Origin of the sequence: Lysobacter sp. CFH 32150, from assembly GCF_022758295.1 — a bacterium.
Classification (GTDB): Bacteria; Pseudomonadota; Gammaproteobacteria; order Xanthomonadales; family Xanthomonadaceae; genus CFH-32150.
Genome location: NZ_JALDWJ010000002.1, coordinates 230,687 through 460,274, shown reverse-complemented (window position 1 = coordinate 460,274; position 229,588 = coordinate 230,687). Strand labels below are relative to the sequence as shown.

Sequence of the window (229,588 nt, the reverse complement as noted above, 5' to 3'; positions counted from 1 at the left end):
CGTTCTCGATCAGTCGGTACGTGCTTGTCATGAAGCAGTGTTTGTCATCGAGCAGCACCCGTCATAGGACGGGAATGGTGCCGCTGCTCGGCGATTCCTTGCGCCGGCGCATCGCATCGACGCATTCACCAATCAGTTCAGGGCCGCGATAGATCAATCCCGTGTAGATCTGCACCAGCGTGGCGCCGGCCGCGGTCTTGGTCACCGCATCGGCGCCGGAGAGGATGCCGCCGACGCCGATCATCGGGATCGTGTCAGGGAGGCGCGTGCATAGTTTGCGCAGCACGAACGTCGATCGGTCCATGAGCGGCCGGCCCGACAACCCGCCGGGTTCGTTCGCATGGCGCCCACCCTCGGCGCCGACGCCGACGCGCGACACCGTGGTGTTGGTGGCGATCACGCCATCGACGCCGAGATCGCCGAGCACGCGCGCGGCGGCATCGATGTCGTCGTCGGACAGGTCCGGCGCGATCTTCACCAGCATCGGCACGCGCTTGCGGTGCTGCGCGCCCAGGCGTTCCTGCGCCTCGCGCAACGTGCCGACCAGGCGGCGCAGCGCCTGTTCTTCCTGCAGCTCGCGCAGGCCGGCGGTGTTGGGCGAGGAGATGTTGACGGTGATGTAGTCGGCGAGCGGGTACACGCGCTCGAGGCAGTACAGGTAATCCAGCTCCGCCGAATCGTTCGGCGTGTCCTTGTTCTTGCCGATGTTGATGCCGAGCAAGCCGTGCTTGCGGCGTGCGCGCGAGACGTTCTTCACCAGCGCGTCGACGCCATCATTGTTGAAGCCGAGGCGGTTGATGATGGCATCGTGCCGGGGCAGCCGGAACATGCGCGGCTTCGGATTGCCGGCTTGCGGCTTTGGCGTGACCGTGCCGACTTCGATGAAGCCGAAGCCGAGCGCAAGCAATGCGTCGATGTGCGCGCCATTCTTGTCCAGCCCGGCAGCCAGGCCGACCGGATTGGGGAAATGCAGGCCGAAGGCGCGGGTAGGCAGCGGCTTCGGTGTGCCACCCAGCAGTGGATTCAGGCCGGTGCGATAGGCAGCCTCGAGCGCCGAGAGGCCGAGCGCATGTGCGCGCTCGGCATCCAGGCCGAACAGGAATGGGCGGGCGAGGCCGTACATGTCCTGTCAGTGGCTCACAGGTCGAACTTGATGCCTTGCGCCAGCGGCAGCGCGTCGGAATAGTTGATCGTGTTGGTCTGGCGGCGCATGTAGACTTTCCATGCGTCAGAGCCGGATTCGCGGCCACCGCCGGTTTCCTTCTCGCCACCGAAGGCGCCGCCGATCTCCGCACCCGAGGTGCCGATGTTGACGTTGGCGATGCCGCAATCCGAGCCGGACGACGCGAGGAACGCCTCGGCCGCCTTCAGGTTGGTGGTGAAGATCGCCGACGAGAGGCCCTGCGGCACGGCGTTCTGCTGGTCGATCGCGTCGTTCAGCGTCTTGAACTTCATCACGTACAGGATCGGCGCGAAGGTCTCGGTCTGCACCACTTCGGAATCGTTCGACAAGCCGGTGATCAGCGTCGGCAGCACGAAGTTGCCCTTGCGGTCGGTGAGCGCGGCGCCGCCGCTCTCGACCTTGCCGCCGGCCGCCTTCGCCTTGCCGACTGCGTCGAGGAACGCGTCGACTGCATCGCTGCTGTTGAGCGGGCCCATCAGGTTGGCCGGATCGGTCGGATCGCCGATCTTCTTCTCGACTTGGCCATACGCAGTCTTCAACTTGCCCAGCACGTCGTCGTAGATCTTTTCGTGCACGAACAGGCGGCGGGTGGTGGTGCAACGCTGGCCGGCCGTGCCGACGGCACCGAATACGATCGCCGGGATCGCCAGCTTCAGGTCAGCGGTGTCGTCGACGATGATCGCGTTGTTGCCGCCCAGTTCGAGCAGCGATCGGCCCATGCGCCGCGCCACGCGCTCACCGACCATGCGGCCGACCTTGGTGGAACCGGTGAAGCTGATCAGCGGGATGCGCTTGTCGTCGACGAAACCCTGCGCGAGCTCGCTGCCGGCGTCGTTGAACAGGAAGAAGATGTCCGGGAAGCCACCGGCCTTGAGCGCTTCGTTGCAGATCTTCTGCGCGGCGATCGCCGACAGCGGCGTCTTCGGCGAAGGCTTCCAGATGGTGATGTCGCCGCACACGCCGGCGACGAACGAGTTCCAGGCCCACACCGCGACCGGGAAGTTGAACGCCGAGATCACGCCGACGATGCCCAGCGGCTGCCACTGCTCGTACATGCGGTGACCGGGGCGTTCGCTGTGCATGGTCAGGCCGTAGAGCTGGCGCGACAGGCCGACGGCGAATTCGCCGATGTCGATCATCTCCTGCACTTCGCCGTCGCCTTCCGGCTTCGACTTGCCCATCTCCAACGCCACCAGCGAACCCAGCGCGTCCTTGTGCTTGCGTAGCGCTTCGGCGCACAGCCGGATCGCTTCGCCCCGGCGTGGCGCCGGCGTCGTGCGCCAGATCTTGAACGCCGCCTGGGCGCGCTCGACGATCGTGTCGTAATCGCTTTGCGACGAGGCGTACACCCGCGCCAGCACTTCGCCATCGGTCGGATTGACCGGCTCGATCACGCCGGCATCGCTGGTCTTCGACCATTCGCCATTGCCGAGGTAGGTGCCGGATTCGGTCGCGCCGAGGCCGAGTGCGGTGAGGACGGGGTGGGTCATTTCAACTCCTGGTAACGATGTTTGGGCGCCGCCGGAAGACGACAGGTATTGGAAAGTCCGCACACGGATGCGCGGCTGTTGCGTCTCGCGACCGAACTGGCGACCCCGGCGCGATTCGAACGCACGACCTGTCCCTTAGGAGGGGACCGCTCTATCCAGCTGAGCTACGGGGCCACGAAACCATAATTTTCGCACGACCCCCTGCAGTCCGGCGAATCGGCGCGAAAAACACGCCTGGAGTCAGGCCGGTGGCTGGTCCTCGGCGGCAATCGCGGGAGCGGAGGCCTGCTCCTGCCGCGAAACGACGCTGGTCGCGGTCAGGTCGGCGGTGACATTGCCCAGGGTCGCGAAGACATCCGGGATCGTGTCGACCGCCAACAGCAACCCCAAGGGCGCCACGGGCAGCCCCATCGCCTGCGTCACCGGCAGGTTGGTGGCCATGAAGCTGACCTGGCCCGGCAAACCCACCGAGCCGCAACTGATCACCACGGCAAGCGCCGCGCCGGCGATGAGTTGTGCCGCGCTCAGGTCGATGCCGTAGGCCCAGGCGATGAACGCCGCGGCGCTGACGTACTGCACCGGACTGTTGATCCGGAACAGCGATACGGCCATCGGCAGGACCAGTGCGGTCACTTGCGGCGGATAACCAAGCCGGCGCTGCGCGCTTTCCAGCATTGCCGGCAGCGAGACCAGCGACGACTGGGTGCTGGCGGCGACGACCTGCGCCGGCAGGATCGCAGCCGCGAAACGGCGCAATGGTTCGCCGCCCCAGAACATCGCGACCGGCAGCATCATCAGCGTCACCGCGAGATACAGCGCGCACTGCAGCAGGATGTAGACGGCCAGCGCGCCGATCATGCTGACCCCGGCACGTGCGCATACCGCGAGGATCAGCGCGAATACGCCGACGGGCGCAATCCACAGCACCCAGCGGACGATCACGATCATCGCGTCCGCGATCGCCTGGCAGAACGAGACCACCTGTTGCCTGCGCTCGTGCTCGATGCGGGTGAGGGCGAAGCCGAAGAACAGGGCGAACACCACCAGCGGAAGCATCGCGCTCTGCGCGGCGGCTGCGATGGCGTTGCTGGGGATGATGGCGACCAGTGCGTCGACCCATCCCGCCGCCGGCGTCGGCGCTGCGGCACCTGCGGTTGCCGCGCGCAAGGCCTCGCCGATGGCAGGATCACGTGGGATCAGTGATAGCGCGAACGGCGCCACGGCCGCAGTGAACGCCGCGCCCGCAGACAGCAGGACGACGAACACCACGATCGCGCGACGTGCGATACGCCCGGACAACGCCGCATCGCTGGCGCTGGTCACGCCGATGACGACCAGTGCCAGCACCAGCGGCACCACCGTCATTTGCAGCGCATTGAGCCAGAGTCGGCCGATCGGTTGCACCACGTCGGCAACGCGCACGGCCAGGACGGGATCCTGCCATGCCAGCAGCAGGCCGATCAGTGCGCCGGCGCCCAGGCCGATCAGTACACGCGCGGTTGCGCTCATGGTTGTCCCTGCATGTCCGGTAGGTCCCAGGCTTCGCGCAGGAGCGCGTATTCGTGTTGCGGCAACAAGACGAAGATCGGCTGCTGTTTCGCGTCCAGCCATGGCAGCAGCGCGTCCATGGTCGAATCCGCCATCGCCGTGCAACCCGCTGTATTGCTGTTCCCCTCTTTCCAGAGGTGCGCGAAGATGCAGCTGCCCGCGCCGGCAACGCCGCGCGGGTTGTGTTCGATCACGAAGCCGAGGCGGTAGCGCTGGTCGCCTTTGGCATGCAGGTCGAGCCGCATCGGCTCGGTCGAACCGGCGACAGCATCCGCGCCCACCACGTCGGCGTCGACGATGCGGTTGTAGAGCGGTGAACCGCTGACGTCGATGCAATAGTGCGACGCGCTCATCGCGGCGTAGGGCAGGGCGGTATTCGCATGCGGTGCATAGCCGAAGGCTTCGCCGATCGCAAAGACGCCCGCCGGACTGCGGCCGTCGCCCTCGCGTTTGACCGGTCCATCGGCTGGCGGATCGTGCAGGCCGATACCCCAGGCAGCGCCCTTGCGACCGATCACGACCTGGGTCGATGGCATCACGGCACGCCAATGTCCGGCAGTGTCGCGTTCGTAGGTCTGCAGCGTGCCGTGGTCGGCGTCCCAATCGGCAATGGTCACCAGCACGAGTTGTCCGGCCTGGTTCCAAGGCGTGGCCTGTGGGGTGGCCGCGGGACGATGGGCGCAACCGACGAGCGCGAACAGCGCCGCAATCGACAGCAACCAGGCAAGCAAGCGTCGGGTACGGAAAGTGCGCATGGGATTACCGAAGGTGGGCAATCGAGCTTACGGTTCCAGCATTGGCTGGATCCGGTCCAGGTTCGCCAGCAACTGCGCGTGGCGGTCTTGGCCCTCTTCGCACAGCAACACGAATACCCCATCCAACAGGTGCTGCAGGGCCGAGTGGTACAGCAACGGCTCGATGTAGGGCCGCTCGTCGTGCGCCGACACCAGCAGCGCGATATCGGCATGCGCGCGCAGCGAGTTCGAGGTATGCCGGGTTACGGTTATGACCTTGCCCTTCTGTTCGCGGAAATAGCGGCAGATCTGGCACAGCGCCGGTTGCTTGCCGTGTTCGGAGAACACCAGCAGCACATCGTCCTTGCCGGCGGCGGACATGCTCGCGGTCATGTGCGCTGTATCGAAGTTGTGCACGGTGAGGATGCCGAGCAGCGACAGCTTCAACGCGAACGCGCGCGCATGGATGTCGTCCTCGCCGAGGCCGATGATGAAGACCTTGCCGGCGCGACCGATCGTCGCGGCAACGGCATCGATCGCATCGGGTGGGTTGATCAGCCGGGTTTCCTCCTCCGCTTCCGATTTCCGCCGCCACAAGTCGCTGGCCAACGCGATGCGCGGGTCGGAGCCGGCCGCCGCCGTAGCGACCGGCGCATCGTCGCTGCCTGCGCGGGCGATGGCCTCGCCGACCGAGTACTTGAGGTCGGGATAACCCTTGAAGCCGAGCTTCTGGCAGAACTTGACCACGCTCGACTGGCTGATCCCGAGCGCATCGGCGAGTTGCTGCGACGAGTAGTCGCGCAGCAGTTGCGCGTTCTCGAGGATGAAGTCGGCGATGCGGCGTTCGATCGCCGACATCTGGTCACGCTCAGCTCGTATTTTCAGCAGCGACGACATGTCAGTCGGCGAGCAGCTCTAGCCCGCGGATCTCGCGGATTCCGAGGCCCGGGGCATCGGTGATCGAGATCTCGGACTCGTTGAAGATCACGCCACCGTCTACCGGATTGAAGGCGCACAACGAAGGGCCATCGAGATCGACCTTGGTGATCACGTCTGCCTTGGCCACCGCCACGTGCACCGCGGCCGCCACGCTGATGCTGGTCTCGAGCATGCAGCCGATCATGCAGTCGATGCCGTGCATCGCGGCGATATCGGCGATGCGGATCGCATTGGAGATGCCGCCCGTCTTCATCAGCTTGATGTTGATGATGTCCGCGGCGCGCATGCGGATCAGCTCGATGACTTCCATCGGCCCGAACACGCTTTCGTCGGCCATGATCGGTGTGTGCACGCGCTCGGTGACGTAGCGCATGCCTTCCAGGTCCTGGGCCTTGACCGGTTGTTCCACCAGTTCCAGGCGCACGCCGGCATCTTCCAGGGTCTGGATCGCGTAGACCGCCTGCTTGGCGGTCCAGCCCTGGTTGGCATCCAGGCGCAGCAGCGCGCGGTTCTGGACCGCGGCATAGATCGCCTTGGTACGTTCCACGTCCAGGCCGATGTCCTTGCCGACCTTGATCTTCAGCGATTCGAAGCCGCGATCCACGGCTGCGATCGAGTCGGCCACCATCTTGTCGATGTAGTCGACGCTGATGGTGATATCGGTGGTGATCACCGGATCGCCACCGCCGAGCATCTTGTACAGCGGCGCGCCGTACAGCTGGCCGAACAGGTCGTAGACCGCGATTTCCACCGCGGCCTTGGCGCTGGTGTTCTTCTCCATCGCACCCTGGATCAGGCGGGTGATGCGGTTGAGATCGGCGATGTCCTGTCCGATCAGGCGCGGCGCGATGTAGTGGCGGATCGCCTCGACGATGGAACCGTGGGTGTCGCCGGTGATCACCGCGGTCGCCGGTGCTTCGCCGTAACCGACGTGGCCGGTATCCGTGTGCACCATGACGACGACGTCATCGACCCGCTCCACGGTGCGCAACGCGGTCTTGAACGGCGTCTTCAACGGAACCCGCAGCATGCCGAACGTGATCTTGGTGATTTTCATGGTGTCGGCGCGTTCCTGGAGCTTGCGTTTCGGAACATCAGGGGCGGATGCGAACGATATTGGTGATGCGGTCGACATACGTTTGGGTGGTGTTGAATTGGAGAGGCGTGAGTGGCGTCACCGAGACGCCATTGAGATGCATCGAATGCAGTTGGCCATCGGCACCGAGGTAGCTGCCGCCGTTGGTGTCATGGATCACGTAGGGCACGCCGTCGATGCGGCCGATCATCATCATCACGTGGCCGGGGATGTAGATCAGGTCGCCGACCTGCAGCGCGGCTACCGCCGCCATGCGTTTTTCGCGGCCGTCGGTGGCGCTGAAAGGTATGCGGTTCAGCGCGGGGCTCACGCTCTGGTCGCTGGTGTTGCGCGGCAGCTCCACGCCCATGCTGCGGTAGACCTCGGACACGAAGCCGCTGCAATCGCGGCCGTTGTAGTCGTGACCCCAGCCGTAGCGCTCGCCGAGGAACTTGAAGGCCTGGCGGATGAGGTTGGCCTGGGTCAGCGGCAGGTAGTCGTCAGTGTTGTCGGTGTTCTTCTGCAGCAGCGCGGGCGCGAAGCCGAGCGTGCCGTCATCGCGGCGGACCGGCAACTCGAGGATCCACGAGGTGTAGGGATGCTGGCCGTTGACGGGTGCATTGGTGGGTACGGCGGCCAGCGGCACGCGCACGCCCATGTCCAGTTGCAGTTCCGAAACCTGCGGCCGTTCGCGGGTGTATACGGTCTCGGCCTTGGCGCCGGTGACGATGCGGTAGGGCGTGCGTTCGGCGTAGCCGAGCACCACGTCCTGCGGACCCTCGGCGACATGATGTTTTTCGATCCAGGCCGCATAACGCGGACTGACCACGAACAGCCAGCCGCCATCGCGGCTGGCGTGGGTGATCACGACCGGGGTGCCCGGGAACAGCGCGTTCTCCTGGAAGCGATCGATGTCGGTATCGCCCCGGCTGCTGAACACGCGCAGCAACGTCGGGAACGTGCGCAGCGGTGCGCGATGCACGACCAGGCCATAGCGGGTCGGTTGCGTTTCGGGAACCGCGTCCAGATTCAGGGCGTCGACGACGCCATCCAGCGTTGCAGTGGGAATGGCGTTGCCGTCGACGTCGAACAGTGGTTTGGTCGGTCGTTGCGACAGGTCCTCGATCCAGGCCTTGACCTGTGCACGAGTCAGCGTCGCCGGAATCTGGTGCAGGTCATGCATCGAATCATCGACCTGCATGAGCTTTGCGTTCTGTGCGGCGATCGTCGCGCGATCCATCACCACGGCGTCCGGCCGCTCGGCACGCGCGACCCAGAATTCCGGGGACAGGTGCGCCGGTTCGATGCCGATCACGCCGCTCGCCGGCACCGCGACGGGCGACGGGACAACGGCTTCGCGCGCTAGCGTTGGCCCATTGAGCCCACCGAGCAGAGTGAGGACGAATGCGGCTGCGTGCAGGTTCTTGAATCGCATGGTAGGCATGGTCGCCATCACTTCAAATTGGGGCCAGCGACGACAGCACCGTCGCCATCAACAGACCGAAACCAGTCCCGAGGATATAACCGAGCAGAGCCAGCAGGATGCCAACCGGCACCAGGGCAGGCGCGTAGCTCGCCGCCAGGATCGGCGTCGCCGCGACGCCGCCGATGTGCGCCATCGACGCGATGCCGCACAGGTACAGGTCGAAGCGGAACAACTTTGCAGCCAGCACCAGCAGCAGCGCATGAAGCGCGATGATGCTGATGCCGCACAGCAAGTACAGCGGCGCGGTGGCGATGCCCTGGAAGTTGCTCTGCGATGCCATCACCGCGACCACGCCGATCAGCAACGCACCCGAGATCGGGCTCGCGCCGGGAAAACGCGCCAGCGGCGTATGCGCGACGACGAGGCCGGCGACGGTGGCGATCAGGATCGTCCACGTCGTCGTACCGAACATGTCGGACGTCGGCAGCAGCGCAGCCAGCCATGACGCGCCTGCGGCGGCCAGCAGTGCAAGGCCGAGCCAGAGCAGCACGTTCTCCGCTGCCGTCGGCCCGGTCTGGCGTGTCGGCGCGACGACCAGGTTCGCGCTGGACTCGGCGCGGGTCCAGCGATTGAACGCCGGCGCGAGCCGTGCCGCCGAGAACAACACCACGAACCACATCGAGTAGCACAGCGCGTCCATCAGCAAACCCAGCGCCAGCGCGTCGTCCGACATGCCGATCGCCTGCTTGACCGCGACCATGTTCGCCGTGCCGCCCACCCAGCTGCCACTCACCGCTGCGAGCGGTTGCCAGCCCGTGGCGGCGGGCAGTACGTTGCGGAACAACAGATAGGTGACGACGAAGGCGATGAACAGGCTGACGGTAGTGCTGAAGAACACGGCCAGCACGCGCGGACCGAGCGCGAAGATGGCGCGCAGGTCGCAATTGACCATCAGCAGGAACAGCAGGGCCGGGATGAGTTGCGCGATCAGCAGCTTCTGCGCCGCCTGGATCTCGACATTGACCTGCCAGAGGCCAAGGACGGCGAGGGCGGTGACCGACAGGTACACGAGCACGATCGGCGGCAGGATCGCGAACACCTTCCAGCCGGTCCGCCGCTCCAGCGCCGGGAAGATTCCGGCTGCCAGCAGCATGACTGCCAGGTAGGGCCAGACCGTCTTGATCATCGCGTCCCCTTCGTCCTCCGCACGGCAGGAATTGCGCGGTGCGGAATAGCTGATTCCTAAAGCATACATCAGAAGAATAAATTATTGACGATGCCGGGCGACCATGTTACACAGCGGTCCTGGCCAGCGGTCATGGTTGTTTTCGCCGGGGAAGCACGCACGTGCAGGCATTCTGGACTAGGGACACAGCAGCGGCACGGCGCTGGCATCGCGTCGGCTTCGCGCTGCTGTTGGCCGTCGCGTCCGGGGCCTGGATCGCGTCCGCGCAGGACACCGGTGCGGACGAGGTCGCCGCCGTCGCGGCGCTGGTCGACGACGGTCATTTCGCAAAGGCAGCCGAGCGCATCGATGCCGCTTTGGCGCTTCCCGGCACGTCGGCGGAAAAGCGTTCGACGTTGGCATTCGAACGCGAGCGCATGCGCCGCATCCTGCTGGACTTCACCCTCGGCGCGGACGAGGTCAAGGCGCGCGTCCGCAAACAGATCCCTGATCTCATCGACGCCGAGTTCGCGAAGTGGGACGCGGCTGGCCTGTTCGAGCATCAGGTCATCGATGGCAAGACGCTGTACTTCAACCGCTCTCCATCCAACCTGTTCCGGTTGAGCGCGGAAGCGCGGGCCCGTCGCAAAGTCCAGGCACCACTCGTCGATGGTCCGATGGAAACGCCCAACGCGCACCATCGCGAGGTGCGCGACGCAGCGTTGGCTCAACAACGCAGTAGCGTGGCACCGCGCCGCGTGCGAGTGACGCAATCGTTGACGGTCAATGCGGACGCAGTGCCCGCCGGCGAAACCATTCGTGCGTGGATTCCTTATCCACGCGCGTTGCCGGGACAACAGGAAAACCTCCGCTTCGTTGACAGTGTCCCCGCGAAGCACGACATCGCGCCAGAATCTGCGTTGCAACGCACCGTCTATCTCGAAAAGACCGCGCAAGTGGGGCAGCCGACCGCGTTCTCGATCACCTACGAACTCACCGTCTACGGCCAGTACCACGCGATCGATCCGCAGAAGGTCGTGCCGGCTGCCATCACACCGGAGCTGGCGCCATTCGTGGCTGAGCGCGCGCCGCACGTCGTGTTCACCGATGACATCCGCGCGTTCTCGCGCAAGATCGTCGGCGACGAAAAAAATCCATATCGGATCGCACAGAAACTGTTCGCCGCCGTCGACGAGATTCCTTGGGCCGGCGCACGCGAATACTCGACCATCACCAACATCAGCGACTACGCGCTGCATGCCGGCCACGCGGACTGCGGCCAGCAGACGCTGCTGCTGATGACGCTGCTGCGGCTCAACGGCATTCCCGCGCGCTGGCAGTCGGGCATGGTCTATTCCGACGGCGACTACGACAACCTGCACGACTGGGGCTGGCTGTATCTCGCGCCCTACGGCTGGGTGCCGATGGATGTCACCACCGGTGTCTTCGAGGACGCCCCGGGGCTGGAGTGGTTCTACCTGGGTGGATTCGACGCCTACCGCATCGCCTTCAACGACGACTACGGCCGCGAGTTCGTTCCGGCCAAGCAGCACTTCCGTTCCGAAACCGTCGATCTCCAGCGCGGCGAAGCGGAATGGAAGGGCGGCAATCTGTATTTCGACCAGTGGGACTACGACTTCAAGTGGCAAGTCCTGCCAACGGCCATGGATCCGGCAAAGAAAGACCGACCCAGCACCACACCTGACCACACACGATTGCCGGAGGGGGCATGAACAGCAGGGCTTTGCATAGAACAGCACTTTGTATCGCCATGGGAATGTGCCTGGCGGCGATGGTGCCGGTGGTACGCGCGGCCAACAACGACGGTTCGCTCGCAGGGCGATCGGCAGCGGGTGTGCAGCTCACGGTCACTAATCCGGAAACCGGATTCAGCCGCACGGTAACCGCGGACGCCGATGGCAACTACCGCTTCCCGTTTTTGCCAGTCGGCAACTACACGCTGCAGGCGAGCAAGGATGGCGCCGCGGTCGGCCGGCCGGTGTCGGTCACGGTCAACCTGGGCACCACCAGCACAGTGAACTTAGGTGACGCCACCGCAGGCGTAGCAACCCTCGACACCGTCGAGGTCATCGGGACTGCATCCATCGTCGACGTCACCTCGACCGAGTCAGCTACCAACATCACAAAAGTCGAGCTCACACGCCTTCCTGTGCAGAGGGATCCCCTGGCGGTTGCCCTGCTTGCGCCGGGAATCACCCGCGGCGAGTTTGGGGGCATTTCGTTCGGTGGTTCTTCGGTCGCCGAAAATACCGTCTATATCAATGGGCTGAATGTCACCGACTTCTATAACCGCGTCGGCTTTTCCTCGGTGCCATTCGCGTTCTACAAGGAATTCCAAGTCAAGACTGGTGGCTACTCGGTGGAGTTTGGCCGGACTACGGGTGGAGTGCTGAACGCGGTGACCCAATCAGGTACCAATGAGTTCGAGTTCGGCGCCGAGGTGACTTGGCAGCCACTGTTCCTGGAAGAGGGCAAGGATTACTACGACGCTGACGGTAACCCGCTATTGATCAGCAGCTATGACGAGACAGACGAGCGTGACCTTACGTTGCATGCGTCTGGTCCGATCATCAAGGACCGGTTGTTCTTTTTCGGGATGTACCAGCTGCGCGACAATGAGCGCACCAACACCGACGACACCGGAGGTTTTATATTCGAAGGTAGTGCCGATGATGCCTTCTGGGGTGCAAAGCTGGACTGGCAAATCAGCGACTCGCATCTCCTGGAGTTGTTGGCTTTTTCAGACAGGAATCACACGGTCACGGATTCGTACGAGTTCGACCTGGCTTCTGGCTCTCGTGGCGACTATCAGAACAGCCAGTTCGTCAACAATGGCGGTCGCAACTGGGCATTGACCTATACCGGCTATCTCACCGATGCCTTCTCGATGAAGGTGCTCTATGGCGAGAATGAGCGGGAGTTCTCTCAGGTCAGCAAGAACGATATCGATTGCAGCCGCGTACGAGATCGTCGTGCGGGTGGATTAGGCGACGTCGGCTGCACTTCCAGCGGTAGCGTGGCCGAACGCCTCGATACTAGGGAGGCGGCGCGTATCGATTTCGAATGGTCGCTGGGCGATCACTTGCTGCGCTTCGGTCTGGATCGGGAAACCAACACCTCCGAACACCAACAGTACTACCCCGGCGATCGGCGCCTTTACGAGATCAGGACTACGAGCCCGGGCGCCACGCTTGAAAACGGCGGCGTGGTCCCCGCTGGAGCGACGGCTTACGTTCGGGCGCGTCGCAATGAGGTCGATGGTGAATTCGAAACGCTGAATACCGCTTGGTATCTCGAAGACAACTGGTCTGTAACGGACAACCTCGTGCTCAACGCCGGTGTCCGCATGGAAGGCTTCGACAACAAGAACTCCGATGGCGAAAGCTACATCAAGATCGACGACATGCTGGCGCCTCGGTTGGGGTTCTCGTGGGACGTAAGTGGCGATGGCCGGACCAAGGTTTTCGGCAATCTTGGCCGCTACTTCCTGCCCGTGGCCAACGTGATCAACATCAAACAGGCAGGCGGTTTCCTGGACGAGCGGACTTACTACGTATTCGATGGATTCGAACCGTTTGAATATAACGGCTCGACCTATCTCCGTCCGATCCTCGGCGCCCAGATCGGTCCGGTCGACAATTCGCAGGGCGATGGCACGGTCGGCGATCTCCGTGGCGAAGTGGATGCCGATATCGATCCCGTTTACCAAGACGAGTTGATCCTCGGCTTTCAGTCGATGATCAACGACAAGTGGTCGTGGGGCGTTCGCGGCATCTATCGCGATCTGCATAACGCAATCGATGACATGGAGATCACTTCCAACGGCATCCTTTGCGGCGGCGAGCCTGGATCCATCGGGTTTGTCATGGGCAACCCGGGCGAAGATCTGACCGTTTATACGGACACCGACTGTGACGGCGTCAACGACGGATTCGTCACCATCGATACCTCGCGCGCAGGCTGGGCATTGTTCGACGACGATGGCAATTACATCGGCGAACGGGGCTATTCCACGCCGAAGCGGACCTACAGCGCACTTGAGTTTGTCATCGATCGGGCATGGGACGACAAATGGGCGTTGAACGCGTCCTACACACTGTCGTATAGCAAGGGTAATGCGGAGGGGCCGGTCAATTCCGATACGGACTTCTCCGACACCGGACGTACCGAAGCCTTTGATGATCCATGGGTCAACCTTGGCGGTTATGGCTACCTGCCCAACGATCATCGCCATCAATTCAAGGTGCGTGGGACCTATGCATTCAACGAGCACTGGCAAATGGGTGCCACGCTACAGTCGCAATCCGGTCGTCCGGTCAGCGCGTTCGGTGTCGGCAATCCGTTCGACGGCACCAACTACCACAGCTTCTATGTCTGCGTCGCGAACTGCACTTCTAGCAATGTTTCAGAGCGTGTTTACGAACTGCACCAACGCGGCACGGCCGGAAGGCTGCCGTGGACCCATGACCTTGGCCTAAGCCTGACTTACTTGCATTCCTTTGGCGGAGTCGACCTCAAGGTCAAGCTTGCTGTCTACAACGTGCTCGACGAGAAGAACGTGATCGAAGTCGATGAGGAACTTCAGACCGAGATCGAGGATCGACTCAATCCCGAGTATGGGCGTCCCACGTCCTATCAGTCTCCCCGCTACGGCCAGCTCACCGTCTCCATAGATTTCTGATTTCACCCCGTTGGGCGGCCTGCAAAGGCCGCCCTTTTTTTCGGCTCGCGGCTGCGAGCTTTGGCCCGCATGACGCTACGCATGATCCTCCAGTCGACGACGAACGAACCCTCGGAAGCCGAACCTGCACGAGCGGAGCCCGGTCCCACGGGACAGATCGATGGCGTCGACCTGCAATCCCTCGCACAGCAGGTGCAAACACCTTTTTATGCCTATTCGGCGACGGCGATCAGGCAACGCATCGCCGAACTGCAGGCTGCCCTGCACGGACTCGACGCGCTGGTGTGCTTCGCGGTCAAGGCCAACAGCAACATCGCGGTGCTCCGTCTCATGCACGAATGCGGAGTCGGCGCGGACATCGTGTCGGCTGGCGAGCTGCGCCGCAGCCTGCATGCCGGCATTCCCGCGGCGCGCATCGTGTTTTCCGGCGTCGGCAAGCGCGAAGAAGAAATCGCCGAAGCGCTTGCCGCTGGCGTCAGCCGCTTCAACGTCGAGTCGCGCGATGAACTGGAAATGCTGCAGCGACTCGCCCATGCGCAGCAGCTGACCGCGCACGCCGCGGTGCGCATCAATCCCGACGTCGACGCCAGGACGCATGCCAAGATTTCCACCGGTCGCGCGCAGAACAAGTTTGGTGTCAGCGTGGTCGAGGCGCGAAGCTGGTTCGCCGATGCAACGATGTTCCCGAACGTGCGGCTGGACGGCCTGCACGTGCATATCGGCTCGCAGATCCTCGGACTGGATCCGTTCAAGCGCGCACTGGGTCGCGTTGCACGGTTCTGGCGCGAACTTGAGTTGCAGGGTCATGAGATCGACAGCATCGATGTCGGTGGGGGCCTCGGCGTGCGCTATCGGAGCCGAGACAAGCCGGTGGCGACGCGCGACTACGTCGATGTCATCCGCGATGCCTTCGCCGGTTTTCCCGGTCGTATCGTGCTGGAACCGGGACGTTGGCTGGTGGCCGAGGCAGGCGTGCTGTTGACGCGGGTGATCCGCGTCAAGCCAGGCAGCCGTCGCGAGTTCCTGGTGGTCGACGCGGCCATGAACGACCTGCTGCGGCCCAGCCTGTACGACGCCTGGCACGACATCGTTCCGGTTTCGGCCATGCCGGGGCCCGTGGCCGCCTACGACATCGTCGGGCCGGTGTGCGAAACCGGCGACACGTTCGCACTCGCGCGTGACCTGCCTGTCTGCGCGGCGGGTGATCTGTTAACCATCAATGGCGCCGGTGCCTACGGCGCGTCGATGGCATCGAACTACAATTCGCGACCGCTGGTTGCGGAAGTGCTGCTCGACAACGGGCGCTATGCGATCGTACGCCGCCGGCAGACGTTCGATGACATGATCGCCGGCGAACAGTTCCCGGAGGATTGGCGATCGGCATGAGCGCAAGCGTGCAGCGGTATTGGATTCCGATTGTCGTGTGGCTGGCGTTCTGCGCGTGCATGCCGGTGCATGCCGCTGCGCCGAGCGCTGTATTCGATGCCGCGATCGACGACGCCGTGGCGCGCTATCACTTGCCCGGGATTGCCGTCGGCGTGATCGAAAACGGCAATGTCGTTTACGTACGCACCGTCGGTGAACTGGTCGCGGGTTCCGGCGCACCGATTACGCCGGACAGCTTGTTCAAGATCGCATCCAACAGCAAGGCGATGACGAGCAGCGTGCTGGCGCGCCTGGTCGATGCCGGCAAGCTGAAATGGGACGACCCGGTCGTCAAACACCTGCCGCAGTTCCGTATGCACGACCCGTGGGTCACGCAGAACATGCAGGTGCGCGACCTGCTGGTCCACAACAGCGGACTGCCGCAGGGTGGCGGCGATCTGATGCTGTGGCCGGAGCCGAACGCGTTCACGCGCGCCGACATCATCCATGGGCTTGGCTACATCAAGCCGGCTTACGGTTTTCGTTCCGGTTATGCCTACGACAACCTGCTGTATGTAGTTGCGGGCGAAGTCGCGGCAGCGGCAGGTGGCGCTTCGTACGAAGAGCTCGTGCGTCGCGAGCTCTTCCAGCCGCTCGGTCTGTCGCGCTGCCGCGTCGGCGCGTTCGATCGCAACCAGGTCGGCAATGTCGCGCAACCGCACATGCACAAGGACGGCCGCAACGTCGTCATCCGCGGCGACGACGCGATCGTCCCTGCGATCACCTCCGCAGCGGCGGGCGGAATCCGCTGCAGCCTCGGCGACATGCTCACCTGGGCGCGCAACTGGCTGGCACCGACCGAGGAGCAACTGTCGTGGCTGTCGCCCGCGCAGCGTCGTATCGCGTGGACCCCGGTCACGCCGATGCCGATCGCGCAACGTCGCCGCGACTGGGATCGCACCCACTACTACGCCTATGCGCTCGGCTGGCGCGTGGCCGATGTCGACGGCACCTGGACCGTATCGCACACCGGCACGCTGATGGGCATGTATTCGGTCATGACCCTGCTGCCGGACAAGAAATCCGGCTTCGTCGTGCTGATGAATGGCGAGGCCGATGAAGCGCGCACGGTGCTCAACGAAGTGCTGGTGAAGCACTTCACTGATCCCGGGCACGGTGGTTCCGTAGGCGATTACGCAGCGCGCATCGCGAGCGAGCCTCGGTCGACGCAAGCAAAGCAGGCGCCGGACACGTCGGCGCGGAAACCTGCGACTGCGAAAGCGCTGTCGACAGAACTCGGCCAGTACCGCGACCCGTGGTTCGGCGAGGTGTCGATCTGCGCCCACGATGGCGATGTCCGCTTCAGTGCGGCCAAGTCGCCGTTGATGACAGGGCAGGTCATGCAGGTGGGCCGACGCTATCTCGTCGATTGGGACGATGAAAGTGTCGACGCCGAAGCCTGGCTCGACTTCGCCGGACCGACGATCAGAATGTCCAAGGTCGATCCCGCCGCGGATTTCAGCTTCGATTACGAAGACTTGGCTTTTGAGCGCATCGGCGACTGCGCAGCCGCGGCGTCCGACGACCGCGGCCAGCCCGACCTCGTCGATATCGCCTCGCTTGTTCCTGACATCGCCCTCGATATCCGCTACGCCGGCGCCAACAACTTCGTCGGTGCGTCGATCGATGGTTACCTTGTGCCTAAGTGCTACCTGCTGCGGCCTGCTGCGGAGGCACTGCAACGGGTCGAATCCGCGCTGCGCGGACGGAATCTGAGGCTGAAGCTGTTTGACTGCTATCGGCCGGCGCGCGCGGTTCGCCATTTTGTACGGTGGGCCGAGGATCTCGCCGACCAGCGCACCAAGCCCGACTATTATCCAAACCTCGACAAGCGCGCGTTGCTGGGTGACTACATTGCCCCGGTGTCCGGCCACAGTCGCGGTGCCACGGTCGACCTGACACTGTTGCGATGCGATGCCGGTGGCGGTGGCTGCCTGCCGCTCGACATGGGCACGGATTTCGATTTCTTCGACGTGCGCGCCAACACCGACTCACCGCAGGTGACGGTTGTGCAACGCGCCAATCGCGAGCTGCTGCTAGCGGCGATGAAGCAGCAGGGCTTCAGGAATTACCCGTACGAGTGGTGGCATTTCACGCTCGATCCAGAGCCGTCGAAAGCGATCCTCGACGTGCCCGTGCAATAAGGACTGCAACATGGGCAACCACGCCACATTCTTAGCGACAACGCTCCTCCTCAGTGGTTGCGTCAGCGGAGGCCATCGCATGCAGGAAGCGAAAGTCGACCAGTTGATGAGCCGCTACGACGGCGCCGTGCCGGGCGCATCGCTGCTGGTCATGCACGATGACGTGCCGCTGATCAGCCGCGGCTACGGATTGTCCGACCTCGAATCGAAGGCCGAAGCAGGGCCCACGACGAACTACCGCCTGGCTTCGATCACCAAGCAGTTCACCGCCGCTGCAATCCTGTTGCTCGACGAGGACGATCGGCTCGGGCTCGACGATCCGATCCGAAAGTGGTTGCCGACGCTGCCGCCGGCCAACGAGACCATCACGATCCGCCACCTGCTCACCCACACCTCGGGGCTGATCGACTACGAAGACGTCATGCCCGCTACGGCGACCGAACAGTTGCGCGACGCTGACGTGCTGCGCTTGCTGGAAACGCAGGAGCGCGGTTACTTCGCCCCAGGCACCGATTACCGCTATAGCAACAGCGGCTATGCGCTGTTGGCGCTGATTGTCGAACAAGCATCCGGACAGAGTTTCCAATCCTTCCTGCGCGAACGCGTCTTCCTCCCACTGGGCATGCACGACACTCTGGCCTATGTGCGCGGCGGGCCGGAGATCGCCCATCGCGCCTATGGATACAGCGAGATCGACGGCGGCTGGACGCGCACGGACCAGAGCCCGACAAGTGCCGTACTTGGCGACGGTGGCATCTACTCCTCGATCGACGACCTGGCGAAGTGGGACGCGTCGTTCTACGACGATCGCCTGCTCAGCGACGCATCGCGCCGCCTGGCCTTCACGCCGTGGACGAAAACCGACACCCCCGATGTGGAGTACGGCTTCGGCTGGCGCATCACCGGCGAAAGCCAGTGGCATTCCGGCGAGACCATCGGCTTCCGCAACGTGATCGTGCGCTACCCGCAGCAGCGGCTGACTGTGATCCTGCTGAGCAACCGGGATGATCCCGAGCCTTACGGTACGGCGCGCGCGATCGCCGGGCTGTTCCTCGACCCCTGAGGTCCGTATGCGGACGCCGGCGCAAGGCCGGCGTATCCGTTGAACTTGATGAACGACGGCGGCTGCGCTCCACGAATCCGGTAGCGCCAGTCAATTGTTGGCCGAGGTTGCGACGCTGCCGCGGGGCGACGTTCTATCGCGCGGGTCTAGTCATGTTTCACGAATGCACGATGGCCCGACTCCGCACGCTGGATGAATACGATCGTTGTTTCGTTTGATCGGCCAGAGGCATCCGTTCGTCTGCCGGATGCCCGGAAAACCGGCCAGTGCGCGTTGCAAGTCATGTAAGAGTCGGAGGAGGGCCATGCGGTCGCCTCGAAAGCTGTTGCTTGGCGTGACCCTGGTCGAACTGATGGTCAGTTTGGCCGTGCTTGCGATCCTTGCGACTGTCGCGGTGCCGTCGTTCGTCGATTTCCTCGACAAGAATCGCGTGCGTGGCGCCGCCGATGCCGTGGTCAGCCTGGTCAGTAGCGCGCGGGCCGAAGCCGTGAAGAACGACCTCGATGTCAGCATCGCCATGGTCGGGAGCGGGGCGGCATGGTGCATGGGCGGCAATGCCGCGACGCCACCGAGCGGTGGACTACCAGCCGGTGCGGCCGATCCCTGCGACTGCATCGACCCGGCGGACGCGACCGAGTGCCTGATCGCTGGACAGCGCTTCGTCATCGAGGTGGGCGCGTATCCCGACGTCCGGGTCGGCACCCTGCCTGCGCCGCTCACGTTCGACAGCACGCTGGGCGCGATCTCGCCGCTTGGGTCGCGCAGCGTCGTCCTGACCTCGCCAAGGGGCAAGTACGACCTCTCGATCCAAATCAATTCGCTTGGCCAGGCCCGTCTTTGCATACCGGCGGGCAAGCCACTGATCTCCGGCATCGCGCCATGTTGAGCAACGCAGGCCACAACCGCACAACGCGCCAGCGGGGTTTTAGCCTCGTCGAGCTGATGGTGGCGATGCTCATTGGGCTGATCGTTTCCGGCGCCGTGCTTGCACTGGTGGTCGCGATCATCCATTCGAACCGACAGACCCTCCAGACCACACGGCTCAACCAGGAGCTGCGGGCGACGCTGGCCGTCATCGCCAACGACCTGCGCCGGGCACGTGCCGTCGACGACCCGTTATCGACGGCGGTGGTCCCCGGTGGCAATCCTTACCGGGCGGTGAGCACCGCCATCGCAGGCTGCGTCGTCTACGCCTACGAAGACGCCATCGATGGTCCATGGCATGTGATCAAACTGGATTCCGGCCGCGTCGTGCTGCAGGGCGCGACGACAAAGCCCGCGAGCTGCTCGCCGGCCGGCACGCCGGAGGTGCTCGGTTCCAACCAGGTCGAGATTACGGGATTGACCTTCACGCCAACCACGACGTCGACCACGCCGCCACAGGCCACGGACGAGAGCCTCGTGCGGGCGATCGAAGTGACCATCGCCGGACGCCTGATCGACGAAGACCGGAGCCTGAGCACCATCACCAGGACCATGGCCCAGACGGTCTACGTGCGTTCGGTCGGCACGGGTAGCTGACTCGAGGAACATGGGCATGCACGCGATTCGATCCACGGCACCGTTCTCCCGCGAGTCAGGCGCGGTCCTGCTCGTGGTGGTGATGATGTTGTTGCTCACCGGGTTGCTGACGTTGTTCGCGCTCAAGGTAGGTGTTTTCGAACAACAGAGCACTGGCAATGACGTGCGCGAACGAGCGGTCACCGAGGTGGCCGAGGCGGGCCTGGCGCAGGGCTTCGAGTACCTGATGCGGCAGCACACCGAACTGCTGAAGGACCCGTCGCGCTGGGAACCGTGCCCTGCCGACGACACCTTCCCCTGCGGCGCGATCACCGCTGCGACTTTCGACCACGACGGCGACGCCGCCACGCCGGAAGTCTCGCGCCGCACCTCCATGTACCGGCTGAAGGCGGACGTCACCCACACCATTCCCAACATCGACATTGCACTGTCGAAATTCATGCTGCCGCTGTCTGCCGAGATCGGCACCGTGCCCAACGGCTGGACGGCCGCTTACGGCGTGGCTCCGGTGCTGTGCTTCGCCGAGCATGCTGAGAATCCCGGCGCCGAGGGCATCCCATGTGGCAACGGCGGCACCGGGTCCGCAGCGACCAGCATGAGCATCGCTACCTTCGTCAGCGTGGCGAAGCTGCCGGACGAGGGCGCCAGCAAGACGCTGGTGCAGACCGTTGGCCAGTATCCCAAACTGAGCGACGACCTCCTGACCCTGCCGCCGATCACGGCATCCGGCTCCGCAGGTGTTACCGGCACGCTGCAGGTGGTGACCAATCCCAACGCGGGCGGGGCGGGGGTGCCAGTCTCGGTGTGGAGCCGCATCGACGTCGCCAAGACCGGCACCACCAACACCTGTTACGCGGACGAATTCTTCCGGTACACGCCGGGTGGGGTGACGCCGACGCCCTACCAGGGCACGATTCGTTGCGATGACTGCCGCTGCGACGCCAAGGGCGCGCCGCCAACGCTGAGCTACGACAGTAGCGGCAACGTCCAGGCCGAAGGCATCGACGTGCTCGATGTCGACGCCGGCACCGACTCCACCACCGGCTACCACCAGGGCGGGCACGTCGGGATCAACTTCAACGTCCGCGCCGATGCGCTGTCGCATGCCGACGGGATCTGCGAGTTCCCGGAGGACATGTTCAAGTATGTCTTCGGCACCGCGACATGGGACGACACGGACGCGGATTGCTTCGCGGAAACCAAACTCGACTCGGTCCTCTACCAGAATCCCGACAATCCGGCCGCGTCCGCGTCAGTCGGCCCGGACGAAGCCTATCTGTACAAGAACGCGGACAAGATCATCGCCAAGCCCCAGAACGCCGCGCTGCTGAAGGCGGGGCAGGCGGGCACCACCGCACTGCTGTCCTCCGCATCGAGCAGCGGGATCATCTGGTGCCAGCAGCACACTCCGAACAGCTGCGACATCGGCGCCAATGACCAGGTCGGCACGCCGAACGCGCCGGTCATCCTCGTCCTCGACGGCCCGGTGAGCATCCAGGGCACGGTGTTCGGCTTCATTTTCATCCGCGACACCGGCACCGCGTTGAATCCGGCCACCGGCAGCAGCCTCCCCGGCGCCTGCCCGAACGATTGCATCCTGACGATGAATGCCGGCGCCGCGGTGTACGGCGCGCTGGTGCTGCAGGGGCAGATGAAATCCAACGGCACCTCCGCCGTGATCTACGACGGCCACGTGCTGCAGGCGGTCATCGACCAGGCTGGGCCGGTGTACGCGACGCTGCCGGGCGCTTGGACCGACCGGCGCTCCTATTGAGGTGGGTATGGGCCATGGGCAGCTTCCGTACTGAGAATCGCGCCGCGTCGGGCTTCAGCCTGCTCGAAGTGCTGGTCGCCGTCGTGGTACTCGCCGTCGGCTTGCTGGCGCTCGCGTCCTTGCAGGGCAGCCTCACTCGCGCCTCGGCCGAGGCGAAGGTGCGCGGTCGCGTCGCCGCGATGCTGACGGCGCGCATGGACACATTACGGAACGGAGGCTACGGCGCGTTGGCCACGACCAGCGTGGTCAGTACCGAAGCCGATGATTGCGACCCGGCGTCACCGGATGCCAGCGACTGGATCGACTGCACGCGGACGCAGGCGGCACTGGGCAGCTTGAGCCTGAACCAGGTGGTGCAGACGTTCTCCGGGGCGGTGACGTTCTCGGAGGGAGAGCCCGCGAATCCGCAGATGGCCCAGTTCAGGCGGGTCACGTTGACCGCCTCCTGGAGTGATCCCACCGGAAGCAATCATCAGATCGGGATTGCGTCGGACGTCAGCGCGATGGCGCTGACCAACATCCTGATCCCACCCCCGGATGACCTCACGACCGGTGCGGGCGGGCCGATCGTGCGCACGCTGGATCCGGCCACCGCTGGCGTCATCCCGATCGCACTGGGCACCGACGCGGCGAGCGCCACCTCCAATCCTGTCCCCGAACTGGTCGGACAGAAGAACAACCAGCAGATCGTGGGTACCAAGTTCACCGTCCTGAACTACACGCCGCCTGCTGAAGGTTCCGTCGTCATCCGGAAGCGGTTCGAGAACGAGGTCATCAAGTGCAGCTGCCAGTACGGCGCAGGCGGAGACAACCTCCCCGAGATCTTCCGCACCGCCCGATGGCCAGCGATCTGGACCGGCGAGCGCTACGGCCTGCATGACCCCGGCACACCGGCGCCAGGCCAGGCGGTCAGCGCAGGCCCGGAGCCGGACGTGCTGCAAAGCCCGCTGTGCCAGGAATGCTGCCGCGACCACCACGACACCGGTGACACCGATGTGGTCCGCTTCGATCCCGAACGCAGTGACGGTGTTGGCAAATACGATGCGGATGCGAACGGCGTGCTCACACCCGCCGCAGACACCATCAGCGCGACCTACGTCAACGCCTGCCGGGTGATCCGCGTGGATGGTTTCTGGCGCACCGCATCGGACATGTATGCGCGCCAGTACGGCTTGCTGGAGACCCAGCCGGTGGCTGGCGTCGCCGCGAAGAGCGGCTTGCCGACGGACGACGCGGCCGACATCTACACGGACTTCGTCAAGGGATTCCTCTCGCAGTACGACGGCGAAAGCGGTGCGCCCACGGTGGATGGCCAGGCTGCATTCGACGCCACGCCCGGCATCGACGCGCCCACCATCGTCATCGACCCGGCTTCCAACACCGACTACCGCTACCTGCACGGACGCGCGCTATACGTCGATTACCTCGAGGAGGACGCGCGGACCAAGCTGGCCGACGTCCTCGCCGACACCGGCGAGGGTGGGCTCTGCCCCGAAGGCACCGCGGCCGAAGACTGCGTGATGCCGTTCCTCCCGTTCACGGCCGCCAACCTCACCGAGATCGCGCGATGGGAGCAGCTCGGCACGCCGGGCATCCTCAACATCAACAGCGGCAACCTGCTCGCTACCGATCCGGCTCAACCCTCCGGTGGGCGCACCATCGGCGTCGCCGTAGGCACGGCCGAGAACCGCAGCAGCGTGCGCCGTTCGAATTCGGGGATCGCGGTCAACCAGGTGCTGGCGAATGTCGCGGGCATCGACCCCGCGGACAACAGCAACCCGCTGGACGACACGCAACGCTTCGACGTGCTCGGTCCGGACGCCGGACCGGCCTTCGACGTCCGCCACACCGGCGGTGGCTCGAATCCATTCGTGTTCTTCACCCTCGGCAGCGACGTCGACCGCGAATGCTTCAAGCCCGTCGACGCCGACCACCACTGCATCACCGCGAGCGGCACCGTCCTGCCACAGGCGGGGTCGGTGCGGATCGCCTCGTACTGGGTCGAGACCACGACTACGCAGGAACTCACCGTGACCTGCGCTGGCGAGACGGCGACGGCTACCGTGGCGGTGCCAACTTTCCAAAACTTCGAAGTGACGACTGCGACCAGCGACGGCACCGCCGGTAGTATCGCCGCGCCTTCCAGCGACAACACCACAGCCGAAACGACGACTGTGTCGTTCACCGCCATCGCCGAAGGCGGACTCGTCGAGTTCACCTTGGCCGAACAGGCCGGCAGCCCGACTTACGCGACGATCGCCAGTTGCACTACCAACGCCGCCCACGACGAGATCAACGACATCGTCTGGACAACCCCCTGGACGCAGCCCTGAGGTGCACTCGCTACGCCGCGATGCGGCAGGCGACGGTGTGGGCAGTGATTCGGATAATCCGAATGGGAAAAAGAAAAGGCCGGAGCAGGTGCGCCGGCCTTTGTGTTTTGGTGGAGCGGAGGAGGATCGAACTCCCGACCTTCGCATTGCGAACGCGACGCTCTCCCAGCTGAGCTACCGCCCCATCACGGGCAAAATTCTAACGGCCCCGGCGCAGGGACGCCAGTCGCTGGGATTGGCCAGGGCCGACGAACACGGGCAAGGGATTAGAAGTCGTACTGCACCATGAAGCGGAAAGAACGCGGCGCCTGGAATGAAAGGGGCATCCTGTAGGTGTCGCTTGGCAATCCGGTAGCGGCGATTTCGGCCTGCTCGACCTGCGAAGTGACCTTCTGCGAGTTTAAGACATTGAAGATATCCATCTTGAATCGCACACCTGCAGCCCACGAGGGTTGGTAAGCCACGTTCAGATCGAGGTTGGTCGCCCAAGGCAAACGCCCCGCCGTGCCACGCGGACGGTGAATGGGGTCACCCTGTGCCGTCACTCCGCAACGCATGAACGCGGATCCGTATGGGTGCGGTCTATAGGAAGTCGGCGACGGATCCAGGTCAAGGACTCCCAGGCAGTTCGTCGGGCGGCCCGACTGCACTAGCAGGTTTGCACCGGCCGACCATGCTTCAGTAAATGCATAGCTACCGAACAGCTTCAGACTGTGGCGACGGTCATTCGGCAGGTAGCCGTAAGTGTCTGTTGTCAGCTCAAGGTAGTCGAAATCCTCGGTGACATTGGTGTGTAGATCGCCGGTATCCGACTTCACGCCGCCTTCGATGTTGCCCTTGCTCTTGGCATAGGTGTAGGAGCCGTGCAAGAACAACCTGTCCCAATTGCCGTCGAAGAAGAACTCGATCGCGCTGTAGGTTCGCCTGGCTTTCGGCGACAGGCGTGCACCGGGAATCACGTTCTCCACCAGACGGCCGTCGCCGTAATAGTTCGTCACGAAAACAGCGTCTTCGCCCGGGTTGAAGATGCGGCAATACGGGAAGCCCGGGTTAGGGAGCGCCGGAATGGGGCCGGCATCCGGGTCGTAGCCGTTAGCCTCGAGGATCGCGGTGTAATCGCAGGTGTCCTCGATGGCCGACTTCAGGTCACGGAAAATGCCCCGCACGCCCAGCGTGGCATTGCCGGTCAGTTGCTTCTGTAAGCCGAGGATGTACTCGTCCTGGTACATCGGCTCCAGATTCTTCGCAGCGATCGCAATCGGATCCGTGAGCCTGTATCGAAGGTTCACGCTCGGCGGCGGTGCCATCGCATGACGGCCGGCGCTAGCGAACACCTTGAAGGTCGAATCACCGTTCACATCCCACGAGAAACCCGTACGTGGGCTGAACTGGTCCATCCTGATGAAGGATCGACCCTTGCTGTCGGTGTTCTCGAAGTGATCCCAACGGCCACCGAAGTAAGCAACGAAATTGCTGGTGATGCTCCAGCTGTCTTCGATGTAATACGCATCCTGGTCGAGAGAGCCGATCCTCGACTGATAATCGTCGCGATCGTATCCAAAGCGCAGCAGGTGTTCGCCAAGCTGCCACTCGCCGCCCAGTCGGAACTGCCTGCGAGTGTCGTGATTCCCGTTTGCATCGTCCAATCGCAACCCGCTCGCCTGTACAACATATTCCTTGCGCTCGAATTCGCCGCGACCGGCCAAAGCCGACAAGGTGAAGTTGTCAGTCAAAGTGCCGGTGTAATTCAGGACATAGTTGTCGCCGCTTTGTTCCACGTAACGCGTACCCAGGTAGTCGGTACGATCCAGTTGACCGAAGCGGTTGCGATACACGTCGGTTTCGGTGTCCTGCTTGTCGGAGAATGCAGTCAGCTCCAGGAGGTGGCTGTCGGTAATGTTCCAGTCCATCTTCAGCAGCCAGTTCGGGTTCTTGGTCTCGGCGCTGGTATTGGTGGACGCCACGACATTGCCCCACGTCTCGGCCTCGTTTCGGCCGTAGGACAGCAAGCCGTAGGCGAACAGGCGATCCTTGACCAGCGCGCCGCTGGCCCAGACCGACGCCACGGTGTTCCAGGTGGAATCGTTGGAGTTGTCCTGGCGCAGCGTGCCGTTGGCCAGATGCACGTTCTTGACGTCCTCGCGCAGATCTTCCGGGCTCCAGAAGATGTTGCCGCCGGCATGGAACTCGTTGGTGCCGCGCTTGGTGATCTGGTTGACCACGCCGCCCAGCGAACGACCGAATTCCGCACCGTAACCACCGGCCTTGATCTGCTGTTCGGCGATCGCCTCGAACGGGACTTGGGCGAAGTTCAACCCGCGGAACGAGTTGGTGATGTTGAAGCCGTTGATGAAGTACTGGTTCTCGGCGACGGACGAGCCGCCGAACGAAGCCAGGTTGCCGAACGCGGCGTCGCCGCGCACGGTGCCCGGTGCCAGCAGCGCGACGCTGGTGGTGTCGCGCGCGACCGGGATCTTCGCGATCTGCTCGGCGGTCAGGATGGTGGTGGATTCGACCGACGAAACGTCGATCGGGTTGATCGCACCGGTACCGTTTCCGTTGGAAACGAAATCGATATTGGCGGTGAAGCCGATGTTGACCGTGGCATTGCGTGCGGTTGTCGTGCCATCCACGCTCTTGCGTGTCAGCACGTACTGGCCGATCGGTAGCTGCGACAGGCGGAAGCCACCGTTTTCGTCGACGGTGATGGTGCGAGAAAAGCCGTTGGCCGGATTCGCGATGGTGATGGAGTCGCCGGCTGCCGCACGGCCCGCCACGGCGCCCGCGGTATTGCTTTGCGCCTGCGCGCCACCCACGAAACAAAGAGCGAGCGCAACGGGCAGCGCGCTCCACTTCAAGCCTTTGGCAAAGTACTGAGAAGCCATTTATCTAATCCTCAATGGAACTGTCGGCCTGGAAGGAAAATGAGTGACGTCAGGCGGCGCAGAACGTCCAAGCCTTCCGGCTTACGGTCCAGTTACGAAAACACCGGCTCTAGGCCGGTGTTGGTCAAGTGCTCGATTGGGCGCAGCGCTCGATGAGCTACCGCCCCACGAAGCGCCGAATTATACGGACGCCTCCGCACTGCCGCCACCGGCTAGCAAGGGCGTCAGTCGCGTTTCCAGCTGCGTCCGACGCCAGCCGGCGAGGGCGCCAGGCCAGTCGTGGCCGTCAAGCAGGGCCTCCAGCCAGCGGCGCGAGGCGAGCACGCCGTCGGGAAGGCCAAGTTCAAGGCTGATTTGCGCGACGGCGTCCTGCAATTTGCGCAATGCGGCCTTGTCCCGGTCGTCACCGCGCACGGGTGGCGCATCGGCTTCATCAGCCACCGGTGTGGTCAGTGCCTGCCAAAGCGGATCGGTCAGGCTGCGCGGGGCCTTGGGGATCGCGTCGAGTTGGCGCTGCAGGCTGGCGCGATCGATCGGCGGGTTGCGCGCGAGCGTGGTCGCGAGCTCGTTGTCGAGGATCCAGTTGCGCGGACGATCGCTGTCGCGGGCGTAGGTCTCGCGCCAGCGCAGCAGCCGCAGCAGGCGGCGTTGACCGGCGGTATCCAGGAATTGCGCGGCGCGCAGCGACAGGTGGGGCCAGCGCTCGCCACCATTGTCGCCCGCCGTGGCCAGCAGGCGCGCGCTGTCCTCATCGTGCCAGGCACGACGGTGTAGTGCATCGAGTTTGTCGGCCAGGTCGAGGTACAGGGTGTCGAGATGGCGTACATCGTCGGCGGCATATTCGAGCTGCGCCGACGACAGCGGCCGTCGCAACCAATCAGACCGCGTTTCGCCCTTTGCCAAGGCAACGCCAAGACGTTCCTGCACGAGTCGCTGGTAGCCCATGCCAGCGCCGATGCCAGCCAGTGCAGCTGCGATCTGGGTATCGAACAACGGCATCGGCAGCACGCCACAAGCGCGCTTGAATGCGATCAAGTCCTCGCTGGCGCTGTGCATCACTTTCAGCACGGACGGATCGGTCAACAACGGTGCCAGGGCGGCGCACATGCCCGGCACCAGCGGGTCGATAAGGAGGATTTCCTGTTTTGAAGCCGCGTCATCGATGGCGAGCTGCACCAGTGCCAGCTGTGGCCAGTAGGTGCGTTCGCGGATGAATTCGGTGTCGAGGCCGACGCGGGCAGGGCGGCGTTCGAGGCGTTCGCGGAGTACGGCGGGGTCGGAAATCCAGTGGTTCACGTGTTCGATCAGTGCTGACATGTGTGGAGCCTAACGGCGATCGCAGGCGGGTGTCGAACCCGAGGCGAGTTGCCGGGATCGACGCCATGGCCTAACGTCGTCGCGCCCGGCCCGCGGGCGTCGTTCAGGCGAAGGTCAATTGCGCGCGAATCGGATCGCAAGCCTGCTGCTGTTGGCGGTGATGCTGATACTGGCGGCGTGTTCGCGCGACCCGGCGCCCGAGGGACGCGCGACGCGCGTGCCCAGCGTCATCATCAGTGGCGATGAAGCCGCCGTGGTGCCCGCCTGGCAGCCGCCGGCCATCGAGATTCCAGAAGGCCGCATCGATGCGGTGCGTGTGGAAGCCGAGCAGGCCCTGGCTGCAGGCCGTTTGTATGGTGGAGAGCGCGACGCGTTGCCGCTATTGATCGCATTGCGCGCGCAGGCGCCGGGCGACGCGCCCGTGCAGGCGGCCTTTGCGCGCGCGTTGCAGGCGCTGGTCGCGCAAGGTGACGCCGCATTGCAGCAGATGGACTTCGAACCGGAATACCTGCGTCGCGCGCACGAAACCGCGGCCGTGGCGCGTTCCGCCGCGCCGGACGACCCTGGCATTCGCGCTTTTCTGACGCGGCTCGATCGTGCCGACGAGGCGCTGCAGTTCAATCGCCGCGGCGAGAGCGAACTGGAAGCCGGTCGGCTGGGTGAGGAGAAGGGTGGCGCGCTCGCGAGTTTCCGCGCTGCCTTGCGCGTGCGCCCTGGCGATGCGCGCGCGCTGCAGGGTCTGGCCGCGGTCGAGAGCACGATGATCCGGCGCGGCGAAGAGGCCGCTGCACGCAGCGAATTCGAACTTGCCGAGCGCTGGTTGAAATCCGCGGAGCAGGTGCGACCGGGCATGCCGACGTCCGCCGATGCGCAGCAGCGCATCGCGGCAGTGCGGCGGGCGCGCGTGAATGAGTTGCGCGACAGCGGCCTCGAAGCATTGCGTCGCGAAGGCGGAATTCCGCAGGCACGGCGTGTGTTGTCGGACCTTTTGCGCATCGCCGCGCCCGGCGATCCTGCAGCCGCCGAATTGCGCGAGCGGATCGATTTCGCCAGCCACTACGGCCTGTTCCGCCCCGGACAAGCCTTCACCGATGGCTTGCGCAGCGGCGCACGCGGGCCGCAGTTGGTGGTGGTGCCGCACGGCGGTTTCCGCATGGGCGCGCGCGATGAGGACGTCGAAGCCAGCACCGCCGAGCGCCCGGCGCATTACGTGAGGTTCGAACGTGGTTTTGCGATGTCGCGGACCGAGGTCACGGTCGGTGAATTCCGTCGCTTCGTCGATGCCACCGGGTATCGCAGTCGCGCGGTGCGCCGAGGCCATTCCATCGTCTACGACGAGCGCAGCGGCAACCTGGCGCGGCGCAGCGGTGTCGATTGGCGCAGCGATTACGTCGGTGCGCCGGCGAAGGAAGACCTGCCGGTGCTGCACGTGAGTGCCAAGGATGCGCAGGCCTATGCCGAATGGTTGTCGCAGCAGAGCGGGCAGCGTTACCGGCTACCGAGCGAGTCGGAGTTCGAGTACGCGTTGCGCGCCGGCCACGAGGGTCTGTTCCCATGGTTTGGGCTTACGCCAGTGGCCAGCGCGGGCAATGTCACCGGTGCCCGCGATATGTCGCCCAGCGGCCGCAAATGGCGTAACGCCTTCATCGGCTATGGCGACGGCTGGTGGGGACCGGCGCCCGCAGGAAAGTCCGCAGCCAATGCATTCGGCCTTCACGACCTCGCCGGCAATGTCAGTGAATGGGTCGCCGATTGCTGGCACGACAACTACCGCCGCGCACCCACCGATGGCGAAGCCTGGGTCAATCCGGGTTGCCGCAATCGGGTCATGCGCGGTGGTTCATGGCTCAGCGCGCCGGCGCAGGTGCGTTCGGCCTGGCGCTTGTCGGTGGACGCGGACACGACCAATGCGCGGCTCGGGTTTAGAGTGGTGCGCGACCTGTAACGACGGCAAGGAGAGGGCAGATGAGGATCGATCCGTTCGGCAACCAGGCGCAGGCAGGCGGCAGGCAGCGGCGCGGTTTCGGCGGTATCCGCTGGTGGGTTCTGTTGCTGTTCGCTGGCTATGCCGCGTACTACTGGTTCTCGAACCAGACCGTGGATCCCTACACTGGGGAGAAAGCGGTGATCGACAAGACCCTGTCGGTCGAGGACGAGGAAGCGCTGGGGCTGCAGGCCTATCAGGAAATCCTGTCGCAGGAGCGCCCGGTCGATCCCAATTCCCCGGCAGCGAGGCAGGTTCGCGAGATCGCCCAGCGGTTGATCGCCAAGACGGATGAAGTCGAGGCCGCGTTGGCGGCGGAAACCGGCCAGCCGCCGCAATACATCTCGCGCGGCTTCGAGTGGGACGTGAACGTGATCCAGTCCGACCAGGTCAACGCGTTCTGCCTGCCTGGCGGGAAGATGGCCGTCTACACCGGCCTGTTCAATGTGGCGAAGAACACCGACGCGATGGCGATCGTCATGGGCCACGAGATCGCCCACGCGCTGCTGCGCCACGGCGCGCAGCGCATGACGCAGCAGAAGGTCGGGCAGATCGTGCAGATGGGTGGTGCGGTTAGCGGCATGGATGCCGGCTCGCAACAGATGGTGATGGCCGCAATGGGCTACGGCGTGCTGCTACCGTATGCGCGCAAGCACGAGACCCAGGCCGATTACGTGGGCCTGATGCTGGCCGCGGCGGCTTGCTTCAACCCGCAGGAAGCGGTGCCGCTGTGGGAACGCATGAGCGAAGCCAGCGGTGGCGCCGGGCAGCCGGAGTTTGCGTCCACGCACCCCAATCCCGGCACGCGCATCCAGAACCTGCAGTCGCTGATGCCGAAGGCGATGGAATACCGGGCGAAGTATTGCCGGGAGGGCGGGGCTGCCGTCGGCGCCCATTGATCGATCTTCGGCCTGATCCTGTGGGAGCGACGTAAGTCGCGAGCTTCTTAGCCGTCTATCGCGACTTACGTCGCTCCCACAAAAATCAAAACAAAATCAGAAGCTCATGAACAGGCCGCCATTCACCGGGATGTTCGCGCCGGTAATGAAGCCAGCCTCATCGGCGGTGAGGAACTCGACAGTACGCGCGATCTCGCTCGGCTTGCCGAGCCGGCCGACAGGCACGCTGTCGATGATCTTGGTGCGGACCTCTTCCGGCACTGCCATCACCATCGCGGTCTCACAATAGCCGGGCGATACCGAGTTCACGGTGACGCCCTTGCGTGCGACTTCGCGCGCCAGCGCCATGGTGAAGCCGTGCATGCCGGCCTTCGCCGCGGAATAGTTGGTCTGGCCGAACTGGCCAGTCTGGCCGTTGACCGAACTGATGTTGACGATGCGGCCGAAGCCGCGAGCGAGCATGCCGTCGACCGCGTACCGGCACATGTTGAACACGCCGTCGAGGTTGATGTTCAACACCGCATCCCAGTCGGTCCGCTCCATCTTGCGCAGCGTGGTGTCGCGAGTGATGCCGGCGGCGTTGACGAGGATGTCGAGCGTGCCGTGTTCGGCCTCGAGCTTGCGCACCAGTGCGCCGCAAGCATCGAAATCACCGACGTTGGCGGCTTCGAAGCGGACGTCGAGGCCATCGACTTCACGCTGGAACTCCGCGACGCGTTCGGCGCGTGCCCCGAGATCGGCGGCGATCACGGTGCGCCCGGCACGGGCGAGGGATTTGCAGATCTCGGTACCGAGACCGCCGATGCCGCCGGTCACGACGGCTACGCGTTTGCTCATGGGATGGAAACCGGGGAATTGTTGCGCTGCAACATACGCGCGCGGGTGCGTCGGGTCAACGCACCGACCGCATCGCTTTTGCGACAGGCGGCATGATTTTGCGAAAGGTCGCCCCAGCGCAAGCCGCCGTCAACGCGATTTGGCGGTGTCCTTCGGCTTTTGCGCGGCCGGCCGTCCGATACCGCCGACCAGGTTCTGCTGGAACTCCTTCCATAGTTCCAGGTTGCGCTCGGTGAGCTGGTTGAGCATGGTCCACGGCGCCTGGCCGATCAGTCCGCTCATCTGCTGGCGGAACTGCTGCTGTTGCTCGAGGAACATCTGCATGGAGCGCTCGAGGTAGCTGCCCATGAAGCCTTGCAACGAGTCGCCGTAGAAACGGATGATCTGGCTGAGCAACTGCGTGGACAGCATCGGTTCGCCGTCCTGCTCGTGCTCGGCGATGATCTGCAGCAGCACCTGCCGGGTCAGGTCCTCGCCGGTCTTGGCGTCACGGACTTCGAACTCCTCGCCGTCGACGATCAGCTGGCGCACGTCTTCGATCGTGATGTAGCTCGAAATTTCGGTGTCGTACAAACGGCGATTCGGATATTTCTTGATGACGCGCGTTGCGGACATGCGGTGGACCCGGGCAGACGACTGCGTGGAGCATGGCGCAGTGCAGCACGGGTTGCAACTTATCTGTCAAGCCCCGCAGGTCATGATCACGGATTTTGCCCGCGGCACGTAGTGGGTGCGTTCATTTTTTGCCCGCCATGAGGGTTTTCCCTCAGGCGCCATAGAGCAGTCGCCATCGAGGAATGCCAGCTGCGGCAGGCTGGCGCCCGGATCATGCCGCCGCGCATCGGCATGGACGCTGTTCATTCGATGCTTGCAGCGCTCCAAGTCGTCGACACGGAATAGCGACAACGCCTCATCGGCGTTGTCCCTGTTTTCCATGCGTGTTCCAGGTACATGCCAACCTTTGCATGCGCAGCGGCGTTCTGGCGCAGCTGCCGCTCGACGTCCTCAAGCGCGACGTCAATGAGCCATGGTTACCACCCCATGTATTGGCCACCATTCGCCGACAGGTTGGCGCCGGTGATCCAGCCTGCCTCATCGGGGATGAAGAACGAAACTGCGTATGCGATTTCCTCGGGTTCGCCGAGGCGGCCAGTGGGAATTTGCGCCACGATCTTGTTGCGCACTTCCTCCGGTACGGCCATCACCATGTCGGTACCGATATAGCCGGGTGAAACCGTATTCACGGTGATGCCGAAACGTGCGTTTTCCTGCGCCAACGAGATGGTGAAGCCGTGCATGCCCGCCTTGGCCGCGGCGTAGTTGGCCTGGCCGTACTGACCTTTCTGTCCGTTGATCGAACTGATCTGGATGATCCGTCCCCACTTGCGCTCGCGCATGCCTTCGATCACGGGGCGGGTGACGTTGAAGCAGGAGTTGAGGTTGGTGCAGATCACCTCGTTCCACTGCTGTGAGGTCATCCGATGGAAAGTGGTGTCGCGGGTAATGCCGGCATTGTTCACGAGGATGTCGACCGGGCCGACTTGGCGTTCGACTTCGCGCACCATCGCTTCGGCGTCTTCCGCGGTGGATACGTCGCCCTTGGCCAGTGCGATCTCGAAGCCTTCGCTGCGCAGCCGCGCCTGCCAGGCCTTGGCCTTTTCCTCATTGCGATAGTTGGTCGCCACTTTGTGGCCCGCGGCTGCCAGGCGTTTGCAGATCGCCGTGCCGATTCCGCCGGTCCCACCCGTTACCAACGCTACCCGTCCTGTCATTACCTGCTCCTTTCCAATTGAGGACCATCGATTCTAGACAGCATCCGTGACACGCATGTTGTGCAGTGCAATGGGTGCGTTGGGGATGCGTTGCGGCGCGAATGCATCCTGCGCGGCGGCAAGTGCATCCGCCACCGTATCGACATGTGCCAGCGCCGCGGGGGGCTGTCCCAACGCCTGCCATGCCGCGCGCAGAGCCGGCAATGGATCGCCCGCATCGATCGGCAAGGCCGCCAGCGATTTCGACAACTTGCGGCCTGCCTTGTCGATCACCAAGGGTAGGTGCGTGTAACGTGGCGTCGGCAAGCCGAGCGCACGCTGCAGCAGGATCTGCCGTGGCGTCGAGTCGAGCAGGTCGGCGCCGCGCACCACGTCCGTGATGCCTTGAGCGGCATCGTCGACGACCACCGCGAGTTGGTAGGCCCAGTAACCGTCGGCGCGCTTGAGCACGAAATCGCCGACCTCGGTGCTGACGTCCTGGGTGATCCGGCCCTGGACGGCGTCGTCGAAGCACAGCCTCGTACCCGCGGGCACTCGCAACCGGATCGCCGGCCCTTGCTTAGAACGGCCATGTCGGTGCGTGGTGGCGACGCAGCGCTGATGGATGCCTCCATTGCTGGCGAGGTCGCTGCGGCTGCAATGGCAGGCGAACGCGGTGCCCTCCGCAAGCAAGCGGTCGAGCGCAGCCTGGTAGACCGCGCCACGTTCGCTCTGGCGCAGAATCTTGCCATCCGATGCCAGCCCAAACCCGATGAGCGTGTGGAGTTGTTCCTCGGCGGCACCGGCGACTTCGCGTGGAGGATCCAGATCCTCGATCCGCACCAGCCACTGCCCACCCGCATGCCGCGCCAGCAGCCAGCTGCCGAACGCAGCCAGCAATGAACCGAAATGCAACGGTCCGGTCGGGGAGGGTGCGAAGCGGCCGCAGTAGGACGGAAGACTCATCTCACTTGAATTTAATCGAGTCTTGCCACATTTTGCGAATAAGGCCGCGAGGTGCGCGGCACGGAAAAATGACAATGTTCAATCGCATAGCCTTGTTCGTGGCCACCAACCTCGCCGTGCTGGCACTGGTCAGCGTGGTGATGTCGGTCCTCGGCGTGAATCCACAGCAGTTCGGCGGCCTGCTGATCATGGCGGCGTTGTTCGGCTTCGGCGGCTCGTTCATCTCGCTGCTGATGTCGAAGTGGATCGCCAAGCGCACCACGGGTGCCCACGTGATCGAGCAGCCGCGCAACGAGTCGGAGCAGTGGCTGTTCTCGACCGTGCAGCGGCAGGCGCAGGCAGCCGGCATCGGCATGCCCGAGGTCGCGATTTACGACGCCCCCGAGATCAACGCCTTCGCCACCGGCGCCAACCGCAACAAGGCTCTGGTCGCCGTCTCCACCGGCCTGCTGCGGGCGATGAACCGCGATGAGGCCGAGGCCGTGCTGGGCCACGAAGTCAGCCATGTCGCCAACGGCGACATGGTGACGATGGCGTTGTTGCAGGGCGTCCTGAACACCTTCGTGATCGTGCTGGCGCGCGTCGTCGGCCGGGTGATCGACGGTTACCTCAGCGGCAATCGTGAGGGTGGCGGCATTGGTTACTACGTGATCGTGTTCGTGCTCGACATGGTGTTTGGCCTGTTCGCCAGCATGATCGCGATGTGGTTCTCGCGTCATCGCGAGTTCCGAGCCGATGCCGGCGGCGCCAAGCTGGCCGGTCGCGACAAGATGGTCGCCGCGCTGGAACGCCTGTCGTTGACCTATGGCGAAAGCACGCTGCCGAAGCAGGTTGCCGCGTTCGGTATCAGCGGCGGCGTTGGCCACGGTCTCAAGCGCCTGCTGATGAGTCATCCGCCGCTGGAAGAACGCATCACCGCGCTGCGCAATGCGCGTCCCGAGGCGTCGGTGCGGCAGGGCGTGGTGACCTGAGCGGCTGTATCGGTCGGCACGAACGAGCATGAAAAAGCCCGCCGGATGGCGGGCTTTTTCTTTGCGCGCGTCAGCGGGCCTATTCGAACTCGTAATTCATTTCGGGCCCGGCGGCTGCCAGGAAGTATCCCTGCACGTAATCAACGCCGCTGCCGAACAAAAAGGTCATGCTGGCCGCGTCCTGCACGAACTCGGCGATGGTCAGCGTGCCGGCGGCGCTGGCTTTCCCTGCGATGTCGCGGATCTTCTCCTGGTTGTCGGGGTTGCTGGTCAGCTCCTGCATGAAGCCGCGGTCGATCTTGACCATCGCTGGGCCGAAGTGGGTCAGCAGCTGGGATGAGTTCAACCCGGCGCCGAACTGCTCGAGGCCGACGCGGCACCCGAACTGCGCGACCGCAGCACGGAAATCCTGCGCCTGGCGCAGGTGCGTGAACACCTTGGCCTCCGGCAATTCCAGCACCAGCAGTCCGCCATGGACGTCGTGTGCGCTGAGTTTCTCGCCGATGAAACGCACCAGGGTGTCGTCCTGCAACGAGGCCTGGGTGATCTTCACCATCATCGTGGTGCGCTTGCCAGCGCGTCCGCGTTCGGCGATCACCGCGATTGCACGGCCGACCACCCAGCGGTCGATTTCCCACAGCAGGCCGTGTTCCTCGGCGATCGGCAGGAACGAATTCGGCTGCACCAGTTCGCCCGGGCTACTCCCTTGCATACGCAGCAGGGCTTCATAAGTCTCGCCGGGTTCGCCGCGCAGGCTGATGACGGGCTGGTAGTGCAGGACGAAGCCGTTGCCTTCGATCGCCGTCTGGATGCGCGCAACCCAGGCCTGCACGCGCTCGACTTCGGCACGGTCGACCGCGGCCGGATCGAACACCTCGACCCGGTTGCCGCCAACGCCGATCGTGGACTGCACCCCTTGGTTGGCCTTGGCCAGTACCGCGGTGACGCTGGCGATCTTCTCGCCGATCTGCACGCCGCCGACGCTGGTGGTGGCGTTGAGCGAGCGCGCGCCAACCTCGAGCACATGGTCGGCGAAAGCGGCGCGCAGGTTCTCGGCGACTTGCGTGGTACGGGCGTAGTCGCTGTTGCGCAGCAGCACGGCGAACTGGTGTTCACCGAAGCGCGCGGCGACATCGTGCTCGCCGAGCACGCTGCGCAGGCGGTCGGCGAAGCTCACCAGCAGGTTGTCGGCGGCGTCGAAGCCAATCTCCTGCACCAGCTTCACGAAATGGTCGGGCTCCAGCAGCAGCAGGCCGTGGTGCGCGCCGTTCTGTGCGGTTTCGGCGACCGCACCTTCGAGCATGTGCAGGAAGGTGCCGCGGTTGAACAGGCCGGTGACCTGGTCACGCTGGCGCAGCGCTTCGACTTCGCGTGCGAGTTCCGGATCGGTTTCCTGGCGCCGGAACACGATCTGCACGCAGGGCTCGCCTTCGTAGGTCGCGGGAGTGAAGTCCATCACCGCGGGGAAGTGGTTACCTTCGAGGTCGCGTCCTTCCAGCTCGTAGTGTGGCGGCGGAACTTCGCCCTTGGACAGCTTCTTCAGTACTTTCTTGAATTCGTCGACGTGCGCCGGCGCCACCAGGTCTAGCAGCGACATGCCTTCGATGTCCTCGAACGAATCGAAGCCGAACATCTCCAGGTAGGCCACGTTGGCGCGGATGTGCATGCCTTCGTGCACGTAGGCGATCGGGTCGCGCGAGGAGTCGATCAGCGCATCGCAACGGCGCTCGGTCTCGCGCACCTGCGCTTCCAGCAGGCGTTGCGCGCGTCGTGCTTCGAGGTCGGCCCATTCATTGCGCACCACCGCCTGCACGTGGTCGATGCGGCCGCGCAGGGCGATACCACGCACGCCGCGCTCCAGGGCTTCGAGGACCACGGCATCGTCGATGCGATCGACCAGCAGCAGCACCGGCAGATCCTTGCCGCTGCCGTCCACGGCCCTGGTGACGATCTCCAGCGGCAGCGATCGGGAATCGCGCGCCGTCACCACCAGGTCGAACGGCTGCGTGGCGATCTGCGTGGCCAGTTCGGCCTCGTTTTCCGGGCGCGTCGGGCGCACGGCGATCCCATCGTTGCGCAGGCCGCTGACGATGGCCTCGGCGGCTTCCACGCTATCGTCGACGATGAGCAGACGCAGCACGCTGTCTTTGTTGAATCGCATCCGCACCTCTCTCCGCAACCAATGAGCCGGCAACACTGAAAACAGGCCAAGCCAGACTCGGCGGGTCAGTCTTTGTCCAGGTCGGACGGTTTGTGCCCTTATTGTTCAGTTATGACATGAACAGCGGGTTCAGGTCCATGCGCACGCGTCACAACAACGGACGCTTGCCCGGATCGCCCGCCACTTCGCGAACGAGGCGCGGCACCAGATAACCTGACAAACGTGCCGCTAACGCCGTGTGCAGGACGCGGGCGTCGTCGTCGGAGACCTCGAAATGCGCGGCGCCGACGACGCGGTCGAGCTGGTGCAGGTAATAGGGCAGTGCTCCGGCTGCGAAGCCACGTTCGCTGAGGGCGACCAGGGCGTCGACCGAGTCGTTGACCCCGCGCAGCAGCACCGCTTGGTTGAGCAAGGTGGTACCAGCGGCGCGCAGCCGTGCCAGGGCGGCATCGACGTCGTCATCGAATTCGTTGGCGTGGTTGGCGTGGATGACCACCGTGACCGGCCATGGCAGCGTGCGCAGCCATGCGATCAGGCCATCGTCGACTCGCTCAGGCAGCACCACCGGCAGTCGGGTGTGGATGCGCAGGCGCTGCAGGTGCGGAATCGCAGCTAGGGCGGCGGTCAACTCGGCCAGCTTTGACGTCGCCAGAGACAATGGGTCGCCACCGGAGAGGATCACTTCATCGATGCTGGCGTCGGCGGCGATCAGCGCCACGGTCTCACCCCAACCGCCCGCTGCGGCGGTTTCCTCGCTGTACGGGAAATGCCGACGGAAGCAGTAGCGGCAATGCACCGCGCAGCTGCCGGTGGCGATCAGCAGGGCGCGGCCGCGATACTTCTGGATCACGCCGTGTCCGGTGCGCGCGGCGGCGTCGCCGACAGCGTCGAGGTCGAAACCCGGCACGATGCGATCCTCGTCATCCAGCGGCAGAACCTGCCGCAGCAACGGGTCGTTCGGGTCGCCATGGCGCATCCGTGCGACGAAACCACGCGGCACCCGCAGCGGGAACGACCCATTGGCAGCAGTGCCGGAAATCCGCGTCGCAAGCGCCTCCAGGCCCAACAGCGACAGCAGTTCGCATGGGTCGCGCACGGCCTCGCGCCACAGCTGTTGCCAGCGTGGCGGCTGCATCTGGAGGGGGGCTGCGGGTATCATGTCGCGTCCGGCTGTTTTCCGAGCATGTTTTTGGGCGCTCCGGCGTCGCCGGAAATCCCAAGCCCACCATTTTAGCCGTCCCACGGATGGCTCAGCAGATTGCATCAATTTAGGAGCACCCCTACATGGCCAGCCTAGGCATGAACGACGTCAAGACCGGACAGAAGATCCTGGTCAACAACGAGCCGTGCATCATCACCGAGACCGAATACGTCAAGCCGGGCAAGGGCCAGGCCTTCACCCGCATCAAATACCGCTTCATCAAGTCCGGCCGGGTGGTCGAAATGACGATGAAGGCGACGGACTCGGTCGAAGTGGCCGACGTGGTGGACACCGACATGCAGTTCCTCTACGCCGACGGCGAGCACTGGCACTTCATGCAGCAGGAAACCTTCGAACAAGTCCAGGCCGACAAGGTCGGCGTCGGCGATGCCGCCAAATGGCTGAAGGGCGAGGAAGCCTGCGTGGTGACTCTGTGGAACGGCACGCCGATCCAGGTGACGCCGCCGAATTTCGTCGAACTGAAGATCGTCGAGACCGACCCGGGCGTGCGCGGCGATACCTCTGGCGGTGGCGGCAAGCCGGCCACGCTGGAAACCGGCGCCGTCGTGCGCGTGCCGTTGTTCGTCGGCCAGGATGAGGTGATCAAGGTCGACACCCGTTCCGGCGAATACGTCAGCCGCGTGAAATAAGCGATGGAATCGACGCTGGGTTATCTGGTCGTCTGGCTTTTCGGCGTCCTGCTCGCAGCTGGCGCGGTGGTGTGGCTGTGGAACACCACACTGCCGCGCATCTTCCCGGCCCAGGTGCGTGCGCTGTCGTACGGCGAAGCGCTGCGGCTGATGATCCTGGCCTGGCTGCTGTTCGGTGCCGGTGCCTTTGGCCTGACCTACGCGCTCGGCCTCGGCTTCTGGTAAGCGCATGCAGCGCGAAGCCTGCGACCTCCTGATCGAAGCCGGCCACGTCGTGCCGGTCGTGCCCCACGGCGTGGTGCTGGAAGACCACGCCGTCGCAGTGCGCGATGGCGCCATCGTCGCCGTGCTGCCGATCGGCGAAGCGCGCCTGCGTTTCGAGGCGAAGGAAACCGTCTCGCGCCCGGATGCCGCGCTGATCCCCGGCCTCGTCAATGCCCACACCCACAACCCGATGACGCTGCTGCGCGGCGTCGCCGACGATCTACCGCTGATGCAGTGGCTGCAGGGCCATATCTGGCCGATCGAAGGTGCGGTGATCGGGCCGGAGTTCGTCGCCGACGGGGTGGCGCTGGCCATCGCCGAGATGCTCCGCGGCGGCACGACCTGCTGCAACGAGAACTATTTCTTCCCCGATGTGCAGGCCGCGGTCTACCACCGCCACGGCTTCCGTGCGCGCGTCGGGCTGCCGATCATCGACTTCCCCACCGCATGGGCGAAGTCGTCCGATGAATACTTCGATCGCGCCGGCGAAGTGCATGACCAATGGCGCAACGATGCACTGGTCGCGACCGCATTCGCACCGCACGCGCCGTACACGGTGTCGGACACGAACTTCGAGCGCATCCGCATGCTCGCCGACCAGCTCGATGTGCCGGTGCACTGCCACGTGCACGAGACCGCGCACGAAGTCGCCGAATCCCAGCAACAGCACAGCCAGCGCCCCTTGGCGCGGCTGGACCGCCTTGGCCTGGTCAACGACCGCCTGATCGCTGTTCATATGACGCAATTGACCGACGCCGAGATCGCGCTGTGCGCAGAACGTGGCGTCAGCGTGGTGCATTGCCCGGAATCCAACCTCAAGCTCGCATCGGGTTTTTGCCGCGCCGCCGACGTGCAGCGCGCGGGCATCAACCTCGCCATCGGCACGGATGGCGCTGCCAGCAACAACGACCTCGACATGTTCGGTGAAATGCGTAGCGCGGCGCTGCTGGCCAAGGCCGTGGCCGCTGACGCTTCCGCCCTCGATGCCGCGACCGCTCTGCATGCAGCCACCCTCGGTGGTGCGCGCGCGCTCGGGTTCGATCACCTTGTCGGCTCGATCGAACCGGGCAAGCAGGCCGACCTGGTTTGCGTCGACCTCGGCGAACTCGAGACCCAGCCGTTGCACCATGCCATCTCGCAACTGGTCTATGCCTGCGGCCGCCACCAGGTCAGCGATGTCTGGATCGCGGGCAAGCGCAAGTTGCGCGAACGCATGCTGATCGACATCGATACTGCCGCGCTGGTCGCGAACGCCCGGCAGTGGCGCGACCGCATCGTCGCGATCCGGGTGGGCGAATGAGCACACTGCGCGACGACCAGCTTCGAGAAGGCAATTTCAGCCAGGCCGAACTCGACAAGTTCGGTGCCCTGGCCAATCGCTGGTGGGATCCGGAAGGTCCGCAGAAGGCGCTGCACGCGTTGAATCCGGCCCGCCTTGGCTACGTCGCCGAACGCGTCGCCCTGCGTGGTGCGGCAGTGCTCGATGTCGGTTGCGGCGGCGGTTTGCTGAGCGAAGCACTGGCGCGCGAAGGCGCGAAGGTGACCGCGCTCGATCTGGCCCCCGACCTGATCAAAATCGCGAAGCTGCACCGGCTCGAATCCGGCGTCGACGTCGATTACAAACTCTGTTCCGCCGAAGCGCTGGCCGCGGAACAGCCCGGCAGTTTCGATGCGATCACCTGCATGGAGATGCTTGAGCACGTGCCGGAACCTGCATCGGTGTTGTCTGCATGCGCCACGCTGCTGAAACCTGGTGGGCGCCTCTTCGTCTCCACGCTTAACCGCACGCCAGCCGCGTTCGCACTGGCGATCGTCGGCGCCGAATACATTGCCGGCGTCCTGCCCAAGGGCACGCACCAGTACCGCGACTTCATCAAGCCCTCCGAGCTGGCGACCTGGCTGCGGCAGGCCGGGCTGCAGCTCGAGGATGTCAGCGGATTGATGTACGAGCCGTGGCGCAACGCGGCGCGGGTGATCCGTCGCACCGACGTCAATTACCTCGTCAGCGCGTTGAAGCCGCAATGAATTGCACGTTCCCACGCCTGGTCCTGTTCGATCTCGACGGCACGTTGCTCGACAGCGCCCCCGACATGCTGGCCACGGTCAACGTGATGCGCGCGGAGCGTGGCGCGGCCCCGATGACGCTCGACGCATTGCGTCCGCACGTGTCGAAAGGCGCGCGCGCGATGCTGGCGGCAGCGTTCGCGGACATGGCGAACGAACAGCGCGAGGCGCTGGTCCCGGTGTTCCTCGCGCAATACGAACTCGAACTGGCGAAGCACGGGAGCCCGTTCGACGGCATCGAACGGCTGCTGGGCGCGATCGAAGCCGACGGCGGGCGCTGGGGCATCGTCACCAACAAGCCTGAATACCTGGCGAAGCAGCTGCTGCCGATGCTCGGCTGGCAGACGCGTTGCGCCATCCTGATCGGCGGCGACACCTTGCCGCAACGCAAGCCGCATCCGTTGCCGTTGCTGCACGCCGCGCAGACGTTGTATGTCGCGGTCGAAGACTGCGTCTACGTCGGCGATGACGAACGCGACATCGTCGCCGCGCGCAGCGCGAACATGCCGTCGGTGGTAGCGCTGTGGGGTTATCGCTTGCCCGACGATGAGCCGGCAGAGTGGGGTGGTGATGTGCTGGTCGAAGCGCCGCAGGACCTGCTCGATGCGGCGATCTGGCCGCGCAAACTTTCAGAAAGCGCGCAATGACCGATCCGCAAGCGCCGGCCAGCTTCGTTGAAAAATGGCGCGCGCGCTGGCCGGAATGGGCCATCGCCGAAGTGTTCGTGCCGCATGCGCAACGCGACACGGCAGTGGCCTGGTTCGCGCTGCGTCAGGAACTGACCGACGCCGCCTGGGGCGGCAGCGATCCGCGCCCTGGCGAAGCGAAACTGGCGTGGTGGGCCGAGGAATTGCACGGCTGGACCCAGGGCCGACGCCGGCATCCGCTCGGCGCGGTATTGCAGCGCCAGTCCGCGCATTGGCAACTGCTCGCGGCTTGCTTGCCAGCGCTGCGCGCGAGTCGCGAACGCCAAACCGATGCCGAACAGGCGATCGCCGAGCTGGAGCCATTCGCGGAGGCCGTCGCTGGCATCGCCGCGACGCTTTTCGCCAGCGAGGCACCTGCGCCTTATGCCAGCGTGGTCGTCGGCCTGCTCGCCGAGCGTGTCCTCCAGGGCGGAGAGGCCGCGGTGCCGTTGCACCTGCGGGCGCGCCTGAGCGAGGCCGCGCCGGATGTCGTAGTGCGTCACTGGGCCAATGAGCTCCTGCAGCGCTGGCCACCGCCGCAGGAAGGTTCGCGCCCCGGGCGCATCCAGGCGGCGCTGGTACGTGGGCGCTTGCAGCGATTCGCTTCCGGCAGCCCGGCCGATGTACCACTGCCGCGCTGGAATACCCTGTTCGCAGCCTGGCGCGCCGCCCGCAGCTGACCCTGGCGGACACAGCGTTGCGCGAGCGTTCGTGCCTTGGCCGCTACAATGCCCCTCGTCCGATCCAGCTGAACGACTGCCGTGTCCACGTCCCCGACCACGCCCGCTACCTTGCCCGACGTCGCCCACGATGCCGCTGCCTTGGCGCGTCCGCTGGACTGGGTCGGCATGGAGAAGATCGCGCTGCCGGTCCGCATCCACGATGCCGACGGCAACACCGTGCAAGTGGCGGCCTCGGTCGATGTCGCCGTCGACCTGCGCGATGCCGATGCCCGCGGTATCCATATGTCGCGGCTGTACCTGCAACTGCAGCAGGCATTCGCAAGCGAAGCGATCACGCCACCAGGCCTGCGCCGCGTGCTGCAGGGCTTCATCGAGTCACAGAACGGCCTGTCCTCGCGCGCGCGGTTGCGCGTGCGCTACGAACACCTGCTGCAACGCGCAGCGCTGGAAAGCGGGCATGTCGGCTGGAAGCGTTATCCGGTCGAGATCGATGCGGAATTACGCGATGGCCATCTGCAGTTGACGCTTGGATTCTCCGTCGAATATTCCAGCACCTGTCCGGCCTCGGCCGCGTTGTCGCGCCAGCTGAATGCCGAACGTTTCGCCGAGGACTTCGCCGCGGCACGGCCGTTGTCCACGCACGTCGTACGCGACTGGCTGGCTTCGGAGCGCGGACTCGCCGCCACGCCGCACGCGCAGCGCAGCCGCGCTGAAGTGCGCGTGGAATTGCGCCCGGCGTTCGACGAACTGCCGTTGCTGGCGCTGGTTGATGCGATCGAAGCTGCGCTCGGCACGCCGGTACAGACCGCTGTCAAGCGCGAGGACGAACAGGCCTTCGCCGAACTCAACGCCGCCAACCTGATGTTCTGCGAGGACGCCGCTCGCCGCGTGGCCGCAGCGCTATCCGCCGATGCGCGGATCGAGCGTTACGACATCACGGTGGCGCATTTCGAGAGCCTGCATCCACACGATGCGGTGGCCCGGGTCTCCGGGCGCAATCCCGCCTGACATCGATCAACGTGTGGTGGTGCCCTCGAGCACCAGTAGTGGATCGATCCGCACGTCGAACCAGTTCATGCCCCAATGCAGGTGCGGCCCGGTTGCGCGCCCGGTTGCGCCGACTGCACCGATGACCTGGCCCTGCTCGACCCGGTCGCCGACCTGGACGTCGATCCGCGACAGGTGCAGGAAGTTCGAGCTGACCCCGTGCCCGTGGTCGATCAGCAGCGTGCCGCCAGTGAGGTAGAGATCGAGGTTGGCGAACGTCACCACGCCCGCCGCCGGTGCTTTCACCGACGTGCCCGCGTCGGCGGCGATGTCCATGCCCGAATGCGGTGACTTCGGCGCACCGCTGCCGTCCGGAAGCATGTAGATGCGCTGGTTGCCGAACCGACCGCTGATCCGGCCTTGCACCGGCCAGATGAACGCCTGCGTGAAATCGTTGCGGTCGTCGTCCCGCGTGCGCGCCGCCACCACCAGTGCCTGCTCGCGCTCGATGCGCGCGGCGATCTCCGGTGGCGGGTTCACCGTTTCCGGTGGAACGCCTTCGATGCGTTCGATTGGCCAGTCTCGCGGGGTGATCGCGATGCGATGCTCGATCGTGCCGGTGCCGGGTTGTTTGATCGAGACGACGAGCTCACCGCTCGCATCGCGACCGATGCCGAACACGAAGCGACCGTCCGGCGATACGCGCAACTGGCGTTCGCCCACCGTCACCGTAGCGTTGGGCTGGGCGCTGCCGATCACCAGTGCGCCTTGCGAGGCGGTTGTGGGCAGTACGGTGGCGTGTATAGGCGCAACGTTGTCGAGGCGCATCGGTGGCGCCTGCGGCGTCGATGCGCACGCCGCCAGCATCATCGCGCAGGCGACGATGCCCCAGCACCTCACCGTGCAAACTCCAGGCGCCGTCCCTGCGGTGCGCCGACCAGCCGGCTGCCGTCCCAAACCACCACGCCGTTGACCCAGGTGGTTGCGATGCGCGAGTGGAACGTGGTGCCTTCGAACGGCGACCAGCCACATTTCGACAGCACGTCTTCGCGGCGCACCGTCAACGGCGTGTCGTCGACGAGCACCAGGTCGGCGGCATAACCTTCGCGCAGGAAGCCGCGCTCGTGCACGTCGAACAGCTGCGCCGGCGCATGCGCGAATTTCTGTACCACCTGCGCAGTGGTCAGGTGGCCTTCGTGCACCAGTTCGAGCGCGGCATTCAGCGCGTACTGCACCAGCGGCAAGCCGCTCGGCGCGGACGTGTAGGGCCGCGCCTTTTCCTCCAGCGTGTGCGGGGCGTGGTCGGTGGCGAGTACGTCGATGACGTCCTCGGCCAGCGCACGCACCAGCGCTTCGCGGTCGCTGGCGTCCTTGATCGCGGGATTGCATTTGATCAAGTTGCCCAGGCGCTCGTAATCAGAGCGGTCGAAGCGCAAAAAATGCACGCAGGTCTCGGCAGTGATCTGCTTGCGGCTGCCGTCGGCGCGGATCAACGGGCCGGTTTCGAACAGCGCCAATTCGTCGGCGGTGCTGATATGCAGCACATGCAGGCGCGTCCCATGCCTGCGTGCCAGCGAAATCGCCAGTTCGGTCGATTTGAAACAGGCTTCGCGCGAGCGGATGTCGGGATGGAACCGTGCCGGGATGTCGTCGCCGTACTGCGCCTTGTAGCGCGCAAGCTCGGCGTCGATCATCGGTGTGTCTTCGCAATGCGTGATGATCGGTGTCGGTGCATCGCGGAAGATGCCATCGAGGATCGCCGGGTTGTCGACGAGCATGTTGCCGGTCGAGGCGCCCATGAACACTTTCACGCCGGGCGCGCTGCGCGGGTCGAGGCGCTGGATCGCGGCGAGGTTGTCGTTGCTGGCACCGAGGTAGAAGCCGTAGTTGCCCCAGGCACGGCCGGCGGCGCGGCGGTATTTGTCCTCCAGCGCGTCCGCACCGAGCGTCGGCGGGCTGGTGTTGGGCATGTCCATGAAGCTGGTCAGCCCGCCGGCGACCGCGGCCGCCGATTCGGTCGCCATGTCGGCCTTGTATTCCAGCCCGGGTTCGCGGAAATGCACCTGGTCGTCGATCATCCCGGGCAGCAGGCGGCGGCCGTTGGCCTCGACGACGGTTTCCCCGTCGCGCGCTTTCAACCCGCTGCCGATCTGCGCGATGCGGCCGCCTTCGATCCGCAGGTCGCCGTCGAATTCGCGACCTTCGTTGACCAGGCGGGCGTTGACGATCAGCGTTGACGGCATGTTTCGGTGTCCTGACGGGAGTTGTTAGGAGCGCGGAGGCACGGGGTCGTGCCCACCCGGGTGCAGCGGATGGCAGCGACCGATCCGGCGCAGCGCCAGCCAGCCGCCGCGCCAGGGGCCAAAACGCTGGATGGCCTCGATCGCGTATTCGGAACAGGTGGGCACGAACCGGCAACGCGGCCCCAGCAACGGGCTGAGCCAGCGTTTGTACGCGCGCAGGCAAGCAATGAGGAGATGGTCGATCACAAGTCCGTAATGCGGCATAACGCACGGTGCTCGCGCGGGTTGCCGCTATTGGCGGGGCAGGGTATAACAGCGCGCTTTCCCGTCCAAGGGAAGAGAAGGAACCATCGCACGTGGCAGTGAAGAAACCCGCGAAGAAGGCCGCCAAGGCCGTCAAGAAGACCAGTAAACCCGCTGCCAAGAAGGCGGCCGTCAAGAAGCCGGCTGTTAGTAAGCCTGCAGCCAAGAAGCCAGCCGCGAAGGCCGCGGCGGCCAAGAAGCCGGTCGCCAAGAAGGCTGCGGCGAAGAAACCAGTCGCCAAGAAACCTGCGGCCAAGGTCGCGGTGAAGAAGCCTGCTGCAAGCAAGCCTGCGGCCAAGAAAGCCGCCGCTCCGGCCAAAAAGCCAGCCGCCAAGCCAGTAGCCGTCAAGAAGCCGGCGGCCAAGCCAGCGACCAAGACCGCACCGGTCGCCAAGCCGGCTGCTGCCAAGCCGGTCGTGGGCAAGCAAGCCGACACCAAGACGGTTGCACCGCAAGCCCCCGCGCCCAAGGCAGCCGCTCCTGCCAAGGCCCCGGCCAAGGCAGCGCCTGCTCCAGTCGCCAAGCCCATCGTGGCGCCGCGCCCACGCCCGATCGGCAAAGTTGCCGTCGCCGTCATCGCCCGGCCGCAGACGCCCGCGCCCAAGACCAAGGTCAAGGTCGTCCCGTACAAGACCGACAACACGGGCCGCCCGATCGTGCCGAACGGCTACGTGCCGTCGTCGGATGAGGAGTACATGAGCGCCCTGCAACTCGAGTATTTCCGTCAGCGCCTGTTGTCGTGGCGCGCGGACCTGGTCGAGGAATCCAAGCAGACCATCGAGAACCTCAAGGACGAAGTGCGCGACGTCGGTGACGAAGCCGAGCGCGCCACCCGCGAAACCGAGAACTCGCTGGAACTGCGCACCCGCGACCGCTACCGCAAGCTGATCGGCAAGATCGACAGCACGCTCAAGCGCGTGGACTCGGGCGAGTACGGCTTCAGCGTGGACTCGGGCGAGGAGATCGGCCTGGAGCGCCTGGAAGCGCGCCTGACCGCCGAGCGCACGATCGACGAGCAGGAACGGTGGGAACACCTGCAGAAGCAAATGGGCGATTAGGCCGTCATCATCGCCAAGCAAACAAAGCCCCGCTTTCGCGGGGCTTTTGTTTTGTGCGGTCACGATTCACCGCCCTGGCTCGAGCCCGCGAATGGCATGTGAGCCATCGCAATGCGCACCGTAAGCTTGAAGCGGACATGGGCCACGTTGCATGATCCACTGGTACGCATGGAGCTACGCCAGTGACGGATTACAGCCATCCGCTCTTCATCAAAGGGCACTACCAAGTCGTCGCCCTGACGTCAGAAGAGCAATACGAACCCGAACGGGTCTTCGCCTATGCAGTTCTTAACTCGGCTGGGGCCAAGCTCCGGCATGAATTGACCTTGGATGATGCCAAGGCCTGGGTCGAAGTGTTGATCGAGAAAGATCGCTTTCCCACTTCCACGCCACCAGTGTCGATCCGGCCGAATCGAGTCCGGCGATGAGCCTCATGGCAGCGAGCAATCAAAAGTTGATCCTGGCGCTGGCCTTGGCGCTGGGGACATTGGCTGCGGGGACTTACTTCTCCGGGTTTCTGACACTGCTCCTGCTGAAGCTCAATACCGGCTTGCTGGAGTGGGATACCTACCTTGGCTATCTCAAGGCAATCGACCTGCCAGAGGTCAGGCCGTACGTAGGCAAGATCAAGGTTGGCGGCTACGTCGGTTTCGGCTTGCCTTTGCTCGGCTATTTCGCACTCCTGGTCCTGATCCTCAAGCCTGCGAAGAAGTCGATGCATGGCGATGCCCGGTTTGCCCGGGCCAGCGATCTGGCGAAGCACGGCATGCTCAAGCCGTCACCGAACGGCATCGTCGTCGGCAAGTTCAACGGCAACCTCGTTCGTCTTGGTGGCCAGCAATTCGTGATTCTGGCCGCACCGACGAGATCGGGCAAAGGCGTTGGCGTCGTTATTCCAAACCTCCTCGATTACCAGGAGTCGATGGTCGTTCTCGACATCAAGCAAGAGAATTTCGACCTGACCAGCGGCTGGCGTGCAAGCCAAGGTCAGGAAATCTACCTGTTCAATCCGTTTGCAGAAGACAGGCGGACGCATCGTTGGAATCCGCTCTCATACGTGTCGCGCGATCCGGCGTTCCGCGTGTCGGATCTGATGAGCATTGCGGCAATGCTGTATCCCGATGGCGCCGACGATCAGAAATTCTGGGTCAGTCAGGCGCGCAACGCGTTCATGGCATTTTCGCTCTATCTGTTCGAGAACTGGGACAACGAGCGGGACAGCGGCTTTCCCGGCGCTCAATGTGCACCGACGCTCGGCGCCGTCTACCGCCTCTCGTCCGGGGATGGAACCCAGCTGAAGGCCTATTTCCAGGCCCTTTCAAGCAGGAAGTTCCTGAGCGGAAATGCGCGTTCGGCATTCGCGAACCTGCTATCGCAGGCGGATGAAACATTCTCGTCGATCCTGGGCACATTGAAGGAGCCGCTCAATGCCTGGATCAACCCGGTCCTCGATGCTGCGACGAGCGGCGATGACTTCATGCTGACCGACCTGCGCAAGAAAAGGATGACGATCTATGTCGGCATCCAGCCCAACAAGCTTGCGGAAAGCCGCTTGATCGTCAACCTGTTCTTCAGCCAGGTCATCAATCTCAATACGAAGGAGTTGCCGCAGAAGAATCCGGAACTCAAGCACCAGTGCCTGTTGCTGATGGATGAGTTCACTTCGATAGGCAAGGTGGACATCATCGCCACGGCGGTCGCCTACATGGCCGGGTACAACATCCGTCTGCTGCCGATCATCCAAAGCATGGCGCAGCTCGATGCCGTCTACGGCAAGGATGTTTCGCGGACGATCATTACGAACCATGCCCTCCAGATCATCTATGCGCCGCGTGAGCAGCAGGACGCGAATGATTATTCGGACATGCTGGGCTATACCACCGTCCGCAAGCAGAACGTCACCCGTGGCCGCGAAGTCTCGCGCAGCGAATCCGAGGAGCGCCGCGCGCTCATGTTGCCGCAGGAACTCAAGGCAATGGGATTCGATAAGGAAGTATTCCTGTACGAGGGGATTCCGCATCCTGTGATGTGCGACAAGATCAAGTACTTCCAAGACCGACACTTCACGTCACGCTTGCTTCCAAAAGTGGAAGTGCCAAGGCTAGACATCTGACGCGGATTGGAGGCTGCAGCCGTCGCTCCAGTACTGGACGCGGGCTTTGCTTGGAGACGGATGTGGGAATGGGCCCGCCCCCCGGTGCCACCCTTACAGCAAGGCCTTGAGCCGGTACATGGCTTCGAGTGCCTGCTTCGGTGTCAGTTCGTCCGGATCGAGCGCAGCGAGGGCTTCCAGCGCGGCCGAAGTCGGCGTGAACAAACCAATCTGCTGCGGCGCATCCAGCGCCTGTGCGGTCATCGGCGTGGACGGCGCATCGCGCCCTTGCTGCTCCAGTTCGGCCAGGCGCCCACGTGCTTGTCGCACAACGGTTTTTGGCAGGCCGGCGAGGGCGGCGACCTGCAGACCGAAGCTGCGGTCGGCTGGTCCATCTTTGACCGCGTGCATGAACACCAATGCGTCGCCGTGCTCGACGGCATCCAGATGCACGTTGGCGATCCCGCTGCCGGGCTCGGCAAGTGCAGTGAGTTCGAAATAGTGCGTGGCGAACAGCGTGTAACTGCGATTCACGGCTGCAAGGTGACGTGCGCAGGCGTCTGCCAGGGCGAGACCGTCGTAGGTCGACGTGCCGCGGCCGATCTCGTCCATCAGCACCAGCGATTCGCTGGTGGCGTGATGGAGGATGTACGAGGTTTCGGCCATCTCGACCATGAAGGTCGACTGTCCGCGCGCGAGGTCGTCGCCGGCGCCGATGCGGGTGAGGATGCGGTCGATCGGCCCGATCACCGCGAGCGTCGCCGGTACGAAACTGCCGATGTGCGCGAGTAGCACGATCAGCGCGTTCTGGCGCATGTAGGTGCTCTTGCCCCCCATGTTCGGACCGGTGATCACCCGCATGCGGATGGTGTCGTTGAAGACGAGATCGTTCGGTTCGAACGGCTCATCGCGTACCGCTTCCACTACCGGGTGGCGGCCGCGCTCGATCCGCAACCCCGGGACATCGCTCAATTGCGGCTGCGACCAGTCCAGCGCCTGCGCGCGTTCGGCAAAGCCTGCGAGCACGTCGAGCTCCGACAGCGCTGCCGCGCAACGCTTCAGTGGCTCCAGGCGTTCATTCAATGCATCGAGCAGGCCTTCGTACAGCAGCTTCTCGCGCGACAGCGAACGTTCGCGCGCTGACAGCACCTTGTCCTCGAACGCCTTCAATTCCTCGGTGATGTAACGCTCGGCGCCGGTCAGCGTCTGTCGCCGCGTGTAATGCGTGGGCGCCCTGTCGGACTGGCCCTTGCTGATCTCGATGTAGTAACCGTGCACACGGTTGTAGCCGACCTTGAGCGTCGCGATGCCGCTGGCCTCACGTTCGCGCGCTTCCAGGTCGATCAGGAACTGGTTCGCATGCGTCGACAGCCGCCGCAACTCGTCGAGTTCAGCGTCGTAACCTTCCGCGAAAATGCCGCCATCGCGCGCCAGCACCGGCGGCTGCGGCACGATCGCGGATGCCAGCAGGTGGGCGTGTTCGCCATGCTCGCCCAGTTCTGCGGCCAACGCCTGCAGGCGAGGGGAGTCGAGCGGCGCCAGGATTTCGCGCAACGCCGGTAACAGGCCGAGGCCATCGCGCAACGTGCTGAGGTCGCGTGGACGCGCGCTGCGCAAAGCGACGCGGGTGAGGATGCGTTCGAGATCGCCGAGTGCACGGAAGGTTTCGCGCAACGTGTCGTCAGTGCGCTGATCGATCAACGTGGCGACTGCATGATGGCGTTCGCCGAGCACGCGTCGGTCGCGCAGCGGGCGATGCAACCAGCGCCACAGCAGGCGCCCGCCCATCGGGGTGATCGTCGAATCGAGTACGCCGAGCAGCGTCGCCTTGACGTCGCCATCGATGCGACTGTCGAGTTCGAGGTGCCGGCGTGTCGCTGCGTTCATCGCGATCGCGCCATCACTGGCCTCGACTGCAATCGCGGTCAGGTGCGGGAGGCGCTGCTTCTGCGTCTCCTCGACATAGCCGAGCAGGGCGCCGGCGGCGGCGATCGCACGTGGTTTGTCGTCGATGCCGAAACCGGAAAGATCATGCAAACCGAAGAATTGCAGCAACTGGCGGCGGCCGCTGTCGGCATCGAACAGCCACGGTGCGCGTCGGCGCAGGCCGTTGCGTTCGAGCACGGCCACCGGCCAACCTTCTTCGTCCGGCAGCAGCAGTTCGGCGGGTTGCAGGCGCGCGAGCTCCGCTTCGAGCGCATCGTCGTTGTCGACTTCATTAACGAGGAAACGGCCGCTGGCTAGATCGGCCCATGCCAGCCCATAACCTTGCTTGCCGCGCGACAACGCGAGCAGCAGCGTGTCGCGACGTTCATTCAACAACGCCTCGTCGGTGACCGTGCCCGGCGTGACGATGCGGACGACTTTGCGTTCGACCAGTCCCTTCGCCAGTGCGGGGTCGCCGATCTGCTCGCAGATCGCCACCGATTCGCCCAACGCGACCAGCCGCGCCAGATAGCCTTCATAGGCATGCACCGGCACGCCAGCCATCGGGATCGGTTGTCCCGCAGAAGCGCCGCGTTGGGTCAAAGTGATGTCGAGCAGCCGCGCGGCCTTGCGCGCGTCGTCATAGAACAATTCATAGAAATCGCCCATGCGGAAGAACATCAACACGTCCGGGTGTTCCGCCTTGGCGGCGAAAAATTGCTTCATCAGGGGCGTGTGTTGCTCGAGGGACATCCGCGGCGCGCTTCCTTGTTCTCAATACATGGGATAAAACGGCCGCCTAGTTTGCCGGAAAGCCGCGATCGAGATGGACGCCCCCAGCGATATCGAACTACACGCGCTCGCCGACGCGCTAGGTACTCGCCTGCGCGACGCGCGGCACCGGCTGGTTACCGCCGAAAGCTGCACTGGCGGCTGGATCGCCAAGACCGTCACCGACATCGCCGGCTCGTCGGACTGGTTCGACTGCGGCCTCGCGGCCTACAGCTACGAGGCCAAGCAGGCACTGCTCAGCGTGCGCCCGGAAACCCTCGAGCACTTCGGCGCGGTCAGTCGCGAAACCGTGATCGAAATGGTGTCGGGCGCGCTGGTCCATTCCGGCGCCACGGTCGCAGTCGCGGTCACCGGCATTGCCGGGCCGAGCGGAGGTACGCCGGACAAGCCCGTCGGGACGGTGTGGATCGCCTGGAAACGCCGTGGCGGCTATCCCAAGGCCGAGTTGTTCCACTTCGAGGGCGACCGCGAGGCCGTGCGCCGGCAGACGGTGGCTGCGGCCCTGCAGGGGTTGGGCGCGCTGGTCGATTAGAGGCCACCGAACCTGTAGGAGCGGCTTATAGCCGCGAGCTTCCCCTGTCAGGGCAAGTGGCCATAGCCGCTCCCCCTGGGGTTGCACTCATGATTCGTTAGTAGTATTACTACTAACCATGGATCTGACCGAAACCCAGCAAGGCATTCTCGCCATGATCGCCGAGCGGATCGAGGCCGACGGCATGCCGCCGTCGCAAACCGAGATCGCCAGGGCCTTCGGCTTCAAGGGCGTCCGCGGTGCGCAATACCATCTGGAAGCGCTGGAAGCGGCGGGCGCGATCGAACGGATTCCCGGGCGGGCACGCGGGATCCGGGTGTGTCAGATGCCGGTCCCGCCGCAGCAGGAGCTGACGCTGCAAGCCAGCAGCGACAACACCTTGCGGTTGCCGGTACTGGGCCGGGTCGCCGCCGGCACGCCGATCGGTGCCGACATTGGCTCGGACGATTACGTGCTGCTCGACCGCGTCTTCTTTACCCCGGCGCCCGACTATCTGCTCAAGGTCAAGGGCGACTCGATGCGCGACGAAGGCATCTTCGACGGCGACCTGATCGGCGTGCACCGCACGCGTGATGCGCGCTCCGGCCAGATCGTGGTGGCGCGGGTCGACGACGAGATCACGGTCAAACTGCTGAAGATCAGCCAGGACCGCATCCGCCTGCTGCCGCGCAATCCCGACTACGCGCCGATTGAAGTGCAACCCGACCAGGACTTCGCCATCGAAGGCCTGTATTGCGGGCTGGTGAGGCCGAATCGATGAAGACGCGTGCGGCTTTTTCCGACACGCGGCCGGGCGGTTCGCCGGTGGTGGCTTCATGCCGTCGACAACTATTTTTGCTGCCGGACGTTGCTGTCTCAGCCTGCGCGACAGCGGCGCCCTAGCATCCCTCCCATCACGCCTACACACCTTCATATCAGCTGAGGACTCCACGATGGACGAGAACAAAAAGCGCGCCCTGTCAGCCGCCCTGGGCCAGATCGACAAGCAGTTCGGCAAGGGCTCGGTGATGCGCATGGGCGACCGCGCCGTGGAGGCCGCCGAGGTCATTTCCAGCGGTTCGCTGATGCTCGACGTCGCGCTCGGCATCGGCGGCTTGCCCAAGGGGCGCGTAGTCGAGATCTATGGGCCGGAATCCTCGGGCAAGACCACGCTGACGCTGCAGGCCATCGCGCAGTGCCAGAAAGGCGGTGGTACCGCCGCTTTCATCGACGCCGAGCACGCGCTCGACCCGATCTACGCGCAGAAGCTCGGCGTCAACATCGACGACTTGCTGGTATCGCAACCGGATACGGGCGAGCAGGCACTGGAAATCGCCGACATGCTGGTGCGTTCCGGCGCGGTGGACATGGTGGTGGTCGACTCGGTTGCCGCGTTGACGCCGAAGGCCGAAATCGAAGGCGAAATGGGCGACCAGCTGCCGGGCCTGCAGGCCCGTTTGATGAGCCAGGCGCTGCGCAAGCTCACCGGCAACATCAAGCGCAGCAACTGCATGGTGATCTTCATCAACCAGCTGCGCCAGAAGATCGGGATCATGATGCCGGGCCAGAGCTCGGAAGTGACCACCGGCGGCAACGCGTTGAAGTTCTACGCTTCGGTGCGCCTGGATATCCGCCGCATCGGCTCGGTCAAGAAAGGCGATGAAATCATCGGCAACGAGACCCGTATCAAAGTGGTCAAGAACAAGATGGCGCCGCCCTTCAAGCAGGTCATTACCGAGATCCTGTACGGCGAGGGCATCAGCCGTGAAGGCGAACTGATCGAGCTGGGTGTCAACCACAAGCTGGTCGAGAAGTCCGGCGCCTGGTACAGCGCCTACGACGAGCGCATCGGCCAGGGCAAAGAGAACGCCCGCCAGTACCTCAAGGACAACCCGAAGGTCGCGACCCGCCTGGAAGCCGAACTGCGCGAGAAGCTGGCACCGCCTGTGGTGGTTGCCAAGCGTGAAGAAGTGGAGCTTCCCGAGGCTTGAGTTCTGTTCCTCCCCTGTCGCCAAGGATGGCAGCAGGGGAGGAGCGGCTTGAGGCCTGCCGGCGGAAGCGGGACCGGAGGAAAGCGTGTCAGAGAAAAGTGTGAGCGAGGATCGTGCCGATCCGCCGGAAAACACCCGGTCCAAGCGCAGGCGGCCCGAGCCCACCCCGACGCAGCGCGCGTTGGGGCTGCTGGTCCGACGCGAGCACTCGCAGAAGGAGCTCGCCCGCAAACTGACCGCTCGTGGGATTGAAGCGGGCGATGCGCAGGCCGCCGTTGCCAAATTGCGTGAAGCCGGCTGGCAGGATGACACCCGCTTCGCCGAAAGCCTGGTCCGCAACCGCGCCGCCGCCGGTTATGGACCGGTCCGCATCCGGGCCGAACTGGGCATGCACGGGCTGGGTCGTGACGCGATCAGCCGTGTGCTCGAAGACTTCGACGGCGGCTGGGCCGAGAATGCGCGCGACCTCGTCCGCCGCCGCTTCGGCCCAGCCGTCGCCGATGATCCCGACCTGCGCCGTAAAGCCGCCGATTTCCTGATCCGCCGCGGCTTCGAGGCGGCCAGCGTCCGCAGCGCCACCCGGTTCGATCCGGACGACTGAGCTGTTCCCGGCCGCATGTGCCGTGGGGCAAGCGGCCCCGCGGCCTGATACCCTTGCGGGTCTTGGGTTGTCTGCTCGAACTCGCGCCCGCATCGTGCGGGGAGTGGGGGTGCAGCGTGCGCCCGCCTTCCTTCGAGCCGCATGAAGACTAGCAACGACATCCGCAGCGACTTCCTCGAATTCTTCCGCTCCAAGGGCCACGCCGTGGTGCCTTCGAGTTCGTTGGTGCCGGGCAACGACCCGACCCTGCTGTTCACCAACGCCGGCATGGTCCAGTTCAAGGACGTATTCCTCGGTGCTGAGAAGCGCAGCTACACCCGGGCCGCGTCGTCGCAACGTTGCGTGCGTGCCGGCGGCAAGCACAACGATCTCGACCAGGTTGGCTACACCGCGCGTCACCACACCTTCTTCGAAATGCTGGGCAACTTCAGCTTCGGCGACTACTTCAAGAAGGACGCGATCCTCTGGGCATGGGAACTGCTGACCAAGACCTGGCAGCTGCCAGCCGAACGCCTGCTGGTCACGATCTACCACACCGACGACGAAGCCTTCGACATCTGGCATCGCGAAGTCGGCCTGCCCGCCGAGCGCATCATCCGCATCGGCGACAACAAGGGCGCGCCGTTCGCTTCCGACAATTTCTGGCAGATGGCCGACACCGGCCCGTGCGGCCCGTGCACCGAGATCTTCTACGACCACGGCGCGCATATCGCCGGCGGCCCGCCCGGTTCGCCGGATGAAGACGGCGATCGTTTCATCGAGATCTGGAACAACGTCTTCATGCAGTTCGATCGCCAGCCCGACGGCACCCTGCTGCCGTTGCCGGCGCCATGCGTCGACACCGGCATGGGCCTGGAGCGCGTCTCGGCCGTGCTGCAGCACGTGCACAGCAACTACGAGATCGACCTGTTCCAGCACCTGATCAAGGCCGCCGCGGCGATCACCGCCACCAGCGACCTCGAACACAAATCGCTGCGCGTCATCGCCGACCACATCCGCGCCTGCAGCTTCCTGATCGTCGATGGCGTGCTGCCGAGCAACGAAAGCCGTGGCTACGTCCTGCGCCGCATCATCCGTCGCGCCGTGCGTCACTTCTGGAAGCTCGGCGCGCTGCAATCCGATGGCGCGTTCTGGCGCATGGTCGCGCCGCTGTGCGAAGTGATGGGCGAGGCCTATCCGGAACTGCTGCAGAAGTGCGAATTGGTCGAACGCGCGCTCAAGGCCGAAGAAGCCGCGTTCGGGCAGACGCTCGACGCCGGCATGCAACGCCTGGAGGCTTACCTCAAGCAAAGCGGCGGCACGATCGACGGCGATCAGCTGTTCCAGCTGCATGACACCTACGGCTGCCCGCCTGACCTGATCGCCGACATCCTGCGCGAGAAGGGTACGCACCTGCCGGAAACGGCGATGGCGCAGTACGAAGTGTTGATGGAGCAGCAGCGCGAACGCGCCCGTGCCGCAGGCAAGTTCGCCGGCGGCACCGCACTGCCGAGCGAACTGATCGCACAACTGTCGCCGACCGAATTCGTCGGCTACGACCACCTCGATGCCGGTGGCTTGATCGTCGCCGCGCTGCTCAAGGACGGTCGCCCGGTCGAGGCGATTTCCGCAGGCGACGAAGCCATCGTCATCCTCGATCGCACCCCGTTCTACGCCGAGTCCGGCGGCCAGGTCGGCGATGCCGGCCAGCTGGTCGAGCAGGGCGTGATGTTCACCGTGCGCGATACGCAGAAGCTCGCCGGCCAATTCCATGGCCACGTCGGCAGGATGCAGGCCGGCATGCTCAAGCGCGGCGACCACATCGTCGGCGCAATCGACCACGTCCGTCGTGCGGCCACCGTGCTCAACCACAGCGCCACGCACCTGCTGCATGCAGCGCTGCGCGAAGTGCTGGGCACGCACGTCACGCAGAAAGGCTCGCTGGTCGCGCCCGACCGCCTGCGTTTCGACTTCTCGCATTTCCAGCCGGTCACCGCGGCCGAACTCGCCGAGATCGAGCGCCGCGTCAACGCCGAGATCCGCGGCAACCACGCGGCCGAAGTGCGCCACATGGGCATGCAGGAAGCGCTCGACTTCGGTGCCATGGCGCTGTTCGGCGAAAAGTATGGCGAACGCGTGCGCGTACTCCGCATGGGTGACACCTCCACCGAACTCTGCGGCGGCACCCACGTCAGCCGCACCGGCGACATCGGCCTGTTCAAGATCGTGTCCGAAGGTGGCGTGTCCGCCGGCGTGCGCCGCATCGAAGCATTGAGTGGGCAGGGCGCACTCGATTACGTCGCCGACGAAGAACGTCGCCTCGACGAAGCAGCGCAACTGCTCGGTGGCAACCCCGCCGATGTCGGCGACAAACTGCGCGCATTGCTCGACCGGCAGAAGAAACTCGAGCGCGAACTCGAACAACTGAAAGCCAAGGCCGCCTCCGGCGCGACCTCCGACCTCGCCGGCTCAGCCGTCGACGTCAACGGCATCCGCGTCCTCGCCTCACGCCTGGAAGGCTTCGATGCCAAGGCCCTGCGCGACGCGGTCGATCGCCTCAAGCAACAACTCGGCGACGCAGTGATCGTCCTGGCCGGTGCCAGCGACGGCAAGGCTGCCCTGGTCGCGGGTGTCAGTGGCGCGGCCGCCGGCAAGATCAAGGCAGGGGAACTGCTGTCCCATATCGCCGGTCAGATCAACGGCAAGGGCGGTGGTCGTCCCGATCTCGCCCAGGGCGGCGGCGACGATGTGCCGGCCCTGCCGAGCGTGTTGGCGGCGGTGCCGCAATGGGTCGCCGAGCGGCTGGGTTGACCCTGTGACTTCCTCCGCTTGTAGCGGGTCGTACCCGGCCGGTAGTATGTTCATGAATATGTGCAAATTGGACGCGCACCGCGCCCTGATTCGACGCGGTGGTCTCGACCGGCGGTTCGGACCGTCGGTGACAGGAGAGAATCAATGCTGATCTTGACCCGCCGTGTCGGCGAAACCTTGATGATCGGCGACTCGGTCACTGTGACCGTGCTCGGCGTCAAGGGCAACCAAGTGCGGATCGGCATCACCGCACCCAAGGATGTCGCGGTACATCGTGAAGAAATCTACCAACGCATCCAGCGTGGCGACGAGCCTGCTGGTGGCGGTCCTGCCAAGAACGGTTTGCCCGACGCAGGGTGAGTCTGTATCCTTCGCGGCGCACTTCGCAGAAGTGCCTCACGGAGACTTGCCCGAGAGGCCGAAGGGGCTCCCCTGCTAAGGGAGTATGGGGTCAAAAGCTCCATCGAGGGTTCGAATCCCTCAGTCTCCGCCAGTTACAAAGCCTCGCCGATGTTTGACGAGGTGCCGGTATCACCGGCATAATTCCGCTTCTGCGCCCGTAGCTCAGCTGGATAGAGCACCAGGCTACGAACTTGGTGGTCGGGAGTTCGAATCTCTCCGGGCGCGCCACACAGAAGACGAAGGGCCAACGAGTGCAAACTCGCTGGCCCTTTCGTTTTTTTGCGCCTGGTCATTCGAACAGAGCTTGCTTGCCGCGAATGGTATTCATGGCGGCCTCCCTGGCGATTGATGCGAATCAACGCCTTCACGACCAACCCATGCAGGCGATATCAATGCAGGTCGCGCAGGTCGAGGCGGCGCAACTTCGGCGCCCATTTCGCGGTCCCGGCGACGATGGCCAAGGTCATGCAACCGCCGAAGATCACCGACGGCACCAGTCCGAGCAGACGCGCGGCGAGGCCGGATTCGAATGCGCCAAGTTCGTTCGACGAGCCGATGAAGATGCCGTTGATCGCCGAAACGCGGCCACGCATGGCGTCGGGGGTCGCCAGCTGCAGGATGGTCGAGCGCAGCACCACCGAAACGCCGTCGAACATGCCGGAGCCGAGCAACAGCAACGCTGACAGCCACAACTCGCGCGATAGCGCGAAGCCGATGATGCACAGGCCGAAGCCGGCGACGGAGGCGAGCAGCAGGCGCCCGGAATGGCGTTCAGGCGGATGTTTCGACATCCACAGCCCGACGATGACCGCGCCCGCGGCCGGTGCCGCACGCAGGATGCCGAGCGCTTCCGGTCCGGCTTCCAGGACATCCTTGATGAAAGCCGGCAGCAGCGCGACGGCGCCGCCGAACAACACCGCGAACATGTCGAGCGCCAACGCGCCCAGCACGATCTGGTGGCCGAACACGAAGCGCAGGCCTTCGCCGATGCTGGCGAAGATCGGCGCGCGCTCGCCTTCGATCGCAGGCTCGGTGACGCGCATCACCAGCAACGCGATGCCCGCGAGCACTGCGAATGCGGCCGCTACGGCATAGGCCAGGGTCTTGCCCGACCAGGCGATCAGCGCACCGCCGATGGCCGGGCCGATCACCAGGCCCAACTGGAACACGACGCTGCCGATGCCCGAGCCACGGCCAAATTGCGCGCGCGGCAACACCCGCGCGAACAGCGAGTTGTAGACCGGGCTGAGGAAGGAACGGACCATGCCGGTCAGCGCGATCGCGCCATAGATCAGCCAAGTGTTGCGTGTAGGCAGCCAATCGGCCGCGATCGCTACCAGCAATACGGCCGTGACTGCCAAGCCGGCGCACGCGACCGCACCCAGTCTGCGTCGTGGCAGGTGATCGACCAGGTAGCCGGCGAATGGCGCCGTGCAGAAGTAGGGGACGACTTCGGCGAGGCCGACCAGGCCCAGCGCCAGTGGATCGTGGGTCAGTTCGTAGATATGCCAGCCGACCGTGACCGCGACGATCTGGTACGACAGGATCGCGAGGATGCGGTAGCTCAGCAGTTCGAGGAAGCCGCGATTGCGCAGCGGCGAGTCGGCGTGCGCGGCGGCAGCACTCACGCGGCGCGCTGCGCTTGTTCGCGGATGAAACCGAGCAGCGCGGCGAGCCCGTTGCTGCGCGTCGGCGACAGGTGCTTGGCCAGTCCGATCGCGGCGATATAGTCCGGTTCGGTGGCGAGGATTTCCGCCGCCGGCCGGCCCGAGTAGACGCGCAAGGCGAGGAACACCAGACCGGAAACGATCGCCGAATCGCTGATCGCGGCAAAGTCGAGTTTGTTCCCATCACCTGACGGCACGATCCACACCATCGACTGGCACCCGTGCAGGCGGTGCTCCTCTGACTTCCACGCTTCGGGGAAGGTCGGCAGCTTGCGCCCGAGGTCGATCAGGTATTGGTAACGCTCCGACCAGTCGCTGAAGAAGGCGAATTCCTCGGCGATGGCGGTCTGCGCCTCGGCGGCGGTGGGTTCGAGCGGAAAGGCAAGGTCGTTCACTTCTGATTTCTCATCGCTGCGCGCTTTGTAGGAGCGGCTTATAGCCGCGAGCTGTTCGATTCAGGCCAAATTCGCGGCTATAAGCCGCTCCTACCGCTTAGGTAAATTATGCGCGCTTCCACCTGACTCCCTGCGGAGTGTCTTCCAGCAGGACACCTTCGGCGGCGAGTTGGTCGCGGATGGCGTCGGAACGGGCGAAATCACGATTCTTCTTGGCCACGGCGCGTTCGTCGATCAGCGACTGGATGCGCGCATCGTCGTCGTTGGAGGCGCCGCGTGCGAACCACGCTGCCGGCGTCTGTTGCAGCAGGCCGAGCGCAAGACCGGCGCCAAGCAGTTCCGCCTTCAACCGGCGTTTGTCTCCGCTCGACTCGGCCTTGCGTGCATCCGCAGCGATGCGGGCGATCTCGGCCAGCACCTGCGGCGTGTTGAGGTCGTCGTCGAGCGCGGCTTCGATGCCGGCCGGAATCACGGCAGGCGCCTCGATGTCCGCGAGGTCGCGCAAAGTGCCGTACAGCCGGTCCAGCGTGCGTACGGACTGCTCGATCAACCCGTCCGACCAATCCAGTGGCTGCCGGTAGTGCGCCGACAGCAACGCATAGCGCAGCGCTTCCGGCGGATGCGCGCGCACCAGGTCGTGGACCTTCTCGATGTTGCCCACCGACTTCGACATCTTCGCGCCGGCCAGGTTGAGCATGCCGTTGTGCAGCCACCAGCGCGCAAAGACCTTGCCGCCGTGCGCGCATTCGCTCTGTGCGATCTCGTTCTCGTGGTGCGGGAATTGCAGGTCGACGCCGCCGGCATGGATGTCGATGGTCTCGCCCAAGTGCGCTTCGGCCATGGCCGAGCATTCGATATGCCAGCCCGGGCGGCCGCGGCCCCAGGGCGAGTCCCAGCCGGGGAGATCGTCGGTCGAGGGCTTCCACAGCACGAAATCGCCTGGATCGCGCTTGTATGGCGCCACTTCCACGCGCGCGCCGGCCAGCATGTCCTCGGGATCGCGGCGCGAGAGCTTGCCGTAACCGTCGAACGTAGCGACCGCGAACAGCACGTGGCCCTCGGCTGCATACGCATGACCGCGTTCGATCAGCCGTTCGATCATCGCGACGATCTGCGGGATGTGGCGGGTGGCTTCCGGCTCCAGGTCCGGCGGCTGGATGCCGAGAGCGCCCATGTCCTCGCGGTAGGCGGCGGCGAAACGGTCGGTGATGACGCTGATCGGCACGCCCAACTCGGCAGCCGCGGCGTTGATCTTGTCGTCGACATCGGTGATGTTGCGGGCGTAGCGCACCGCGCCGTAGCGCCGGCGCAGCACGTCGGCGAGTACCCCGAACAGCACCGGCCCGCGCGCATTGCCGATATGCACGTAGTTGTAGACCGTCGGCCCGCACACGTACATGGTCGGGCAACCCGGATCGAGCGGGGCGAAGTCTTCGACTTTCTTGGTCAGGCTGTTGTAGAGGCGCAGGCTCATGCGGGCTTCATGGCGTAGAGCCGACCGATTCTACCGGGCGAACAGCCAGGATTCAGGCCGGGCACATCCTCAGCCTTTACACTGAATACGATGCGCCACTCCCTATGCCTGCCACTTGCCGGTCTACTGTCCCTGGCTTTCGCCATTCCGACGGCATGGGCGCAGGACACCATCACGGTCATCCAGCCCGAGAACGTGCGCATGGACGTGGCACAGGTGATGCGCGTGCAGCCGGTCTACCAGACCTTGCGCGCGACCCGGATGGAGCCCCGCTGCCCCAATACGGACGCAGCCGAAGAAGATGAGAAGGGCCTGTCGCGCATCTATGGTGCGGTGAAGGGGGCACTCTCGCGCAAACCCAAGCCGGCCACGGCCGAGGACTGCGAGATGGTGCCGGTCGAACGCGAATTCCGCCGCCCCATCGCCTATGACGTCGACTACGTCTATCGCGGCATGAAATACCGCTCGCGCCTGCCGTACGACCCGGGCACCCGGCTGCGGGTGCGGGTTTCGGTGATGCCGCATATCCCTCCCCAGGGCGAGCGCTGAACCGTTGCAGCCGAAACGTTCCTTGCGCCGGGCCGACCCTCGTGCGAGCATGCGCGCCTTCATGAACCGCGCTGTTATGAACCAGACCCACGCCGACGCCGACGTCCTGACCTCCGCCTACATGGCGGCGGGAATGACCTCGCGCGCGCGCCGACCGTTGCCCCGTCAATCCGCTGGGTAAGGCGCTCGCGCCGGTTCGTGTCTACGAAAGCCCAGCCTCAGTGCTGGGCTTTTTTGCTTTTGGATCCTAGGACGTCATCACGATGAAACCCGCTTCTATTAGACATTTCCTGAACACCCAGGACTGGTCGCGCGCCGATCTGGACGCATTGCTGGTGCAAGCCGCCGCGTTCAAGCGCAACAAGCTCGGCGATCAGCTCAAGGGCAAGTCGGTCGCGTTGGTGTTCTTCAACAGCTCGCTGCGCACGCGCACCAGTTTCGAACTCGGTACGTTCCAGCTCGGCGGCCATGCCGTCGTGCTGCAGCCGGGCAAGGATGCGTGGCCGATTGAATTCAACCTCGGCACGGTGATGAACGGTGAGGCCGAGGAGCACATCGCCGAGGTGGCGAAGGTGCTGTCGCGCTACGTCGACATGATCGGCGTGCGTGCGTTCCCGAAGTTCGTCGACTGGTCGGTGGATCGCGAGGACCGCGTGCTGCGCGGCTTCGCCCAGCACGCCACGGTGCCGGTGATCAACATGGAAACCATCACCCATCCCTGCCAGGAACTCGCGCACATATTGGCGTTGCAGGAGCACTTCGGCACCGCCGACCTGCGCGGCAAGAAGTACGTGCTGACCTGGACCTACCACCCGAAGGCATTGAACACCGCCGTTGCCAACTCCGCGCTGACCATCGCCACGCGCATGGGCATGGATGTGACCTTGCTGTGCCCGACGCCCGAATACGTGCTCGACCAGCGCTACATGGACTGGGCTGCGCAGAACGTCGCCGAAAGCGGCGGTTCGCTGCAGGTCAGCCACGACATCGACAGCGCCTACCGCGGCGCCGACGTCGTCTATGCCAAGAGCTGGGGCGCATTGCCGTACTTCGGCAACTGGGAGCCAGAAAAGCCCATTCGCGACGCCCACAAGCACTTCATCGTCGATGAAGCCAAGATGGCACTGACCAACCACGGCGTGTTCTCGCACTGCCTGCCGCTGCGTCGCAACATCAAGGCGACCGACGCGGTGATGGATTCCCCGCAATGCATTGCCATCGAAGAAGCCGAAAACCGCCTGCATGTGCAGAAGGCCATCATGGCCGCGCTGGTTTCGTGATTTGTAGGGTGGGCTTTAGCCCACCAATTTCACCCAAGACGACAGCGGTGGGCCAAGGCCCACCCTACGAGAATCGAAAATGAAAAAAGACATCGTCCTCGCCTTCTCCGGCGGCCTCGACACCAGCTTCTGCGTGCCCTACCTGCAGGACCGCGGCTGGAACGTGCACACCGTGTTCGCCGACACCGGCGGTGTCGACGCCGAGGAACGCGCCTTCATCGAACAGCGCGCGGCCGAACTCGGCGTGAGCAGTCACGTCACCGTCGATGGTGGTCCGGCGATCTGGGACGGTTTCGTCAAACCCTTCGTCTGGGCGGGCGAGGCCTATCAGGGCCAGTATCCGCTGCTGGTGTCCGATCGCTATCTGATCGTCGACGCCGCGCTCGCGCGTGCGCACGACCTCGGCACCAGGGCGATCGCGCACGGTTGCACCGGCATGGGCAACGACCAGGTGCGTTTCGACCTGGCGGTGAAGGCGAGCGGCGATTACCAGATCGTCGCGCCGATCCGCGAAATCCAGAAAGAGCACACGCAGACCCGCGCCTACGAACAGGCCTATCTTGAAAAACGCGGCTTCGGCGTGCGCGCCAAGCAGAAGGCCTACACGATCAACGAGAATCTCCTCGGCCTGACGATGTCCGGTGGCGAAATCGATCGCTGGGAAGCGCCGGGCGAAGAAGCGCGCGGCTGGTGCGCGCCGCGCGAACGCTGGCCGGCCGAGCCGCTCTGGGTGACGCTCCGTTTCGTGCAGGGCGAAGCCGTCGCGCTCGATGGCAAGGAAATGTCGGGCGCACAACTGCTGGCGCAACTCAACACGATGTTCGCGCAGTACGGCGTCGGTCGTGGCATGTATACCGGCGATACCACGATCGGGCTCAAGGGCCGCATCGTGTTCGAAGCGCCCGGCCTGGCCGCGTTATTGGCGGCACACCGCGCGCTGGAGGAAGCCGTGTTGAGCAAGCAGCAGAATCGCTTCAAGCCCGACATCGCGCGCAAGTGGGTGGAGCTGGTGTACGAAGGCTTCTACCACGATCCACTGAAGACCGATCTCGAAGCCTTCCTCGCCTCCAGCCAGCAGATGGTGAATGGCGAAGTCGTCCTGGAAACGCGCGGCGGCCGTGTCGATGCCGTCGCCGTACGCTCGCCGCACATCCTCAACGCCAAGGGCGCGACCTATGCGCAATCCGCGGATTGGGGCGTCGAGGAAGCCGAAGGCTTCATCAAGCTGTTCGGCATGAGCAGCACATTGTGGGCCGAGGTCAACAAGAGTGCAGGGAACGACTGACGTGCTCGCCGACGTCCTGCGCCATCTCGAAGCACTGGTGTCGTTCGACACCCGCAACCCGCCGCGTGCCATTGGCACCGGCGGCATCTTCGATTACATCCGCGCGCAGTTGCCAGGTTTCCGTATCGTCGTGAACGATCACGGCGCCGGTGCGGTGTCGCTGCTGGCGATACGCGGTAACCCCACACGCGTGTTCAACGTGCACCTGGATACGGTGCCGTCGTCGCCGGCGTGGAGCGCAGATCCGCACACGTTGCGCATCACTGACGATCGCGCGATCGGCCTCGGTGCCTGCGACATCAAAGGCGCGGCGGCGGGTCTGCTGGCCGCGGCTGCGGTCACGACAGGCGATGCCGCATTCCTGTTCAGCAGCGACGAGGAGGCCAACGATGCGCGTTGCATCGATGCGTTCCTCGCCAGCGATCATGGTTTCAGCGAAGCGATCATCGCCGAGCCCACCCTTTGCGAAGCGGTGCTCGCACATCGCGGTATCAGCTCCGTGTTGTTGAAGTTCCGTGGTACGGCGGGGCACGCCTCCGGCTCCAATGCGATGCAGGCCAGTGCCTTGCACCAGGCGATACGCTGGGGCAGCCATGCGCTCGATTTCGTCGAGTCGCAATCGCACCAACGCTTCGGCGGCCTGACCGGGCTCCGCTTCAACATCGGCAAGGTCGAAGGCGGGATCAAGGCGAACATGATTGCGCCGAGCGCCGAAGTGCGATTCGGCTTCCGGCCGTTGCCATCGCAGGACATCGACGAGTTGCACGCGCGGTTCGGCAGTTTTGCCGATGCTTTGGAGCATTACCAAGAAACCTTCCGCGGCCCGTCGCTGCCGTCAGGCGACGTCGCGATGGCGGAGGAACGCCGGCTCGCCGCGCGCGATCTCGCCGACGAACTCGGCTTGGCGATCGGCAACGCGGTCGACTTCTGGACCGAGGCTTCCTTGTTTTCCAGAGCCGGCCTCACCGCGTTCGTCTATGGCCCGGGCGATATCGCACAGGCGCATACCGCCGACGAATGGGTCGCGCTCGAACAACTGCAACGCTATACCGAATCCGTCAGCCGGATTCTGAAAAAAGACCTCTGAAATGATGACCACCGCCCACGATCTCCAGACCCGCCAGACCATCGTGCGCCTGCTTTCGAGCATGGCCAGCGCGAAGGAGATTTCGCAGTACCTCAAGCGTTTCTCACAACTCGACGCAGCGCGTTTCGCCGTGGTCAAGGTCGGTGGCGCCGTGCTGCGCGACGACCTCGAAGCGCTGACGTCGTCGCTGGCGTTCTTGCAGGACGTCGGACTGACCCCGATCGTGATCCACGGCGCCGGCCCCCAGCTCGATGAGGACCTCGCCGCTGCGGGCATCGAGAAGCAGACCGTCGACGGCCTCCGCGTGACCTCGCCGGAGGCGTTGGCGATCGTGCGTCGCGTCTTCCAGCAGCAGAACCTCAAGCTGGTCGAAGCGCTGCAGGCCGGCGATGCCCGCGCGACTTCGATCATTTCCGGCGTATTCGAGGCCGAGTACCTCGACCGCGACACCTACGGCATGGTCGGGCAGGTGCGCCGCGTGAACCTCGCGCCGATCGAAGCCAGCCTGCAAGCCGGATCGATCCCGGTCATCGCCAGCCTCGGCGAGACCGTCAGTGGCCAGATCCTCAACGTCAACGCCGATTTCGCCGCGAACGAACTGGTGCAGGTGCTGCAGCCGTACAAGATCATCTTCCTTACCGGTACCGGCGGTCTGCTCGACGACAACGGCAAAGTGATCGATTCGATCAACCTGTCGACCGAGTACGAACACCTGATCGCACAGCCGTGGATCAACGGCGGCATGCGGGTGAAGATCGAACAGATCAAGGACCTGCTCGACAAGTTGCCGTTGACTTCATCGGTCTCGATCACCAAGCCGGCCGAACTGGCCAAGGAACTCTTCACGCACAAGGGTTCCGGCACGCTGGTGCGGCGTGGCGAGCGCGTGCGGCAGACGAATTCGTGGGACGAGCTCGATCTGCCTCGGCTGCGCACGCTGATCGAGTCCGCGTTCGGCCGCAAGTTGCTGCCGGATTACTTCGAGAAGACCAAGCTGTTCCGCGCCTACGTCAGCGAGAACTACCGCGCCGCCGTCATCCTGACCGATGAAGCCGGTTACACCTATCTCGACAAGTTCGCGGTGCTCGACGAAGCGCAGGGCGAAGGCCTCGGGCGCGCGGTGTGGCAGGTGATGCGCGAGCAGAACCCGCGCCTGTTCTGGCGCTCGCGCCGCGGCAACCCGGTCAATCCGTTCTACTACGCCGAATCCGACGGCTGCTTCAAACAGGACAAGTGGAAGGTGTACTGGTATGGCCTGGAGGGTTTCGACGAGATCAAGCATTGCGTCGAACATTGCGCGACGCGCCCGGCGACCTTGAAGGATTGAATCGATGACTGCAGTCACACACAACAACCCCTGGGCCGTGCCGCCGATGCTGCGCGGTGAGCACGTGGTGCTCGAACCGTTGCAGCCGGCGCATGCCGACGGATTGCGCCATGCCGTGCAGGACGGCGAGTTGTGGAAGGCCTGGTACGGCAGCACGCCATCGCCGGAGAAAATGGAGGCTTACGTCGCCACGGCGATGACGATGCAAGCCGATGGCATCGCCATGCCATTCGTTGTGCGCGATCGAAATGGCGACATCGTCGGGACCACCCGTTTCTACGATATCGCCACGACGGTTCCCCGACTGCACATCGGCTACACCTGGTACGCCGCCCGCGTGCAACGCACCGGCCTGAATACGCAGACGAAACTGCTGTTGCTTACGCATGCATTCGAGACGTTGGGATGCATTGCCGTCGGTTTCAAGACCAGCTGGTTCAACCATCCATCGCGAACGGCGATCGCTCGTCTCGGCGCCAAGCAGGACGGTGTGCTGCGCAACCACATGCGCCATAACGACGGCAGCATCCGCGATTCGGTGGTGTTCTCGATCATCGATACGGAATGGCAGGCAGTGAAACGCAACCTGCAGGCGAAGCTGGAGCAGCACGCGCATGGCTGACAGCATCAAGCTCGGCATCGTCGGTGCCCGCGGCTACGTCGGGGCGGAGCTGATCCGCCTCGTGGCTGCACATCCGCGATTTGAGCTGGCATTCGTCTCGTCACGCGAGCTCGATGGCCAGCGCGTCGCGGATCACATCAGCGAATACGTCGGCGACCTGCGCTACACCTCGCCGGACCATGAACAACTGCCAGCGCTCAGTGCCGACGCCGTGGTGCTGGCGCTTCCCAACGGCAAGGCAGCGGCTTGCGTAGCGTCGTTCGATGCGGCGGGTGTCGACCCCGGCTTCAAGCAGCCTGTGATCATCGACCTGTCCGCGGATTACCGTTTCGACGACAGTTGGTATTACGGCTTGCCGGAACTGACGCGCACCCGGTACGCCGGCCAGAAGCGGATCAGCAATCCTGGCTGCTACGCCACCGCGATGCAGCTGGCGATCGCACCGATGTGCGATGCGCTCGACGGACCGGTGCAGTGCTTCGGCGTCTCCGGATGGTCCGGTGCCGGTACCACGCCATCAGATAAGAACGATCCGGAAAAACTACGCGACAACCTGATGCCCTATGCGCTCATCGGGCACCTGCATGAGAAGGAGGTCACGCGCCAGCTTGGCCACCCGGTGGAATTCATGCCGCATGTCGCACCGCATTTCCGTGGATTGACGATTACCGCGAACCTGCACCTGTCCAAAGCCTTCACGCACACTGAGGTCGTCGCGCGCTATCGGCAGCATTACAGTGGTGAAGCGCTGGTCGATGTGATCGATGCTGCGCCGTGGGTCAGCGCCATCGCCAACGCGCACCACGTCGAGCTCGGCGGATTCACCTTGTCCGAAGATGGTCGTCGCCTTGTCGTCGTCGCCACCGAGGACAACCTGCTCAAGGGCGCAGCGACGCAGGCGTTGCAGAACCTGAATCTCGCGTTCGGGCTGGAAGAGGCCACCGGCATCCCTTCCTCCCCTGTGGGAGCGACGTAAGTCGCGATTCACTGGCGAGACTGTCGCGACTCACGTCGCTCCCACAGGAAAGAAGCAAGCGGGAACCGAAATGTCCGATCTGCTATGGCAAAAACCCGGGGTCAAGGTCGACGCGCGCATCCAGCGTTTCCTCGCCGGCGAGGACGTGATCCTGGATCGCGAGTTTTTCCTGTTCGACATCGAGGCCAGCCGCGCGCACGCCGAAGGGCTGCAGCAGATCGGCATCCTGGATGCCGACGAGGTGGCGGGGCTTGCGCGTGAACTCGCGACGCTGGCCGACGACTTCCGCGCCGGCCGCTTCGTACTCGACGATACATTCGAAGACGGCCACTCCGCGATCGAAGCGCGCCTGATCGAACGCCTAGGTGATGCCGGCCGCAAGATCCACACCGGTCGCAGCCGCAACGACCAGATCCTCGTCGCGACGCGGCTGTGGCTGAAGGATCGACTCGTGCGCGTGTCCGCACTTTGCCGTGAGAGCGCCGATGTCGCGCTCGCTCGCGCCGACGCCGAACGCGCCCTGCCTCTACCGGGCTATACCCACCTGCAACGCGCCGTGGTGTCGTCGGCGGGCATGTGGTGGGCGGCGTGGGCCGAAGGCTTCATCGATGACGCAGTGCGCGCGCATGACACGTTGCGTTGGGTGGATGCGAACCCGCTGGGCAGTGCTGCCGGCTACGGCGTCAATCTGCCGTTGGCGCGCGAGCACACCACGCAGGCACTGGGCTTCGGCCGCCTGCAGGTGTCGGCGGCGTATGCGCAGTTGTCGCGTGGCAAGTTCGAGATGGCGGCGATCGACGCCCTGGGCTCCGCCTTGCTCGACTTGCGTCGCCTCGCCTGGGACCTGTCGCTGTTCACCAGTGCCGAGTTTGGTTTCGTCGCCCTGCCGGCCGAATACACCACCGGCAGCTCGATCATGCCGAACAAGCGCAACCCCGACGTGATCGAACTGATGCGGGCGAGCTACGCAAGCGCGGCGGCGGCCCGCACCGAGATCGAGCAACTGCTGTCGCTGCCATCGGGTTACCACCGCGACCTGCAATTCTCCAAGGGGGCGATCTTCCACGCCTTTGGCCGCGGCCTTGGTGCGCTGGAGCTGCTGCCTGATCTCCTGCGCAACCTCGAATGGAAGCCGGAACGCACGCGCGAAGCGCTCGATCCGTCGATGTACGCGACCGACCTCGCGGTCGATCTTGCGCGCAAGGGGCTGCCGTTCCGCGATGCCTATAAGAAGGCCGCGGACCCTGCGTCCTGGGCGCAGGGCGATCCCGAGGCGAGTCTTGCTGCGCGCGTATCGCCCGGCGCAGCGGCCGATCTTCGGCTCGACGAACTGCGTCGGCGACTGGAAGCGTTGGGCTGATGTCCATGCACGCGTTCGGCGAACAGACGTTGCCGACGTGGAAGCGCGCCGTGCTCAAGGTGGGCAGTAGTCTGCTCGCAGCCGACAACGGCGGCCTGTCCGAACGTTTCGCCGCCGGCCTTGCGCAGTTCGTCGCGCAGGCGCGCGCACAGGGCAGGGAAGTGGTGATCGTCTCGTCAGGCGCAGTCGCAGGGGGACGCGGCGTGTTGCACGCCGCCGATACCACGCTGACCCAGCGCCAGGCGCTTGCCGCGCTCGGCCAGGCGCCGATGATCGCGCTTTGGCAACGCTTGTTCGATGTGCCGGTGGCGCAGGTGCTGCTCAGCCACGACGACCTGCGAAATCGACGCCGCTACCTCAACGCCCGCGCCACGCTGCGCGAGCTGCTGCAGCTAAAGGTGCTGCCCGTTATCAACGAGAACGACACCGTCGCCGTCGACGAACTCAAGCTCGGCGACAACGACAACCTCGCTGCCGTGGTCGCAGCGCTGGTCGATGCCGACCTGCTGCTGATTGCCACCGATACTCCTGGTCTTTACAGCGGCCACCCGGTGCACGATCCGGAGGCGAAGCCCGTACCGCACGTGGCCGCGATCACGCCGGACATCGTCCGGATGGCTGCAGGCGATGCCGGTACGCTCGGCACGGGCGGCATGCGGACCAAACTCGAAGCTGCAAGCAAGGCCGCGGCGGCTGGCATCGCCACCGCGCTGTTCTGCGGCCGTGATGCGGACACCGTCGCTGCACTCGCGCAAAACCGGCTGCGTGGCACGTTCATCGACGCGCATGGCGACCGTCTGCTCGCGCGTAAGCTATGGATGCGACATGCACCCCCCGGCCTGCACGGCGTGCGTGTCGACGCGGGTGCAGCGCAAGCGCTGGATACGCGTGGCGCATCATTACTACCCGGCGGCGTGGTTGCGGTCGAAGGTGAATTCGGTCGCGGCGACCTCGTTGAAATCCGCCTCGCAGGCGATGCGGGTGCCCGCGTGCTTGCGCGTGGGCTGGTGCAGTACAACTCCGCCGACTTGCGCCGCATCGTCGGTCGCCATAGCCGCGAGATCGAATCCATCCTCGGCTATCGTTACGGTGAAGCGGTGATCCACCGCGACGACCTCGTCGTCCTGCCGCCGGGGCATGTCGAAAAGGAGCCTGCCGCATGAGTTACGTCCGCAACCTCGCCGAACGTGCACGCGACGCTGCGCAGGCGATCGCCGCACTCGATGCGCCGCAGCGCGCGCGTCTGATCGCAACGATGGCGAACAAAGTCGAGGAAGGTCGAGACACCATCCTCGCTGCCAACGCCAGCGACCTAAAGCGCGCCAACGCGGCAGGCACCACCGGCGCTATGCTCGATCGCCTCAAGCTGGATGCAGGCCGTCTCGCGAACATCGTCGCTGCGCTCCGCGAAATCGCGTTGCTGCCCGATCCGGTCGGCCAGGTCACCCGTCGCGAGACGCGACCGAACGGGTTGGTGATCGAACGCGTGCGCGTCCCGCTCGGCCTGATCGCGATGATCTACGAAGCGCGCCCGAACGTGACTGCCGATGCGGCTGCGCTCTGTCTCAAGGCCGGCAATGCGGTGATCCTGCGTGGTGGCTCCGAGGCGTTGGCCAGCAACAAGGCCATCGCGGCCAGCCTGCACCGCGCCCTGCGCGAGTGCGGTCTGCCCGAGGCGGCGCTGGTGCTGATCGAGGACACCGCACGCGAACACGTGCTGGAACTGCTGCAGCTCACCGACCTGATCGACCTGGCGATCCCGCGCGGCGGCGAGAGCCTGATCCGCTTCGTCGCCGAACATGCGCGGGTGCCGGTGATCAAGCATTACAAGGGCGTCTGTCACCTATACGTCGACCGCGCCGCCGACCCGCAGCTCGCCACGCGCCTGTTGCTCGACGGCAAGGCATCGCGCCCGGGCGTGTGCAATGCGCTGGAAACGCTGCTGGTGCATGCAGACATCGCCGAGAGCTTCCTGCCTGAAGCGCTGTCCGCGTTGGCGGAGCGGGGCGTCGAAATACGCGGCGACGAGCGCACGCGAGCCTTGTTCGCACCGGCGATCGCCGCCGACGACGACGATTACGCCGCCGAATTCCTCGACCTGATCATCGCCGTACGCGTGGTCGACTCGCTCGAAACCGCACTCGCGCACATCCGCCGCTACGGATCCGACCACACCGAAGTCATCGCCAGCAACGATGCCGCTGCGGCCGAAGCCTTCGTGCACGGCCTGCGCAGTTCGGCGGTGATGGTCAACGCCTCGTCGCGCTTCAACGACGGTGGCGAACTTGGCCTTGGCGCCGAAATCGGCATCTCCACCACACGCCTGCACGCCTACGGCCCGATGGGGCTGGAATCGCTGACCATCGAACGCTATGTCGTGCGCGGCGACGGACAGGTGCGGCATCCGGATCTGCTTGATTAGGCCTTGCTTCAAAAAAGCTTGGCGTAACCAAGAATCAGCGCGCCAATATCTCGAGGATGTCGAGCGCTGCCTTCTTGCGTTGGACTGGCAAACGTCGCAAATGCATCAACGCATGGCTTTCATAGTCATCCTTCGCATATTCGGCGACAAGCACCGCGGAGGTGAGTTCGCCATCATCGGGCCGGCACGGGCCGCGCCCGGTCGCTAGCCACTCGAAGTAGACGCCTGTTTCCAGCGCGATCCTCATCATGTGCTCGACGTTGGGCAGCGTGCCGCCTTGCCGTTCCCATTGCGTGACTGCGCTGCGCTGTACGCCGATGCGGCGCGCCAGTTCCGCCTGGGATATCGACGCAAGTGCACGGGCCTTGCGTACGCGTGAAGAACAGGTGTGCATGGAGCCTCCTTTCCTTGTGTGGCCTATGCCTGCTCTATGAAACGAGTAAACCTGTACTTGCCGGACAGCAATTCTTACGTCAACTCGTCCAGTACGGCTCTCCAAAGGTAACCGTTGCCGCCTGGCAGCGCCGTATTCCACGCCTAGGAAGCTGCGCTTACCGCCATTCTCTGCATTCATGCATTGCGGCTGTCATTTCTGTATGCGATTGAAGGTCCCCGGATCGGCGTGGCAGCCCAATCTGGCGACGAAACAAGCCAGTTCGCTGGGCTGCGCGCATCCGCGTGCACCTAACTTTGGGATGGGTGGCCGCCTTGAGGCTGACGGAACGACCGCTGGTGGGCAAAAGCGGGCTGATGACCAGCCTGTTCGCGTATGCCGAAAAAGTTGCCAGGACCGACAGCACTCTCCTCATCACTGGAGAAACCGGGACAGGCAAGGACCACCTGGCCAGGTACGTGCACTCGCGAAGCCGGCGTGCGCAGCAAGCCATGATGTGCATCAATTGCGCGGCGATCCCGGACACCCTGATCGAGAGCGAATTGTTCGGTTACGAACGCGGGGCATTCACGGGGGCGCAGCAGTCCTATCCGGGCAAGTTCAAACTGGCGGACAAAGGCACGTTGCTGCTCGACGAGATCGGCGATCTGTCGTTTCCGGCCCAGGCCAAGCTGCTGCGCGTGATCGAGGAGCAGGAGGTCTTCCGGATCGGAGCCCGGCGCAGCGAATCCGTCGATGTACGCATCATCGCGTCGACCAATCGCGATCTTGAATCCATGGTGGCCGAAAAGCGCTTCCGTCCCGACTTGTTCTTCCGCCTCAATGTCGCGCGCATCCATGTGCCTCCGTTGCGCCAGCGGCGCGAAGACATCCCGCTGCTGTTCGCGCACTTCCTTGAGGAAATAGGCCAACACATCGGCATTGCCATCGACGGCACTTCGTCCGAAGCGCTTGACTGCCTGTTGCGCCATCCCTGGCCAGGCAATATCCGCGAGCTGAGGAACGTGGCCGAGTCGCTGTTCATCGATCCGCCGCACGGACTTGTGCAGTTGCAGCATCTGCCGCCTGTCGTGCAACGCTGCCTCGACGGGCTGGAGCGGGCCGAAGCCTCCGAGCGGGAACGCATCCTGACAGCGCTGTTCGCGACCCACTGGAACAAATGTAGGGCAGCCAAGGAGCTGCATTGGTCGCGCATGACGCTGTATCGCAAGCTGACCAAATACCAGATCACCAAGCCGCTGGATTGATCTGCGGCCAGCTGAGCCGTTGCGAGGCGCATGTATCGGATCGGTGTGACAGTGTCACATCAGCATGTGACACCTGCAGACGTCCAAGAACGAACTGCCTGCTGCGTTGCACGTGATTGCTCGATGTAACAGTCGACATCTCCACGCAAGCGCACGACCGCATCGCGTCGTCCAGGAAATCCCACTGTCTTCAACGCGTTGCGTGCAGATCGCCGGCGCCAGACCGCGTTGGCACGCGATGTGCGTTGCTTGCCATCGTCGCGGGCGCTCCTGTCAGCGATGGCAGGCGAATCGGGAGACGACATGGCCGACGAGCGCAAAGAGCAGGTCGACCTTTCGACTCGCGTCCGCCGTTACGCCAACGCTTTCAACATTGGCTACAACGCATTTGAAGTCGTTCTCGAGTTCGGCCAGCAGCTGTCGGAGGAAGAAGACGCCGCAATGCACACACGGATCATCACGCACCCGATCTACGCAAGAGCCTTGTACGAAAGCCTGGGCGACTCGTTGCTGCGTTACGAACGCGAGTTCGGCTGGTCGGACGACGCCGTACGCGGCGAAGGTGCGTCGGGCACGTCGGGGAACCGCTCGTGAGCGCCGCGGAAACGGTCATGCAGGATCCGGCGATTGCCAGTCCCTCCGCCGCGACTGCGTGGAGCGAATCGCTGGCGATCCTCGCGGGTCATCTGGACCAGCACGCCGACATGGTGACCGGGCATTGCGAGCCCCTGGCCCTGATCGCGCCACTCCGGACGGAGCCGCGATTCGCGTGGCTGATGGAGACCTTCGATCTGGGTGAATTCGATGCAGCGGTGCTGGTCATGGCGATCGCGCCCGAGCTCGATCGCTCATTCGAGCGACGTTACGCCAGGGTCCGAAACGGCAGCGGTCCGATGCGGCCCGACTGCGCGACCTGCTTGGCGTTGCTATGCGGTGCGCAGTCCGAGTATTTCGCGGCGTTCGATCGTTTTACCTGGGATGCTCCGCTGTTCCGGCATCGCTTGCTGAGCCTGATCGAGCCGGCAACGCGCGGACTCGATCCGTTGCGGAGCGCGGCACTCGCCCCGGATCCGCAGATACTACGCACGCTCTTCTACGGCGACGGGCTGGATCCGCGCCTGGCGCGATTCTGTCGCTTGCTGCAGGCAGGCCCAGCCAGTGTTACCGAAGATGCCGAGCGGCGGCGCGTGGATGCCTTGGTGGCGCATGCATCGAGCCACCGCACACCACTGCAGCTCATCTTCCAGGGGCCGGCGGGGAGCGGGCGGCGCGATGCGGCTTTGGCGCTGGCCGCAAACAGGGGCGCGAAGCTGCTGGTCGCCGACCTGGCCTACGCCTACAGCCTGGGTGATTTCGCCGAACTGGTGACGCCCCTGTTCCGTGAGGCCTGGCTGCAGGACGCGATCCTGTACATCGAAGGGCTCGATTCACTGATGGACGCGTCGCCGTTGCCGGAGTTGCAACGCTTCCTCGACGATCTCGCCGACGATGGCGGCATCAGCATCATTGCCAGCAGCAAGGCGTTGCCATGGAACGGACGACGACCCTTGGCGGCGCTGACGATTGAGTTCGGCACGCACTCTATCGCGAAGAGTACCGATCTGTGGCGCGAGACATTGTCCACCGATCGATCTCCGTTGTCGGAAGACGAGCTCGTTACGCTCGCAGGCCGTTATCACCTCATGCCCGCGCAAATACGCGCCGCCGCTGCCACGGCCCGGCATCTTGCGCGCTTGCAAGGTCGGCGGGTCGCGAAGCCGCTGCTCGAGGACTTCGCCAATGCGTCGCGTTCACAGGGTTCATTCGAGCTGGCCAAACTCGCACGCAAGGTCGGGCCGGCTCATCGCTGGGAGGATCTCGTGCTTCCGGTCGATGCGCATCGGCAACTGCGCGAGATCTGCGCACGCCTGGAGCACAACGCCAAGGTCTTCGAGACCTGGGGCTTCGGTGCACGCATGACGCTGGGCAAAGGCACGTCGGCGTTGTTCGCGGGCGGCTCCGGCACCGGCAAGACGATGGCCTGCGAGGTGATGGCCGCCGAACTCGGGCTGGATCTGTACAAGATCGACCTGGCGACCGTCGTCAGCAAATACATCGGCGAAACAGAAAAGAACCTGGATCGCATTTTCGTCGCGGCCAGGCAGACCAACGCGATCCTGTTCTTCGACGAGGCCGATGCGATTTTCGGCAAGCGATCCGAAGTGCGCGACGCGCACGATCGCTATGCCAACCTCGAAGTCGCCTACCTGCTGCAGAAGATGGAGGAATACGAAGGCCTCGCCATCCTCGCCACCAACTTGAAACAGAACCTGGACGAGGCCTTCCTCCGTCGCCTGACGTACACGGTGCTGTTCCCGTTCCCGGACGCAGCGGACCGCGAGCGCATCTGGCGCCGGATCTGGCCCAGCGATACGCCGCTCGCGGAAGGCATCGATTTCGCCACGCTGGCGGCGCGTTTCAAGCTCTCCGGCGGGAACATCAAGAATGCAGCGCTGGCGGCCGCCTTCTTCGCGGCAAGCGATGGCGAACCGGTCGGCATGCGCCACCTGATTCACGGCGTGCGTCGCGAGTTGCAGAAGGCGGGCAAGACGTTGGGCGAAATCGACCTTGTGTCGCTGGAGTCGATTGCTCCAGTCAATGACGGTGAGTTGCGTTATGGCTGATGCCGCGTCCACTGCCAAGCCTCAAAAAAAGCACGGTCGTAAATCCAAGGCCCGTGAGCAGCGCAAGTCCTTGCGCTCTGCGGCACCGACGGCGATTCCGGCAGGCATGCGCCGTGCGCTGCCGCCAGGAAGCGGGCAGCCCTTGCCTCCGTCCATCGCGATGCAGATGGGCGCCCGCTTCGGCGCCGACCTCAGTGCCGTCCGGCTGCATACCGACGCGCAAGCGACACAGGCGGCGGACGACTTTGGCGCGAAGGCCTATACGGTCGGATCGCAGGTCGTGTTCGCCCGGAACCGCTTCCAGCCGGACAGTCGTGAAGGCCAGCATTTGTTGGCGCACGAACTCGCGCATGTCGTGCAGCAATCCCGCGGTGGTGCGGCGCAGCCCAGCTTCGAGGGCACCGGGCCGTTGGAACGATCTGCGGACACCGCTGCGTCGCTGTCCATGCAGGGCGAAGCGGCCATTGCGGTCGGTGGCGCTTCCGCACCTGCACCGATGTGCCAGCCGGACGACGATAAGCGTAAGCCCAAACCCAAGCGCGCGCGGTTTGACGATGAGGAGGAGGGCGAGGATTCACCGCGCAAGAAGGACAAGGAAAAGACGCAACAGCGCAAGGAGGAGCGTGCGACCGCTGGCAAGCAGGAAAGCCAGATGACACAGGCGCAGGCCGAGAAAGAACTGCGCGCCCTGGAAGACAGTTACAAGCAGCCGGGTGCCAAGACCCGTTCGCCCAAGCGCAAGACGGAAGATCTCAAGCGCTACCAGAAGCTGTTGAAGCTGGCGCCTGGGTCGCAACTGGATAAGAACAAGCGCCAAGGCGCATTCGATGAACTGCAACGCACGCCGGCCAAGACGGCGGGACCACCCCAGACCAAGAACGTCGCCGGTGGGCCGCAACTCAAGGACCAGGAATTGCGCGCGGGCAAGGATCACTATGCACAGCCGGATTACTCGCTGTACCGGCGCAAGAAGGACGGCTCGCTCGAGCGCGTGCACGTCAACCTGAAATCCGACCAGATCGATATGCAGACGCCGGCCAAGGCGAAGGCGACCGCCAGGGCTTACGTCAATCAGGCGATCAAGAACAGCAGGCACCTGGCCGACGGCGAAAGCATCATCATCAGTTTCTCCCGCACTCCGAGCAAGAAAGTGCAGGAGGAGATGAAACACGAATTCTTCCGGACAGGTTCGCCGGTCAGCGAAGTCCGCTTCGGCACCACCACGCACAAGCGGGACGATTACAAGCCGCCCGCCCCACCTCCGCCGTCGAAGGCGAAGCCTCCGGCAAACGCCGGCAAGAAGAAGGCGGCGAGCCCGAAACCCGGCGCCAAGCCTGCGACAAAAGCACCAGGGACCAGCAAGAAAACCACGACGCCTCCCAAAAAGGTCGCATCGCCGCCTGTGGCCAAGTCATCGCCGGCTGCAAAGAAGGGCGACCAAGCCCCGGCGTCGAAAGCTCCGGCGAAAGCAGGCGGAAAGTCCGACAAGAAGGCGCAGACGCCCCCGGCGAACAAGACCCCGGCGAAAGGCGGCGGTAAGGCCAGTAACAAGGCGCCAGCGGCCACGACGTCGTCGCAAACCGGCGCTGGCAAGAAAAAATCGACGACAACCGCCACTGCGAAAGTGCCACCACCGAAGCCAGCGACGTCCGCACCCCCGGGCGCGACAGCCGGGGGCAAGAAGCCTGGAGCGAAGAACAAACCGGCAACGGCGCAACCCCCAGGCACCAAGCCGCCGATCGTCAGTGGCGCCGCGCCAGTCACAGTGAAAAAACCATCGCCAGCGACCAAGCCACCGGCGCAAAAGCCGACGACGACCACCACCACACCGAAGATCACGGTAGCTACGCCGCCGACACCCGCCAAGGCTGGTGCTACCACAACGATACCGCCGCCTAGTCCACCTCGCTCGACACCCAGGATCACGCCGCGCATGCCGACGCTGAAGAGGGCGGCGGGTTTCGGCGCGGGGATGGCCTTCAGCGCCCTGACTGCGGCGCTCGCAAGCTACGTGTGGGGCAAGATGCTCGACGAGCAACACGAAAAAGACATGAAGGAAAACATCGAGCCGGCGATCAAAGCCCAGCTCGAAGCGCTCGGCGAGAAGTATCTCGACATGGCGGTCGTAGCTCCGGGCTCGACGTTCTACGCCAACGTCATCATCTCGTCCACCTACAGCAGTGACAACGCCACTGGCCAAGGCACGGCGTACCTGGGCACCAAGCTGCTCAAGGTCCAGATCAGTCCCGTCAATCTCAATCATTCGGGGCAATCCACGGAAGGATTCCCCTTCGACTGGTTCCCGCTCTCACAGAACGAAACGGTGACGACGACTTTCTCGATCCAGCTGGATCCGGTGCCCTTCGAAGAGTTGGTGGGATATGCCAAGTCGAAGGGCCTGGCGCTCGACAACTTGAAGAAGTACGCCACTGAACAACGCGAACTGGCCTCGTTCGACGGTGGTAAAGGGGCCGCACGCGCCGCGCATTGGAACGAAATGCTGCAGTTGTTCGAGTAACGGAAATGACGAACTCCTCTGCACCCGCGCTCAAGAGCAATGCCAGCCAGCTGAAGGCCGCGCGCGGGCCGCAACAGGAGCGCAGGCCTCTGTCGAGCAGCCTGGAGCGCGCGCCGGTCCCCGCTGGAAAAGCGCGACCGCTGGCCACGGGCATAGCCGCCGAGATGGGGCAACGCCTTGGTCAAGATTTTTCCGGCGTACGCGTGCATGAAGGCACCGAGGCGCAAGCGAGCGCAGAAGCGTTGCAGGCGCGCGCCTATACCTATGGCGAGCACATCGTATTGGGGCGCAACGCTCCGCCGCCAGATACCTTCGAGGGTAAGCGCACGCTCGCGCATGAACTGGCGCACGTGGTCCAACAGCGCCGCGGTGGCCCACCGCCGGCGCTGTCGTCGCAAGCGCCGCACGAAGCCGCGGCCGAACGCGCTGCCTCGGCTGTGATGTCAGGCAGCCAGTCGGTGTCGGTCTCCGGCGCCACTGGTGTCGGTGTCGCGCGCGATGAAGACAACAAGAGGAAGCGGAAGCCGCAATGGGCCAAGGGCCTGTCGCCGGATCAGAAGCGCGATCTGGAACGCAAGAAGGAAGTGCTCGATGAATTCAAGGAGCGCGCCCACGACGACAAGGCCGCGCTGGACGAAGAACGCACCAGGAATCGCAGTGGCGCCTCAGAGCAGGCGCGCCATCGTGATCGGTCCAAGGATATCGACCTGCACCATGGGTTCCCCAAGTTCATCGGCGGCAACCGCATCCAGACCTACATCAAGCTGACCAAGGAACTGCACTACCTGTATCACGAAGAGCTTTATCTGCTTCTCGAAAAGGAACTCAAGGCTTTGGGCAAACTCCCCAAGGAGGCTGGTCGCGCGTCACGCAAGCACTACGGACGCATGGTCAAGTCATTGAGCCCGCAACAGCAGAAGGACTTGCAGGCCAAGATCCTCAAGCACGCGAAAGAATTCGACGATCGCTATCGCAAGACGGAATACCCGGACAAGCGCCAGCGACTGGAAGCGGCCGTCCGTCGCGGTATTCGTGAAGCAGACAAGGAGAACGCGACCAAGGGCAAACAGGCGCAGGCTGGCAAGTCGGCGGCCAAGACTCCGGCGAAATCCGGCAAGCCACCGGCGAAATCGCCAGCGGGTGCGCCGGCCAAGCCAGCAGCCCCGTCAAAAGCCGCGCCGGCTGCGAAACAGAAAAGTGCCCCGGCAAAGCCCGCGGCGAAACGCGGCGCCAAGCCCACAGCGCAAGCGCCTGCCAAGCCACCTGCGAAATCGTCTGCGAAGCCGGCGGCAAAAGCGCCTGCGCAGTCGGCACCTGCCAAGGCACCCGCGAAAGCGTCGCCGCCGCCGGCCAAGCCGCCTGCGAAATCAGCAGCAAAAGCGCCAGCAAAAGCGCCCGCACAAACTGCACCAGCGAAAGCACCTGCGAAAGCGTCGCCATCTCCATCGCCTGCGAAGCCGGCGGCAAAAGCGCCTGTGCAACCAGCACCCGCTAAAGCGCCCGTGAAGGCATCGCCACCACCATCAACACCGGCACCGGCACCAGCAAAACCTAGCGCCACAACTGCGCCGAAGCCGGCGCCGAACGCGCCTACTGGCGCCGCCAAGCCTGCGGCTCCAGCCGCAGTTGCGCCACAGAAGCCACCCGCACCGCCGCCCGCCGCGGCCAAGGCCGCGCCGTCACAACCGCAGAAAGCGCCGCCGCCGACCACCGCTGGAACGCGCGTGGCCGACACGAATGTTCCGAGTGCGCCGCAACCGTCGGCCGGCGCCGCCAAGATGCAGGCGGCCGCGGGCGGATTGCAGCTTGCGGGGCAGGGCCTGGCCGCTTTGGGCAACTACGTGCAGGGCAAGGCAGCGGAAGAAGCGTATCAACGCATGCTGCCTGCGATCCAGGCGTTGCAGAACAGCACGGACGAAGGCGTGTGGGTGCACTTCGTGTACTCAGCACAGGACCCGCATCCCGATTCGGCGATCAACCCGGTTCCCGTCTTCAGTCACATCGAAACCCAGATCGGAACTCGCGACAACAAACGGACACCGGCCGGCCTCACCGCTGGCGGTAGCAGCACCCGCGTGAACTCGACGTGGTTACCACCCGGACAGCGCAGCCTGAAGACAGAACTGAATGATCTTTTCAGGCGCCTGAAGGTGATGCAGACCTGGGGCGAACGCGAGACCAAGCGCACCTTCGTCGGCCGCTTCCTGCTGGAACGCAAGGGCGATTCGATCGATATCGGGCTGATCTACGAAGCGCGCGCGCATCTGGTTTCGGCGCGCATCGCACTCGAACAAAAGCGGCCGCTAGCAGCCGAGGAATCGATGAAAGCCGCGGACGCGTTGCTCGATCAGATGATGGAACGAATCGAAGCCTACACCGGGCAGAAATTCTGAAGAGGCCACGATGCTCGACTACGTCGACAACCTGCTGCGCCAATTGCTGATCGATCGCATCGACGAGATCAGCGACGAGTCGCAGGTTCGCTTCCAGCCGCCGGACGACGACTGGCGTACATATGTCAGCACCCTGGCCGTCGGCGGTCAGCCGGCGAATGCGCTGAACGTGTACCTGTTCGACCTGCGCGAGAACCGCAAGCTGCGCAGCAACGAACGTTGGCGGGAACCAAGCGTGGATGCCGACGGACAGTTGCGCGAGGTGCCCGCAGCGCGCCGCGTCGATTGCCATTACCTGATCAGTGCGTGGAGCCCGGCCACCTCGACGCCGGCGGTCGAACCAACGGTCGACGAGCATCTGCTGCTCTATAAAGCGATAGCCGCGCTCAACACCGCCGATCCGCTGCTGCCGCGCGAGATCTATGCGCCGAATCCGCTGCCGCCCGGTTTTCCGTCAGCGATCGCCGATGCCGAACTGCCGATCATGCTGTTGCCGCCGGAAGGCTTTCCCAAGCTCGCCGAGTTCTGGGGAACGATGGGCAACAACCATCGCATGAAGCCTGCGATCTACCTGCAACTGACGGTCCCCATCGTCTACCCATCGCAACCGGCCGGCACATTGGTCACCACGCGCATCAGCGAATACCGCGTGCACAGCGTCGCCGGAGTCGGCGAGATCTGGATAGAGATCGGCGGCCGCACTTTGGACAGCACGAATCCGCAACCGGACGGCAGCCCTTCGCTGCTGGCGGGTGCCTGGGTGCTGATCGAAACGATGGCAGGGATCCGTCTGCAAGACACACGCAGCGATGCAGCGGGTCGCTTTGCCTTCGCGCATCTCGCGCAGGGCGATTACCGACTGCGCGCCTGGACCGAGAACCTGGCCGAAATCACGCGCGAGATTCGCGTGCCGTCACCAACCGGTGAATACGAATTGATCTTCTGAGAGGAGTGTCGCCATGGCCGTGCAAGTGTCTTACCCCGGTGTCTACATCGACGAATTCACGCCTGGTGCGCCGATCCAGGGCGTCGCGACCAACATCGCCGCGCTGGTCGGGGTCGCCCTGCGTGGGCCGCTCGACCGACCGACGCGCGTGACCAGCTGGGAGCAGTTCCAGCGGGTCTTCGGCGACGAACCCGTGCCCGGGTTCTATCTCTGGTACGCCGCACGCGGTTTCTTCGAGAACGGCGGCACCGTCTGCTACGTCGTGCGCGCCAGCGACGGCGACTACGACGAGGCCAGCTTCGATAACCGTGCCGGATCGCCAGCCATCATCGTGCGTGCGCGCCAGCCTGGCGTAAGCGGCATCAGTGTCGGCGTGACCGAGCAGCATCGCCTGATCGCGGCGAACACTTCGCTGTATCGGCCGGCCGGCGTGTTGCAGTTGCAGACCGGGCGCGATATCGAACTGCAGCCGAGCCAGGCCTGGCGTTTCCGCGCTGGCGACGAAATCACCATCGCGGCGCTGGGCGAGCGGCGGCGCGTCGTGCGCATCAGCGGCAACGTGTTGCGCGTGTCCGAAGCGTTCGTCAATGCCTATGCAGCGGGCGCTGCGGTGCGCCTGGCGGATACCCAGAACAGCACCAGGATCGTACGGCTCGTGTCCACGGTGCCGGTCGCGCCCGATGCGCTTGTCACCGGCACACTGCTCAACTTCGATCCAGGCGGCGCCAACGTCGGCGGCGTGGTGGATTCGGTGCAGACCGAATTCATGAGCGATCCACTCGTTCCCGCTACGACCGAAACCAGCTATCGGGTGACGTTGCGCTCGCCGCTCGGCACTGGCTTCAGTCTCGATCCAGGTGGAACCGCTACGCCAACCCAATCCGAAGAGCTCCGCATCACGGTGCAACTCGGCGGACCGACGCATTACGACAACCTCGCGATCGATCCTGCACACCCGCGTTACTTCGTGCGCATCGTCAATGAAGCGCCGGCCGGCCTGGTCGAGATACAGCGGCTGGAGCCGCCACCGCCGACACCGTTGCCGGAAAACACGCTGGCGGGCGCAGCGTTGCTGGCGCTCGCCGGCGGTGCGGCCGAAAACCTGGCGGTGCTGGCAGACGTGACATCGGCCGTGGCCGACGCTGAGTTCATCAACGCCCTGGACACGCTACGCGCCATCGATGAGGTGACGTTGATCGCGATCCCGGACCGTCGCACGGCGCCGGTGCAGCAGGCGCTGGTGGACCACTGCCAGCAGCTGATGGATCGCTTCGCCATCGTCGATTCGAATTACGACTTCAGCGATGACCAGCACACCGACGTCGAACAGCAACGCACCCAGTTGGCCAGCGAACGCGGTTATGCCGCGCTGTACTACCCATGGTTGCGAGTGTCGCCGAAAGGCAGCGGCGAGCCGATGCTGGCGCCGCCGTCGGGACACGTCTGCGGCATCATCGCGCGCTCCGACGCGAGCAAGGGCGTGCACAAGGCGCCCGCCAACGAGATCGTCAACGGTGCGGTCGGGGTCGAGCGCCGCATGAACAAGACCGACCACGGCCTGCTCAACCTCGAGTCGATCAACGTGATCGAGCAGTCCGGCATCGGACGGCCGGTGTTGATGGGCGCGCGTACCACGGCCACCGACCTCAACTGGTTGCACGTCAGCACGCGGCGATTGTTCAACTACCTCGAGGAATCGATCCAGGAAGGCATCCGCTGGGCGATTTTCGAGCCGAACAACCTACAGCTCTGGCAGAAGCTGCGGCGCAGCATCACCGACTTCCTGACCCGTGCATGGCGCGACGGCGCGCTGTTCGGCAAGACCGCGGAGGAGGCGTTCTACGTGCGCATCGACGAAGAACTCAATCCCTTCTCCGAGCAGCAACTCGGCCGCCTGTACATCGAGATCGGGTTGCGTCCGACGTATCCCGCGGAATTCATCATCGTGCGCATCGGCATCTGGCCCGGTGGCGCCGAAGTCAGCGAAGGCTAAGGAGAAACCGCCATGGCAGAGCGTAAAGACCCGTATGGCACCTACAACTTTCTGGTCGAAATCGAAGGCATCGCGCGCGCATCCTTCCAGGAAGCCAGCGGCTTCGATTCGAGCATCGAAGTGGAGGAACACCGCGAAGGCGGCGAGAACATCACCACCCGGAAACTGCCGGGCATGGTCAAGTTCTCGAACATCGTCCTCAAGTGGGGTCTGACCGACGACCACGAACTCGACGACTGGTACCAGCAATGGGCCAGCGGCGATCCGGCCGCCAAGCGGCAGAGCGGATCGATCGTGTTGCTCGATCGCCAGGGACAGGAAAAGAAGCGTTGGAATTTCGTCAACGCATGGCCGACCAAACTGACCTGGCCGAGCTTCAACGCAGAGAACAGCGACCTCGCCATCATGACGCTGGAATTGGCGCATGAAGGATTGAAGGCCGCATGAACTACGTTCCGGTGATGCCGGGACGATGAAAGACACAGGAGACGACCATGGACATGGCGGTATTCCGTACCGAATTCGAATTCACGTTGCCTTGTGGCTTCCTCGACGACGAAGGCACGCTGCATCGCGATGGGGTGATGCGTCGCGCGACCGCAGCCGACGAGATCCTGCCGCTGCGCGATCCGCGCGTCATCAAGAACCAGGCGTACCTGGTGTTGATCCTGTTGTCGCGCGTGGTCACCCGCCTGGGCAACCTCGATCCGATCACGCCCAAGACGATCGAGTCCCTGTACGCAACCGACCTGACGTTCCTGCAGAACCTCTACAACGAGGTCAATCGGCTGGATGGCGCGCAATCGCAGGCGACATGCCCGCAATGCCAGCACGTCTTCGAGATGGAGGCCGTAACGCCGGGGGGGTCTTGAGCTACCCCCCGGACGAGCTCCACGGGGAGGTAGCGTTCGTGGCTTACCACTTTCACTGGGCTCACGAATCGGTCATGGCGCTCGAGCACGCCGATCGTCGGCGTTGGGTACGCGAGATTTCCAACATCAATCGCGCGATCAATGAGGTTTGATGCGATGTCGCAGGCAGTACGCAAACCGAGAACCGCCACTCCGCTCTTGTTGGGCGGGTTGCCCGCGATCGGGCACGTGCTGCGCGGTCGCATGCGTACGATCGCCGCTGCGGGACAGGACTCGCGTCACCGCGGAACGGCGGGTTGGCGGGCATCGGCCTTCGTTCGTGACCTGCTGCAACGGCATCACTGGATGCGTCTGGGGGCGACATGGCCAGAACAGGTCTTCGCAGCCCCGAACACCTTGATGACCGTGAATGCACCGCACCAGCATTGGCACCTCGCGTATGCGCCGCGCGTGATGCTGCAACTGGCTTCCAGCACTCGTGCGATGCCGATGGTTCCGCAGACGACTGCGCCGGACTCGGTGCGGCAACACACCGTGTTGCACGACGGGCCAAGGTTCGTCAGCACGCTGGTCGAACGGGTGCTTCAACACAGCCAGCGTATCGACACGCTCCAGACGATCGAACACGCAGCGCCGGCGACGTTGCGCCATGAGGCTAGCGCATCCGCTGTAACCGAATCCAGGATCGCGCCAGCGCCGGATCGGGAAGGGCGTGTGCAGCGCGTATTCCGCACCAACGCGGGCAGCGTGTCCAAGGCGACGGCGGAACGCAGCGCGGCTTCGCCGCAATCCACGGCGCCGACGGCGCGGCAAGCGCTACAGGCGACCGAGCGTGCGCCGTCGCGCGATGCACCGCCGATCAATATCGAACACCTTGCCGACCGCGTCGTCCACGCCATCGACCGCCGTCTGGTCGCGCAGCGCGAACGTTTCGGGAGGGCCTGAGCCATGTCGCTGGAAAAGGCCCTGATCACCAATACCATCTCGGGCGAAAGCGTGTCCGTGTTGTTCAATCCGGAGGACTACACGCTCGCCAAGGACATCAACTACGCGCAGTCCGCGATCCCGGGGCTGAGCGCGCCATTGCTGCAGTTCGTCAATGGCAACATGCAGACGCTCGACATGGAGCTGTTCCTCGACACCTACGAGGAACATAGCGTCAACGGCAAAGTGCTCAACCAGCGCGGCCAGGATGTGCGCGAGCTCGCGAAGCGCATCACCGACCTGATGAACATCATGCCGTCGACGCATGCGCCGCCGGTGTTGTTGTTCACCTGGGCGTCGCTGAGTTTCACCTGCGTGCTGGCCAAGGTCAGCCAGAAGTTCGTGATGTTCCTGCCCGACGGCAAGCCCGTGCGTGCACGCCTGACGGTGACGTTCAACGAGTTCCGCAACATCGATCTCGAAGCCAAGGAGATCAAACGCGAAACCGCCGATTACACCAAACGCTACATCGTGGGAGAGGGCGAAACGCTGTCCGCCATCGCGGGCCGACTCTACGGCGACGCACGGCTGTGGCGCCCGCTGGCGCTCGCGAACCGGATCGAGAATCCACGCGTGCTGCCGGTCGGGCTGGCGCTGCGCGTTCCGCAGTTGCCGTATCGCGATCCCGACTCGGGTCGCCTGCACGGAGCGGCGCCATGAGCCTGCGCTTCGTACCCGAGTTCCGTCTGTCCATCGATGGCGAACCGGTGCCGTCGAGCCTGCGTGCGGCGATCACCGGCGTCACCCAGGCCAGCGGGATGGAGGGCGCTGACCGCGTCGAAATCGCAATGGCCAACGAAGGACTGTGCTGGCTCGATCACGGCCTGCTGAAAATCGATCGGCCGCTCAAGCTCGAACTCGGCTATGCCGATGAACCGCTCACGCAGGTATTCGTCGGTGAAATCGTCGCGCTCGAAGCCAGTTTCCCCGGCGGCAGCGCGCCCACGTTCACCGTCGTGGCACAGGACAAGCGGCATCGGTTGAGCCAGGGAACCAAGGTGCGGTGGTTCGCGATCCCTATCCCCACCGTCGGCAATTTCGCGGTGCCGGATCCGATCACGGCGATGGCGGTCACTGCCGAGAACGGCATGATCCCGGTGATCGATCCTGTCGGCGCAGCGATCGCGGTCCTGTTGGGCGGCGTCGATGCGGTTGTCTCCATCACCGATCCGGGCAGCGCGCAGAAGTTCGTGCGCAAGCAGGCCAACGAAAGCGATTACGACTTCCTCGCCCGCATCGCTACCGAAAACGGTTGGGACATGCTGGTCGACCACGGTGGCGAACTCGGTGGGCACCTGCTGCGCTTCACCTCGCCGCTCGATCACCTGCAACCCGATGTGACCTTGGCTTATGGGCGCTCGCTGCTGGAATTCCAGCCGCGCATCAGCACCGTTGGCCAAGTGTTTTCGGTCAGCGGTTACGTCTGGGTACCACAGATCAAGATGGTGTTCGTGGTGACGCTCGGTTGGGATTGGGACCGGATGGCGCTGACGCTGTCCGTGTATCCCGGCATGGTGCCGCTGGGCGCGAGCGGCTCGCACCATCTGGTACAGGAACCGCTTACCGCGACGTCGGCACCGCGCAAGATCTTGTCGGAGATCATCCCCCGCTTGAACAAGCGCTTGACCGCCACCGGCAGCACCGTCGGCGATCCACGCATCCAGGCAGGACGCGTACTGCGCATCGAAGGCGTGGGCGAACAGTTCGGCGGCCTGTATCGCATCACCGGCGCCACGCACACGCTCGATGGCTCCGGTTATCGCACCCAGTTCGAAACGCGCAAAGAGATCTGGTTCGGTTCGATCCCGGCGTCGGAGCAGGGCGCCGTGCGCGTGAAAGTGCCGTTTGCGGCTTAGGTATTCGGAACAGGAGAGAGATCGATGGCAGGCGTGATGTTCGAGATGGGATCGCTGGGCCTTGAAGCGCCGGAACCGGATGATCGCCGCATCACAGGGGTCTGCGCTGCGATGGTGATCAGCAACCTCGACAGCACCGGGGAAGGTCGCGTCCAGCTGCAGATTCCGTGGTTGCCCGGCTACATGCCATGGGCGCGCGTGTCGGTTCCGATGGCCGGCATGGCGCGCGGGATGTATTTCATCCCGCAGATCGGCGACGAAGTGCTGGTGGCCTTCAGCCAGGGCGACGTGCGGGAACCGTATGTGATCGGCAGCCTGTGGAGCACGATGGATCGGCCGCCAGCGCTGCTGCCGACCGACCCGGTGACCAAGCGTTCGATCCGCACGCCAACCGGGCATGAGATCAGTTTCGACGAGAAAGGCACGCTCAGCATCACCAGCAGCTCGTTCGACAGCGTAACGCTCTCGCCGACCGGCATCGACATTTCCACGGTCGGAAGCACGGTCTCGATCTCGCTGTCGAAAGCCGGCGACCTGACGATCAGCGCGCTCAAGTCCATTTCCCTGGATGCCCCGTCGATCTCGATCGGCGGACTCAAGACCGTGGATGTATCGGTGAAAGGCAAGACCAGCCTCACCCTCGATGGCGGGTTGTCGTGCTCGGTCAAAGCCGCGCGCATCGACCTCAACTGAAGCAGGGGAGCATCGCCATGTCACTCGCAGCCCGCATCGCCGACCCGACCAATCATCCAGGCGCGATCGCGCCCGGACCGGGCGTGCCGCCAAGGGTATTCATCGAGAAGATGATGGCCGCGCGCGTGGGGGATCTGCATGTCTGTGCGTTCCCGCCGCCTGCGGGACCGCATCCTCCCAACACGATCGCGACCGGCAGCGCGACGGTATTCCTTGGCGGCATGCCCGCTGCGCGCATCGGCGATACCTGCGGCTGCGGCGCGCAGATCAGTTTCGGCGCATTCACGGTGCACATCGGCCCATGAACGACGCCTACGCCAAAGCATTCCTGGGTCGCGGCTGGTCGTTTCCTGTCGCGCTGGATTCGGCACAGCGCATGGCGCTGGTCGAATACGAAGAGGACGTGCGCCAGGCGATCCTGATCATCCTGCAGACCAATCATCACGAACGCGTCATGCGTGCGGACTTCGGTGCCAACCTGCGAGCGCTGGTGTTCCATCCGCTCAATACGACGACGATGTCGCTGGCCCGGCACCAGGTCGAGCAAGCCCTGGTGTTGTGGGAGCCGCGCATCGACAGCATCACGGTGAAGGTCGAAGCGCGGCCGTTGCAGGCGCGGATGGATATCGAAGTCGTTTATCGCGTCCGTCGCACCAATACTTTCTACAACCTGGTCTATCCCTTCTACCTGCGCGAAGGCCGCGAAGGCGGTGCACGATGACGACGCGTGCGCCACTGCTTGATCCACGCGCACGTGAAGCGGTGTTGGGTGCCTTGCGCGCGCGCGTGCCGGGCTATCTGCCGGAATGGCTCGACGTCGATGCCGAGCGCGCGGATGCGGGGCAGGGGCTGCTTGCGGCGCTGGCGTACCTGCGCAATGTGCTGGGCGACGCGCTCAATCGCGCGCCCGGGCGCGCGAAGCTGGCGTTCCTCGAGTCCCTCGGACATACGCTGCTGCCCGGCCAACCGGCGCGCGTGCCGTTGGTGTTCACCTTGTTGGAGACCGCGCCGCAGGACGTGGTGCTGCCCGCACGCAGCCAGGTCGCTGCGCAGTTGCCGCCGCCGCCGGCATCGCTCGAATCCAACGGCGGGGCCAGTACACGCACTCCGGAGGCGCCGCGCTACTTCACCACGCGCACCGTCACCCTCACCCGGGCGAAATTGGCGGCGCTGTACAGCAGCGATCCGCGCATCGACGCCTATGCCGATCATGCTGCGAGGACGACGCAAGGCTTCGTCACCTTCGATGCACTGCAGGCATCGCCGCACGAACTGTACCTGGGCCACGACGAGTTCTATGCGTTGGCGGGAACGGCCGAGATCGCGCTGAGCTTCGACATGGCCGGCGCCGAATACGCCGACCGGCACCTGGCCCTGGAATGGGAATACCTGAGCAAGGATGGCTGGTTGGCGCTGAGCGTCGAGGAAGATTCGACGGCGCGACTCACGCGCGATGGCCGGATCCGTCTGCGCAAGCGTTGCGGTCCGGACGGCAAGCTCGACAAAATCATGGAACGTGAGAGCTATTGGATCCGTGCCCGCGTCGGCGCCAAACCTCCTGCTGCGCGCGTCCTGGAACTGCGTCCCGACGGCAGTCTCGTGCTCGATCGCGCCGGCGCGCTGTTGCAGGGCGACATGGTCACCATCGATGGTGAGACGACGACGACGGTGACGACGGTCCTCGATCGGCTGATTCGCCTGGATCGGACCTTGCCTGGGCTCGAACCGGATATGTGGTTGCGGGTGGCGGACGCCACGCCGCCGTTGTCCGCGGAAAGCGAAACCTTGCTGGGCGCGCCGCCGCAGATCGATGTCGTCCGTACCCGCGTAGGCTTTACCAAGTCCGGCCTGAAGCCGGAGGCGGCCTATGCCAACAGCGCACCACTGGATACCGAGAACGTGTTCTTCCCGTTCGGGTTGCAGCCCGCCAAGTTCACCACCTTCTTCATCGGCAGCGAAGAAACCTTCAAACGCCGCGGGGCGCAGGTCGAGATCGCGATCACCCTCAAGGCATCCCAGTTCGGCAAAGTCGGCAGCAACGGGTTGACGCTGGGTTACGAGTACTACAACGGCGAGCGCTGGCAACCACTTTCCACCAGCCTGCCGACCAAGCTCGACGATGCGACCGATCGCTTCCAGCAGAACGGGGTGATCAGCTTCAAGTGCCCTGACGACTGGGCGGAGTGCGCCGTCAACGGCGACAAGAATTACTGGTTGCGCATCCGCATCGACAACGGCGATTACGGGAAACCGCTGCAACTCGAAGTGGGGACCAATGCCAGCGGCGATCCTGTCGTCAATGCGGTGGCCAGCAGTCTGCAACCACCGGCGATCGCCGAGCTCACGCTCAGTTACACCTATTTCACGCCGTCGCAACTGCTCAGCCACTGTGTCGCCTACAACGGCTTCGTGTTCCGCGATCACAGCCAGGACATACGCTGGACGCGCCGACCGTTCACGCCTTTCCTGTCCAATGAGGAACGCGAACCCGCACTCCATTTCGGATTCGATCGCAAGTTGCCATCCGGTTTGATCGGCTTGTATGCCGACGTTGCGGAAAGCAGCGAAGGCGATCCGCCGGTATCGCCATTCGTCTGGGAATACCGTACCGCCGAAGGTTGGAGCGAACTGACCGTCGTCGATGAAACCAGCGGCCTGCGTCGCAGCGGGATGATCCAGTTCGTCGGCGCATCCGATGCCGAAGCGATCGACGGCCTGGGCGGGGTGTTGTACCGGATTCGTGCCCGATTGAAGCCTGGAGACCGACTGCAAGCGGCATCGGTGCGCGCGCTGTGGATCAATGCGGTGTGGGGCAGCCAGGGTGAATCGGTGCTGCGCGAAGTGATCGGCCGCTCCGACGGCAATCCCGATCAGGTCATGAGCCTGCCGGAACGACGCCTGCCGGTGCTGGATGGCGAACTGGTCGAAGTCCGCGAATGGGTGGGGCGTGGCCCGGGTTGGCGGGGCGTCGTGGAAGGCGTGCCGGAAAGCGATTTGCGCTTCGAACGCGATCCGGTCAGCAGCGAGCCCACTGCCGTATGGGTGCGCTGGAAACCGCGCCAGCACTTGTTCCAGGCCGGTGCGGACGAGCGCAGCTATGCGCTCGAGCCCACGCGTGGACGGTTGCTGTTCGGTGGCGATGGGTATGGGCGCATTCCGCCCGCTGGTGCCCAGGTCGCCTTGTCCTTCATCACTGCGGTCGATGAAACGGGCAACGTCCCGGCGCACACGATCACCGAAATGCGCACCGGCATCGCCCATGTCCAGGCCGTCGACAATCCGGTCGCGGCCGAAGGCGGCGCGAATTCCGAAGCGGTGGCCGAGGCTGCCGTGCGCGCGCCGCAACGCCTGCGCCATCGCGGCCGGGCATTGGCCACCAGCGATTACGAATGGCTGGCGCGGGAAGCCTCACCTGCCGTGGCGCGCGCGCGATGCCTGGCGCTGACCGGTGCCGAAGGGCGCGTGCAGCATGGCCATGTCACCGTCGCGATCGTGCCGCGCGGCGCGCAACGACTGCCACTGCCGAGCGCAGGACTGCGCCGGCGCGTGCGCGACTTCCTTGCGGCGCAGGCGCCGGCGACGGTCGCATCGAGATTGCGCGTGATAGGTCCGCGCTACGTCGAAATCGGCGTGGTCGCGCAATTAGTCGTTGCCGACCCGGAGCGTGCTGCATTGATCGAAGCGAGCCTGCGCCGCCGCCTGGACGCCTGGCTGCATCCGACGCTCGGGGGAGCGCAGGGCGAGGGCTGGCCGTTCGGCGCAACGGTGTATCTGTCGGATATCGCCACGCTGGTCGAAACGACGGATGGCGTCGATGTCGCTTCGCGCGTTGCGTTGCGCGCCGATGGCGGTTGCATCGGCGATGCCTACACCTTGCCGCGCGGTGCGCTGGTCGCTGCCGGCATCCACGAACTGAAACTCGAACTGGCGATGGAGGCGGGCCATGCCGCTGCCTAAACCCATCCTCGACGATCGCACCTTCGAGCAGCTGGTCGACGAAAGTCGCAACTTGTTGCCGCGCGCGGCCCCGGCGTGGACCGATCACAATGTGTCCGATCCCGGCATCACCCAGATCGAGTTGTTGGCCTGGTTGTGCGAGATGGGCCTGTATCGGTTGGATCGCACGCCGGACGAAGCGATCCGCGGCTTCCTGCGCCTGGTCGGCATCACACCGGCCCCGGCGCAGGTAGCGCAGGCCGTCGTGACGATCGCGACGGCTGCACAGCAGTCCTTGCCCGCGGGTTTGCAGTTGCGCGTGGCCGGAGACGGACCGGTCTTCCAGACCACTGCAGCGGTGGATCTCACAGCGGCCAAGCTGGTCGCCATCATCAATGGCGCCGGCGACGATGTCATCCTGCTCAACGAAACAGGGTCTGCGACGTTCCTGCCATTCGGCATCGACGCCAAACCGGGGACTGCCTGTTACTTCGGCTTCGATGCGCCGTTCGCGACGAGCAGCGTGTGCTGGCACGCCTGGACGCCGACGCCGGAAGCCGATGCCGACACGCGTCGACGTCTGGTCGCAGAATACGAAGAGGTCGAACGCGAGCGCAGCGAAACCTGCGCAGTCACGGTACGCGATAACCCACCGTGGTGGCTGCATTACGACGTGCGCACGGCCTGGGAATACTTCGCAACGGATGGCACGTGGAAAGCATTGCCGAATATCGTCGATGAGACCCGTGCCCTCACGCTGAGCGGGTCGATTCGCTTCGATGTGCCCGCGGACCAGGCGCCAGGCGACGGGGCTACCGATGGCCTCGATCCGGCCCTGCATTTCGTGCGCTGCCGGATCTTGCGCGGCAACTTCGAATGCGCATCGGCCCTGAGCCGCATCGCCATCAACGCCATACCCGCCGCGCATGCCGCCGACGCGCCCATCGCGCTGCTCGGCACCAGCCGTGGCCATGCGCAGCAACGCTATGCCTTGCCGCAATCGCCGGTGGTCGCCGGCAGCACGCAGTTGACGGTCACGCTGGGAGCCGACGTCCAGAGCGATTGGCGCGAAGTACGCGAATGGGACGTCAGTGGTCCGCACGACCGCGATTACCTCGTCGTGCCGGAACGCGGTTCGATCGAATTCGGCAATGGACGCCGCGGTACGGTGGCGGCGGCGCAGTCGACGCTGGAGATGCGATACCAGATTGGCGGCTCCACGCCTGGAAACGTGCAGGCGCGTTCGCTCGAAGTCTGGCTGGACGATGCGCACAACCAGGCGTTGGTGCCGAATTGGTCGCTACTGGCACCGACGCTGGCCTTGCAACAGCCGTTCGCAGCCTTCGGCGGTACCGAAGCAGAATCGCTCAAGGCCGCGGTCGCACGTGCGATAGAAGCCACACGCAAAGTGTCGGTCGCATTGACGCTGGCGGACTTCGAACGCATCGCGCTGGAGACGCCAGGCGTGCCGGTCGGCCGCGTACGCGCGCTCGCCGATCATTTCCCCGTGCTGCCATGTTTCCGCGCGGCCGGCAGCATCAGCGTGGTGGTGATCCCGGATTGCCGGGGCCCGCGACCGATGCCGACCGATGGCATGCGTGCCGCCGTGCATCGCCAGCTGACGCGCCGACGCAGTCCCGGTACCGAGTTGCATGTGGTCGCGCCGACCTACGTCACGGTGCGCGTGGTCGCCAAGCTGCATGCCGACCGGGGTGCCGATCTCGATGTGTTGCGCGAAGCCGCGATAACGGCGATCGACACGTATCTCAATCCGTTGCGCGGTGGGCCGGCGGGCGAGGGCTGGCCGGTCGGGCGCGATGTGTATCGCAGCGAAGTGCTCGCTCTGCTGGCCGCCTTGCCCGGCGTGACCAGCGTCACTGGCCTTGGCCTGCAAATCGAGGGCGACGACGAACCGCGTTGCGGCAATGCGCCTTTGTGCAAGGACAGTCTGCCTGCGCCAGGCGCGCATCGCCTCGCGATCGTCGGCGCATCGCCATTACGCCTCATCGATAGGAGTCATCCGCATGAATGCCCCTAAGCTTCTGCTCCCCGAAGATCCGCTCGAGAGGCTCAACTACTTCAACAGCCAGCGTCTCGAGGCGATCGATTTCCGACTCGAACAGGCCTACCACATGCGCGTGCGGCGCTGGCTCAACCGCTCGCTGTACTCCCCCGGAATCGGCGCGGGGCTGGAAGTCACGCCCGATCCGGTCGACACCCATGCGGTGATCGTGAGCCCTGGCCTGGCGCTGGATTGGTTGGGCCGCGAAACCATCCTGCTCAACGAACGGAAGGTGATGGCATGCGGCACGCCGCGTCGCGCGGATGGCGTCACGTTCGGCAATTACCTGGTGATCGCCTATCGCGAAGAAAAAGTCGCGCCGCAGAGCGACGGTTGCCGGGTGCAGGGGGTTTACGACAACGGGCTGGATGCGTGCGGATGCACCCGATCGCCCCTGGAGACCAACAGTTGCAACGGCGGTTGCGGCTGCAGCGGTTGCAAGTCCGGCAAAGGCTGCCAATGCGGTGCTACGGGTTCGGAAGCGTATGCCTGGGGTGCGCCGTCGCGGATACGCAGCGAACCGTTGCTGATGTTCCAGGACACATGGCCAACAGAATCGTCGGGGAAGATCCTCCTGGCGCAGATCGAACTGGACGCGCAGTGCAAGGTGATCAACGTCAAGTCGGGCATGCGGCGTTATGCGTCCGCGTCCAAGCCGCCGACGACGATCCCGATCAGCCTCGAAGGCGAGAAGGACATCGACAAGGACAATTCAAAGGTCCTGCAGTTCCATATCGAAGGCGGCTATCCGGATACCGCGCTGTTGTACCTGCAGGGGTTCAAATTTTCGACCCTGTACTACACCGAGATGGGCAAGCACACGCACGTGATCACGTCCACGAGCGACAAGGTCAAGAAGGACTTGCGACATACCCACGAAGTCGACAGTTTCAAGCTGAAGGATTCCGGCGCGCACAACCATGTTTTGCATACGGAGTCCGATGGCAGCACAAGCCTCGAGACAGCAGATGCCGATTACGTGCCAACGACGTCATTCATCGACGGCGTCGGCGATCACGGCCATGGATTGGAGGAGTTGAAGCTCAACGAGAAGCTCAACGAGTGGGAACACGACCACAAGATCACCTCATCCGCCGCGAATACTGGCGTCACCGATATCAGCACACGCACCGGGACCTCGCGTTCGCATCTCAAGGCACTCCAGGTTTCGTTTGACGGTACCGACATCACCGCACAGATACTGGTGCAGCTGGAGGCCTTGAACCCCGGCAACTGGGCCGAGCTGGGTGACGGCGGCAGCAATCACGAACTGGTCAAGAACGGGACGGGCCCGATCGACCTGCGTCAGATCGATGGTGTCGACCTGAGTCCGGGGACATCGCACACGCTCATCTTTGCTGTCGCTAGCGGCGGCGGTCAGCTCCACTACAACCTGTACGTGAGCTAGGCCATGTATCCGACCCGGCATGCCTTGCTGCGCGACCGCCGCTCCTGGCAAGCGGCGTTGACCGCGCTGGTCGCCGATGACGATGGCGTGCTGACGTTGCAACCCCTGCCGCAAACGCCCACGCCGGTGGTCCTGCCACCGCCGTACGAAGTCGACGCTTCGGGCCTCGCTATCGCGCCCTGCCTGGGCTTGTTCGTTGCCGACACCGCGCACGGGCGCGTGATTTTCCGTGACGACTTCTGTTGCGATCGGGCCGTGGTCGCGCCCGTCGTCTACGACTGCGCGGATGGCCTGGGTTTCGAAGGTCCGCGCGGCCTTGCCTATGGATCGCATGGGCTCGCGGTGGCCGACAGTGGCCACGCGAGGATGCTGATGTATCGCGTGGAGACGCTCACTCTGCTGCGCGATCTCCATGGTCCTTTCACCGAGCCGCGCGGGGTCGCCATCGACACGCAAGGCCGCCTGTACGTGCTCGATCACGGCACCAAGCGCATTTACCGCCTGCACGCCGACGGCGCGCCCGACACGGATTATGGCGATGCGCTGTCGGCGCAGTTGCAATTGCCTGTGTTCCTGGCGCTCGGCAACGATGGCGTGTTGTGGGTCAGCGACGCCAGCAATGACACCGTCCAGCGGTTCGCCGAAGACGGCACTGCAGGGCCGGCGTTGCCGGCACCGGAAACGGGTTGGAAACCACGGGCCTTGGCCATCAACGGCACACGCGCCTATGTGGCAGATGCGCACAGCGGCTCGATCTTCGCTTTCGAGGGCGATATCTCGCTCGGCCGGTTGCCGGGTTATCGCGGACCGGTGACTGCATTGGCGATCGGCGACGACGGCGCGCTCTACATCAAGCCGGGCATGGACGATCAAGTGATCGTCGCCTGCGCGAATGCGGGCGTGGCGGCCGCGGGCGAATTGCTCGCCGGCCCGCTGGACGCCGGCGAGCGCAGCGATTGGGAACGTGCGGCGCTGGATGTCGTCGTCCCTGGAACCGCGCGCATCGAATTTTCGGTGTTTTTCTCCGACACGGCAGTGCCACCACCGGCTGCCAACGAGTGGCTCACCGCCCCGGCGAACGATGTCCTGCTGGCGACCCTGGCCAGCAATGCGATGCCTGGACCCGGCCAGCGTCGTTTCCTATGGTTGCGCGCGCGTTTGTACGCCGGGTCGAAGGGTGAAGGACCGTCGCTGAAGCAGGTGCAGGCGGCGACCGCCGACGAGGATTACCGGCAATGGTTGCCGTCGGTTTACGCCGAGCAGGACGCCGACACCGTGCTGATGCGATTGCTGGCATTGGCGCGCAGCGAGATGGGCGACGCCGAAACGATCATCGCCGACCTGCCGCGCCTGGCTGCGCCCGACTTCGTTCCCATCGCAGCGTTGCCGTGGCTTGCCGATTGGCTGGCTTTCGACGTACCCGGCGATCTCCCGTCGCAAGCGCGCCGCGACGTGCTGGCACGCGCTTACGACTACGCACGCAAGCGCGGCACGGTCGCTGGGTTGCTGGCCTTCGTGCATCTGCACACCGGCTTGCGTCCGCGCCTGGTCGAGTGGCACGCGTTGCGCCGCATCTGGCGGCTCGGCAATGAATCGGCACTGGGGTTCGATACCGCACTGCCATCGGCGTCCGCCGACGGGATGTCGGTACCGGACCCGACGATCCTCAAACGCACCGATCCGGCATGGGGATGCAAGGCGCCGGAGCGGATCGTGGTCGGCCACAGCATCGTCGGCACGGATCGTCCAATGCCGCGCGCCGACCTGGGGTCGGTGCTGTTCGACGACCATGCGCATCGCATCACGATCCTGGTGCCGCCTGGTCAGGCCGACGACCCCAACCTGCGTGCCCGCCTGCATGAAGTCGTCGAAGCGGAAAAACCGGCGCATGTCGGCTGCGAGATCTGTTTCCTGGAACCCGAGATGCGCATCGGCATGGCTGCACGCATCGGCGTGGATGCCGTGATCGCGGGTGAAGGCGAACCGCTGCGCTTGTCAGAAAGCAACCTCGGCCACGACGCACATTTAGGCGGTACGCCGCCGCCCACAGGCACCGTCGGGCAACACGCCCGCATCGGTCGCGGAATAGTCCTCGGATAGGAGCATGTCCATGAGCTGCTGTGAATCCAATTCCCATCACGCCAACGCAGCCGGCAAGCTGCAGGCGCCGAAGCGCAACCATTACTACTTCAGCAAGATGATGGACGTGCTGCAGTTCGACATGGAGCAGACCTACGGCATGCAGCATCGGATGCTGACCAACCGCCTCGCCGTCGGCACCGGCGTGCTGTGCGGGCTCGGTGTCGAGGTCGACGACAAACTGCTGTGCGTGAATGCGGGCGTCGCGTTCGACCACGTTGGCCACCAGGTGATCGTGCCGGGTCGCTATTGCATCGATCCGTGGCATGTCCCGGGCGAATGCGGCAAGCCGCACGAGGACCGCGCGCGCGACAAGGCGCACAAGGTCACGTTGTGCCTGGGGTATCACGAATGCCTTGCCGACTATGCGCCGGTCATGGTCACCGACTGTCGTAACGAGCAGGCGTGCGAAGCGGGCAGTGTGGTCGAGTCGTTCAAGCTCTGGGTGCGCGATGGCTGGCCCGATCCGCGCGCGGACTTCTGCGAAGCCCTGAACGAGCAGGGGGCCAGCTACGAAGTGATTGCCACGATCGACACCGGGGGCGCGCCGCGGATGGTCGCCGTCGCTGGCAACGGCAAACGCGCCGTCGTGTTGAACGACGTCAGCAAGCCGGTGATCCAGGTAATTGATCTGGCCAGCAACAGTGTCATCCAGGAATTCCCCGGCAAGTTGTCGGCGCCGCTTGGTGGCGTGTCGGTCGCGCCGGATGGCGGCCATGCGCTGGTGACGCATGCCAAGGGCGTCGTCGTCGTCGATTTGCAAAGCGACCCGCCCGCCATCGTCGATGCATTCAACACGCAGAAAAACTATGGCCGTTGCGTGGCGACGCACGCCGGTGCACGCCTTTACGCGATCGCCGGCGACAAAGTCCATCGCATCGATATCGCCAGCAAGACCGAAAAGCCAATCCTGTCAGGGCACAAGCCCGATGACCTGGCCGTGTCGTCGGATAACGCGAGCCTTTTCGTATCCGATGCCAGCAACAAGAACATGATCCTGGTCGAGACCGCCGGCGACACGGAGGTCTGGAAAAAACCATTGGCTGCACCAGGCGATGCCTTGGCCGCCACCGGCGCCGCCGGCGATACCACGGCCTGGTCGATCACCGCCAACCAGATCCGCCGTTTCGATAGCAGCGGCGCGGCACAGGATTCAACGGTGACGCTGGCGCCGATCGATGCCGCCTTCAGCAGCGATGGCCGCCACAACTACATTGTCCATAAAGCAGGCAGTGCATCCAGCGAGGTGGTGATTCTCGATGGCGCCGATACCAAGGAAGTCGCGCGCGTGGCGCTGGACGCCGGGTCGACGGCGATCGCCACCGTACCGAAGCGTGCGCGTGCCGTCATCACCCATGCCGATGCAGGCAAGGTCAGCGTGATCGACGCGATCGACTTGCGCACGCGCTTGTGCCGGATGCTGTCCGGTCCCTGTCCCGCACCGGACGAGAAGCCGTGCATCGTGCTGGCAACGGTGGAACTGTCGGCGGATGGCACGATCGGCAAGGTCGATGCCTGCAGTTTCCGTACGCGCCTGCTCAGCAACGAACTGCTGTTGGAATTGATCCTGTGCCTGGCCGAACGCCAGGATGCGTGCTGCGGGGGAGTCGCGGTCAAGCAGCCCGAGCCGCCACCGCCGCCTCCGGTGGAGGAAGCCTTGATGAAGGTGGCGCGGGTCGAGTTCCTGCGCGCCGATGGTCAGGTGGCCAAGGTGCTGTCGGATCCCAGCGACCCCGTGCAGCTATCCGCACGCACCCGCGTTACGGCGATCCGCTTCCATTTCACCCAGCCCGTTGATGCGGCCACGGTGATCTCGCCGGGTTTCAACGACGATCCCGCCAAGTTCAGCCTGCTGGTGCGGGGTGGGAACAGCCCGCTGCCCAGCGGCATCATCCCCGGCGCGACCACACCGGACGGCACGCACGCGATGTTGTTCACCGTGCACCCGGAAATCGGCGCGTTCGGTCGCGGCGATTACAAGGTCGTGCTGTTCGGCGATAAAGACACCGCGGGCCAGCGTCCTGCCGCGGCCGGCATCGACGGCAGGCGCCTCGATGGCGAACCACTGGGCCTGCCTTCCGGCAACAACAGCGAGGGCGGGAACTTCAAATTCGCCTTCATCGTCGGCTAAAGAGAGGAAACCATCATGTCCGCTCATTGCAAATCCGCACTCCAGACGCTCGAACGCGTGCGCTATTTCCCGCGGCAATTGATCACTGCCGATGACATGACGCTGGAGCAGGAGTACTTCCGCCAGAAAATGCGGCGCCACAATCGATTCCTGCACGGCTGGGGCGTGGTGTGCGGTGGAATCGTGGAACCCGCGCCGGACGCCGAGCACCCGTGGCAAGTGCGGTTGTGTCCGAGTTTCGTGGTGGCGCCGCAAGGCGACGACATCCCGGTGCCGGAGCCGGTGCTGTACGACCTGGCGACCGGAATCTGCGACCGCGAACCCTGCCAGCCATGGCCGTGTCCTCCGTCGGCGAGTGCGGCTGGTGCTCGTGGACGACAAGAGCCGATCTACCTGGCGATCCGTCACGCCGAATGCGATTCGCGGCCTGTGCGCGTGCATCCACTGGGGTGCGGTTGCGACGAGTCGCTCTGCGAGTACTCGCGCATTCGCGACGACTTCGAGTTGAAGGTGTTGTGCGAGCTGCCGAAGTCGCATGTCGAGGCCGCTGCCGCCGATGGCAAGTGGGCGGGGCAACTGCAGGACTGGGGACGCGAGGGGCCGCCACCCGTGCCCGCCTGCCCAGGTTGCCCGGACGAGCCCTGGGTGGTCCTGGCACGCATCCGCCTGCCCAAAGAGGCAGGGCAGCCGATCACCGCCGGCATGATCGATTACTTCGGGCGTCGCGTGCTGTACAGCGCGAATGCGCTACGGGTAATGATGCTGTCGCTGTAGCAGGCGTTATGCGATGCGCTTGCTGCTGACTTACGAAAAAGCCGGCACACGGCCGGCTTTTCCAAACACCTGATTGATTGGTCGGGGAGACAGGATTCGAACCTGCGACCTCTACGTCCCGAACGTAGCGCTCTACCAGACTGAGCTACACCCCGACTGAGCCGCGCATTGTAGGGAAGCGGTGGGGTACGGGCAAGGGGCAGGGGACCGGAAAGCCGCCGAAAACGGTAAACTTCGGGGCTGTTTCAGGGCCTGGCGGCTATCCGCGTGGGCACTGCGCACGCCACCGCCTTTCCGGAGTTCGATCTTGATCAAGCCCCGCACGCCGCCCGGGGTCATGGAGCTACTGCCCCGTGACCAGATCGCGTTCCAGCGCATGCTCGACGTAATTCGTCGCAACTATGAGCGCTTCGGCTTCCTGCCGGTGGAAACGCCGGTATTCGAGTTGTCGGAGATCTTGCTGACCAAGTCCGGTGGCGAGACCGAGCGCCAAGTGTATTTCGCCCAGTCCACCGGTGCCCTGGAACAATTTCATAAAAGCGGAGCTTCGGAAGGCACACCGGAACTGGCTTTGCGCTTCGACCTGACCGTGCCGCTGGCACGCTACGTTGCCGAGCACGAGCACGAACTCGCATTCCCGTTCCGTCGCTACCAGATGCAGCGCGTGTACCGCGGCGAGCGTGCCCAGCGCGGCCGCTTCCGCGAGTTCTACCAGTGCGACATCGATGTGATCGGCAAGGACGCGTTGTCGATCCGCCATGACGCCGAGATTCCGGCGGTGATCTACGCCGTGTTCAGGGAGCTCGACATCGGCCCGTTCACGATCCAGCTCAATAACCGCAAGCTGCTGCGCGGCTTCTTCGAAGCGCTGGGCGTGGCCGACGGCGCGCTGCAGGCGCTGGTGCTGCGCGAGGTCGACAAGCTCGACAAGCGTGGCGAAGACCATGTGTCCGCAACGTTGATGGGCGAGGGCTTCGGCCTGACCGCCGACACGGTGACGGCGATCCTCGCCATGGCGAAGGTGCGCTCGACATCGCATGCCAACGCGCTCGAGATGCTCGACCAGCTCGGCGTTGGCGACAACGAATCACTGCGCGATGGCATCGCGGAGTTGCGCGAAGTGCTGGAGCTGGTGCGTGCGCTCGGCGTGCCGGAGACGCATTACGCGTTGAACTTCTCGATCGCGCGCGGACTGGACTACTACACCGGCACCGTCTACGAGACCACGCTCAACGATTATCCGCAGATCGGCTCGATCTGCTCCGGCGGACGCTACGACGATCTCGCCAGCCATTACACAAAATCGAAATTGCCTGGTGTCGGCATCTCGATCGGGTTGACACGTTTGTTCTGGCAGCTGCGCGAGGCCGGCATCGTCTCCAGCGCCGAGAGTTCCGTGCAGGTGCTGGTGGCGTTGATGGATGAGGCGCGGTTGACGGATTCGCTGGCCCTGGCGCGGCAGCTGCGCGCGGCCGGCATCGCGACGGAAGTACAGCTGGAAGCGAAGAAGATCGGCCGGCAGTTCCAGTACGCCGATCGTGCCGGCATCCGCTTCGTGGTGCTGGTGGGCGAAGACGAAGCCGCACGCGGCGTGGTCGCGGTGAAGGACTTGCGTCGCGAAGCGCAGTTCGAGCTGCCCCGCGACGAACTGGCCGGCGCGTTGCGCGTTGAACTGGAACAACAGCGCGTCATCGAGGGGCAGTGATGCAGGCAGTCAAGCTGGATGGACGTTCGCTCACGCGGACGCAGTTGGTGGCGGTGGCGCAGGGCGCCAGCGTCGAACTCGACCAGTCGCAGTTGGGCGCGGTGCGCCGCGCCGCCGATTTCCTCGCCGAGCAGGTCCGCCGCGAGGAGCCGATGTACGGCGTCAATACCGGTTTCGGCAGCAACGCCGACAAGCTCCTTGGCGCACATCGTCCGCGCAGCACGTTGCCAGGTGCCGCACCAGAAACCGAATCGCTGCATGAAGAATTGCAGCGAAACCTGATCGTCACGCACGCGGTGTGCGTCGGCGAACCGTTCGCACCGGACGTGGTACGGGCGATGCTGGTGATCCGCATCAATACGCTGATGCGCGGCCATTCCGGCATTCGCGTGGAAACCCTGCAGGCGCTCGTCGCCATGCTCAACGCCGGCGTAGTGCCGGTGCTGCCGAAGCTCGGCTCGGTCGGTGCGAGTGGCGATCTTGCGCCGCTCTCGCATCTGGCGATCGTGCTGCTTGGTGGGGGCGAAGCCTTTTATCGTGGCGAACGCCTGCCTGGTGCCGAAGCGCTGAAGCGCGCCGGCCTCGCGCCGGTCACGCTGTCGCACAAGGAAGGCCTGGCGCTCAACAACGGCACGGCCCAGATGCTGGCCACCGGCGTGCTTGCGATCGAGCGCCTGGCCGACCTGATCGACACCGCGGACCTCGCGGCGGCAATGACGATCGATGCTTTCGCCGGTCGCCTCGGAGCCTTCCGTGAGGATGTGCACGCGTTGCGTCCGCATCCTGGCCAGGTGGAAGCCGCAGCGCACCTGCGCCAACTGCTCGCGGGTTCCACGCTCGCCGATATTCCATATCACCTCGTGCCGCGTTTCCGTTCCTGGCAACCGTCGAGCTGGGACACTCCGGAAGCGCAGGCGCTGCGCTTCGATATCGGCTGGGACTGGGTGCCGTTCAACCAGCGCCACGGCCGCGAGAAGTTCTACACCCGCTTCCGACCGTTCCGTGGTGGCAAGAAACACCAGCCGCAGGACAGCTATTCGCTGCGCTGCGTGCCGCAGGTGCACGGGGCGGTGCGCGATGCACTGGAGCAGGCGCGACGCGTGCTGGACGTCGAGCTCAATGCACTCACCGACAATCCGATCATCTTCCCCGACATGCCGAACGCGGCCTTTGTCGAGGACCAGATCGTGTCGGCGGGCCACTTCCACGGCATGCCGCTGGCGCTGGCAATGAGCTACGTGAAGGCCGCGATCCCAGTGCTTGCATCGATCTCCGAACGCCGTCTCAACAAGCTCGTCGATCCGGCGACGAACGACGGCTTGCCGGCGTTCCTGATCGGCAACGAGGACGGCACCGAATCCGGCCACATGATCGTGCAATACACCGCCGCGGCGATCGTCAATGACCTCGCCAGCCGCGCGATGCCGGCTTCGGTCTATTCGATCCCGACGAGCGCGAATGCCGAAGACCACGTATCGATGGGCGCGAACGAAGCACGCCACGTGCTCGACATGGTCGACGATCTCGGCAAGGTGCTGGGGCTGGAGCTGTACACCGCCGCACAGGCGCTGGACCTGCGCCGCGACATGATCAACGCCGCGCGCGCACTGGCCGCCCGTAGCGACGCCGCGGCCTTCGCCGCGAAAGTGCAGGGCGGACCGCTGCCCGACAGCGCAGACCGCCAGGGCTTCCTTGCTGAAGTCGAGGCCTTGCGCATCGAACTGGCGAGCTCGGAACCGTTCCATCCGGGTCGCGCCGTTGCCGCCGCGCATGCCGCGATCCGCGCTTCGATCCCGTATCTGGACCGGGATCGCGCGCTCGATGGCGAGGTCGCGACCGCCGTGGGCCTGGTTGCGGAAAACCGCGTCCTCGCGGCCGCCCGGGCCGCCTGATACCCGCTAGTCGTGCACCGTCGCCCTAACGAGGGGTTGACGGTGTCCCGTTTCATGCATTAATGTATTAATGCGCTAATACATTAATGCATGAAACCACATGAAACACCGCCCCCAGCCACTGCCGGATCGCGACGCCGAGGCCAATCTCAACGCCTTGGCGCAGGCGCTTGCGTCGCTGGCCAAGGCCGAGGACGTGCGCGCCTTCCTCGAGGACCTGTGCACGCCGGCCGAGCTCGAGGCGATGAGCGACCGCTGGAAGGTGGTGCCGCTGCTGCTGGAAGGCGTGCCGTACCGCGAGATCCACGACCGCACCCTGGTCAGTGTCACCACTATCGGCCGGGTCGCGCGCACGCTCGAACATGGCACGGGTGGCTACGCCGTCGCCGTGCGCCGCCAGCGCCGTCAAACCGCTTCCCACTGAGATTCCTGCATGAGCCCGACCGCCACCGCGGCGGTGCGTGACCGTCTGCGCATCGCCATCCAGAAAAGCGGACGATTGAGCGAACCCGCGCGCGCCTTGTTGGCTTCGTGTGGGTTGAGCTGGCGCGAGAGCCGCGATCGTCTGTTCTGCTACGGCGAATCGCTGCCGGTCGACCTGCTGCTGGTGCGCGACGACGACATTCCCGGGCTGATCGCCGATGGCGTGTGCGACCTTGGCATCGTCGGGCGCAATGTCTTGCAGGAACAGGTCGGGGAGCGTGCTGCCAGCGCGCAGCCCGCCGTCCACCGCGAATGGCGCGCGCTCGGTTTTGGCGGCTGCCGGTTGGCGTTGGCGGTGCCGGAAGACTGGAAGTGGGATGGCCCCGCGCAACTAACCGGCAAGCGCATTGCCACAAGCTATCCGGCGCTGCTGTCGCAATGGTTGGCCCAGCAGGGCGTGAACGCAGAGGTCGTGACCTTGTCCGGTTCAGTCGAGATCGCGCCGCGGCTGGGGAAGGCGGAAGCCATTTGCGATCTCGTTTCCAGCGGCGCCACGTTGACTGCCAATCACCTCAAGCCAGTGGAGACGTTGCTGGAGAGCGAAGCGGTGCTGGCCGGACCGGTGGTGCCATTCGGAGGCGTGCGTGCAGAGCTCGCCGCATTGCTGCTGCGTCGGCTCGATGGCGTGCTGCGACTGAAGGACAGCAAGTTGCTGCTGTTCCAGGCGGCGCGCGGCGCGGTGCCGGAATTGCTGAAGCTGCTGCCGGATGCGGAACCGCCGACAGTGACCATCATTGATGGCAGCGATCGCCTTGCACTCCAGGCGTTGTGCCACGGCGCCGTGACCTGGCAACGACTGGAGGACCTCAAGCGTGCGGGCGCCAATAGCCTGCTCGTGTTGCCGGTGGAGAGGATGCTGGCATGAACGAGCCCGGCCACATGCAGAGTTGGAACAGGCTCGACTGGGCGCAATTGGATGAGGCTGCCCGTCGCGCGGCATTGCGGCGGCCGGCACAGGTCGTGGCGGCGCAAACCTGCGCGGCGGTCACGGCGATCCTGGACGATGTCCGTGCGATGGGCGACATCACCTTGCGTGAACTGAGCCAACGGTTCGATGGCGTGGCATTGACGCGTTTCGAGGTACTAACAGAAGAATTCGACGCGACGGAGGCTGTAGTGCCGCTAGCGGTGCGCACGGCCATCGCCGATGCCGCGCAGCGCATCGAGCGCTACCACCGCGCCGGCATGGTGCAGCCGTATGCGGTCGACACCGCGGATGGCGTTCGCTGCGAGCGCATCCTGCGCCCGATCGGGCGCGTTGGCTTGTACGTGCCCGCGGGTAGTGCACCGCTGCCGTCGACTGCCTTGATGCTGGGTGTGCCGGCCCGTTTGGCGGGTTGTCGCGAAGTCGTGCTGTGCACGCCGCCACGCGCCGATGGCAGCGCCGATCCGGCCGTGCTCTACGCAGCACGGCTATGTGGCATCACCCGGGTGTTCAAACTCGGTGGCGCGCAGGCGATCGCCGCGATGGCTTATGGCACCGACAGCGTGCCCAAGTGCGACAAGCTGTTTGGACCCGGTAACGCGTTCGTCACCGAGGCGAAGCGCCAGGTGTCGACGCAGGCCGACGGTGCTGCCATTGACATGCCGGCGGGGCCATCGGAAGTGCTGGTGATCGCCGATGCCGGTGCCGATCCGGCGTTCGTCGCAGCCGACCTGTTGTCGCAGGCCGAGCATGGTCCGGATTCGCAGGTGTTGCTGCTGTCCAACGACGATGCGTTGCTCGATGCAGTGGAGCGCGAACTCGCTGTCCAACTGGATGTGTTGCCGCGCGCCGGGATTGCGCGCCAGGCACTGGCATCCTCGCGCGCGATCAAGGTCGGGACACTCGATGAAGCCTTCGCGATCAGCAACACCTATGCGCCCGAGCACCTCATCCTGGCGCTGCGGACGCCGCGGGGTTGGCTGGACAAGGTCGAAGCTGCCGGTTCGGTGTTCCTGGGTGATTGGGCACCGGAAGCGCTCGGCGACTACTGCAGCGGCACCAACCATGTGCTGCCTACCGGCGGCGCCGCGCGCGCCATCAGCGGCTTGAGCGTCGCCAGCTTCCAGAATGCAATCAGCGTGCAGGCGGTGGATCGCGTCGGCATCGAAAGCATCGGGCCGACCGCGGTCGCGATGGCGCGCGCGGAAGGGCTCGAAGCGCACGCGCGCGCAGTGACCATGCGGCTGGAGGCGATATGAACCAGCTGCAAGCATTGTTGCGCGAGGACCTGCGCGATTTCGCCGGTTATCGCTCGGCCCGCAGTGACGCGTTCGACGGCCTGGTCTGGCTCAACGCCAACGAATCGCCGTGGCCGAACTCCGTCGACAGTAGCGAAAGTGTGCGTCGCTATCCGGAGCCGCAGCCACAGACATTGCGTCACGAACTTGCCGCACTCTACGACTGCGCACCCGAGCAGACGCTGATCGGGCGCGGCAGCGACGAGGCGATCGATCTGCTAGTGCGTGCCTTCTGCACCCCGGGCCGCGATGCGGTGCTGGTGACGCCGCCGGTATTCGGCATGTACGCAGTGTGCGCGCGGTTGCAGGGCGCCAGGGTTCTCGAAGTGGCAGCGTGCGACGAACCAGGCGGGTGGCGCGTCGATCTCGATGCGGTGGCTGAATCCGCGCTTCGCGACGGTGCCAAGCTGGTGTTCCTGTGCTCGCCAGGCAATCCCACCGGCGAACTGCTGTCGTTGCCCGCGATCGCGGCACTCGCGCGCAAACTCGAAGGCCGCGCGCTGGTGGTGGTCGACGAAGCCTACGGCGACTACGCCGACGCGCCTTCCGCAATGACATTGCTGGCCGATCACGCGAACCTGGCCGTGCTGCGTACCTTGTCAAAGGCGCACGCGTTGGCTGCGGCGCGTATCGGCTGCCTGATCGCGAATGCGGAGCTGATCGCTCTGTTGCGCCGTTGCCAGGCGCCGTACCCAGTGCCCGAGCCGTGCGCGGCCCTGGCACTACGCGCGCTGTCGCCCAAGGCGCTCCTGCGCACCAGGGCGCACGTGCGCGAGACGTGCCAGGAACGTGAGCGTCTGCGCGTTGCACTGTCCAATCTGCCCGGCGTCCGCCGCGTGTATGGCGGGCATGGCAATTTCCTGCTGGTGCGCTTCGATGCCGCGGAACTGGTATTCCGGCGCCTGCTCGCCGCCGGTATCGTCGTACGCGACCTTCGGGCATGGGCACGACTCGACGATGCCTTGCGGATCACCGTCGGTACCCCCGCGCAGAACGATGGGGTGATCGCCGCGCTGTCCACGCTGGAAGCAGCGGCATGAATACGGCGCTCAGACCGATCCTGTTCGTCGATCGCGACGGCACCTTGATAGAGGAGCCGGCCGACTTCCAGATCGACCGCTACGAGAAGCTGCGCTTCGTTGCCGGGGTGATCCCGGCATTGCTGCGGCTGCGCGATGCCGGTTACGAGTTCGTGATGGTGACCAACCAGGACGGGCTCGGCTCGGATGGATTTCCGCAGGCGGACTTCGACGGCCCGCACCAGCTGATGATGCAGGTCTTCGAGAGCCAGGGAATCCGCTTCCGTGACGTGCTGATCGACGCCAGCCTGCCGGCCGACAACGCGCCCACGCGCAAACCCGGCATCGGCCTGGCACTGCCTTACCTACAGGATCGCGGCATCGATTGGACGCGTTCGGCGATGGTCGGCGACCGCGAGACCGATAACGCCTTCGCGCGCAATCTCGGCATCCGCGCATTCCAGCTGCGTACCGCGCAGTTCGGTGGCGAGTGGGACTGGGCTGGCATTGCGCACGCATTAGCTGACGTCCCGCGCACTGTCACCGTGCAGCGCAATACCCGGGAAACCCGCATCACGGTGACCGTAGACCTTGATCGTACAGCCGAGCCAAAGGTCGGCACCGGCCTGGGTTTCTTCGACCACATGCTAGAACAGCTCGGAAAACATGGTGGCTTCGCACTCGAGCTGCGCTGCGAAGGCGACCTGCACATCGACGAGCATCACACCATCGAAGATAGCGCGCTCGCGCTCGGCCAGGCGCTGCGCGAAGCGCTGGGCGACAAGCGCGGAATCGGACGTTATGGGTTCACCCTGCCGATGGACGAAACGTTGGCGAGCGCTGCGCTGGATTTTTCAGGTCGCCCCTATTTTGTCTTCGACGGGAGCTTCGCCCGGGAGCGCGTTGGCGATTTGCCGACCGAGCTGGTGCCGCATTTCTTCCGTTCGTTGTGCGAAAGCGCGGGCCTCAATCTCAACCTGAAGGTCGACGGCGACAACGATCATCACAAGATCGAAGCCTGCTTCAAGGTTGTCGCACGCGCGCTGCGTCAGGCGATCCGCCGCGAAGGCCACGAATTGCCGAGCACCAAGGGACTGTTATGAATCCGGTCGCCTTGATAGATGCCGGTGGTGCCAACCTCGGCTCGGTCCGTTATGCGCTCGAACGTCTCGGAGTGACGCCGCGGATCGTGCGCGACGCGGATGGCCTGCGCGACGCGCGACGAGTGATCCTGCCCGGCGTCGGCGCCGCCCCACCGGCGATGGCCTTGCTGCGCGAGCGCGGGCTCGTCGATGCCGTCCGCACGCTGGAGGTACCGCTGCTCGGCATCTGCCTTGGCATGCAGTTGCTGTTCGAAGCTTCGGACGAGGGCGACGTCGAATGCCTCGGCCTGTTGCCGGGGCGCGTGCAGAAGATGCAGGCGAGCGACGGCATCCGTGTGCCGCACATGGGCTGGAACGCACTTGAGCCAATGCGCACATCCACGCTTCTCGATGGCATTGCCACGGGCGCGCAGGCGTATTTCGTCCACGGCTACGCCGCGCCGGTCACCGAAGATTGCATCGCTGCGTGCACGCATGGGCAGCGCTTCGCCGCAGCCGTGCAGCGCGGCAGGATCTACGGCGCACAATTCCACCCGGAACGGTCGGCGGCAGTGGGTGCACACTTGCTCAGCAATTTCATGGCGGTATCCGCGAAATGAGTTTCACCATCTATCCGGCCATCGATGTGCGCTGCGGCCGCGTAGTGCGCCTGCACCAGGGCGACTATGCGCGTGAAACGCGCTACCCCGAAGATCCTTACGCGTTGGCGATGCGCTATGCGGATGCCGGCGCCAACTGGCTGCATCTGGTCGACCTGGATGCGGCGCGGGAAGGCGGTTACAAGCTGCAACCGTTGCTGCAGCGCATCGTCGAGGACGGACGCCTGCGCGTGCAGACAGGTGGCGGTATCCGCAGTGCGAGCGATGTGGAGGCACTGCTGGAGCTTGGCGCACACCGAGTGGTGGTCGGGTCGCTGGCGGTTGAACTGCGCGAACGCGTGGCCAGTTGGCTGGCCCGGTATGGTTGCGACCGTGTGACCGTCGCACTCGATGCGCGTTGTGGCACGGACGGCCGTTGGTGGCCTGCCACGCGAGGCTGGACCGGAACCGGGCAGGCGACCCTGGGCGAACTGGTCAGGTTCTACAGCCGCTCTGGGTTGCGCCACCTGTTGTGCACCGACATCGCGCGTGATGGCACGCTGGCCGGGCCGAATCTCGCACTGTACGCATTGCTGCGGGAATGGGCGCCGAAGATCGAGCTGCAGGCTTCCGGCGGTGCGCGCAACGTTGTCGATGTCGAAGCTGCGCGCGATGCTGGCTGTGCCGGCATCGTGCTCGGCAAGTCCCTGCTCGATGGCGAGCTGACGCTGGCGGAAGCGCTGGCATGCTGAGCCGTCGCATCATTCCCTGCCTCGACGTGCGCGATGGTCGCGTAGTGAAAGGCGTGCGTTTCCGCGACCACGTCGACATGGGCGATATCGTCGAATTGGCGCTCCGCTATCGCAACGCTGGCGCCGACGAGCTGGTGTTCTACGACATCACTGCCAGTCCGCAGGGACGCAGCGTCGACCGCGGCTGGGTCGAGCGCGTGGCGCGTGTGCTGGATATCCCGTTCTGTGTTGCCGGTGGCATCCGCAGCGTCGAGGATGCGCGCGGCGTACTCAACGCCGGGGCCGACAAGATTTCGATCAACACCCCTGCGCTCGAGCAGCCGGCACTGATCGGTGAAATCGCCGAAGCGTTCGGCGTGCAATGCGTGGTCATCGGCATCGATAGCCTGCGCGACGAGGACGGTGAATGGCGGGTGCGCAGCCACACGGGCGACCCGGACAAGACGAAGGCGCTATCACGGCGTACGCTGGATTGGGTGGTCGAAGCGCAACAACGCGGTGCCGGCGAGATCGTGTTGAACTGCATGGCTAGCGACGGCGTGCGTGATGGCTACGACTTGGCGCAGCTGCATGCGGTGCGCGCGGTCTGCGCCGTCCCCCTGGTTGCGTCTGGGGGTGCAGGCGCACCGGAGCACTTCGCCGCCGTGTTCCGCGAGGCCGATGTCGATGCCGCGCTTGCCGCCAGTGTGTTCCATTCCGGAGCGATCGCGATCCCGGAACTCAAGCGCTACCTGCAAGGGCAGGGCATCGAGGTGCGCGATGTTGATTGAACGGGTCGAAACATTGGCGTGGGACAAGCAGGGCGGCCTGTTGCCTGCAGTCGTGCAGGATGCCGACACCCTGCGCGTACTCATGCTTGGCTACATGGATCGTGCCGCGCTGCATGCGACGCTGGACAGCGGCCGCGTCACTTTCTTCAGCCGTAGCAAACAACGATTGTGGGTCAAGGGTGAAACCTCCGGGCATTACCTGGGCTTGGTGACGATCGAGGCCGACTGCGATGGCGATACCTTGCTGGTACAGGCGCGTCCGGCAGGGCCAACCTGCCACCTCGGCACGCAAAGTTGTTTTGCTACCGCGCCGGGTAACGTCCTGGTCGAGCTAGATGCGTTGATCGCCAGCCGCGAGCGCGAGCGTCCGGCCGACAGTTACACCACGCGATTGTTCGATGCCGGGGTGCGCGCCATCGCGCAGAAGGTGGGTGAGGAAGGCGTGGAGACCGCACTGGCGGCCGTGGTTCAGGATGATGCTGCGCTACTCGGCGAGGCTGCCGACCTGCTGTATCACCTTGCCGTCCTGCTGCGGGCGCGCGGATTATCACTGCCGCAGGTGAGCGCGGTGCTCGCAGCGCGGCAGCGTTGATTCCGGGTTTGTTGGCACTATCCGATGACCGTGCGGCGGGTTGAAACCCGCCCTACGCCGCGCTGACCGAATGCCGCACGCAGTTGCGGCCGTCGTTCTTGGCGCGGTACAGCGCTTCATCGGCAAAACGCAGGGCTTCCTCTGGTGCGATCGTGCGATCAGGCGCCACCGTATGCACACCGATGCTGATGCTCAGGCGGACGTGGCGTCGACCGCTATAAACCGGTGTATTGAGGATGCGTTGACGCACCACTTCCGCCGCCTGCAACGCGCCCTGGGCATCGATCCCCGGCAGTACCGCGACGAACTCCTCGCCACCGAAGCGCGCGACCATGGCATTGCGATCCGCCAACGCTTCGTTGAAGCAACGCGCTACCGAGCGCAAGCACTCGTCGCCTACGAGGTGGCCGTAGTTGTCATTGATCTGCTTGAAGTTATCCAGATCGGCCATCAACAACCCGAGCGATTGACCGCCATCGAGCACATCGCGTAACTGCTGCTCGAACACCTCGCGGAAATGGCGGCGGTTGTACGAACCGGTCAGCGGATCGCGACGGCTGTATTCGCGCAACTGCGCGTTGGCCTCATTGAGCTGCGCCATCGCCGAACTGAGCTCGGTGGTGCGGGCGGCGACTTTGCGTTCCAATTGTTCGTTGGCCTCGCGGACGACGCGCTCGTTCTCCTCGCGCAGGCCTGCATATCGGTAACCCAGCGCGACCGACAGCAACAGCATTTCCGCAGCAGAGCCCAGCTGCACGCCGTACTCCGTGAAGAACGTCTTGGGCAGCAAGCCAAAGGCGATCGCTGTGAATGCGGTGATTCCCAGCAGGAACAAGGCCCACGCCAGCATGAACAACTTGGCCGGCGCATAACCGCGGCGGTACAACACCACCGATTCCACCACCAGCCAGGTCACACTCGGGAATACCATCACGGCGACCGCGGGCGTGGTGATGCGGTAGGGCAGTACAAGCGATGCGCCCGCCCAAAGCAGGAAAAACGCGATGAAGCCAAGGGCGATGCGATTGCCCAGCGGCCAACGCTGCGGCAGCTCCAGGAAGTACCTGGCGAATTGCTGCATCGCCAGCAACGCTATGCTGATCGAAAGCGGGATCGATTTGTCCGCCAGCCATGGCCAGTTGGGCCACAGGTATTCGAATCCCAGGCCATACAGGCTGATCAGGTTCAACCCGAAGGCAGCGACATGGAACGTGTACCAGAGGTAGCCGGTGTCGCGCAGCCAGAACCACAGCACCAGGTTGTAGACCAGCAGCGCGAGCAGGATGCCGTAATAGATGCCCTGTCCGAATTGCGTGTCGCGCGCGAGCTCGGCGAAGGCGGTGGGCGTGTACAACGCCAGCGGCACCTGCATCGAACTCTGGCTTTGCACCCGTAGCAGCATTTCGACGGGTTCGCCGGGCGGCAGGCTGACGAGCATGTTGGGCTGGCGATAGCGGATCGGTCGCGCACTGAACGGCAACATGTCGCCGCCGGCCTGGTGCTCGATATGGCCATCGGGATAACGCAGGTAGAGATCGAGGTAGTCGCTGAGCGCGTACTGCTGCAACAGCACCCAGCGCGGCTCGTCAGGATCCTGGTTGACGATCTGGGCGCGGAACCAGAAGGCGCCGTCCTTGAAGCCGAAGGTCGGACCATCGGGAGGCAAGGGCGCGAAGCCGCCGCTCTTTGCCAACGTGAACATCGCCGTCGCATCGGCACGGCCATCGGCGTCGTGGTGATAACTGACATACGGGGTCAATTGCAGCGACTGCAGCCTCGTATCGAGGGTGGCCACGGGTTGTGCGACGGCGCCGCCGGCGATGAGCAGCCAGCCCAGTAACAACGCCATCCATCCCTTGCAGAGTCCGTGCATGACACCCCCGGGGGAACGATACGCCCTGTCCGGGGCGTGGCCAAGTCGGTGTGGCCGGGTCCTGGGAGTCTTCCGGTCGTCACCGGACACCCGCGATACTGGGGAATGCGCCTACGTCCCCTATTGACCACCAGCTTCGTTTGCGCCGCCTTGTGGGTGGCCGATGTCCATGCGCTCGCGTCGCCGTGCAATGGCGGCACGGTATTCGAGGACCGCAATGGCAATGCTCACCAGGACAGCGGGGAACGCGGCCTGGCGGGTGTCCGGGTGTCCGATGGTGAGCGGATCGTGGTCACCGATACCGAGGGCAGCTATCGATTGCCAGTCGAGTCCGGTCGCACCATTTTCGTGATCAAACCTGCGGGCCATGCCTTCGCCAAGCGTGCAGATGGCCTGCCGGATTTCTGGCGACACGTGCAGACTGAGCCCGGGCCATCGCTGAAGTACGGTGGCATTCCGGTTGAAGTACCTGGCTGCCGCGATTTCGCCCTGCAGCCGGATCAGCCCAGAACGGAAGTCCTGGACGTGCTGGTGTTCGGCGATCCGCAGCCGAAATCCATGGCCGATGTCGACTATTTCCGCCGCGACATCGTCGAGCCGCTGGTCGGCCGGCATGGCGCGCAGTTGGGTCTATCGCTGGGCGACATCGTCAATGACGATCTTGCGCTCTATCCGGCGATGAATGCCGTAACCGCGCAGCTGGCCGTGCCATGGCTGCATGTCGCCGGCAACCATGATCTCGACCTTGACGCCGCGAGCGATGCGGACTCGCTCCGTACGTTCCGCAACCACTTCGGCCCGGATACGTTCGCGTGGGAGGAGGACGAAGCCACCTTCGTCGTGCTCGACGATGTGGTCTATCGGCCCGGTCAGAAGCCGGCCTATGTGGGTGGTTTGCGCGAAGAACAATTCGCTTTCCTCGAGGCCTACCTGCCCACGCTGCCGAAGGACCGCCTGTTGGTCCTTGCGGTCCACGTCCCGTTCTTCAACGTTGCGCCGCCAGGGAAACCGGAAACGTTCCGCGTCGAGGACCGCGAACGCCTGTTCGCGCTATTGCGAGCGTTTCCGCATGTCCTGCTGCTGAGTGCGCACAGTCATAACCAGCGGCATGTCCTGCACGACGCGACCAGTGGCTGGCACGGCGCCAAGCCGCTGCACGAATACAACGTTGGCGCTGCCTGCGGCGCGTTCTGGTCCGGCGCCAAGGATGCGAACGGCATTCCCGACAGCGCGATGAGCGACGGCACCCCAAATGGCTATGCCTCGTTGAAAGTGAAACGCGGTGGCGAGTACGCGCTCGCCTGGCATCCTGCGCGCGATGCCGATGCGACGATTGGATTGCATGCACCAAAGGTGTTGCGACGCGACGCCTATCCGGCGTGGGGTGTGTACGCCAATGTGTTCATGGGACGCGACGACAGCCGCGTCGAATACCGCATCGACGATGGCGACTGGAAACCGATGGTGAAGGTCGCGCAGCCGGATCCACGCTTGCTGGTCGAAAACATGCGCGACGATCTGACGGATACCTTGCGTGGCTACGATCGCTCGCCGGAAGCGATCCCGTCGCAGCATCTATGGCGCGGAGCGCTGCCGACTGACCTCGATCTGGGCGAGCATCGGATCGAAGTACGGGTTTTCGATGCATGGCGCGGGGAACTGCGTGCGCATGCGCGCTATCGACTGGCTGCGGCGACGGAATGATCGCAAATGGTCCGTCCCCGAGGCTCCTACGAGACGGTTGACTGATTCCGTGTGAGCTATGACGGTTACCAAGGACCATGATCCATAGCGGTATCGGCCCTGCCTGCTACGTCAAAGCGTAATCAACGTCCCCGCAGCAATCACATCACCCGTCGGCGCCCCGGTTGGCGATCCGCCCGGCGGTTCGATCGACACCGCGAGTTTGGTATCCGGCTTCAACCCCGCGCGTAACGCCACAGGAATAACAAAGGCCTGCGTGTGGACGCTGTCGCTGACGCCCAGCGAGTGCGGTGGGGCGTTGTTGGCGAGCAGCCACAGCTCCGGCACCTTGCCGGCGGGAACCTTGGCATCCGGCATCGGCATCAGCAGCAGGGTGCAGGCGTCGGCGTCGACGGCGGTCATGAAAACGCGGGCGCCGTCGGCCTGCGACATGGAGGCGACCATCGTGATCGGGTGCGGGACCATGTGCTCGTGGCCATGCGGTGGCCGCTGCGTGGCCACCAGTGCGAGCAGGCTGGCAGCCGTGGCGGCAAAGCCGGCGACGCTGAGGCCGCGCCAGAAGTTGAGGCGTTCCCACAACGGCAGTGGCGCGACCGCCGTCGCTGCTGGCGACAGGCCGACGTGCGTGCGGATGCGGTGCCACAGGCCCAGCGGTGGTACGACGGGTTCGATCTGGTCGAGCATCGGCGCGAGCCGTTGTTGCCATGCGGCAACTTCGCGCGCGAGCGCGGGGTCGCGTGCCATCCGTGCGGCGAATGCGCGGCGTACCTCGGCATTGAGGACGCCCAGCACGTATTCGCCGGCGAGCACGTCGTCGCTCGGCGGGTCCGGCGGCAGGTCGTGGTAGTCGGTGCTCATCGTTCCAGGCAACTCCGCAGTTGTTGCAGGCCGCGGCGGATCCAACTCTTGACCGTGCCCAGGGGGGTGCCGGAACGCTGTGCCAGTTCCTCGTAAGTGACGCCCTCGAAGAAGGCAGTGCGGATCAGCGTGCGTCGTTGCGCTTCGAGTTCGCCGAGGCAGCCTTCGAGCTGGCGCTTGTCGCCCGCCAGTTCGGCGGCGGCGTGCGCGTTGGCGTTGCCGTCGGGGATGTCTTCGACCAATTCGATCGGCAATGCGTTGCGCGCGTGGCTGTCCGCACGCAGGCGGTCAATCGCCTTGTTGTGCGCGATCATCGCCAGCCATGAGATCGGACTGGCCAACGCGGCGTCGTATTGCGCGGCCTTGCGCCAGATCGAGGCGTAGACCTCCTGCAGGACGTCTTCGGCATCGCTGCGTTCGCGCAGCAGGCGCAGGCAGATGCCGAACAGTTTGGCGGACGTGGCGCGATAGAGCTGCTCGAACGCGGTGCCATCGCCGCGTGCGACCTGTCCCAGCAGCGTCTCGAGGCCGCGTCGATCCATCGTCTGCGTAAAGTCGGTCATGTCCACCCCGGATACTGCCGATGGCGATGTTAGCCATAACCGCGCCGATCTGCGCGGTGGGGCGGTAAGGCGGATTGCGAGCACACCCGGGGTCATACCGCAGATACGGTTTGGACTGGTATGAGGATGCAGCAACGGGCTCAGCCGCCGAGCAGGCGATCCACCACGCGTTCAGGTTGCTGCATCCAGCCGAAGTGATCGGCCCGCGCGCCGAGCGTCGCGTCGTCGAGCACATCGATGGTGGTGCGTGCGCGCGGGAGTTTGGATAGCAGGAAGCGCAAGGAGGTTCAGGACCTTGCCAGTCGTGGACCATCCGCACTGCGTGGACGTCGAGATCGAGCGTGGCCATCGCCGCATCGAAATCGACATCGACGCCGTCCGCGGCGTAACGTCCGCTGAGCCCTGTGCGCGTCCAGTCGCGGATGAAGCGGCGCGCCTCGTTGCCGGCGATCCTGAGCTGGCGGCCGGGCAGGTAACCGCGCCGGTCGGCGAGCCAGGGTGCGAAGCGATACACCAATGGCAGCACGCAGCGTACCGGCCATGGGTACGCGCGCCAGTACGGCGAATTGCCGGCGACGACCCACAACCGTTGCGCTGACGACGGCGACAACGCGAGCCGGCAGCAGGCCAGTTGGCTGCCGAGGCTGTGGCCGCCAAGGATGCGCGGCAGGTCGCCGATGTGTTCGGCGATGACGGCTTCGCTGGTCGGCAGGTCATGCAGCAGCAACTGGCGGTAACCCCAATCGCTGGTGCGATTCGCACGCAGGCTGCTGGAACCGATGCCGCGCCATTCGTGCACGAACACGGCGATGCCGCGCGCAGCCAGGGCTTCGGCAAGCGGCAGATAATGTTTTGCGGGGATACCCATTGCCGGTAGCCAGAGCAGGCTGGCCTGCGGTCGCGCCGGGGTGCGTGCGATCAGTTGCCAGCGGTGACCGTCGCCGGCTTGCGCAGGCAGTTCAAGCGAAGCGATGGATTCATCCACGCGGTGCGGCGCCGAAGTGATCGAGCACTACTATCTCGCTGCGTCCCGGGCGATAACCACCGAGCAGCGCTGCATGGACGTAATTCGCGGCGGCGACGCAAGCGCCGGTCAGCGTATAGGCGCGGCACAGATTGGCGGCGATGGCAGAAGCCAGCGTGCAACCGGTGCCGTGGGCTTCCAGCGGCAAGCGCTGGTGGGCGATTTCACGTACGTTGTCGTCGTCGACGAACACATCGACCACTGCATCGCCGCTCGCAAGATGTCCGCCCTTGAGCAGCACCGCGCGTGCGCCGCGCGTACGCAAGGCATGTGCCGCAGTGTGCATGCCGGCGATGTCGGTGATCGGTGCGCCGAGCAGCAGTTCGGCTTCGGGAAGGTTGGGGGTGACTAGCGTCGCCAACGGCAATAACCGCGTGCGCAGCGCATCCAGCGCGTCGTCGGCGAGCAGCTTGGCGCCGGACGTGGCGACCATCACCGGGTCGAGCACCACGAACGGGGGACGATACGTTTCCAGTGCATCGGCAACCGCATGGATCACTTCCGCAGTCGCCAGCATGCCCAGTTTCACCGCGCCGATGCGGAAATCGTCGAAGCAGGCGTCAATCTGTGCGCGCAGGAACGCGACATCGGGGACATGCACCGCGGTCACGCCGCGGGTGTGCTGCGCGGTCAGTGCCGCGATCGCGCTCACGCCATGCACGCGATGCGCGGCGAACGTCTTGAGATCGGCCTGGATGCCGGCACCGCCGCCAGAATCTGATCCCGCAATGGTCAATGCCGTCAGCATGGCTCGCTCACACGTTCCAGGTAGCGCCTGAAAAGAGCTGACTACCGTGCACGCTCTGATTTACGGGTGGATTGACGACCGGTATCAAGAACTCTTCGCCGCCAGTACCAGCAAGGCCACGACATTCTCCCTCATGCGAAGGGGGATTTTTCTGATCGACTTCAGGCATAGCGCTTCCAGATCGTCCTGCGCGTACTCCTCGCCAATGACCGCGGGGGTCCATATCTCGGTCCCAGGTTTGATCATCCCGCGTCCTGTGCCCAGCCATTCGAGACTCACCCCGGTGACGACCGCAATGGCAACCAGATGCTGCATGGACGGATGCGCGCCGTTCTTTCTTTCCCACTGCGCCACGGCACTGCGTTGTACTCCGACCGCGTTCGCCAGTGTCTGCTGAGACATCTTTGAAAGGGATCTTGCGCGACGTATGCGGTTCGATTGCGCTGGCACGTCTGGATTCCTTCCAAATGAGCACTTGATTAACTATATGCTAACTAGTTAGTGAAATCGCCACCAACCCGTGCAGATTCAATAACACCGATTCAAATATTGAGTAGGACGGGACCTGCAAAGGAAAGCCAGGCCTCAATTACCGGTGGGGTTAGTTAGAGCAATCGTACATTGCGCATGTGGCAAGTGGCGGCTATGCAGAAGGCGCGTTTGATTGGGTGCCTGGGGATGCATGCCTGAGTCATTCGGCACGCTGTTGGACGCGTCGGCGATTCCACTAACCAACAGGGAACTTATATGCGCCGCATATGGAAGCTGTCGTTGATATCGCTAGTCATCGCGCTGCCGGTCGGGGCAGTCGCTATCGGATGGATAGGCACCAATACCACCGGCGTGGCGCCGGAAGGCATGCGGCCGGAACTGGCGCAGCAGATCGTTGAAAGATGGTCCCCTTACGTGCAGGAGACCTATCGCACCAGCCCGTCCGAATGGGCGCAACGCATGCACAGTACGTTCGAGCGCGCGGACATCACCAACCTCGAGCGTGCGGCCAGTGCGGAAAACTTCCAGCAGATGACGTCTGCCCTGCTGGGTGCGAGCACCTTGAGGCAAACCGAGAAATTGGCGCCGGAAGCTCTGGGCACGCCGGGGAGCGACCTGGTTTACACGCCCGTTACCCCGTGCCGGATCATCGATACCCGCATCGTCGGCGGTGCCATACCCGCTGGCGGAACCCGTTCATTCCATGGGTTTACGGCCACCGATTTCACGGCCCAGGGTGGTGACGGGACAAACTGCGACATTCCGCTCAATGCCTCCGCGTTGACGGTGAAGATAACCGCATCCCTCCCCGCGAATACCGGTCATTTCGTGGCATACCCGTCCAACGAAGCCAAACCCCTTGCCGTGTCGCTCAACTACCAGCCTGGAGTAAATACCTCGAACGAATCGCACTTCCGGCTGTGCCGGCCGGCGTGCCCGACCGAGTTCAGCGTGTTCAGCCTTACCCAGGCCCACCTCGTAGTCGATGTCAACGGCTACTACATGGAACCGGAAGCCACGGCCCTGGATTGCACAGTCGCAGAGGAAACCGGGAACCTGGCTCTGCTTCCGACACTGCAGCAGGTCGACGTGAGCTGCCCCGCGGGCTATGCCGCAAGCGGAGGCGGGTGCGGGGGCGTGCTAGGAGTCACCGCGACCCAGTCCGGGCCCCTCGTAGATGTCGGCGGGCAGCCGATAGGTTGGCAATGCGACCTGCTCGGATCGGTTCTCAGTGTCTTGGGCTATAAAATCAGCGCGGTATGTTGCAGAACCCCTGGGTTCTGACAACTCGTCCCGTTGGGTTGAAAAAGCCGGCCTAGCGCCGGCTTTTTCTTTGAGGCACGGATTCGTTCAAGCGCTGCCGCCGGCGATGGGCTCGCCGGCCAGCGTGCGCGCAAGTTCGAGCGCGGATTCGAAATCGGCGACGAAGTGCAGCTCGCCTTCACGTGGATGCAGGTGCATCTTCTGGATCACCCGGCGCGGCTGCGGTTGCAGGCCCGACACGATCACGACGATGCCGCGGCGGTGACAACGGTCGAGCAACGTTTCCAACGCGTGCACGCCGCTGGCGTCGATGATCGGTACCAGCCGCATACGCAGGATGAAGACTTTCGGTGTCTGGACGAATTGGTCGAGCAGGTCGTCCAGCCGGCTGGCGGCACCGAAGAACAGTGGTCCGCTGATCTGGAACGCTTCCACGCCCTTTGGCAGGCGTGCGCGCTGGGTCAGGTCGGCGCCGGCAGCACCTTCGTCGCCGTTTTCGTCGATCATCTTGAGGCCGGAACTGACTTCGACCGCATCGGCCATGCGGAACATGAAGACGAATGCGGCCACCACCAATCCGACTTCGATCGCCAGCGTCAGGTCGAAGAACACAGTCAGGCCGAAGGTGAGCAGCAGCACCAGCCGGTCGCCCTTGGGGGCGGACATCGTGTGGCGGAAGTGTTGGTACTCGCTGATGTTCCAGGCCACGACCAGCAGTACGGCTGCGAGCGCCGCCAACGGGACGTAGCGCATGTACGGCGCGAGCACCAGCATGAACACCAGTAGGAACATCGCATGCAGCATGCCGGCGACAGGCGAGCGCGCGCCGGCGCGCACGTTGGTGGCGGTGCGCGCGATCGCGCCGGTTGCGGGCAGTCCGCCGAATACGGCCGCACCCACGTTGGCGATGCCTTGCGCCACCAGCTCCGCATTGGAACGGTGGCGGCCGCCGGTCATGCCATCGGCGACGACGGCCGAAAGCAACGACTCCACGCCGGCGAGGAACGCGATGGTGAACGAGCTCGGCAGCAACTCGCGCGTGCGTTCGAACGGGATATGCGGAAAGTCGAACGTCGGCAACGCGGAGGGCAGGCTGCCGAAACGACTACCGATGGTTTCGGCCGGCAATGCAAACCCCAGGCAGACTGCGGTGCATACCAGCAGCGCGATCAGGAAGCCCGGCCAAGTCGGACGCCAGCGGCGCAACGTGACGATTACTGCAAGGCCAAGCAGCGTGAGTGTAACGGCAGCGGGTTGCGTCGTTACGATGTGCTTGGCGTAGGCGGTCCAGCGTGGAATGAACTCCGCTGGCACCGACGCCATCTGCAATCCGAGCGCATCCTTGATCTGGCTCGAGAAAATGCTGACGGCGATCCCCGCGGTAAAGCCGGTGATCACCGGCTGCGGCATGTACTTCATCAAGGTACCGAGGCGCATCAGGCCGGCGGCGATCAGCATCAGTCCGGCGAGCAGCGTGCACAGGATCAGCCCGCCGAATCCGAACTTCTCGATCACCACGAAGACGACGGGGATGAAGGCTGCTGTCGGCCCGCCGATCTGCACGCGAGAGCCGCCCAGTGCGGAGATCAGGAAGCCGGCGACGATCGCCGTATACAGGCCCTTCTCCGGGGTCGTGCCGCTGGCGATGGCAAGCGCCATCGCCAGCGGCAGCGCGACGATGGCGACGGTGAGGCCGGCGATCGCATCGCTGCGGAGATCATTCCAGCCGTAGCCACCGCGTAGCACGGTGAACAGCTTGGGCACGAACAAATGCGCGTACTGCCTGGCCGCGATCGCTTCCACACCAACCCCCGGTCACTTGTTCCCTACAACACTTCCGATGCGTAGTCCGCCAAGCGCGACCGCTCACCGCGACGCAGTGTCACGTGTGCGCTGTGGTTCCATCCCTTGAACCGATCCACGGCGTAGGTGAGACCGGATGTCGTCTCGGTGAGGTAGGGCGTGTCGATCTGCTCGACGTTACCGAGGCACACGATCTTGGTGCCGGGACCGGCACGCGTCACCAGGGTCTTCATCTGCTTCGGCGTGAGGTTCTGTGCTTCATCGAGGATCAGCCAACGGCTCAGGAACGTGCGGCCGCGCATGAAGTTGAGCGAACGGATCTTGATACGCGAGGCGAGCAGGTCGTTGGTGGCGGCACGACCCCAGCTGCCGCCGTCCTGGTTGTGGGTGAGCACTTCCAGGTTGTCGGTCAGCGCGCCCATCCACGGCGTCATCTTTTCCTCTTCGGTTCCGGGCAGGAAGCCGATGTCCTCGCCGACGCTGACCGTTGCGCGGGTCATGATGATTTCGCGATAGCGTTGCTGGTCCATCGTCTGCGCCAGGCCCGCGGCGAGCGCGAGCAGGGTCTTGCCGGTGCCGGCGGTGCCGAGCAGGGTGACGAAGTCGATCTCCGGATCCATCAACGCATTGAGCGCGAAATTCTGTTCGCGGTTGCGCGCGGTGATGCCCCAGACCGCATGCTGGCTGTGGCGGTAGTCGTCGACGATCTGCAGCACCACGCGTTCGTCGGTGACTTTTGCGACTTTGAGTTCGGCTTCCTCATCGCCCGGCAGGTACAGGAACTGGTTTGGGTGCCAGTCGTCGTCTTCCTTGTGCGCGATCTCGTAGAAGGTGCGGCCCTTCTCGGTCCACGATTTCAGTTCCTTGCCGTGGCGCTGCCAGAAATCCTCGGGCAACGCAGTCGCGCCGGTGTAGAGCAGGCTGAAATCGTCGAGGGCGCGGTCGTTCTCGTAATCTTCCGACACGATGCCTGCGATCGAGGCCTTGATCCGCAGGTTGATGTCCTTGGAGACGAACACCACCGGCACGGCGGCATCGCTTTCCTTGAGCACGAGGATCGCGCCAAGGATGTGGTTGTCCGGGATCACCGCACCGAAACGCTTGCCGGCATCGAACGCCGTCGTCTGGAAACGCAACTTGCCGATGCTCTGCGGGCCGCGCAGCTGCACGCCCTGCGGACGGGTGAGGGTGATGCCGGTAGCGATCTTGTCGGGACCCTGGGCCTCGATCAGTTCGTTGAGGAAGCGGCTGACCTGGCGTGCGTTGCGGCTGGCTTCCGAGTTGCCTTTCTTGGCGTGATCGAGCTCTTCGATCACCTGCATCGGCAGGAACACGTCGTGCTCCTCGAACTTGAACAGCGCGGTCGGGTCGTGCATCAGCACATTGGTGTCGAGGACGTAGATGCGCTTGCTTCGGGTCATGCAAGTTTCCTGGCGGACGAACAGGGCAGAGCCGCCGTGACCCGCGGAGCGGGACGGCAGTACGGGGTGAAAAGGAAGGCGGTCACTTCGTTTGAGTGGTCTTCAATGCGTCAAGTACGGCCTGGGCATGCCCAGGCACCTTCACCGGCCGCCATGACTGGCGGATGACGCCCTTCGGATCGATCAGGAAGGTGCTGCGTTCGATACCGATGTAGTCGCGGCCGTACAGCTTCTTCGGCTTGATCACGCCGAAGGCGTTGCACAGCGCTTCGTCGGCGTCGCTGACCAGGTCGAACTTGAAGCCCTGCTTGGCGCAGAAGTTCTGGTGCGATTTGGGCGAATCGCGGGAGACACCGAGCACCGTTGCGTCGAGTTTCTTGAACTTCGGCAGCAGTGCGTTGAAGTCGATGCCTTCGGTCGTGCAACCGGGCGTGCTGTCCTTCGGGTAGAAGTACAGGACCAGCCACGAACCCTTGTAGTCGGAAAGCTTCGCGTTGGTTCCGCTGGACAGCGCCAACGGCAGATTCGGAATCTTGTCGCCGGTATCGAGCATCGTCAGAACTTCATCGGATCCATGATCGCGTCGAGGTTGAGGTGATCGCAGAACTCGAGGAAATCGTCGCGCAGTGCGGCGATGTGCATGTCAGAGGGAATGCCGACCGTCACCTGCGCCGAGAACATGTCCGCGCCGGTCTGCATCGCCCGGTAGCGAGAACAGTGCAGGCTCTCGATGGTGATGCCCTGGCGGTCGAAGAAATCGGCGAGCTGGAACAGGATCCCGGGCTTGTCGGATGCCACCACCTCGACGATGTAGGGCAGCAGGTTGGACTGTGGCTGTTTCGGTCCCGTGCGATACCAGACCAGCTTCAGGCCCTCCTCGCGCTCCAGTTTGCCGAGCATGGTCTCGAGCTTGGCCACCGCATCCCAGGAGCCGGTTGCCAGCGCGGTGACCGACACATCGCGACCCACCGTGCTCAAGCGCGTGTCGACCAGGTTGCAGCCGCTGTCGGAAATACGACGGGTCACCGCCAGCAGCGGCGATTGCGGATGCGTGGTGTACGCGTTGATGAGGAGGTGGTTCTCGTTCGGCGACGGCCGGGGAGTCTGATCGGTCAAGGCGGCGCCCGCGTAAGGAATCTGTCTGAACGGCCCCGGCACGAGGCCGAGGTCCGGGTTCAGCATACTTGCCGCTGCTTTCGCGCCGCAAGCGGCATCAGGCCTGAAACGTCGGTTTACCGATGGGTGATTACTGATTAACCTCTATCTTCTGTCCTTCGCCCCCAATCTCCCCGAAATGCGCCTATTCGGCAGCATCACCGCGCTGGCGACGCCGTTCACGGCCGCCGGCGAACTTGACCTCGACGCTTGGCAGCGCCTGCTCGCACAACAGTTGAGCGCTGGCACGCAGGCCGTGGTCGTGGCCGGCTCTACCGGAGAGGCTGCAGCGCTGTACGAGGGCGAGCTTAGTGCCCTGCTGCGCAGCGCGGTCGAATTCGTCGCCGGGCGCATCCCCGTGCTGGCCGGCACCGGCCACTCGAACACCGCCAAGACCATCGAACAGACCCGCCGCGCCGCTGCGCTCGGCGCTGATGCCGCACTGGTGGTGACGCCGCCTTACGTGCGCCCGACCCAGGCTGGCCTGGTCGCGCATTACCAGGCAGTCGCCGACGACGGTGCGCTGCCGATCGTGCTCTACAACGTGCCTGGCCGCACCGGCTGCGATCTGTTGCCTGAAACCGTTGCCGAACTTGCCGGACACGCACGCATCGTCGGCATCAAGGAGGCCCGGTCGGAACCGGAACGCATGACTGCACTGCTGCCGTTGCGCAGCACCGATTTCAGCGTGCTCAGCGGCGATGATCCCACTGCATGCAGGGCCATGCTGGCCGGCGCCGATGGCGTGATCTCGGTAGCGTCCAATGTGTTGCCGGGCGCATTCCGCCGCCTGAGTGATCTCGCCCGCGAGGGCGAACGCACCCAGGCCGAAGACCTGGATGCGCGCCTGCAGGCGGCCTACGACTTTCTTGGCGTCGAACCCAATCCAATCCCGGTCAAGGCGCTGCTGGAGCGTTTTGGCATCGGCCACGGCCTACGCCTGCCGTTGTTGCCGCTGTCGGATGTCCATGCCGATACCGCGACGCGCATCGCCGCCGACATCCTCGCCCTCGAACAATCCCTCCGCGACGCGCTCGCGGCCTGAAGACCACTGGAACATTTATGCCTGGAGCAGCCATGCGCCTTTCCGTTTCGATCCCACGCCTCCTGATCACCGCAGTGGTCGCCGCCACGCTCGCCACCGGCTGCAGCTGGTGGCGCAAGGACAGCAAGCTGTACGCGCAGAACCCCGAAAGCCGCCCGCTGGAAGTGCCGCCGGACCTCGACATGCCCAGCACCGAATCGGCGATGAAGATCCCGGCGACGGCTTCGGCCACGTTGCCGTCGGCACCGGCCGCTACGACTGCGGCCGCCAACGGCTTCACCGTTGCCGGTACGCGCGACGACATCTTCAACAAGGTCGGCGACGCGCTGGGCAAGGTTGAAGGCCTGACTGTCGCCAGCCGCGCGCAGGTGCTTGGCGTTTACGACGTCAATTACGAAGGCGCGAACTTCCTGGTGCGTGTCAGCGCGGTCGAAGCTGGCGTCTATGTCTCCGTTGTCGATCCGCGCGGACTCCCGGCCAGTGGTGAAGCGCCGACGAAGCTGATGGCGGCGTTGAAGACCGCACTCGGCGGCTAAGCCGGCAACCATCGCAATGCAGAACGGGCGCCGCGAGGCGCCCGTTTCGTTTCACGCAGACAGTCGAGGATCAGCGCTCGAGCAGGTCCAGTTTCCCGGTCTTGCCTTCCCACTCCTTGGCGTCCGGCGGCGGATCCTTGCGGGTGGTGATCACCGGCCAGGCCTTGGCCAGTTCGGCGTTGAGCGCGACGTAACCCTCCTGTCCGCCCGGCACGTCGTCTTCGGGATAGATCGCGTTGACCGGGCATTCCGGTTCGCACAGGGTGCAGTCGATGCACTCGTCCGGGTCGATGACGAGGAAGTTCGGGCCTTCGTGGAAGCAATCGACCGGGCACACCTCGACGCAGTCGGTGTACTTGCACTTGATGCAGCTTTCGGTGACGACGAAGGGCATGGCGGGATCTGGGTGTGAGCGGCGCCATTAGTGTACGACCCGCCGTGTGCAAACGAAAAAGCCCGCGCATCGCTACGCGGGCTTTTTGGACAGTCCGCACATGAATGTGCGGGCTCTTGCGAGGGACTCGCATAAAAAATGGCGCTCCCTACGGGATTCGAACCCGTGTTTTAGCCTTGAGAGGGCCACGTCCTAGGCCTCTAGACGAAGGGAGCAGTTGCTTGGCCGTCGCATCATGGATGGACCGCCACCGGTTGGACGACCGGCCCATGCCCGGAAGCCCGGCGCACAGAGCTTGCTAGTATATGGAGCGCCGTGGCCGCAGGCAACGGAACGTCCTTTCATTCGGCCCAACTGATGCGGCGTAGCCGCCCCTGATGCCTATCCATACCGAACCGACCACCGTTGCCGGCGCACACTTGCAATTGCGAGTGATTCCGCGCGACGCGCATACGATCTCGCGCAAGGACATCAGTCCCAATGCGCTGCGCGTGCTGTACCGACTGCGCGAAGGCGGCTTCGGCGCCTACCTGGTCGGCGGCGCGGTGCGCGATTTGCTGGTCGGCGGCCACCCCAAGGATTTCGACGTCGCCACCGATGCCACGCCGGAGCAGGTCAAGGCGCTGTTCCGCAATTGCCGGCTGATCGGTCGTCGCTTCCGCCTTGCGCATGTGGTCTACGGTCGCGAGATCATCGAAGTCGCCACCTTCCGCGCCAATGTCGACGACGGCAGTGGCGATCGCGAGCTGCACGAAGGCGGGCGCCTGCTGCGCGACAACGTCTACGGCACGATCGAGGACGACGCGGTGCGGCGCGACTTCACCGCCAACGCGCTGTACTACGCGATCGAGGATTTCTCGGTGCGTGATTACGTCGGCGGCTACGAAGACGTGAGCAACCGTCTGATGCGTCTGATCGGCGATCCCGAGACGCGTTACCGCGAAGATCCCGTACGCATGCTGCGCGCGGTGCGACTGGCGGCGAAGCTTGGCTTCGGGATCGAGACTGCGACCGCCGAGCCGATTGCGCGGCTGGCGCCGCTGTTGGCCGAGTCTGCGCCGGCGCGCTTGTTCGAGGAATCGCTGAAACTGTTCCTGTCCGGTCATGCGGTCGCCGGTTTCATCGGCCTGGAACAGCACGGCCTGCTGCCGGCACTGCTACCGGAAACCGCGGCCGCTCTGAAATCCAACCGCAGCGGGGCGCTGCGCCGGATGCTGCTCGAAGGCCTGGAAAGTACCGACAAACGCGTGGCGGCCGACGAACCGGTGTCGCCAGCGTTCCTGTTCGCGCTGCTGCTGTGGCCGGCGTATTGCCGCGCGTTGATGTCCTTGCAGGCCGGTGGCATGCATGCCGCTGAAGCAGAGCGCCGTGCGGCCGATCGCGTCACGCTGCACCAGCTCAACACCATCGCACTGCCGCGTCGTTTCTCTCTGCCGATGCAAGAGATCTGGTTGCTGCAATCGCGGTTCTCGCAACGCCAGCGCAAGCGCGTGTTCCGGCTGCTGACGCATCCGCGGTTCCGCGCCTCGTTTGACTTCCTGGTGCTGCGGCAATCGGCTTCGCCGGAACATGCAGACGACATCGCGTTCTGGCGTGAGGCGCAGACCCAATCCGGTGAAGCGCTGGCGGCGCATCTCGATGCGCACCCCGCGTCCGATGCAGATGAGGGCGCACCGACGAAACGCCGGCGCCGGCGCCGGCGCCGCGGCCCCGCCACATCGGAGTGAGCATGACCGCCGTCGCGTACGTCGGCCTTGGCGGCAACCTGGGCGATACAGCGGCCACCTTGCGTGACGCCATGCAAGCGCTGGACGCTTTGCCAGGCACGCGCCTGCTGCGCGCCTCGCGCCTGTACCGCACCCGCGCGTGGGGCAACGAGGCGCAACCCGATTTCATCAACGCGGTGGCGATGCTGGAGACGCAACTGTCCGCCCGCGCCTTGCTCGACGGCCTGCTCGGCGTCGAACGCGAGTTCGGGCGTACCCGCGCTGCCGACGGAAGCGATCGCTGGGGCCCACGCACCCTCGACCTCGACCTATTGATGCACGGGGACGACGTGATCGACGAACCGGGTCTGCACGTGCCGCACCCGCATCTGCACGAGCGCGCGTTCGCGCTGCTGCCACTGGTCGAGATCGCACCGGAAGTAGTGATTCCGGGTATTGGTTTCGCGCGAGAAGCATTAGCGAAAGTGGAAAGCGGCGATGTACTAGCGATAGGCTAAGTGTCGTAAGGTGGGCTTTAGCCCACCTTGATCTTGTCGCCTGCATGCATGGTGGGCTGAAGCCCACCCTACGGAATCCGTTCCCTCCACTAGGTTGCACGCGATGTACGCAAATGCGCCGAACGACAAACCCTGGACCGTCCCGATGCTGGCCGAAGCCAAGCGCGACGGCCGCAAGCTGGCGATGCTCACTGCCTACGACACCGGTTTCGCCCGCGTGTTCGACGAGAACGGTATCGAGCTGATCCTGGTCGGCGACTCGCTCGGCATGGTGGCGCAGGGGCACAACAGCACGCTGCCGGTAACGGTGGAAGACATCGCTTATCACACGACCTGCGTGGCCCGCGGCCTGAAGCGCGCGCTGCTGATCGCCGACATGCCATTTGGTGCCGATGCGACGCCGGAGCGTGCGCTTGCCGCGTCGATCCGGTTCCTGCAGGCGGGCGCGACGATGGTCAAGCTGGAAGGCGCCGGCCACAAGCTCGAGACGATCCGCTTCCTGGTCGAGCGCGAGATCCCGGTTTGCGGACACCTCGGGCTGACCCCGCAATCGGTACTGCGTCTCGGCGGCTACAAGGTCCAGGGCCGCGAAGACACGGCGGCAATGAAGCTCCGTGAAGATGCCCGGCTGGTGGAAGAGGCCGGCGCGACCCTGATGGTGCTGGAATGCGTGCCGTCGCCGCTGGCTGCCATGGTGACTGCCGCCAGCACCATCCCGACCATCGGCATCGGTGCCGGCCCCGGTTGCGACGGCCAGGTGCTGGTATTGCACGACTTGCTAGGGCTCAACACCGGTCATCGGCGACCCAAGTTCGTCAAGGATTTCCTCGCCGAGGGCGGCTCGGTTGCCGGTGCGGCCCGCGCGTTCGGCGATGCCGTGCGCAGCGGTGCCTTCCCCGACGCCGAGCACAGCTACGCATGATTGAAGTCATCAGCGACCTTGCTCCACTACGCAAGCGGATCTGCGATTGGCGCTGCGCCAAGTTGCGCATCGCCTTCGTGCCGACGATGGGGAACCTGCACGCTGGCCATCACTCCTTGATCAAGCTCGCGCGGCAGCATGCGGACCGCGTGATCGCCAGCGTCTTCGTCAATCCGACCCAGTTTGGCCCGAACGAGGACTTCAGCCGCTATCCGCGCACGCCCGAAGCCGATGCTGCGGGGCTCGAAGCTGCCGGTTGCGATGCGCTGTGGCTGCCTTCGGTGGACACCATGTATCCCTACGGCGTCCACGGTGCCGTCCGCATGCAGGTGCCTGGCGTGACCGACACCCTCGAAGGCGCGCATCGTCCCGGGCATTTCGATGGTGTCGCCACCGTGGTCTCGCGCTTGTTCAACCAGGTGCAGCCGGACGTGGCCGTGTTCGGACGCAAGGATTACCAGCAGCTGGCGGTGATCCGTTACCTGGTTCGCGACATGGCGTTCCCGATCGAATTGTTCGCGGGCGAAACTTTGCGAGAGTCCGACGGTTTGGCGATGAGCTCGCGCAATCAGTACCTGACGGCCGAAGAGCGCCCGCGGGCGGGCGAAATCCATCGTGTCCTGCAGGTCATGCGCGCGGCGACCATGGCCGGCACGCCGCGGGCCGAAGTCGAAGCCGAGGCCCGGGCGAGGCTGGGCGAAACCGGTTTCACTGTCGACTATGCCGTGCTGCGCCGGCCCGACCTGTCCGAGCCGGTCGACGGCGAGGACGGGCCCCGGGTGGCCCTGATCGCAGCCCGGCTGGGCCGGACGCGCCTGATCGACAACATTGAGTTCCAATAAGCGCACGAATAAGTTGCTGAATTGACGGCAACGCTATGTTGCAGTGCGGAAAATGGCCCCTATACTTTGCGCCTTCGGGCAGCGCTCCCTGCGGCCCCGTGGAGCCTTCTCCATGCAGCTGAACCTGCTCAAAGCCAAGATTCACCGCGCCACCGTGACCCATGCCGAGCTGCATTACGAGGGCTCGTGCGCGATCGACGCACGCCTGCTCGATATCGCCGGCATCCGAGAGTACGAGCAGGTGCACATCTATAACGTCAACAACGGCGCGCGTTTCGTCACCTATGCGATCCGTGGCGAGGAAGGCTCGGGCGTCATTTCGGTCAATGGCGCTGCCGCGCACTGCGCACAGCCGGGCGACCTGGTGATCATTTGCGCCTACGGCCAGTGCGACGAGGCCGAGGCGGCCAAGTTCAAGCCGACCCTGGTCTATGTCGATCGCCACAACCGGCTGACGCATACCAATCACTCGATGCCGGCGCAGGCTGCGTAAGCGCCGGCGCATGGAAGCGACCCCGGACTTCTCAGCCCTTCGCGCGCACGCTGCGCGCCTCGCCGACACTTCGCTCAAGCAGCTGATCGCGGACGATCCGGCGCGCGCGTCGGATTACGCGCTGCGGGTGGGGCCGCTATATGCCAACTTCGCCCGCCAGCGCTACGACCGTGCGGCCTTGGATGCGTTGTTCGCGCTGGCCGAAGATGCCCGGGTAACGACTGCGGTGCGTGCGCTGTTCGACGGAGTCGTAGTCAACAGCACCGAAGGTCGCGCTGCGTTGCATACCGCATTGCGCAGTGATTTGTCGCAGACGCCAGTTGCGCGCGCCGCGCATGGCGAAGCGATGGCGGCATTGACGCGGATGCGCGCGCTGGTCGCAACACTGCACGGCTCCGGTGTCACCGATATCGTGAGTGTCGGCATCGGCGGTTCCGATCTGGGGCCGCGCCTTGTGGTCGATGCCTTGCAGGATCCTTCGTCGACTGCGCTGCGTTTGCATTTCCTGTCGAATGTCGATGGTGCTGCCGTACAGCGCACGATCGCGTCGCTCGACCCGGCACGCACGGCCGTGGTGCTGATCTCCAAGACCTTCGGCACCCAGGAAACGCTGCTCAATGGCGCCATCCTGCGCAACTGGTTGGGCGACGACATCCGCCTGTACGCCGTCTCCGCCAACGTGGAACGCGCCGCAGCCTTCGGTGTTGCCCCCGAGCGCATCCTGCCGATGTGGGATTGGGTCGGCGGCCGGTATTCGTTGTGGTCGGCGGTCGGGTTCCCGATTGCGCTGGCGCTCGGCATGGATCGCTTCGAGCAACTGCTTGCCGGCGCTGCCGAGATGGACGCGCACGTGCTAGCCGCGCCGCTGCGGGACAACCTCGCCGTTTGGCACGCGCTGACTGCGATCTGGAATCGTAACGCTCTCGGTCGCGGCAACCAGGCCGTGCTGTCGTACGACGAACGCCTCAAGTTGCTGCCGAACTTCCTGCAGCAGCTGGTCATGGAAAGCCTCGGTAAATCGGTGCACCTCGACGGCTCCCCCGTCACCGAGGCGAGCGTACCGGTGTGGTGGGGCGGTATCGGTACCGACGTGCAGCACAGCTTCTTCCAGGCACTGCACCAGGGCACCGAAATCGTTCCGGCCGACTTCATCGGCGTGATCCGGGCCGATCATCCGCATCCCGGCAACCATCAGGCGCTGCTGGCCAACCTGCTGGCGCAGACGGAAGCGCTGGCCAATGGCCAGGGTAGCGACGACCCGCACCGTATTTATCCAGGCGACCGGCCGAGCACGCTGTTGTTGCTCGACGCACTCACTCCACACGGGCTAGGCATGCTGCTCGCGTTGTATGAACACAGCGTCTACGTGCAGTCGGTGCTGTGGGGGGTCAACGCTTTCGACCAGTTCGGCGTCGAGTTGGGCAAGCAGGTCGCGAACCGGCTGCTGCCGGCGGTGCGCGGCGAATCCGTCGATGTCGCCGACCCGGTGACGCGCGTGCTACTCGGCCAGATCAACCGCGATCGCTGACGTCTCGCGTGCGGCGTGCTGCGCCAGTGCCCATTCGACGTGTTCGCGCACGACGGCATTGTCGATATCGCGTCGTGACTGCAGCGCTTCGATCACCCCGGAAGTGGTCGGCGCATTCCCCAAGGCCACCGCGATATTGCGCAACCAGCGCTCGTAGCCGCTGCGCCGGATAGCCGAACCCTCAGTGCGTTGCAGGAACTCCGTTTCACTCCAGGCGAACAATTCGACAAGCGACACGCGGTCCAGGTCGTTGCGCGCACGGAAATCCGGTTCGTCGGTGCGCTTCGCGAACTTGTTCCAAGGGCACACCAGTTGGCAGTCATCGCAACCGAAGATGCGATTGCCGATCAGCGGGCGCAGCTCCTCGTCGATCGCGCCTTCGTGCTCGATGGTGAGATAGGCGATGCAGCGGCGTGCATCAAGCCGATGTGGTGCGGTAATCGCCCGGGTTGGACAGATCTCGATGCAGCGCGTGCACGTCCCGCAGTGCGCGCTCGCCGGCGCATCCACCGGCAACGGCAGGTCGACGTAGACCTCGCCAAGGAAGAACCAAGAGCCGCCATCCTTGTCGATCAGGCAGGTGTGCTTGCCGATCCAGCCGAGCCCGGCGTTCCGTGCCAGTGCACGCTCCAGTACCGGCGCCGAGTCGACGAATACGCGATGGCCGAATGGCCCGATTTCATCGGCGATACGGTCGGCGAGTTTCTGCAAGCGCTGCCGCATCAGCTTGTGGTAGTCGCGGCCCAGCGCATAACGGGCAACGTAGGCGCGTTCGCCGTCGGCGAGGGTGGTCCAGGCGGCTTCATCGTCCTGGCCGTAATCAAGACCGACCGAGATCACCCGCAGCGTTCCCGGGATCAGTTCGTCCGGGCGCGCGCGCTTGTCGCCGTGCCGAGCCATCCAGTCCATCGAACCGTACAGGCCCTGCGCTAGCCATTCGCGCAGGTAGGCCTCGTCCGCACCCAGTTCGATATCGGAGATGCCGCAGCGTTGGAAGCCAAGGTCCCGCGCGAGCACCCGGATACGCGCGGCAAGGGCGGCGTAGTCCGGGACGGAGGCAGGCACGGGCGAAAGCGCAGGCATGTGCCAAGTATAGAATCGTGCGATGGCCGCAACCGTCACGCTATACGACACCTCCGCCCTGCGTCGCATCGAGACGCAGGCGACCGCATTGCTGGGCGGAGATGCGTTCGAGCTGATGCGCCGCGCCGGGCGGGCGGCATGGCATTGCGCGCTGCGCAACTGGCCACAGGCGCAACGGATCGTGGTGGTGTGTGGTCCTGGCAACAACGGCGGCGATGGTTACGTCCTGGCACGCCACGCACTTGAGGCCGGCCGCAACGTGCGCGTTGTGCTACTGGCCGAGCACACGCCGCGCAGTGAACTGGCGAAACGCGCACGGGACGAATACCGGTCACTGGGCGGGCGCAGCGAAGCATTCGTCGACGTGCTGCCGCCCGGAGACCTGCTGGTCGATGCCATGTTCGGAATCGGTTTCGACCGTGTGCCGGAGCCGGCAGTGCGGACCTTGATCGAAGCGATCAACGTGCATCCCGCGCCGCGACTCGCACTCGATGTACCGAGCGGTGTCGATGCCGATCGCGGCGCGGCGCCAGGAGCGGCAGTGCGCGCGACGCGCACTTTGGAATTCATCGCTGCCAAAACCGGACTACGTACCGGTGCCGCGATCGATCTTGCAGGGAAACTCGAACTTGCCGAGCTGCAACTGGGGCCAGAAACACGCGGAGGCGTTGCGCCGCAGGCGATTGGCTTGACGCCAGAGAGCCTGCGACAAGCATTGCGGCCGCGCCGTCGTGACGTGCACAAAGGTACCTTTGGACGTGTGTTCTGTCTCGGTGGCGACCATGGCAGCGGCGGCGCGATCCTGTTGTGTGCCGAAGCGGCATTGCGCAGCGGTGCAGGCCTGGTCGATGTGGCCACGCGCGAAACGCACATCGCGGCACTGCTCACGCGCCGCCCGGAAGCGATGGTGCACGCGGTTGAGCGCAGCGAAGACCTGGCCACGCCGCTGCAGCATGCCGATGTGGTGGCGATTGGCCCAGGATTGGGGCAAGGGCTCTGGGGGCGAGTGTTGTTCGCTGCAGCCCTCGCGGCAAACAAGGCATCGGTACTGGATGCCGATGCGTTGAATCTGCTTGCGGCGCGCGAAACGCAAACCGCACTGGCCGACGCGATCCTCACGCCGCATCCCGGAGAAGCCGCACGCCTGCTCGGCACGACAACGCAGGTCGTGCAATCGGATCGCTTTGCTGCGGCGAGTGCATTGGTCGAGCGATTCAACGCGGTGGTGGTATTGAAAGGCGCTGGCACGATCGTCGCAGCGCCCGCGCAAACCCCTCGTCTGATCGGCGCCGGCAATCCAGGCATGGCTGTCGGCGGCATGGGCGATTTGCTGACCGGCATCATCGCCGCGCTGCGCGCGCAAGGGATGAGCGCATTCGACGCCGCGTGTTGCGGCGCGTTACTGCACGCAACGGCTGGCGATGCAGCTGCGAAGGAAGGTGGTGAACGCGGCTTGTTGCCATCCGATCTCTTGCCGCATGTGCGCAGGCTTGCCAATCCGGATTGGACGGCTTGATGCATTTGCTGTTACCCGACGCGCATGCCACGGAGACGCTGGGACAGGCGATGGCGGCGACACGTCCAACAGCCGCAGTCGTCTACCTGCATGGTGAGCTGGGCGCCGGGAAATCGACGCTCGCGCGCGCGCTGTTGCGCGCGCTGGGCGTGACAGGCGCGATTCGCAGTCCGACGTACACCCTGGTCGAACGTTATCCACTGCAAGGTGGCCACGAAGCGCTGCATTTGGACCTGTATCGCATCGGTGATGCCGGCGAGCTCGAATTCCTTGGCCTCGATGCGACAGACGCGGCGCTGTGGCTGGTGGAATGGCCGGAGCGGGGCGGGGCAGGGTTGCCAAAGGCGGATATGCGGGTCGATCTGGATATTTCAGGCTCCGGTCGGACAGCTGTACTCACCCCTGTCACCAAAAGCGGGCATGGCTGGCTGGAACGTCTGGCCCAGAACCCGGGGTTGCAGGCCTTTCTTGCTTCAAGCTGACAGGAAGTTGAAGCAGGTGTTGGATTCATAAGGGAAAAGTGCTTGCAATCCGGCTTTCCTAGTGCTTAACTTTGGGTCATGCGAGTGAAGGGGGCGACTCTCCAGCAAGTCCTGCTCGGCGCGGCGCTGATCTTCGCGCTGTGCTGGAATCTCGCTCATGCCCGTGAAATCAAGGGCTTAGCGCTGGAGCAGGGGGCTACCGGCACCCGTGCCGAGGTTCTCCTCGATATCCCGGCCGAATTCACCACACTTTCACTCAGCGGCCCCGATCGACTGGTCGTCGACCTGCCTTCCACAAAGCTCGGCCGCAACGTGCAGTTGCCGGCGGGCGCCGGCATCGTGAAGGCAGTCCGCACCGGAAAACCCGTGCCCGGGACGACACGAATCGTGTTCGATCTGGCCATGCCGGTAGTCGCTCTGAAACCGCGTCTGGAACCCACCGCGAATGGCGCCCGTCTCGTTCTGGAATGGCCAGGTGACGCACCAATCGGTGCGGCGACATCGGAAGGCATTGCGCAGGACCAGCCCGCACCCGCCAAACCCATCGACCCGGCTACCGCGTCGGCCGAAGCCACCGCGCGCCTGGTGGCCAGCCTGCCGCAGGCCGAGTCGAATCGTCTTCCGTCGACATCGGTATCGCCGCAGCAACCGCAGCCAAATGGCACGCCCTCAACAGGCACACCGTCGTTGCCGCCTGCGATGCCGGCCCAATCCACCGCCAAGCCCCTCGTGGCGGCGCCAGTCGCACCGCCGCCGGGCGCGACCAAGACCGTGCAGCAACTGATGCGTGGCGGCATGCGTCCGCTGATCGTCGCGATCGATGCCGGCCACGGTGGCCAGGACCCCGGCGCGCGTGGCCACAAAGGTTCGCGCGAGAAGGACATCACCCTGGCCATCGCCCGCGAACTCGCACGCCAGGTCAACGCGACGCCCGGGCTGAAGGCCTATCTCACCCGCGACACCGACATGTTCATTCCGTTGGCGCAGCGCTACCAGCGGGCGCGCGCGGCCAAGGCTGATCTGTTCGTGTCGATCCACGCCGATTCCTTCACCAATCCCGACGCCAGCGGTTCGTCGGTTTTCGTGCTGTCGCAACGTGGCGCCTCGTCGCAGGCCGCGCGTTGGCTGGCGAACCAGGAAAACGCGGCTGACCTCGTTGGCGGCGTCCGCCTGCAGGACAAGGACAACACGCTGGCCTCGGTGCTGCTGGACCTCTCGCAGAGCGCGACGATGAAGGCGTCCGAAGACATGGCCAGCCACGTGCTGTCGGGCCTGAAGCGTTTGGGCAAGACGCACAAATCCACCGTCGAACGCGCCAACTTCGTGGTGCTGCGTTCGCCAGACGTGCCGTCGATGCTGGTTGAGACGGCCTTCATCTCCAATCCTGACGAAGAACGCCGGCTCAACGATCCACGTCACCAGCAGCAACTCGCCCGCGCCATCCTCGACGGCGTCAACACCTATTTCACCCGCCAGCCGCCCCCGGGCACGTTGTATGCGGCACGGGCGGAAGCCGCGGCGAATCCAACCGCTGCGCTTGGTGCCGGCGGCAGTCCGTAAGCGCTGTTTCGTCGAGCGGAGCAAGCTCCGCATGTGGCGGGCCGGATATCATCCCGGCCATGCCGATCCGCCAACTCCCCGATACTCTGATCAACCAGATCGCCGCCGGCGAAGTGGTCGAACGTCCCGCGTCCGTGGTCAAGGAACTGGTCGAGAACGCCCTTGATGCCGGTGCGCGTCGGATCGAGATCGAACTGGAGGAAGGCGGCATCCGCCTGATCCGCATCCGCGACGATGGCGGCGGTATCCCGCCCGGGGAATTGCCGCTCGCGATCGCGCGTCACGCCACCAGCAAGATCGCTTCGCTCGACGACCTCGAAGCGGTTGCGACGCTCGGGTTCCGTGGCGAAGCCTTGCCGTCGATCGCCTCGGTCAGCCGCTTCACCTTGGCTTCGCGCCGCAACGGCAGCGAGCACGGTGCGGCATTGCAGGTCGATGGGGGCCGCATCGGCGAAGTCGTGCCGAAAGCGCATCCACCAGGCACCACGGTCGAAGTGCGCGACCTGTTCTACAACGTGCCGGCGCGGCGCAAATTCCTGCGTGCGGAACGTACCGAGCTTAGTCACATCGAGGAATGGCTGCGGTCGCTGGCGTTGGCGCGGCCGGATGTCGAATTGCGCGTGGCGCATAACGGCCGTCCATCGAAACGCTATCGTGCTTTTTCAGAGGCTGGCGGTGATGGTGAATTGGCATCCCCGGATCGCCTGCTCGAAACCCTGGGCGAAGAATTCGCGAAACAGGCCCTGCGCATCGACCACAGTGGTGCCGGTTTGCGCCTGCATGGCTGGATCGCGCAACCGTCCTACAACCGGGCCAGCGCAGATCAGCAATACCTGTACGTCAACGGACGCAGCGTGCGCGATCGCAACGTCGCGCATGCGGTGAAGCAGGCTTATGCCGACGTCCTGTTCCATGGTCGCCAGCCGGCCTATGTGCTGTTCCTCGAACTCGATCCGCGCACGGTCGACGTCAACGTGCATCCGGCCAAGCATGAAGTGCGATTCCGCGAAGCAAGGCTCGTGCACGACTTCGTCTATCGCACTTTGCAGGGTGCCCTGGCGGAGACGCGTGCCGGGCTTGCAGCGAACATCGCACCAATGCCGCATGTCGAGTCAGGGCAAGCGCCGCCCCGGGCCTGGGCGATGCCGCAATCGAACCTGGCCCTGCGTGTCGACGAACAGCGCGCCGCCTATGCCGCGCTGTACTCCATGCCAGCGACATCACTGCCGGAATCGTTGCCGCAAGCGAACGACAGCGAAGCGCCGCCGCTTGGGTACGCCGTCGCGCAGCTCCATGGCATCTATATCCTTGCCGAGAACGCCGACGGCCTGATCGTGGTCGACATGCACGCCGCGCACGAACGCATCGGCTACGAAAAACTCAAGGCTGCACACGATGGCGAAGGCCTGCGCACGCAACCACTGCTGGTGCCGATGACGATCGCCGTGTCCGAGCGCGAAGCCGAAGTCGCCGAGCGCGAGGCGGCGACGTTGTCGCAACTGGGTTTCGAGGTTACCCGCAACGGCCCGCAGTCACTGGCGCTACGTAGCGTGCCGGCCCTGCTTGCCGACGGCGAAATCGAGGCGCTGCTGCGCGATGTGCTCGCCGATCTGCGCGAACACGGCGAAAGCCTTCGCATCGCTGCCGCGCGCGATGAACTGCTGTCGACCATGGCCTGCCACGGTGCGGTGCGCGCCAATCGCAGGCTGACCATTCCCGAAATGAACGCCTTGCTGCGCGAAATGGAAGCGACCGAACGCTCCGGGCAATGCAATCATGGCCGCCCGACCTGGGCGCGCTTTACCTTGGCCGAAATCGACCGCTGGTTCCTGCGAGGACGTTGAGATGCGAAACAAAGTCATCGTGTTGTTGGGCTGTCTGATGCTGTCGGCATGCAAGGGCGACGAGGGCGCCGAAGCAACACGAGTGTCGCAGGCAGAACTCGCATTCGCGTCTGCACAGCAAACGTGGCGCGCGGAACGCCGTGCCAGCCTGCTCAAGCCCGACGGCTGGACTTCGCTGATCGGCCTGCACTGGATCGACCAGGGGTCGCATTACATCGGCAGCGACCCGGACAACGGCGTCCGCATCGGCAAAGGCCCGGCGCACCTGGGCATGCTGGTGCGTGGCAAGGATGATGATCTGCGTTTCATCCCGGAAAGCCACGCCATCGTGACGTTGGATGGACAACCGTTGAGCGACGGTGCCAACCTGAAATCCGACGCGGATGAAGGCGGTCCCAGCGCGATAGGTTTTGACGAAGGCAAGGGCATCGCGACGGTCATCAAGCGTGGCGATCGTTACGCGCTGCGGGTCAAGCATGCAGACGCTGACTCCCGTACCGGCTTCACCCGACTCGAATATTGGCCAGGCGGACGCGATTGGCAGATCGAGGGCAGGTTCGTCGCGCACCCAGCGGGCAAGACCATCCCGGTCGTCAACATCATCGGCACGACCGATGAAATCAAGAACCCGGGCGTTGTCGAATTCCAGCGCGATGGCAAGACCTATCGACTTGAAGCACTCGATGAAGGCGAGGGCGAACTGTTCCTGGTCTTTGCCGACCGCACCAGCGGCCACGGCAGCTATGGCGCCGGCCGTTATCTGTATGCGCCGATGCCGGACGCGCAGGGCAACGTCATGCTCGACTTCAACCACGGCTACAACCCACCGTGCGCCTTCACCGCGTTCGCCACCTGTCCGCTGCCGCCGCCGGAAAACCGCCTCGACCTCGCCATTACCGCGGGCGAGAAGGCTTACGAAAAAACCAAGCACTGACAAGGAACCACATGCGCCCGATGCAATCACTGCTGTTGTCCGCTCTCGTCAGCCTTGGCATCGCCGGGGCACAGGCCACGACGCCAACAATTGCGAAACAGCCGCCCGTGCCGCTGCTGTGGAAGGTTTCGGATGCCGATAGCACTCTCTACCTGCTTGGTTCCTTCCATTTCCTGATGCCGCAGGACTATCCGTTGTCGCCGGATGTGGACGCTGCCTTCGCGGATGCCGAATCGTTGGTTTTCGAGATGTCACCGGAGGAAATGTCCTCCGCCACGCTGGCAGTGCAGATGACGCAGGCCGCGCTGCGTACCGACGGCACGACGCTGGATAGTGAGCTGTCGCCGACTGTCGCCAAGCAACTCCAGGCCTGGCTGGACAAAAACAAGGCCGTGCTGCAGAAACTGAACCTGCCACCGGAGATCCTGCAACGGTTCGAACCCTGGTTCGTGGCGTTGACGGTCACCATCGTCGAGTTCGAAAAATTCGGTCTGGATCGCAAGCTCGGCCTTGAAACGCATTTTTCCGAAGCGGCCCAGAAGGCCCAAAAGTCCACCTCTGGCCTTGAAACCGGGGCGCAGCAGATCGCCTTCTTCGACAGCATGAGCAGACAGGAGCAAACACAGTTCCTGGAAGAGGCCCTGAGCGATTCGGCTGAAGGCAAGCAGGCGATCGAAAAGCTGCACGGTGCCTGGCGTCGCGGCGATGCCGCCACGCTGTGGAACGAGATGGCAGCCGAAATGCGCAAGGAGTCCCCTGCGCTGTACAAACGCATCAATGTCGAGCGCAACGACGTCTGGCTGCCCCAACTCGAACGGCGTTTGAAGGAATCTACAGCGGACGACACGCTGGTAGTGGTTGGCGCGTTGCATCTGCTCGGCAGCGATGGCGTGGTCGAGAAACTGCGCGCCAAGGGCTATACGGTCGAGCGCGTGTGCTCGGTGTGCAAGCCAAAGAAAGGCTGAGGTAGGGCGGGTCTTGACCCGCCATCGCAGACATTCGGCGGGTCAAGACCCGCTCTACGGCAGCGGCGCTTCCAGCACGATGCAATCGACCGGACACGCGGGGATGCACAGCTCGCAACCCGTGCACAACGGTTCGATCACGGTGTGCATGTGCTTGGCCGCGCCTATGATGGCGTCGACCGGACAGGCCTGGATGCACTTGGTGCAACCGATGCAGTCGGCTTCGACGATCACTGCGACCAGCGGCGATTTGTGTTCGCCGCGATTGCGATCGTAGGGTTTCGCCGCAACGTCCAGCACTTTTGCCAATGCACGCGCACCCGCATCACCACCAGGTGGGCAGCGATCGACATCGGCTTCGCCTGCAGCCATCGCTCCGGCATAGGGCCGGCAACCAGCGTAGCCGCACTGGCCGCATTGGGTCTGCGGCAGGATGCGGTCCAGCCGTTCGATCAGGGCGTCGCGATCGATGGCCCGCGCGCTCACTTCACTGGCATGCCCGGCTGCGCGCCGGCATCGGCATCGAGCAGGTGCAATGCATCGCCATCGAAGCCGGCTGAGAGAATCATTCCTTCGCTGACGCCAAAGCGCATCTTGCGTGGCGCCAGGTTGGCGATGAATACGACGTTGCGCCCGACCAGCTTGTCCGGTTCCGTGTACGAGCCGCGGATGCCGGAGAAGATCTGGCGCTTGCCGAGTTCGCCGGCGTCGAGCTCGAAGCGCAACAGCTTGTCGGAGCCATCGACGAATTCGCAGGCCAGCACCTTGCCGATCCGCAGGTCGAGCTTGGCGAAATCGTCGATGCCGATCAAAGCAGCTTGCTGCCCTGTAGGAGCGGCTTCAGCCGCGAGCTTTTCCCCAGCTGTATCGCGATCGGCTTTCGCGGCTGAAGCCGCTCCTACAACAGCCGTCGGGGTTGGGGCGAGGGTTTCCTTGGAAGCTTCGATCATGGCGTCAATCTGTTTCGGGTCTATGCGGGTGAAGAGCGGCGCATAGGCATTGATGCGGTGCGCCAGCATCGGTTTGTCGAGATCGCCCCAGACAACGACCGGTGCAGCGAGGAAAGCCTCGGCATGCTGTGCGAGGCGCGGCAGCACCGGCTTCAACGCGGCGGCGAGCACGCGGAACAGGTTCAAGCCCTGCGTGCATACCGCCTGCAGCTGCGCTTCGGCGCCGTCCTGCTTGGCCAGCACCCAGGGTTTGGTTTCGTCGATATAGCGATTGGCTTCGTCGGCCAGCGCCATCGCCTGGCGCAGCACGCTTGCCGCTTCGTTGCGTTCATAGGCTTCGCGGATCGCGGGTAACGCGTCGATGAAGCGTGCATACATCGCCGGTTCCGGCAACGCATCGGCCAATTGGCCGTCGAAACGCTTGTCGATGAACCCGGCGCAACGGCTGGCGAGGTTGACGAACTTGCCGACCAGGTCGCTGTTCACGCGCGCGACGAAATCGCTGAGGCTCAGGTCGAGATCGTCGACGCCACCGAACGACTTCGCGGCGAAGTAATAACGCAGCGCTTCCGGATCGAGTCCGGTGTCGAGGTAGGTGCGCGCCATGATGAAAGTGCCGCGCGATTTGGACATCTTGGCGCCATCGACCATGAGATAGCCGTTGACGTGCAGCCGAGTTGGCGCGCGCATGCCGGCGCCGTGCAGCACCGCGGGCCAGAACAGGCCGTGGAAATTGACGATGTCTTTGCCGATGAAGTGGTGCAGCTCGGCCGTGCTGTCGTGGGCCAGGTACTCCATGTAGTTGACGCCGTCGCGCTCGCACAGCGCCTGCAGGCTGCACAGGTAGCCGATTGGTGCGTCCAGCCAGACATAGAAGTACTTGCCGGGATGGCCGGGGATTTCGAAACCGAAGTACGGCGCATCGCGCGAGATGTCCCACGCGCGCAGGCCGCCTTCCGCATCCAGCCATTCCTGCAACTTGGCCTTGACGCCGGGGATCGCAACATCGCCAGCCAGCCATTGCCGCAGGAAATCGCTGAACTGCCCGACTTCGAAGAAGAAGTGTTCGGACTCACGCAATTCCGGTGTGGCGCCACTGATCACCGATCGCGGCTCCTTCAGCTCGGTCGGCGCGTACGTCGCGCCACAGTTCTCGCAGTTGTCGCCGTACTGGTCGGGTGTGCCGCAGTTCGGGCAGATGCCCTTGATGTAGCGATCGGGCAGGAACATGCCCTTGGCCGGGTCGTAGAACTGTTCGACCGCGCGCTTGGTGATGTGGCCGGTGGTGACGAGCCTGGTGTAGATCGCTTCGGTCAGGACGCGATTGCCGGGTGAATTCGTGGAGTCGTAATGGTCGAAGGCGACCAGGAACTCGGCGAAGTCGCGCTCATGGCCCGCCTGCGTGGCCGCGATGAAGGCTTCCGGCGTGATCCCGGCCTTCTCCGCGGCGAGCATGATCGGCGTGCCGTGGGTGTCGTCGGCACAGACGAAACGTACCTGGTCGCCGGCCATGCGCCGCGCGCGTACCCAGATGTCGCCCTGGATGTAGCCAACCAGGTGGCCCAGGTGCAGAGGACCATTGGCGTAGGGCAGGGCGCAGGAGACGGCGACGTTGCGGGTCATGGCGGGAGCGGTGTGGATGGCCCGCGATTATCGCATGCCGCAAAAACGCGACGACCCGGCGAAAGGCCGGGCCGTGCGGCGCCGACTGCTTGCTTGTCTTACTGCATGCGTGTCCAGAGCTGCTGCTTGCAGATGAAGGCCAGGCAACCCGATACCTCGAACTTCCTGCCGTCTTCGAGCAAACGCGCCTTCGATTTGTAGGTCTTGCCCGCCGATGGCTTCAGCACGGTGCCGCCGCTCCAGCCGTCGCCGTCACGCTTCAGGCCCCACAGGATGACCATGCCCTCGATCGGCTTGTTCTTGTTGGCGCCGCTGCACTTGTCGCAGACCGGGTCCGGCGCGTACAGGGTTTCGACGACCTTGCCGGCGATTGTGCCGTTTTTCGCTTCGTACACTTCGACGATGGAGCGGGCCTGGCCAGTTTCCTCGTCGAACGTCTTCCAGCGGCCGACCGGAGAATCCTGGGCCGAAGCGGCGAAAGCGGTCGCGAACAGCGGCAACGCCAGTAACGTCGCGAATGCGTGGATGCGCATGGAGTTCTCCGTGGTGGGGGTGGGGGTTTTTATACCGCATCGTCGAGGGAGAGAGATTGTGATTGATGCGACATCCCGGGCTTGCAGAAGTTCAAGCCCAGGCGATCAGCACGCAAGCCGCTACAATTCCCTGCTTCCCCAAGCGATCCAGGCCTCATGCAGCCACTAGAGCAACGCCTCGCCGCGATCATCGATCCTGCCACCGGCTTGACGCTTGCGGCGGGTGGTGCCCGCATCCGCGCGGTCGAGAGCGAAGGCAAGGTGGCAGTCGCGGTCACGCTGGGATATCCGGCGGCTGGCTGGCATGACGGCCTGCGCGCTGCCGTGAGCGAAAGCCTTGCGAGTGCGGGGCTCGCCCTGGCGAGCTTCGAGTTGAACCACCGCATCGATGCGCACGCGCCACAGGGCACGCTGACACCGCTGCCGCGGGTGCGCAACATCATCGCGATCGGCTCGGGCAAGGGCGGCGTCGGCAAGTCCACGACCGCGGTCAACCTGGCCTTGGCCCTTGCGGCGGAAGGCGCGAAGGTCGGCGTGCTCGATGCCGATGTCTATGGCCCCAGCGTGCCGATGATGCTGGGACTGTCCGGCCGGCCCGACAGCCCCGACGGTAAGTCGATCGAGCCCATGCGCGCGCACGGCATCGAGGCGATGTCGATCGGACTGCTGGTCGAGCAGGACACACCGATGATCTGGCGCGGACCAATGGCCACTTCGGCGCTGACCCAGTTGCTCAACGAAACCCTGTGGGGCGAGCTCGACTACCTGATCGTCGACCTGCCACCTGGTACAGGCGACATCCAACTGACGCTGGCGCAGAAGATCCCGGTCGCGGGCGCAGTGATCGTCACCACGCCGCAGGACGTGGCGACACTGGACGCGCGCAAGGGACTGAAGATGTTCGAGAAGGTCGCGGTGCCGGTATTGGGCCTGATCGAGAACATGGCGGTGCACGTGTGCTCCCAGTGCGGCCATGCCGAACACATCTTCGGTCACGGCGGCGGCGAACGCACCGCCGCACAGTACGGCGTACCACTGCTGGGCTCGTTACCGCTGGAAATCGGCATCCGCGAGCAGGGCGATGCCGGCACGCCGATCGTCGCCGCGGCGCCGGATTCCGCGGTGGCGCAGGCCTATCGCAACGTCGCGCGCCGGGTCGCCGCACAGCTTGCGCTACGGCCGCGGGCACCGGTCAACATCGGCGCACAGCTGCTGTAGGGCGGGTCTTGACCCGCCATCGGATCGCAGCCTGGACGCGCGGCGAGTCAAGACCCGCCCTACAATTCAATTTTTACCGGAAGAACCAGACCGCATGAGCATCAAGTCCGACCGCTGGATCCGTCGCATGGCCGAATCGCACAAGATGATCGAGCCGTTCGAACCCGGCCAGGTCAAGCACGCCGCCGACGGCCATCGCATCGTCAGCTACGGCACGTCCAGCTACGGCTACGACGTGCGCTGCTCGCGCGAGTTCAAGGTGTTCACCAACATCAACTCGACGATCGTCGACCCGAAGCATTTCGACAGCGGTAGTTTCGTCGACGTGGTGGGCGATGTCTGCATCATCCCGCCGAATTCGTTCGCGCTGGCGCGTACGGTCGAATACTTCCGCATTCCACGCGACACGCTGGTGGTGTGCCTGGGCAAGAGCACCTACGCGCGCTGCGGCATCATCGTCAACGTGACGCCGCTGGAACCGGAGTGGGAAGGTCACGTGACGCTTGAGTTTTCCAACACCACGCCGCTGCCGGCGCGCATCTACGCGAACGAAGGCGTGGCGCAGATGCTGTTCTTCCAGTCCGACGAGGTTTGCGAGACCTCGTACAAGGATCGCGGTGGCAAGTACCAGGGGCAGACCGGTGTGACCCTGCCGCGCACCTGACAGTCTTCTTTCGTAGGAGCGGCTTACAGCCGCGAGCTTTTGCGCTCACGATCGCATGCGCACAACAAGCTCGCGGCTGTAAGCCGCTCCTACAATGGTCAGGCAAGGATCAGGGCTTCTGGTAGGTCACGAAGAAGCCCTGCAGATCGCCGTTTTCGATATAGGGCTGAACGCTCTGCACCTTGTAGCCATGCCCGGCGAATGCCTGGTGCGCGCGGCTGAGCGAATTAGCTGCACCCTGGTTGCGGAAACCCCAACTGGCATCGACCCAGATGGTCACGGCCGCCATGTTGGCGCGCGCCGCTTCGGCGGCGGAATCCTCGGGCTTCTTGTCGAACAGGCCGGCCTGCGCAGGCAGGGCGCAGGCGAGCAGGACGGCGAGCAACAAGTGGCGCATCGGTAACCTCGTTCCAGTGATCGGTCGTCCGATGCTAGCAGCGCGCCCATCCGCGTCGCTGACCAAGCTCTAACTAACGCGCTACGAGCTTAACGCGTCGCGCAGCGCCTGGATCCGCCGCACCAGCTCCTCCATTGCATACGGCTGTGCCGCCGCCATGCCCCACACGGGCCGCGGCCAGGCGATATCGTCTTCATAGCGCGCAATCACGTGCACATGCAGCTGCGGCACCAGGTTGCCGAGCGCGGCGACATTGAGCTTGTGGGGCTTGAACACCGCCTGCAGTGCTCGGCTCGTCCGGGCGATCTCGCGGGTCAGTTCAGCTTGCTGCGCGTCGCTCAGGTCGATCAGTTCGGCTGCATGTTCAACCCGGGGCACCAGAATCAGCCATGGGTGATTGGCGTCGTCCATCAATTGCAGCTCGCTGAGCGCGAAGTGCGCGACCGGGTGGGTGTCTTCGGCCAGTTGCGGATGCAGGTGCCAGCCGTTGTTGGTTTGGCGATTCATCGCAAGTTCTCCGCGAGGAAATCGAGGGTGCGCTGCCAGGCCAGCGCGGCGCTGGCGGGTTCGAAGGCATGGATGTCGACGTCGCGGTTGAACGCATGCCCCGCATTTGGATAGACGAAAACTTGCGCCCGTGGCTGCTTCTGCCGATGCAATTCGACATCAGTGGGCGGGATGCTGGCATCGCGTTCGCCGAAATGGAACATCAGCGGCGCCCGTGCCGGTTCATCGAGGAACGGCACGCTGCGTGCGCCGTAATAGCCGACCGCAGGCAAGCCCAGCCGCGTATTGCAGAGGAAGGAGAGGCTGCCACCCCAGCAGAAACCGACCGCACCGACGCGCAGGCCTTCGGTGTGCAGCAGGTTCATCGCCGCCGCCAGCACATCCATCGCGCGATCGAAGCCCAGTGCAGTCACCAAGGCGCGGCCGCGCTCGAAATCGGGCTTGTCGTAGGCCAGTTCCACGTCGCGTTCAACCAGGTCGAACATCGCCGGCGCGAGGGCAACGAACCCCGCCGCGGTAAAACGTTCGGCCACGCTGCGGATATGGGCGTTGACGCCGAAGATTTCCTGGATGAGCAGTACGGCACCGCGTGAAGGCCCGCTCGGATCCGCGCGCCAGGCGCGCACTGGGCCATGCAATGTGTCGAGATCGATCCAGAGGCTCATGACGTGATCGTACTCCCGGAGGCGGCCGGCCAGCCGATCCGGAGCGGGGGGCTATAATTCCGCTCTTGCCTGCCCGATTCCCTGCACGATTTCCCGCCATGTCCTTGCAAAACCCAAAAATCGGATTCGTCAGCCTCGGGTGCCCGAAGGCGCTGGTCGATTCCGAACGCATCCTCACCCAGCTCAAGGTCGAGGGTTACGACATCGTCCAGAGTTACGACGCGGCCGACGTGGTGGTGGTCAACACCTGCGGCTTCATCGACTCGGCGGTGACCGAGTCGCTGGACGCGATCGGCGAGGCGCTGGCGGAGAACGGCAAGGTCATCGTCACCGGTTGCCTCGGCAAGAAGCCCGAACAGATCCGCGCTGCGCATCCCGGCGTGCTGTCGATCAGCGGCCCGCAGGATTACGGTAGCGTGATGAACGCGGTGCATGCGGCGCTGCCGCCGAAGCACGATCCATTCATCAATCTCGTGCCTGACACCGGCATTAAGCTCACGCCGAAGCACTACGCGTACCTGAAGATTTCCGAAGGCTGCAACCACCGCTGCAGCTTCTGCATCATCCCGTCGATGCGTGGCGACCTTGTCTCGCGCCCGGTCGACGACGTGTTGCGCGAAGCCGAGAAGCTCGCGATGGGCGGCGTCAAGGAATTGCTGGTGATTTCGCAGGACACTTCGGCCTACGGCGTCGACGTGAAATATGCCGAGCGCGAATGGCGCGGCAAGCCGTACCAGACCCGCATGAAGGCGCTGTGCGAAGGCCTCAGCGACCTCGGCATCTGGACCCGTCTGCATTACGTCTATCCGTATCCGCACGTCGACGACATCATCCCGTTGATGGCGCAGACCCATAACGGCATGCCCAAGCTGCTGCCGTACCTCGACATCCCGTTCCAGCATGCCAGCCCGCGCGTGCTCAAGCTGATGAAGCGTCCCGGTGCGGTCGACAAGACGCTGGAGCGCATCCTGCGTTGGCGCGCGATTACACCGGAGATCACGATCCGTTCGACTTTCATCGTCGGCTTCCCTGGCGAGACAGAAGCCGAATTCGAAGAACTGCTCGATTTCCTCGACGAAGCGCAACTCGACCGCGTTGGCGCATTCGCCTATTCGCCGGTCGATGGCGCCAAGGCCAACGACCTGCCCGATCCGCTGCCGGAAGCTGTGAAGCAGGAGCGTCTGGCGCGTTTCATGGAACGGCAGGCCGAGATTTCCACCGCCAAGCTCGAAGCCAAGGTCGGCACGGTGCAGCGCTGCCTCGTCGATGCGATCGATGGGGACCTGGCAATCGCGCGTTCCATGGCCGATGCGCCGGAGATCGACGGACTGGTGCAGATCCAGAACGGCTTCGAGGCCGGGCTGAAGCCGGGCGAGTTCGTCGACGTCGAAATCCTTGGCAGCGACGAACACGACCTCTACGGCGAGGTCGCGTTCAACGGCTGACCAGGGCGTGTTAACGCCCTAGCGCGTCGCCTTTACCGGCACGTGTGCATACTCCGGCCCGTCTTCCTCACAGAGGTGGTGCGGCCATGCGATCAGTGAGCCATTTCACGCGGTTGGCCAAAGCGGCCTCGCGTTTCACCGGGCGCCCGGTCTGTTTCTCGCTGGCGGCCGGTGTCGTGTTGGTCTGGGCCCTGACCGGTCCGTTGTTCGCCTTCAGCGATACATGGCAGCTGGTGATCAATACGGGCACCACCATCGTCACGTTCCTGATGGTGTTCCTGATCCAGTGCACGCAGAACCGCGACACCGAAGCGATGCAGATCAAGCTCGACGAGCTGATCCGGTCCACGCAGGGCGCCAACAATCGCTTGCTCGACCTCGAGGAGCTCGAGGAAGCGGAGCTCGAGGCTTTCCGCGAGCGTTACGAGGCGTTGGCCGAGCGTGCACGCAGCCAGAGGTCCAACGGCGATCAGCAGCACGGCACGCCGGATCTGGAGCAATAGATGACCAGAACAAATCCGCCATCAGGCATCCCCCGTTTGGGGGATGCCAGGCAGGGAGTGGCCGATGGTGGGGGTCGGGGCCGTTGCGGAAAGTGCAGCCACTCGCTGCATTTTCGGGAAGCCTGACATGAACATGAAGTCGATTCTGCCGTTGACGGTTCTTTTGCTCGCGTTGGTGGCGCAGGCGCAGGACCCTGCCGTGGTCGCGCCGGATTTCTACAAATGCACCTTCGAGAACGAACACGCGCGCCTGTGCGAGGTCAGCTTCAAGCCCGGTGCCACGATCCCCTCGCATTCCCACCCGCAGCACCTCGTGTACGCGGTCACCTCCGGGAAGATCCGCATCTTCAAGGCGAACGCCGAACCGACGGATGTGGAGTTGGTGCCTGGACAGGTGCTCTGGATCCCGGCCGAGACCCATCACGGCACGAACACCGGTGATGCCGAGCTCAAGCTGCTGGTGGTCGAGTTCAGGGACCTCAAGGACGCGGCCATGGACAAGGCCGAGGACAAGGCAAAAGCCGACACTGAGAGCAAACCATCCGGGCAGTGAACCGGGACGCAGCGCGTGCAGCCGGCAGCCGGCGCGGCTCTAGGACACAGATTTTGCGTACCATCCAGCCTCGGACTTGATCAGGGGGAATGGACGATGGGCGCAGCGTTACTGCGGGTTGTTGGTGCGACGATGATGTTGGTAGCGGTTGTGGCATGTACTCGTGGCGAAGCAGCCTCGAGCGCCGCCGCGGTGCTGACGCGTGGGGAAGTCGAGGCCCTGGTCAAGCGTGCCCATGCGGCGGCGCTGGCTCAGGATGTCGATGCAGTAGGTGAACTCCTGGCGGCTGACGTCCGCATCGAGTTGACGATATCCGCCGGTGGTGAGGTGCAGACGATGCACCTGAGCCGGGATGAGTACCTGCAGCAAACCCGTGAGGGCTTCGAACAAGCCAGTGGCTACGAACTGATTCCAGGCGCACCGACCATCACGATCGCTGCCGACGGCAAAACTGCAGAGGTCCAGCAGTCGAGCACCGAGCGGGTAACGATGATGGGGCAAAGGCTGGTCTCCACGAATCGAAGCGTGTCGCGGGTGCAAGCGACCCCGGATGGCCCGAAGTACGTCTGGATCAAGGCAACCTCGACCATCGACGTGGAATGACGGTCGACGAATGAAGGCAATAGATCAGCTGACGTCGTAAGTCAGATCAGCGATCACGAAGCGTACGCTGCCACCCGGCAGCGTCGCTTCGAATTCGTCGTCAATGCGTTTCTTCAGCATCGCCCTTGCCAGTGGCGAGTCGATGCTGATGTGGCCGAGCTTGGCATCGGTTTCGTCGGGGCCGACGATGCGGTAGCGGCTGAGTTCGCCACTGGCGATGTTTTCCACTTCGACCGAAGCGCCGAAGAACACTGCTTCGCGATCCGACGGCGGCGTGTCGACCACGCGCAGGACCTCCAGCCGTTTCGACAGATAACGCACGCGGCGGTCGATCTCGCCGAGTTGCTTCTTGCGGTAGGTGTACTCGGCGTTCTCGGAGCGATCACCCTCGGCCGCCGCAGCGGCGAGGGCTTTCACTACTTCCGGGCGCCTGACCCGCCACAACTCGTCCAGCTCGGCCTTTAGCCGTGCGTGGCCTTCACGGGTGATCAGTGCCGTGCTTTTCTCGGCGGGCGGGCGCCAACGACTCATGCTGCGAGTGACGGCAACGGCTTCATGTACCGCGCTTGAGGTTGTACGGGAGGTCGCTTTCGATGTGCTTGCCCTCCTGGTCGAGCAGGCGGATTTCATCGTTCGACAGGATCTCGTACAGGCGATCGTCCTCGGCCTTGCTGTTCGGGTCGAGACGGATGTGCTTGTCGTCGGCTTCCACGGACCAGGTGCCGTCGACCGGCGTGGTTTTCACTTTGCGGTCCTGGTAGGTCTCAAGCAACGTGAACGTGCCGTCGGCGTTGAGCGTGACGCGGGTGTCGATGCCCGGGCAGTCGGCGCAAGGGAGCATGCCGACGAACTGACCGGCAAAACCCTTGACGTCGAATGGCACGTCGGCGGCGCTGCGGGCAGGTTCGGATTCGAGGGCGACCGGCGCGGGCGCCTGTTCAGCGGGAACGGCGGGCTCCGGCGCGGACGCAGTTTCGACGGGTTCCGGCTTCTTGCACGCGACGACGGCGAACAGGCTGATGCAAGCGATGGCGAGCAACTTCTGGTTCATGCGCAACAACTCCACGGTTCGAAGGGAATGACTGGAAAACATTAACGACGACCACCAAAAATGCTGCCCAGGACGCCGCGCAGGATCTGCCGACCGATCTGGCTGCCAACGGTGCGCGCGGTCTGCTTGGCCATGGTCTCGACCATGCCCTGGCGGCGTTTTGTTCCGAAGACGGCATCCTTCACCGACTGGCCAAAGCCGCCTTGCTCGGCGTCGTCCTGTTCGCGAGGCTTCAAAGGAGTATTTTTGGCAGGTGGGGCCTTGGCATGCTCGGTCGCGACTTCCGCTTTCTTCGCGAGCATCTCGGCAGCGGAATCCCGATCGATCGCCTTGTCGTACTTGCCGCCGACAGCGCTGCCGGCGCGCACCTGTGCGCGTTCGGCGTCGGTGATCGCGCCCATGCGGCAGCGCGGTGGTGCTATCAGCGTGCGTTCGACCGGCATTGGGATGCCTTTCTCCTGCAGCGTCGAAACCAGCGCTTCGCCGACGCCGAGTTGCGAGATCGCCTTCGCTACGTCGAGGTTGGGGTTGGCGACGAAAGTTTCCGCCGCGGTCCGCACCGCTTTCTGGTCGCGCGGCGTGAAGGCGCGCAGTGCGTGCTGCACGCGGTTGCCAAGCTGGCCGAGGATGTCGTCCGGCACGTCATCCGGAAACTGGGAGCAGAAATACACGCCCACTCCCTTGGAACGAATGATGCGCACCACCTGTTCGATGCGCTGCTGCAGTGCCGGCGGCGCATCGTCGAACAGCAGGTGCGCTTCGTCGAACACGAACACCAGCTTCGGCTTGTCGAGGTCGCCGACTTCCGGCAGATTCTCGAATAGTTCCGACAACAACCACAGCAGGAAACTGGAATACAGGCGCGGCTTCAGAATCAGCTGGTCGGCGGCAAGGATGCCGATCACGCCGCGACCGTCCTGCGTCGTGCGCATCAGGTCGGCCAGTTCCAGCGCCGGTTCGCCGAAGAACATCTCCGCGCCTTCCTGTTCCAGCCTCAGCAGCGCGCGCTGGATCGCGCCGACCGACTGCGTGCTGACCAGGCCGTAAGAAGTCGAAATGTCCTTGCGTTCATCGGACACCAGGCCGAGCAGGGCGCGCAGGTCTTCGAGGTCGAGCAATAGCAGGCCGCGGTCGTCGGCAAGTTTGAACACGATGTCGAGCACGCCACTCTGCGTGTCGTTCAATTCGAGGATGCGCGCGAGCAGATGCGGGCCCATCTCGCTGACGGTGGTGCGCACCGGATGGCCGAGCTTGCCGTACAGGTCCCAGAACAGCACCGGGCTGGCTTCGGACTTGTAGTCGGTGATCCCAAGTTCGGTGATCCGTTGCTGGATTTTCTCGTTCGGCGTGCCTGCAACCGCGAGCCCGGCCACGTCGCCCTTCACATCGGCGAGGAACACCGGTACGCCGATCCGCGAGAAGCCTTCGGCCAGTGTCATCAGCGTCACCGTCTTGCCGGTGCCGGTGGCGCCGGCGACCAGACCATGGCGATTGCCGTATTTCGGCTGCAGGTAGACATTACCGCTCTGCGGCGTGGTGATGGCCTTGCCGACGAGGATGGGGTCCATGCGTGATCCTTCCGAGTGGAAGGCCGATTCTATGCGGGAATGACGTAATTTCACTTTGGATCGATCGTCCCCGCGGAAGGGAGGGCACGATGCGCAAGGACGTGACGGCTTGCCGTTTTTCGCAACCCGGGGCTACTCTGCCCGGACCTTCGCGATCCTTGCAGTCCATGCCTCCCCTTGCATTCGTTCCGCGCCACTTGGCGTTGCTGGCCCTGGCGGGCCTGTCCCTCGCTGCCTTCGACGCCGCTGCGCTGTCGCGCCGTGACCAGGCCAACATCGAAGCCCTCAACCAGCGCATGGCCGCCGCCGAGACGCGCTATCGCGAAGCGATGGTGAAGATCGGCAACGCCGACCCCAGCGGCGCAGCCGAAAGCAACGCCGCGCTGGAAGACATGGAAGACGTGGTTGCGGCCTGCAGCGCGCAGAAGGGCTGCCAGCTCTCGACGATGCTCGCGGCGTACAAGCGGCTGCTGAAGCTCAATGCCGATGCCGAGGCCGAAGTCGTCGAAGATGCACCCGAAGGCGACGACCATGCTTCGCCGCTGACGGCCAACGTCCCCGAAGCGGCCCGCGCGGCGCAGCTGCTCGCTGACGATCACCGCTTCGACAAGATGGTCCAGTACAACCCGGCAGTGCAGGCCGGTATCCGCCGCTGGCTCACCGACATGCGCGGCGCACTGATCACCAGCTACGAGAATTACCAGTACATGCGCCACCTGATGTGGCCGCAGTACGAGCGCGCCGGGCTGCCGGAAGCCTTGCTGTTCGGGATCATGGCCAAGGAATCCAACGGCAAGGCACATTCGACGTCGCGTGCCGGCGCCGCCGGACCCATGCAGTTCATGTATGCCACCGGCCGCCGTTTCGGCCTCGGTCCCGATGGCACCGGTTTCGACACCCGCTACGACCCGCGCAGCGCGGCTGAAGCGAGCGCTGCCTATCTCAATGAACGTATGGCGGAACTCAACCGCAGCATTGAGCTGGCGCTGGCCGCCTACAACGGCGGCGAAGGTCGTGCGTTGCGTGTCTACACCGCTGGTGGCGGCCGCGGCTTCTGGGAATCCGATGTGTACAACCAGTTCCCGCCGGAAACGAAGGATTACGTGCCGATGGTGATCGCCGCGGCGTGGCTGTTCCTGCACCCGAAGCAATATGGCCTCGATTTCCCAAAGGTCGACGCCAAGCCCGCGCCGTTGCGCCTGGTGCAGGCGTCGTCGATCTACCAGCTGACGATTTGCCTCGGCAACGGCGGCACACGCGAAGGATTCATGCGCGCGCTGCGCAACCTGAACCCGCGTTACGAAGCCGAAAGCTGGCTGCCCGCAGGCAGTACGATCAACGCCACGACCAAGATCGTCGGCCTGTACAACCGCTATTGCACCCAGGGTCCGCGCGCGGAATTGGCGCGCACGCTGGTGATGAGCGATCCGAACTCGGCGATCGTCTACAGCGTGCCGGTGCAGCCGCCGGTTTCGACGTTCGTTCCCGGTGCGGGTAGCGCGCCCGTCGCCGTCGCCACCGACGTGTCGGCTGCGCCAGCAAAACCGAGCGAATACCGGGTGCAAGGCGGCGAGACGCTGACGTCGATCGCGCGCAAGTTCGAATGCGATACCAAGGAACTGGCGAAGGTCAACGGCATCAAGGGGCCGCGGTTTGCGATCCGGCCGGGGCAGACGTTGAACCTGGAGGGGTGTCGCAACTAGGCGACTGGCGAATCCGGCCGAGCGAGCTACGACAGACGTGCGAGTTGTTGGCCGAGGCGAACCGGTGACTCGGCCGACAGATGCGACGCCAACTCCGCGACACCTTTCGGCAACAACACGATCACCGTCGAGCCATAGTTGAACCGTGCCATCTCGGCGAAGCGTTCGAGACGGATGTTTTCGCCGCGGTAGTCCTTCACTGTCACCGGGCCACCATAGGGCGGGATCTCGACGCCACTCCACACGGTTTCCACGCCGGAAACCAGCAACGCGCCGACCATCACCACCGCCATCGGACCGAAGTCGGTGTCGAAGTGACAGACGAGTCGTTCGTTGCGCGCGAACAGCTTCGACACCGCGCCGACGGCGTCGGGGCCAACGCTGAAAAGGCGGCCGGGCACATGCACCGTCTCGCGCAGGGTGCCAGTCCACGGCATATGCACGCGGTGGTAGTCCTTTGGCGAAAGGTAGACGGTGGCGTAGACGCCGCCGTCGAAGGCCTCTGCCGCTGCTTCGTCCGCCAGCAACTCGGCCGTGGTGAAGCCGTGGCCTTTGGCCTGGAAGACGTGTCCGGCGTCCTCATGCAGCACGCCTTCGTCGGCATGGCCGATGTGGCCGCATTCGCTGACGCGGCCATCGGCGGGCATCAGCAGTGCGCGTGGATCAGGGTCGGGGGTGCGCGCGCCGGGCTTCAGTGCGCGGGTGAAGAACGCATTGAAAGTCGGGTACGCAGAGGGATCGGGCTCGGCGGCTTCGGACAGATCGACGCCGAAGTTACGCACGACGGTGTCGATCAGCCATTGCTTGGTTTTCGGATGGGTCGAATACGCCAGCTTGCGCGCGAGAGACGACAGCAACCGGTGCGGCAGGACGTAGGTCAGCGCGGTTAGCGGACTCATCGCGTCGACGCCGTGGTCAAAGCCAGCAAGTCAGCCGCAATCGCCTTCGGCACCAGCGGCGGCTGGATCACGCCAGCCATGCGCCCCTGCGGATCGAGCACGGCCAATGCGGCAGAGTGATCGACGCCGTACAGGTCGGCCGGCTGGCCTTGCGCTGGCGGCGCCTTCATGAACACCAGGCTCAGCGATTTGGCGAAGGTTTCCAGCGACGGGATGTCGGCGGTCGCGGCGAGGGTGTCGCGGTGGAAGGCGTGGGCGTATTCGCCGATATCGTCGAGCGTATCGCGCTCGGGGTCGACCGAGACGAACAGCACGCGCGGCCGGGTCGAGTCGGGCAGGGCGGCCCATTGCTTCTGTGCCTGCGCCAACTCGGTCAGCGTGGTCGGGCACACGTCGGGGCAGTGGGTGAAGCCCAAGAAGATCACGGTCCAATGACCCTTGAGTTCGCCCGGCACCAGCTGGGTGCGGTCGGATTGCTGCAGCGAGTACGCCGGAAGTTCGCGCGGCTCCGGGAACAGCCTCACCGCCTGCATCGTCGGCCATGCCGTCTTCGGAGCGGCGCCGAAATGACGCTGCGCGGCCCACAGGCCAAGGGCAGCGGCGAGCGCGGCAATGAGGATATAAGCGGTGGTGCGATTGAACATGCCGGATCCGGAATATTGAGAAGAGCCGCGAGGCGCGGCCATTCTAGCTGGGCCGCACCGCTATAATCCCTGTCCTTTCAAGAACCTGCCGCCATGACCGCCGAGCTCACGACGATCATCGACCTGATCCGCTACGGTGCCAGCCGCTTCAACGCTGCCGGGCTCACCTTCGGCCACAGTTACGACAACGCCCTCGACGAGGCGACCCAGCTGACCCTGCACGCGCTGCACATGCCGCACGACCTGAGCCCGGTCTATGGCCAGGCGCGGGTCACGGCGGAGGAGAAATCCGATGTGCTGGCGTTGTTCGCACGGCGCATCAACGAGCGGATTCCAGCGGCCTACCTGGCTGGTGAAGCGTGGTTTGCCGGCCTCAGCTTCAAGAGCGATGCGCGTGCGCTGGTGCCACGTTCCCCGATCGCCGAACTGATCGAGCGTGGTTTCGAGCCCTGGCTAGGCGGCCGCGAAGTGCTGCGTGCACTCGATCTGTGCACCGGCTCTGGCTGCATCGGCATCGCGATGGCCCACTACAACCCGGATTGGCATGTCGATGGCGTCGACCTCAGCGACGATGCGCTGGCGCTGGCCAGGGAAAACAAGGTACGCCTGCATGCCGACAACGTACGACTGCTCAAGTCGGACTTGTTTTCCGGGCTCCAAGGCGAGCATTACCAGCTGATCGTCACCAACCCGCCCTACGTCACCAACGCCGAGACCGATGCGCTGCCGAAGGAGTATTCCTACGAGCCGCAACTGGGCCTGCGCGCGGGCAACGACGGCCTCGACCTGGCGCTGAAGATCCTGCGCGATGCGCCGCTGCACCTCGATCGTGAGGGGCTGCTGATCTGCGAGGTCGGCGAAGCGGAAAAAGCATTGGTCGAACTGCTGCCGGAGCTGCCGCTGGCATGGGTGGAGTTCAAGGTCGGGCAGATGGGCGTGTTCGTCGCCGAATGCGCTGATCTGGTCGAGCACAACGCGCGCATTCGCGAATTGGCTGACGCGCGCGGTTAAGTTCCAGCGGCAACCAAATTTCGGCGGTAAATTGTTTTTCTCGTTGTTCTGGCTTCGCCAGGATGATGGCAAGAGCACAACAGGAAACGGATCGACAACGTGTCCAGCAACACCTTCGGCAAGCTGTTCGCAGTGACGACCTTCGGCGAGAGCCACGGGCCGGCGATCGGCTGCGTGATCGACGGTTGCCCGCCGGGACTGGCCATTACTGCCGAAGAGTTCCGCCACGACCTAGATCGCCGTGCCACCGGCAAGACCCGCCACACGTCGGCACGGCATGAAGCCGACGAAGTCGAAATCCTCTCCGGCGTGTACGAAGGCCGCACCACCGGCACGCCGATCGCGCTGCTGATCCGCAACACCGATGCGCGCAGCAAGGATTACGCGAACATCGCGGCGCAGTTCCGACCCGGTCATGCCGATTACACCTACTGGCAGAAGTACGGTCATCGTGATCCACGCGGGGGCGGGCGCTCGTCCGCGCGCGAGACCACGATGCGCGTCGCGGCGGCCGTGATCGCGAAGAAGTGGCTGCTGGAAAAGTTCGGCGTGCGGGTACGCGGTTATCTGGCGCAGATCGGCGAAATCGTGCCGCGCGGCTTCGATGCCGCGGCGATCGAAGCCAATCCCTTCTTCTGGCCTGATGCCGGCCAGGTCGCGGAGCTGGAGAGCTACATGGATGCGTTGCGCAAGTCCGGCGATTCGGTCGGCGCGCGCGTGACCGTGGTCGCCGACGGCGTGCCGCCAGGGTGGGGCGAACCGATCTACGGCAAGCTCGACGGCGAACTCGCCGCGGCGATGATGTCGATCAACGCGGTCAAGGGCGTGGAGATCGGCGACGGCTTTGCCGCAGTCGCGCAACGCGGCACCACCCATCGCGACGAGGCGACCCACGACGGGTTCCTGTCCAACCATGCCGGCGGCATCCTTGGTGGCATCTCCACCGGCCAGCAGGTCGTGTGCTCGGTCGCGTTCAAGCCGACTTCGAGCCTGCGGCTGCCGGCACGCGGCCTGGACGTCGAAGGCAATGAGGTCGAGATCGTGACCACCGGCCGCCATGACCCCTGCGTCGGCATCCGCGCCACGCCGATCTGCGAGGCGATGCTGGCGTTGGTCCTGATCGACCAGGCGCTGCGCCATCGTGCGCAATGCGGCGACGTCGGCGACGTGACGCCACGGATTCCATCTGCGGTGCATGCATCCAAACCGGGTGAAGGCAAACGATAGCGGCCAGACGCGCAGCGCCAAGAGGCGCGAAGCAGCGGCTGCGCCGCACATCGGTTCCCTCCCCATCATTCCGCAGGCGGGCCAACGCTGCGCCTGTAGCAAGCACAAGAGGTCGTTATCTAAATGAGCAAGACATTCAAGGTTGCAGTGGTTGGCGCCACGGGTGCGGTTGGTGAAGTGATGTTGTCCATCCTCGCCGAGCGCAATTTTCCGGTCGGCGAACTGGTCGCGCTGGCGAGCGAACGCTCGGCTGGCGGCAAGGTGAAGTTTGGCCATCGCGACGTGGTGGTGCAGGACCTGGCGACGTTCGATCCGACCGGCGTCGACATCGCGTTGTTTTCGGCGGGTGGCTCGACTTCAAAGGAATACGCGCCGAAGTTCGCCGCGGCTGGCGCAGTCGTCATCGACAACTCCTCCGCATTCCGCTACGACGCCGACGTTCCGTTGGTGGTCAGCGAGGTCAACCCGGACCAGGTGAAGAACCGCCCGCGCGGCATCATCGCCAATCCGAACTGCTCGACCATGCAGATGCTGGTCGCGCTGGGGCCGTTGCACCGCAAGGCCAAGATCGAGCGCATCAATGTTGCCACCTACCAGTCCGTCTCAGGTGCCGGCCGTTCGGGGCTTGAGGAACTCGGCCGGCAGACTGCGGGCATCCTCAATTTCCAGCAGGCCGACCCGCAGCGCTTCCAGGTGCAGATCGCCTTCAACCTGATCCCGCACATCGACGACTTCCTGGACAACGGCTACACCAAGGAAGAGATGAAGCTGGTGTGGGAGACCCGCAAGATCCTCGGCGACGACAGCATCCAGGTGAACCCCACCGCGGTGCGCGTACCCGTGTTCTACGGCCATTCCGAGGCGGTCAACATCGAGACGCGCGACAAGCTCACCGTGGCCGAGGCGCGCAAGTTGCTGGAAAACGCCCCTGGCGTGGAAGTGGTCGATGAGCACAAAGCCGGCGGCTACCCGACTCCGGTCACGCATGCCTCCGGCCGCGATGCGGTTTACGTCGGCCGTATCCGCGAGGACTTCTCGCACCCGCGAGGACTGAACCTATGGGTCGTCTCCGACAACATACGCAAGGGTGCGGCGCTGAATGCCGTGCAGATCGCGGAGCTGGTAGCTGCCGAAGGCTGACTCTCTGCCGGGTTTCAGCCGCGGGCTTCGTACCCGCAGCTGAAACCGTCCTGCAGTGCACTAAAGTGTGAACAGGCGCGTCTAAACGACGGAAATCATTGCCAGCAGCCACGGCACACGGCTAGAGTCGGGCCGAGCGTTGCTCGGGGGGAGTGGGCGTGATCAACAAGTTGCGAGCTGCTATGGCCATCGCCCTGGTCGCCGTCGCCGGCCCGGTGGCGGCGCTCGGGCTAGGCCAGATCCAGGTCAAGTCGAAGCTCGACCAACCGTTGTTGGCCGAGATCGAAATCATTTCCAACGATCCGGCCGAACTCGAGCAGCTTCAGGCACGCCTTGCGTCACCCGATACATTCCGCCGCATCGGGCTGGAACCGCCCAGTGGCGCCGCCGCGGATCTGCAGTTCAGCGTCGCGCTGGATGCGCGCGGTCGCCCAGTGATCCGCGTCACCAGCGCCGCGCCGATCAATCAGCCGCTGGTGACCTTCCTGGTCGAAGTCGACTGGGGCCAAGGCCGGTTGGTGCGCGAATACTCGGCCTTGCTGGATACGCCACGAACAGTCGCGGCGCCGGCGCAGCCGCCGATCGAGGCGCCGGAAGTCTCACCATCGAACACCATCGTGCAGGCGCCTGACGCCGAGACCTCGGCCGGGATACCCGAGGCTGAAGCCGCGGATTCTGCCGAGGAACAACCGGAAGCAAGCATCGCCACTGCACCGCCTGAGCCCATCGAAGCGGCGCCGGTCGACATCCCGGCTCCATCGAGCATTTCCGGTTCGGCATTTGACGTGCACCAAGGGGACACGCTGTCCGAGATCGCCAGCCGCCTCGACGCCGGCCGTGGCTACAGCCTCGACCAGACCATGCTGGCGTTGTTGCGAGCCAACCCCGAGGCCTTCATCCGCAACAACATCAACCTGCTGAAGGCAGGCGCTGTCCTGCGCATCCCGCAGGCGAGCGAAGTGGCGCAGCTCAGTGCGAGCGAAGCCGCGGTGGTGGTGCGCGATCAGATCGAACAATGGCAAGCCATACGCGACCCGGCGCCGCAGCCGGCTGCCGTGGTCGATGGCGGCGATGGCGCGTCGACCTCCGCAAGGAGCAATGCCGGTCGCGTGGCAGGGGCCAGATTGGAAATCGTGCCGCCGTCGAACGGCGGCAACCGACCGGGAACACGATCCGGCGCGAGCGCCGGGGGCGAGGGCGAAATGCTGCGACAGGAACTGCAACAGTCGAAGGAAGACCTGGCCGCACGTAACGCCGAGGTCGAGGAACTCAAGGCCCGCGTCGCCGATCTCGAAAAGCTGCAGCAGCAACAGCAACAGCTGATCAGCATGAAGGACAGCGAGCTGGCCGCAGCGCAACAACGCCTCGCAGATGCGCGCAAGGCCGCGCCGGCGCAGGTCGCCGCGAACCCGGCTCAACCGGCGGACAAGCAGGCGCAGGCCACGATCACACCGTGGTTGTGGGGTGGGCTCGGCCTGATCGTATTGAGTCTGCTGGCCTGGCTGTTCACCCGTCGCCGCACCCCTGAAGCGGCACCGGTAATGCGGCGTGGTTACGACACCGCCGCCTTGGCAGCTGGTATCCCGACTGTGGCACCGGACGCCGCAGTGGCTGACGTTCCCGCTGCACCAGCGCAGCAGCAGGCGCCGCACTGGACCGCAGCGCCAGCGGCGATCGGTGCGGCACCGACCTGGCACGCCGGCACCGCGACACCGGCGCCTACGCCACCCGCTGAATTGGCCGAACCGGCCAACGCCAGCCAGCAGATCGAGCTGGCCCGGGCCTATCTCGATCTGGGCGACGACGAAGCCGCTCGCATCCTGCTGCGCGAAGTGATCAACGGCCGCGACCCCGTCGCGCGTGAAGCCGCTTCGCGCATGCTGCGCGAGCTTTGAGATGCATGCTTTCAAGATGCGTGCAGTGATGCGCGCAGCGCACGGGACCTAGGCGATGCGCTACGCGCTGGGCGTCGAGTACGACGGCAGCGACTTCCTCGGCTGGCAACGACTCAGCAAGCCAGGCGAGCCAGGCGATGCGACGGTGCAGCAGGCACTGGAAACGGCGCTGGCTTTCGTCGCGGACGCACCGATCGCCACCGTCTGCGCCGGCCGCACCGATGCTGGTGTGCACGCGGCTTGCCAGGTCGTGCATTTCGATACCGGGATCGAGCGCGACCCGCGAGGCTGGGTACTCGGCGCCACGACACAGCTGCCGCCGTCGATCTGCGTGCGCTGGTGCGTGCCGGCCTCCGATGATTTCCACGCACGTTTTTCGGCACGGGCGCGGCGCTATCGCTATCGCATCCTGAATCGTGCAGTGCGACCGGCGCTGGGCCGGCAGTATCTGAGCTGGGAGCGTCGCCCGCTCGACGCCGACGCGATGCATCGTGCGGCGCAGAGCCTGCTCGGAGAGAACGATTTTTCCGCATTCCGCACCGTCCATTGCCAGGCTCCGCACGCGCGCCGCGATCTGCAGGAGATCGAAGTGCGGCGCAACGGTGAAGAAGTCGCGATCGAGGTACAGGCGAATGCATTCCTGCATCACATGGTGAGGAATATCGTCGGCTCGCTGCTGATGGTCGGCCGCGGTGAGCAGCCGGAGGCATGGATCGCCAAACTGCTCGCCGGACGCGATCGCACGTTGGCGGGACCGACCGCGCCGTCCGCTGGCCTGGTGTTCCTCGGGCCGAAATACCCGCGCGAATGCGGCCTGCCGCACGAGGTGACGCTGTGAGCAAGACGTTGTTCCGCACCCGGATCAAGTTCTGCGGCCTGACCCGCCCGGGCGACGTGCGCCTGGCCAGCGAACTTGGCGTCGACGCGATCGGCTTCGTCTTCGCCGAGCGCAGCCCGCGCCGGCTGCAAGCCGAGGAAGCGCGGGCGATGCGCAATGCCCTGGCGCCACTGGTCGATGCGGTCGCCTTGTTCATGGACAACCCGAACGAGGAAGTGCGTGAAGTCGTCCGCCACGTCCGCCCGAGCCTGCTGCAGTTCCATGGCAACGAGAGCGACGCCTTTTGCCGGAGTTTTGGCGTGCCCTACCTGAAAGCGATCGCGATGGGCGAACCAGGCATGCACTACGCCCCCAGCCTGCAGGCACGCTACCCCGGCGCCGCTGGTTTCCTGTTCGATAGTCATGTTCCGGGCGAACAAGGCGGCAGCGGCAAGACGTTCGACTGGTCGCGGTTGCCCGGCGACCCCGGCAAGCCCTGGCTGCTGGCCGGCGGCCTCTCCCCGGACAACATCTTCGACGCAGTCATCGCGACCCGCCCGTGGGGAGTGGACGTGTCCAGCGGCATCGAAAGTGCCCCGGGGATCAAGGACGGCGATAAAATGCGTCGTTTCGTCGAAGAAGTCCGCCGTGCCGACTGCCACTCAGATCACTGATCTCCCTCTTGCTGCTGGGATAGATTTCCATGCCTATCCGGATGCCAACGGCCATTTCGGCCGGTTTGGTGGGCGTTTCGTCGCCGAAACCCTGATCGGGCCGCTGGAGGAACTGGCTGCGGCCTACGATGCCGCGCGCATCGATCCGGCCTTCATCGCCGAATTCGAGAACGACCTGGCGCATTACGTCGGCCGCCCGAGTCCGATCTATCACGCCGAGCGGCTGAGTCGCGAAGCCGGCGGCGCGCGCATCCTGCTCAAGCGCGAGGATCTGAACCACACCGGCGCGCACAAGATCAACAACACCATCGGCCAGGCGCTGCTCGCCAAACGCATGGGCAAACAGCGGATCATCGCCGAAACCGGCGCAGGGCAGCATGGTGTCGCCAGTGCGACCGTGGCGGCGCGGCTCGGACTCGAATGCGTCGTCTACATGGGCGCGACCGACATCGAGCGACAGAAGATCAACGTCTACCGCATGAAGCTGCTCGGCGCGACCGTGGTGCCGGTGACGAGCGGTTCGCAGACGCTGAAGGATGCGCTCAATGAGGCGATGCGCGATTGGGTCACCAATGTGCACGGCACGTTCTACATCATCGGCACCGTCGCCGGCCCGGATCCATATCCGCGCATGGTCCGCGACTTCAACGCCGTTGTCGGCCGCGAGGCGCGAGCACAGATGCTGGCCGAATACGGGCGCCTGCCGGATGTCGTCACCGCATGCGTCGGCGGCGGCAGCAACGCGATCGGCGTGTTCCACGCGTTCCTGAACGATCGCGATGTACGCCTGGTCGGCGCCGAAGCGGCAGGCGAGGGCATTGCCTCCGGCCACCATGCCGCGTCGTTGTCGGCCGGTCGCCCCGGCGTGCTGCACGGCAATCGCACTTATGTGCTGTGCGACGACGATGGCCAGATCATCGAGACGCATTCGGTCTCCGCCGGCCTCGACTATCCCGGCGTCGGTCCCGAGCACGCATTCCTGAAGGACACCGGCCGTGCCGACTATGTCGGCGTCACCGATGACGAAGCGCTGGCCGCGTTCCACCAGTTGGCACGTACTGAGGGCATCCTCGCCGCGTTGGAATCCAGCCATGCGATCGCGCAGGCGGTGAAGCTCGCACGTGGGCTGCCGAAAGACGCGATCGTGCTCTGCAACCTGTCCGGCCGCGGCGACAAGGACGTCCATACCATTGCCGCACGCGAAAACATCCACTTCTGAATATCCACTTCTGAGCACGAACCACGGAGCATGACCATGAGCGACGAAAACCAGACCCAGGCCGCAAACGAAAGCGCGGCAAACCAGCTTGACCCGGCCTTCTTCACCGTCGTCAACGAGTACCTGGAACTGACCAACCGCCAGTCCAAACAGCAGGGTCTCAAGCGCATCAGCATGGCCAGCCTGTTCGCGGCCGCGCGCTTCAACGCGCACGTGTACCTCGCCAATGCGAGCGATCCCGGGCGGGACCGCACTGATTTCCTCAACTACATGACTACGCTGTACCGCCGCATGTTGAACGAACATCTGGACGGCCTCGGCCATGAACGCGGTATCGATGTCGGCGTCTCCGAGCTCGCTGCCGAATACGCCGCCGCGGCTGCTGCCGGTCCGGTTTCGCCTGCGACGCCTGCCGCCGAGTGAGTCGCCTAGACGCGAAATTCGCTGCGCTGCGCGCCAGCGGGCGCAAGGCGCTGGTGCCGTTCGTTACCGCGGGCGATCCATCGCTCGCGGCGACGGTGCCGGTGATGCATGCGTTGGTCGAAGCCGGCGCCGACGTGATCGAACTCGGTGTGCCGTTTTCCGATCCGATGGCCGATGGTCCGACCATCCAGCGCAGCTCTGAACGCGCGCTCGCGCGCGGTGCGGGGCTGTCCTACGTGCTCGAATGCGTGCGCGAGTTCCGCCAGCGCGATGCGGCAACGCCGGTGGTGCTGATGGGGTATCTCAATCCCGTCGAAATCCGCGGGTATGGGCGTTTCGCCACCGATGCGGCGAATGCCGGCGTCGACGGCGTGTTGCTGGTCGACTTGCCGCCAGAGGAAGCGGAGGCCTTGCGCGCCGCTTTCGCCACGCATGGCCTGGACGTCATCCTGCTTGCGTCGCCGACCACGACCGACGCGCGCCTGGCTCGCTTGTGCGCGGACGCGCAAGGCTATCTCTACTACGTCAGCTTTGCCGGCGTCACTGGCGCCGACCGGCTCGATACCGATGTCGCCAGCGCGCGTTTGCGCGAGATCCGTGCGGCGACGAAGGTGCCAGTGGCGGCGGGATTCGGCATCAAGGATGCGGCGTCGGCTGCTGCGATGGCGCGCGATGCCGATGGCGTGGTCGTGGGCAGCGCCCTGGTCGCGGCACTCGCGGATGCGAGCGATCCGGCTGCGCAAGCCGCCGCTTTCCTGCGTCCATTGCGTGCAGGCCTCGATGCCATCGGTTAGGCAGCCGCTGCGCTAGACTGTCCCGCTCGCTCGTAGCTTGAAAAAACGGGAAACCGCATGTCCTGGTTGAAGAAACTGATGCCCTCGCGGATCCGCACCGAAGGCGGCACCAAGCGCAGCGTGCCCGAAGGCCTGTGGGAAAAGTGCGATCGTTGCGGCGCCGTGCTGTACCGGCCCGAACTCGAGGAGAACCTCGAGGTCTGCCCGAAATGCAACTTCCACATGCCGATTCGGGCCCGTGCGCGCCTGGCCTCGCTGTTCGACGTGGACAGCATGCAGGAGATCGCCGCCGAACTCGCCCCGACCGACGTGCTCAAGTTCAAGGACCAGAAGAAGTATTCCGACCGCATCAAGGCCGCGCAGAAGTCCACTGGCGAGCGCGACGCGCTCGTCGCAATGCAGGGAACGCTGAAATCGAGGCCCCTGGTCGCCGCATCGTTCGACTTCGCCTTCATGGGTGGTTCGATGGGCTCGGTCGTCGGCGAGCGTTTCGCGCGCGCGGCCGAAACGGCGCTGGAGCTCGGCTGCCCCTTCATCTGTTTCTCTGCCAGCGGCGGCGCGCGCATGCAGGAAAGCCTGTTCTCGCTGATGCAGATGGCCAAGACCTCGGCTGCGCTCGCGCGCCTGCGTGCGGCGGGACTGCCGTACATCTCGGTCATGACGCATCCGACCACCGGCGGCGTGTCGGCGTCGTTCGCCATGCTCGGCGACATCAACATCGCCGAACCGGAAGCCCTGATCGGTTTCGCGGGCCCGCGCGTGATCGAACAGACCGTGCGCGAGAAGTTGCCGGAAGGTTTCCAACGTTCCGAATTCCTGGTCGATCACGGCGCCATCGACCAGATCTGCGATCGTCGTGAAATGCGCGATCACCTCGCTCACTTGCTGGCCATGTTGATGAAGCAGCCGGTGCCCGAGGACGAAACGGTAGTCACTGCATGAGCCGCAAGTATTTCGGCACCGATGGCATCCGTGGCCGGGTCGGCGAGGGCGCGATATCTGCCGATTTCGTGCTGCGCCTGGGCAATGCCTACGGCCACGCGCTGCTGCAATCCATGCAGGGCGGCCGCGGCTGGCGCAAGCCGGTGGTCATCATCGGCAAGGACACACGCATTTCCAACTACATGTTCGAGGCGGCGCTCGAAGCCGGCCTGGTCGCGGCGGGCGTCGACGTGCAGCTGATGGGGCCGATGCCGACGCCGGCAGTCGCGCACCTGACACATTCGCTGCGCGCCGATGGCGGCATCGTGATCTCCGCGTCGCACAATCCGCATTACGACAACGGCATCAAGTTCTTCTCGGCCGAAGGCGAGAAGCTCGACGACGCGACCGAGTTGGCGATCGAGGCCGCGCTGGAACAACCGTTCCGCACCGTGCCGTCGGAGCAGCTCGGCAAGGCCGTGCGCACCCGCGATGCCATCGGCCGCTATGTCGAGGCCTGCAAGAATTCGGTCCCGAAAGGTTTCGATCTCAGCGGCACCCGCATTGTGGTTGATTGCGCCAACGGCGCGACCTACCAGATCGGCCCGCTGGTGTTACGCGAACTCGGTGCGTCGGTGGATGCGATCGGTGTGGACCCGAGCGGCCTCAACATCAATGATGGCGTGGGCTCCACTCATCCGGAAACACTCGCCGCGCGCGTGATCGAGACCGGCGCGGATCTCGGCATCGCCTTCGATGGCGATGGCGATCGCGTCCTGTTGGTGGATCGCGACGGCACGGTGTGCGACGGTGACGATCTGCTGTACGTGCTCGCCACCGATTGGCAGCAGAGCGGTCGTTTGCACGGCCCCGTAGTCGGCACATTGATGACCAACTATGGTTTTGAGCGCGCGCTGGCCGAACGCGGCATCGGTTTCATCCGCGCCAAGGTCGGCGACCGGTACGTGCACCAAGCACTTCTACAGCACGAGGGGGTGCTGGGTGGGGAAGCCTCGGGTCACCTGCTGTGCCTGGATCGCACCAGCACCGGCGATGGCATCGTCAGCGCGCTGCAGGTGCTGGAAGTGCTGCGTCGTCGCGGCCTGTCGTTACACGACGCGCTGGCCGGCATGAGCAAAGTGCCGCAGAAGACGGTCAACGTGCGTTACGAAGGTAATACCAAGCCGGCCGAAGCCACCAGCGTGCTGGCCGCGCTGGCAGTGGCACAGAAGGCGGTCCAAGGGCGTGGGCGTGCCTTCCTGCGACCATCCGGCACCGAGCCGGTAGTGCGGGTCACCGTCGAGGCGGACGATGCGGCCTTGATGCAGTCGACACTCAATGCCTTGACTGATGCGGTGCGTGCTGCGGCGCAATGAATCATGGCCTGCTGGAAAAACAGGGCTTGCAATGACTTCCCAGATTCCGACCCTCGACATCCGCCGCTTCGACGCTGATCGCGACGCCTTCGTCGCCGAGCTCGGCGCGGCTTACCGCGAATGGGGCTTCGCCGGTATTCGTGGCCATGGCATCGATCCGGCACTGATCGATGCGGCCTACGACGTATTCCGGCGTTTCTTCGCCTTGCCCGAGGACGTCAAGCGCAAATACCACGTGGTTGGTGGCGGTGGCGCGCGTGGCTATACGCCATTCGGCATCGAGACCGCGAAAGGCGCGCTGTACTCCGACCTCAAGGAGTTCTGGCACATCGGCCGCGAGATTCCGCGCGACTCCAAGTACGCCGACGTGATGCCGCCGAATTTGTGGCCGGAAGAAATCCCGGAATTCCGCAATATCGGCTACGGCCTGTACCAGGCCCTCGATCAGCTCGGTTCGCGGGTGCTCAGCGCGCTCGCGCTGCACATCGGACTGGCGGAAGATTACTTTGCCGACAAGACTGACTTCGGCAACTCGATCCTGCGCCCGATCCACTACCCACCGATCACCACGCCGGACATCCCCAACGTGCGTGCCGGCGCGCACGAGGACATCAACCTGATCACCCTGCTGGTCGGCGCGAGCGCGGCAGGGCTGGAGGTGAAGTCGCGCAAGGGCGACTGGGTGCCGTTCACCGCCGACGCCGACACCATCGTGGTCAATATCGGCGACATGCTGCAGCGGTTGACCAACCATGTATATCCGTCGACGACGCACCGCGTGGTCAATCCGCCAGGTGAACTGGCACGCCAGCCGCGCTATTCGACGCCATTCTTCCTGCACCCGAACCCGGATTTCCTGATCGACGTGCTGCCCTCGTGCATTACACCGGACAATCCCAGCCGTTATCCCGAGCCGATCACCGCGCACGGATATCTGGAAGAGCGACTGGCGGAGATCAAGCTCAAGTAATGCATCGATGCCTCGCTGCCGTTGCAGGGGCTGTGCTGCTGGCGGCTTGTGCGCCACATGCCGTACGCCCGTCGGTGCCGGCTTATCCGCTGATGGACGGGCGCTGCGACGAGTTTCCCGCGATCGCGCAAGCCCGGTATGCGGTTGCGGAAGGGATCATGCTGTACCAGTTCCAGGATCGCCATTACGTCTGGTTCTGCTACACGATTCCTGAAGGCGACTTCGGCACGATGGACCTGCATGTCGCCGCGCCTGGATTGGAGGCGCCGCTGAATCTGCATGTATCGGCGCAGTTGGGTGAATGGCGCGTGGATCGTCCGGAGGACGCGCCACTGAATCCGCAAAGCGATCGTTGGTGGAACCATCACGGCTGGGCCGGGTACTGGACCGGTTTCAATGGGTTCGAAACGCGAGCGGACGAGCAGGGTCAATCACCTCGTTTCAGGCGACATCCCGGTCGGGAAGTGCAGCTCGATAAACGTCGGTTCGGACGTGGTGAATGGCACTGGTCGATCGAGGTCAACGGCATCACTGGCGCGGACGGCAAGCGGCGCACCCTACGCTACCCGGATCACGGCGAACTACGGTTGAGCGTCGACTAACCTGATAGGTCTCACGCCATCAAGTGCGGGCATTGCGAAAACGACGCCGTGTAATGCCCTGCAACAACGATTTGAACCAACGTATCCGCTGACGCTGCAGGGAGGAGCGACAACCCGGCAGGCGCGGCGTCGGTACGGTTTTCTGGATGGGCATCGCCAGGTTGCGCGCAAGGAGATCTGCGGGTGCGATCGCTGATCGGGATGGTCGAGCCAACAGTACGAACTGGAAGTTGAAAAATTCGTCATCGTTGGCCAGGGCTTCGACGGCGGCAATGGATTCCGGTTGCAGCTTCATGCCGTATTCGCGGTTGGCATCGTCGATGCCCAGGACTACCGCAAACAACTTCTCGATTTCCAGGCCAGCGTCGGCAAGCAGTTGCGCCATGCCTTCGCGGGAGAAGAAGCGCAAGTGGGTGCGATCGAGCAGGCCATAGTCGCCATAGTCCCAGCGGCCTTCGAGTAGCATTGCCCGCACGCTGCCGTGGGTGATGCAAGGCAGGGAGATCGCGACGACACCGTCGGGAGCAAGCCGGGTCACGCAACGCCGCAACGTCGTAGTGGGGTCGGCGATATGTTCCAGCACATCGCCCAGCAGGATGGCGTCGTAGCAACAGTCCGGGTGTGCGTCGAAGAAGTCGTCGACGGCGCCATTGTGCACTTCGCCAAGCACTTCCCCGGCTGCGGCAGCGGAGGCCGGGTCCTGTTCGACGCCCGTTACACGATGGCCCTTGGCCATGAAGGTGGCGCCTACATAACCGCTGGAGCAGCCAACTTCGAGGATCTCCATTGCTGATTTGCCGGTACCGATCACCAGCGCGTGCAACAGGCTGTGGCCATTGTTCGGGTCGTCGAGGTCGACTTTGAATCGATACTTGATGTTGTCCTCGCCCATTCCTCGATCTTACGCGCCGCCGCGTTGGCGTCGTGAGGCCATGCGCTAGACTGTGCACCTCGTCAAACAGGATTGGTGCATGCGCCGTCGGATCGTGGCCGGTAACTGGAAACTGCATGGCGACCGCAAATTCGCGTTCGCGTTGCTGGACGAAATCGTCGCCTTCGCGGCGCCGCAGGGTGTCGAGCGTATCGTGCTGCCTCCGCTCCCTTACCTGGGTGAGCTGGTCGAACGCTATGACGAGAGCCTGCAGTTCGGCGCGCAGGATGTCAGCGTGAACGAGCAGGGGGCCTATACCGGCGAAGTTTCCGCGGCGATGCTGATCGACGTGGGTGCCCGTTACGGGTTGGTTGGACATTCAGAGCGCCGCCAGTACCACCGGGAAAGCAGTGAGTTGGTCGCCGCCAAGTTCTTCGCCGCCAAGCGTGCCGGGCTGACGCCAATCCTCTGCGTGGGTGAATCCTTGCATGAACGCGAGGCCGGGCAGACCGAGTGGCGGATCGAGCAGCAACTCGATCCCATCTTTGCAGAGGGCGGGGCGCAGGCGCTGGAAGGGGCGATCGTGGCCTACGAGCCGGTCTGGGCGATCGGGACCGGCCGTACCGCCACACCGGAGCAGGCGCAGGCCGTGCATGCCTTCATCCGTGGCGAAATTGCCGCGCGCGATGCTAAAATTGCCGATTCGTTGCCGATCCTGTACGGCGGCAGCGTGAAGCCCGACAATGCCGGCGCGCTGTTTTCGCAGCCTGACGTCGACGGCGGGCTGGTGGGTGGCGCGTCGCTGGTCGCCCGGGATTTCCTAGCCATCGCCGCTGCGGCGGTGGCGTAAACGCAGAGCTTCCGATGCTGTTGATGATCCTCAACGTGGTGTATGTGCTGCTCGCGATCGCGATGATCGCGATGATCCTGATGCAGCGGGGTGCGGGTGCCCAGGCGGGTTCCGGCTTCGGCGCCGGCGCTTCGGCGACGGTGTTCGGTTCGCGCGGCGCAGGCAACTTCCTGTCGAAGAGCACCAAGTGGCTCGCGATCCTGTTCTTCGGGATCAGCCTGTTCATGGCCTGGTACGCGACCAACAGCGCGACCAAGCCGGCCGAGGTGCAGCAGAGCAGCGTGATGGACGAACTGCCCAAGGCGCCGGCCGCTGACAATGCGGTCCCGACCGCACCTGCAGCGCAGGCCCCAGCCGCCACGGTCCCGACTGCACCGGCGACTGCGCCAGCGGCCGATGCAACGGCGCCGGCAACGCAACCGCAGGAACAACCGGCTCCGCAACCTTCGCAGGGCGGTTGATCCGGCTTACAATATTCGACTCCGCATCGTGTTTGATGCGGAACCGCTTGCCCAGGTGGCGGAATTGGTAGACGCACTACCTTGAGGTGGTAGCGACGTAAGTCGTGGGGGTTCGAGTCCCCCCTTGGGCACCATAAAGAACGGAATAGGGAATCGGGAGCAGGGAGTCGGAAAGTTGGGCCGCATCGACGCGGATCGCTTTCCCGGATATCCCACCCGCTTCCCTGTTTCTGCGAATTCAGCGATGAGCCAAAGCCGCGATACCGCGGCATAGCCGAGAGAACACGAGTGCTGGCCGAATACCTGCCGACCCTGCTGTTCCTGATCGTCGCCACGGGGATCGGCGTCGCCCTGATCCTCGTCGGCAACCTGCTCGGGCCCAAGCGTCCCAGCGCCGAAAAGCTGTCGCCGTACGAATGCGGCTTCGCCGCGTTCGAAGACGCGCGCATGCAATTCGACGTGCGCTATTACCTGATCGCGATCCTGTTCATCGTGTTCGACCTCGAAATCGCGTTCGTGTTCCCGTGGGCCCTGGTGTTCCGTGAACTCGGCGTGTTCGGGCTCGTCGAGATGGGCGTGTTCCTCGCGTTGCTGGTGATCGGTTTCGTCTACGTCTGGAAGAAGGGCGCGCTCGAATGGGAGTGATCCAAACCGTCTCGGGCCTGATGCATAACCCGCTGCCGGAAGGCCGGGTCGATGACATCCTGATGCCTTCGAAGGACAACAATCCGCTGCTTGAGCACGGCTTCGTCACCACCAGCATGGATGTGCTGTGGAACTGGGCGCGCACCGGCTCGATGTGGCCGATGACCTTCGGCCTCGCCTGTTGCGCTGTCGAGATGATGCATGCGGGCGCTGCGCGCCTCGACCTGGATCGCTATGGCGTGGTGTTCCGCCCGTCGCCGCGCCAGTCCGACGTGATGATCGTGGCCGGTACGCTGGTCAATAAGATGGCCCCGGCGTTGCGCAAGGTCTACGACCAGATGCCCGACCCGAAGTGGGTGATCTCGATGGGCAGTTGCGCCAACGGCGGCGGCTATTACCACTATTCCTACGCGGTGGTGCGCGGTTGCGACCGCATCGTGCCCGTCGACGTGTACGTGCCGGGTTGCCCGCCGACCGCGGAAGCGCTGGTCTACGGCATCCTGCAGCTGCAGAAGAAGATCCGCCGCACCGCGCAGAATCCGTTTGCGCCGACAACCGAGAAGAGCGCCGCATGAGCGAGCCTGCGACCGCCTTCGCCGAACGCCTGCGCGCGCGCTTTGTCGGCGCCGTCGTCGATGTCGCCGAACCGCGCGGCGAAGTGACGCTCGAAGTTGCGCCATCCGACTGGCATGGCACCTGCCGTGCATTGCGCGACGAGTTCGGCTTCGAACAGTTGATGGACCTGTGTGGCGTCGACTACCTCGGCTATGGCAGTGACGAATGGGACACCAGCGACGTGTCCTCGGAAGGTTTCAGCCGTGGCGTGGAAGGCAAGGGTCCGGGTCGTTTCGCTTGGGGCGAACAACCCAGTGGCGCGGCTGCTGTTCCGAAGCGGCGTTACGCCGCAGTCGCGCACCTGCTGTCGGTGCAGCGCAACCGCCGCGTGCGCGTGCGTTGCTTTGCCGAGAACGATGATCTGCCGGTTGTCGCATCGGTCACGGATATCTGGATCGGCGCGAACTGGTTCGAGCGTGAAGCCTTCGACATGTTCGGCGTCATTTTCGAAGGCCATCCGGACCTGCGTCGCATCCTCACCGACTACGGCTTCGTCGGCCATCCGTTCCGCAAGGATTTCCCGCTGATCGGCAACGTCGAAGTGCGTTACGACGCCGAAAAGCAGCGCGTGGTGTACGAGCCGGTCACGTCGGTCGAACCGCGCGTACTGGTGCCGCGAGTGATCCGCGACGACGCGCGCTACGCGACGGCCGCAGGCGAACGTGCTGGATCAGAGCAGGCGCAGAAGGTCGAGGTGAAGAAGTGAGCGTCCAGCTTCAAGACAACGCGCCGAACACCTCGGGTTTGCGCAACGCCGAGATCCGCAACTACACGCTGAACTTCGGCCCGCAACACCCGGCCGCACACGGCGTGCTGCGCCTGATCCTCGAGATGGATGGCGAAACCGTCCAGCGTGCCGACCCGCATATTGGTCTGCTGCACCGCGGTACCGAGAAGCTCGCAGAATCCAAGCCGTTCAACCAGTCGATCGGCTACATGGATCGCCTGGATTACGTCTCGATGATGTGCAACGAGCACGCTTACGTGCTTGCGATCGAGCGACTGATGGGCATCCAGGCGCCGGAACGGGCGCAGTGGATCCGCACCATGTTCGACGAGATCACGCGCATCCTGAACCACCTGATGTGGGTGGGTTCGAACGCGCTCGACCTCGGCGCGATGGCGGTGTTCCTCTACGCTTTCCGCGAACGCGAAGAGCTCATGGACGTGTACGAGGCCGTGTCGGGCGCGCGCATGCACGCCACCTACTACCGACCCGGCGGCGTCTACCGCGACTTGCCAGAGCGCATGCCGCAGTACAAGGAATCGCCGTGGCGTAAAGGGCAAAAGCTCAAGCGTTTCAACGAGTGGCGTGAAGGTTCGATGCTCGATTACCTCGAGCGTTTCACCGAGGATTTCCCGAGGCGCGTCGACGAGTACGAGACGCTGCTGACCGAGAACCGCATCTGGAAGCAGCGCACCGTCGGCATCGGCGTGGTGACGCCGGAAGACGCGCTGGCCTGGGGCATGAGCGGCCCGATGGTGCGCGGTTCCGGCATTGCGTGGGACCTGCGCAAGAAGCAGCCCTACGCCAAGTACGCGGAAGTCGACTTCGACATCCCGCTCGGCACCAACGGCGACTGCTACGACCGTTACCTGGTGCGCGTCGCCGAAATGCGCCAGTCCACCCGCATCATCGAGCAGTGCATCCGTTGGCTGAAGGCCAACCCGGGCCCGGTGATGCTGGACAACTACAAGGTGTCGCCGCCGTCGCGTGAAGCGATGAAGGACGACATGGAAGCGTTGATCCACCACTTCAAGCTGTTCAGCGAAGGCTATTGCGTGCCGGCCGGCGAGACCTACGCCGCAGTCGAGGCACCTAAGGGCGAGTTCGGCGTGTACCTGGTCAGCGACGGCGCCAACAAGCCGTTCCGTTGCAAGCTGCGCGCGCCGGGCTTCGCCCACTTGTCGTCGATGGATGCGATCGTGAAGGGCCACATGCTGGCCGACGTGGTGGCGATGATCGGCACGTACGACGTGGTTTTTGGTGAGATCGATCGATGAAGGCCACAGGTAATTTTGAAAACGCGCGCAACGTCGATCCGCTGGTCGTGCTCAGCGACAAGACCCGCGCCCATATCGACCACTGGCTGGCGAAGTTCCCGCCGGACCGCAAGCGCTCGGCCGTGCTGCAGGGTTTGCATGCCGCGCAGGAACAGAACGACGGCTGGTTGACTGACGAACTGATCGCGGCGGTCGCCAAGTACCTCGATCTGCCGCCAGTCTGGGCGTACGAAGTCGCGACTTTCTATTCGATGTTCGAGACCGAGAAGGTCGGCCGCAACAACGTCGCCTTCTGCACCAACATCAGCTGCTGGCTCAATGGTGCCGAGGATCTGGTCGCGCACGCCGAGAAGAAACTCGGCTGCAAGCTGGGCGAATCCACCGCCGACGGCCGCATCTTCCTCAAGCGCGAGGAAGAATGCCTCGCTGCATGCTGCGGCGCGCCGATGATGGTGATCAACGGTCATTACCACGAGAAGCTCACGCCTGCGAAGGTCGATGAACTGCTCGACGGTTTGAAGTGAGGCAGGACGGAATGGCGCACCAGACAACTGGCCCGGTCGGTCCTGCTCCGCAGGAACACAACGTCGTCTACACGACGTTGCACTACGACACGCCGTGGTCGTACGAGAACTACCTCAAGACCGGCGGCTACGCCGCGCTGCGCAAGATCATCGAAGAGAAGATCGCGCCGGCGGACGTGGTCGAGATGGTCAAGCAGTCCGGCCTGCGTGGTCGCGGCGGCGCTGGTTTCCCGACCGGGTTGAAGTGGAGCTTCATGCCGAAAGGTGCGGGCACCAAGTACATCCTGTGCAATTCGGATGAATCCGAGCCGGGGACCGCCAAGGACCGCGACATCCTGCGCTACAACCCGCATGCGGTGATCGAGGGTATGGCGATCGCCTGCTACGCCACCGGTTCGACCGCTGCATACAACTACTTGCGCGGCGAGTTCCACCACGAACCGTTCGAGCACCTGGAAGAAGCTACCGCCGAGGCTTACAAGCACGGTTGGTTGGGCAAGAACGTCCTCGGCTCGGGCGTCGATATCGACATCTACAACGTGCTCGGCGCCGGCGCCTACATCTGCGGCGAAGAAACCGCGCTGATGGAATCGCTGGAAGGCAAGAAAGGCCAGCCGCGCTACAAGCCGCCGTTCCCGGCCAATTTCGGCCTGTATGGCAAGCCGACCACGATCAACAACACCGAGACTTATGCGTCGGTGCCGGCGATCATCCGCAACGGCGCCGAGTGGTTCCTCAACCTTGGCAAGCCGAACAACGGCGGCCCGAAAGTGTTCTCGGTGTCCGGTCACGTCAACAAGCCGGGCAATTACGAAATCCGCCTCGGTACGTCGTTCTCCGAACTGCTGCAGATGGCCGGCGGCGTACGCAACGGGCACAAGCTGAAAGCGGTGATCCCGGGCGGTTCGTCGATGAAGGTGCTGCCTGCCGACACGATGATGGCCTGCACGATGGATTACGACTCGTTGCAGAAGGCCGGTTCGGGCCTCGGTTCGGGCGCGGTCATCGTGATGGACGAGACCACCTGCATGGTGCGCGCCTGCCAGCGCATCGCACGTTTCTATTTCAAGGAAAGCTGCGGCCAGTGCACGCCATGCCGCGAAGGCACCGGCTGGATGTACCGCATGCTCACGCGCATCGTCGAGAAGCAGGCCACGCTCGACGACCTGCACATGCTGCGCGCCGCCGCGGGCCAGATCGAAGGCCACACCATCTGCGCGTTCGGTGAAGCCGCGGCGTGGCCGGTGCAGGGCTTCCTCCACCACTTCTGGAACGAGTTCGAGTACGCGATCGTGAACAAGCGCTTCCTTGTCGACGATCAGCGCGCCGGCGCTGCGCAGGCGGTGGCCGCATGAGCGCGCAGCCGGTGAATCCGAATCTCCCGCCGGATCACGTCACCGTCTTCATCGATGGCGTCGAGATGGCCGCGCCGAAGGGCTCGATGATCATCGCTGCTGCCGACAAGGCCGGCATTCCGATCCCGCGCTTCTGCTACCACGACAAGCTCAGCATCGCGGCCAACTGCCGCATGTGCCTGGTCGAAGTCGAGAAGATGCCGAAACCGGCACCGGCCTGCGCCACGCCGGTGATGGATGGCATGAAGGTCACCACGCGCAGCGAAAAGGCGTTGAAGTCGCAGCGCAACGTGATGGAATTCCTGCTGATCAACCATCCGCTCGACTGCCCGATCTGTGACCAGGGCGGCGAATGCGAACTGCAGGACCTGTCGCTTGGCTACGGCCGCTCAGTCAGCCGCTTCAGCGAGCGCAAGCGCGTGGTCGCGGACGAAGACATGGGTCCGTTGGTCGCCACCGACATGACCCGCTGCATCCAGTGCACACGTTGCGTGCGCTTCACCGCGGAAGTCGCCGGCACCTACGAGCTTGGCGGCATGATGCGTGGTGAGAACCTGCAGATCGGCACCTACGACGGCAAGCCGCTGACGACTGAACTCTCCGGCAACGTCATCGACGTGTGCCCGGTCGGCGCGCTGACCAACAAGGTGTTCCGTTTCCGTGCGCGACCCTGGGAACTGATGGCGAAGGAATCGCTCGGCTACCACGACGCGCTCGGCAGCAACCTGTTCCTGCATGTGCGCCGCGGCGAAGTGCTGCGTGCCGTGCCGCGCGACAACGAAGCCGTGAACGAATGCTGGTTGTCGGATCGCGACCGCTATTCGCACCAGGGTCTGTACGCGGAAGACCGCGCCACCAAACCGCTGGTCAAGGATGGCGATGACTGGCGCGAGGCGACGTGGGAAGAGGCGCTGGCCAAGGCCGCGAAGATCCTGCGCGACAACCCCGCCGACGATCTCGGCGTGCTGGTGCATCCGGCGACTTCGAACGAGGAGGGCGCCTTGCTCGCACGCCTCGCCGATGCGCTCGGTACCGGCAACCTCGATCACCGCATCGGCCAGCTTGACCTGTCCGATGGCGCCGTAGCCGAAGCGTTCGCAATGCCGGTTGCTGACATCGAACAGGCCGACGCAATCGTTATCGTCGGTTCGCAGCTGCGTTACGAACTGCCACTGCTGCACCAGCGCGTGCGCAAGGCGGTCCAGCGCGGCGCCAAGGTGCATGTGGTCAATCCGGTCGATTTCGAGTTCACCTTCGACATCGCCTCGAAACAGATCGTGTCACCGTCGCAGCTTGCCGCAGCGCTAGGTTCAGTCAAATTGGATGGCGCAACCCGTGCGGTGGTGATCGTCGGTGGCGTCGCCGAGGCTGGCCCTCACGCAAGCGCGATCCGCGCTGCCGCGCGTGCCTTTGCGAGTACGAACAACGCCGCAATCTGCCGCATTCCGCAGGGCGCCAACGCGCTCGGCCTGGCCCGTTTCGGCGTGCTGCCGACTTCGCGCGATGCACAGTCGATGCTGGCCGATCCCCGCAGTGCCTACGTGCTTTACGGCATCGAGCCGGGACTCGATTTCGCCGACCAGGCGCTGGCGATGAAGGCATTGGGCAGTGCGCAGGTCGTTGCATTCAGCCACTTCGCATGCGCGTCCACGAAGCGCGTCGCCGACGTGATCCTGCCGATTGGCGCATTGCCCGAGGTGGACGCGACGTTGACTAACCTCGAAGGCCGCGATCAGGCCGCTGTACCTGCCGGCAAGCTGCCAGGCGAGGCGCGCGCCGGCTGGCGCGTGCTACGCGCGATTGGTGCCGAACTCGCAGCCCCGGGTTTCGAATTCACCGATCTGGTCAGCATGCGCGATGGCGCCGAACCGCGCGCAGTCGTCGTTGCCAAGGGCAGGGCTGTTGCTGCGGCTGGCGATGGTCTTGAAGTTGCTGCCTCACAAGCGATCTACCGTAGCGATGCAGTCGTGCGTCGCGCCGCCGCGCTGCAATCGCATCCGCTGACGTTGGGCGCGCGCATCGTGCTGCATCCGAGCGATGCACAAACTGCGGGCTTGACCGTCGATGCGATCGCCAAAGTCGGCAATGGCGTTGGCACCGCGACATTGCCGGTTGCGATCAGCAATCAGGTGGCACCGGGCAGCGTCTGGATCGAATCGGGCTATGGCGCCACCGCGCCGCTCGCCGCTGCTGGCAAGGTGGAGGTCCGTCGCGCATGACGCCCATGACGACTCTCTTCGATCCGTTCCGCGACTGGCTGCTCTCGTTCGGCGCGATTGGTACGCTGGTCTGGATCGTGCTGAAGATCCTCGCGATCGCGATGCCGGTGATCATCACCGTTGCGTTCTACGTCGTGTGGGAACGCAAGCTGATCGGCTGGATGCATGTACGCCACGGGCCGATGTACGTCGGCAAGGGCGTCCTCCAGGCCTTCGCCGACGTGTTCAAGCTGCTGTTCAAGGAAGTGGTGCAGCCGACCGTCGCGCAGCCGTTCCTGTATCGCCTGGCGCCGTTGATCGCGCTGGTGCCGGCGTTGGCCGCGTGGGCGGTAGTGCCGTTCGATACGAAGGTCGTGTTGTCGAACGCCAATGCCGGCCTTCTGTACCTACTGGCGATCAGCTCCCTCGGTGTGTACGGCATCATCCTCGCCGGTTGGGCATCGAACTCGAAGTACGCCTTCCTTGGTGCATTGCGTGCCGCGGCACAGATGGTGTCGTACGAAATCGCGATGGGCTTCGCCCTGGTCGGCGTATTGATCGCCGCGGGCAGCCTCAACCTCAGCGAGATCGTGATGGCGCAGGCCGGTAATGCCGGCTTCCTGGAGTGGTTCTGGTTGCCGCTGCTGCCATTGTTCGTCGTGTTCTTCATCTCCGGCGTGGCCGAGACCAACCGCGCACCGTTCGACGTGGTCGAAGGCGAATCGGAAATCGTGGCCGGCCACATGGTCGAGTACTCCGGCTCGCAGTTCGCCCTGTTCTTCCTGGCCGAATACGCCAACATGATCCTGGTCAGCTTCCTGACCTCGATCTTCTTCCTCGGCGGCTGGTTGAGCCCGCTCCACGGCTGGAACATCCCGCTGCTGTCGGTGGACGGCTGGTGGTGGCTGTTCGCGAAGGTGTTCTTCTTCGCCAGCTGCTTCATCTGGTTCCGCGCCTCGTTCCCACGCTATCGCTACGACCAGATCATGCGGCTGGGGTGGAAGGTCTTCATTCCGATCACCATCGCCTGGATCTGCGTCACCGCGCTACTGGCGTACTACAACGTGTTCGTGCCGGGAGCTTGAGAACTGACATGAACCAGCCTTCATCCAACGCGATCGTTGCCTACTTCAAAAGCCTGCTGCTGATCGAGCTGGGGCAGGGCCTTTGGCTGACGCTGAAGTACCTGTTTCGCCCGAAGTACACGCTGATGTACCCGATGGAGAAGACGCCGCAGTCGCCGCGTTTCCGCGGTTTGCATGCGCTGCGTCGTTATCCGAACGGCGAAGAGCGCTGCATCGCCTGCAAGCTGTGCGAAGCGGTGTGCCCGGCGCTGGCGATCACCATCGACTCGGAGCAGCGCGCCGACGGTACCCGCCGCACCACGCGTTACGACATCGACCTGTTCAAGTGCATCTACTGCGGCTTCTGCGAAGAGTCGTGCCCGGTGGATTCGATCGTGGAAACGCACATTCACGAATACCACTTCGACAAGCGCGGCCAGAACATCGTGACCAAGCCGCAACTGCTGGCGATCGGCGACCGCTTCGAGTCGGAAATCGCCGCGCGCCGCGCTGCCGACGCGCCTTTCCGCTGAGGGTTACATGGATTTCTCCTTGCTCGCCTTCTACGCATTTGCCGCCGCCGCCGTGATGTCCGCGGTCGGCGTGATCAGCGTCAAGAACCCGGTGCAGGCAGCCCTGCTGCTGGTGCTGACCTTCTTTTCGATCGCGTGTACCTGGATCCTCGCCGGCGCCGAGTTCCTCGGTATCGCCCTGATCCTGGTTTACGTCGGCGCGGTGATGGTGCTGTTCCTGTTCGTGGTGATGATGCTCGACATCGATGTCACCCCGTTGCGCGAAGGCTTCGTGCGCTACCTGCCGATCGGCTTGGCCGTGGCGGTGGTGATGCTGGTCGAGATGTTCACCCTGATCGGTGTCAAGGCGATGGTGGCGGCGCCATTGACTGCAGATGCTGCCGCGGCCGCAAACATTCCCAACACCACCTGGTTGGCGCGCGCACTGTTCACCGACTTCCTGCTGCCCTTCGAGGTCGCCGCGGTGATCCTGACGATTGCCGTGGTCGCCGCGGTGATGTTGACCCTGCGCCGTCGCGTCGGCGCCAAGCACCAGAATCCCGCCGAGCAAGTGCGGGTTCGCGCGAGCGATCGCCTGCGCATGGTGAAGATGGATGCCGTCAAGCCCACTGAACCAGTGGCTTCCGAGGAGGCGAAATCGTGATCGGACAACTTGCCCTCGGTCATTATCTCGCATTGGGTGCCGCGCTGTTCTGCATCAGCGTCGCCGGCATCTTCCTCAACCGCAAGAACGTGATCGTGCTGCTGATGTCGATCGAGTTGATGTTGCTCGCGGTCAACATCAACTTCGTCGCCTTCGCGCGCGAGCTCGGTGATGCCGCCGGCCAGGTGTTCGTGTTCTTCATCCTGACCGTCGCGGCTGCGGAAGCCGCGATCGGCCTGGCGATCCTGGTCACCCTGTTCCGCAACCGGCGCACGATCAATGTCGCCGAAATCGATACCTTGAAGGGCTGAGCCGATGCCGGGCGTCGAACACGTAATCTCGAAATCCGTGCTGCTCGCGATCGTGCTCGCGCCGTTGCTAGGCGCGATTCTCGCCGGCCTGTTCGGCCGTCGTATCGGCCGCGTCGGTGCACACAGCGTCACCATCCTCGGCGTGGCGATCAGCTGCGCGCTGTCGTGCTGGGTGCTGTGGCAGCTGGTGGGGCAGGGCGCGCCTCCGTTCAACGAGAACGTCTACACCTGGTTCCAGGTCGGCGGCATCCAGGCGCACGTCGGTTTCATGATCGACAAGCTGACCGCGATGATGATGGTCGTGGTCACCTTCGTGTCGCTGCTAGTGCACGTCTACACCATCGGCTACATGGAAGAAGACCCGGGTTACCAGCGCTTCTTCAGCTACATCAGCCTGTTCACCTTCTCCATGCTCATGCTGGTGATGAGCAACAACTTCCTGCAGCTGTTCTTCGGCTGGGAAGCGGTGGGCCTGGTGTCCTACCTGCTGATCGGTTTCTGGTTCAAGCGCCCGACCGCGATCTTCGCCAACCTCAAGGCGTTCCTTGTCAACCGCGTCGGCGACTTCGGCTTCCTGCTCGGCATCGCCGCGGTGCTGTACTGGTTCGGCACGCTGGACTACGCCACCGTGTTCGCCAATGCGCCATCGCGCATCGGCGCCGACGTCGTGGTCAACATCTTCAATGGCCATGAATGGTCGGTGGCGACGCTGATCTGCATCTGCCTGTTTATCGGCGCGATGGGCAAGTCCGCGCAGGTTCCGCTGCACGTGTGGCTGCCGGACTCGATGGAAGGCCCAACCCCGATTTCGGCGCTGATCCATGCCGCAACCATGGTCACGGCCGGCATTTTCATGGTGGCGCGCATGTCGCCGCTGTTCGAGATGTCGCAGACGGCGCTCAACTTCGTCCTGTTCATCGGCGCGACGACCGCGTTCTGGACCGGCCTGATCGGTATCGTGCAGAACGACATCAAGCGCGTGGTTGCATATTCGACGCTGTCGCAACTCGGTTACATGACTGTGGCGCTCGGGGTGTCTGCCTATAGCGCGGCGGTGTTCCACCTGATGACCCACGCCTTCTTCAAGGCGTTGCTGTTCCTTGCTGCCGGCAGCGTGATCATCGGCATGCACCACGAGCAGGACATGCGTCGCATGGGCGGCCTGCGCAAGTACATGCCGATCACCTACATCACCAGCCTGATCGGCACGCTGGCGCTGGTCGGCACGCCGTTCTTCAGTGGCTTCTATTCCAAAGACACGATCATCGAAGCCGCCGCGCACAACGCGCATGAAGCGCACAACTGGGTGGCCACTTATGGCTACTACGCAGTGCTACTCGGTGCCTTCGTGACCGCGTTCTACAGCTTCCGCCTGCTGTACATGACCTTCCACGGCAAGGAACACTTCCACGACCCGGCGCCGGATCATTACATCGCGCCAGAGGCTGACTCCTCCGAGCACGAGCAAGCCTTGGCGGAAGAACACGGACACGAGGACGATCACGCGCATATCCCGCACGAATCGCCATGGGTGGTGACGCTGCCGCTGATCCTGTTGGCGATCCCGTCGATCGTTATCGGCTTCTTTACCGTCGGTCCGATGTTGTTCGGCAGCGATGTGCTGGGCCATGCCAAGCAATTGCCGTTCTTCCTCGGTGCCATCGATGTGCCGGCGGCGAACGATGTCATCGGCAAACTGGCCGAGGAGTTCCACGGCCCGGTCGCCTTCGCGCTGCACGGTTTCAAGGCGCCGGCATTCTGGCTCGCCTTTGCCGGATTCGCTCTGGCCACGGTGATGTACTGGTGGAAACCGGAATTGCCTGCCAAGGCAAGCAAGCTGTTCGCATGGCCGATCCGCGTGCTCGAGAACAAGTACGGCATGGACGACCTGTGGATCGGCGGCTTCGCAGGCGGCGGTCTCGCACTGGGCAAAGTGTCTCGCGGCGTCGATACATATGTCATCGATGGCGCTGCAGTCAATGGCAGCGCACGCATCGTCGACCTCGTCGCGGGTGTCGTGCGCCGCGTGCAGTCCGGCTACCTCTACCACTACGCCTTCGCGATGATCATCGGCTTGATTGCCTTGCTCGCCGTGATCATTCGTTACTGGCGCTGACCCTCTTCCTGGAATCGAACGCGTGGCGAACATGCCGTTGCAAAGCTGGCCCTTGCTAAGCCTGTTGATCTGGCTACCGATCCTCGGTGGCGCGCTGACCCTGATGCTCGGCAACGGCCGGCCGCAGGCGGCACGCTGGCTGGCGCTCGCGACTGCGTTGCTGACCTTCGTGCTCAGCATTCCGCTGTTCACCGCCTTCGACTACGCCAATGCAGGCATGCAGTTCGTCGAATCGAAGCAGTGGATTCCGACCTACGACATCATGTACCGGCTCGGCGCCGACGGCATTTCGATCGCGTTGATCGGACTGACGACGCTGACCACGGTGCTGGTGCTGATTGGCGCGTGGGGTTCGATCGACAAGCGCGTAAGCCAGTATGTCGCGGCGTTCCTGTTGCTAGAAGGATTGATGATCGGCGTGTTCTGCGCGCTCGATGCGATGCTGTTCTACGTGTTCTTCGAGGGCATGCTGATCCCGATGTTCCTCATCATCGGCGTGTGGGGCGGTCCGCGCCGCGTGTATGCGTCGATCAAGTTCTTCCTCTACACCTTCCTCGGCTCGGTGTTCATGCTGGTCGGGCTGGTGTACCTGTACCTGAAGGGCGGCAGCTGGCAGCTGCCAGACCTAACCGCGCTGCCTTTGACCGCGCAGGAACAGATGTGGTTGTTCTTCGCCTTCCTCGTCGCGTTTGCGGTGAAGGTGCCGATGTTCCCGGTGCACACCTGGTTGCCGGATGCGCACGTCGAGGCGCCGACCGGCGGTTCGGTGATCCTGGCCGCGATCATGCTGAAGATCGGCGGATACGGCTTCCTGCGTTTCACCCTGCCGATCGTGCCAGACGCCGGCCACGAGTACGCCTGGGTGGTGATCGCGTTGTCGCTGATCGCGGTGGTCTACATCGGCCTGGTCGCGCTGGTGCAGGACGACATGAAGAAGCTGATCGCGTATTCGTCGGTCTCGCACATGGGTTTCGTCACCCTCGGCACCTTCATAGCGTTCAGCCTGGTGCGTGAGGACGGCAACTTCGATGCGGCACGCCTCGGCCTGCAGGGCGGCATGGTGCAGATGATCAGCCACGGCTTCATCTCCGGCGCGCTGTTCTCCTGCGTCGGCGTGCTGTACGACCGCGTGCACAGCCGCATGATCAAGGACTACGGCGGCGTCGCCAACACGATGCCGTGGTTCGCGACGTTCATGGTGCTGTTCGCGATGGCCAACTCCGGCCTGCCGGGCACGTCCGGCTTCGTCGGCGAATTCATGGTCATCCTGGCCAGCTTCCAGGCGCATCCGCTGCTGGCGTTCACCGCTGCGATCACGCTGATCCTCGGCGCTGCCTACACCTTGTGGCTGGTCAAGCGGGTGATCTTCGGTGAAGTCGCCAATGCCCACGTGGCCGAACTGGAAGACATCAATCCGCGCGAAGCGATCGTGCTCGGCGTGTTCGCTGTCGGCGTGCTGTTGATCGGCCTGTGGCCGAAGCCGCTGACCGATCTGATGGAACCATCCATCGCGCAACTCGCCAGCCAGTTGGCTGCGACCAAGCTGTAAGGATGCACCTGCAATGACGCCGACCATGCCCACCGCCGCCGAACTGCTGCCGCTGCTGCCCGAGCTGGTGTTGGTCGGTGCCGCGTTCGCACTGCTGATGCTCGACCTGTTCCTCGATGAACGTCGTCGCGTCGTCACCCATGCGTTGTCGATTGCCACGCTTGTCATCGTCGCGGCGCTGATCGTTGCTGGCGTAGGCGGGCAGGGCACGGTGCTGAACGGCATGTTCGTCCGCGACGTCGCGGCCGATGTGCTGAAGGTCGTCGCCTGCGTGGTCTCGGCGCTGGCGATGGTGTATGCGTGGCCGTTCCTGCGCGAACGCGGCCTTTACAAGGGCGAAGTGCCGGTGCTGATGCTGTTCGCGGTCGCCGGCATGATGCTGCTGATTTCCGCCGGTAGTCTCGTGATGATCTACCTCGGCCTGGAAATGCTGGCGCTGTGCTCGTATGCGCTGGTCGCTATCGACCGCGACAGCCCGCTGGCATCCGAAGCGGCGATGAAGTATTTCATCCTCGGCGCACTGGCTTCGGGCATGTTGCTGTACGGCTTGTCCCTGATCTACGGCGCTACCGGTACGCTTGATCTGGCACAGATCAATGCCGCGGCGGCAACCGTGCAGCAGCCCATGTTGCTGCTCACGGGCATGGTGTTCGTCGTCGCGGGCATCGCCTTCAAGTTCGGCGCCGCACCGTTCCACATGTGGTTGCCGGACGTGTACCACGGCGCACCGACCCCGATCACGTTGTTCATCGGCTCCGCCCCGAAGCTGGCGGCGTTCGGCATGGCCTACCGCCTGCTCGAAACCGGCGCCGGCCCGCTCGACGACCACTGGCGTGTATTGATCGCCGGCCTCGCCGCGCTGTCGCTCGTCATCGGCAACCTCATCGCGTTGATGCAGACCAATCTCAAGCGGCTGCTGGCGTATTCCACGATCTCGCACGTCGGTTTCCTGTTCCTGGGCCTCGCCGGTGGCGGCCCGCAGGGTTATGCGGCGGCGATGTTCTATGCGATCAGTTACGCCATCATGTCCGCCGCAGCCTTCGGAGCGATCATCATGCTCTCCAGGCGTGGCTTCGAAGCCGACCGCATCGACGACTACAAGGGCCTGAACGCCCGCAATCCGTGGATGGCAGGGCTCGTGCTCTGCATCATGGCCTCGTTGGCCGGCGTGCCGCCGTTCCTCGGTTTCTGGGCCAAGCTCGTCGTACTACGCGCAGCGCTGCAAGGCGACATGCTGTGGCTGGCGATCGTCGGCATCGTGTTCGCCGTGATCGGTGCGTTCTACTACTTGCGCGTGATCAAGGTGATGTACTTCGACGAACCAACGGGCGAAGTGATGGTGCCGCGAGACAACCAGCCACTGCAGGTCGTTTTTGGCGTCAACGCGCTCGTGCTGTTCGTGCTGGGGATTTTCTGGAATCCGATCATGGCGTGGTGCCAGCAGGCTTTCGGTACCTGAATTCAGCCAATCAACAAGGCGTGACGGATATCACGCTTCTTGCCTGCTTCTGATACCCCGTAGTGCCGTAGATTGTGATGGTTTGGTTAAGACGACCAGACTCACATCATGAACGGGGGTTTACGGTGGCAACGAAGCATTTTTCGGGGAGTTTCAAACGTAGCGCGCTCACTGTCGCGCTCGGCATGTGTTTTGTTGGCACGATCCAGGCGCAGTCCAATATCACCGGCACCATCTTCGGCCAGGCGCCAGCCGGTGCCGGGACCACCATCGTCATCGAGAACCTCGATACGGGCCTGTCGCGTACCGTTTCGGTCGACAGCGAAGGACGTTATCGCGTCTCTTCGCTACCTAACGGCCGGTACAAGGTCACGCTGCAGAAGGACGGCGCCAACGTCAGCGTGCGCGACAATGTCGAGGTCAACATCGCAAGCGGTGTTGACATCTCCTTCGCTGGCGCGACCTCACTCGACACGGTCGTCGTCTCGGGCGACGTGATTCCAGTCATCGATGTATCGCAGACCGATACGCGCACGGTGCTGACTGCGGAGCAACTGAACAAAATCTCGATCGGACGCACTGTCGCCGAAGTCGCCATGCTGGCACCCAGCGTGGTCAGGAGCGACAGCTATGGCGGCATTCCGAGTTTCGGCGGTTCGGCGGCATCGGAAAACGCCTACTTCATTAATGGTTACAACGTCACCAACCCGCTTACCTCCGTCGGCTTCAGTACTCTGCCGTTCGATGCGATCGGCGAGCAGCAGATCCTGACCGGCGGCTACGGCGCCGAATTCGGTCGCTCCACTGGTGGCGTGATCAACATCGTGACCAAGCGTGGCGCCAACGAGTGGAAGGGTGGCGTGTACACCATCTGGGCGCCAGAAGGCTCCCGTGCTGCGCCCCGTGACCTCTACTATCCCGACACCGGTTTCTATCCGCTCAGCGATACCACGAAGCCGGTGAACGAGCGGACCGACGGCACGTTGAACGTCTGGCGTCAAAGGAACCAGTCTTGGTCGCTGACCTCGGGTGTCTACATGAGCGGTCCGTTGGTCAAGGACCGTTTGTTCGTCTATGCCAACGCCGAGGCGATCAAGCGGGAAGGCACGGAGGTCCTGTCAGGCCGTGTCGATTCCCAGAACTCCACCGCAGCGCAGACGGGCTGGCGCGAATACCGGTTCAACTCGCCGCGCTGGGCCGCCAAGGTCGACTGGAACATCACCGACAACCACGTCCTCGAATTCACCGGAATCCAGGACCGGACCACAACCGAATCCAAGCGTAGCGACTTCTTCTATCCCACGCTGACTCACGCGGTCGTGCCGCGGAGCATCACGACCAACGATGACAATGCCCGGCTCTATATCGGCAAATACACCGGCTATCTGACTGACGCACTGACGGTTTCTGCCCTGTACGGCCGCCAGACCGTGACCCACAACAATTCCCTGCCAACGGGTTACGACCCCAGCTGCCCACAGATCAGCGCGCCGACCAACGCAAAGGCTCCGGGCTTCGCATACAACACCTGCCAGGTGTCGAGCAGCACAGCGTTGCCCGTGACCCAGCCCGAGGAAAGGACCGAAGGTTGGCGTCTGGACGTTTCCTATGTGCTCGGCGACCACGATCTGCGCGTGGGTTATGAACGTCAGACGGCAGAAGCATCAATTCATAACGGAATGGCAGGCGGCGCGCTCTGGACGTACGTCAGGGCTGCCGATCCGAATGCAAACATCAGCACAATCGTCGGTTCTCCGGCGGCGGCTGGTGGTCTGGGCACGCAGGGCTACTACGTAACCCGTGGGCTCCGCGCCGCCAATTCCGATCCGAGCGTCGAGCAGTCCTCGCAATACATCGAAGATCGCTGGCAGCTCACCGACAACTTCCTGTTGTCGCTCGGTCTGCGTAACGAGCAGTTCACCAATTTCGACGGCATGGGCCGGCCGTATATCTCGCAGCGCAACCAGTTGGCCCCGCGCGTGGGCTTCTCCTGGGACTTCCGCGGCGATGCCACCCTGAAGTTGTTCGGCAACGCGGGCCGTTATCACCTAGCAACCCCGAATCAGGCCGCGATCCGCGGTGCTTCGGCATCGTTGAATACGGTCGAGTACTTCACTTATACCGGGGTCAATCCCATTACGGGCGCCCCCGAGGGCCTGACTTCGATCCCGTTGACCGGCGTTCCTTCCACCACCATCTGCCCGGGCACCCAGCAGATCTCTTCCAATGCCGAGTGCGGCTTGTCGCCCGATCCGAAGACGACGACCGCCAAGGACATCAAGTCGCACTACCAGGACGAGTACATCATCGGTTTCGAACATAGGTTTTCCGATGCTTTCACGTGGGGCAGCAAGTTGACCTACCGCGACCTCAAGAGTGCGATCGACGACATCTGCGGTGACCTGCTGCTCAGCAAGTGCTTGAACGCCAATCCGGGTACGACCAACAGCTTCTACTTCAAGCAGCCCGATGGCACCTACGTCGTCAAGACGTTCACGGCCGAGGAGATGGGTTTCCCGAAGCTCAAGCGCAAGTACTACGCCCTGGACCTGTTCGCCGAACACCCCTTCAGCGACAAGTGGTACGGCAAGATTGAGTACACGTTCTCGCGCAACTGGGGTAACACGGAGGGCCAGTTGGCTTCGGACCTCGATACGGGCAACGGTGGCCAGGCGGACGTCGGTCGCACCCAGGATTGGGACCTGTGGCAGTTGATGGTTGGCTCCAATGGCTTGCTGCCCAACCACCGCAAGCACCAGCTGAAGGCGTTCGGCTACTACGAGTGGACGCCTGAGTGGCGAACCGGTGCGACCGTGATCGCGGCATCGGGCCGTCCACGCAATTGCACCAGCCATTTCCCGGTGGACAGTGCCGCTTTGTACAACGGCTCCGCCTACTGGTTCTGTGGTCTGTCGGGTTCGGGCACCGCCCCGGGAACCCCAGGCTACATCGCTCCGGCGGCTGATTACGGCGTCTCCCCGCGCGGTAGCCATGGCGAGACGCCGTGGTCCATCCAGTTGAACCTCAACGTGGCCTACACGCCGGAGTGGGCTGCTGGCAAACTGACTTTGCAGGCTGACGTGATCAACGTCCTCAACCGTCAGGTGGCAGGCGCGTACAACCCTCGTTACGAGCAGGGCAGTGCGTCCGTTCGCCGCAACAAGCCGAATCAGTTTTACGGCCAGGAAATCCAGACTTCGGAGCCGCGTTACCTGCGCCTCACAGCGCGTTACGATTTCTGAGTCCTGAGCTGTTTGCTGCAAAAGTCAAAGCCGCTGGCAATCGCCAGCGGCCTTTTGTTGGAGTTGCCATCAAGCGGGGTTGCAATAAATCCAACAGCCCACCATAATTCCGCTTCTGCTGCGGGGTGGAGCAGTCTGGCAGCTCGTCGGGCTCATAACCCGAAGGTCGCAGGTTCAAATCCTGCCCCCGCTACCAGTCTTCTGGCTGGTGAAAAAGGCTCCTCGGAGCCTTTTTTGTTTAGCAAGAGAGTCGGGCTTTACGGATGCGTTCGCCAGGACGTGCCGTGCCGAAATCCAGCTGTATCGGACAAGGGGCCCGTTGGGCCCCTTGTTGCTTTTGACAGCAGGTTTTTGGACAACAAGCTTTTGACATCAGGTTTTCCGGACATGAGTTTTCGCGACTTGCCGTTTGGAGGAGCGACGCCATATGACAGACAAAGCGAGTGAAATCGCGGCATTGCTGACCCCGACCGTCGAGTCGCTGGGGTTGGAGTTGCTTGGCGCCGAATACCTGCCTTCACCCGGGGGCGCGGTGCTGCGCCTGTATATCGATGTGCCGGAAGGCGACGAACGTTTGGTCGGCATCGACGAGTGCGAAGCGGTCAGCCGAGAAGTCTCCGCACAGCTCGATGTCGAGGACCCGATCAGCGGCAATTACACGCTTGAAGTGTCCTCGCCCGGCATCGACCGTCCGTTGTTCACCGCGAAGCAGTACACGCGCTTCATCGGCGAAACCGCGAAGGTGACGCTGAAGCTGCCGCAGGACGGACGCCGGCGCTTGCAGGGCAGGATCGTGCAGGTCAGCCCTGATGGAAGCGGAGGCGGCGACATCGTGTTCGAGGTCGATGGCAAGCCGTTTGCGGCGTCCGTCGACAACATCGAAAAGGCGCGGCTGGTGCCGGATTGGGTGGCACTCGGCTTTGCGCCTGCCAAGGACAAGTCCGGTCGCGATGCGCGTCCGGGAAAACTGAAAAAGGCCGGACGCGAGACGCGTCCGGAGCAGAAACAAACCAACAAGCCGGCGGCGAAGAAGCCGTCCCGTGCGGAGTAAAGTGATGAGCAAGGAACTATTGCTGGTAGTGGATGCGGTCGCCAATGAGAAGGGCGTGCCGGAATCGGTGATCTTCGAGGCGATCGAGGCCGCGCTCGCGTCCGCCGCCAAGAAGCGCTATCACGACCAGGACGTGCTGGTGCGCGTTTCGATCGATCCGAAAGACGGCAACTACCAGACGTTCCGCCGCTGGGAAGTGGTCGCCGACGACGTGGTGATGGAATCGCCGGACCGTCAGGTCCGCCTGATGGACGCCATCGATGAGAGCGAGGGCGCCGAAGTCGGCGACTACATCGAAGAACAGATCGAGAACCCCGATTTCGGCCGCATCGCCGCCCAGGCCGCGAAGCAGGTCATCGTGCAGCGCGTGCGCGAGGCCGAGCGCGCGCAGGTGGTCGATGCCTGGCAGGATCGCATCGGCGAACTGGTGACCGGCGTGGTCAAGCGCGCCGAGCGCGGCAACATCTACGTCGACCTCGGCGGCAATGCCGAAGCCTTCATCCCCAAGGACAAGGGCATCCCGCGCGACGTACTGCGCGCCGGCGACCGCGTGCGCGGCTACCTGTACGACGTGCGCAGCGAGCCGCGTGGCCCGCAGCTGTTCATCAGCCGCGCCGCGCCGGAATTCATGATCGAACTGTTCAAGCTCGAAGTGCCGGAAGTCGGCCAGGGCCTGGTCGAGATCAAGGCCTGTGCCCGCGATCCGGGCGACCGCGCCAAGATCGCGGTACTCGCGCACGACCACCGCACCGACCCAATCGGCGCCTGCATCGGCATGCGTGGTTCGCGCGTGCAGGCGGTGTCGAACGAGCTCAACGGCGAACGTGTGGACATCATCCTGTGGAGCGACAACGCTGCGCAGTTCGTGATCAACGCGATGGCGCCGGCGGAAGTCCAGTCGATCATCGTCGACGAAGAAAAGCATTCGATGGACCTGGCCGTGGCCGAAGACCGCCTCGCCCAGGCGATCGGCAAGGGCGGCCAGAACGTGCGCCTCGCCAGCCGCCTCACCGGTTGGCAGCTCAACGTGATGACCGCGGACCAGGTGCAGGCCAAGAGCGAGGCTGAACAGGCCAACGCGCGCCAGTTGTTCGTGGACAAGCTCGAAGTCGACGAAGAAATCGCAAGCATCCTGGTGGCGGAAGGCTTCAGCACGGTCGAGGAAATCGCCTACGTGCCGGTCGGCGAGCTGCTGGCGGTCGAGGGCTTCGACGAGGACATCGTCGAAGAGCTCCGTGCCCGTGCCCGCGATGCGCTGCTGACCGCGGAACTGGCCGCTGAGGAAGATCTCGACGAGCACTCGCCGGCCGAGGATCTGCTCACGCTGCCAGGCATGGACGAGGCTACGGCCTACGTGCTGGCTTCGCGCGGCATCCGTACCCGTGACGACCTGGCCGACATGGCGGTGGACGAGATCACCGACATCGAGGACATGGACGCCGAGCGTGCCGCTGCGCTGATCATGGAGGCGCGTAAGCACTGGTTTGAGTAACTAATCGAACGTAGGGCGGGCCTGGCCCGCCACGCGGATTGTCCGGAGGGTCAAGACCCGCCCTACAATCGCCCACTTCGGCCGCCGCCCCGGCGACGGCCAAACGAAACCGGAAACCGAATGTCGCAGCAAACCACCATCCGCAAACTCGCTGAACTGGTGAATACGCCGGTCGAGAAACTGCTGGAACAGCTGGCCGAGGCCGGCATGAAGTTCAGCGGTCCCGACCAGGTCGTGACCAGTACCGAGAAGATGAAGCTGCTCGGCTTCCTGCGGCGCACGCACGGCAAGGCCGACCAGGCCGCCGAGGAAGCCGCTGCGCCGAAGAAGATCACGCTCAACCGGCGCAAGGTGCAGGAACTGACCGTGGCCGCCGGCCGCACCAAGAGCACGGTGGCGGTCGAGGTGCGGCAGAAGCGCACCTACGTCAAGCCCGATGAAGTGCAGGCCCCGGTCGCGAAGGGTGTCGATCCCGAGCGCGATGAAATCCTGCGCAAGCTCGAGGAATCGCGCCAGCGCAACCTGACTGAGCAACAGAAGCTCGCCGAAGTCGACAAGCGTCGCGCTGAGGAACTGGCCGAACGCAAGCGTCTCGAACAGGAAGAAGCCGAACGCGTCCGCGCCGCCGCTGCTGCTGCCGCTGCCGAAGCCGCCGCGCTCGAAGAGACCACCAAGCCCAAGCCCGGCCACCACGGCCACCCGAAACCGGCAGCGCCGCGCGTCGACGACAAGGGCGGCCAGAAGCACAAGCCGAACCGCGGCTCGCACGTCATGGTCGCCAGCGTCGAAGACGACGACAACGCCGCGCGCTTCGCCGGTCAGTTGCACCTCAGCGCTTCCGAACGCGCGCGTCGTACCAGCGCCCGCGGCAAGCCCAAGCCCAAGCGCCACGTCGAACAGGCGCGCAGCGGCACCAGTGGTGCGCATGGTTTCTCGCGCCCGACCGCCCCGATCGTGCGTGAAGTCGCGATCGGCGACACGATCACCGTGGCCGACCTCGCGCAGAAGCTGGCGCTGAAGGGCGGTGATGTGGTCAAGGCGCTGTTCAAGATGGGCGTGATGGCCACCATCACCCAGAGCATCGACTTCGACACCGCCGCACTGGTGACCGAGGAACTCGGCCACACCGTCGTCAAGGGTGGTGGCGAGGACGTCGAGGACGCACTGCTCGCGCACGTCGAAGAAACGCAGGGCGAGAAGTTGCCGCGTCCGCCGGTGGTCACCATCATGGGCCACGTCGACCACGGCAAGACCTCGCTGCTCGACTACATCCGCCGCACCAAGGTGGCCTCCGGCGAAGCCGGCGGAATCACCCAGCACATCGGCGCGTACCACGTCGAAACCGACAAGGGCGTCATCAGCTTCCTGGACACCCCGGGCCACGCTGCATTCACCTCGATGCGCGCGCGCGGCGCCAAGCTCACCGACATCGTGGTGCTGGTGGTCGCTGCCGACGACGGCGTGATGCCGCAGACCCGCGAAGCGGTGCAGCATGCGAAGGCGGCGAAGGTGCCGTTGATCGTGGCGATCAACAAGATCGACAAGTCCGACGCCGATCCGCTGCGGGTTAAGAACGAACTGCTGGCCGAGGAAGTGGTCGCCGAAGATTTCGGCGGCGACACCCAGATGGTCGAGCTGTCGGCCAAGACCGGGCAGGGCATTGACAACCTGCTCGATGCGATCCTGCTCCAGTCCGAAGTGCTCGAATTGCGCGCAAACCCGACCGGCCGCGCCAGCGGCGTGGTGATCGAATCCTCGCTCGACAAGGGCCGCGGCCCCGTCGCCACCGTGCTGGTGCAACAAGGCACGCTGCGCAAGGGCGACTACCTGGTTTGCGGCGTGCAGTACGGTCGCGTGCGTGCGCTGTTCGATGAGACCGGCAAGCAAGTCGACTCCGCCGGTCCTTCGATTCCGGTGCAGGTACTGGGTCTGTCCGGTGTGCCGGATGCCGGCGACGACTTCGTCGTGGTCGAAGACGAGCGTCTGGCGAAGGACGTCGCGCAGCAGCGCGACGCCAAGCGCCGCGAGTCGCGCCTGGTTGGCCAGGCGGGCAACCGCATGGAAGACATCATGGCGCAGATGGGCGCCGCCGAAGCCCAACTCAGCCTGCCGTTGATCATCAAGGCCGACGTGCAGGGTTCGGTGCAGGCGCTGCGCGAGGCGCTGACGGCATTGTCGAACGATCAGATCCGGATCAACGTGATCGGCGGCGGCGTTGGTGGCATCACCGAGTCCGATGCCACGCTGGCGGCGACGTCGAAGGCCACGATCATCGGCTTCAACGTGCGTGCCGACGCCTCGGCGCGCCGCGTGATCGAGGGCAACGGCGTCGATCTGCGCTACTTCTCGATCATCTACGACGTGATCGACCAGGTGAAGCAGGTCGCTTCCGGCATCCTTGGTGTCGAGATCCGCGAGGAGATCATCGGTACCGCGGAGGTGCGTGACGTGTTCCGCAGCTCCAAGTTCGGTGCGGTCGCCGGCTGCATGGTGGTCGAGGGCGTGGTCAAGCGGAACAAGCCGATCCGCGTGCTGCGCGACAGCGTGGTCGTGTTCGAGGGCGAACTGGAATCGCTGCGCCGCTTCAAGGAAAACGTCGACGAAGTGCGCAACGGCAACGAGTGCGGCATCGGCGTGAAGGCGTACAACGACGTCAAGCCGGGCGACCAGATCGAATGCTTCGAGCGCATCGAGGTGCAGCGCACGCTGTAAGCGTGCCTGTAACCACCGTGGCCCAGAAGTCCTTCCATCGCACCGATCGCGTTTCAGCCCAGCTCCGTCGCGAGCTGGGCACGCTCGTGCACGCGGCAGTGCGCGAGCATGGCCTCGGCTCGACCAGCGTGTCCGACGTGGAAGTCACGCGCGACATGGCCCATGCCAAGGTGTTCGTCACCGTGCTGCAGGCCGAGCGTGCGAAGGAAACCGTGAAGGCGCTGAAGGCACTGGCTCCGGAGCTGCGTTACCAGCTCGCACGCGCGGTGAAGATGCGCCACGTGCCGGAACTGCATTTCCATTACGACGACTCGGTCGACCGCGGCGAACGCATTGACCTCCTGTTGCGCGACCTCCCGGATACGGCCCCGGCCGACGATACCGACAAGGCCGAATGACGCTTCGTTTTCCGTAGAGCGACATAAGTTGCGATCCACGGAAACTGGCGGGGCCTCCCGGTCGCGACTAAAGTCGCTCCTATCCATCCAAGCCCAGGCAGAAGCTCGCGACTGTCGTCGCTCCTACACGATGCCCCGATGAGCCAGAAGCCACGCACCGTGTTCCGCGAATTGCATGGCTTGCTGCTGCTCGACAAGCCGCAGGGACTCAGCTCCAACCAGGCGCTGCAACGCGCTCGACATCTGTTCCGCGCAGAGAAAGCTGGTCACACCGGCAGCCTCGACCCCCTGGCCACTGGCCTGCTGCCCATCTGCTTCGGCGAAGCCACCAAGATCGCCGGGGGATTGCTCGGGGCGCGCAAGGCCTACGAGACCGTGGCGCGCCTGGGCATCGTTACGGATACCGACGACGCCGAAGGGCAGCCACTGCGCGAGCGCCCAGTGCCCGAACTGACGATTCCCCGCATCGACGCCGCGTTGCAGCAGCTGACCGGCTGCATCCGCCAACGCCCGCCGATCTATTCAGCGCTCAAACGCGGGGGCGAGCCCCTGTATGCCAAGGCACGACGCGGTGAAACGGTCGAGATCGATGAACGCGAAGTCGACGTGCACGCCTTCGACCTGCTGAATGCAGCCGATTTGCTGCACGGCGGCGAACCGCTGCTGCGCCTGCACGTCGAATGCGGCTCCGGCACCTATGTGCGCAGCCTGGTGCGGGACCTCGGGGAGTTGCTTGGCTGTGGCGCACACGTGGCCGAATTGCGGCGGCTGTGGGTCGATCCCTTCCGTGAACCACGGATGTGGACGCTGGAGGCCCTGCAGGACCTAGCTGAACGCGCCGGCGAGCGCGTCCTCGACGCCTGCCTGCTGCCGATCGAGGCTGGCATGACCGCGTGGCCAGAAGTCCAGGTGACGCCTGCGCAGGCACAGCGACTGGGACAGGGGCAGTCACTCACCGGCGATTTCCGCCCGACCGGCAGCGTGGCGCTGTTTGACGGCAGCGGCCGCGCACTGGGGTTGGGTGAGGTCGATGAAGAGGGCAGGTTGCGTCCACAGCGCCTATTCACCTGGGCAGCAGCCCTCGGTCAACCGGCACCAGAATCGGCTAAACCCTTGTCCTGAAAGGCTTGCGCGGGCTACAATCCCGCGGCTTTTCGAAGCACTTTGCAACATTCCCCAAGCAAACGGCGGGCCAAGCGGTGCGTCCAAACGAATCGGGCGTTCCTGCAAGTCACGCATCTACGAGGTTTTACATGCCCATCGACACCAGCAAGGTCATCACCGAACACAAGCGCGGCGACAACGACACCGGTTCCCCCGAAGTCCAGGTTGCCCTGCTCACCGCTCGCATCGAGCAGCTCACCGGTCACTTCAAGACCCACAAGCAGGATCACCACAGCCGTCGTGGCCTGCTGATGATGGTCAACCGTCGTCGCAGCCTGCTCGATTACCTGAAGCGCAAAGACAACGAGCGTTACAAGGCCCTGATCGAGAAACTGGGGCTGCGTCGCTAAGCAAGACTCCAACCGCGGCGCAGCAATGCGCCGCGGTTTGCTTTTTGCGGGCCGGCTTTTTTGTGAGCGCGAAGCCCGCGCCTGAACGAACACACGGCCGCCAAGTTCGGCGACCACCCGCGCGGGGCACGGGCCCCGTCCGGTCAATCCGAAAGAAAGACATCCAAGGACATTTCACGTGGCAAAAATCACCAAGAGCTTCCAGTACGGCAACCAGACCGTCACCCTCGAGACCGGCGAGATCGCCCGCCAGGCAGGCGGCGCCGTCATGGTCAGCTGCGACGGCACCGTATTGCTGGTTACCGCGGTCGCCGCCAAGTCGGCGCGCGAAGGGCAGGATTTCTTCCCGCTCACCGTCGATTACCAGGAGAAGTTCTACGCCGGCGGCCGCATCCCGGGCGGCTTCTTCAAGCGCGAAGGCCGCCAGACCGAGAAGGAAACGCTGATCTCGCGCCTGATCGATCGCCCGATCCGCCCGCTGTTCCCGGAAGAATTCAAGAACGAAGTCCAGATCATCGCCACCGTGATGTCGATGAACCCGGAAATCGACGGTGACATCCTCGCGCTGATCGGCGCTTCCGCCGCGCTCTCGCTGGCAGGCACTCCGTTCCAGGGCCCGATCGGTGCCGCCAAGGTCGGTTACAAGAACGGCCAGTACCTGCTCAACCCGACCACCACCGAGCTGAAGGATTCCGAGCTCGAACTCGTCGTCGCCGGTACTGTCAATGCCGTGCTGATGGTCGAATCCGAAGCGAAGGAACTGTCCGAAGACGTGATGCTCGGCGCGGTGATGTTCGGCCATCGCGAGATGCAGAAGGTCATCAACGCGATCAACGATCTGACCGTCGAAGCCGGCACCAAGCCGTCGACCTGGCAGGCTCCGGCCAAGAACGACGCCATGATCTCCGCGTTGAAGGAAGCTGTCGGCGGCAAGCTCGCCGAAGCGTTCCAGGTGCGCGACAAGCTGCAGCGTCGCGACGCGATCTCCGCGATCAAGAAGGACGTCATGCAGTCCCTCGCAGGGCGTACCGAAGAAGCCGGCTGGAACGCAGGCGAGATGTCGAAGGAATTCGGCGAGCTCGAATACCAGACCATGCGCGGCGCCGTGCTGAGCACCAAGGTCCGCATCGACGGCCGTGCGCTCGACACCGTGCGTCCGATCGCCTCGAAGGTCAACATCCTGCCGCGTGTCCATGGTTCGGCACTGTTCACCCGCGGTGAAACGCAGGCGATCGTCGCGATCACTCTCGGCACCGCACGTGACGGCCAGGTCATCGATGCCGTCGCTGGCGAGTACAAGGAACACTTCCTGTTCCACTACAACTTCCCTCCGTACTCGGTCGGTGAAGCCGGTCGCATGATGGGTCCGAAGCGTCGCGAAATCGGCCATGGCCGCCTCGCCAAACGCGGCGTGCTCGCCGTGATGCCGACGATGGAAGAGTTCCCGTACACCATCCGCGTCGTCTCCGAGATTACCGAGTCGAACGGCTCGTCCTCGATGGCTTCGGTCTGCGGCAGCTCGCTGGCGCTGATGGACGCTGGCGTGCCGATCAAGGCGCCGGTCGCGGGCATCGCGATGGGCCTGGTGAAGGAAGACAACGACTACGTCGTGCTGTCCGACATCCTCGGCGACGAAGACCACCTCGGCGACATGGACTTCAAGGTCGCGGGCACCGAGAAGGGCGTCTCCGCGCTGCAGATGGACATCAAGATCCAGGGCATCACCGAAGAGATCATGAAGTCGGCGCTGGCGCAGGCCAAGCAAGGCCGCCTGCACATCCTCGGCGAGATGGCGAATGCGCTGACCGCGCCGCGTCCGGAGCTGAGCGATTTCGCGCCGCGCCTGATCACGATCAAGATCCACCCCGACAAGATCCGCGAAGTGATCGGCAAGGGCGGTTCGGTGATCCAGGCGATCACCAAGGAAACCGGCACCCAGATCGACATCCAGGACGACGGCACCATCGTCATCGCCTCGGTGAACGCGCTCGCCGGCCAGGCCGCCAAGTCGCGCATAGAGCAGATCACCTCGGACGTCGAGCCGGGCCGGATCTACGAAGGCAAGGTCGTCAAGCTGATGGACTTCGGTGCGTTCGTCACCATCTCCCCCGGCAAGGATGGCCTCGTGCACGTGTCGCAGATTTCCAACGAACGCGTCGAGAAAGTCAGCGACGTGCTCAAGGAAGGCGACATGGTCAAGGTCAAGGTACTGGAAGTCGACAAGCAGGGCCGCATCCGCCTGTCGATGAAGGCCGTCGACGAGATCGAAGGTGCCTCGGCCGAGTAAGTCGTCGCGTCATCGCAGCATTACGAAAAAGCGGGCTTCGGCCCGCTTTTTCTTTGTGGATTCAATCGGCCCGAGGCTTTTTGCCTCTAGCTTCGAACAGCGCATAGAGCGCAATCGCCAGCAGCAATGGCGCCAGGTAATAGAACGCACGATAGGTGAGGAGCGCAGCCAGCAGCTGCGCTTGCGGCAATGCATGCAGGAGCACTGCGAACACCGCTTCGAGTACGCCGATGCCCGCCGGGATATGCGCGATGGCGGACGCGACGGCGGCAAGCAGCAACACGCCAAGGACACTCGGGTACGAAGCCTGTTCCGGCATCAGCACGTAGACGATGGCCGCCATGATCGACCAGTTCGTGACCGCGAGAACGACCTGCAACAGTGCAAGCCGAAGCGACGGAAACCGGAAATGATGCCTGCCCACATGGAACACGCGTCCATGCGACAGCCTGCAGGCAACGAGGTAGGCCACAGCGATCGCGAGCATCAGCCATCCAAACCATCGCAGGCCGGCCGCGCCGACCTCCCAGCCCATCGGTGGCACCACGATTCCCGACGCGAATACGCATCCGGCGAGCACGAGGTAGCCCAGCCAGTTGGTCGCGACGGTGAAGGCGATGATGCGGCTGATCTTGCTCGTGCTGAGTCCCGAGTGTGAATACAGCCGATAACGGAATCCTGCGCCGCCGACCAGTGCGCCGATGTTGAGACTGAAGGCATAGCTGGTGAATGCGATCGCCATGACGCGGCGCGTCGACAGCGCATGGCCGCTGTATGCACGCGCGGCCAGGTCGTAGCCACAGTAGATGAGGTAACTCAACAACGTCAGCGATGCCGCAGCCAGCAACGTGGACGCGCGATAACCGGCGATGGCCGCGGCGACTTGCGACCAGTCCACCGAGCGCGCGTAGCGGATCAGCAGGATCGCGACCAAGCCCAGGAACGCAACGAACAGGACCCGCGCGAACTGCCGCAATCGTGGATGGCGATGCACCGTCATGGAGGTTCGCCGGTGCTCGCGCCCGCAGGTGGCTGCACGAGCGCGACCTTCGGCGTATGCGCAGGCAACAGGCCTGCCCAGTCCGGAAAGTGCCGCACGCAGTGGAAGACCACTGGCTGGGTGAGCTTGTGCCAGAGCCTGCGGCGTGGAATGCCGGCCGGATCGACCGGGCGGCAATGGCGTTGCTGCAACTCGTCCAGCCGCTCGCGCAGGTGGCGCGCGAACGCGGCATCGCGCACGAACACGTTGGCCTCGAGGTTGAGCGACAGGCTCAACGGATCGAGATTGCTCGAACCAACCGTGGACCAGACATCGTCGACCACGGCGACCTTCCCATGGAAGGGCCGCTCGCAATACTCGTGGATGCGGACACCGGCCTCGAGCAGATGCCAGTACAGCGATCGCGCGGCGGATGATGCGAGTTGCGAGTCCGGTTCGCCCTGGCAGATGAGCCGCACCGTCACCCCGCGCCGCGCGGCGTCGCGCAACTCGTGCAGGAAACCGTAACCCGGGAAGAAATATGCGTTGGCGATGACGACTTCCCGGCGTGCGGCCAGGATCGCGTCGCGGTACTCGCGCTCGATCGCGTTCTGCCGCCTGCCGTTGTCGCGAAGCAGGAACAGCGCATCCGCGCCACCGGCGCGCGAGGCCTCTGCGGCCTGCCATGGGTGTTGCCACGATTCCCCGGTGCCGTCCGACGCGATCGCAGCCAGGGCGAAACTGCGGATGTCGGCGACGATCGGGCCTTCCACCTCGATCGCGTAGTCCTGCTTCGCGCCCGGCCCGAAATCGGCCAGGTGGTCGGCGGAAAAGTTGATGCCGCCGACGAAGGCCAGTTCGCCGTCGATCACCAACAGCTTGCGATGCAGGCGCCGGAAGACGTGAAGGCGCACGCCGAACAAACGATGATGCGGATCGAAGACGCGGAAATGCACGCCCACTGTGGTCAACGCCCCGAGAAACTCGGGGGAAAAGCCTGGCGAGCCGTAGCCGTCCACGGTGACTTCGACGCGCACGCCGCGCTGAGCGGCTTCGACAAGCAGGCGGTGTAGTTCCAGCCCGACCTTGTCTTCGAACAGGATGAAGGTTTCGATCAGGATTTCATGTTGCGCACGCGCGATGGCAGCGAACGCACTGGCAAAGAACTCTTCGCCGTTCTCCAACAGGTGCACGCGGTTACGCGTACGCCATAGGGACTCGGTGTGGCGCGCGGCCGGCCACTTGTAGCCGGAGCCGCTCATAGCTTGATGCCCGCTAGGAGCGGTGCGTGGTCGGACAGGTGGGACCACGGCCGCGATGACAATACCTTAGGCTTGTGCGCGCTGACGTTGCGCAGGTAGATGCGATCCAATGGCATCACCGGCCATCGCGCGGGGAATGTCGCCGCAACGTGCCCGTGCGCTTCCTCGAAGGCTTCGTGCAGGCCGCGACGCGTGAGCAGAGGGTGCCCGCGCCGGCGCCAGTCGTTGAAATCGCCCGCGACGATCAATGGCGCATCGGCGGGGATTTCGTTAGCAATGATCGCGCATAACAATTCCAGTTGCTGCTTGCGGTGCCCCTCGCGCAAGCCGAGATGCACGCAGATGGTGTGCACTTGCGTGGCGCGCCCCGGGATGTCGATCACGCAATGCAACATCCCGCGTTCCTCGTGGCCGTGTACGGTGACGTCACGGTTCTCGTGATGCACGATCGGGAACTTCGATAGCAGCGCGTTGCCATGGTGGCCGTCGGGGTAGACCGCATTCTGGCCATAGGCGAATTGCGTCCAGATAGCGTCTGCCAGGAATTCGTACTGCGGCCCTTCGGGCCAATTGAGGTGACGCTTCGCATGCCGCGCATGCGCACCCAGCACCTCCTGCAGGAACACCATGTCGGCCGACACGTCGCGGATCGCATCGCGCAACGCGTGCAGCACGAAGCGGCGATTGAGCAGGTTGAACCCCATGTGGGCGTTCAAGGTGAGGATGTTGAATGCAGGCATGCGGCCGGCGAATGCGTCCATCCGTACGGAACAACCGGATTCTGCCGGTCCGGGATTGCGCGCGATGTGAGGACGCCGGGCGGGCGGGATTTCAGCCCTGGCGGGTGCTTCCGAACAGATCGGTTTGCGCCTGGACGCTGTCCGCCTCGACGAAGCCGGACAAACCCACCCCGACGAGGCGGTAACGCGTCCGTGACGGCAATTCCACGCGCGAACGCAAATCGCACGCGATCTGCGCCAGCTCGTCCGGCGATGACGGACGTTCCGCTGGCGTCAGGCTGCGGGTGAGGGTCCTGAAATCGCTGGTCTTGAGCTTGAGCACGATGGTGCGGGCGATGCGGCCGTCGTGCTGTTCGCGTTCACGCTGATAGCCGGCCCAGGTTTTTTCGGCGAGGCGACGGATGTGCGGTTCGAGTTCGTCGAGGCGCAGGTCGTGTTCGAAGGTGTCTTCGGCCGAGATCTGCAGGGTAGGGCGTTCGGACACCACCGGATGCTCGTCGATGCCGAGCGACAGTTCGTGCAGGCGTCGGCCCCATCGGCCGAAGCGTTGCTCCAGGTGCGATGGCGGCAATGCACGCAGGTCGGCGACGGTGGCGATCCCGAGTTCTGCGAGCCTGGCTTCCATCACCTTGCCGACTCCAGGCAGGCGCCCGACGGGCAACGGTGCGAGGAAGGCTTCGACCTGGTGTGGGCGCACCACGAACAGGCCATCCGGCTTGCGCCAGTCGCTGGCGATCTTGGCGAGGAACTTGTTCGGTGCGACGCCAGCCGATGCAGTGAGTTGCGTCTCTTCGCGGATCGCGGCGCGGATCGCTTCGGCGGTAGCCGTGGCGCTCGGCAGGCCAGTCTTGGTGGCCGTGACGTCGAGATAGGCTTCGTCCAGCGATAGCGGTTCGACCAGATCGGTATGGCGCGTGAAGATCTCGCGCACCTGTCTCGACACCGCCTTGTAACGCACGAAATCCGGCGGCACGAATACCGCCTGCGGGCACAACCGTTCGGCGCGTACCGCTGGCATCGCCGAACGCACGCCGTACTTGCGCGCCTCGTAACTCGCTGCGCAGACCACCGAGCGTGCACCACGCCAGGCGACGACCACCGGCTTGCCGCGCAGTGATGGGTCATCGCGTTGCTCGACCGACGCGTAGAACGCGTCCATGTCGACGTGGATGATCTTGCGGGGTGGCGTGGGCATTGCCCGGATTCTAAAGCCGGGGAGTCATGGAACTTTTCAGCGCCAGAACGGAATCCGGTACGAAGTGGGGTTGCCCGGTTTGCTGCTACCGGTTTTCGCTTCATTTTTGTCGATTTCTTCCTGCTCATCAGCAGTAGGCTGGCGCGCGACCAGCAATTCATGGCGTCCCTGTGCAAGCGAACGCACGTCGATCATCGCCAGCAACGCCGGGCGGTCAGTGCGAGAGTCGCTGCTGAGATCGTACTGCAGAGCCACTGGTTTGCCGTCAATGCTGACGGGATGCAGCCGCTGCAAACAATCGAGCGTCGCCGCCGAACGCTCGGTTTTCTTTAGCGCAAGGATGGCAGGGCAATCGCGACGCAAGGCAGCGTCGTCCCGCTTCGGCTGGTAGGGCACGACCAGCCGTAGATATGGACCGACCACGGTTGCGCTCTGGATGTACGGGACTGCGCCATCGCGCGCAGGATTGCGGAATTCGTCGTAATGCGCCGGAGCCAAGGTGCGACTCGAATCAGCTTGCAACGACGGGAAGAGTGCGTAATTCCCTAGCGTGTTGGGTTCGCGGAGAGTCTCGTAATTCCAAATTACGGCCCAGGTCGCAGCCGCGATGATGCACATCGTAAGCAGGACAACGCGCCGCTCGCCGCCATGACTTGTCAGCAACGCCATTGCCATATTGCTGGTACGGCCTAGCCCCACCCTGGCAAAGCCTCTCAAGGTCGCCGCCAGCGTTCGATGCGGCAGACTGCCTGGTCGCAGACGTGCGCCGTACAAGTGATCCAGCTGGCGCGACAGAAGAAAGGGGATGAGGACAACCAGACTGCACAATGCCAGCACGAGCTTGAAGTCGATATCGAAACCAAACCTCGAACCCACGAGTTGGACCGTAGTGAATGTCGCTGCCAACAGCAGGCTCACCGATAGCATCAATGTGGCCATCGTTACGCCGGCCGCAAACACAGTCGTAGCCAGGTTGTCGGCGCGTTCGATCGCGGTTGCTGTCCCGTCGTGGAGTCGTTGTTCGACCTCACGTTGTACCGGGCCGATCCGCAGTCGCTCCCACAGAATGCCGTCCGGATAGACGGAATCCATCCCGACCAGTGCAATCCAGCGGGCGCGTAACAATAAATGGATGACAAAAGTCGCGGCCAGCATGACTGCCGCGCTCTTCGCATAGAAGTAAACGAACAGCAGCGGCTCGAACCAGATCATGCCGAGCCTCGGTTCGAGCGCGAACCAGGCATCGTCCAGCCAGCCCGGTAACTGCAGCATGGCGAACACCGCCACGCCCGAAATCAACAGCTCTACTTCCCAGGTCGGTGTCGTGTTGCGTGGCAGGCGCTGCGGGATTGCCGTATAGCCGTCGGGGAGCTCGTCAGGTCGGGTCATTACGGCCATGCATCGTTGAAGTGCCCGCAGGCTGGCAAAGACGCCCCGGACATGCAAGGACGCTGTTGCCGCCATCACGCAGTCTTTGGCAGTCTGCACGCCTCGATTGGAGAGCCTTCATGCAGCGACCCCGTCATTTCTCGATGCTGCGCGATTTCCACCTCGCCGACTGGTTCACGCTGGCGAACGCGTTCTGCGGCACCGGCGCGATCTTCGCGGCGATGCGATTCCTGCAGGAAGGCGTGGTACGGGACCTGCTGATCGGCATGGCACTCATTCCGCTAGCTTTTGTATTCGACACGCTCGACGGGCGCGTGGCGCGCTGGCGGCAATCCGCCTCCACGCTCGGGCGCGAGCTGGATTCGCTGGCGGACGTGATCTCGTTCGGCGTCGCGCCGGCCGCGCTGGGCTATGCCTGTGGCCTGCAGGGCGGGTGGGACTGGATCGTGCTGTCGTACTTCGTCGGTTGCGGTGTCAGCCGCTTGGCGCGCTACAACGTCACTGCCGAACAGCTGTCCGGCGCCGAGGGCAAGGTCAAGTACTTCGAGGGCACGCCGATCCCGACCAGCCTCCTCATCGTCATCGTGCTGGCCGTGGCAGCCTGGAGCGGGCGCATCGACGAGCAGCTGTGGTTCGGGATGTGGCAACTGGGCCCCTGGCAGCTGCATCCGCTGGTGCTGGTCTATGCGCTGTCAGGCTCGCTGATGATCAGCAAAACCCTGCGCATCCCGAAGCTCTAGAAGGCGCCATCAAGGCGTAATGTTGCACTGCAACATTAGCGGGGCTAGCATGCGCCAAACCAAGGAGTAGACATGGCGAGCACTGCGCGAGGCGCCGGCTTCAACAGTACCGATTTCGAGGCGCTGGCACGGCAATACTGGAATGCCTGGGGCGAAACGATGCGTGGCGGCGGCAATGCCGGGTCGGAACCGATGCATGCCGGCGCGAAAGCCTGGCATGAGGCCATCGACTGGTGGACGCAGCTCGTCCACGGCAACCGTACCGAGGTCAATGCCGCCGTCGAGCGCTTCAACACGCAGGCCCGCGACTGGTATGGGCAGATGCAGCAGGTGGCGGCGCAGTTCGCCGGCCAGGATGCCAGCGCCGCCGAGATCACGCGTGCCTGGAAACAGGCGCTCGGTGCCGTCGGCGAAAACCCCTTCCCGGAGATGTTCCGCGCCATGCGCGGGCAGGGGCAGCAGGGGCTGGAACAATGGATCGAGGATGCCTCGCCCTACCTCGACGCGTGGAAGCGCGAGGGCGCCTCCTGGCTCGGCATGCCTGCCTTCGGCCTCGCCCGCGAGCATCAGGAGCGGTGGCAGGCGCTGATGCAGGCCAGGCTCGACTATCAGGAACAGACCAACGCTTACAACGCACTGATGCTCAAGTCGGCGCAACGCGCCTACGAAGTGTTCGAAAGCAAGTTGGCCGAACGCTCCGAGCCGGGCCGCCAGCTGCAATCGGCGCGCGCCTTGTTCGACCTGTGGATCGACGCGGCGGAAGAGGCCTATGCCGAGATCGCCTTGTCGCCGGAATTCCGCAAGGTCTATGGCGCCCTGGTCAATGCGCAGATGCGCGTGCGCGCGGGCGTGCAGAAGGAAGTCGAGCAGCTCAGCGGTTCGCTGGGCATGCCGACCCGCACCGAAGTCGATGCAGCGCATCGCAAGATCGCCGAACTCGAACGCCAGTTGCGCCGCCTGCGCGATCGCGAGGTCGCGCCCGCCGCACCCACAGCCGCGAAGCCGGCGGCGAAGAAGCCGGCTGCCAAGCAAGCAGAGCCTGCCGCCAAGAAAACCGCCAGGCCCGCGGTGAAAAAATCCACGAAGGGGAAGCGCTGACATGCACGGCCCACTCAACCTCACTCCCGAAGCGCTGGCCACCGAGGCCATGCAGATGCAAGGCAAGCTCGGCGCCGGCCTCGACACGCTGCGCAACGTCGATGATGTCGAATACGGCGCGACGCACAAGGAAGAAGTGTGGCGCGATGGCAAGGTCGCGTTGTACCGCTACCGCGGCGACAAGACCCCGACCGCTACGACCCCGCTGCTGATCAGCTATGCGCTGGTCAATCGTCCCTACATGGTCGACCTGCAGGCCGACCGCTCGATCGTCAAGGGCCTGCTCGCCCGCGGTGAAGACGTCTACATCATCGATTGGGGCTATCCGGATCGCTCCGACCGCTTCCTCACCCTCGAGGACTACATCGAACGCTTCCTTGGCGGCGCGGTCGACTACCTGCGGCGCACGCATGGGCTGGATGCGATCAACCTGCTCGGCATCTGCCAGGGCGGTGTGTTCTCGCTGTGCTACTCGTCCCTGCATCCGGACAGGATCAAGAACCTGATCACCATGGTCACGCCGGTGGATTTCCACACCGCCGACAACATGTTGTCGCACTGGACGCGCGGCATGGACGTGGACCTGTTCGTCGACACGCTCGGCAACGTCCCGGCCGACCTGATGAACTGGTGCTACCTCACGTTGAAGCCGGCGCGCCTGTTCGTGCAGAAATACGTCGGCCTGGTCGATATCCTCGACGACAAGAAGGCGGTCGAGGACTTCCTGCGCATGGAAAAGTGGATCTTCGATTCGCCGGACCAGGCGGGCGAGGCATTCCGCCAGTTCATCAAGCAGTTCTACCAGGCCAATGGCTTCGTCAACGGTGGCATCACCATCGGCGAGCGCGAAGTGCACCTCGGGCTGGTCGACATGCCGGTGCTCAATATCTATGCGGAACAGGACCACCTGGTACCGCCATCCGCTTCCAAGCCGCTCAAGGGTTTGATCGGCACCGACGACTACACCGAGCTGTCGTTCAAGGGCGGCCATATCGGCATCTACGTCTCCGGCCGCGCGCAAACGGAAGTGCCGGGCACGATCCACGACTGGCTCGCCAAGCGCTCGCGCTGACGGTTAGGCTATCCGGCGTATCGTCAGTTCCAAGGGGAGTGGAGTGAAGAAATTGCTGTGGATCGCAGCCATCATCGTATTGGTGGTGCTGGGAAAGCGTTGGTTGAGCGGCGACTCCCCATTGAGCCTGGTCTCGGTTGATGTCAAGAATCCGTACACGCCGTCATCGCCGTTGTATGAAGCCAGCCAGCGTTTCGTCGATGGCGTCAACGCCGACCCGAAGTTGAAGTCCAGATTCTCTGGCGTGTTCACCAGGCAAGGCATCTATTCCGAAGTCAGTACTGCACTGAAGCGCGGCGCAAAATCGCTGGATGGCTCGATCCTGGTCGGGGCAACAACGGCAATGGCGCGCGCATTGCCGCAGCTCGACACCCACAGTTGTGCGCAGGCCCTGCGCGAGCGTACGACCTACGATGCCGGGCTAAGCGAAAAAATGCGTGGTGCCTTCGAGCAGATATCGCCACGCCACCATGCTGCGTTGATGACCTTCTACCTGCAGGCCTTGAAGGCCGAAGTGGAAAACGCGCCCGAACGACCAGTCGATGAAGCTGCCCTGCGGAGTGCATTGAACAATCTTGGCAGCCAGTATCAGGGCCAGTACGCCGAGCGCTTCGTGAACGCGATGAGCCACAAGGCGGCGGCCGCTGACGAGGATTTGTGTTGGGCCGGCAAGACTTTGTTGCATGGCGTTACCCTGATGGGCGATCACGATCGCGAGGTCCTGTCGCGATGGGGGATTGCGGGTGGCTGAGCAGTAGTCGCCAGCGGTTTACCAGTCGTTAGACACGTTTGATCATCGATCCACTCCCTTCCCGATCGTTGCAGGGAAGGGGATGGAGGGTGCGGTCGCCCGCCATTCGGTCAGTCAGCGGCGCACCCTCCATCCAGAGCGCTTCGACTCAAGGCGACTCGTAGCTCAACGTCGTGTCGTTCGGCAGGATCAGCTTGCTCGTCGCCAGATCGAGGATCAGCGACGAACCCGTCGCAACAGGCTTCATGTTCGGTCCGGGCTGGCCATAGAACACGAGGTCGCCAGCGGCCAGCAGCACCAACCGATTGCCGGCGTGCACCACGTCTTCCTGCGGGAAGAAATTCACGCCGACGTACTGCGGTTCGCCGGCGACGGTGGGCTTGCCCTGTTGCAGGTTCTGCGCATGGTTGAGGCTCAATGCAGCGAAGTTGAACGGACGCAGCGTGCCGTCTGGCGACTGCTCGGCCAGCGTCAGCATCAGGTTGGCGCGCATGCCGGTGGCGGCGACGATGCCCTCGAAGCGTGGCATGCCCGACAGGTGCAGATCGTTGCTGAGGGGCGAAGTCGCGAACACGACGCGATCATCAGGGAGTGGCGCGGTTTCGTTGACGTCCTGACCGAGATAGTCGTTGTAGTCGGCGTAGCCGACGCCTGCGTTGGTGCCGAGCAAGCCGGTGACCTGCGGATACAGCGTGACCTTCTTGCTCTGCGCCGGCCATTTCGGCTCGTTGCGCCACTGGCCGGCGTCGTCCTTCACCTGCACCTTGGGTGCGTCGAGGATGCCGGTGTTGCGGTTCTTCAGGAACTGATCGAACCACGCCGTCATCACCGTGATCCAGTCGCTGCGATCCGGCCACGCGTGATCCCACTGGCCCAGCCACGCCTTGAACGGCACGTTGCTGCGCTGCAGCGCTTCGATCCAGCCTTCCATGTTGTGCGGCTTGACGTTCCAGTCCTGCAGGCCGTGGATGTAGAACACGCTTGCGCGTTTCTTCAACGGATCGGCGTTGAGTTCGGCGAGGTGGTCGCGCGCTTGCCAATACGGTGTCTTGTTGCCGCTGACGAACGAGGTGAATGTTTCCGTAGTGACTTCGACGCGTTCCTCGCAGGCTTCGCCGGCCACCGCATCCGGCACATTGACTGGATCGAGCAACTGGCTGCCGGTATACAGGCCGGCCGGACCGAGGCCGGTCAGCAACCAGTAGTAGGTGTTGAAACCAATGGTGTCGTCGATCGGCACGCCGTTGACGTAGTTGTAGCGGTACATGTCGGAGATGCCGCTGATTGGCACGATCGTCTTCAGCGACGGCGACCCTTCGACCCACAGGTCCTGCGGTGCGGTGCCGTCGTAGCTCACGCCCATTGCGCCCACGTTGTGGTTCGACCACGGCTGCGCGGCGAAGTATTCGACGGCGGTGGCGAGGTCCTTGGCTTCCTCCGGTCCACCGATGCTGAAACAGCCGCCGGAATTGCCGGTGCCGCGCACCGAGAGAATGGCAATGGCGTAACCGCGTTTCACCAATTCGAGGAATGGTTTGCCGAAAACGGCATTGATGCCGGTTGCCTTGGTCACGGTCGGATCGCCACCGCCGTAGTACGGCGTGATGTCGAGCACCAGCGGCACAGGCCCAGGGATGTTGGGTCGCACGACCCAGCCGTCCAGCTCGACGCCGTCGGCCATGGTGATGCGATGGTGCTCGGTGATGCCCGTGGTCCAGTCGACGCCGGGGATCGGCTGTGACACGTCGTGCAGATAACTGGAGACCGATGGCGACGGCGTGGCCACCGGCGCTTCCACCGGCAACGTGCCGATGTCGAGGGCGAACACAGCCGGGACGGCCAGCGCGGCGAATGCGACGGTGAGGAACTGACTGCGACGGGACATGGGCACGGCTCCGAATGAACCTTGCCAGTGTCGCGACGCATCCCGTCCCGAAGCATCGGGTAAAACCCCCATTGATCCCTGGGGAAAGCCCCGTTCACGACGTAAACCGTGACACGTGCGCAGGGATTAGACTTGCTCCAACGCCTCGACCCGCCAAGTCCATGAACCAAGCCCGCCCCTTTACTCGCTCCCGCACCGACCGCGTCATCGCCGGCGTGATGGGCGGCATTGCACAGCGGTTCGGCTGGAATCCGACCTTATTGCGCGCCGTCTTCGTCGTCTTGTCGATCGCATCGGCGGCGTTCCCCGGCATCCTGGTGTACCTGATCCTGTGGCTGCTGATGCCGGAAGGCGACGATTGAGCGACGCAGCAGACGTCAGGCCCGTGTTGCTGTTTGCCGCACGCGTGCTCGGCATTGTGTGGACATTGCCGAACACCGCGCTCGGCCTCGTCGCCGGGACGATCGGAATCGCATTCGGCGCGCATGCGCATGTACGCGCACGTGATCTCGCCATCGTGTTTCATCGCTGGCCGTGGGGCCCTGGCGGGGCCATCACGTTGGGCAACACCATCCTGCATACCGGCGACACGCTGGATTCGGATTGCGTGACGTACGCGCATCGCGCCGGCCATCTCGATGAGCCCTTCATCCGCCTTGCCGATCATGAACGCGCACACGTTTATCAATACATGGCGCTAGGTCCGTTGTTCCTGCCGCTCTACCTGCTGAGCGGCGGCATCAGCGTGCGCAACCGCTTCGAGCGCGCGGCCGACCGCTATGCGCTCAGCGGGCGCGGCTGGTGGCCGTGGGCGGTGTCCGACGAACGGCCGCGGACTTTTACTTCTCGATAACACCGCCGGTAGTAGGCTTCAACCGTCGGAGAACAAGCAGAAGGCGTTAACAAGCCAGACGCAATCGCTCCGGCACGGAAGGCTCAGCCACTAGAGGGTCATACCTCGAAGACTGGGCCTTCTCTATATGCGCGACGCTTTTGAGCACCGTCATAAGCGTGGTAGCAACGCCGCCGTTTCTCCCAACGGCAGTGCATCCGGACCGAAGCGGCGTTCGACGAAAGTGATGGCGTCCGTGTCCACGAGCACCACGCTGCTGCACCGCGTGCCATAGGTTTCCCCATGCACGAATGGCGGCGATAGTGCGCGTTCGAATTCAAGGCCAACGCCGGTGTCGGGCAAGGCCGCATCGGGCGCTGCTGTGGTGTCGGCCAGCGCATCGAACAACTCCACCAGCATCGGCGCATCGTTCGTGGTGTTATCCAGCCATGAGGACAGCGCACGCGTGGCATGCATGCTCTTCGGCCAGGACGCATCGAACGCGCCGTTGGACATCGCATGCACGCCTGGATTGATCGCGTGCGTGACGTAATGCGGATGATTGCTGGCGAAGGCAAGCGCAGTGCCGTCCCACACCACCAGGTTGAAGCGCCCGTAGTCCGGTGCTTCTGCGGCCAGCGCAGCGAGATATGCATCGGCTGACGCATCGCCGGAAACGAACCCGCGCACCAGCGCACCGCGCGAACGTGGCGCGTTTTCCGGATTCAAGCCCACACGCACATTGGTCACGGCAGCCAAGCGCCCGCGAGTCGACACCATCAGCCAACTACCGCCCTGCAACAGATCGCGGCCGCCGTAGACGTCGGCATGCTCGGGATCCGGTCCAGCCGGCGCCGCCGGGCGCCCATGGAACTCGTCGCGATTGGCGATGAGGGCCAATGGGTAGCGGGGGTGGAGACCCCAGGCGAGGGCGATCAGGCACATGCGGGCAATGCTAGCCGAGAGCTTGCCCCGGTGCGCTGGCGTTACGCTGGCCACCCCCGCGTCCGGAGGCGCCATGTCCAACGTCATCCAGATCACCCCTTTCATGCATGTCGAGGACCTGGAGCAGGCGCTGGCCTTCTTCAACGGTATCCTCGGCTTCGAAACCCTGTATCGCCAACCGGGCTATGCCTACATCCAGCGCGAGAAGGCGGGCATCCGCATCCTCGAAAGTCGTGGCGACGAAGCCGCGCCTGCGGGCAACCGCCGCTTCGCCTACTACGTCGACGTGCGCGATGTGGACGCGTTGTACAACGAACTCAAGCCGAAGCTCGACACCTTGCCCCAGGGCGATGTGCATGGACCGATGGACAAGTCCTATGGCCAGCGGGAACTGCTGGTCCTGGTGCCGGATGGGAATTTGCTGGCGTTTGGGCAGGCGATTGAGGAGAAATAGCGGGCATCGAGACCGCTTTCCGGGCTGCGGAATCAGGTTCTGCGACCGCATCGATGCTTCTTGGCAACGGCGGAGTTGGAGCGCAACCCATGGGCTTTCCTTCGCGGCGTAACCGAAGGGCATTGCGCTATCGAGGTACCATCTCGACCTCCCCATTCGTGAGATGCCGTATGACCAACGCCATGTACACCGCGTCCGTTCCCGTCTTCAAGCAGATGCTCGGCGCGCTGTCCAGGATCCTGGACAAGGCCCAGGCCCATGCGGTGGACAAGAAGATCGAGCCGGATGCGCTGCTGCAGGCGCGGTTGTTCCCGGACATGTTTCCATTGCTGCGGCAGGTGCAGATCGCCTGCGACATGGCCAAGGGCGTGTCGTGTCGTCTGGCGGGGGCAGATGTGCCGGCGCATGAGGACAGCGAGCGCACGTTCGACGAATTGAAGGCGCGCATTGCCACAACGTTGGCACTGATCGATGGCCTCGATGCGGCGTGGTTCGAAGGCAGTGCGCTACGCGAGATCGTGTTGCGCCCTGGCACACCCAAAGAACGCCGTTTCGACGGAGAGGCCTATCTGTTGAGCTACGGCTTGCCGCAATTTTTCTTTCATGTCACCACTGCGTACGCGCTACTGCGACACAACGGCATCGAGATCGGCAAGATGGACTACATGGGCGCGCGCTGATCCCAGCTCGCGTCGTTTTGTCGGAGGCATTTCCTGGTCCTCCAACGAAAAAGGCCAGACTCTCGTCTGGCCTTTTCATTGGTGCCGGAGGTGGGACTCGAACCCACACGCTTTTAAGGGCGGCGGATTTTGAGCAACCTTCGCAGCCTACCATAAGCCATTGTTTCGGCGACGGGTGTAACTGGCTAGTTACGTAACTGGCTAATTACGCTAGCTTTTTTGGTAATGCCGGGGTAACTTTGGGTAGCAAGGGCGGCGCGCCGCGTGTCGCCCGCTACGGGCTATGCACGGGCTATAGCCCGTAGGGAACCGCCCAGGAGCGCCCCGATGGCCGACACCAAGATCGCACTAACCGAGGCGGCAATCGCCATGCTGCCGACCCCGCCGAAGGGCAAGAACCGCATCTATCGCTTCGCCGATATGCCGGGGCTTGCCGTGCGCATCACCGGCAACGGCAAGCGTCATTTCCTTTGTTGCCGAATCTCCGACGCGCTCGACTCACGCGGTATGCGTGTGGAGCAGCGCACGTCGTTGGGAATCGAATGGATCAAAGGCGGCGGCACCGTCTTGCAAGCGAAGGACAGGTTCAAGGCACTAGGCGGAGCGGCCCCCGAGTCGAGAACGCAGAAGGCGAAGCGCCTACGCGCCGAGAAGCAGGTGTCCGAAAGGGAAATCACAGTCGGCAAGCTCATCGACCGCTACATCACCGAGTGGGCAAAGCCGAACAAGAAAAGCTGGGACGAGGATGACAGCCGATTGAACAAGGTCGTCCGTCCGGTGTGGGGCGAGCGCAAGGCCAAGAGCATTACCCGCGCCGATGTGGACGCCCTTGTGGCTCCGGTTGCCATCGGCGACCCCGACAACGGCATTTCGCCACGTCGCGCTGAAGCGAATCACCGGCTAGCTGTGGTCCGCAAAATGTTTAGCTTCGCGGTCGATAAGGGAATCATCGACGCGCATCCGTGCCTGCGCATGAAAGCGCCGGGCGGAAAGATCGCTCCACGACAGCGCGCGCTGACGACGGCGAAAGAGCTTCGTCTGCTATGGCGCCTGACCGACCCTAGCGGGCCGTGGACGAAGCCGATGCACAAGGGCTGGCCGCGCGACGTGCCGTGGGAAGCCCGTGGTCGTATGCGCCGCGAGATCGCCGACGCCTTGCGCCTAGTGCTGGCGACTGGCTGCCGGTCGAATGAAGCGGCGGGCTTGGCATGGAAGGAACTCGACTTGGATGCGGGGGAGTGGGTGTTGCCCGCAGAGCGCAGCAAGAACCGACGTCCCAACCTGGTCCCGCTACTGCCACCAGTGGTCGAAATGCTGCGCGAGCGACGGGAACTGGCGAAAGGCGACTACGTGTTCCCCGGCTTGCGCGCCGGTACGCCGCACCTCAACGACAAGCACCTGAGCGAAGCGCTGCGCTATGCCTGCGCCCGGCTCGCACGTATCGGCCTACAGCCGTTCACGACTCACGACCTGCGCCGCACAGTCGAAACGGGGATGGCGGCCGCGAAGGTGCCGAAGGAGTACCGCGACCGCGTGCTGAACCACGTGGACGCGAGCGTGGGCGGCAAGCACTACAACGTCCACGACTATGCCGACGAAAAGCGCGAAGCGCTGGAAAAGTGGGCGCGTAGGCTGGAAGCGATGCTCAAGCCCGAGCGTGACAATGTGGTGCCGCTGCGGAGGGCCAAGCCGTGAGTTGGAACAACGTTCCGTTGCGCTTCCTGCGTAGTCGCGCAGGGCTTGTGCCGTTGCCGCCGTTCGTTCGGGACTACGGCGATGCGCTGCTAGGTACCGAATGGCGGGAGTATGTCGATCATCGCTATTTCAGCCCGGCGGCTCTGCACTGGGCGGACGAAGCCATGAGGCACCTAGCCGAGCATGGACAGCTGCCACCCGACGAAGCCGAAGCGCTTGAACTTGTATGGCGCGCCGTACGTGCTGGGCTAATGCCTACAAAGGCGCAGAGAAACCAATACGAACTGGCGTGTGAGTACGAGGCATGCGAGCGAATAAAGGCGACGCTCCACGTCGAGCATTGGCGTCAGAACGGCTTGGAGCCGGGCGATGATGAACTGAGTGCGGGCGACGAGGTTGAAACCGCGGAACGCGTTTTCAAGGATGCCGCCATGCGCAGGTTTGGAATGACAGATGATGCGGTCGACAAGATGCTTGCGCGTCGCCGTGGCGCCCATGAAGTGCTTTGGGGTACGCGCTAGCCGTTTTACCCGTACCGTTCTGCAGTGTTGCAGTAGCCCTGTGCCAACAACACAAGGGCTTAGGCCATGCAACACGACGTCACATCCATACTCGACGGCTATCTCACGCTCGACCAAACGGCGGCGGAGCTTGGCATTCACATCGTTACGCTAAAGCGGTGGAAGTCGCGCCGCTACGGCCCCAAGCCGATCCGCGTCGGTGCTCGGCTCTACTACAAGCGCGACGACTGGCGAGAGTTTTTCGAGAACGCCGATAAGGCGAAGCGCGGCGGGAGGGTTGGCTAATGACCTCTCGCTCGCATGCTCAACGGACAAAGGGTGCAGAGCGAGCGCCTAAGTCACAAAGCAAAAGCCCCGCCGACGCGGCAACGTCGAACGGGGCGGCAACGAAACCGGGCAAAGGTTCCAACGCGAAGCGTAACCCCGCACGCGCACAGTTGCATCACAATGGCGATGCCACGCCTGTAGAGCGAGTGCTGGCCCGACTCGGTGACTTCGATCGCGAAGGGGACGGCTGGCTTGCGCTATGTCCTGCGCACAACGATTCCAAGCCTTCGCTTCGCATTTCCGAAGGCGACGACGGCCGCGCGTTGCTGACCTGCCGCGCTAACTGTGCGACGGACAGGATCATTGCAAAGCTAGGCATCACGCTCGCCGACCTGTTCCCGGCGACGCCCACGAAATCGAAGCCTAAGAAGCGAACTGTTCAAGCTCCCAAGCCGCGTGCCACCCGCAAGCCGAAGGCGGTAAAGGAAATCAATGCCGACGAGCACACTGAGGCGATGCGCGAAGCCAAGCGCCTGTTTCCCAAGTCGTCGTTTGCCGGTTACAAGCTCGCCGCTCTTTACCCATATCGTCGTGCCGATGGCTCTGTCTGGTGCTGGCGTTGGCGATTTGAACACGCGGCCGAGGATAAGGAAATCGGTCCGTTCCATTTCGATGGCGGCCAATGGGTAGCGAAGGAACCGAAGCCGCCGCGCGCCGGGAAGCCTCTGTATCGTTTGCCCGAGTTGCTCGCCAGTGACGGCCCAATAATCGTTGTGGAGGGCGAGAAGTGCGCCGACGCATTGGCCGCGCTCGGCATCGTGGCGACCACAAGCGGAAGCAGCAGCACGGCGAAGAGTGCGGACTGGTCGCCGCTGGCCGGGCGCGAAGTGCGTATCTGGCCCGACAACGACGACGCGGGCGACCGTTACGCCGCCGAAGTGGCCGCGAAGTTGGCAGACCTGGGCTGCGACCTATCCCTCATCGACGTCCAAGCGCTCGATCTTCCCAACAAGGGCGACGATGCGGCCGACTGGCTCACGAAGCATCGCAAGGTAAAGGCCGCCGACGTGCTGGCGTTGCCAACCGTAGAGCCGGAGACTGACGAGGACGCGCCGACCGTGCAGCTGATATGCGCTGCGGACATTCAGCCCAAGTCGATTCAATGGCTGTGGAAGGGATGGCTGGCGCGCGGCATGCTCCACATCCTCGCGGGCGATGGTGGCACTGGCAAAACGACCGCGATGCTCAGCGTAGCCGCAGCCATCACAAAGGGCGGCAAGCTTCCCGATGGTTCGACCGCACCAGTCGGTAACGTGCTGATTTGGACAGGTGAGGACGACGTGGAGCGGGTGCTGGTGCCACGACTCGCCGAGGCAGGGGCCGACCGCCGCCGCGTGTTCGTCATTCGTGGTGTCGACGACGGCGAAGGCTCCCGGCCTTTCGATCCATCGGCCGACATGCGAGCACTGGAATTGCAAGCCGGGAGAATCGGTAACGTGGCGATGGTTCTAGTCGATCCGATCGTCAACGCGGTCACAGGCGACAGCCACAAGAACGCCGAAGTGCGGCGCGGGCTGCAACCACTAGTGGATCTCGGTTCTAAGCTCCAAGCGGCCATCGTCGGCATCACGCACTTCGCCAAGAACACGGAAGGCCGTAAGACGACAGACCGCATCATCGGGTCAGTGGCATACACCAACTTCTCGCGTGTAGCGTTGGCGACGGTGAAGGGCAGGGGCGGGGAGTGCCGCCTTGTTCGCTGCAAGAGCAACATCGGCCCAGATGGCGACGGCTTCAGCTATTCCATCGACATTGTTCAACGCGAATACGACGGTGAGTCCAACGACGTGTCGCGCATCGAGTGGGGCGCTCCACTCTACGGTTATGCCAGTGAACTGCTGGACCAGGTCGAAGCCAAGAAGCTTGCAAGGGACGAGGCCGCCGACTGGCTGAGCACGCGGCTCGCAGATGGCCCGGTGGCGCAAAAGGACCTAGCCGAGCAGGCGAAGGCTGACGGCGTGGCGTGGCGCACGGTGGAGCGCGCTAAGGAAACCCTCAGCGTCATGGCGTATCCCGAGCGGTCGCAGGGCAAGGGCCGTGGAAACGGGCGCTGGATGTGGGAGCTGCCAAGGTCGCGCGGGGTGACAGAGCGCCGCAAAGTGCGATGACGCGAAGGAGTGTGCACAATCAGCGGCATCGACACTTGGGGACGCGTCAATGCCGCTGGCACTCAAAGGGGAGGCAGGAAGCTGGCTTCCTGTTTCTATCGACCGGCTGGATGCCCTGTTGATTAAGGAGATTTATCACGGGCGAGGCTATGACAACGCCTATGCCCTTCGCAGGAACATCGCCTACAGCCTCCAGCACGTTCAGTACCTAGAACAGACGATCACCGATCTAAAGCTCACCAACGTCTTGACAACGCAGACGTGGAAGGCGGAGACCATCGTTGGGTGCGGGATCATCGAGTCGCTGCTTCATTTCCTAATCGTCGCGACTGGCAACCGGACAACGGCCGACTGGGAGACCAAGCAGGAGTTCACCGGGGCCAACAAGGTTATTGAAGGGAAGACGTACAGGATTGACTCGGTAGTCAAGCAGAAGCTTGATACGCCAGCACCCGTGCCGATGACCTTCGACACGATGCTTAAGAAGGCCGAGAGCAAGAAGTTGCTCGGTCCCGATCACTCGGTGTACGCCAAACTCAAGCGCCTGCGCCCACTCCGAAACCGAGTTCACCTGCAGGAAATCACGCAGCATGTCGATCACGACTTCAACGCTTTTACTGCGATCGACCAAAAGCTAATGATGCAAGTGCTGCACGCGGTGTTCACTGGTCCGACGTTCGCGCCTTCGACGGCACAGCGTGCCTACTTCACGTACCTCGAAAAGTATCTCGACCCGTAGTCGATTAAGGCCGCCAAATCACTGGCGGTGTTAATCGTTTTAGGTGTGGCTGGCGGTGTTAATGGACCAGGGTCGCAGCACTAGGATCGACTCTCGCAGCGTTCGCAGGCGGCCTAGCTGGGGCGGCTGGAGTAGCCCCATAGCTGGGCGGCTCTGCGCGTGCTCTGGAGGTGCCTCTGGAGCGCAAATTGGCCGGGGTTAGTGGCGCGGTTGCCCTGTCGTTGGCGATTCGGTGCGTAACCGGCGAGTTACACAGGTCGCAGCGGCCTCGCGCGAGCGTACGCGCGGGGGGCGGTCGAAACTTGGCGGCCTTAATCGTTGCCTGCCATTAAGGCCGCCAACACCGCCACACACTTGGCGGCCTTAAACAGCCCTTACGTGGCGGGCTTCCTAGACTAGTTTTATGTTTAAGGCCGCCAAATAATTTGTATTACGCGAGGTGTATTGCGCGACGAGGACACAAGGATGGCATTAGTTCAACTTCCGCCGGGATTTGCATGGACGTATCACGATGACCCGGAAGACCCCCATGTTGCGCTTTGGTTTGGTAAAGAGTTTCTCGGTACCGTCAGGTGGGACGATTCCCGTGGTGAGTTTGCGGTTGTCGCCATCCTCAATCGCCAATTCTTCGTTGAGTTTTACAGCACCGCTAACGCTGCTATTGATGGGTTGGCGAACGAAGCCCTATCGCGCGTGCCGTGGGTCGACTAATGGCGCAGAGCCTTCGTCTATCTGCACTCACGTTGCGCTGCTCGACGCGCCCTTGTGTGACGCCTCGATCTAACGCGGCGCACCGAATAACCGCCGCTCAACCCTATAAAACAAGTCTCGGCATCTACGTTCACTGGGCCATAGCCCGTACGTAGCCCGTAGCGGCGAAGTCCCACGGCCTGTGCGCCGCGTTTGTGCGCGAGTGGTACGCGCGCGCCGCTGTTCGCGTACCACGGTCGAACTGGAGCATGGCATCGCACCTACAACGGAGGCCCAGGAGGCCACGACCATGCCGAACGCACCGCAGCATTCCAGCACCCGCGAAGCCTTCCGCCAGCATGCGCAGCAGCAGGCTGCGTCGCAGGGCATCGTTTCCACCACCCGCCAGAGCGTGCTCACTGGCATCACGCACGCGCACCTCAACGAGATCAGCTATGCCGGGCCGAAGCCCGAGGGCACGGACAACGACAACCTTGCTCTTACGGCACACAAGCACTTGAGCGAAGTAGCCACCGACATGATGAAAGTGGTGGACCTCGCAGGTGCACACAGCCGCGACACGACCATCACCGACGCTGCGGCCTATATGCTCACCGGCGAAGCCATCGAAAAGGCCGTCGAGGAGAAGTGCGAACTGCTCGACGTGGTGCGTATGCGGCTGACCAACCGCCTCCACGAAGTGCGCGCCGAGGTCGAAGCCCTGCGCCAGCCGCCAGCGAACCGTAGCTACCTCAACGCGCAGGCTGCCGAAATACGGGCCGAGCTTCGCGGCATGTCCGAGGGCAAGCGATACGACTTCATCGCGAAGGTCATGGAAGGCGGCGAGGGCGAAGTCATGGCGTATGCCATTGCCAGCGCCCCGAGCTTCCTGTCCGGTGTTACCGGGGCGAAGCATGCTCAGGCTGTGGACTTCGTACTGTCGCTGCGCAAGCCGCAGTTGCTCGGCGTCGAGGACATGCTGACGGCGAACATCGCGCGCTATGACAAGGCTATCGAAGGGCTGCGCCGCGTGTTCTACGGATCGTTCGACCGCGAGCGCGTGAAGCAGATTCGTGCGCTGGCAACGTCGAGGCGGTGACCTATGCGCCTCACCGACTACGACCTGCGCGGCATATGGCGGCTGCCGTCGCAGGTGCGCACCCCGCTAAAGGCGGCCGCCAACGCGCATGGTCACCGCAAGCGACACCCGAGGGCGTTTCTCGAAAAGTTGGCGGCAGCGGTGCAGGCGCTCAACGACTTCGCCGGTACGCACATGGTTTATCGGGACAGCGTGCATCGCACCATGACCGAAAGCGGCCTGACGCCCGACTACCCCGACTGTGACGAGCAATGGGGCGAGATCGGCGAAGGGTCGCGGGAAAGCATCGTGCACGCCTTGGACAAGTGCGACGCGACCAGCTACGCCATCGGCAACGCTCGCGCCCTGCTACGCCGCATGGAACAGGAGGGCGCATGAAGGTCGAGTCGAAGAACCCGCTACAGCGGAAGGGCGTGGAGTGCCAGGTCTGCACGCATCCCGACCGCGCCAGCATGGAACTAGGGTTGGCAAACAAGGTGACAGAGCGCGTACTGGCGAAACGATACGGCGTCAGCCGCGATTCGCTGGGCCGCCATCGTCGCCACCACATGACGCCCGACCTTTTGGCCTCGCTCATCACTCGGGGCCGAATGAGCCCAACCGACTTGGAGAATCTTCGGATCGTAGAGTCCGAGGGCTCGCTTCAACATCTCGTTGCGGTGCGCGGCCGACTGTATGGAATGATGGACTACGCCGAGTCGATCAATGACTACAAAGCGGCGTCGGCCATCGGCGAGCGGATCGTGAAAGTCTGCGAAACGATTGCCAAGCTCCTGGGCGACATTCGCACCGGCACCGTCAACGTGACGAACAATATGCTGGTGATGCCGGAGTTCCACGCGTTCCGAACGTCGATCATGCAGGCGCTAAAGGCCCACCCCGAGGCGCGCGAGGCCGTCGCACTGGCGCTGCGAAGCTATGAGTCCCCAGCGTTGCCGACTGCCGAGACGCCCGAGGAAAGAGCCGAGGCGGAGCCGGTGCTGGCGAAGGCCCGCGAGGTAACGCGCCAGAACAGGGCAAAGAAGATCATCGAAGGGGAGGCGCGACGTGTCGGCCCTAGCGAATGATCTACTCCGCGCGCTTGACCATGCACAGGTGATGCGCGACGCCGGGATGGACCCCGACCCGTGGCAGGAAAAGGTGCTGCGCTCGGACGCCCGGCGGATGCTGCTTCTGTGTTCGCGCCAGTCGGGCAAGTCCACAACGTGCGGCGCGCTCGCGTGCGCATCGGCGATCTACGACCCCGGCCTTGTGCTGCTCATCGCACCCGCGCAGCGCCAGTCGCAGGAGTTGTTCCGAAAGGCAGTGCAGACGTACCACGCTCTAGAGGACGTGCCGCGCATCGTGAATGAGTCGGCTATGCGCATGGAGCTGGCGAACGGCAGCCGCATCATCGCGCTGCCCGGCACCGAGGGCACGATCCGCGGCTATTCGGCGGCCAAGACGATCATCGTGGACGAGGCGAGCCGCGTAGATGACGCGTTGATGGCTGGCGTTCGCCCGATGCTGGCGACGACTCAGGGCCGGTTCGTTGCGCTCACCACACCTTACGGCAAACGTGGATGGTTCTACGAATCGTGGGCGCATGGCGAAGGTTGGGAACGAACGATGGTCACGGCCGACCAATGCCCGCGCATCGATCCCGTGTGGCTGCGCCAAGAGCGCGAGCTGATTGGCGACTGGCAGTTTCGCCAGGAATACCAGTGTGAATTCGTTGATACCGACGAGCAGTTCTTTTCCAGCGACTTGATCGAAGCCGCGTTGACCGACGAGGTGGAAACCCTATGGAACTAGAAGCGATCATAACCGTGCCGTGCGACGACCGACGCTTGAAGGATGGGCTGTCGTTGAAGGTGATGCGGCGGTTCGCGGTCGGCGTAGACGTCGGCCAGTCCCAAGACCCGAGCGCCATCTGCGTTGCGTCGCGCATCGTCACGGAGCCCTTGAATCCCGCGCTCGCGCAGCTCAACCCGTTTCCCAAGCCACGCGTTGAAGTGCATCACCTGGAGCGGCTCAAGCTCGGCACGCCGTACCCGCAGCAGGTCGATCACATCGCGAACATGCTTCTGCGCGCGCCGTTGGTGACGCTCAATCCCACGGTGCTCGTCGATTACACGGGCGTTGGACGGCCCGTGTTCGACATGTTTCATGAGCGGCCCGCGCTGCGCTGGGCGCGCGGCATCGTCATCACGGGCGGTCGCGAAACGTCGGCGATTCCTGCCGGGTGGTCTGTGCCGAAGGTGGAGCTAGTCAGCAAGCTTCAAGCGCTGCTGCACTCGGGGCTATTGAAAATCCCGCGCTCGCTGCCCGATGCCAAGGTGTTGACCCGCGAACTGCAGGACTTCCGCGTGCGGTACACCGACGCGGGCAACGCGGTGTTCAACGCCCGCGAGGGTGCTCACGACGACCTGGTCCTTGCGCTGGCGCTGGCCGTGTTTGGCCTGTCGCGGCCCGAGCCCGCGACCTACGTGAAGTTGGTGAGGCCGCGCTAAGGCGGCCTCACCGGGTGACATCTATTACTTCTTGCGCTGCGACAGTGCGCTACCTGCCGCGGACTTCGATGCAGCCGAGGTGCGGCCATCACGCAACACCTTCGATGCAGCAGTTGCTGCCGTGCGGGAAGTCGATTCCCTCGGGCTGTGGGCTTGCGTCAACGCGCTCGCCGCCGCCGTCTTAGATGCCTTACCAGTGCTGGAAGAGTTCAGCACCTTCGCTGCCGCAGTCGCGGCCTTGGAGCCAGTCGTCTTTGCCATGAGTGTTTTCCTTTCGGTCAAGAAGAGTGGGGCGAGCAATTTGCCCGCCCCACCGTTTCTGCTTAGGCCGCCCACTGTTCCGTGGACGCGTCATAGACCCGGGCGGTAGCCGCCCCCTTACGGATGACGCTGATGGTGCTCAATGCATCCTGCTTGTTGTGGTAGCCCTCGGAGGTCGCGATGACCTGATGGTTACCCGCACTGCGGATGTTGAAGTACCACTGCCCGTTGGCCGTGCTCTTGTGAACGTAAAAGTAGATCATTGGTGCATGTCTCGAATTGAGGCAACACACCAGCAACACACGCCCTCGTGAGCGAGTTCTCAGTTCCAGCAGCCAAGTTTGCAGCTAAGTAGGCTTAGCAGTAGAATGTAGAACGCACCTTGAAGTAGTAGTGCTCCCAGTGTTGGTTGCATTTAGGTGTGAAAACTAAGGTGAGCGATTTGCCGTCCATGCGCCGTTAGGTCTAGCCACCTAGCGGCGCTTTTATTTTGGCCTACGCACACGGACAGCCCGAACGCTCAAACGGTGGGCGGTGTGCGCGGCTCGTTATCTTGTCACTTGCTTTCCTCTCCTAGCATGTGGCCCCGCAACGACGAGAAAGATTCGAACCACTTCTTCTTAATGTCGTCGTCCCAAGCTGGGTCGAAGTCGGGGAACTTCGAAAGCAGCAACTCCGCTGCAGTCTTTGCTGGTTGTTGAGGCGGCCGCATGCTGCCCTGATTGTCCTGAGGTGCGGTGTTCTTTCCGTTGCGCTTGCTACGTGCAGGGCCTGAGCGCTTCGCCGTTGGCGTCTTGACGTGTCCGGAGACGGTCAATCCCGCTTCATTTGCGGCCGAAAGAAAGAAGGACACGGCCTTGGTGATGGTGCTGCCCTTAATGCCCTGATCGCGAAATGCGCTTTCAACCTGCTGAGTAGTGGCTGCGCCCAAATCGAGATGCGGTGTTTGGAGGAACGGGTAGCGCGATTCCAGCAACTCCCGCATGAGGGCACTTCGGTCGGCCTCATTCGCTGCGGCGGCCACCAGCTTCTTAAGCGTCTCCGACGGCTTACCGTTCTCGTCAACGAGGCCCAGGTACTTGTAAGCAGCGACGAGCGCCGCAATAGCTGAGTTGGACTGTCCCGAGAACACGCTCTGGTCGATGCGCGCGGGCAGGCCGCGATCCTGCAACTTCAGCAGCGAATTGATGAACGTCTTGTACGTAACGTACGGCGGCGTGACCAACTTCGGTTCGGGCTGACTGGCCATAGTGGTTCTCTCGGGATCCCCGTTTTGTCAATCATGGAGTCGTCGTTTTGTGAAGTCAACCGGTTTCGCGAAGAAAATTTCGCCACGTCTCTCCGTTGTGCATGTGAAAATATTGTTAAGATGCACAACATATTGAAACATAAGGAAAATATGCGTAGTAGCGTTACGCGCGTAACTTCTAAGTCTCTACGTTAGAGACTGCTACATAGTTGGAACTGATATCTAGTAGTAGATGTTTAGTGCGCAAAGGCTGCTTACTACGTTTCCGTCGCGCACTGTGCGACACGCCTCTACTAGCTAACTACTTAAGCTTTAGCTACTAGCTAGTAGGCGCGGGGCGCGGGGCGCGGGGCGCGGGGCGCGGGAGCACCGGGGCGCGGGAGCACGGGTTCAAGTAGGCTCCCGCAAACGGGGGAGGGAGCCGAGATGCGATGGATGAGTTTCGTTCTCGTCGCGCTACTGACGGGATGCGGTGGTAGTGGAGGTAGCCGCTACGGCGACTACGATGATTACGCCGCCGACGCGGATGCTGCCGCCGAAGCCGCCGAAGAAGCATCCGAGGAGGCCAGACAGGCCGTGTACGAAGAGCATGGTGCCGATAGCGATGGCAGCGGAGCCGATGCAAGCAACGTGGATGCCTACAACGTAGAGGATGGCGGCAATTACGTTTGTACCGAGGATTGCTCGGGCCACGAAGCGGGCTTTGCGTGGGCGCAGGAAAACGACGTTGCCGACGCTTCTGACTGTGGAGGCAACTCGCAATCTTTCGTCGAAGGGTGTGAGGCGTTCGCCCAGGAGCGCCAAGAGCAGGCCGATCGCGAAACGCAGGAGGCCGCCGAACAGGCCGCCGAGGATGCGAGCGCCGACGCCGACGAGTACGAAGACGAGGCGGATGACGACCGTGGCCGCCTGATAGACGGGCGCTACTAGCGAGGCTGCGCAATCGCGCACCCGTAGCGCCACGTAGCAGCCCTTACGGGCTATGCACGGGCTACGGCTCAACTGCGCAAAAACAAAAGGGCTAGGCCGTGAGGCCTAACCCTATGTTTTTACTGGTGCCGGAGGAGGGACTCGAACCCTCACGAGTGTTTAGCTCGGCGGATTTTGAGTCCGCTGCGTCTACCGATTCCGCCACTCCGGCGCGGGTGCGAAGTATAGCCGAGGGCAGTGCGACTCAGAAACCGCCGTAGCGCGCCATTGCGGCGGCGAAGATGAAAATCGCAGCGATCAGGACCAGTTCGAAGCGGACGATGCCGCTGAGTTTGGCGACTCCGGCGGCGTCGGGGCGGTAGCCGGGGTTGGCGGCGAGGGCCTTGCGCCAGCGCAAGAAGCGGATCGTCGGCAGGAGCGATACCAGGCCGACCAGCACGAAGGTGCCGAGCTTGGCGTGGAACCACGGGTTGTGCTGGTAGAAATCGTAGGCTTTCACGCCGAAAGCGATGCGGCACACACCGGTGACCAGTAGCGCGACCGCCGCCATGCCGTAGCCGGCGTCGAGACGGGCGAGGCGTTGCAGGGTGGGGCCGTCGACCGGGCCGCGCAGCAGCACAGACTCGGTGACAAGCATGGCGATCAGGGCGAAGACGAGCAGGTGATGCAGGGCGGCCAGCAGGAAGTCGGTCAGCATGTTTCAACCCGATGATTGTGGTACTTCGATGATCGAGCCCCTCTCCCCGCGGGAGAGGGGTTGGGGTGAGGGGCGGGCGAAGCGATGGCCTCGGTGCCAGCGGGCGATGTGTGGGTCCTGTTGCTTCGTTGCCCCTCATCCGGCGCTTCGCGCCACCTTCTCCCGGAGGGAGAAGGACGCATCATGCGGCTTCGTCTGTCGCCAGCGTGCTGCTTTCGCGCACGAACCATTCGCCTGACTGCGGTACGAACTTCGAGCAGCATTCCATCGGCGCTTTGTAGATGTGCAGCGAGATCGCGACGGCGTCTTCGCTGGCGTTGCGGATGGTGTGGTACTCGTGCGGCGGGATCAGGCTGCCAGCACTGCCTGGACCGGCGTGCATGCCGCCGGCGGCGCGGAAGCGGAAACGTTCACCGTCGCGTTCCAGCAGTTCGTACTGGACGATCTCGAGTTCGCCGTCCCACACGCCTTCGACGCACCACAGGCCGGAGTGGTCATGCACCGGTGTGCCCTGGCCCGGGCCCCAGGTCATCGCTACGACGCTGTAGCCATGACGTTCGCTGCGATAGATCTCGCGGCGTGCGTAATGGTCGACGATGGGTTCGTGCACGCACTCGGGCAGGTGCACGTCGCGGTCGCGGATCATCGCGCACAGGGTGTTGCGCAGTGCCGCGGTGATGGCGTGTTCGTCGCCGCTGGTGACGGCGGTGTCGAGCGCGGCGACGAGTTTGTCGTGACCGGGGAAATGAATGTCGGGCATCGCGTCGTTCATGTTGATTCACCAGTTACATGCGAAACCGAGTTTACCCTTTCGTGGGGTGGGCTTCAGCCCACCGCACCAGCAGACGGTGGGCTGAAGCCCACCCTACAAATCGGCGAGGAAGCCGCTC

Annotated in this window: 211 protein-coding genes, 9 tRNA genes and 5 pseudogenes (2 of these 225 cut by a window edge); 156 read left to right on the top strand and 69 right to left on the bottom strand. The window is 64.1% G+C overall.

The features are described from left to right. The 10 genes from murB to MO486_RS05545 form a co-directional block, all read right to left on the bottom strand. Positions 1-31: the 5' portion of a UDP-N-acetylmuramate dehydrogenase gene (gene murB / locus MO486_RS05590; RefSeq protein ID WP_242905176.1), read on the bottom strand. 1,016 nt of this gene lie to the left of the window's left edge; only the first 31 of its 1,047 coding nucleotides appear in the window; the start codon lies at positions 29-31; its stop codon lies off the left edge, out of view. A gap of 30 nt (positions 32-61) precedes the next feature. Further along, on the bottom strand, positions 62-1,123 hold the full coding sequence (locus MO486_RS05585; RefSeq protein ID WP_242905175.1) for a quinone-dependent dihydroorotate dehydrogenase: 1,062 nt from the start codon (positions 1,121-1,123) through the stop codon (positions 62-64). A gap of 14 nt (positions 1,124-1,137) precedes the next feature. Continuing rightward, positions 1,138-2,673, bottom strand: coding sequence for an aldehyde dehydrogenase family protein (locus tag MO486_RS05580; RefSeq protein WP_242905174.1), 1,536 nt, complete (start codon positions 2,671-2,673; stop codon positions 1,138-1,140). Positions 2,674-2,770: 97 nt separating this feature from the next. After that, positions 2,771-2,847 (bottom strand) — tRNA-Arg (locus MO486_RS05575). A gap of 66 nt (positions 2,848-2,913) precedes the next feature. After that, on the bottom strand, positions 2,914-4,182 hold the full coding sequence (locus MO486_RS05570; RefSeq protein WP_242905173.1) for a dicarboxylate/amino acid:cation symporter: 1,269 nt from the start codon (positions 4,180-4,182) through the stop codon (positions 2,914-2,916). Further along, positions 4,179-4,976 (bottom strand): hypothetical protein, encoded by a 798-nt coding sequence (locus MO486_RS05565; protein ID WP_242905172.1) that lies wholly within the window; start codon positions 4,974-4,976, stop codon positions 4,179-4,181. Before MO486_RS05565 ends, MO486_RS05570 begins: the two co-directional genes overlap by 4 nt. A 27-nt stretch (positions 4,977-5,003) precedes the next feature. Further along, positions 5,004-5,852 carry a MurR/RpiR family transcriptional regulator gene (locus MO486_RS05560; RefSeq protein WP_242905170.1) on the bottom strand — a complete coding sequence of 283 codons (849 nt, stop codon included), beginning with the start codon at positions 5,850-5,852 and terminating at the stop codon, positions 5,004-5,006. Between the two features lies 1 nt (position 5,853). Further along, positions 5,854-6,951, bottom strand: coding sequence for a dipeptide epimerase (locus MO486_RS05555; protein ID WP_242905168.1), 1,098 nt, complete (start codon positions 6,949-6,951; stop codon positions 5,854-5,856). Between the two features lie 37 nt (positions 6,952-6,988). Next, positions 6,989-8,404 (bottom strand): SH3 domain-containing protein, encoded by a 1,416-nt coding sequence (locus MO486_RS05550; RefSeq protein ID WP_242905166.1) that lies wholly within the window; start codon positions 8,402-8,404, stop codon positions 6,989-6,991. A gap of 22 nt (positions 8,405-8,426) precedes the next feature. Beyond that, positions 8,427-9,581: a DUF819 family protein gene (locus MO486_RS05545; protein ID WP_242905352.1), complete on the bottom strand. Its 1,155-nt coding sequence runs from the start codon at positions 9,579-9,581 to the stop codon at positions 8,427-8,429. Positions 9,582-9,835: 254 nt separating this feature from the next. Between MO486_RS05545 and MO486_RS05540 the strand changes: the two genes are divergently transcribed. The 10 genes and pseudogenes from MO486_RS05540 (at position 9,836) to MO486_RS05500 (ending at position 24,522) form a co-directional block, all read left to right on the top strand. After that, positions 9,836-11,293 carry a transglutaminase-like domain-containing protein gene (locus MO486_RS05540; protein ID WP_242905351.1) on the top strand — a complete coding sequence of 486 codons (1,458 nt, stop codon included), beginning with the start codon at positions 9,836-9,838 and terminating at the stop codon, positions 11,291-11,293. After that, positions 11,290-14,262: a TonB-dependent receptor gene (locus MO486_RS05535; RefSeq protein WP_242905164.1), complete on the top strand. Its 2,973-nt coding sequence runs from the start codon at positions 11,290-11,292 to the stop codon at positions 14,260-14,262. The genes MO486_RS05540 and MO486_RS05535 overlap by 4 nt, the downstream gene beginning before the upstream one ends. A gap of 81 nt (positions 14,263-14,343) precedes the next feature. Then, complete coding sequence (gene lysA / locus MO486_RS05530) at positions 14,344-15,648, top strand: diaminopimelate decarboxylase (protein ID WP_242905162.1); 1,305 nt, start codon at positions 14,344-14,346, stop codon at positions 15,646-15,648. After that, positions 15,645-17,168 (top strand): annotated as a pseudogene (locus tag MO486_RS05525) (serine hydrolase); the annotation flags it as partial. The gene lysA and the pseudogene MO486_RS05525, both read left to right, overlap by 4 nt. A gap of 60 nt (positions 17,169-17,228) precedes the next feature. Further along, positions 17,229-17,831, top strand: a pseudogene (locus MO486_RS16470) (M15 family metallopeptidase); the annotation flags it as partial. A 79-nt stretch (positions 17,832-17,910) separates the two neighbouring features. Further along, on the top strand, positions 17,911-18,894 hold the full coding sequence (locus MO486_RS05520; protein ID WP_242905159.1) for a serine hydrolase domain-containing protein: 984 nt from the start codon (positions 17,911-17,913) through the stop codon (positions 18,892-18,894). A 304-nt stretch (positions 18,895-19,198) separates the two neighbouring features. Then, positions 19,199-19,780: a GspH/FimT family pseudopilin gene (locus MO486_RS05515; RefSeq protein ID WP_242905157.1), complete on the top strand. Its 582-nt coding sequence runs from the start codon at positions 19,199-19,201 to the stop codon at positions 19,778-19,780. Further along, positions 19,774-20,415: a prepilin-type N-terminal cleavage/methylation domain-containing protein gene (locus tag MO486_RS05510; protein ID WP_242905156.1), complete on the top strand. Its 642-nt coding sequence runs from the start codon at positions 19,774-19,776 to the stop codon at positions 20,413-20,415. Before MO486_RS05515 ends, MO486_RS05510 begins: the two co-directional genes overlap by 7 nt. Before the next feature lie 16 nt (positions 20,416-20,431). Next, positions 20,432-22,189, top strand: a complete 1,758-nt coding sequence (locus MO486_RS05505) for a hypothetical protein (protein ID WP_242905155.1) — start codon at positions 20,432-20,434, stop codon at positions 22,187-22,189. 14 nt (positions 22,190-22,203) lie between these two features. After that, positions 22,204-24,522, top strand: a complete 2,319-nt coding sequence (locus MO486_RS05500; RefSeq protein WP_242905154.1) for a prepilin-type N-terminal cleavage/methylation domain-containing protein — start codon at positions 22,204-22,206, stop codon at positions 24,520-24,522. Between the two features lie 108 nt (positions 24,523-24,630). On the opposite strand, the gene MO486_RS05495 is transcribed toward MO486_RS05500, so the two are convergent. The 3 genes from MO486_RS05495 to rnd form a co-directional block, all read right to left on the bottom strand. Then, positions 24,631-24,706: transfer RNA gene (locus MO486_RS05495), tRNA-Ala, on the bottom strand. Positions 24,707-24,788: 82 nt separating this feature from the next. Beyond that, positions 24,789-27,407 (bottom strand): TonB-dependent receptor, encoded by a 2,619-nt coding sequence (locus MO486_RS05490; protein WP_242905153.1) that lies wholly within the window; start codon positions 27,405-27,407, stop codon positions 24,789-24,791. Positions 27,408-27,587: 180 nt separating this feature from the next. After that, on the bottom strand, positions 27,588-28,703 hold the full coding sequence (gene rnd, locus MO486_RS05485; protein WP_242905350.1) for a ribonuclease D: 1,116 nt from the start codon (positions 28,701-28,703) through the stop codon (positions 27,588-27,590). Positions 28,704-28,842: 139 nt separating this feature from the next. Here rnd and MO486_RS05480 point away from each other — a divergent pair, with 139 nt between their 5' ends. Then, positions 28,843-30,669, top strand: coding sequence for an SUMF1/EgtB/PvdO family nonheme iron enzyme (locus tag MO486_RS05480; protein WP_345779196.1), 1,827 nt, complete (start codon positions 28,843-28,845; stop codon positions 30,667-30,669). A gap of 20 nt (positions 30,670-30,689) precedes the next feature. Then, entirely contained in the window at positions 30,690-31,607 is a 918-nt protein-coding gene (locus MO486_RS05475) for a M48 family metallopeptidase (RefSeq protein ID WP_242905152.1), read from the top strand. A 96-nt stretch (positions 31,608-31,703) separates the two neighbouring features. Here the strand turns inward: MO486_RS05475 and phbB are convergent, their stop codons facing one another. From phbB to gluQRS, 5 genes are all read right to left on the bottom strand, one after another. Further along, complete coding sequence (phbB, locus tag MO486_RS05470; RefSeq protein ID WP_242905151.1) at positions 31,704-32,444, bottom strand: acetoacetyl-CoA reductase; 741 nt, start codon at positions 32,442-32,444, stop codon at positions 31,704-31,706. Between the two features lie 129 nt (positions 32,445-32,573). Continuing rightward, entirely contained in the window at positions 32,574-33,059 is a 486-nt protein-coding gene (gene phaR, locus MO486_RS05465; protein ID WP_242905148.1) for a polyhydroxyalkanoate synthesis repressor PhaR, read from the bottom strand. A gap of 66 nt (positions 33,060-33,125) precedes the next feature. Next, complete coding sequence (locus MO486_RS05460) at positions 33,126-33,380, bottom strand: hypothetical protein (RefSeq protein WP_242905147.1); 255 nt, start codon at positions 33,378-33,380, stop codon at positions 33,126-33,128. A 95-nt stretch (positions 33,381-33,475) separates the two neighbouring features. Beyond that, positions 33,476-34,216 (bottom strand): beta-ketoacyl-ACP reductase, encoded by a 741-nt coding sequence (locus tag MO486_RS05455; RefSeq protein ID WP_242905146.1) that lies wholly within the window; start codon positions 34,214-34,216, stop codon positions 33,476-33,478. Positions 34,217-34,249: 33 nt separating this feature from the next. Then, positions 34,250-35,161 (bottom strand): tRNA glutamyl-Q(34) synthetase GluQRS, encoded by a 912-nt coding sequence (gene gluQRS, locus MO486_RS05450; protein WP_242905145.1) that lies wholly within the window; start codon positions 35,159-35,161, stop codon positions 34,250-34,252. Between the two features lie 74 nt (positions 35,162-35,235). On the opposite strand from gluQRS, the gene htpX reads away from it, so the two are divergent. Further along, the gene (gene htpX / locus MO486_RS05445) at positions 35,236-36,132 is read left to right on the top strand and encodes a protease HtpX (RefSeq protein WP_242905144.1); all 897 of its coding nucleotides are present in this window, start codon (positions 35,236-35,238) and stop codon (positions 36,130-36,132) included. Between the two features lie 79 nt (positions 36,133-36,211). Here the strand turns inward: htpX and MO486_RS05440 are convergent, their stop codons facing one another. Next, positions 36,212-38,293, bottom strand: coding sequence for an EAL domain-containing protein (locus tag MO486_RS05440; protein WP_242905143.1), 2,082 nt, complete (start codon positions 38,291-38,293; stop codon positions 36,212-36,214). A 148-nt stretch (positions 38,294-38,441) separates the two neighbouring features. After that, positions 38,442-39,452 (bottom strand): EF-P beta-lysylation protein EpmB, encoded by a 1,011-nt coding sequence (epmB, locus tag MO486_RS05435; protein ID WP_242905141.1) that lies wholly within the window; start codon positions 39,450-39,452, stop codon positions 38,442-38,444. A gap of 125 nt (positions 39,453-39,577) precedes the next feature. Here epmB and efp point away from each other — a divergent pair, with 125 nt between their 5' ends. The 7 genes from efp to folE2 all read left to right on the top strand — a co-directional run bounded on the left by efp (position 39,578) and on the right by folE2 (position 44,849). Next, a complete protein-coding gene (gene efp, locus MO486_RS05430; protein WP_242905139.1) occupies positions 39,578-40,144 on the top strand; it encodes an elongation factor P in 567 nt (188 codons plus the stop codon). 3 nt (positions 40,145-40,147) lie between these two features. Beyond that, a complete protein-coding gene (locus MO486_RS05425; RefSeq protein ID WP_242905137.1) occupies positions 40,148-40,369 on the top strand; it encodes a hypothetical protein in 222 nt (73 codons plus the stop codon). Positions 40,370-40,373: 4 nt separating this feature from the next. Beyond that, on the top strand, positions 40,374-41,708 hold the full coding sequence (locus MO486_RS05420) for a TRZ/ATZ family hydrolase (RefSeq protein ID WP_242905136.1): 1,335 nt from the start codon (positions 40,374-40,376) through the stop codon (positions 41,706-41,708). Continuing rightward, on the top strand, positions 41,705-42,433 hold the full coding sequence (gene ubiG / locus MO486_RS05415) for a bifunctional 2-polyprenyl-6-hydroxyphenol methylase/3-demethylubiquinol 3-O-methyltransferase UbiG (RefSeq protein WP_242905135.1): 729 nt from the start codon (positions 41,705-41,707) through the stop codon (positions 42,431-42,433). Before MO486_RS05420 ends, ubiG begins: the two co-directional genes overlap by 4 nt. Then, on the top strand, positions 42,430-43,119 hold the full coding sequence (locus tag MO486_RS05410) for a phosphoglycolate phosphatase (protein WP_242905134.1): 690 nt from the start codon (positions 42,430-42,432) through the stop codon (positions 43,117-43,119). Before ubiG ends, MO486_RS05410 begins: the two co-directional genes overlap by 4 nt. Further along, on the top strand, positions 43,116-43,838 hold the full coding sequence (locus MO486_RS05405; RefSeq protein WP_242905133.1) for a squalene/phytoene synthase family protein: 723 nt from the start codon (positions 43,116-43,118) through the stop codon (positions 43,836-43,838). Before MO486_RS05410 ends, MO486_RS05405 begins: the two co-directional genes overlap by 4 nt. Before the next feature lie 81 nt (positions 43,839-43,919). Then, the gene (gene folE2, locus MO486_RS05400; protein WP_242905132.1) at positions 43,920-44,849 is read left to right on the top strand and encodes a GTP cyclohydrolase FolE2; all 930 of its coding nucleotides are present in this window, start codon (positions 43,920-43,922) and stop codon (positions 44,847-44,849) included. Positions 44,850-44,855: 6 nt separating this feature from the next. Here folE2 and MO486_RS05395 read toward each other — a convergent pair. The 3 genes and pseudogenes from MO486_RS05395 to yidD all read right to left on the bottom strand — a co-directional run. Next, positions 44,856-45,620: pseudogene (locus tag MO486_RS05395) on the bottom strand (M23 family metallopeptidase); the annotation flags it as partial. 104 nt (positions 45,621-45,724) lie between these two features. Next, on the bottom strand, positions 45,725-47,071 hold the full coding sequence (locus MO486_RS05390) for a dihydroorotase (protein WP_242905131.1): 1,347 nt from the start codon (positions 47,069-47,071) through the stop codon (positions 45,725-45,727). A 24-nt stretch (positions 47,072-47,095) separates the two neighbouring features. Next, entirely contained in the window at positions 47,096-47,335 is a 240-nt protein-coding gene (gene yidD / locus MO486_RS05385) for a membrane protein insertion efficiency factor YidD (RefSeq protein WP_242905129.1), read from the bottom strand. 92 nt (positions 47,336-47,427) lie between these two features. Between yidD and dksA the strand changes: the two genes are divergently transcribed. The 3 genes from dksA (at position 47,428) to MO486_RS05370 (ending at position 50,545) form a co-directional block, all read left to right on the top strand. Then, complete coding sequence (dksA, locus tag MO486_RS05380) at positions 47,428-48,432, top strand: RNA polymerase-binding protein DksA (protein WP_242905127.1); 1,005 nt, start codon at positions 47,428-47,430, stop codon at positions 48,430-48,432. A 182-nt stretch (positions 48,433-48,614) separates the two neighbouring features. Continuing rightward, the gene (locus MO486_RS05375; RefSeq protein ID WP_242905125.1) at positions 48,615-48,860 is read left to right on the top strand and encodes a hypothetical protein; all 246 of its coding nucleotides are present in this window, start codon (positions 48,615-48,617) and stop codon (positions 48,858-48,860) included. Next, positions 48,857-50,545, top strand: a complete 1,689-nt coding sequence (locus tag MO486_RS05370; protein WP_242905124.1) for a type IV secretory system conjugative DNA transfer family protein — start codon at positions 48,857-48,859, stop codon at positions 50,543-50,545. The genes MO486_RS05375 and MO486_RS05370 overlap by 4 nt, the downstream gene beginning before the upstream one ends. Before the next feature lie 93 nt (positions 50,546-50,638). On the opposite strand, the gene mutS is transcribed toward MO486_RS05370, so the two are convergent. Further along, positions 50,639-53,176 (bottom strand): DNA mismatch repair protein MutS, encoded by a 2,538-nt coding sequence (mutS, locus tag MO486_RS05365; RefSeq protein ID WP_242905123.1) that lies wholly within the window; start codon positions 53,174-53,176, stop codon positions 50,639-50,641. Positions 53,177-53,276: 100 nt separating this feature from the next. Between mutS and MO486_RS05360 the strand changes: the two genes are divergently transcribed. The 8 genes from MO486_RS05360 (at position 53,277) to MO486_RS05325 (ending at position 59,765) form a co-directional block, all read left to right on the top strand. Next, positions 53,277-53,774: a CinA family protein gene (locus MO486_RS05360; RefSeq protein WP_242905122.1), complete on the top strand. Its 498-nt coding sequence runs from the start codon at positions 53,277-53,279 to the stop codon at positions 53,772-53,774. A 118-nt stretch (positions 53,775-53,892) separates the two neighbouring features. Next, positions 53,893-54,534, top strand: a complete 642-nt coding sequence (gene lexA / locus MO486_RS05355) for a transcriptional repressor LexA (protein WP_242905121.1) — start codon at positions 53,893-53,895, stop codon at positions 54,532-54,534. A gap of 172 nt (positions 54,535-54,706) precedes the next feature. Continuing rightward, positions 54,707-55,744, top strand: a complete 1,038-nt coding sequence (recA, locus tag MO486_RS05350) for a recombinase RecA (RefSeq protein ID WP_242905120.1) — start codon at positions 54,707-54,709, stop codon at positions 55,742-55,744. A 100-nt stretch (positions 55,745-55,844) separates the two neighbouring features. Beyond that, positions 55,845-56,345: a recombination regulator RecX gene (gene recX, locus MO486_RS05345; RefSeq protein ID WP_242905119.1), complete on the top strand. Its 501-nt coding sequence runs from the start codon at positions 55,845-55,847 to the stop codon at positions 56,343-56,345. Between the two features lie 141 nt (positions 56,346-56,486). Continuing rightward, positions 56,487-59,135 carry an alanine--tRNA ligase gene (alaS, locus tag MO486_RS05340; RefSeq protein WP_242905117.1) on the top strand — a complete coding sequence of 883 codons (2,649 nt, stop codon included), beginning with the start codon at positions 56,487-56,489 and terminating at the stop codon, positions 59,133-59,135. A 144-nt stretch (positions 59,136-59,279) separates the two neighbouring features. Further along, entirely contained in the window at positions 59,280-59,495 is a 216-nt protein-coding gene (gene csrA / locus MO486_RS05335) for a carbon storage regulator CsrA (protein WP_242905115.1), read from the top strand. A gap of 40 nt (positions 59,496-59,535) precedes the next feature. Beyond that, positions 59,536-59,628 (top strand) — tRNA-Ser (locus tag MO486_RS05330). A gap of 60 nt (positions 59,629-59,688) precedes the next feature. Further along, a tRNA-Arg gene (locus tag MO486_RS05325) sits at positions 59,689-59,765 on the top strand. Between the two features lie 161 nt (positions 59,766-59,926). On the opposite strand, the gene MO486_RS05320 is transcribed toward MO486_RS05325, so the two are convergent. From MO486_RS05320 to cysS, 3 genes are all read right to left on the bottom strand, one after another. Next, entirely contained in the window at positions 59,927-61,165 is a 1,239-nt protein-coding gene (locus tag MO486_RS05320; RefSeq protein WP_242905113.1) for an MFS transporter, read from the bottom strand. Further along, entirely contained in the window at positions 61,162-61,599 is a 438-nt protein-coding gene (locus MO486_RS05315) for a SufE family protein (protein WP_242905111.1), read from the bottom strand. The genes MO486_RS05320 and MO486_RS05315 overlap by 4 nt, the downstream gene beginning before the upstream one ends. Before the next feature lie 106 nt (positions 61,600-61,705). Beyond that, on the bottom strand, positions 61,706-63,073 hold the full coding sequence (gene cysS, locus MO486_RS05310; protein ID WP_242905110.1) for a cysteine--tRNA ligase: 1,368 nt from the start codon (positions 63,071-63,073) through the stop codon (positions 61,706-61,708). Positions 63,074-63,163: 90 nt separating this feature from the next. On the opposite strand from cysS, the gene MO486_RS05305 reads away from it, so the two are divergent. From MO486_RS05305 to MO486_RS05260, 10 genes are all read left to right on the top strand, one after another. Then, positions 63,164-63,622: a hypothetical protein gene (locus tag MO486_RS05305; RefSeq protein ID WP_242905108.1), complete on the top strand. Its 459-nt coding sequence runs from the start codon at positions 63,164-63,166 to the stop codon at positions 63,620-63,622. A gap of 263 nt (positions 63,623-63,885) precedes the next feature. Then, a complete protein-coding gene (locus tag MO486_RS05300; protein WP_242905107.1) occupies positions 63,886-64,902 on the top strand; it encodes an N-acetylornithine carbamoyltransferase in 1,017 nt (338 codons plus the stop codon). Between the two features lie 79 nt (positions 64,903-64,981). Continuing rightward, positions 64,982-66,187, top strand: a complete 1,206-nt coding sequence (locus MO486_RS05295) for an argininosuccinate synthase (protein WP_242905106.1) — start codon at positions 64,982-64,984, stop codon at positions 66,185-66,187. Further along, complete coding sequence (locus tag MO486_RS05290; RefSeq protein ID WP_242905105.1) at positions 66,171-67,274, top strand: acetylornithine deacetylase; 1,104 nt, start codon at positions 66,171-66,173, stop codon at positions 67,272-67,274. Before MO486_RS05295 ends, MO486_RS05290 begins: the two co-directional genes overlap by 17 nt. A 1-nt stretch (position 67,275) precedes the next feature. Next, positions 67,276-68,601: an acetylglutamate kinase gene (locus MO486_RS05285; protein WP_242905104.1), complete on the top strand. Its 1,326-nt coding sequence runs from the start codon at positions 67,276-67,278 to the stop codon at positions 68,599-68,601. Between the two features lie 4 nt (positions 68,602-68,605). Continuing rightward, entirely contained in the window at positions 68,606-69,223 is a 618-nt protein-coding gene (locus MO486_RS05280) for a GNAT family N-acetyltransferase (RefSeq protein ID WP_242905103.1), read from the top strand. Beyond that, a complete protein-coding gene (argC, locus tag MO486_RS05275) occupies positions 69,216-70,199 on the top strand; it encodes an N-acetyl-gamma-glutamyl-phosphate reductase (protein ID WP_242905102.1) in 984 nt (327 codons plus the stop codon). The genes MO486_RS05280 and argC overlap by 8 nt, the downstream gene beginning before the upstream one ends. Before the next feature lie 70 nt (positions 70,200-70,269). Further along, entirely contained in the window at positions 70,270-71,559 is a 1,290-nt protein-coding gene (argH, locus tag MO486_RS05270; RefSeq protein ID WP_242905101.1) for an argininosuccinate lyase, read from the top strand. Continuing rightward, positions 71,559-72,722, top strand: coding sequence for a glutamate 5-kinase (gene proB, locus MO486_RS05265; RefSeq protein ID WP_242905100.1), 1,164 nt, complete (start codon positions 71,559-71,561; stop codon positions 72,720-72,722). The genes argH and proB overlap by 1 nt, the downstream gene beginning before the upstream one ends. Continuing rightward, a complete protein-coding gene (locus MO486_RS05260; RefSeq protein ID WP_242905099.1) occupies positions 72,719-73,981 on the top strand; it encodes a glutamate-5-semialdehyde dehydrogenase in 1,263 nt (420 codons plus the stop codon). Before proB ends, MO486_RS05260 begins: the two co-directional genes overlap by 4 nt. Positions 73,982-74,015: 34 nt before the next feature. On the opposite strand, the gene MO486_RS05255 is transcribed toward MO486_RS05260, so the two are convergent. After that, positions 74,016-74,375 carry a helix-turn-helix transcriptional regulator gene (locus MO486_RS05255; protein WP_242905097.1) on the bottom strand — a complete coding sequence of 120 codons (360 nt, stop codon included), beginning with the start codon at positions 74,373-74,375 and terminating at the stop codon, positions 74,016-74,018. Positions 74,376-74,659: 284 nt separating this feature from the next. On the opposite strand from MO486_RS05255, the gene MO486_RS05250 reads away from it, so the two are divergent. The 21 genes from MO486_RS05250 (at position 74,660) to MO486_RS05150 (ending at position 102,990) form a co-directional block, all read left to right on the top strand. Next, positions 74,660-75,622: a sigma-54 dependent transcriptional regulator gene (locus MO486_RS05250; RefSeq protein WP_345779195.1), complete on the top strand. Its 963-nt coding sequence runs from the start codon at positions 74,660-74,662 to the stop codon at positions 75,620-75,622. A 303-nt stretch (positions 75,623-75,925) separates the two neighbouring features. Then, positions 75,926-76,216, top strand: a complete 291-nt coding sequence (locus MO486_RS05245) for a DUF3467 domain-containing protein (protein ID WP_242905089.1) — start codon at positions 75,926-75,928, stop codon at positions 76,214-76,216. Then, positions 76,213-78,285, top strand: coding sequence for an ATP-binding protein (locus MO486_RS16465; RefSeq protein ID WP_242905088.1), 2,073 nt, complete (start codon positions 76,213-76,215; stop codon positions 78,283-78,285). Before MO486_RS05245 ends, MO486_RS16465 begins: the two co-directional genes overlap by 4 nt. A gap of 142 nt (positions 78,286-78,427) precedes the next feature. Next, positions 78,428-80,803 (top strand): DUF4157 domain-containing protein, encoded by a 2,376-nt coding sequence (locus tag MO486_RS05235; RefSeq protein ID WP_242905087.1) that lies wholly within the window; start codon positions 78,428-78,430, stop codon positions 80,801-80,803. Between the two features lie 5 nt (positions 80,804-80,808). After that, complete coding sequence (locus tag MO486_RS05230; protein ID WP_242905086.1) at positions 80,809-83,196, top strand: DUF4157 domain-containing protein; 2,388 nt, start codon at positions 80,809-80,811, stop codon at positions 83,194-83,196. Between the two features lie 10 nt (positions 83,197-83,206). Further along, positions 83,207-84,142, top strand: a complete 936-nt coding sequence (locus MO486_RS05225; protein ID WP_242905085.1) for a Pvc16 family protein — start codon at positions 83,207-83,209, stop codon at positions 84,140-84,142. Positions 84,143-84,155: 13 nt separating this feature from the next. After that, complete coding sequence (locus tag MO486_RS05220; RefSeq protein WP_242905084.1) at positions 84,156-86,135, top strand: phage tail sheath subtilisin-like domain-containing protein; 1,980 nt, start codon at positions 84,156-84,158, stop codon at positions 86,133-86,135. A gap of 12 nt (positions 86,136-86,147) precedes the next feature. Next, positions 86,148-86,582, top strand: coding sequence for a phage tail protein (locus tag MO486_RS05215; protein WP_242905083.1), 435 nt, complete (start codon positions 86,148-86,150; stop codon positions 86,580-86,582). A gap of 47 nt (positions 86,583-86,629) precedes the next feature. Beyond that, positions 86,630-87,007 carry a hypothetical protein gene (locus MO486_RS05210; RefSeq protein ID WP_242905081.1) on the top strand — a complete coding sequence of 126 codons (378 nt, stop codon included), beginning with the start codon at positions 86,630-86,632 and terminating at the stop codon, positions 87,005-87,007. A 243-nt stretch (positions 87,008-87,250) separates the two neighbouring features. Further along, complete coding sequence (locus tag MO486_RS05205) at positions 87,251-87,952, top strand: hypothetical protein (protein WP_242905079.1); 702 nt, start codon at positions 87,251-87,253, stop codon at positions 87,950-87,952. 3 nt (positions 87,953-87,955) lie between these two features. Beyond that, complete coding sequence (locus MO486_RS05200; RefSeq protein ID WP_242905077.1) at positions 87,956-88,651, top strand: LysM peptidoglycan-binding domain-containing protein; 696 nt, start codon at positions 87,956-87,958, stop codon at positions 88,649-88,651. Further along, on the top strand, positions 88,648-89,847 hold the full coding sequence (locus tag MO486_RS05195; RefSeq protein ID WP_242905075.1) for a hypothetical protein: 1,200 nt from the start codon (positions 88,648-88,650) through the stop codon (positions 89,845-89,847). The genes MO486_RS05200 and MO486_RS05195 overlap by 4 nt, the downstream gene beginning before the upstream one ends. A 24-nt stretch (positions 89,848-89,871) precedes the next feature. After that, a complete protein-coding gene (locus MO486_RS05190) occupies positions 89,872-90,540 on the top strand; it encodes a phage baseplate assembly protein V (RefSeq protein WP_242905073.1) in 669 nt (222 codons plus the stop codon). 17 nt (positions 90,541-90,557) lie between these two features. Continuing rightward, positions 90,558-90,845 carry a PAAR domain-containing protein gene (locus MO486_RS05185; RefSeq protein WP_242905070.1) on the top strand — a complete coding sequence of 96 codons (288 nt, stop codon included), beginning with the start codon at positions 90,558-90,560 and terminating at the stop codon, positions 90,843-90,845. Then, positions 90,842-91,261: a GPW/gp25 family protein gene (locus MO486_RS05180; protein WP_242905068.1), complete on the top strand. Its 420-nt coding sequence runs from the start codon at positions 90,842-90,844 to the stop codon at positions 91,259-91,261. Before MO486_RS05185 ends, MO486_RS05180 begins: the two co-directional genes overlap by 4 nt. Further along, the gene (locus MO486_RS05175; protein WP_242905067.1) at positions 91,258-94,497 is read left to right on the top strand and encodes a putative baseplate assembly protein; all 3,240 of its coding nucleotides are present in this window, start codon (positions 91,258-91,260) and stop codon (positions 94,495-94,497) included. Before MO486_RS05180 ends, MO486_RS05175 begins: the two co-directional genes overlap by 4 nt. Beyond that, positions 94,484-96,514 (top strand): putative baseplate assembly protein, encoded by a 2,031-nt coding sequence (locus MO486_RS05170; protein ID WP_242905066.1) that lies wholly within the window; start codon positions 94,484-94,486, stop codon positions 96,512-96,514. The genes MO486_RS05175 and MO486_RS05170 overlap by 14 nt, the downstream gene beginning before the upstream one ends. Further along, the gene (locus MO486_RS05165) at positions 96,501-97,946 is read left to right on the top strand and encodes a hypothetical protein (protein ID WP_242905065.1); all 1,446 of its coding nucleotides are present in this window, start codon (positions 96,501-96,503) and stop codon (positions 97,944-97,946) included. The genes MO486_RS05170 and MO486_RS05165 overlap by 14 nt, the downstream gene beginning before the upstream one ends. A 3-nt stretch (positions 97,947-97,949) precedes the next feature. Next, complete coding sequence (locus MO486_RS05160; RefSeq protein ID WP_242905064.1) at positions 97,950-100,046, top strand: phage tail protein; 2,097 nt, start codon at positions 97,950-97,952, stop codon at positions 100,044-100,046. A 10-nt stretch (positions 100,047-100,056) separates the two neighbouring features. Beyond that, entirely contained in the window at positions 100,057-102,216 is a 2,160-nt protein-coding gene (locus MO486_RS05155) for a YncE family protein (RefSeq protein WP_242905063.1), read from the top strand. Between the two features lie 15 nt (positions 102,217-102,231). Further along, positions 102,232-102,990 (top strand): hypothetical protein, encoded by a 759-nt coding sequence (locus MO486_RS05150; protein WP_242905062.1) that lies wholly within the window; start codon positions 102,232-102,234, stop codon positions 102,988-102,990. A 78-nt stretch (positions 102,991-103,068) separates the two neighbouring features. On the opposite strand, the gene MO486_RS05145 is transcribed toward MO486_RS05150, so the two are convergent. Beyond that, positions 103,069-103,145 (bottom strand) — tRNA-Pro (locus MO486_RS05145). A 152-nt stretch (positions 103,146-103,297) separates the two neighbouring features. Here MO486_RS05145 and hisS point away from each other — a divergent pair. From hisS to hisIE, 11 genes are all read left to right on the top strand, one after another. Further along, positions 103,298-104,695 carry a histidine--tRNA ligase gene (gene hisS, locus MO486_RS05140; RefSeq protein WP_242905061.1) on the top strand — a complete coding sequence of 466 codons (1,398 nt, stop codon included), beginning with the start codon at positions 103,298-103,300 and terminating at the stop codon, positions 104,693-104,695. Next, positions 104,695-106,587, top strand: coding sequence for an aromatic amino acid ammonia-lyase (locus tag MO486_RS05135; RefSeq protein ID WP_242905060.1), 1,893 nt, complete (start codon positions 104,695-104,697; stop codon positions 106,585-106,587). The genes hisS and MO486_RS05135 overlap by 1 nt, the downstream gene beginning before the upstream one ends. Before the next feature lie 100 nt (positions 106,588-106,687). Then, positions 106,688-107,011, top strand: coding sequence for a YerC/YecD family TrpR-related protein (locus MO486_RS05130; protein WP_242905059.1), 324 nt, complete (start codon positions 106,688-106,690; stop codon positions 107,009-107,011). A 9-nt stretch (positions 107,012-107,020) separates the two neighbouring features. Then, positions 107,021-107,935, top strand: coding sequence for an ATP phosphoribosyltransferase (hisG, locus tag MO486_RS05125; protein WP_242905058.1), 915 nt, complete (start codon positions 107,021-107,023; stop codon positions 107,933-107,935). Positions 107,936-107,949: 14 nt separating this feature from the next. Then, complete coding sequence (gene hisD, locus MO486_RS05120) at positions 107,950-109,254, top strand: histidinol dehydrogenase (protein WP_242905347.1); 1,305 nt, start codon at positions 107,950-107,952, stop codon at positions 109,252-109,254. After that, positions 109,251-110,333, top strand: a complete 1,083-nt coding sequence (gene hisC / locus MO486_RS05115) for a histidinol-phosphate transaminase (protein ID WP_242905057.1) — start codon at positions 109,251-109,253, stop codon at positions 110,331-110,333. Before hisD ends, hisC begins: the two co-directional genes overlap by 4 nt. Then, positions 110,330-111,415, top strand: coding sequence for a bifunctional histidinol-phosphatase/imidazoleglycerol-phosphate dehydratase HisB (gene hisB, locus MO486_RS05110; protein WP_242905056.1), 1,086 nt, complete (start codon positions 110,330-110,332; stop codon positions 111,413-111,415). Before hisC ends, hisB begins: the two co-directional genes overlap by 4 nt. Continuing rightward, a complete protein-coding gene (gene hisH / locus MO486_RS05105) occupies positions 111,412-112,014 on the top strand; it encodes an imidazole glycerol phosphate synthase subunit HisH (protein WP_242905055.1) in 603 nt (200 codons plus the stop codon). The genes hisB and hisH overlap by 4 nt, the downstream gene beginning before the upstream one ends. Continuing rightward, positions 112,011-112,745 (top strand): 1-(5-phosphoribosyl)-5-[(5-phosphoribosylamino)methylideneamino] imidazole-4-carboxamide isomerase, encoded by a 735-nt coding sequence (locus MO486_RS05100; protein ID WP_242905054.1) that lies wholly within the window; start codon positions 112,011-112,013, stop codon positions 112,743-112,745. Before hisH ends, MO486_RS05100 begins: the two co-directional genes overlap by 4 nt. Continuing rightward, entirely contained in the window at positions 112,739-113,515 is a 777-nt protein-coding gene (hisF, locus tag MO486_RS05095) for an imidazole glycerol phosphate synthase subunit HisF (RefSeq protein ID WP_242905046.1), read from the top strand. The genes MO486_RS05100 and hisF overlap by 7 nt, the downstream gene beginning before the upstream one ends. Then, on the top strand, positions 113,505-114,107 hold the full coding sequence (gene hisIE, locus MO486_RS05090; protein WP_242905041.1) for a bifunctional phosphoribosyl-AMP cyclohydrolase/phosphoribosyl-ATP diphosphatase HisIE: 603 nt from the start codon (positions 113,505-113,507) through the stop codon (positions 114,105-114,107). The genes hisF and hisIE overlap by 11 nt, the downstream gene beginning before the upstream one ends. A 52-nt stretch (positions 114,108-114,159) precedes the next feature. On the opposite strand, the gene MO486_RS05085 is transcribed toward hisIE, so the two are convergent. Then, positions 114,160-115,956 (bottom strand): diguanylate cyclase, encoded by a 1,797-nt coding sequence (locus tag MO486_RS05085; protein ID WP_242905039.1) that lies wholly within the window; start codon positions 115,954-115,956, stop codon positions 114,160-114,162. Positions 115,957-116,085: 129 nt separating this feature from the next. Here MO486_RS05085 and MO486_RS05080 point away from each other — a divergent pair, with 129 nt between their 5' ends. Then, entirely contained in the window at positions 116,086-117,684 is a 1,599-nt protein-coding gene (locus MO486_RS05080) for a calcineurin-like phosphoesterase C-terminal domain-containing protein (protein WP_242905038.1), read from the top strand. Positions 117,685-117,795: 111 nt separating this feature from the next. On the opposite strand, the gene MO486_RS05075 is transcribed toward MO486_RS05080, so the two are convergent. From MO486_RS05075 to MO486_RS05065, 3 genes are all read right to left on the bottom strand, one after another. Further along, the gene (locus MO486_RS05075; RefSeq protein ID WP_242905037.1) at positions 117,796-118,542 is read right to left on the bottom strand and encodes an anti-sigma factor; all 747 of its coding nucleotides are present in this window, start codon (positions 118,540-118,542) and stop codon (positions 117,796-117,798) included. After that, a complete protein-coding gene (locus tag MO486_RS05070) occupies positions 118,539-119,084 on the bottom strand; it encodes a sigma-70 family RNA polymerase sigma factor (RefSeq protein WP_242905036.1) in 546 nt (181 codons plus the stop codon). Before MO486_RS05070 ends, MO486_RS05075 begins: the two co-directional genes overlap by 4 nt. 161 nt (positions 119,085-119,245) lie before the next feature. Then, positions 119,246-119,386, bottom strand: a complete 141-nt coding sequence (locus tag MO486_RS05065; protein ID WP_242905365.1) for a hypothetical protein — start codon at positions 119,384-119,386, stop codon at positions 119,246-119,248. 14 nt (positions 119,387-119,400) lie between these two features. On the opposite strand from MO486_RS05065, the gene MO486_RS05060 reads away from it, so the two are divergent. Further along, positions 119,401-119,703, top strand: coding sequence for a hypothetical protein (locus MO486_RS05060; protein WP_242905364.1), 303 nt, complete (start codon positions 119,401-119,403; stop codon positions 119,701-119,703). Here the strand turns inward: MO486_RS05060 and MO486_RS05055 are convergent. From MO486_RS05055 to MO486_RS05045, 3 genes and pseudogenes are all read right to left on the bottom strand, one after another. Further along, a pseudogene (locus tag MO486_RS05055) lies at positions 119,647-119,973 on the bottom strand (alpha/beta fold hydrolase); the annotation flags it as partial. The gene MO486_RS05060 and the pseudogene MO486_RS05055 overlap by 57 nt on opposite strands. A gap of 109 nt (positions 119,974-120,082) precedes the next feature. Beyond that, positions 120,083-120,877 (bottom strand): bifunctional hydroxymethylpyrimidine kinase/phosphomethylpyrimidine kinase, encoded by a 795-nt coding sequence (gene thiD / locus MO486_RS05050; protein WP_242905035.1) that lies wholly within the window; start codon positions 120,875-120,877, stop codon positions 120,083-120,085. An 84-nt stretch (positions 120,878-120,961) separates the two neighbouring features. After that, positions 120,962-121,327, bottom strand: a complete 366-nt coding sequence (locus MO486_RS05045) for a helix-turn-helix transcriptional regulator (protein ID WP_345779194.1) — start codon at positions 121,325-121,327, stop codon at positions 120,962-120,964. Positions 121,328-121,624: 297 nt separating this feature from the next. On the opposite strand from MO486_RS05045, the gene MO486_RS05040 reads away from it, so the two are divergent. Beyond that, complete coding sequence (locus tag MO486_RS05040; RefSeq protein WP_242905033.1) at positions 121,625-122,653, top strand: hypothetical protein; 1,029 nt, start codon at positions 121,625-121,627, stop codon at positions 122,651-122,653. A gap of 66 nt (positions 122,654-122,719) precedes the next feature. On the opposite strand, the gene MO486_RS05035 is transcribed toward MO486_RS05040, so the two are convergent. The 4 genes from MO486_RS05035 to MO486_RS05020 form a co-directional block, all read right to left on the bottom strand. Next, a complete protein-coding gene (locus tag MO486_RS05035; protein WP_242905031.1) occupies positions 122,720-124,435 on the bottom strand; it encodes a SulP family inorganic anion transporter in 1,716 nt (571 codons plus the stop codon). A 23-nt stretch (positions 124,436-124,458) separates the two neighbouring features. Then, positions 124,459-125,856 carry a PhoH family protein gene (locus tag MO486_RS05030; RefSeq protein ID WP_242905029.1) on the bottom strand — a complete coding sequence of 466 codons (1,398 nt, stop codon included), beginning with the start codon at positions 125,854-125,856 and terminating at the stop codon, positions 124,459-124,461. 82 nt (positions 125,857-125,938) lie between these two features. Next, positions 125,939-126,409: a peroxiredoxin gene (locus tag MO486_RS05025; RefSeq protein ID WP_242905027.1), complete on the bottom strand. Its 471-nt coding sequence runs from the start codon at positions 126,407-126,409 to the stop codon at positions 125,939-125,941. A gap of 2 nt (positions 126,410-126,411) precedes the next feature. Next, positions 126,412-126,972 (bottom strand): glycine cleavage system protein R, encoded by a 561-nt coding sequence (locus tag MO486_RS05020; RefSeq protein WP_242905346.1) that lies wholly within the window; start codon positions 126,970-126,972, stop codon positions 126,412-126,414. Between the two features lie 178 nt (positions 126,973-127,150). Between MO486_RS05020 and dapA the strand changes: the two genes are divergently transcribed. Both dapA and MO486_RS05010 read left to right on the top strand, forming a co-directional pair. After that, the gene (gene dapA / locus MO486_RS05015; protein WP_242905026.1) at positions 127,151-128,056 is read left to right on the top strand and encodes a 4-hydroxy-tetrahydrodipicolinate synthase; all 906 of its coding nucleotides are present in this window, start codon (positions 127,151-127,153) and stop codon (positions 128,054-128,056) included. A gap of 32 nt (positions 128,057-128,088) precedes the next feature. Further along, positions 128,089-128,592 carry a hypothetical protein gene (locus MO486_RS05010; RefSeq protein WP_242905025.1) on the top strand — a complete coding sequence of 168 codons (504 nt, stop codon included), beginning with the start codon at positions 128,089-128,091 and terminating at the stop codon, positions 128,590-128,592. Between the two features lie 70 nt (positions 128,593-128,662). Here the strand turns inward: MO486_RS05010 and fdxA are convergent, their stop codons facing one another. Further along, the gene (gene fdxA, locus MO486_RS05005; protein ID WP_242905024.1) at positions 128,663-128,986 is read right to left on the bottom strand and encodes a ferredoxin FdxA; all 324 of its coding nucleotides are present in this window, start codon (positions 128,984-128,986) and stop codon (positions 128,663-128,665) included. A 139-nt stretch (positions 128,987-129,125) separates the two neighbouring features. Continuing rightward, positions 129,126-129,201: transfer RNA gene (locus MO486_RS05000), tRNA-Glu, on the bottom strand. A gap of 210 nt (positions 129,202-129,411) precedes the next feature. On the opposite strand from MO486_RS05000, the pseudogene pcnB reads away from it, so the two are divergent. The 6 genes and pseudogenes from pcnB to pgi form a co-directional block, all read left to right on the top strand. Further along, positions 129,412-130,713: pseudogene (gene pcnB / locus MO486_RS04995) on the top strand (polynucleotide adenylyltransferase PcnB); the annotation flags it as partial. A 2-nt stretch (positions 130,714-130,715) separates the two neighbouring features. Further along, a complete protein-coding gene (gene folK / locus MO486_RS04990) occupies positions 130,716-131,210 on the top strand; it encodes a 2-amino-4-hydroxy-6-hydroxymethyldihydropteridine diphosphokinase (RefSeq protein WP_242905023.1) in 495 nt (164 codons plus the stop codon). A 103-nt stretch (positions 131,211-131,313) separates the two neighbouring features. Next, entirely contained in the window at positions 131,314-132,132 is an 819-nt protein-coding gene (panB, locus tag MO486_RS04985; protein ID WP_242905022.1) for a 3-methyl-2-oxobutanoate hydroxymethyltransferase, read from the top strand. Continuing rightward, positions 132,129-132,974, top strand: coding sequence for a pantoate--beta-alanine ligase (gene panC, locus MO486_RS04980; RefSeq protein WP_242905021.1), 846 nt, complete (start codon positions 132,129-132,131; stop codon positions 132,972-132,974). Before panB ends, panC begins: the two co-directional genes overlap by 4 nt. A gap of 112 nt (positions 132,975-133,086) precedes the next feature. Further along, positions 133,087-133,467 (top strand): aspartate 1-decarboxylase, encoded by a 381-nt coding sequence (gene panD, locus MO486_RS04975; protein ID WP_242905019.1) that lies wholly within the window; start codon positions 133,087-133,089, stop codon positions 133,465-133,467. 10 nt (positions 133,468-133,477) lie between these two features. Continuing rightward, positions 133,478-134,995 carry a glucose-6-phosphate isomerase gene (pgi, locus tag MO486_RS04970; RefSeq protein WP_242905017.1) on the top strand — a complete coding sequence of 506 codons (1,518 nt, stop codon included), beginning with the start codon at positions 133,478-133,480 and terminating at the stop codon, positions 134,993-134,995. Here the strand turns inward: pgi and queG are convergent. Continuing rightward, positions 134,966-136,078, bottom strand: coding sequence for a tRNA epoxyqueuosine(34) reductase QueG (gene queG, locus MO486_RS04965; protein ID WP_242905015.1), 1,113 nt, complete (start codon positions 136,076-136,078; stop codon positions 134,966-134,968). The two genes, pgi and queG, sit on opposite strands and share 30 nt — an antisense overlap. 22 nt (positions 136,079-136,100) lie before the next feature. On the opposite strand from queG, the gene MO486_RS04960 reads away from it, so the two are divergent. The 6 genes from MO486_RS04960 (at position 136,101) to MO486_RS04935 (ending at position 143,379) form a co-directional block, all read left to right on the top strand. Beyond that, complete coding sequence (locus tag MO486_RS04960) at positions 136,101-137,594, top strand: NAD(P)H-hydrate dehydratase (RefSeq protein ID WP_242905013.1); 1,494 nt, start codon at positions 136,101-136,103, stop codon at positions 137,592-137,594. After that, positions 137,594-138,076, top strand: a complete 483-nt coding sequence (tsaE, locus tag MO486_RS04955) for a tRNA (adenosine(37)-N6)-threonylcarbamoyltransferase complex ATPase subunit type 1 TsaE (protein ID WP_242905011.1) — start codon at positions 137,594-137,596, stop codon at positions 138,074-138,076. Before MO486_RS04960 ends, tsaE begins: the two co-directional genes overlap by 1 nt. A gap of 78 nt (positions 138,077-138,154) precedes the next feature. Then, positions 138,155-139,636 carry an N-acetylmuramoyl-L-alanine amidase gene (locus MO486_RS04950; protein ID WP_242905009.1) on the top strand — a complete coding sequence of 494 codons (1,482 nt, stop codon included), beginning with the start codon at positions 138,155-138,157 and terminating at the stop codon, positions 139,634-139,636. A gap of 59 nt (positions 139,637-139,695) precedes the next feature. Next, on the top strand, positions 139,696-141,480 hold the full coding sequence (mutL, locus tag MO486_RS04945) for a DNA mismatch repair endonuclease MutL (protein ID WP_242905007.1): 1,785 nt from the start codon (positions 139,696-139,698) through the stop codon (positions 141,478-141,480). Position 141,481: 1 nt separating this feature from the next. After that, positions 141,482-142,414 (top strand): DUF1684 domain-containing protein, encoded by a 933-nt coding sequence (locus tag MO486_RS04940; RefSeq protein ID WP_242905005.1) that lies wholly within the window; start codon positions 141,482-141,484, stop codon positions 142,412-142,414. An 11-nt stretch (positions 142,415-142,425) separates the two neighbouring features. Beyond that, positions 142,426-143,379 (top strand): TraB/GumN family protein, encoded by a 954-nt coding sequence (locus tag MO486_RS04935; RefSeq protein ID WP_242905004.1) that lies wholly within the window; start codon positions 142,426-142,428, stop codon positions 143,377-143,379. Positions 143,380-143,433: 54 nt separating this feature from the next. On the opposite strand, the gene rnfB is transcribed toward MO486_RS04935, so the two are convergent. The 3 genes from rnfB to MO486_RS04920 all read right to left on the bottom strand — a co-directional run bounded on the left by rnfB (position 143,434) and on the right by MO486_RS04920 (position 146,485). Beyond that, entirely contained in the window at positions 143,434-143,865 is a 432-nt protein-coding gene (gene rnfB, locus MO486_RS04930; protein ID WP_242905003.1) for an Rnf electron transport complex subunit RnfB, read from the bottom strand. Continuing rightward, positions 143,862-145,952 carry a methionine--tRNA ligase gene (gene metG / locus MO486_RS04925; protein ID WP_242905002.1) on the bottom strand — a complete coding sequence of 697 codons (2,091 nt, stop codon included), beginning with the start codon at positions 145,950-145,952 and terminating at the stop codon, positions 143,862-143,864. The genes rnfB and metG overlap by 4 nt, the downstream gene beginning before the upstream one ends. Positions 145,953-146,050: 98 nt before the next feature. Beyond that, a complete protein-coding gene (locus MO486_RS04920; protein WP_242905001.1) occupies positions 146,051-146,485 on the bottom strand; it encodes a DUF2147 domain-containing protein in 435 nt (144 codons plus the stop codon). Between the two features lie 156 nt (positions 146,486-146,641). Between MO486_RS04920 and apbC the strand changes: the two genes are divergently transcribed. After that, complete coding sequence (gene apbC, locus MO486_RS04915) at positions 146,642-147,703, top strand: iron-sulfur cluster carrier protein ApbC (RefSeq protein WP_242905000.1); 1,062 nt, start codon at positions 146,642-146,644, stop codon at positions 147,701-147,703. Between the two features lie 94 nt (positions 147,704-147,797). Further along, positions 147,798-148,367, top strand: a complete 570-nt coding sequence (gene dcd, locus MO486_RS04910) for a dCTP deaminase (RefSeq protein WP_242904999.1) — start codon at positions 147,798-147,800, stop codon at positions 148,365-148,367. A 109-nt stretch (positions 148,368-148,476) separates the two neighbouring features. Here dcd and MO486_RS04905 read toward each other — a convergent pair whose 3' ends face one another. The 3 genes from MO486_RS04905 to MO486_RS04895 form a co-directional block, all read right to left on the bottom strand. Then, positions 148,477-148,764, bottom strand: coding sequence for a hypothetical protein (locus tag MO486_RS04905; RefSeq protein ID WP_242904997.1), 288 nt, complete (start codon positions 148,762-148,764; stop codon positions 148,477-148,479). Between the two features lie 81 nt (positions 148,765-148,845). Further along, positions 148,846-149,271, bottom strand: coding sequence for an HIT family protein (locus tag MO486_RS04900; RefSeq protein WP_242904995.1), 426 nt, complete (start codon positions 149,269-149,271; stop codon positions 148,846-148,848). Continuing rightward, complete coding sequence (locus MO486_RS04895) at positions 149,268-149,936, bottom strand: dienelactone hydrolase family protein (protein ID WP_242904993.1); 669 nt, start codon at positions 149,934-149,936, stop codon at positions 149,268-149,270. Before MO486_RS04895 ends, MO486_RS04900 begins: the two co-directional genes overlap by 4 nt. A 98-nt stretch (positions 149,937-150,034) precedes the next feature. Between MO486_RS04895 and rimO the strand changes: the two genes are divergently transcribed. The 4 genes from rimO to MO486_RS04875 all read left to right on the top strand — a co-directional run bounded on the left by rimO (position 150,035) and on the right by MO486_RS04875 (position 153,040). Further along, positions 150,035-151,381: a 30S ribosomal protein S12 methylthiotransferase RimO gene (rimO, locus tag MO486_RS04890; RefSeq protein WP_242904992.1), complete on the top strand. Its 1,347-nt coding sequence runs from the start codon at positions 150,035-150,037 to the stop codon at positions 151,379-151,381. 86 nt (positions 151,382-151,467) lie between these two features. Further along, positions 151,468-151,884 carry a low affinity iron permease family protein gene (locus MO486_RS04885; RefSeq protein WP_242904990.1) on the top strand — a complete coding sequence of 139 codons (417 nt, stop codon included), beginning with the start codon at positions 151,468-151,470 and terminating at the stop codon, positions 151,882-151,884. A gap of 127 nt (positions 151,885-152,011) precedes the next feature. Beyond that, positions 152,012-152,437 carry a cupin domain-containing protein gene (locus tag MO486_RS04880; protein ID WP_242904988.1) on the top strand — a complete coding sequence of 142 codons (426 nt, stop codon included), beginning with the start codon at positions 152,012-152,014 and terminating at the stop codon, positions 152,435-152,437. A gap of 96 nt (positions 152,438-152,533) precedes the next feature. Beyond that, the gene (locus tag MO486_RS04875) at positions 152,534-153,040 is read left to right on the top strand and encodes a nuclear transport factor 2 family protein (RefSeq protein ID WP_242904986.1); all 507 of its coding nucleotides are present in this window, start codon (positions 152,534-152,536) and stop codon (positions 153,038-153,040) included. Between the two features lie 24 nt (positions 153,041-153,064). On the opposite strand, the gene greB is transcribed toward MO486_RS04875, so the two are convergent. The 3 genes from greB to MO486_RS04860 are packed head-to-tail and all read right to left on the bottom strand — an operon-like array spanning position 153,065 to position 155,659. After that, on the bottom strand, positions 153,065-153,571 hold the full coding sequence (greB, locus tag MO486_RS04870) for a transcription elongation factor GreB (RefSeq protein WP_242904984.1): 507 nt from the start codon (positions 153,569-153,571) through the stop codon (positions 153,065-153,067). A 22-nt stretch (positions 153,572-153,593) separates the two neighbouring features. Then, positions 153,594-154,091 carry a copper resistance protein NlpE gene (locus MO486_RS04865; RefSeq protein ID WP_242904982.1) on the bottom strand — a complete coding sequence of 166 codons (498 nt, stop codon included), beginning with the start codon at positions 154,089-154,091 and terminating at the stop codon, positions 153,594-153,596. A gap of 41 nt (positions 154,092-154,132) precedes the next feature. Next, positions 154,133-155,659 carry a helicase HerA-like domain-containing protein gene (locus MO486_RS04860; protein ID WP_242904980.1) on the bottom strand — a complete coding sequence of 509 codons (1,527 nt, stop codon included), beginning with the start codon at positions 155,657-155,659 and terminating at the stop codon, positions 154,133-154,135. Positions 155,660-155,826: 167 nt separating this feature from the next. Here MO486_RS04860 and MO486_RS04855 point away from each other — a divergent pair, with 167 nt between their 5' ends. Beyond that, positions 155,827-157,362, top strand: coding sequence for a transglycosylase SLT domain-containing protein (locus tag MO486_RS04855; protein WP_242904979.1), 1,536 nt, complete (start codon positions 155,827-155,829; stop codon positions 157,360-157,362). Between the two features lie 26 nt (positions 157,363-157,388). Here MO486_RS04855 and asd read toward each other — a convergent pair whose 3' ends face one another. Next, positions 157,389-158,261, bottom strand: a complete 873-nt coding sequence (gene asd, locus MO486_RS04850) for an archaetidylserine decarboxylase (protein ID WP_242904978.1) — start codon at positions 158,259-158,261, stop codon at positions 157,389-157,391. Beyond that, positions 158,258-158,905 carry an SCO family protein gene (locus MO486_RS04845; protein ID WP_242904977.1) on the bottom strand — a complete coding sequence of 216 codons (648 nt, stop codon included), beginning with the start codon at positions 158,903-158,905 and terminating at the stop codon, positions 158,258-158,260. Before MO486_RS04845 ends, asd begins: the two co-directional genes overlap by 4 nt. 93 nt (positions 158,906-158,998) lie before the next feature. Between MO486_RS04845 and prmB the strand changes: the two genes are divergently transcribed. The 13 genes from prmB to MO486_RS04780 all read left to right on the top strand — a co-directional run bounded on the left by prmB (position 158,999) and on the right by MO486_RS04780 (position 171,974). Further along, the gene (gene prmB / locus MO486_RS04840) at positions 158,999-159,916 is read left to right on the top strand and encodes a 50S ribosomal protein L3 N(5)-glutamine methyltransferase (RefSeq protein ID WP_242904976.1); all 918 of its coding nucleotides are present in this window, start codon (positions 158,999-159,001) and stop codon (positions 159,914-159,916) included. A gap of 99 nt (positions 159,917-160,015) precedes the next feature. Beyond that, on the top strand, positions 160,016-161,143 hold the full coding sequence (aroC, locus tag MO486_RS04835; RefSeq protein ID WP_242904975.1) for a chorismate synthase: 1,128 nt from the start codon (positions 160,016-160,018) through the stop codon (positions 161,141-161,143). 123 nt (positions 161,144-161,266) lie between these two features. Beyond that, entirely contained in the window at positions 161,267-162,283 is a 1,017-nt protein-coding gene (locus MO486_RS04830) for an aspartate-semialdehyde dehydrogenase (RefSeq protein ID WP_242904973.1), read from the top strand. Between the two features lie 158 nt (positions 162,284-162,441). Continuing rightward, a complete protein-coding gene (locus MO486_RS04825) occupies positions 162,442-164,178 on the top strand; it encodes a FimV/HubP family polar landmark protein (RefSeq protein WP_242904972.1) in 1,737 nt (578 codons plus the stop codon). 55 nt (positions 164,179-164,233) lie between these two features. Beyond that, complete coding sequence (gene truA, locus MO486_RS04820; RefSeq protein WP_242904971.1) at positions 164,234-165,016, top strand: tRNA pseudouridine(38-40) synthase TruA; 783 nt, start codon at positions 164,234-164,236, stop codon at positions 165,014-165,016. Then, positions 165,013-165,669 carry a phosphoribosylanthranilate isomerase gene (locus tag MO486_RS04815; RefSeq protein ID WP_242904970.1) on the top strand — a complete coding sequence of 219 codons (657 nt, stop codon included), beginning with the start codon at positions 165,013-165,015 and terminating at the stop codon, positions 165,667-165,669. The genes truA and MO486_RS04815 overlap by 4 nt, the downstream gene beginning before the upstream one ends. Continuing rightward, on the top strand, positions 165,662-166,888 hold the full coding sequence (gene trpB / locus MO486_RS04810; protein ID WP_242905345.1) for a tryptophan synthase subunit beta: 1,227 nt from the start codon (positions 165,662-165,664) through the stop codon (positions 166,886-166,888). Before MO486_RS04815 ends, trpB begins: the two co-directional genes overlap by 8 nt. A gap of 36 nt (positions 166,889-166,924) precedes the next feature. Then, positions 166,925-167,311 carry a DUF3144 domain-containing protein gene (locus MO486_RS04805; RefSeq protein ID WP_242904969.1) on the top strand — a complete coding sequence of 129 codons (387 nt, stop codon included), beginning with the start codon at positions 166,925-166,927 and terminating at the stop codon, positions 167,309-167,311. Beyond that, entirely contained in the window at positions 167,308-168,105 is a 798-nt protein-coding gene (gene trpA / locus MO486_RS04800; RefSeq protein WP_242904968.1) for a tryptophan synthase subunit alpha, read from the top strand. Before MO486_RS04805 ends, trpA begins: the two co-directional genes overlap by 4 nt. 57 nt (positions 168,106-168,162) lie before the next feature. Next, positions 168,163-169,047, top strand: coding sequence for an acetyl-CoA carboxylase, carboxyltransferase subunit beta (gene accD, locus MO486_RS04795; RefSeq protein WP_242904966.1), 885 nt, complete (start codon positions 168,163-168,165; stop codon positions 169,045-169,047). Further along, positions 169,044-170,402 (top strand): phosphoglucosamine mutase, encoded by a 1,359-nt coding sequence (gene glmM / locus MO486_RS04790; RefSeq protein ID WP_242904964.1) that lies wholly within the window; start codon positions 169,044-169,046, stop codon positions 170,400-170,402. The genes accD and glmM overlap by 4 nt, the downstream gene beginning before the upstream one ends. Before the next feature lie 31 nt (positions 170,403-170,433). Beyond that, positions 170,434-171,372 (top strand): 2-oxoglutarate and iron-dependent oxygenase domain-containing protein, encoded by a 939-nt coding sequence (locus tag MO486_RS04785; RefSeq protein WP_242904962.1) that lies wholly within the window; start codon positions 170,434-170,436, stop codon positions 171,370-171,372. Then, positions 171,372-171,974, top strand: coding sequence for a hypothetical protein (locus tag MO486_RS04780; RefSeq protein WP_242904961.1), 603 nt, complete (start codon positions 171,372-171,374; stop codon positions 171,972-171,974). The genes MO486_RS04785 and MO486_RS04780 overlap by 1 nt, the downstream gene beginning before the upstream one ends. 19 nt (positions 171,975-171,993) lie before the next feature. Here the strand turns inward: MO486_RS04780 and MO486_RS04775 are convergent, their stop codons facing one another. Further along, a complete protein-coding gene (locus tag MO486_RS04775) occupies positions 171,994-172,866 on the bottom strand; it encodes a class I SAM-dependent methyltransferase (protein ID WP_242904960.1) in 873 nt (290 codons plus the stop codon). A 79-nt stretch (positions 172,867-172,945) separates the two neighbouring features. Between MO486_RS04775 and tpiA the strand changes: the two genes are divergently transcribed. The 26 genes from tpiA (at position 172,946) to pnp (ending at position 201,868) form a co-directional block, all read left to right on the top strand. Further along, positions 172,946-173,695, top strand: a complete 750-nt coding sequence (gene tpiA / locus MO486_RS04770; RefSeq protein ID WP_242904959.1) for a triose-phosphate isomerase — start codon at positions 172,946-172,948, stop codon at positions 173,693-173,695. A gap of 14 nt (positions 173,696-173,709) precedes the next feature. Continuing rightward, on the top strand, positions 173,710-174,156 hold the full coding sequence (secG, locus tag MO486_RS04765; RefSeq protein ID WP_242904958.1) for a preprotein translocase subunit SecG: 447 nt from the start codon (positions 173,710-173,712) through the stop codon (positions 174,154-174,156). A 49-nt stretch (positions 174,157-174,205) separates the two neighbouring features. Next, positions 174,206-174,290: transfer RNA gene (locus tag MO486_RS04760), tRNA-Leu, on the top strand. Between the two features lie 154 nt (positions 174,291-174,444). After that, on the top strand, positions 174,445-174,801 hold the full coding sequence (locus MO486_RS04755) for an NADH-quinone oxidoreductase subunit A (RefSeq protein ID WP_242904957.1): 357 nt from the start codon (positions 174,445-174,447) through the stop codon (positions 174,799-174,801). Continuing rightward, a complete protein-coding gene (locus MO486_RS04750) occupies positions 174,792-175,376 on the top strand; it encodes an NADH-quinone oxidoreductase subunit B (RefSeq protein ID WP_242904956.1) in 585 nt (194 codons plus the stop codon). Before MO486_RS04755 ends, MO486_RS04750 begins: the two co-directional genes overlap by 10 nt. Continuing rightward, positions 175,373-176,122, top strand: a complete 750-nt coding sequence (locus MO486_RS04745; protein WP_242904955.1) for an NADH-quinone oxidoreductase subunit C — start codon at positions 175,373-175,375, stop codon at positions 176,120-176,122. The genes MO486_RS04750 and MO486_RS04745 overlap by 4 nt, the downstream gene beginning before the upstream one ends. Continuing rightward, positions 176,119-177,420, top strand: a complete 1,302-nt coding sequence (locus MO486_RS04740) for an NADH-quinone oxidoreductase subunit D (RefSeq protein ID WP_242904954.1) — start codon at positions 176,119-176,121, stop codon at positions 177,418-177,420. Before MO486_RS04745 ends, MO486_RS04740 begins: the two co-directional genes overlap by 4 nt. Continuing rightward, positions 177,417-177,944, top strand: coding sequence for an NADH-quinone oxidoreductase subunit NuoE (gene nuoE, locus MO486_RS04735; RefSeq protein ID WP_242904953.1), 528 nt, complete (start codon positions 177,417-177,419; stop codon positions 177,942-177,944). The genes MO486_RS04740 and nuoE overlap by 4 nt, the downstream gene beginning before the upstream one ends. A gap of 11 nt (positions 177,945-177,955) precedes the next feature. After that, entirely contained in the window at positions 177,956-179,299 is a 1,344-nt protein-coding gene (nuoF, locus tag MO486_RS04730) for an NADH-quinone oxidoreductase subunit NuoF (RefSeq protein ID WP_242904952.1), read from the top strand. Further along, positions 179,296-181,518: an NADH-quinone oxidoreductase subunit NuoG gene (gene nuoG / locus MO486_RS04725; RefSeq protein ID WP_242904951.1), complete on the top strand. Its 2,223-nt coding sequence runs from the start codon at positions 179,296-179,298 to the stop codon at positions 181,516-181,518. The genes nuoF and nuoG overlap by 4 nt, the downstream gene beginning before the upstream one ends. Positions 181,519-181,523: 5 nt before the next feature. After that, on the top strand, positions 181,524-182,582 hold the full coding sequence (nuoH, locus tag MO486_RS04720; RefSeq protein ID WP_242904950.1) for an NADH-quinone oxidoreductase subunit NuoH: 1,059 nt from the start codon (positions 181,524-181,526) through the stop codon (positions 182,580-182,582). Between the two features lie 8 nt (positions 182,583-182,590). Then, complete coding sequence (nuoI, locus tag MO486_RS04715) at positions 182,591-183,094, top strand: NADH-quinone oxidoreductase subunit NuoI (protein WP_242904948.1); 504 nt, start codon at positions 182,591-182,593, stop codon at positions 183,092-183,094. A gap of 7 nt (positions 183,095-183,101) precedes the next feature. Continuing rightward, positions 183,102-183,737: an NADH-quinone oxidoreductase subunit J gene (locus MO486_RS04710; protein WP_242904947.1), complete on the top strand. Its 636-nt coding sequence runs from the start codon at positions 183,102-183,104 to the stop codon at positions 183,735-183,737. After that, the gene (nuoK, locus tag MO486_RS04705) at positions 183,737-184,048 is read left to right on the top strand and encodes an NADH-quinone oxidoreductase subunit NuoK (RefSeq protein WP_242905344.1); all 312 of its coding nucleotides are present in this window, start codon (positions 183,737-183,739) and stop codon (positions 184,046-184,048) included. Before MO486_RS04710 ends, nuoK begins: the two co-directional genes overlap by 1 nt. A 4-nt stretch (positions 184,049-184,052) precedes the next feature. Then, positions 184,053-186,164 carry an NADH-quinone oxidoreductase subunit L gene (nuoL, locus tag MO486_RS04700; protein ID WP_242904946.1) on the top strand — a complete coding sequence of 704 codons (2,112 nt, stop codon included), beginning with the start codon at positions 184,053-184,055 and terminating at the stop codon, positions 186,162-186,164. 37 nt (positions 186,165-186,201) lie between these two features. After that, a complete protein-coding gene (locus tag MO486_RS04695) occupies positions 186,202-187,713 on the top strand; it encodes an NADH-quinone oxidoreductase subunit M (RefSeq protein ID WP_242905343.1) in 1,512 nt (503 codons plus the stop codon). A 13-nt stretch (positions 187,714-187,726) separates the two neighbouring features. After that, the gene (gene nuoN, locus MO486_RS04690; protein ID WP_242904945.1) at positions 187,727-189,172 is read left to right on the top strand and encodes an NADH-quinone oxidoreductase subunit NuoN; all 1,446 of its coding nucleotides are present in this window, start codon (positions 187,727-187,729) and stop codon (positions 189,170-189,172) included. A 125-nt stretch (positions 189,173-189,297) separates the two neighbouring features. Next, positions 189,298-192,414, top strand: coding sequence for a TonB-dependent receptor (locus MO486_RS04685; protein ID WP_242904944.1), 3,117 nt, complete (start codon positions 189,298-189,300; stop codon positions 192,412-192,414). Positions 192,415-192,533: 119 nt separating this feature from the next. Beyond that, positions 192,534-192,610, top strand: a tRNA-Met gene (locus MO486_RS04680). A 231-nt stretch (positions 192,611-192,841) separates the two neighbouring features. Next, entirely contained in the window at positions 192,842-193,465 is a 624-nt protein-coding gene (gene rimP / locus MO486_RS04675; protein WP_242904943.1) for a ribosome maturation factor RimP, read from the top strand. A gap of 4 nt (positions 193,466-193,469) precedes the next feature. Beyond that, entirely contained in the window at positions 193,470-194,957 is a 1,488-nt protein-coding gene (gene nusA, locus MO486_RS04670; RefSeq protein WP_242904942.1) for a transcription termination factor NusA, read from the top strand. Between the two features lie 120 nt (positions 194,958-195,077). Beyond that, on the top strand, positions 195,078-197,669 hold the full coding sequence (gene infB, locus MO486_RS04665; protein WP_242904941.1) for a translation initiation factor IF-2: 2,592 nt from the start codon (positions 195,078-195,080) through the stop codon (positions 197,667-197,669). Between the two features lie 17 nt (positions 197,670-197,686). Beyond that, positions 197,687-198,067, top strand: a complete 381-nt coding sequence (rbfA, locus tag MO486_RS04660) for a 30S ribosome-binding factor RbfA (protein WP_242905342.1) — start codon at positions 197,687-197,689, stop codon at positions 198,065-198,067. Positions 198,068-198,205: 138 nt separating this feature from the next. After that, positions 198,206-199,189, top strand: coding sequence for a tRNA pseudouridine(55) synthase TruB (truB, locus tag MO486_RS04655; RefSeq protein WP_242904939.1), 984 nt, complete (start codon positions 198,206-198,208; stop codon positions 199,187-199,189). A gap of 131 nt (positions 199,190-199,320) precedes the next feature. After that, positions 199,321-199,581: a 30S ribosomal protein S15 gene (gene rpsO / locus MO486_RS04650; protein ID WP_242904938.1), complete on the top strand. Its 261-nt coding sequence runs from the start codon at positions 199,321-199,323 to the stop codon at positions 199,579-199,581. A gap of 178 nt (positions 199,582-199,759) precedes the next feature. Continuing rightward, positions 199,760-201,868 carry a polyribonucleotide nucleotidyltransferase gene (gene pnp, locus MO486_RS04645; protein ID WP_242904937.1) on the top strand — a complete coding sequence of 703 codons (2,109 nt, stop codon included), beginning with the start codon at positions 199,760-199,762 and terminating at the stop codon, positions 201,866-201,868. A 61-nt stretch (positions 201,869-201,929) separates the two neighbouring features. On the opposite strand, the gene MO486_RS04640 is transcribed toward pnp, so the two are convergent. The 5 genes from MO486_RS04640 to MO486_RS04620 all read right to left on the bottom strand — a co-directional run bounded on the left by MO486_RS04640 (position 201,930) and on the right by MO486_RS04620 (position 207,532). After that, positions 201,930-202,868 (bottom strand): YbhN family protein, encoded by a 939-nt coding sequence (locus MO486_RS04640; RefSeq protein ID WP_242904936.1) that lies wholly within the window; start codon positions 202,866-202,868, stop codon positions 201,930-201,932. Next, positions 202,865-204,109 (bottom strand): cardiolipin synthase ClsB, encoded by a 1,245-nt coding sequence (gene clsB / locus MO486_RS04635; RefSeq protein ID WP_242904935.1) that lies wholly within the window; start codon positions 204,107-204,109, stop codon positions 202,865-202,867. Before clsB ends, MO486_RS04640 begins: the two co-directional genes overlap by 4 nt. Further along, positions 204,106-204,849 carry an endonuclease/exonuclease/phosphatase family protein gene (locus MO486_RS04630; protein WP_242904934.1) on the bottom strand — a complete coding sequence of 248 codons (744 nt, stop codon included), beginning with the start codon at positions 204,847-204,849 and terminating at the stop codon, positions 204,106-204,108. The genes clsB and MO486_RS04630 overlap by 4 nt, the downstream gene beginning before the upstream one ends. Positions 204,850-204,940: 91 nt before the next feature. After that, complete coding sequence (dinB, locus tag MO486_RS04625; RefSeq protein ID WP_242904932.1) at positions 204,941-206,044, bottom strand: DNA polymerase IV; 1,104 nt, start codon at positions 206,042-206,044, stop codon at positions 204,941-204,943. Between the two features lie 36 nt (positions 206,045-206,080). Continuing rightward, positions 206,081-207,532 carry a hypothetical protein gene (locus MO486_RS04620; protein WP_242904930.1) on the bottom strand — a complete coding sequence of 484 codons (1,452 nt, stop codon included), beginning with the start codon at positions 207,530-207,532 and terminating at the stop codon, positions 206,081-206,083. A gap of 20 nt (positions 207,533-207,552) precedes the next feature. Between MO486_RS04620 and MO486_RS04615 the strand changes: the two genes are divergently transcribed. The 4 genes from MO486_RS04615 (at position 207,553) to MO486_RS04600 (ending at position 211,094) form a co-directional block, all read left to right on the top strand. Continuing rightward, complete coding sequence (locus MO486_RS04615) at positions 207,553-208,173, top strand: CDP-alcohol phosphatidyltransferase family protein (RefSeq protein WP_242904929.1); 621 nt, start codon at positions 207,553-207,555, stop codon at positions 208,171-208,173. Between the two features lie 72 nt (positions 208,174-208,245). Beyond that, positions 208,246-209,271, top strand: a complete 1,026-nt coding sequence (gene phaE / locus MO486_RS04610; protein WP_242904928.1) for a class III poly(R)-hydroxyalkanoic acid synthase subunit PhaE — start codon at positions 208,246-208,248, stop codon at positions 209,269-209,271. A 1-nt stretch (position 209,272) separates the two neighbouring features. After that, on the top strand, positions 209,273-210,343 hold the full coding sequence (locus MO486_RS04605; protein WP_242904927.1) for a class III poly(R)-hydroxyalkanoic acid synthase subunit PhaC: 1,071 nt from the start codon (positions 209,273-209,275) through the stop codon (positions 210,341-210,343). 43 nt (positions 210,344-210,386) lie between these two features. Next, a complete protein-coding gene (locus MO486_RS04600; protein ID WP_242904926.1) occupies positions 210,387-211,094 on the top strand; it encodes a hypothetical protein in 708 nt (235 codons plus the stop codon). A gap of 148 nt (positions 211,095-211,242) precedes the next feature. On the opposite strand, the gene MO486_RS04595 is transcribed toward MO486_RS04600, so the two are convergent. Next, positions 211,243-212,979, bottom strand: coding sequence for a CocE/NonD family hydrolase (locus MO486_RS04595; RefSeq protein WP_242904925.1), 1,737 nt, complete (start codon positions 212,977-212,979; stop codon positions 211,243-211,245). 161 nt (positions 212,980-213,140) lie between these two features. Here MO486_RS04595 and MO486_RS04590 point away from each other — a divergent pair, with 161 nt between their 5' ends. Further along, a complete protein-coding gene (locus tag MO486_RS04590) occupies positions 213,141-213,341 on the top strand; it encodes a PspC domain-containing protein (RefSeq protein WP_242904924.1) in 201 nt (66 codons plus the stop codon). Further along, positions 213,338-213,832, top strand: coding sequence for a hypothetical protein (locus MO486_RS04585; protein WP_242904922.1), 495 nt, complete (start codon positions 213,338-213,340; stop codon positions 213,830-213,832). The genes MO486_RS04590 and MO486_RS04585 overlap by 4 nt, the downstream gene beginning before the upstream one ends. A gap of 150 nt (positions 213,833-213,982) precedes the next feature. Here the strand turns inward: MO486_RS04585 and MO486_RS04580 are convergent, their stop codons facing one another. Then, a complete protein-coding gene (locus MO486_RS04580) occupies positions 213,983-214,756 on the bottom strand; it encodes an NRDE family protein (protein ID WP_242904921.1) in 774 nt (257 codons plus the stop codon). A gap of 73 nt (positions 214,757-214,829) precedes the next feature. Between MO486_RS04580 and MO486_RS04575 the strand changes: the two genes are divergently transcribed. From MO486_RS04575 to MO486_RS04515, 13 genes are all read left to right on the top strand, one after another. Then, positions 214,830-215,210 carry a VOC family protein gene (locus MO486_RS04575; protein WP_242904920.1) on the top strand — a complete coding sequence of 127 codons (381 nt, stop codon included), beginning with the start codon at positions 214,830-214,832 and terminating at the stop codon, positions 215,208-215,210. A gap of 170 nt (positions 215,211-215,380) precedes the next feature. Next, positions 215,381-215,890, top strand: coding sequence for a DUF1993 domain-containing protein (locus MO486_RS04570; protein WP_242904919.1), 510 nt, complete (start codon positions 215,381-215,383; stop codon positions 215,888-215,890). 327 nt (positions 215,891-216,217) lie between these two features. Then, positions 216,218-217,585 carry a site-specific integrase gene (locus tag MO486_RS04565; protein ID WP_242904918.1) on the top strand — a complete coding sequence of 456 codons (1,368 nt, stop codon included), beginning with the start codon at positions 216,218-216,220 and terminating at the stop codon, positions 217,583-217,585. Next, positions 217,582-218,106 carry a hypothetical protein gene (locus tag MO486_RS04560; RefSeq protein ID WP_242904917.1) on the top strand — a complete coding sequence of 175 codons (525 nt, stop codon included), beginning with the start codon at positions 217,582-217,584 and terminating at the stop codon, positions 218,104-218,106. Before MO486_RS04565 ends, MO486_RS04560 begins: the two co-directional genes overlap by 4 nt. 66 nt (positions 218,107-218,172) lie before the next feature. Beyond that, positions 218,173-218,391, top strand: a complete 219-nt coding sequence (locus tag MO486_RS04555; RefSeq protein ID WP_242904916.1) for a helix-turn-helix domain-containing protein — start codon at positions 218,173-218,175, stop codon at positions 218,389-218,391. Beyond that, positions 218,391-220,541, top strand: coding sequence for an AAA family ATPase (locus MO486_RS04550; protein ID WP_242904906.1), 2,151 nt, complete (start codon positions 218,391-218,393; stop codon positions 220,539-220,541). Before MO486_RS04555 ends, MO486_RS04550 begins: the two co-directional genes overlap by 1 nt. A 49-nt stretch (positions 220,542-220,590) precedes the next feature. After that, positions 220,591-221,280: a hypothetical protein gene (locus MO486_RS04545; RefSeq protein ID WP_242904905.1), complete on the top strand. Its 690-nt coding sequence runs from the start codon at positions 220,591-220,593 to the stop codon at positions 221,278-221,280. 465 nt (positions 221,281-221,745) lie between these two features. Beyond that, a complete protein-coding gene (locus MO486_RS04540) occupies positions 221,746-221,991 on the top strand; it encodes a hypothetical protein (protein ID WP_242904904.1) in 246 nt (81 codons plus the stop codon). Positions 221,992-222,280: 289 nt separating this feature from the next. Then, on the top strand, positions 222,281-223,069 hold the full coding sequence (locus tag MO486_RS04535; RefSeq protein WP_242904902.1) for a hypothetical protein: 789 nt from the start codon (positions 222,281-222,283) through the stop codon (positions 223,067-223,069). Positions 223,070-223,072: 3 nt separating this feature from the next. Beyond that, on the top strand, positions 223,073-223,447 hold the full coding sequence (locus MO486_RS04530; RefSeq protein WP_242904900.1) for a hypothetical protein: 375 nt from the start codon (positions 223,073-223,075) through the stop codon (positions 223,445-223,447). Beyond that, the gene (locus MO486_RS04525; RefSeq protein WP_242904898.1) at positions 223,444-224,136 is read left to right on the top strand and encodes a hypothetical protein; all 693 of its coding nucleotides are present in this window, start codon (positions 223,444-223,446) and stop codon (positions 224,134-224,136) included. Before MO486_RS04530 ends, MO486_RS04525 begins: the two co-directional genes overlap by 4 nt. A 31-nt stretch (positions 224,137-224,167) precedes the next feature. Continuing rightward, complete coding sequence (locus MO486_RS04520) at positions 224,168-224,863, top strand: terminase family protein (protein ID WP_242905340.1); 696 nt, start codon at positions 224,168-224,170, stop codon at positions 224,861-224,863. After that, entirely contained in the window at positions 224,854-225,561 is a 708-nt protein-coding gene (locus MO486_RS04515) for a hypothetical protein (protein ID WP_242904896.1), read from the top strand. Before MO486_RS04520 ends, MO486_RS04515 begins: the two co-directional genes overlap by 10 nt. Positions 225,562-225,585: 24 nt before the next feature. On the opposite strand, the gene MO486_RS04510 is transcribed toward MO486_RS04515, so the two are convergent. The 3 genes from MO486_RS04510 to MO486_RS04500 form a co-directional block, all read right to left on the bottom strand. Further along, positions 225,586-225,822, bottom strand: coding sequence for a hypothetical protein (locus tag MO486_RS04510; RefSeq protein WP_242904894.1), 237 nt, complete (start codon positions 225,820-225,822; stop codon positions 225,586-225,588). 62 nt (positions 225,823-225,884) lie between these two features. Beyond that, entirely contained in the window at positions 225,885-226,085 is a 201-nt protein-coding gene (locus MO486_RS04505) for a YegP family protein (RefSeq protein ID WP_242904892.1), read from the bottom strand. Positions 226,086-226,378: 293 nt separating this feature from the next. Next, the gene (locus MO486_RS04500; protein ID WP_242904890.1) at positions 226,379-227,071 is read right to left on the bottom strand and encodes a DUF5343 domain-containing protein; all 693 of its coding nucleotides are present in this window, start codon (positions 227,069-227,071) and stop codon (positions 226,379-226,381) included. A 435-nt stretch (positions 227,072-227,506) separates the two neighbouring features. Here MO486_RS04500 and MO486_RS04495 point away from each other — a divergent pair, with 435 nt between their 5' ends. Then, positions 227,507-228,001: a hypothetical protein gene (locus tag MO486_RS04495; RefSeq protein ID WP_242904887.1), complete on the top strand. Its 495-nt coding sequence runs from the start codon at positions 227,507-227,509 to the stop codon at positions 227,999-228,001. A 123-nt stretch (positions 228,002-228,124) separates the two neighbouring features. Here the strand turns inward: MO486_RS04495 and MO486_RS04490 are convergent. The 4 genes from MO486_RS04490 to MO486_RS04475 all read right to left on the bottom strand — a co-directional run. Continuing rightward, a tRNA-Leu gene (locus MO486_RS04490) sits at positions 228,125-228,212 on the bottom strand. Between the two features lie 33 nt (positions 228,213-228,245). Continuing rightward, entirely contained in the window at positions 228,246-228,698 is a 453-nt protein-coding gene (locus MO486_RS04485; RefSeq protein ID WP_242904886.1) for a DUF2214 family protein, read from the bottom strand. Between the two features lie 181 nt (positions 228,699-228,879). Continuing rightward, positions 228,880-229,458, bottom strand: coding sequence for a cysteine dioxygenase family protein (locus tag MO486_RS04480; protein WP_242905338.1), 579 nt, complete (start codon positions 229,456-229,458; stop codon positions 228,880-228,882). A gap of 105 nt (positions 229,459-229,563) precedes the next feature. Beyond that, positions 229,564-229,588 carry the end of a homoserine O-acetyltransferase gene (locus MO486_RS04475; protein ID WP_242904883.1) on the bottom strand. 1,088 nt of this gene lie beyond the right edge of the window, so only the last 25 of its 1,113 coding nucleotides appear in the window; the start codon falls outside the window, past its right edge; its stop codon occupies positions 229,564-229,566.

Excerpts from the sequence above, each read along its gene's own strand:
- recA (WP_242905120.1), top strand. The coding sequence starts at position 54,707 with ATGGACGAGAACAAAAAGCGCGCCCTGTCAGCCGCCCTGGGCCAGATC.
- MO486_RS04550 (WP_242904906.1), top strand. The coding sequence starts at position 218,391 with ATGACCTCTCGCTCGCATGCTCAACGGACAAAGGGTGCAGAGCGAGCG.
- dapA (WP_242905026.1), top strand. The coding sequence starts at position 127,151 with ATGCGCCTATTCGGCAGCATCACCGCGCTGGCGACGCCGTTCACGGCC.
- MO486_RS05010 (WP_242905025.1), top strand. The coding sequence starts at position 128,089 with ATGCGCCTTTCCGTTTCGATCCCACGCCTCCTGATCACCGCAGTGGTC.
- hisB (WP_242905056.1), top strand. The coding sequence starts at position 110,330 with ATGAATACGGCGCTCAGACCGATCCTGTTCGTCGATCGCGACGGCACC.
- MO486_RS05280 (WP_242905103.1), top strand. The coding sequence starts at position 68,606 with ATGACTGCAGTCACACACAACAACCCCTGGGCCGTGCCGCCGATGCTG.
- MO486_RS04885 (WP_242904990.1), top strand. The coding sequence starts at position 151,468 with ATGCGATCAGTGAGCCATTTCACGCGGTTGGCCAAAGCGGCCTCGCGT.
- MO486_RS05160 (WP_242905064.1), top strand. The coding sequence starts at position 97,950 with ATGTATCCGACCCGGCATGCCTTGCTGCGCGACCGCCGCTCCTGGCAA.
- hisG (WP_242905058.1), top strand. The coding sequence starts at position 107,021 with ATGAGCCCGACCGCCACCGCGGCGGTGCGTGACCGTCTGCGCATCGCC.
- MO486_RS05360 (WP_242905122.1), top strand. The coding sequence starts at position 53,277 with ATGGACGCCCCCAGCGATATCGAACTACACGCGCTCGCCGACGCGCTA.
- proB (WP_242905100.1), top strand. The coding sequence starts at position 71,559 with ATGTCCATGCACGCGTTCGGCGAACAGACGTTGCCGACGTGGAAGCGC.
- MO486_RS05510 (WP_242905156.1), top strand. The coding sequence starts at position 19,774 with ATGTTGAGCAACGCAGGCCACAACCGCACAACGCGCCAGCGGGGTTTT.
- MO486_RS04640 (WP_242904936.1), bottom strand. The coding sequence starts at position 202,868 with ATGACGGTGCATCGCCATCCACGATTGCGGCAGTTCGCGCGGGTCCTG.
- MO486_RS05165 (WP_242905065.1), top strand. The coding sequence starts at position 96,501 with ATGAATGCCCCTAAGCTTCTGCTCCCCGAAGATCCGCTCGAGAGGCTC.
- tpiA (WP_242904959.1), top strand. The coding sequence starts at position 172,946 with ATGCGCCGTCGGATCGTGGCCGGTAACTGGAAACTGCATGGCGACCGC.
- cysS (WP_242905110.1), bottom strand. The coding sequence starts at position 63,073 with ATGAGCCTGCGCCTCTACAACAGCCTGACCAAGAAAGTCGAAGACTTC.
- nuoG (WP_242904951.1), top strand. The coding sequence starts at position 179,296 with ATGAGCGCGCAGCCGGTGAATCCGAATCTCCCGCCGGATCACGTCACC.
- prmB (WP_242904976.1), top strand. The coding sequence starts at position 158,999 with ATGACCGCCGAGCTCACGACGATCATCGACCTGATCCGCTACGGTGCC.
- MO486_RS05535 (WP_242905164.1), top strand. The coding sequence starts at position 11,290 with ATGAACAGCAGGGCTTTGCATAGAACAGCACTTTGTATCGCCATGGGA.
- MO486_RS05305 (WP_242905108.1), top strand. The coding sequence starts at position 63,164 with ATGCGCCACTCCCTATGCCTGCCACTTGCCGGTCTACTGTCCCTGGCT.
- panC (WP_242905021.1), top strand. The coding sequence starts at position 132,129 with ATGATTGAAGTCATCAGCGACCTTGCTCCACTACGCAAGCGGATCTGC.
- MO486_RS04570 (WP_242904919.1), top strand. The coding sequence starts at position 215,381 with ATGACCAACGCCATGTACACCGCGTCCGTTCCCGTCTTCAAGCAGATG.
- MO486_RS05175 (WP_242905067.1), top strand. The coding sequence starts at position 91,258 with ATGACGACGCGTGCGCCACTGCTTGATCCACGCGCACGTGAAGCGGTG.
- csrA (WP_242905115.1), top strand. The coding sequence starts at position 59,280 with ATGCTGATCTTGACCCGCCGTGTCGGCGAAACCTTGATGATCGGCGAC.
- MO486_RS05260 (WP_242905099.1), top strand. The coding sequence starts at position 72,719 with ATGAGTTACGTCCGCAACCTCGCCGAACGTGCACGCGACGCTGCGCAG.
- MO486_RS05570 (WP_242905173.1), bottom strand. The coding sequence starts at position 4,182 with ATGAGCGCAACCGCGCGTGTACTGATCGGCCTGGGCGCCGGCGCACTG.
- MO486_RS05180 (WP_242905068.1), top strand. The coding sequence starts at position 90,842 with ATGAACGACGCCTACGCCAAAGCATTCCTGGGTCGCGGCTGGTCGTTT.
- MO486_RS05520 (WP_242905159.1), top strand. The coding sequence starts at position 17,911 with ATGCAGGAAGCGAAAGTCGACCAGTTGATGAGCCGCTACGACGGCGCC.
- MO486_RS04555 (WP_242904916.1), top strand. The coding sequence starts at position 218,173 with ATGCAACACGACGTCACATCCATACTCGACGGCTATCTCACGCTCGAC.
- MO486_RS04545 (WP_242904905.1), top strand. The coding sequence starts at position 220,591 with ATGCCGCTGGCACTCAAAGGGGAGGCAGGAAGCTGGCTTCCTGTTTCT.
- MO486_RS04920 (WP_242905001.1), bottom strand. The coding sequence starts at position 146,485 with ATGCGCATCCACGCATTCGCGACGTTACTGGCGTTGCCGCTGTTCGCG.
- phaE (WP_242904928.1), top strand. The coding sequence starts at position 208,246 with ATGGCGAGCACTGCGCGAGGCGCCGGCTTCAACAGTACCGATTTCGAG.
- MO486_RS04780 (WP_242904961.1), top strand. The coding sequence starts at position 171,372 with ATGCATCGATGCCTCGCTGCCGTTGCAGGGGCTGTGCTGCTGGCGGCT.
- nuoN (WP_242904945.1), top strand. The coding sequence starts at position 187,727 with ATGACGCCGACCATGCCCACCGCCGCCGAACTGCTGCCGCTGCTGCCC.
- MO486_RS04525 (WP_242904898.1), top strand. The coding sequence starts at position 223,444 with ATGAAGGTCGAGTCGAAGAACCCGCTACAGCGGAAGGGCGTGGAGTGC.
- MO486_RS05405 (WP_242905133.1), top strand. The coding sequence starts at position 43,116 with ATGACCGATCCGCAAGCGCCGGCCAGCTTCGTTGAAAAATGGCGCGCG.
- metG (WP_242905002.1), bottom strand. The coding sequence starts at position 145,952 with ATGACCCGCAACGTCGCCGTCTCCTGCGCCCTGCCCTACGCCAATGGT.
- MO486_RS05150 (WP_242905062.1), top strand. The coding sequence starts at position 102,232 with ATGTCCGCTCATTGCAAATCCGCACTCCAGACGCTCGAACGCGTGCGC.
- pgi (WP_242905017.1), top strand. The coding sequence starts at position 133,478 with ATGGAAGCGACCCCGGACTTCTCAGCCCTTCGCGCGCACGCTGCGCGC.
- hisH (WP_242905055.1), top strand. The coding sequence starts at position 111,412 with ATGAATCCGGTCGCCTTGATAGATGCCGGTGGTGCCAACCTCGGCTCG.
- MO486_RS04595 (WP_242904925.1), bottom strand. The coding sequence starts at position 212,979 with ATGTCCCGTCGCAGTCAGTTCCTCACCGTCGCATTCGCCGCGCTGGCC.
- MO486_RS05440 (WP_242905143.1), bottom strand. The coding sequence starts at position 38,293 with ATGCGATTCAACAAAGACAGCGTGCTGCGTCTGCTCATCGTCGACGAT.
- MO486_RS04530 (WP_242904900.1), top strand. The coding sequence starts at position 223,073 with ATGCGCCTCACCGACTACGACCTGCGCGGCATATGGCGGCTGCCGTCG.
- nuoE (WP_242904953.1), top strand. The coding sequence starts at position 177,417 with ATGAAGGCCACAGGTAATTTTGAAAACGCGCGCAACGTCGATCCGCTG.
- rimP (WP_242904943.1), top strand. The coding sequence starts at position 192,842 with ATGACAGACAAAGCGAGTGAAATCGCGGCATTGCTGACCCCGACCGTC.
- MO486_RS05460 (WP_242905147.1), bottom strand. The coding sequence starts at position 33,380 with ATGGAAAACAGGGACAACGCCGATGAGGCGTTGTCGCTATTCCGTGTC.
- MO486_RS04630 (WP_242904934.1), bottom strand. The coding sequence starts at position 204,849 with ATGCCTGCATTCAACATCCTCACCTTGAACGCCCACATGGGGTTCAAC.
- alaS (WP_242905117.1), top strand. The coding sequence starts at position 56,487 with ATGAAGACTAGCAACGACATCCGCAGCGACTTCCTCGAATTCTTCCGC.
- MO486_RS05205 (WP_242905079.1), top strand. The coding sequence starts at position 87,251 with ATGCGTACGATCGCCGCTGCGGGACAGGACTCGCGTCACCGCGGAACG.
- MO486_RS04515 (WP_242904896.1), top strand. The coding sequence starts at position 224,854 with ATGGAACTAGAAGCGATCATAACCGTGCCGTGCGACGACCGACGCTTG.
- gluQRS (WP_242905145.1), bottom strand. The coding sequence starts at position 35,161 with ATGAGTCTTCCGTCCTACTGCGGCCGCTTCGCACCCTCCCCGACCGGA.
- accD (WP_242904966.1), top strand. The coding sequence starts at position 168,163 with ATGTCCTGGTTGAAGAAACTGATGCCCTCGCGGATCCGCACCGAAGGC.
- MO486_RS05475 (WP_242905152.1), top strand. The coding sequence starts at position 30,690 with ATGAGGATCGATCCGTTCGGCAACCAGGCGCAGGCAGGCGGCAGGCAG.
- MO486_RS04805 (WP_242904969.1), top strand. The coding sequence starts at position 166,925 with ATGAGCGACGAAAACCAGACCCAGGCCGCAAACGAAAGCGCGGCAAAC.
- MO486_RS04855 (WP_242904979.1), top strand. The coding sequence starts at position 155,827 with ATGCCTCCCCTTGCATTCGTTCCGCGCCACTTGGCGTTGCTGGCCCTG.
- MO486_RS05170 (WP_242905066.1), top strand. The coding sequence starts at position 94,484 with ATGCCGCTGCCTAAACCCATCCTCGACGATCGCACCTTCGAGCAGCTG.
- argH (WP_242905101.1), top strand. The coding sequence starts at position 70,270 with ATGTCCGATCTGCTATGGCAAAAACCCGGGGTCAAGGTCGACGCGCGC.
- MO486_RS05420 (WP_242905136.1), top strand. The coding sequence starts at position 40,374 with ATGCAGCGCGAAGCCTGCGACCTCCTGATCGAAGCCGGCCACGTCGTG.
- MO486_RS05370 (WP_242905124.1), top strand. The coding sequence starts at position 48,857 with ATGAGCCTCATGGCAGCGAGCAATCAAAAGTTGATCCTGGCGCTGGCC.
- MO486_RS05080 (WP_242905038.1), top strand. The coding sequence starts at position 116,086 with ATGCGCCTACGTCCCCTATTGACCACCAGCTTCGTTTGCGCCGCCTTG.
- MO486_RS05070 (WP_242905036.1), bottom strand. The coding sequence starts at position 119,084 with ATGGATCGACGCGGCCTCGAGACGCTGCTGGGACAGGTCGCACGCGGC.
- MO486_RS04535 (WP_242904902.1), top strand. The coding sequence starts at position 222,281 with ATGCCGAACGCACCGCAGCATTCCAGCACCCGCGAAGCCTTCCGCCAG.
- MO486_RS04845 (WP_242904977.1), bottom strand. The coding sequence starts at position 158,905 with ATGTTCAATCGCACCACCGCTTATATCCTCATTGCCGCGCTCGCCGCT.
- MO486_RS05085 (WP_242905039.1), bottom strand. The coding sequence starts at position 115,956 with ATGGCGTTGTTACTGGGCTGGCTGCTCATCGCCGGCGGCGCCGTCGCA.
- MO486_RS05580 (WP_242905174.1), bottom strand. The coding sequence starts at position 2,673 with ATGACCCACCCCGTCCTCACCGCACTCGGCCTCGGCGCGACCGAATCC.
- MO486_RS04960 (WP_242905013.1), top strand. The coding sequence starts at position 136,101 with ATGGCCGCAACCGTCACGCTATACGACACCTCCGCCCTGCGTCGCATC.
- MO486_RS05565 (WP_242905172.1), bottom strand. The coding sequence starts at position 4,976 with ATGCGCACTTTCCGTACCCGACGCTTGCTTGCCTGGTTGCTGTCGATT.
- MO486_RS04905 (WP_242904997.1), bottom strand. The coding sequence starts at position 148,764 with ATGCGCCACTTGTTGCTCGCCGTCCTGCTCGCCTGCGCCCTGCCTGCG.
- MO486_RS04785 (WP_242904962.1), top strand. The coding sequence starts at position 170,434 with ATGACTTCCCAGATTCCGACCCTCGACATCCGCCGCTTCGACGCTGAT.
- queG (WP_242905015.1), bottom strand. The coding sequence starts at position 136,078 with ATGCCTGCGCTTTCGCCCGTGCCTGCCTCCGTCCCGGACTACGCCGCC.
- MO486_RS05545 (WP_242905352.1), bottom strand. The coding sequence starts at position 9,581 with ATGATCAAGACGGTCTGGCCCTACCTGGCAGTCATGCTGCTGGCAGCC.
- MO486_RS04575 (WP_242904920.1), top strand. The coding sequence starts at position 214,830 with ATGTCCAACGTCATCCAGATCACCCCTTTCATGCATGTCGAGGACCTG.
- dinB (WP_242904932.1), bottom strand. The coding sequence starts at position 206,044 with ATGCCCACGCCACCCCGCAAGATCATCCACGTCGACATGGACGCGTTC.
- MO486_RS04500 (WP_242904890.1), bottom strand. The coding sequence starts at position 227,071 with ATGGCCAGTCAGCCCGAACCGAAGTTGGTCACGCCGCCGTACGTTACG.
- MO486_RS04940 (WP_242905005.1), top strand. The coding sequence starts at position 141,482 with ATGCGAAACAAAGTCATCGTGTTGTTGGGCTGTCTGATGCTGTCGGCA.
- MO486_RS05215 (WP_242905083.1), top strand. The coding sequence starts at position 86,148 with ATGGCAGAGCGTAAAGACCCGTATGGCACCTACAACTTTCTGGTCGAA.
- MO486_RS05295 (WP_242905106.1), top strand. The coding sequence starts at position 64,982 with ATGAAAAAAGACATCGTCCTCGCCTTCTCCGGCGGCCTCGACACCAGC.
- MO486_RS05390 (WP_242905131.1), bottom strand. The coding sequence starts at position 47,071 with ATGCCGTCAACGCTGATCGTCAACGCCCGCCTGGTCAACGAAGGTCGC.
- MO486_RS05075 (WP_242905037.1), bottom strand. The coding sequence starts at position 118,542 with ATGAGCACCGACTACCACGACCTGCCGCCGGACCCGCCGAGCGACGAC.
- nuoH (WP_242904950.1), top strand. The coding sequence starts at position 181,524 with ATGACGACTCTCTTCGATCCGTTCCGCGACTGGCTGCTCTCGTTCGGC.
- MO486_RS04520 (WP_242905340.1), top strand. The coding sequence starts at position 224,168 with ATGCGCGACGCCGGGATGGACCCCGACCCGTGGCAGGAAAAGGTGCTG.
- MO486_RS05040 (WP_242905033.1), top strand. The coding sequence starts at position 121,625 with ATGCGCCGCATATGGAAGCTGTCGTTGATATCGCTAGTCATCGCGCTG.
- MO486_RS05245 (WP_242905089.1), top strand. The coding sequence starts at position 75,926 with ATGGCCGACGAGCGCAAAGAGCAGGTCGACCTTTCGACTCGCGTCCGC.
- MO486_RS04745 (WP_242904955.1), top strand. The coding sequence starts at position 175,373 with ATGAGCGAGCCTGCGACCGCCTTCGCCGAACGCCTGCGCGCGCGCTTT.
- panD (WP_242905019.1), top strand. The coding sequence starts at position 133,087 with ATGCAGCTGAACCTGCTCAAAGCCAAGATTCACCGCGCCACCGTGACC.
- argC (WP_242905102.1), top strand. The coding sequence starts at position 69,216 with ATGGCTGACAGCATCAAGCTCGGCATCGTCGGTGCCCGCGGCTACGTC.
- MO486_RS05190 (WP_242905073.1), top strand. The coding sequence starts at position 89,872 with ATGGCAGGCGTGATGTTCGAGATGGGATCGCTGGGCCTTGAAGCGCCG.
- epmB (WP_242905141.1), bottom strand. The coding sequence starts at position 39,452 with ATGATACCCGCAGCCCCCCTCCAGATGCAGCCGCCACGCTGGCAACAG.
- MO486_RS05130 (WP_242905059.1), top strand. The coding sequence starts at position 106,688 with ATGAAACACCGCCCCCAGCCACTGCCGGATCGCGACGCCGAGGCCAAT.
- mutL (WP_242905007.1), top strand. The coding sequence starts at position 139,696 with ATGCCGATCCGCCAACTCCCCGATACTCTGATCAACCAGATCGCCGCC.
- nusA (WP_242904942.1), top strand. The coding sequence starts at position 193,470 with ATGAGCAAGGAACTATTGCTGGTAGTGGATGCGGTCGCCAATGAGAAG.
- MO486_RS04540 (WP_242904904.1), top strand. The coding sequence starts at position 221,746 with ATGGCATTAGTTCAACTTCCGCCGGGATTTGCATGGACGTATCACGAT.
- ubiG (WP_242905135.1), top strand. The coding sequence starts at position 41,705 with ATGAGCACACTGCGCGACGACCAGCTTCGAGAAGGCAATTTCAGCCAG.
- folK (WP_242905023.1), top strand. The coding sequence starts at position 130,716 with ATGACCGCCGTCGCGTACGTCGGCCTTGGCGGCAACCTGGGCGATACA.
- thiD (WP_242905035.1), bottom strand. The coding sequence starts at position 120,877 with ATGCTGACGGCATTGACCATTGCGGGATCAGATTCTGGCGGCGGTGCC.
- MO486_RS05225 (WP_242905085.1), top strand. The coding sequence starts at position 83,207 with ATGCTCGACTACGTCGACAACCTGCTGCGCCAATTGCTGATCGATCGC.
- MO486_RS05200 (WP_242905077.1), top strand. The coding sequence starts at position 87,956 with ATGTCGCTGGAAAAGGCCCTGATCACCAATACCATCTCGGGCGAAAGC.
- MO486_RS05505 (WP_242905155.1), top strand. The coding sequence starts at position 20,432 with ATGCACGCGATTCGATCCACGGCACCGTTCTCCCGCGAGTCAGGCGCG.
- MO486_RS04615 (WP_242904929.1), top strand. The coding sequence starts at position 207,553 with ATGCAGCGACCCCGTCATTTCTCGATGCTGCGCGATTTCCACCTCGCC.
- MO486_RS04495 (WP_242904887.1), top strand. The coding sequence starts at position 227,507 with ATGAGTTTCGTTCTCGTCGCGCTACTGACGGGATGCGGTGGTAGTGGA.
- greB (WP_242904984.1), bottom strand. The coding sequence starts at position 153,571 with ATGAGTCGTTGGCGCCCGCCCGCCGAGAAAAGCACGGCACTGATCACC.
- MO486_RS04750 (WP_242904956.1), top strand. The coding sequence starts at position 174,792 with ATGGGAGTGATCCAAACCGTCTCGGGCCTGATGCATAACCCGCTGCCG.
- rimO (WP_242904992.1), top strand. The coding sequence starts at position 150,035 with ATGTCCTTGCAAAACCCAAAAATCGGATTCGTCAGCCTCGGGTGCCCG.
- secG (WP_242904958.1), top strand. The coding sequence starts at position 173,710 with ATGCTGTTGATGATCCTCAACGTGGTGTATGTGCTGCTCGCGATCGCG.
- dcd (WP_242904999.1), top strand. The coding sequence starts at position 147,798 with ATGAGCATCAAGTCCGACCGCTGGATCCGTCGCATGGCCGAATCGCAC.
- asd (WP_242904978.1), bottom strand. The coding sequence starts at position 158,261 with ATGAGTCCGCTAACCGCGCTGACCTACGTCCTGCCGCACCGGTTGCTG.
- MO486_RS05025 (WP_242905027.1), bottom strand. The coding sequence starts at position 126,409 with ATGCTCGATACCGGCGACAAGATTCCGAATCTGCCGTTGGCGCTGTCC.
- efp (WP_242905139.1), top strand. The coding sequence starts at position 39,578 with ATGGCCAGCCTAGGCATGAACGACGTCAAGACCGGACAGAAGATCCTG.
- htpX (WP_242905144.1), top strand. The coding sequence starts at position 35,236 with ATGTTCAATCGCATAGCCTTGTTCGTGGCCACCAACCTCGCCGTGCTG.
- MO486_RS04510 (WP_242904894.1), bottom strand. The coding sequence starts at position 225,822 with ATGGCAAAGACGACTGGCTCCAAGGCCGCGACTGCGGCAGCGAAGGTG.
- MO486_RS04580 (WP_242904921.1), bottom strand. The coding sequence starts at position 214,756 with ATGTGCCTGATCGCCCTCGCCTGGGGTCTCCACCCCCGCTACCCATTG.
- MO486_RS05230 (WP_242905086.1), top strand. The coding sequence starts at position 80,809 with ATGACGAACTCCTCTGCACCCGCGCTCAAGAGCAATGCCAGCCAGCTG.
- MO486_RS05555 (WP_242905168.1), bottom strand. The coding sequence starts at position 6,951 with ATGAAAATCACCAAGATCACGTTCGGCATGCTGCGGGTTCCGTTGAAG.
- hisF (WP_242905046.1), top strand. The coding sequence starts at position 112,739 with ATGCTGAGCCGTCGCATCATTCCCTGCCTCGACGTGCGCGATGGTCGC.
- fdxA (WP_242905024.1), bottom strand. The coding sequence starts at position 128,986 with ATGCCCTTCGTCGTCACCGAAAGCTGCATCAAGTGCAAGTACACCGAC.
- MO486_RS05185 (WP_242905070.1), top strand. The coding sequence starts at position 90,558 with ATGTCACTCGCAGCCCGCATCGCCGACCCGACCAATCATCCAGGCGCG.
- MO486_RS05585 (WP_242905175.1), bottom strand. The coding sequence starts at position 1,123 with ATGTACGGCCTCGCCCGCCCATTCCTGTTCGGCCTGGATGCCGAGCGC.
- apbC (WP_242905000.1), top strand. The coding sequence starts at position 146,642 with ATGCAGCCACTAGAGCAACGCCTCGCCGCGATCATCGATCCTGCCACC.
- MO486_RS04895 (WP_242904993.1), bottom strand. The coding sequence starts at position 149,936 with ATGAGCCTCTGGATCGATCTCGACACATTGCATGGCCCAGTGCGCGCC.
- MO486_RS05285 (WP_242905104.1), top strand. The coding sequence starts at position 67,276 with ATGATGACCACCGCCCACGATCTCCAGACCCGCCAGACCATCGTGCGC.
- MO486_RS05425 (WP_242905137.1), top strand. The coding sequence starts at position 40,148 with ATGGAATCGACGCTGGGTTATCTGGTCGTCTGGCTTTTCGGCGTCCTG.
- MO486_RS04950 (WP_242905009.1), top strand. The coding sequence starts at position 138,155 with ATGCGAGTGAAGGGGGCGACTCTCCAGCAAGTCCTGCTCGGCGCGGCG.
- MO486_RS04830 (WP_242904973.1), top strand. The coding sequence starts at position 161,267 with ATGAGCAAGACATTCAAGGTTGCAGTGGTTGGCGCCACGGGTGCGGTT.
- MO486_RS05155 (WP_242905063.1), top strand. The coding sequence starts at position 100,057 with ATGAGCTGCTGTGAATCCAATTCCCATCACGCCAACGCAGCCGGCAAG.
- MO486_RS04900 (WP_242904995.1), bottom strand. The coding sequence starts at position 149,271 with ATGAATCGCCAAACCAACAACGGCTGGCACCTGCATCCGCAACTGGCC.
- MO486_RS05455 (WP_242905146.1), bottom strand. The coding sequence starts at position 34,216 with ATGACAGGACGGGTAGCGTTGGTAACGGGTGGGACCGGCGGAATCGGC.
- MO486_RS04860 (WP_242904980.1), bottom strand. The coding sequence starts at position 155,659 with ATGGACCCCATCCTCGTCGGCAAGGCCATCACCACGCCGCAGAGCGGT.
- MO486_RS05410 (WP_242905134.1), top strand. The coding sequence starts at position 42,430 with ATGAATTGCACGTTCCCACGCCTGGTCCTGTTCGATCTCGACGGCACG.
- MO486_RS04935 (WP_242905004.1), top strand. The coding sequence starts at position 142,426 with ATGCGCCCGATGCAATCACTGCTGTTGTCCGCTCTCGTCAGCCTTGGC.
- panB (WP_242905022.1), top strand. The coding sequence starts at position 131,314 with ATGTACGCAAATGCGCCGAACGACAAACCCTGGACCGTCCCGATGCTG.
- glmM (WP_242904964.1), top strand. The coding sequence starts at position 169,044 with ATGAGCCGCAAGTATTTCGGCACCGATGGCATCCGTGGCCGGGTCGGC.
- MO486_RS04605 (WP_242904927.1), top strand. The coding sequence starts at position 209,273 with ATGCACGGCCCACTCAACCTCACTCCCGAAGCGCTGGCCACCGAGGCC.
- lexA (WP_242905121.1), top strand. The coding sequence starts at position 53,893 with ATGGATCTGACCGAAACCCAGCAAGGCATTCTCGCCATGATCGCCGAG.
- MO486_RS04480 (WP_242905338.1), bottom strand. The coding sequence starts at position 229,458 with ATGCCCGACATTCATTTCCCCGGTCACGACAAACTCGTCGCCGCGCTC.
- MO486_RS04775 (WP_242904960.1), bottom strand. The coding sequence starts at position 172,866 with ATGGGCGAGGACAACATCAAGTATCGATTCAAAGTCGACCTCGACGAC.
- MO486_RS04505 (WP_242904892.1), bottom strand. The coding sequence starts at position 226,085 with ATGATCTACTTTTACGTTCACAAGAGCACGGCCAACGGGCAGTGGTAC.
- hisD (WP_242905347.1), top strand. The coding sequence starts at position 107,950 with ATGCAGAGTTGGAACAGGCTCGACTGGGCGCAATTGGATGAGGCTGCC.
- MO486_RS05135 (WP_242905060.1), top strand. The coding sequence starts at position 104,695 with ATGCAGGCAGTCAAGCTGGATGGACGTTCGCTCACGCGGACGCAGTTG.
- MO486_RS05195 (WP_242905075.1), top strand. The coding sequence starts at position 88,648 with ATGAGCCTGCGCTTCGTACCCGAGTTCCGTCTGTCCATCGATGGCGAA.
- nuoI (WP_242904948.1), top strand. The coding sequence starts at position 182,591 with ATGAACCAGCCTTCATCCAACGCGATCGTTGCCTACTTCAAAAGCCTG.
- nuoL (WP_242904946.1), top strand. The coding sequence starts at position 184,053 with ATGCCGGGCGTCGAACACGTAATCTCGAAATCCGTGCTGCTCGCGATC.
- MO486_RS04485 (WP_242904886.1), bottom strand. The coding sequence starts at position 228,698 with ATGCTGACCGACTTCCTGCTGGCCGCCCTGCATCACCTGCTCGTCTTC.
- truA (WP_242904971.1), top strand. The coding sequence starts at position 164,234 with ATGCGCTACGCGCTGGGCGTCGAGTACGACGGCAGCGACTTCCTCGGC.
- MO486_RS05030 (WP_242905029.1), bottom strand. The coding sequence starts at position 125,856 with ATGACCCGAAGCAAGCGCATCTACGTCCTCGACACCAATGTGCTGATG.
- hisIE (WP_242905041.1), top strand. The coding sequence starts at position 113,505 with ATGTTGATTGAACGGGTCGAAACATTGGCGTGGGACAAGCAGGGCGGC.
- lysA (WP_242905162.1), top strand. The coding sequence starts at position 14,344 with ATGATCCTCCAGTCGACGACGAACGAACCCTCGGAAGCCGAACCTGCA.
- MO486_RS04590 (WP_242904924.1), top strand. The coding sequence starts at position 213,141 with ATGAACCAAGCCCGCCCCTTTACTCGCTCCCGCACCGACCGCGTCATC.
- MO486_RS04710 (WP_242904947.1), top strand. The coding sequence starts at position 183,102 with ATGGATTTCTCCTTGCTCGCCTTCTACGCATTTGCCGCCGCCGCCGTG.
- MO486_RS05560 (WP_242905170.1), bottom strand. The coding sequence starts at position 5,852 with ATGTCGTCGCTGCTGAAAATACGAGCTGAGCGTGACCAGATGTCGGCG.
- MO486_RS04565 (WP_242904918.1), top strand. The coding sequence starts at position 216,218 with ATGGCCGACACCAAGATCGCACTAACCGAGGCGGCAATCGCCATGCTG.
- phbB (WP_242905151.1), bottom strand. The coding sequence starts at position 32,444 with ATGAGCAAACGCGTAGCCGTCGTGACCGGCGGCATCGGCGGTCTCGGT.
- MO486_RS04865 (WP_242904982.1), bottom strand. The coding sequence starts at position 154,091 with ATGAACCAGAAGTTGCTCGCCATCGCTTGCATCAGCCTGTTCGCCGTC.
- MO486_RS04880 (WP_242904988.1), top strand. The coding sequence starts at position 152,012 with ATGAACATGAAGTCGATTCTGCCGTTGACGGTTCTTTTGCTCGCGTTG.
- MO486_RS05220 (WP_242905084.1), top strand. The coding sequence starts at position 84,156 with ATGGCCGTGCAAGTGTCTTACCCCGGTGTCTACATCGACGAATTCACG.
- infB (WP_242904941.1), top strand. The coding sequence starts at position 195,078 with ATGTCGCAGCAAACCACCATCCGCAAACTCGCTGAACTGGTGAATACG.
- clsB (WP_242904935.1), bottom strand. The coding sequence starts at position 204,109 with ATGAGCGGCTCCGGCTACAAGTGGCCGGCCGCGCGCCACACCGAGTCC.
- MO486_RS05300 (WP_242905107.1), top strand. The coding sequence starts at position 63,886 with ATGAAACCCGCTTCTATTAGACATTTCCTGAACACCCAGGACTGGTCG.
- MO486_RS05255 (WP_242905097.1), bottom strand. The coding sequence starts at position 74,375 with ATGCACACCTGTTCTTCACGCGTACGCAAGGCCCGTGCACTTGCGTCG.
- MO486_RS05550 (WP_242905166.1), bottom strand. The coding sequence starts at position 8,404 with ATGCGATTCAAGAACCTGCACGCAGCCGCATTCGTCCTCACTCTGCTC.
- MO486_RS05210 (WP_242905081.1), top strand. The coding sequence starts at position 86,630 with ATGGACATGGCGGTATTCCGTACCGAATTCGAATTCACGTTGCCTTGT.
- MO486_RS05100 (WP_242905054.1), top strand. The coding sequence starts at position 112,011 with ATGAGTTTCACCATCTATCCGGCCATCGATGTGCGCTGCGGCCGCGTA.
- mutS (WP_242905123.1), bottom strand. The coding sequence starts at position 53,176 with ATGAAGCAATTTTTCGCCGCCAAGGCGGAACACCCGGACGTGTTGATG.
- MO486_RS04875 (WP_242904986.1), top strand. The coding sequence starts at position 152,534 with ATGGGCGCAGCGTTACTGCGGGTTGTTGGTGCGACGATGATGTTGGTA.
- hisC (WP_242905057.1), top strand. The coding sequence starts at position 109,251 with ATGAACCAGCTGCAAGCATTGTTGCGCGAGGACCTGCGCGATTTCGCC.
- nuoF (WP_242904952.1), top strand. The coding sequence starts at position 177,956 with ATGGCGCACCAGACAACTGGCCCGGTCGGTCCTGCTCCGCAGGAACAC.
- yidD (WP_242905129.1), bottom strand. The coding sequence starts at position 47,335 with ATGCCGCATTACGGACTTGTGATCGACCATCTCCTCATTGCTTGCCTG.
- rpsO (WP_242904938.1), top strand. The coding sequence starts at position 199,321 with ATGCCCATCGACACCAGCAAGGTCATCACCGAACACAAGCGCGGCGAC.
- tsaE (WP_242905011.1), top strand. The coding sequence starts at position 137,594 with ATGCATTTGCTGTTACCCGACGCGCATGCCACGGAGACGCTGGGACAG.
- MO486_RS05490 (WP_242905153.1), bottom strand. The coding sequence starts at position 27,407 with ATGGCTTCTCAGTACTTTGCCAAAGGCTTGAAGTGGAGCGCGCTGCCC.
- MO486_RS05515 (WP_242905157.1), top strand. The coding sequence starts at position 19,199 with ATGCGGTCGCCTCGAAAGCTGTTGCTTGGCGTGACCCTGGTCGAACTG.
- truB (WP_242904939.1), top strand. The coding sequence starts at position 198,206 with ATGAGCCAGAAGCCACGCACCGTGTTCCGCGAATTGCATGGCTTGCTG.
- phaR (WP_242905148.1), bottom strand. The coding sequence starts at position 33,059 with ATGTCCGCAACGCGCGTCATCAAGAAATATCCGAATCGCCGTTTGTAC.
- MO486_RS05500 (WP_242905154.1), top strand. The coding sequence starts at position 22,204 with ATGGGCAGCTTCCGTACTGAGAATCGCGCCGCGTCGGGCTTCAGCCTG.